Origin of the sequence: Sphingomonas sp. NFX23 (assembly GCF_049887795.1) — a bacterium.
Classification (GTDB): Bacteria; Pseudomonadota; Alphaproteobacteria; order Sphingomonadales; family Sphingomonadaceae; genus Sphingomonas.
The window spans coordinates 1-230,686 of record NZ_JAGEKH010000005.1; the positions used below are offsets into that span (position 1 = coordinate 1).

193 protein-coding genes, 3 tRNA genes and 4 pseudogenes (1 of these 200 cut by a window edge) are annotated in these 230,686 nt (G+C 65.7%); 89 read left to right on the top strand and 111 right to left on the bottom strand.

Going from position 1 to position 230,686, the window contains the following annotated elements; translation table 11 throughout:
* Positions 1–882: 882 nt before the first annotated feature.
* The 11 genes from lpdA to J4O76_RS13805 all read right to left on the bottom strand — a co-directional run bounded on the left by lpdA (position 883) and on the right by J4O76_RS13805 (position 13,089).
* Positions 883–2,289, bottom strand: coding sequence for a dihydrolipoyl dehydrogenase (gene lpdA, locus J4O76_RS13755; protein ID WP_426282458.1), 1,407 nt, complete (start codon positions 2,287–2,289; stop codon positions 883–885).
* A 21-nt stretch (positions 2,290–2,310) separates the two neighbouring features.
* Entirely contained in the window at positions 2,311–2,805 is a 495-nt protein-coding gene (locus tag J4O76_RS13760) for a DUF1877 family protein (RefSeq protein ID WP_426282459.1), read from the bottom strand.
* Positions 2,806–2,819: 14 nt separating this feature from the next.
* Complete coding sequence (gene odhB, locus J4O76_RS13765) at positions 2,820–4,082, bottom strand: 2-oxoglutarate dehydrogenase complex dihydrolipoyllysine-residue succinyltransferase (RefSeq protein ID WP_056060656.1); 1,263 nt, start codon at positions 4,080–4,082, stop codon at positions 2,820–2,822.
* Between the two features lie 126 nt (positions 4,083–4,208).
* The gene (locus J4O76_RS13770; RefSeq protein WP_426282460.1) at positions 4,209–7,145 is read right to left on the bottom strand and encodes a 2-oxoglutarate dehydrogenase E1 component; all 2,937 of its coding nucleotides are present in this window, start codon (positions 7,143–7,145) and stop codon (positions 4,209–4,211) included.
* 160 nt (positions 7,146–7,305) lie between these two features.
* Positions 7,306–8,190: a succinate--CoA ligase subunit alpha gene (gene sucD / locus J4O76_RS13775; protein WP_132896083.1), complete on the bottom strand. Its 885-nt coding sequence runs from the start codon at positions 8,188–8,190 to the stop codon at positions 7,306–7,308.
* A 55-nt stretch (positions 8,191–8,245) separates the two neighbouring features.
* On the bottom strand, positions 8,246–8,542 hold the full coding sequence (locus tag J4O76_RS13780; protein WP_426282461.1) for a GIY-YIG nuclease family protein: 297 nt from the start codon (positions 8,540–8,542) through the stop codon (positions 8,246–8,248).
* 75 nt (positions 8,543–8,617) lie between these two features.
* Complete coding sequence (gene mdh, locus J4O76_RS13785; protein WP_056047455.1) at positions 8,618–9,580, bottom strand: malate dehydrogenase; 963 nt, start codon at positions 9,578–9,580, stop codon at positions 8,618–8,620.
* A gap of 127 nt (positions 9,581–9,707) precedes the next feature.
* Positions 9,708–10,799 (bottom strand): cell division protein ZapE, encoded by a 1,092-nt coding sequence (zapE, locus tag J4O76_RS13790; protein WP_426282462.1) that lies wholly within the window; start codon positions 10,797–10,799, stop codon positions 9,708–9,710.
* Positions 10,800–10,921: 122 nt separating this feature from the next.
* On the bottom strand, positions 10,922–11,401 hold the full coding sequence (locus J4O76_RS13795) for a PaaI family thioesterase (protein WP_426282463.1): 480 nt from the start codon (positions 11,399–11,401) through the stop codon (positions 10,922–10,924).
* Positions 11,402–11,591: 190 nt separating this feature from the next.
* A complete protein-coding gene (locus J4O76_RS13800) occupies positions 11,592–12,374 on the bottom strand; it encodes a succinate dehydrogenase iron-sulfur subunit (protein ID WP_426282464.1) in 783 nt (260 codons plus the stop codon).
* 133 nt (positions 12,375–12,507) lie between these two features.
* Complete coding sequence (locus J4O76_RS13805) at positions 12,508–13,089, bottom strand: ClpP family protease (RefSeq protein ID WP_426282465.1); 582 nt, start codon at positions 13,087–13,089, stop codon at positions 12,508–12,510.
* Between the two features lie 99 nt (positions 13,090–13,188).
* On the opposite strand from J4O76_RS13805, the gene J4O76_RS13810 reads away from it, so the two are divergent.
* Positions 13,189–13,437 (top strand): type II toxin-antitoxin system Phd/YefM family antitoxin, encoded by a 249-nt coding sequence (locus J4O76_RS13810; protein ID WP_156348804.1) that lies wholly within the window; start codon positions 13,189–13,191, stop codon positions 13,435–13,437.
* A complete protein-coding gene (locus tag J4O76_RS13815; RefSeq protein ID WP_107964064.1) occupies positions 13,424–13,714 on the top strand; it encodes a type II toxin-antitoxin system RelE family toxin in 291 nt (96 codons plus the stop codon). The genes J4O76_RS13810 and J4O76_RS13815 overlap by 14 nt, the downstream gene beginning before the upstream one ends.
* A gap of 88 nt (positions 13,715–13,802) precedes the next feature.
* On the opposite strand, the gene J4O76_RS13820 is transcribed toward J4O76_RS13815, so the two are convergent.
* The 4 genes from J4O76_RS13820 to sdhC are packed head-to-tail and all read right to left on the bottom strand — an operon-like array spanning position 13,803 to position 16,673.
* Positions 13,803–14,075, bottom strand: coding sequence for a hypothetical protein (locus tag J4O76_RS13820; RefSeq protein WP_426282466.1), 273 nt, complete (start codon positions 14,073–14,075; stop codon positions 13,803–13,805).
* Positions 14,075–15,877 (bottom strand): succinate dehydrogenase flavoprotein subunit, encoded by a 1,803-nt coding sequence (sdhA, locus tag J4O76_RS13825; protein WP_056047438.1) that lies wholly within the window; start codon positions 15,875–15,877, stop codon positions 14,075–14,077. Before sdhA ends, J4O76_RS13820 begins: the two co-directional genes overlap by 1 nt.
* A complete protein-coding gene (sdhD, locus tag J4O76_RS13830; protein ID WP_056060687.1) occupies positions 15,877–16,263 on the bottom strand; it encodes a succinate dehydrogenase, hydrophobic membrane anchor protein in 387 nt (128 codons plus the stop codon). Before sdhD ends, sdhA begins: the two co-directional genes overlap by 1 nt.
* The gene (gene sdhC / locus J4O76_RS13835) at positions 16,263–16,673 is read right to left on the bottom strand and encodes a succinate dehydrogenase, cytochrome b556 subunit (RefSeq protein WP_426282467.1); all 411 of its coding nucleotides are present in this window, start codon (positions 16,671–16,673) and stop codon (positions 16,263–16,265) included. The genes sdhD and sdhC overlap by 1 nt, the downstream gene beginning before the upstream one ends.
* Positions 16,674–16,940: 267 nt before the next feature.
* Here sdhC and J4O76_RS13840 point away from each other — a divergent pair, with 267 nt between their 5' ends.
* The 3 genes from J4O76_RS13840 (at position 16,941) to J4O76_RS13850 (ending at position 19,968) form a co-directional block, all read left to right on the top strand.
* A complete protein-coding gene (locus J4O76_RS13840) occupies positions 16,941–18,284 on the top strand; it encodes a methyl-accepting chemotaxis protein (RefSeq protein ID WP_056061736.1) in 1,344 nt (447 codons plus the stop codon).
* 69 nt (positions 18,285–18,353) lie between these two features.
* Complete coding sequence (locus tag J4O76_RS13845) at positions 18,354–19,043, top strand: SDR family NAD(P)-dependent oxidoreductase (protein WP_426282468.1); 690 nt, start codon at positions 18,354–18,356, stop codon at positions 19,041–19,043.
* Positions 19,033–19,968, top strand: a complete 936-nt coding sequence (locus J4O76_RS13850; protein ID WP_426282469.1) for a 50S ribosomal protein L11 methyltransferase — start codon at positions 19,033–19,035, stop codon at positions 19,966–19,968. The genes J4O76_RS13845 and J4O76_RS13850 overlap by 11 nt, the downstream gene beginning before the upstream one ends.
* 226 nt (positions 19,969–20,194) lie before the next feature.
* Here the strand turns inward: J4O76_RS13850 and phhA are convergent, their stop codons facing one another.
* Complete coding sequence (gene phhA / locus J4O76_RS13855; protein WP_426282470.1) at positions 20,195–21,073, bottom strand: phenylalanine 4-monooxygenase; 879 nt, start codon at positions 21,071–21,073, stop codon at positions 20,195–20,197.
* A 22-nt stretch (positions 21,074–21,095) separates the two neighbouring features.
* On the opposite strand from phhA, the gene J4O76_RS13860 reads away from it, so the two are divergent.
* Complete coding sequence (locus J4O76_RS13860) at positions 21,096–21,761, top strand: TIGR02117 family protein (RefSeq protein WP_426282471.1); 666 nt, start codon at positions 21,096–21,098, stop codon at positions 21,759–21,761.
* Between the two features lie 218 nt (positions 21,762–21,979).
* Here the strand turns inward: J4O76_RS13860 and J4O76_RS13865 are convergent, their stop codons facing one another.
* Both J4O76_RS13865 and J4O76_RS13870 read right to left on the bottom strand, forming a co-directional pair.
* A complete protein-coding gene (locus tag J4O76_RS13865) occupies positions 21,980–22,258 on the bottom strand; it encodes a hypothetical protein (protein WP_056060708.1) in 279 nt (92 codons plus the stop codon).
* Complete coding sequence (locus tag J4O76_RS13870) at positions 22,259–23,275, bottom strand: glycerophosphodiester phosphodiesterase (protein WP_426282898.1); 1,017 nt, start codon at positions 23,273–23,275, stop codon at positions 22,259–22,261.
* A gap of 141 nt (positions 23,276–23,416) precedes the next feature.
* On the opposite strand from J4O76_RS13870, the gene J4O76_RS13875 reads away from it, so the two are divergent.
* From J4O76_RS13875 to J4O76_RS13900, 6 genes are all read left to right on the top strand, one after another.
* A complete protein-coding gene (locus J4O76_RS13875; protein ID WP_082441359.1) occupies positions 23,417–23,980 on the top strand; it encodes a 2Fe-2S iron-sulfur cluster-binding protein in 564 nt (187 codons plus the stop codon).
* Positions 23,977–24,957 carry an FAD binding domain-containing protein gene (locus tag J4O76_RS13880; protein WP_426282472.1) on the top strand — a complete coding sequence of 327 codons (981 nt, stop codon included), beginning with the start codon at positions 23,977–23,979 and terminating at the stop codon, positions 24,955–24,957. The genes J4O76_RS13875 and J4O76_RS13880 overlap by 4 nt, the downstream gene beginning before the upstream one ends.
* 2 nt (positions 24,958–24,959) lie before the next feature.
* Positions 24,960–27,191, top strand: a complete 2,232-nt coding sequence (locus J4O76_RS13885; protein WP_426282473.1) for a xanthine dehydrogenase family protein molybdopterin-binding subunit — start codon at positions 24,960–24,962, stop codon at positions 27,189–27,191.
* Positions 27,192–27,408: 217 nt separating this feature from the next.
* Positions 27,409–29,613 carry a molybdopterin cofactor-binding domain-containing protein gene (locus J4O76_RS13890; protein WP_426282474.1) on the top strand — a complete coding sequence of 735 codons (2,205 nt, stop codon included), beginning with the start codon at positions 27,409–27,411 and terminating at the stop codon, positions 29,611–29,613.
* A 98-nt stretch (positions 29,614–29,711) separates the two neighbouring features.
* Positions 29,712–30,635, top strand: a complete 924-nt coding sequence (locus J4O76_RS13895; RefSeq protein WP_426282475.1) for an XdhC family protein — start codon at positions 29,712–29,714, stop codon at positions 30,633–30,635.
* Entirely contained in the window at positions 30,622–31,239 is a 618-nt protein-coding gene (locus J4O76_RS13900) for a nucleotidyltransferase family protein (protein ID WP_133031643.1), read from the top strand. Before J4O76_RS13895 ends, J4O76_RS13900 begins: the two co-directional genes overlap by 14 nt.
* On the opposite strand, the gene J4O76_RS13905 is transcribed toward J4O76_RS13900, so the two are convergent.
* The 4 genes from J4O76_RS13905 to J4O76_RS13920 all read right to left on the bottom strand — a co-directional run bounded on the left by J4O76_RS13905 (position 31,214) and on the right by J4O76_RS13920 (position 36,167).
* Complete coding sequence (locus tag J4O76_RS13905; RefSeq protein WP_056060727.1) at positions 31,214–32,422, bottom strand: ABC transporter permease; 1,209 nt, start codon at positions 32,420–32,422, stop codon at positions 31,214–31,216. The genes J4O76_RS13900 and J4O76_RS13905 overlap by 26 nt on opposite strands.
* 163 nt (positions 32,423–32,585) lie before the next feature.
* Positions 32,586–33,242 (bottom strand): ABC transporter ATP-binding protein, encoded by a 657-nt coding sequence (locus J4O76_RS13910; RefSeq protein WP_426282899.1) that lies wholly within the window; start codon positions 33,240–33,242, stop codon positions 32,586–32,588.
* 70 nt (positions 33,243–33,312) lie between these two features.
* Positions 33,313–34,695, bottom strand: a complete 1,383-nt coding sequence (locus tag J4O76_RS13915; protein WP_332754303.1) for an efflux RND transporter periplasmic adaptor subunit — start codon at positions 34,693–34,695, stop codon at positions 33,313–33,315.
* Complete coding sequence (locus J4O76_RS13920; RefSeq protein WP_426282476.1) at positions 34,695–36,167, bottom strand: efflux transporter outer membrane subunit; 1,473 nt, start codon at positions 36,165–36,167, stop codon at positions 34,695–34,697. The genes J4O76_RS13915 and J4O76_RS13920 overlap by 1 nt, the downstream gene beginning before the upstream one ends.
* Positions 36,168–36,664: 497 nt before the next feature.
* Here J4O76_RS13920 and otsB point away from each other — a divergent pair, with 497 nt between their 5' ends.
* The 3 genes from otsB to J4O76_RS13935 are packed head-to-tail and all read left to right on the top strand — an operon-like array spanning position 36,665 to position 40,622.
* The gene (gene otsB, locus J4O76_RS13925) at positions 36,665–37,444 is read left to right on the top strand and encodes a trehalose-phosphatase (RefSeq protein ID WP_426282477.1); all 780 of its coding nucleotides are present in this window, start codon (positions 36,665–36,667) and stop codon (positions 37,442–37,444) included.
* Positions 37,441–39,237: a glycoside hydrolase family 15 protein gene (locus J4O76_RS13930; RefSeq protein WP_056060739.1), complete on the top strand. Its 1,797-nt coding sequence runs from the start codon at positions 37,441–37,443 to the stop codon at positions 39,235–39,237. Before otsB ends, J4O76_RS13930 begins: the two co-directional genes overlap by 4 nt.
* Positions 39,234–40,622, top strand: coding sequence for an alpha,alpha-trehalose-phosphate synthase (UDP-forming) (locus J4O76_RS13935; RefSeq protein ID WP_056060743.1), 1,389 nt, complete (start codon positions 39,234–39,236; stop codon positions 40,620–40,622). Before J4O76_RS13930 ends, J4O76_RS13935 begins: the two co-directional genes overlap by 4 nt.
* A 131-nt stretch (positions 40,623–40,753) precedes the next feature.
* Here the strand turns inward: J4O76_RS13935 and J4O76_RS13940 are convergent, their stop codons facing one another.
* Positions 40,754–41,827 (bottom strand): mechanosensitive ion channel family protein, encoded by a 1,074-nt coding sequence (locus tag J4O76_RS13940; RefSeq protein ID WP_426282478.1) that lies wholly within the window; start codon positions 41,825–41,827, stop codon positions 40,754–40,756.
* A gap of 67 nt (positions 41,828–41,894) precedes the next feature.
* Here J4O76_RS13940 and J4O76_RS13945 point away from each other — a divergent pair, with 67 nt between their 5' ends.
* From J4O76_RS13945 to J4O76_RS13955, 3 genes are all read left to right on the top strand, one after another.
* Positions 41,895–42,680: an NTP transferase domain-containing protein gene (locus tag J4O76_RS13945; protein WP_426282479.1), complete on the top strand. Its 786-nt coding sequence runs from the start codon at positions 41,895–41,897 to the stop codon at positions 42,678–42,680.
* Positions 42,677–43,789 (top strand): hypothetical protein, encoded by a 1,113-nt coding sequence (locus tag J4O76_RS13950; RefSeq protein ID WP_426282480.1) that lies wholly within the window; start codon positions 42,677–42,679, stop codon positions 43,787–43,789. The genes J4O76_RS13945 and J4O76_RS13950 overlap by 4 nt, the downstream gene beginning before the upstream one ends.
* A gap of 153 nt (positions 43,790–43,942) precedes the next feature.
* A complete protein-coding gene (locus tag J4O76_RS13955; RefSeq protein ID WP_426282481.1) occupies positions 43,943–45,067 on the top strand; it encodes a CDP-alcohol phosphatidyltransferase family protein in 1,125 nt (374 codons plus the stop codon).
* Between the two features lie 179 nt (positions 45,068–45,246).
* On the opposite strand, the gene asnB is transcribed toward J4O76_RS13955, so the two are convergent.
* Positions 45,247–47,193 carry an asparagine synthase (glutamine-hydrolyzing) gene (asnB, locus tag J4O76_RS13960; RefSeq protein WP_426282482.1) on the bottom strand — a complete coding sequence of 649 codons (1,947 nt, stop codon included), beginning with the start codon at positions 47,191–47,193 and terminating at the stop codon, positions 45,247–45,249.
* Between the two features lie 114 nt (positions 47,194–47,307).
* On the opposite strand from asnB, the gene J4O76_RS13965 reads away from it, so the two are divergent.
* The 8 genes from J4O76_RS13965 (at position 47,308) to J4O76_RS14000 (ending at position 53,749) form a co-directional block, all read left to right on the top strand.
* A complete protein-coding gene (locus J4O76_RS13965; protein ID WP_426282483.1) occupies positions 47,308–48,660 on the top strand; it encodes a lipopolysaccharide biosynthesis protein in 1,353 nt (450 codons plus the stop codon).
* Positions 48,661–48,746: 86 nt separating this feature from the next.
* Positions 48,747–49,208, top strand: a complete 462-nt coding sequence (locus J4O76_RS13970) for a DUF2141 domain-containing protein (protein ID WP_426282484.1) — start codon at positions 48,747–48,749, stop codon at positions 49,206–49,208.
* Between the two features lie 85 nt (positions 49,209–49,293).
* Complete coding sequence (locus J4O76_RS13975; RefSeq protein WP_426282485.1) at positions 49,294–50,385, top strand: diacylglycerol/lipid kinase family protein; 1,092 nt, start codon at positions 49,294–49,296, stop codon at positions 50,383–50,385.
* Entirely contained in the window at positions 50,382–51,290 is a 909-nt protein-coding gene (locus tag J4O76_RS13980) for a hypothetical protein (protein ID WP_426282486.1), read from the top strand. Before J4O76_RS13975 ends, J4O76_RS13980 begins: the two co-directional genes overlap by 4 nt.
* Positions 51,287–52,051, top strand: coding sequence for a nucleotidyltransferase family protein (locus J4O76_RS13985; RefSeq protein WP_426282487.1), 765 nt, complete (start codon positions 51,287–51,289; stop codon positions 52,049–52,051). The genes J4O76_RS13980 and J4O76_RS13985 overlap by 4 nt, the downstream gene beginning before the upstream one ends.
* Positions 52,052–52,144: 93 nt before the next feature.
* Positions 52,145–52,915, top strand: coding sequence for a 4-hydroxy-tetrahydrodipicolinate reductase (dapB, locus tag J4O76_RS13990; RefSeq protein ID WP_426282488.1), 771 nt, complete (start codon positions 52,145–52,147; stop codon positions 52,913–52,915).
* A 4-nt stretch (positions 52,916–52,919) separates the two neighbouring features.
* Positions 52,920–53,621: an endonuclease III gene (nth, locus tag J4O76_RS13995; protein WP_426282489.1), complete on the top strand. Its 702-nt coding sequence runs from the start codon at positions 52,920–52,922 to the stop codon at positions 53,619–53,621.
* Positions 53,622–53,672: 51 nt separating this feature from the next.
* Positions 53,673–53,749: transfer RNA gene (locus tag J4O76_RS14000), tRNA-Arg, on the top strand.
* A gap of 182 nt (positions 53,750–53,931) precedes the next feature.
* Here J4O76_RS14000 and J4O76_RS14005 read toward each other — a convergent pair.
* The 13 genes from J4O76_RS14005 to rpiA form a co-directional block, all read right to left on the bottom strand.
* Positions 53,932–55,065, bottom strand: coding sequence for an acyltransferase family protein (locus J4O76_RS14005; RefSeq protein ID WP_426282490.1), 1,134 nt, complete (start codon positions 55,063–55,065; stop codon positions 53,932–53,934).
* Positions 55,066–55,491: 426 nt separating this feature from the next.
* On the bottom strand, positions 55,492–55,878 hold the full coding sequence (locus J4O76_RS14010; RefSeq protein WP_426282491.1) for a lysozyme inhibitor LprI family protein: 387 nt from the start codon (positions 55,876–55,878) through the stop codon (positions 55,492–55,494).
* Positions 55,879–55,949: 71 nt separating this feature from the next.
* Entirely contained in the window at positions 55,950–56,420 is a 471-nt protein-coding gene (locus J4O76_RS14015; RefSeq protein ID WP_426282492.1) for a YaiI/YqxD family protein, read from the bottom strand.
* Positions 56,421–56,586: 166 nt separating this feature from the next.
* On the bottom strand, positions 56,587–58,356 hold the full coding sequence (locus J4O76_RS14020; RefSeq protein ID WP_056055171.1) for a DEAD/DEAH box helicase: 1,770 nt from the start codon (positions 58,354–58,356) through the stop codon (positions 56,587–56,589).
* 56 nt (positions 58,357–58,412) lie between these two features.
* Positions 58,413–59,537 (bottom strand): NAD(P)/FAD-dependent oxidoreductase, encoded by a 1,125-nt coding sequence (locus J4O76_RS14025; RefSeq protein WP_426282900.1) that lies wholly within the window; start codon positions 59,535–59,537, stop codon positions 58,413–58,415.
* 501 nt (positions 59,538–60,038) lie between these two features.
* Positions 60,039–60,221, bottom strand: a complete 183-nt coding sequence (locus J4O76_RS14030; protein WP_055881387.1) for a hypothetical protein — start codon at positions 60,219–60,221, stop codon at positions 60,039–60,041.
* A complete protein-coding gene (locus J4O76_RS14035; RefSeq protein WP_093399817.1) occupies positions 60,221–60,688 on the bottom strand; it encodes a GreA/GreB family elongation factor in 468 nt (155 codons plus the stop codon). Before J4O76_RS14035 ends, J4O76_RS14030 begins: the two co-directional genes overlap by 1 nt.
* Positions 60,689–60,692: 4 nt before the next feature.
* The gene (locus J4O76_RS14040) at positions 60,693–61,436 is read right to left on the bottom strand and encodes an HAD-IIB family hydrolase (protein WP_093399819.1); all 744 of its coding nucleotides are present in this window, start codon (positions 61,434–61,436) and stop codon (positions 60,693–60,695) included.
* The gene (locus tag J4O76_RS14045) at positions 61,433–62,248 is read right to left on the bottom strand and encodes a Cof-type HAD-IIB family hydrolase (RefSeq protein WP_426282493.1); all 816 of its coding nucleotides are present in this window, start codon (positions 62,246–62,248) and stop codon (positions 61,433–61,435) included. Before J4O76_RS14045 ends, J4O76_RS14040 begins: the two co-directional genes overlap by 4 nt.
* Positions 62,249–62,256: 8 nt before the next feature.
* Positions 62,257–63,240, bottom strand: a complete 984-nt coding sequence (gene gnd / locus J4O76_RS14050) for a phosphogluconate dehydrogenase (NAD(+)-dependent, decarboxylating) (RefSeq protein WP_426282494.1) — start codon at positions 63,238–63,240, stop codon at positions 62,257–62,259.
* Between the two features lie 127 nt (positions 63,241–63,367).
* Positions 63,368–64,492, bottom strand: a complete 1,125-nt coding sequence (gene tal / locus J4O76_RS14055; protein ID WP_426282495.1) for a transaldolase — start codon at positions 64,490–64,492, stop codon at positions 63,368–63,370.
* The gene (gene tkt, locus J4O76_RS14060) at positions 64,492–66,582 is read right to left on the bottom strand and encodes a transketolase (protein ID WP_060527246.1); all 2,091 of its coding nucleotides are present in this window, start codon (positions 66,580–66,582) and stop codon (positions 64,492–64,494) included. The genes tal and tkt overlap by 1 nt, the downstream gene beginning before the upstream one ends.
* Before the next feature lie 69 nt (positions 66,583–66,651).
* Positions 66,652–67,332, bottom strand: a complete 681-nt coding sequence (gene rpiA / locus J4O76_RS14065) for a ribose-5-phosphate isomerase RpiA (RefSeq protein ID WP_426282496.1) — start codon at positions 67,330–67,332, stop codon at positions 66,652–66,654.
* Positions 67,333–67,859: 527 nt separating this feature from the next.
* Here rpiA and J4O76_RS14070 point away from each other — a divergent pair.
* From J4O76_RS14070 to J4O76_RS14100, 7 genes are all read left to right on the top strand, one after another.
* The gene (locus tag J4O76_RS14070; protein ID WP_426282901.1) at positions 67,860–69,044 is read left to right on the top strand and encodes an efflux RND transporter periplasmic adaptor subunit; all 1,185 of its coding nucleotides are present in this window, start codon (positions 67,860–67,862) and stop codon (positions 69,042–69,044) included.
* 6 nt (positions 69,045–69,050) lie between these two features.
* Positions 69,051–72,344 carry a multidrug efflux RND transporter permease subunit gene (locus J4O76_RS14075; protein ID WP_426282497.1) on the top strand — a complete coding sequence of 1,098 codons (3,294 nt, stop codon included), beginning with the start codon at positions 69,051–69,053 and terminating at the stop codon, positions 72,342–72,344.
* Positions 72,341–73,936 (top strand): efflux transporter outer membrane subunit, encoded by a 1,596-nt coding sequence (locus tag J4O76_RS14080; protein WP_426282498.1) that lies wholly within the window; start codon positions 72,341–72,343, stop codon positions 73,934–73,936. The genes J4O76_RS14075 and J4O76_RS14080 overlap by 4 nt, the downstream gene beginning before the upstream one ends.
* Before the next feature lie 133 nt (positions 73,937–74,069).
* Positions 74,070–76,724: an EAL domain-containing protein gene (locus J4O76_RS14085; RefSeq protein WP_426282499.1), complete on the top strand. Its 2,655-nt coding sequence runs from the start codon at positions 74,070–74,072 to the stop codon at positions 76,722–76,724.
* A 281-nt stretch (positions 76,725–77,005) separates the two neighbouring features.
* Complete coding sequence (locus J4O76_RS14090) at positions 77,006–77,731, top strand: haloacid dehalogenase type II (protein WP_426282500.1); 726 nt, start codon at positions 77,006–77,008, stop codon at positions 77,729–77,731.
* Between the two features lie 105 nt (positions 77,732–77,836).
* On the top strand, positions 77,837–79,942 hold the full coding sequence (locus tag J4O76_RS14095) for a PAS domain-containing protein (RefSeq protein WP_426282501.1): 2,106 nt from the start codon (positions 77,837–77,839) through the stop codon (positions 79,940–79,942).
* A 749-nt stretch (positions 79,943–80,691) separates the two neighbouring features.
* Entirely contained in the window at positions 80,692–82,578 is a 1,887-nt protein-coding gene (locus tag J4O76_RS14100; protein ID WP_425275435.1) for a ribonucleoside-diphosphate reductase subunit alpha, read from the top strand.
* Positions 82,579–82,717: 139 nt separating this feature from the next.
* On the opposite strand, the gene J4O76_RS14105 is transcribed toward J4O76_RS14100, so the two are convergent.
* Positions 82,718–82,978, bottom strand: coding sequence for a DUF2171 domain-containing protein (locus J4O76_RS14105; RefSeq protein ID WP_056055125.1), 261 nt, complete (start codon positions 82,976–82,978; stop codon positions 82,718–82,720).
* 56 nt (positions 82,979–83,034) lie between these two features.
* Here J4O76_RS14105 and J4O76_RS14110 point away from each other — a divergent pair, with 56 nt between their 5' ends.
* The 5 genes from J4O76_RS14110 to J4O76_RS14130 all read left to right on the top strand — a co-directional run bounded on the left by J4O76_RS14110 (position 83,035) and on the right by J4O76_RS14130 (position 85,439).
* Entirely contained in the window at positions 83,035–83,238 is a 204-nt protein-coding gene (locus J4O76_RS14110) for a hypothetical protein (protein WP_056484646.1), read from the top strand.
* 62 nt (positions 83,239–83,300) lie between these two features.
* Positions 83,301–84,353 carry a ribonucleotide-diphosphate reductase subunit beta gene (locus J4O76_RS14115; protein WP_056484648.1) on the top strand — a complete coding sequence of 351 codons (1,053 nt, stop codon included), beginning with the start codon at positions 83,301–83,303 and terminating at the stop codon, positions 84,351–84,353.
* Positions 84,350–84,670, top strand: a complete 321-nt coding sequence (locus J4O76_RS14120; protein ID WP_426282502.1) for a hypothetical protein — start codon at positions 84,350–84,352, stop codon at positions 84,668–84,670. Before J4O76_RS14115 ends, J4O76_RS14120 begins: the two co-directional genes overlap by 4 nt.
* Positions 84,671–84,720: 50 nt before the next feature.
* Entirely contained in the window at positions 84,721–85,173 is a 453-nt protein-coding gene (locus tag J4O76_RS14125) for a hypothetical protein (protein WP_426282902.1), read from the top strand.
* 125 nt (positions 85,174–85,298) lie between these two features.
* Complete coding sequence (locus tag J4O76_RS14130) at positions 85,299–85,439, top strand: hypothetical protein (RefSeq protein ID WP_426282503.1); 141 nt, start codon at positions 85,299–85,301, stop codon at positions 85,437–85,439.
* 34 nt (positions 85,440–85,473) lie between these two features.
* Here the strand turns inward: J4O76_RS14130 and J4O76_RS14135 are convergent, their stop codons facing one another.
* From J4O76_RS14135 to J4O76_RS14155, 5 genes are all read right to left on the bottom strand, one after another.
* The gene (locus J4O76_RS14135; protein ID WP_426282504.1) at positions 85,474–85,620 is read right to left on the bottom strand and encodes a hypothetical protein; all 147 of its coding nucleotides are present in this window, start codon (positions 85,618–85,620) and stop codon (positions 85,474–85,476) included.
* Positions 85,604–85,894: a type II toxin-antitoxin system RelE/ParE family toxin gene (locus J4O76_RS14140; protein WP_426282505.1), complete on the bottom strand. Its 291-nt coding sequence runs from the start codon at positions 85,892–85,894 to the stop codon at positions 85,604–85,606. The genes J4O76_RS14135 and J4O76_RS14140 overlap by 17 nt, the downstream gene beginning before the upstream one ends.
* Before the next feature lie 220 nt (positions 85,895–86,114).
* Positions 86,115–86,405, bottom strand: coding sequence for a thermonuclease family protein (locus J4O76_RS14145; RefSeq protein WP_426282903.1), 291 nt, complete (start codon positions 86,403–86,405; stop codon positions 86,115–86,117).
* Positions 86,406–86,603: 198 nt separating this feature from the next.
* A complete protein-coding gene (locus J4O76_RS14150) occupies positions 86,604–87,617 on the bottom strand; it encodes a cupin-like domain-containing protein (protein WP_426282506.1) in 1,014 nt (337 codons plus the stop codon).
* Entirely contained in the window at positions 87,617–88,300 is a 684-nt protein-coding gene (locus J4O76_RS14155; protein ID WP_426282507.1) for a SapC family protein, read from the bottom strand. Before J4O76_RS14155 ends, J4O76_RS14150 begins: the two co-directional genes overlap by 1 nt.
* Before the next feature lie 323 nt (positions 88,301–88,623).
* Between J4O76_RS14155 and J4O76_RS14160 the strand changes: the two genes are divergently transcribed.
* The 5 genes from J4O76_RS14160 to J4O76_RS14180 all read left to right on the top strand — a co-directional run bounded on the left by J4O76_RS14160 (position 88,624) and on the right by J4O76_RS14180 (position 99,805).
* Positions 88,624–91,593, top strand: a complete 2,970-nt coding sequence (locus J4O76_RS14160; protein WP_426282904.1) for a TonB-dependent receptor — start codon at positions 88,624–88,626, stop codon at positions 91,591–91,593.
* A gap of 63 nt (positions 91,594–91,656) precedes the next feature.
* Entirely contained in the window at positions 91,657–93,198 is a 1,542-nt protein-coding gene (locus J4O76_RS14165; RefSeq protein WP_426282508.1) for a tryptophan halogenase family protein, read from the top strand.
* Positions 93,199–93,214: 16 nt separating this feature from the next.
* Positions 93,215–95,167 (top strand): sialate O-acetylesterase, encoded by a 1,953-nt coding sequence (locus J4O76_RS14170; RefSeq protein WP_426282509.1) that lies wholly within the window; start codon positions 93,215–93,217, stop codon positions 95,165–95,167.
* Positions 95,168–95,243: 76 nt separating this feature from the next.
* The gene (locus tag J4O76_RS14175; protein WP_426282510.1) at positions 95,244–97,904 is read left to right on the top strand and encodes a glycoside hydrolase family 3 C-terminal domain-containing protein; all 2,661 of its coding nucleotides are present in this window, start codon (positions 95,244–95,246) and stop codon (positions 97,902–97,904) included.
* On the top strand, positions 97,901–99,805 hold the full coding sequence (locus J4O76_RS14180; protein ID WP_426282511.1) for an NPCBM/NEW2 domain-containing protein: 1,905 nt from the start codon (positions 97,901–97,903) through the stop codon (positions 99,803–99,805). The genes J4O76_RS14175 and J4O76_RS14180 overlap by 4 nt, the downstream gene beginning before the upstream one ends.
* Before the next feature lie 162 nt (positions 99,806–99,967).
* Here J4O76_RS14180 and J4O76_RS14185 read toward each other — a convergent pair whose 3' ends face one another.
* From J4O76_RS14185 to J4O76_RS14220, 8 genes are all read right to left on the bottom strand, one after another.
* Positions 99,968–101,533: a glycoside hydrolase family 43 protein gene (locus tag J4O76_RS14185; RefSeq protein ID WP_426282512.1), complete on the bottom strand. Its 1,566-nt coding sequence runs from the start codon at positions 101,531–101,533 to the stop codon at positions 99,968–99,970.
* The gene (locus tag J4O76_RS14190) at positions 101,530–102,552 is read right to left on the bottom strand and encodes an alpha/beta hydrolase (protein WP_426282905.1); all 1,023 of its coding nucleotides are present in this window, start codon (positions 102,550–102,552) and stop codon (positions 101,530–101,532) included. The genes J4O76_RS14185 and J4O76_RS14190 overlap by 4 nt, the downstream gene beginning before the upstream one ends.
* Positions 102,553–102,607: 55 nt before the next feature.
* Positions 102,608–104,962: a glycoside hydrolase family 95 protein gene (locus tag J4O76_RS14195; RefSeq protein WP_426282513.1), complete on the bottom strand. Its 2,355-nt coding sequence runs from the start codon at positions 104,960–104,962 to the stop codon at positions 102,608–102,610.
* A gap of 7 nt (positions 104,963–104,969) precedes the next feature.
* Positions 104,970–106,508 carry an alpha-N-arabinofuranosidase gene (locus tag J4O76_RS14200; RefSeq protein WP_426282907.1) on the bottom strand — a complete coding sequence of 513 codons (1,539 nt, stop codon included), beginning with the start codon at positions 106,506–106,508 and terminating at the stop codon, positions 104,970–104,972.
* Between the two features lie 174 nt (positions 106,509–106,682).
* The gene (locus J4O76_RS14205; RefSeq protein ID WP_426282514.1) at positions 106,683–108,146 is read right to left on the bottom strand and encodes a family 43 glycosylhydrolase; all 1,464 of its coding nucleotides are present in this window, start codon (positions 108,144–108,146) and stop codon (positions 106,683–106,685) included.
* Between the two features lies 1 nt (position 108,147).
* Complete coding sequence (locus tag J4O76_RS14210; RefSeq protein WP_426282515.1) at positions 108,148–108,873, bottom strand: acetylxylan esterase; 726 nt, start codon at positions 108,871–108,873, stop codon at positions 108,148–108,150.
* A gap of 22 nt (positions 108,874–108,895) precedes the next feature.
* Positions 108,896–109,816: an alpha/beta hydrolase gene (locus tag J4O76_RS14215; RefSeq protein ID WP_426282516.1), complete on the bottom strand. Its 921-nt coding sequence runs from the start codon at positions 109,814–109,816 to the stop codon at positions 108,896–108,898.
* Positions 109,817–109,850: 34 nt separating this feature from the next.
* Positions 109,851–111,506, bottom strand: coding sequence for a carboxylesterase/lipase family protein (locus J4O76_RS14220; RefSeq protein WP_426282517.1), 1,656 nt, complete (start codon positions 111,504–111,506; stop codon positions 109,851–109,853).
* Positions 111,507–111,724: 218 nt separating this feature from the next.
* Here J4O76_RS14220 and J4O76_RS14225 point away from each other — a divergent pair, with 218 nt between their 5' ends.
* The 7 genes from J4O76_RS14225 (at position 111,725) to J4O76_RS14255 (ending at position 123,170) form a co-directional block, all read left to right on the top strand.
* Entirely contained in the window at positions 111,725–114,286 is a 2,562-nt protein-coding gene (locus tag J4O76_RS14225) for a glycoside hydrolase family 9 protein (protein WP_426282518.1), read from the top strand.
* 8 nt (positions 114,287–114,294) lie between these two features.
* Positions 114,295–115,938, top strand: a complete 1,644-nt coding sequence (locus J4O76_RS14230) for a glycoside hydrolase family 43 protein (RefSeq protein WP_426282519.1) — start codon at positions 114,295–114,297, stop codon at positions 115,936–115,938.
* A gap of 150 nt (positions 115,939–116,088) precedes the next feature.
* A complete protein-coding gene (locus J4O76_RS14235; protein ID WP_426282520.1) occupies positions 116,089–117,222 on the top strand; it encodes a glycoside hydrolase family 43 protein in 1,134 nt (377 codons plus the stop codon).
* Positions 117,222–118,667, top strand: a complete 1,446-nt coding sequence (gene xylB, locus J4O76_RS14240) for a xylulokinase (protein WP_426282521.1) — start codon at positions 117,222–117,224, stop codon at positions 118,665–118,667. The genes J4O76_RS14235 and xylB overlap by 1 nt, the downstream gene beginning before the upstream one ends.
* A 6-nt stretch (positions 118,668–118,673) precedes the next feature.
* The gene (gene xylA / locus J4O76_RS14245) at positions 118,674–119,984 is read left to right on the top strand and encodes a xylose isomerase (RefSeq protein ID WP_107951986.1); all 1,311 of its coding nucleotides are present in this window, start codon (positions 118,674–118,676) and stop codon (positions 119,982–119,984) included.
* A 113-nt stretch (positions 119,985–120,097) separates the two neighbouring features.
* A complete protein-coding gene (locus tag J4O76_RS14250) occupies positions 120,098–122,224 on the top strand; it encodes a right-handed parallel beta-helix repeat-containing protein (protein ID WP_426282522.1) in 2,127 nt (708 codons plus the stop codon).
* Positions 122,225–122,369: 145 nt separating this feature from the next.
* Positions 122,370–123,170, top strand: a complete 801-nt coding sequence (locus J4O76_RS14255) for a FadR/GntR family transcriptional regulator (protein ID WP_136189290.1) — start codon at positions 122,370–122,372, stop codon at positions 123,168–123,170.
* A gap of 33 nt (positions 123,171–123,203) precedes the next feature.
* On the opposite strand, the gene uxuA is transcribed toward J4O76_RS14255, so the two are convergent.
* The 5 genes from uxuA to J4O76_RS14280 form a co-directional block, all read right to left on the bottom strand.
* A complete protein-coding gene (uxuA, locus tag J4O76_RS14260; RefSeq protein ID WP_426282523.1) occupies positions 123,204–124,376 on the bottom strand; it encodes a mannonate dehydratase in 1,173 nt (390 codons plus the stop codon).
* Between the two features lie 108 nt (positions 124,377–124,484).
* Positions 124,485–125,282 (bottom strand): FadR/GntR family transcriptional regulator, encoded by a 798-nt coding sequence (locus tag J4O76_RS14265; protein ID WP_426282524.1) that lies wholly within the window; start codon positions 125,280–125,282, stop codon positions 124,485–124,487.
* A gap of 105 nt (positions 125,283–125,387) precedes the next feature.
* Complete coding sequence (locus J4O76_RS14270; RefSeq protein WP_426282525.1) at positions 125,388–128,006, bottom strand: glycosyl hydrolase 115 family protein; 2,619 nt, start codon at positions 128,004–128,006, stop codon at positions 125,388–125,390.
* Positions 128,007–128,266: 260 nt separating this feature from the next.
* Positions 128,267–131,464: a TonB-dependent receptor gene (locus tag J4O76_RS14275; protein ID WP_426282526.1), complete on the bottom strand. Its 3,198-nt coding sequence runs from the start codon at positions 131,462–131,464 to the stop codon at positions 128,267–128,269.
* 592 nt (positions 131,465–132,056) lie between these two features.
* Positions 132,057–132,809 carry a dienelactone hydrolase family protein gene (locus tag J4O76_RS14280; RefSeq protein WP_426282527.1) on the bottom strand — a complete coding sequence of 251 codons (753 nt, stop codon included), beginning with the start codon at positions 132,807–132,809 and terminating at the stop codon, positions 132,057–132,059.
* A 487-nt stretch (positions 132,810–133,296) separates the two neighbouring features.
* On the opposite strand from J4O76_RS14280, the gene J4O76_RS14285 reads away from it, so the two are divergent.
* Positions 133,297–133,818 carry a hypothetical protein gene (locus J4O76_RS14285; RefSeq protein WP_426282528.1) on the top strand — a complete coding sequence of 174 codons (522 nt, stop codon included), beginning with the start codon at positions 133,297–133,299 and terminating at the stop codon, positions 133,816–133,818.
* 292 nt (positions 133,819–134,110) lie between these two features.
* Positions 134,111–134,476 (top strand): very short patch repair endonuclease, encoded by a 366-nt coding sequence (locus J4O76_RS14290; protein WP_426282908.1) that lies wholly within the window; start codon positions 134,111–134,113, stop codon positions 134,474–134,476.
* On the opposite strand, the gene J4O76_RS14295 is transcribed toward J4O76_RS14290, so the two are convergent.
* From J4O76_RS14295 to J4O76_RS14325, 7 genes and pseudogenes are all read right to left on the bottom strand, one after another.
* Positions 134,473–135,081 carry an IS5 family transposase gene (locus J4O76_RS14295; protein ID WP_426282529.1) on the bottom strand — a complete coding sequence of 203 codons (609 nt, stop codon included), beginning with the start codon at positions 135,079–135,081 and terminating at the stop codon, positions 134,473–134,475. The two genes, J4O76_RS14290 and J4O76_RS14295, sit on opposite strands and share 4 nt — an antisense overlap.
* Positions 135,033–135,152: pseudogene (locus J4O76_RS14300) on the bottom strand (transposase); the annotation flags it as partial. The gene J4O76_RS14295 and the pseudogene J4O76_RS14300, both read right to left, overlap by 49 nt.
* Positions 135,153–135,322: 170 nt before the next feature.
* Entirely contained in the window at positions 135,323–136,621 is a 1,299-nt protein-coding gene (locus tag J4O76_RS14305; RefSeq protein ID WP_426282530.1) for a patatin-like phospholipase family protein, read from the bottom strand.
* 10 nt (positions 136,622–136,631) lie between these two features.
* Complete coding sequence (locus J4O76_RS14310) at positions 136,632–137,840, bottom strand: trypsin-like serine peptidase (RefSeq protein ID WP_426282531.1); 1,209 nt, start codon at positions 137,838–137,840, stop codon at positions 136,632–136,634.
* On the bottom strand, positions 137,834–139,954 hold the full coding sequence (locus tag J4O76_RS14315) for a S8 family serine peptidase (protein ID WP_426282532.1): 2,121 nt from the start codon (positions 139,952–139,954) through the stop codon (positions 137,834–137,836). The genes J4O76_RS14310 and J4O76_RS14315 overlap by 7 nt, the downstream gene beginning before the upstream one ends.
* Positions 139,951–140,754 (bottom strand): hypothetical protein, encoded by an 804-nt coding sequence (locus J4O76_RS14320; protein WP_426282533.1) that lies wholly within the window; start codon positions 140,752–140,754, stop codon positions 139,951–139,953. The genes J4O76_RS14315 and J4O76_RS14320 overlap by 4 nt, the downstream gene beginning before the upstream one ends.
* A 116-nt stretch (positions 140,755–140,870) precedes the next feature.
* Positions 140,871–142,676: a di-heme-cytochrome C peroxidase gene (locus J4O76_RS14325; protein ID WP_426282534.1), complete on the bottom strand. Its 1,806-nt coding sequence runs from the start codon at positions 142,674–142,676 to the stop codon at positions 140,871–140,873.
* Positions 142,677–142,897: 221 nt separating this feature from the next.
* Between J4O76_RS14325 and J4O76_RS14330 the strand changes: the two genes are divergently transcribed.
* Positions 142,898–143,215, top strand: coding sequence for a hypothetical protein (locus J4O76_RS14330; protein WP_426282535.1), 318 nt, complete (start codon positions 142,898–142,900; stop codon positions 143,213–143,215).
* A 196-nt stretch (positions 143,216–143,411) separates the two neighbouring features.
* Here J4O76_RS14330 and J4O76_RS14335 read toward each other — a convergent pair whose 3' ends face one another.
* Both J4O76_RS14335 and J4O76_RS14340 read right to left on the bottom strand, forming a co-directional pair.
* Complete coding sequence (locus J4O76_RS14335) at positions 143,412–143,987, bottom strand: Pycsar system effector family protein (protein WP_426282536.1); 576 nt, start codon at positions 143,985–143,987, stop codon at positions 143,412–143,414.
* 40 nt (positions 143,988–144,027) lie between these two features.
* Positions 144,028–145,125, bottom strand: coding sequence for a hypothetical protein (locus J4O76_RS14340; protein ID WP_426282537.1), 1,098 nt, complete (start codon positions 145,123–145,125; stop codon positions 144,028–144,030).
* Between the two features lie 309 nt (positions 145,126–145,434).
* Between J4O76_RS14340 and J4O76_RS14345 the strand changes: the two genes are divergently transcribed.
* Positions 145,435–145,818: a hypothetical protein gene (locus J4O76_RS14345; RefSeq protein ID WP_426282538.1), complete on the top strand. Its 384-nt coding sequence runs from the start codon at positions 145,435–145,437 to the stop codon at positions 145,816–145,818.
* Positions 145,819–145,958: 140 nt separating this feature from the next.
* Here J4O76_RS14345 and J4O76_RS14350 read toward each other — a convergent pair.
* Positions 145,959–146,051, bottom strand: a tRNA-Ser gene (locus J4O76_RS14350).
* A 285-nt stretch (positions 146,052–146,336) separates the two neighbouring features.
* Between J4O76_RS14350 and J4O76_RS14355 the strand changes: the two genes are divergently transcribed.
* Together J4O76_RS14355 and J4O76_RS14360 are read left to right on the top strand one after the other, a co-directional pair.
* Positions 146,337–147,119: a DUF1134 domain-containing protein gene (locus tag J4O76_RS14355; protein ID WP_426282539.1), complete on the top strand. Its 783-nt coding sequence runs from the start codon at positions 146,337–146,339 to the stop codon at positions 147,117–147,119.
* Positions 147,120–147,303: 184 nt separating this feature from the next.
* Positions 147,304–147,651, top strand: coding sequence for a hypothetical protein (locus tag J4O76_RS14360; RefSeq protein WP_426282540.1), 348 nt, complete (start codon positions 147,304–147,306; stop codon positions 147,649–147,651).
* A gap of 75 nt (positions 147,652–147,726) precedes the next feature.
* On the opposite strand, the gene pyrC is transcribed toward J4O76_RS14360, so the two are convergent.
* Positions 147,727–148,761, bottom strand: a complete 1,035-nt coding sequence (gene pyrC / locus J4O76_RS14365) for a dihydroorotase (RefSeq protein WP_426282541.1) — start codon at positions 148,759–148,761, stop codon at positions 147,727–147,729.
* A gap of 133 nt (positions 148,762–148,894) precedes the next feature.
* On the opposite strand from pyrC, the gene J4O76_RS14370 reads away from it, so the two are divergent.
* The gene (locus tag J4O76_RS14370; RefSeq protein ID WP_426282542.1) at positions 148,895–149,632 is read left to right on the top strand and encodes a YgfZ/GcvT domain-containing protein; all 738 of its coding nucleotides are present in this window, start codon (positions 148,895–148,897) and stop codon (positions 149,630–149,632) included.
* A 5-nt stretch (positions 149,633–149,637) separates the two neighbouring features.
* On the opposite strand, the gene J4O76_RS14375 is transcribed toward J4O76_RS14370, so the two are convergent.
* From J4O76_RS14375 to queG, 12 genes and pseudogenes are all read right to left on the bottom strand, one after another.
* Positions 149,638–150,456: a shikimate 5-dehydrogenase gene (locus J4O76_RS14375; protein ID WP_426282910.1), complete on the bottom strand. Its 819-nt coding sequence runs from the start codon at positions 150,454–150,456 to the stop codon at positions 149,638–149,640.
* A gap of 594 nt (positions 150,457–151,050) precedes the next feature.
* Complete coding sequence (locus J4O76_RS14380; RefSeq protein WP_426282543.1) at positions 151,051–152,172, bottom strand: OmpA family protein; 1,122 nt, start codon at positions 152,170–152,172, stop codon at positions 151,051–151,053.
* Between the two features lie 119 nt (positions 152,173–152,291).
* Positions 152,292–152,795 carry a DUF2793 domain-containing protein gene (locus J4O76_RS14385; protein ID WP_426282544.1) on the bottom strand — a complete coding sequence of 168 codons (504 nt, stop codon included), beginning with the start codon at positions 152,793–152,795 and terminating at the stop codon, positions 152,292–152,294.
* Positions 152,796–152,817: 22 nt separating this feature from the next.
* A complete protein-coding gene (locus tag J4O76_RS14390; protein ID WP_426282545.1) occupies positions 152,818–154,980 on the bottom strand; it encodes a phage tail protein in 2,163 nt (720 codons plus the stop codon).
* Position 154,981: 1 nt separating this feature from the next.
* Positions 154,982–155,353 (bottom strand): peptidoglycan endopeptidase, encoded by a 372-nt coding sequence (locus J4O76_RS14395; protein ID WP_426282546.1) that lies wholly within the window; start codon positions 155,351–155,353, stop codon positions 154,982–154,984.
* The gene (locus tag J4O76_RS14400; protein ID WP_426282547.1) at positions 155,350–156,147 is read right to left on the bottom strand and encodes a DUF2163 domain-containing protein; all 798 of its coding nucleotides are present in this window, start codon (positions 156,145–156,147) and stop codon (positions 155,350–155,352) included. The genes J4O76_RS14395 and J4O76_RS14400 overlap by 4 nt, the downstream gene beginning before the upstream one ends.
* A 166-nt stretch (positions 156,148–156,313) precedes the next feature.
* Positions 156,314–156,547, bottom strand: a pseudogene (locus tag J4O76_RS14405) (DUF2460 domain-containing protein); the annotation flags it as partial.
* A 307-nt stretch (positions 156,548–156,854) separates the two neighbouring features.
* Positions 156,855–157,856, bottom strand: a complete 1,002-nt coding sequence (locus J4O76_RS14410) for a phage major capsid protein (protein WP_426282548.1) — start codon at positions 157,854–157,856, stop codon at positions 156,855–156,857.
* Positions 157,857–158,093: 237 nt separating this feature from the next.
* Complete coding sequence (locus J4O76_RS14415; RefSeq protein WP_426282911.1) at positions 158,094–158,465, bottom strand: HK97 family phage prohead protease; 372 nt, start codon at positions 158,463–158,465, stop codon at positions 158,094–158,096.
* A 59-nt stretch (positions 158,466–158,524) separates the two neighbouring features.
* On the bottom strand, positions 158,525–158,830 hold the full coding sequence (locus tag J4O76_RS14420; protein ID WP_183129183.1) for a DUF6127 family protein: 306 nt from the start codon (positions 158,828–158,830) through the stop codon (positions 158,525–158,527).
* A pseudogene (locus J4O76_RS14425) lies at positions 158,830–159,000 on the bottom strand (phage portal protein); the annotation flags it as partial. The gene J4O76_RS14420 and the pseudogene J4O76_RS14425, both read right to left, overlap by 1 nt.
* A 454-nt stretch (positions 159,001–159,454) precedes the next feature.
* Positions 159,455–160,633 (bottom strand): tRNA epoxyqueuosine(34) reductase QueG, encoded by a 1,179-nt coding sequence (gene queG / locus J4O76_RS14430; RefSeq protein ID WP_426282549.1) that lies wholly within the window; start codon positions 160,631–160,633, stop codon positions 159,455–159,457.
* Positions 160,634–160,677: 44 nt separating this feature from the next.
* Between queG and J4O76_RS14435 the strand changes: the two genes are divergently transcribed.
* The 4 genes from J4O76_RS14435 to msrB all read left to right on the top strand — a co-directional run bounded on the left by J4O76_RS14435 (position 160,678) and on the right by msrB (position 164,766).
* Positions 160,678–161,604, top strand: coding sequence for an ABC transporter ATP-binding protein (locus J4O76_RS14435; protein ID WP_426282550.1), 927 nt, complete (start codon positions 160,678–160,680; stop codon positions 161,602–161,604).
* Complete coding sequence (locus tag J4O76_RS14440) at positions 161,601–162,836, top strand: ABC transporter permease (protein ID WP_426282551.1); 1,236 nt, start codon at positions 161,601–161,603, stop codon at positions 162,834–162,836. The genes J4O76_RS14435 and J4O76_RS14440 overlap by 4 nt, the downstream gene beginning before the upstream one ends.
* Positions 162,837–162,977: 141 nt before the next feature.
* A complete protein-coding gene (locus J4O76_RS14445; RefSeq protein WP_426282552.1) occupies positions 162,978–164,216 on the top strand; it encodes a cytochrome P450 in 1,239 nt (412 codons plus the stop codon).
* Positions 164,217–164,265: 49 nt separating this feature from the next.
* Complete coding sequence (gene msrB, locus J4O76_RS14450) at positions 164,266–164,766, top strand: peptide-methionine (R)-S-oxide reductase MsrB (RefSeq protein ID WP_426282553.1); 501 nt, start codon at positions 164,266–164,268, stop codon at positions 164,764–164,766.
* 370 nt (positions 164,767–165,136) lie between these two features.
* Here the strand turns inward: msrB and J4O76_RS14455 are convergent, their stop codons facing one another.
* The 4 genes from J4O76_RS14455 to J4O76_RS14470 form a co-directional block, all read right to left on the bottom strand.
* Entirely contained in the window at positions 165,137–165,760 is a 624-nt protein-coding gene (locus J4O76_RS14455; RefSeq protein WP_426282554.1) for a CHAP domain-containing protein, read from the bottom strand.
* A 137-nt stretch (positions 165,761–165,897) separates the two neighbouring features.
* Complete coding sequence (locus tag J4O76_RS14460; RefSeq protein WP_426282555.1) at positions 165,898–167,775, bottom strand: M1 family metallopeptidase; 1,878 nt, start codon at positions 167,773–167,775, stop codon at positions 165,898–165,900.
* A gap of 208 nt (positions 167,776–167,983) precedes the next feature.
* Positions 167,984–169,432, bottom strand: a complete 1,449-nt coding sequence (locus J4O76_RS14465) for an MFS transporter (RefSeq protein WP_426282556.1) — start codon at positions 169,430–169,432, stop codon at positions 167,984–167,986.
* Positions 169,429–170,256 carry a glucose 1-dehydrogenase gene (locus J4O76_RS14470; RefSeq protein WP_192975104.1) on the bottom strand — a complete coding sequence of 276 codons (828 nt, stop codon included), beginning with the start codon at positions 170,254–170,256 and terminating at the stop codon, positions 169,429–169,431. Before J4O76_RS14470 ends, J4O76_RS14465 begins: the two co-directional genes overlap by 4 nt.
* Before the next feature lie 130 nt (positions 170,257–170,386).
* On the opposite strand from J4O76_RS14470, the gene J4O76_RS14475 reads away from it, so the two are divergent.
* A complete protein-coding gene (locus tag J4O76_RS14475; protein ID WP_056484752.1) occupies positions 170,387–171,175 on the top strand; it encodes an SDR family oxidoreductase in 789 nt (262 codons plus the stop codon).
* A 158-nt stretch (positions 171,176–171,333) separates the two neighbouring features.
* On the opposite strand, the gene J4O76_RS14480 is transcribed toward J4O76_RS14475, so the two are convergent.
* The gene (locus tag J4O76_RS14480; RefSeq protein WP_192975106.1) at positions 171,334–173,589 is read right to left on the bottom strand and encodes an NADP-dependent malic enzyme; all 2,256 of its coding nucleotides are present in this window, start codon (positions 173,587–173,589) and stop codon (positions 171,334–171,336) included.
* A gap of 433 nt (positions 173,590–174,022) precedes the next feature.
* Between J4O76_RS14480 and mutS the strand changes: the two genes are divergently transcribed.
* The 3 genes from mutS to J4O76_RS14495 all read left to right on the top strand — a co-directional run bounded on the left by mutS (position 174,023) and on the right by J4O76_RS14495 (position 178,468).
* Positions 174,023–176,602, top strand: a complete 2,580-nt coding sequence (gene mutS, locus J4O76_RS14485; protein WP_426282912.1) for a DNA mismatch repair protein MutS — start codon at positions 174,023–174,025, stop codon at positions 176,600–176,602.
* A gap of 376 nt (positions 176,603–176,978) precedes the next feature.
* On the top strand, positions 176,979–177,944 hold the full coding sequence (locus J4O76_RS14490; RefSeq protein WP_426282557.1) for a cation diffusion facilitator family transporter: 966 nt from the start codon (positions 176,979–176,981) through the stop codon (positions 177,942–177,944).
* A gap of 77 nt (positions 177,945–178,021) precedes the next feature.
* Positions 178,022–178,468 carry a hypothetical protein gene (locus J4O76_RS14495; protein ID WP_093398655.1) on the top strand — a complete coding sequence of 149 codons (447 nt, stop codon included), beginning with the start codon at positions 178,022–178,024 and terminating at the stop codon, positions 178,466–178,468.
* A gap of 62 nt (positions 178,469–178,530) precedes the next feature.
* On the opposite strand, the gene J4O76_RS14500 is transcribed toward J4O76_RS14495, so the two are convergent.
* Together J4O76_RS14500 and J4O76_RS14505 are read right to left on the bottom strand one after the other, a co-directional pair.
* Positions 178,531–179,847 (bottom strand): Nramp family divalent metal transporter, encoded by a 1,317-nt coding sequence (locus tag J4O76_RS14500; RefSeq protein ID WP_426282558.1) that lies wholly within the window; start codon positions 179,845–179,847, stop codon positions 178,531–178,533.
* A gap of 318 nt (positions 179,848–180,165) precedes the next feature.
* Positions 180,166–180,789 (bottom strand): DNA-3-methyladenine glycosylase family protein, encoded by a 624-nt coding sequence (locus J4O76_RS14505; protein ID WP_426282559.1) that lies wholly within the window; start codon positions 180,787–180,789, stop codon positions 180,166–180,168.
* Positions 180,790–180,849: 60 nt separating this feature from the next.
* Between J4O76_RS14505 and J4O76_RS14510 the strand changes: the two genes are divergently transcribed.
* On the top strand, positions 180,850–181,167 hold the full coding sequence (locus tag J4O76_RS14510) for a 2Fe-2S iron-sulfur cluster-binding protein (protein WP_426282560.1): 318 nt from the start codon (positions 180,850–180,852) through the stop codon (positions 181,165–181,167).
* A 165-nt stretch (positions 181,168–181,332) separates the two neighbouring features.
* Here the strand turns inward: J4O76_RS14510 and rlmB are convergent, their stop codons facing one another.
* Positions 181,333–182,076 carry a 23S rRNA (guanosine(2251)-2'-O)-methyltransferase RlmB gene (gene rlmB, locus J4O76_RS14515; RefSeq protein ID WP_056055070.1) on the bottom strand — a complete coding sequence of 248 codons (744 nt, stop codon included), beginning with the start codon at positions 182,074–182,076 and terminating at the stop codon, positions 181,333–181,335.
* Between the two features lie 161 nt (positions 182,077–182,237).
* Here rlmB and J4O76_RS14520 point away from each other — a divergent pair.
* From J4O76_RS14520 to J4O76_RS14550, 7 genes are all read left to right on the top strand, one after another.
* Positions 182,238–182,324, top strand: a tRNA-Tyr gene (locus tag J4O76_RS14520).
* 184 nt (positions 182,325–182,508) lie between these two features.
* Positions 182,509–184,905, top strand: coding sequence for a glycogen/starch/alpha-glucan phosphorylase (locus J4O76_RS14525; RefSeq protein ID WP_426282913.1), 2,397 nt, complete (start codon positions 182,509–182,511; stop codon positions 184,903–184,905).
* Entirely contained in the window at positions 184,902–187,064 is a 2,163-nt protein-coding gene (gene glgB / locus J4O76_RS14530; protein ID WP_426282561.1) for a 1,4-alpha-glucan branching protein GlgB, read from the top strand. Before J4O76_RS14525 ends, glgB begins: the two co-directional genes overlap by 4 nt.
* An 89-nt stretch (positions 187,065–187,153) precedes the next feature.
* Positions 187,154–188,413, top strand: a complete 1,260-nt coding sequence (gene glgC, locus J4O76_RS14535) for a glucose-1-phosphate adenylyltransferase (RefSeq protein ID WP_404969316.1) — start codon at positions 187,154–187,156, stop codon at positions 188,411–188,413.
* 148 nt (positions 188,414–188,561) lie between these two features.
* On the top strand, positions 188,562–190,007 hold the full coding sequence (gene glgA / locus J4O76_RS14540) for a glycogen synthase GlgA (protein WP_426282562.1): 1,446 nt from the start codon (positions 188,562–188,564) through the stop codon (positions 190,005–190,007).
* Positions 190,004–191,623, top strand: a complete 1,620-nt coding sequence (locus J4O76_RS14545) for an alpha-D-glucose phosphate-specific phosphoglucomutase (protein WP_426282563.1) — start codon at positions 190,004–190,006, stop codon at positions 191,621–191,623. Before glgA ends, J4O76_RS14545 begins: the two co-directional genes overlap by 4 nt.
* Before the next feature lie 21 nt (positions 191,624–191,644).
* On the top strand, positions 191,645–192,478 hold the full coding sequence (locus tag J4O76_RS14550) for an HpcH/HpaI aldolase/citrate lyase family protein (RefSeq protein WP_426282914.1): 834 nt from the start codon (positions 191,645–191,647) through the stop codon (positions 192,476–192,478).
* 141 nt (positions 192,479–192,619) lie between these two features.
* Here the strand turns inward: J4O76_RS14550 and J4O76_RS14555 are convergent, their stop codons facing one another.
* The 5 genes from J4O76_RS14555 to J4O76_RS14575 form a co-directional block, all read right to left on the bottom strand.
* On the bottom strand, positions 192,620–192,913 hold the full coding sequence (locus J4O76_RS14555) for a plasmid stabilization protein (RefSeq protein ID WP_426282564.1): 294 nt from the start codon (positions 192,911–192,913) through the stop codon (positions 192,620–192,622).
* 65 nt (positions 192,914–192,978) lie between these two features.
* The gene (locus tag J4O76_RS14560) at positions 192,979–193,560 is read right to left on the bottom strand and encodes an ABC-type transport auxiliary lipoprotein family protein (RefSeq protein ID WP_056061054.1); all 582 of its coding nucleotides are present in this window, start codon (positions 193,558–193,560) and stop codon (positions 192,979–192,981) included.
* Positions 193,561–193,568: 8 nt separating this feature from the next.
* Positions 193,569–194,534, bottom strand: a complete 966-nt coding sequence (locus tag J4O76_RS14565; protein ID WP_056484780.1) for an MlaD family protein — start codon at positions 194,532–194,534, stop codon at positions 193,569–193,571.
* Positions 194,534–195,457 carry an ABC transporter ATP-binding protein gene (locus J4O76_RS14570; protein WP_426282565.1) on the bottom strand — a complete coding sequence of 308 codons (924 nt, stop codon included), beginning with the start codon at positions 195,455–195,457 and terminating at the stop codon, positions 194,534–194,536. The genes J4O76_RS14565 and J4O76_RS14570 overlap by 1 nt, the downstream gene beginning before the upstream one ends.
* Complete coding sequence (locus J4O76_RS14575; RefSeq protein ID WP_056061063.1) at positions 195,457–196,566, bottom strand: ABC transporter permease; 1,110 nt, start codon at positions 196,564–196,566, stop codon at positions 195,457–195,459. Before J4O76_RS14575 ends, J4O76_RS14570 begins: the two co-directional genes overlap by 1 nt.
* Before the next feature lie 62 nt (positions 196,567–196,628).
* Here J4O76_RS14575 and J4O76_RS14580 point away from each other — a divergent pair, with 62 nt between their 5' ends.
* Together J4O76_RS14580 and J4O76_RS14585 are read left to right on the top strand one after the other, a co-directional pair.
* Positions 196,629–197,333 (top strand): HAD family hydrolase, encoded by a 705-nt coding sequence (locus tag J4O76_RS14580; RefSeq protein WP_426282566.1) that lies wholly within the window; start codon positions 196,629–196,631, stop codon positions 197,331–197,333.
* A 374-nt stretch (positions 197,334–197,707) separates the two neighbouring features.
* Positions 197,708–198,127, top strand: a complete 420-nt coding sequence (locus J4O76_RS14585) for a hypothetical protein (RefSeq protein ID WP_426282567.1) — start codon at positions 197,708–197,710, stop codon at positions 198,125–198,127.
* A gap of 179 nt (positions 198,128–198,306) precedes the next feature.
* Here the strand turns inward: J4O76_RS14585 and J4O76_RS14590 are convergent, their stop codons facing one another.
* Positions 198,307–198,759 carry a DUF6869 domain-containing protein gene (locus J4O76_RS14590; protein ID WP_426282568.1) on the bottom strand — a complete coding sequence of 151 codons (453 nt, stop codon included), beginning with the start codon at positions 198,757–198,759 and terminating at the stop codon, positions 198,307–198,309.
* A 569-nt stretch (positions 198,760–199,328) separates the two neighbouring features.
* On the opposite strand from J4O76_RS14590, the pseudogene J4O76_RS14595 reads away from it, so the two are divergent.
* Positions 199,329–199,406: pseudogene (locus J4O76_RS14595) on the top strand.
* A 79-nt stretch (positions 199,407–199,485) separates the two neighbouring features.
* On the opposite strand, the gene J4O76_RS14600 reads toward J4O76_RS14595, so the two are convergent.
* The 6 genes from J4O76_RS14600 to J4O76_RS14625 all read right to left on the bottom strand — a co-directional run bounded on the left by J4O76_RS14600 (position 199,486) and on the right by J4O76_RS14625 (position 206,694).
* Entirely contained in the window at positions 199,486–199,806 is a 321-nt protein-coding gene (locus J4O76_RS14600; RefSeq protein ID WP_426282569.1) for a hypothetical protein, read from the bottom strand.
* Positions 199,807–199,950: 144 nt separating this feature from the next.
* Positions 199,951–200,259, bottom strand: a complete 309-nt coding sequence (locus J4O76_RS14605; RefSeq protein ID WP_426282570.1) for a hypothetical protein — start codon at positions 200,257–200,259, stop codon at positions 199,951–199,953.
* Positions 200,260–200,507: 248 nt separating this feature from the next.
* Positions 200,508–201,776: a DUF445 domain-containing protein gene (locus J4O76_RS14610; protein ID WP_244655486.1), complete on the bottom strand. Its 1,269-nt coding sequence runs from the start codon at positions 201,774–201,776 to the stop codon at positions 200,508–200,510.
* Between the two features lie 102 nt (positions 201,777–201,878).
* Positions 201,879–202,157 (bottom strand): hypothetical protein, encoded by a 279-nt coding sequence (locus J4O76_RS14615; RefSeq protein ID WP_426282571.1) that lies wholly within the window; start codon positions 202,155–202,157, stop codon positions 201,879–201,881.
* 120 nt (positions 202,158–202,277) lie between these two features.
* Positions 202,278–205,499: an efflux RND transporter permease subunit gene (locus J4O76_RS14620; protein ID WP_056484794.1), complete on the bottom strand. Its 3,222-nt coding sequence runs from the start codon at positions 205,497–205,499 to the stop codon at positions 202,278–202,280.
* A gap of 4 nt (positions 205,500–205,503) precedes the next feature.
* Positions 205,504–206,694 carry an efflux RND transporter periplasmic adaptor subunit gene (locus J4O76_RS14625; RefSeq protein WP_426282915.1) on the bottom strand — a complete coding sequence of 397 codons (1,191 nt, stop codon included), beginning with the start codon at positions 206,692–206,694 and terminating at the stop codon, positions 205,504–205,506.
* 227 nt (positions 206,695–206,921) lie between these two features.
* Here J4O76_RS14625 and J4O76_RS14630 point away from each other — a divergent pair, with 227 nt between their 5' ends.
* Positions 206,922–207,656 (top strand): SIMPL domain-containing protein, encoded by a 735-nt coding sequence (locus J4O76_RS14630; RefSeq protein ID WP_426282572.1) that lies wholly within the window; start codon positions 206,922–206,924, stop codon positions 207,654–207,656.
* A gap of 239 nt (positions 207,657–207,895) precedes the next feature.
* On the opposite strand, the gene J4O76_RS14635 is transcribed toward J4O76_RS14630, so the two are convergent.
* The 3 genes from J4O76_RS14635 to J4O76_RS14645 form a co-directional block, all read right to left on the bottom strand.
* Positions 207,896–208,153, bottom strand: coding sequence for a GlsB/YeaQ/YmgE family stress response membrane protein (locus tag J4O76_RS14635; RefSeq protein ID WP_056484797.1), 258 nt, complete (start codon positions 208,151–208,153; stop codon positions 207,896–207,898).
* Positions 208,154–208,246: 93 nt separating this feature from the next.
* Positions 208,247–208,546, bottom strand: coding sequence for a DUF1153 domain-containing protein (locus tag J4O76_RS14640; protein ID WP_056061087.1), 300 nt, complete (start codon positions 208,544–208,546; stop codon positions 208,247–208,249).
* Between the two features lie 103 nt (positions 208,547–208,649).
* Positions 208,650–208,877, bottom strand: coding sequence for a hypothetical protein (locus J4O76_RS14645; RefSeq protein ID WP_056061089.1), 228 nt, complete (start codon positions 208,875–208,877; stop codon positions 208,650–208,652).
* A gap of 195 nt (positions 208,878–209,072) precedes the next feature.
* Here J4O76_RS14645 and mnmA point away from each other — a divergent pair, with 195 nt between their 5' ends.
* On the top strand, positions 209,073–210,194 hold the full coding sequence (gene mnmA / locus J4O76_RS14650) for a tRNA 2-thiouridine(34) synthase MnmA (protein WP_426282573.1): 1,122 nt from the start codon (positions 209,073–209,075) through the stop codon (positions 210,192–210,194).
* A 14-nt stretch (positions 210,195–210,208) separates the two neighbouring features.
* Positions 210,209–210,457 (top strand): UvrB/UvrC motif-containing protein, encoded by a 249-nt coding sequence (locus tag J4O76_RS14655; RefSeq protein ID WP_056061094.1) that lies wholly within the window; start codon positions 210,209–210,211, stop codon positions 210,455–210,457.
* A gap of 140 nt (positions 210,458–210,597) precedes the next feature.
* Here the strand turns inward: J4O76_RS14655 and J4O76_RS14660 are convergent, their stop codons facing one another.
* From J4O76_RS14660 to pdxH, 3 genes are read right to left on the bottom strand one after another with little or no spacing between them, the layout of a single operon-like run.
* Positions 210,598–211,389, bottom strand: coding sequence for a PhzF family phenazine biosynthesis protein (locus tag J4O76_RS14660; RefSeq protein ID WP_426282574.1), 792 nt, complete (start codon positions 211,387–211,389; stop codon positions 210,598–210,600).
* A 38-nt stretch (positions 211,390–211,427) separates the two neighbouring features.
* Complete coding sequence (locus tag J4O76_RS14665) at positions 211,428–212,375, bottom strand: cation diffusion facilitator family transporter (protein ID WP_056484804.1); 948 nt, start codon at positions 212,373–212,375, stop codon at positions 211,428–211,430.
* A complete protein-coding gene (gene pdxH / locus J4O76_RS14670) occupies positions 212,372–212,950 on the bottom strand; it encodes a pyridoxamine 5'-phosphate oxidase (RefSeq protein WP_426282575.1) in 579 nt (192 codons plus the stop codon). The genes J4O76_RS14665 and pdxH overlap by 4 nt, the downstream gene beginning before the upstream one ends.
* Before the next feature lie 110 nt (positions 212,951–213,060).
* On the opposite strand from pdxH, the gene J4O76_RS14675 reads away from it, so the two are divergent.
* The 4 genes from J4O76_RS14675 (at position 213,061) to J4O76_RS14690 (ending at position 220,413) form a co-directional block, all read left to right on the top strand.
* Positions 213,061–213,942, top strand: coding sequence for a Ku protein (locus J4O76_RS14675; protein ID WP_120299473.1), 882 nt, complete (start codon positions 213,061–213,063; stop codon positions 213,940–213,942).
* A gap of 111 nt (positions 213,943–214,053) precedes the next feature.
* Positions 214,054–216,570 (top strand): DNA ligase D, encoded by a 2,517-nt coding sequence (ligD, locus tag J4O76_RS14680; protein WP_426282576.1) that lies wholly within the window; start codon positions 214,054–214,056, stop codon positions 216,568–216,570.
* Positions 216,571–216,932: 362 nt separating this feature from the next.
* Positions 216,933–219,371: a circularly permuted type 2 ATP-grasp protein gene (locus tag J4O76_RS14685; RefSeq protein WP_426282917.1), complete on the top strand. Its 2,439-nt coding sequence runs from the start codon at positions 216,933–216,935 to the stop codon at positions 219,369–219,371.
* A 148-nt stretch (positions 219,372–219,519) separates the two neighbouring features.
* Entirely contained in the window at positions 219,520–220,413 is an 894-nt protein-coding gene (locus J4O76_RS14690; RefSeq protein ID WP_426282578.1) for a transglutaminase family protein, read from the top strand.
* A gap of 120 nt (positions 220,414–220,533) precedes the next feature.
* Here the strand turns inward: J4O76_RS14690 and J4O76_RS14695 are convergent, their stop codons facing one another.
* Complete coding sequence (locus J4O76_RS14695; RefSeq protein WP_426282579.1) at positions 220,534–220,677, bottom strand: hypothetical protein; 144 nt, start codon at positions 220,675–220,677, stop codon at positions 220,534–220,536.
* A gap of 94 nt (positions 220,678–220,771) precedes the next feature.
* On the opposite strand from J4O76_RS14695, the gene J4O76_RS14700 reads away from it, so the two are divergent.
* The 6 genes from J4O76_RS14700 to J4O76_RS14725 all read left to right on the top strand — a co-directional run bounded on the left by J4O76_RS14700 (position 220,772) and on the right by J4O76_RS14725 (position 225,571).
* Positions 220,772–221,707 (top strand): DnaJ C-terminal domain-containing protein, encoded by a 936-nt coding sequence (locus tag J4O76_RS14700; RefSeq protein WP_426282580.1) that lies wholly within the window; start codon positions 220,772–220,774, stop codon positions 221,705–221,707.
* 82 nt (positions 221,708–221,789) lie between these two features.
* On the top strand, positions 221,790–222,665 hold the full coding sequence (locus tag J4O76_RS14705) for a YihY/virulence factor BrkB family protein (protein WP_244655510.1): 876 nt from the start codon (positions 221,790–221,792) through the stop codon (positions 222,663–222,665).
* Between the two features lie 23 nt (positions 222,666–222,688).
* Positions 222,689–223,480 (top strand): enoyl-ACP reductase FabI, encoded by a 792-nt coding sequence (gene fabI / locus J4O76_RS14710; protein ID WP_426282919.1) that lies wholly within the window; start codon positions 222,689–222,691, stop codon positions 223,478–223,480.
* Positions 223,481–223,542: 62 nt separating this feature from the next.
* A complete protein-coding gene (locus J4O76_RS14715; protein ID WP_426282581.1) occupies positions 223,543–223,956 on the top strand; it encodes an endonuclease domain-containing protein in 414 nt (137 codons plus the stop codon).
* Complete coding sequence (aroC, locus tag J4O76_RS14720; RefSeq protein WP_426282582.1) at positions 223,953–225,020, top strand: chorismate synthase; 1,068 nt, start codon at positions 223,953–223,955, stop codon at positions 225,018–225,020. The genes J4O76_RS14715 and aroC overlap by 4 nt, the downstream gene beginning before the upstream one ends.
* Before the next feature lie 56 nt (positions 225,021–225,076).
* Positions 225,077–225,571, top strand: coding sequence for a hypothetical protein (locus J4O76_RS14725; protein WP_426282583.1), 495 nt, complete (start codon positions 225,077–225,079; stop codon positions 225,569–225,571).
* Positions 225,572–225,633: 62 nt separating this feature from the next.
* On the opposite strand, the gene J4O76_RS14730 is transcribed toward J4O76_RS14725, so the two are convergent.
* From J4O76_RS14730 to J4O76_RS14750, 5 genes are all read right to left on the bottom strand, one after another.
* On the bottom strand, positions 225,634–226,923 hold the full coding sequence (locus J4O76_RS14730; RefSeq protein ID WP_121885604.1) for an adenylosuccinate synthase: 1,290 nt from the start codon (positions 226,921–226,923) through the stop codon (positions 225,634–225,636).
* Between the two features lie 30 nt (positions 226,924–226,953).
* Positions 226,954–228,054, bottom strand: a complete 1,101-nt coding sequence (locus J4O76_RS14735) for an ATP phosphoribosyltransferase regulatory subunit (protein ID WP_426282585.1) — start codon at positions 228,052–228,054, stop codon at positions 226,954–226,956.
* Entirely contained in the window at positions 228,051–228,413 is a 363-nt protein-coding gene (locus tag J4O76_RS14740; protein ID WP_426282586.1) for an endonuclease domain-containing protein, read from the bottom strand. The genes J4O76_RS14735 and J4O76_RS14740 overlap by 4 nt, the downstream gene beginning before the upstream one ends.
* Positions 228,414–228,523: 110 nt before the next feature.
* On the bottom strand, positions 228,524–230,101 hold the full coding sequence (serA, locus tag J4O76_RS14745; RefSeq protein ID WP_093398618.1) for a phosphoglycerate dehydrogenase: 1,578 nt from the start codon (positions 230,099–230,101) through the stop codon (positions 228,524–228,526).
* A 205-nt stretch (positions 230,102–230,306) separates the two neighbouring features.
* Positions 230,307–230,686: the final stretch of a phosphoserine transaminase gene (locus J4O76_RS14750; protein WP_426282587.1), read on the bottom strand. 775 nt of this gene lie beyond the right edge of the window; 380 of the gene's 1,155 nt are visible here — the last part of the coding sequence; its start codon lies beyond the right edge, outside the window; the stop codon is at positions 230,307–230,309.

A 230,686-nucleotide genomic window follows, 5' to 3' on the forward strand; every position in this document is an offset into this window, starting at 1 on the left:
GGCTTGGTGGGGGTGCTGCCGTCAAAGACCTCGCAGATCGTGAGCTTGCGGCGGGTCACGCTGCCACGTGATCGCGCCCCCGCCCCCCTAACCTCCATCCCCCACCCCACTTACCCCCCCGTCATCCCGGCGGACGCCGGGACCCATGGTCGCGGACCGGGTCATGATGGGGGATATCATTGGGTCCACCGCAACCGTGGATCCCGGCGTTCGCCAGGATGACGGAAGGGGTGTGGGTTGGTGAGTTTGAGAGGGGTGCGGAGCTTGCGGCTTTGGAATGGGTGATGCCGTCAAAGACCTTGCAGATCGTGAACTTGCGACGGTTCGCGCTGCCGGTTGATCGCGCCCTTGCCCCCTAACCTCCTTCCCCTACCCCTCCTACCATCCCGTCATCCCGGCGGACGCCGGGACCCATGGTCGCGGACCGGATAGTGATGGGGGGATATCATTTGGTCCACCGTAACCGTGGGTCCCGGCGTTCGCCGGGATGACGGAAGGGGGTGGGTTGGGCTTTGCGGGTGGACGGGGGTGTGGCGAACTGGTGAACTGGTGAACTGCGAACTGCGAACTGCGAACTGCGAACTGCGAACTGCGAACTGGCGAACTGGCGAACTGGCGAACTGGCGAACTGCGGCAACATCCATCCCCCGATCGAACTCAACCGTCGCCCCCTCCTCCACGTTCACCGCCTCGCCTGCATCTTCAACTCTCGCGCTGCAACGCCGAGAGGGCGCCGGTGGATTGCCACCGACGCCCTCTCAATCTTACTTCACTCGGTGATGCGCAGCCCTGCTTGGCCGGACAGGGGCAAAGCCCCTGTCGTCGGACGGCGCTGGAGCGCCGCCGGCCGGGCACGCCCTTTGGATTCACATTTAGCTTTTGCTAAATGTGAATGGGCTTGCCCTGAACCGCCATCGCCGCTTCCTTGATCGCCTCGGCATGCGTCGGATGCGCATGGCACGTGTAGGCGATGTCTTCGCTGGTCGCGCCGAATTCCATCGCGATGGCGGCTTCGGCGATCAGCGTGCCGGCGAGGCTCGAGACGATCCAGACGCCGAGGACGCGGTCGGTTTTGGCGTCGGCGATGATCTTCACGAAGCCGTCGGTGTCGCGGTTGGTCTTGGCGCGGCTGTTCGCGGCGAACGGGAACTTGCCGACCTTGATGCCACCAGATTCGGCGGTCTTGTCGCGCGCGGCCTCTTCCGTGAGGCCGACGCCGGCGATCTCGGGCATCGTGTAGACGACGCTCGGGATGACGTCCTCGTTGACGATGCCGGTCTGGCCGGCGATGTTTTCCGCGACCGCGACGCCCTCGTCCTCGGCCTTGTGCGCGAGCATCAGGCCGGGGATGCAGTCGCCGATCGCCCAGACGCCGTCGACCTTGGTGCGGAAGCTGTGGTCGGTTTCGATCTGGCCGCGCTTGTTGAGCTCGAGGCCGATGGCTTCGAGGTTGAGGCCGTCAACGTTGGCCTTGCGCCCGATCGAGACGAGCACCGCGTCGGCGGTCAGCGTCTCGGACGCGCCACCCGCGGCGGGCTCGACGGTGACGGTCGCGACGCCGTCAGCGACGGTTACGCCGGTGACCTTGGTCGAGAGCTTCAGCTCCATGCCCTGCTTCTTGAAGAGCTTGGCGGTCTCGCGGCGGACTTCGCCGTCGAAGCCGGGGAGGATCTGGTCGACGAACTCGACGACCGTGACCTTCGCGCCGAGACGACGCCAGACGCTACCGAGTTCGAGGCCGATCACGCCGCCGCCGATGACGACCATGTGCTCGGGGACCTTGGGGATCTCGAGCGCGCCGGTGCTGTCGACGACGGTCTTCTGGTCGACTTCGACGCCGGGGAGCGGCATGACCGAGGAACCGGTGGCGATGACGATGTTCTTCGCGGTGACCTTCTGGCCGGCGATGTCGACGGTGTGCGCGTCCTGGAACGCGGCCTTGCCCTTGAGCCAGGTCACCTTGTTCTTCTTGAACAGGAATTCGACGCCGCCGGTCAGTTCCTTGACGGCCTTGGCCTTCTCGGCGTGCATCTGGTCGAGGTTCAGGGTGACGCCCTGGAAGTCGATGCCGAACTTGGTGAGGTGGCCGCCCTTGGCCTCCTCGTAGATCTCGGAGGCGTGGAGCAGCGCCTTCGACGGGATGCAGCCGACGTTGAGGCAGGTGCCGCCCAGCGTCTCGCGGGATTCGGCACAAGCGGTGCGCAGGCCGAGCTGCGCTGCACGGATCGCCGCGACGTAACCGCCGGGGCCCGCACCGATCACGAGGACGTCATAGTCGTAGTCAGCCATTGTCTCTAATCCCGTTCATCATCATGCGAGGACCCGAATGGCCCCACAGCCGGCATCCGCGCAGGATGCCGCAAATCGGCGCAGGGCAGGAACACCCTGCAAGATATATTCGAGCGCCTCTGGTCCTTCATTTAGGAAGGAATCCGCGAGATACACGTCCTGGGCTGCCATCGCCGCGGGATCGTACCGTTGCGCCAAACTACCGTCGTCCAGCGCTTTGAGCGCCGCATCGAATGTCACCATGCGCTCGGGCGGCACGATCGAATATTCGAGCGAGCCGATACCGTCGCTGCTTTGCATCGGCGTTTCCTCGGCGATGATCCCGAGCGCGTGCCCCATCCCATAGGCTTCGCCCGTCAGCATAAAGTGCAGCGCCTGCCACGCCTTATCGAACTCAACGAGATCCTGGTCCGGTGCGGCGTCATCGAAAACGAAATCCGGAACACCGCGCGGGTCGGCTTGAAGACGCGCAATATCAGCAATGCTGGCCCGACGGAGGTACATTACCATGCCCATCGGGCCAGTCTCCCTTAAAGGTCGATAAGAATCCGCGTCGGATCCTCGATAGCATTTTTCAGCGCCACCAGGAACGTCACGGCTTCGCGGCCGTCGATCAGGCGGTGGTCGTAGCTGAGCGCCAAATACATCATCGGGCGAATGACGATCTGGCCGTTGACGACGACCGGGCGCTCCTCGATGCGGTGGAGGCCCAGCACCGCCGACTGCGGCGGGTTGATGATCGGGGTCGACATCAGCGAGCCGAACACGCCGCCGTTCGAGATCGTGAAGGTGCCGCCCTTCATCTCGTCCATCTTGAGCGCGCCTTCCTTCGCGCGCTTGCCGAAGTCGCCGATCGTCTTCTCGATCGTCGCGACCGACATCTGGTCGGCATCGCGGATCACGGGGACGACGAGGCCGCCCGGCGACGAGACCGCGACCGAGATGTCGGCATAGTCGTGATAGACAATGTCGTCACCGTCGATCGACGCGTTGACCGACGGGATGTCGCGCAACGCCATCGTCGCGGCCTTCACGAAGAAGCCCATGAAGCCGAGGCGAACGCCGTGCTTCTTCTCGAACAGGTCCTTGTACTTGGCGCGTGCCTCGATCACCGCGGTCATGTCGACGTCGTTGAACGTCGTCAGCATCGCGGCGGTGTTCTGCGCTTCCTTGAGGCGCTTGGCGATCGTCTGGCGGAGGCGCGTCATGCGGACACGCTCTTCGCCGCGACCCGATGCGGCGGCGGGCGCTGCTGCCGGAGCGGGCGCTGCGGCGGGCGCAGGTGCTGGCTTGCTCGACGCGGCGGCGGTCACGTCTTCCTTGGTGATGCGACCGTCGCGGCCGGTGCCCTTGACCGTGCCAGGGTCGACGCCGTGCTCGAGGACCGCGCGGCGGACCGAGGGGGACAGAGCTGCGGGGGAGTCGCTGGTGCCGGCACCGGGCTGGTCGCCATAGCCTGCGCCGGACTCGTCCTTGGCGGGCGCGGACGGCGTCGCGGTCGCGGCGGGCTCGGGCGCCTTTGCGGTAGCGGGGGCCGGAGCAGCGGCGGCGCCGTCACCGGAGTCGATCGTGGCGAGCATCGCGCCGACCTGCACGGTGTCGCCGACGGCGACGGCGTGCTGTCCCATGACGCCGGCGACCGGCGACGGAACTTCGACCGAGACCTTGTCGGTCTCGAGGCTGGCGATCGGCTCGTCGACCGCGACGGGATCGCCGGGCTGCTTCAGCCACTCGCCGAGGGTGGCTTCGGTGATCGATTCACCCAGGACGGGGACGGTGACTTCGGTTGCCATTTTCTCGTTTCCTCCACCCCGGCGTAGGCCGGGGTCCAGTTACGAAACGCTGAGTGGCCGGCGTTTCGCTCAATTACATCTACCATCCCAATTGGGCCCCGGCCTACGCCGGGGTGGTAGAAAAACTTAGTTTGCGCGGGTGCGGCGGATTTCGTCGCGGACGGAGTGGCCGAGCGCGTCGGCGACGAGCGCGCCCTGTTCGGCCTGGTGACGCTTCATCAGGCCGGTCGCGGGCGATGCCGAGGCGTTGCGTCCGGCATAGCGCGCGCGCTTCACGCGAGAGTCGACCGTTGCCAGCGCCTCCTCGATCAGCGGCTCGACGAAGAACCAATAGCCGTTGTTCTTCGGCTCTTCCTGCGCCCAGACGATCTCCTCCAGGTTCGGCATCCGTGCGACGCGCTCGGCGATCGGGTTGCCGGGGAAGGGATAGAGCTGTTCCACGCGGACGATCTGCGTGTCGGTGTCGCCCGCCGCGTCGCGTGCCTCGATCAGGTCGTACGCGACCTTGCCGGTGCACAGGACCAGACGCTTCGTATCGACGTCGGCGGCCGGATTGGTATCCGACAACAGGCGGCGGAAGTGGCTGTCGCCCTGGAAATCCTCGGCGTTCGACACCGCCAGCTTGTGCCGCAACAACGACTTCGGCGTCATCACGATCAGCGGCTTGCGGAAGTTGCGGTGCATCTGCCGGCGGAGCAGGTGGAAATAGTTCGCCGGGCTGGTGCAGTTCGCGACCTGGATGTTGTCGTCGGCGCACGACTGGAGGAAGCGCTCGGGACGCGCCGAGCTGTGCTCAGGCCCCTGCCCTTCGTAACCGTGCGGGAGCAGCATCACGAGGCCGTTGGCGCGAAGCCACTTCGATTCGCCGGACGTGATGAACTGATCGATCATGATCTGCGCGCCGTTGACGAAATCGCCGAACTGCGCCTCCCAGAGGACCAGGGTCTTCGGGTCGGCGAGCGCATACCCGTACTCGAAGCCGAGCACGCCGTATTCGCTGAGCGGGCTGTCGAGCACTTCGAAACGACCGTGCTCGATCTCCTGCAACGGCACGTACTTGTGCTCGTCGGTCTGGTCGACCCAGACGGCATGGCGCTGCGAGAAGGTGCCGCGGCCCGAATCCTGGCCGGACAGGCGGACGCCGTATCCTTCCGAGAGCAGGCCGCCGAACGCGAGCGCCTCGCCGGTCGCCCAGTCGAAACCCTTACCCGACTTGAACATCTCGCGCTTGGCATCGATCACGCGGTTGAGCGTCTTGTGGATCTTCACGCTGTCCGGGATCGTGGTCAGCGTGCGACCGAGCGAGTCGAACAGCTTCGTGCTGAGACCCGTCTCGACGTTGCGGCGTGCCGACGCGCCGTCAGTCGGAGCGCTGAGGCCGGTCCAGCGACCGCCGAACCAGTCCGCCTTGTTCGGCTTGTACGACGACCCGGCTTCGAACTCACCCTCGAGGCGGAGCGTGAACTGCTTCACGTTCTCGTCGATCCAGGGCTGGTCGATCACGCCTTCCTTGATCAGGCGATCGCCGTAGACCGAGCTGACGCCGGGGTGCTTGCGGATGATGTCGTACATCAGCGGCTGCGTGAAGGACGGCTCGTCGCCCTCGTTGTGGCCGAAGCGGCGATAGCACCACATGTCGATCACGATGTCGCGGTGGAACTTCTGGCGGAATTCCATCGCCATCTTGGTCGCGAAGGTGACCGCCTCGGGATCGTCGCCATTGACGTGGAAGACCGGCGCCTGGACGCCCTTGGCGACGTCCGACGGGTAAGGCGACGAGCGCGCGAACTGCGGCGAGGTCGTGAAGCCGACCTGGTTGTTGATGATGAAGTGGACGCAGCCGCCGGTGTTGTAGCCGCGGATGCCGGAGAAGCCGAGGCACTCCCAGACGATACCCTGCCCCGCGAACGCCGCGTCGCCGTGGATCAGCACGGGCAGGCTTGCCACGTGATCCTTGAGATCGTTGTTAAGCGTCTGGATCGCGCGCGTCTTGCCAAGCACGACCGGGTCGGCGGCTTCGAGATGCGACGGGTTGGCGACCAGACTCATGTGAACCTTGTGGCCGTCGAACTCGCGATCGGTGCTGGTACCGAGGTGATACTTCACGTCGCCCGAACCGCCGATGTCGTCGGGGTTGGCCGAACCGCCGGCGAATTCGTGGAAGATCACGCGCAACGGCTTGGCCATCACGTTCGCCAGCACGTTGAGGCGACCGCGATGCGCCATGCCGATGACGAGCTCGCGCACGCCCATCTGCCCGCCATACTTGATCACGCTCTCAAGCGCGGGGATCATCGATTCGCCGCCGTCGAGCCCGAAGCGCTTCGTGCCGACATACTTCTTGCCGAGGAATTTCTCCCACTGCTCGGCCTGGATCACCTTGGTGAGGATCGCCTTCTTGCCGTCGGTGGAGAACTCGATCGCCTTGTCCTGGCCCTCCATGCGCTCCTGGAGGAAGCGGCGCTCCTCGACGTCGGAGATGTGCATGTATTCGAGGCCGACATTGCCGCAGTAATTCTTGCGCAACGTGTCGACGAGTTCGCGGATCGAAACCCATTCGAAGCCCATCGTGCCGCCGAGATAGACCTTCCGGTCGATGTCGGCGTCGGAGAAGCCGTGATATTCGGTCTTCAGATCCTCGGGCATCTCGCGCTTCGAAAGGCCGAGCGGATCGAGGTTTGCGGCGAGGTGACCACGGACGCGGTAGGTGCGGACGAGCAGCTGCGCGCGGATCGCGTCGGCCGCGGCCTTGGCGATCTCTTCCTTCGAAACGGGCGCAGGTGCCGCTGCTGCGGGAGCGGGCTTGCCGCCCTTGGCTGGCTTGGGCGCGGGCTCCATCTGCGTGGGATCGAGCGCCGAGGTCAGGTCGTCCGTGGTGGTGAGCGGCCAGCGGGCGCTCTCCCAGCTCGGGCCCTGCGCGGAGCCTTCGAGACCCTCGAAGAACGCGCGCCAACCGGATTCGACCGAGGCCGGGTCCGCGTTGAACTTGGCGTAGAGCGTCTCCACGAACGCCGGGCTGACGCCGGCTGCGATATCGCTGAAATCCTGGCCTTCGTAGCCCATCGTTCTCGTCCTCAGTGTCCTTCTCCCCGCGAGGGAGAAGGAGGGGCCCGCCCGCACTTGCGGGTGGGAGGGTGAGGGCACGGGCAGTCACGTGCCCTCACCCTTCCGCTACCAAGAGGCAGCTCCTTCCCTCTCCCCAAACGGGAGAGGGGTAGTCAGCTCAGCCCTTCAACACGCTCAGCAGCGTCTCGCCGAGCAGGCTGGGGCTTTCCGAAACGCGGATCCCGGCAGCTTCCATCGCCGCGATCTTGCTCTCCGCGTCGCCCTTGCCGCCCGACACGATCGCGCCGGCATGGCCCATGCGACGGCCGGGAGGCGCCGTACGGCCGGCGATGAAGCCTGCCATCGGCTTCGACCGACCGCGCTTGGCTTCGTCGCGGAGGAACTGTGCCGCCTGCTCTTCTGCGTCGCCGCCGATTTCGCCGATCATGATGATCGACTGGGTCTCGTCGTCGGCGAGGAACAGCTCGAGCACGTCGATGAAGTTCGTGCCGTTGACCGGATCGCCACCGATGCCGACCGCGGTCGTCTGACCGAGGCCTGCGTTCGACGTCTGGAACACCGCCTCATAGGTGAGCGTGCCTGAACGGCTGACAACGCCGACCGAACCCTTCTTGAAGATCGAACCGGGCATGATGCCGATCTTGCACTCGCCGGGGGTCAGCACGCCGGGGCAGTTCGGGCCGATGAGACGCGACTTGGAACCCGACAGCGCGCGCTTGACCTTGACCATGTCGAGCACCGGAATGCCCTCGGTGATCGCGACGATCAGCTCGATCTCGGCGTCGATCGCCTCGAGGATCGAATCGGCGGCGAAGGGGGGCGGCACGTAGATGACAGACGCGGTCGCGCCGGTCATCGCCTTGGCTTCGGCGACGGTGTTGTAGACGGGGAGGTCGAGGTGGGTCGTACCGCCCTTGCCGGGCGTGACGCCGCCGACCATCTGCGTGCCGTATTCCAGCGCCATCTTGGTATGAAAGCTGCCGGTTTCGCCGGTCATGCCTTGCGTGATGACCTTGGTGTTCTTGTCGACGAGGATGCTCATTCTATCTCCAGTCCGGTCCGCCCCGGCGAAGGCCGGGGTCCAGTTGGGAAGGCGGTCATGGTAACGCGATACGATCGTACAGGTCGACCCAAGCAGGATTGAACCCTTCGATCTCACGCACTTTCCAGGCCCGCTTCCACTCCTTCATTTGCAGCTCGCGCTGCCGTGCCGCTTCCCATTCACCGCAGGCCTCGTACCAGACGAGGATCTTGCAGCCGTAACGCTTGGTAAAACCGCCAAAACCGTTGCGGTGCTCCCACACACGCTTTGGCAGGTTTACGGTCGAACCGAGGTAGATCGCACCGTTGGGGAAGTTGGCCATGATGTAGACGAACGCTTGTTCTTCCATCATTTCGGCTTTCCCAACTGGACCCCGGCCTTCGCCGGGGTGGTGGTTACTCCTTTTGGTTCGTCACCTCACCTCAAATCAGTTCAGCGAACCGTCGATACCCTTGCAGGCGACGATCAGCTCCTTGACCGCGTCGACCGACACGGTGAGGTTCTGCTTCGCTTCATCATCAAGCTTGATCTCGACGATCTTCTCGACGCCGCCGGCACCGATCACCACCGGCACGCCGACGTACAGATCGGTAAGGCCGTACTCGCCCGACACATACGCCGCCGCCGGCAGCACGCGCTTCTGATCGTACAGATACGCCTCGGCCATCGCGATGCCGCTGGTCGCCGGCGCGTAGTACGCCGAGCCCGTCTTCAGCAGCGCGACGATCTCGCCGCCGCCGCCGCGCGTGCGCTTGACGATCGCGTCGATCTTTTCCTGGCTCGACATGCCCATCGCGATGAGATCGGGAACCGGGATGCCCGACACGGTCGAGTAGCTGATGACCGGAACCATCGTGTCGCCGTGGCCGCCGAGCACGAAGCTGGTGACGTCCTTGACCGAGACCTTGAACTCGTCGGCGAGGAAGTGGCTGAAGCGCGCCGAATCGAGCACGCCGGCCATGCCGACGACCATGTGATGCGGCAGCCCGGAGAACTCGCGGAGTGCCCACACCATCGCGTCGAGCGGGTTGGTGATGCAGATCACGAAAGCGTTCGGGGCGTTGGCCTTGATGCCCTCGCCGACGGCCTTCATGACCTTCAGGTTGATGCCGAGCAGGTCGTCGCGGCTCATGCCGGGCTTCCGTGCGACACCGGCGGTGACGATGATGACGTCCGCGCCGGCGATGTCGGCGTAGTCGTTCGAGCCGGTGATCTGCGAGTCGAAGCCTTCGACCGGGCCGCACTGCGACAGGTCGAGCGCCTTGCCCTGGGGGATGCCCTCGGCGACGTCGAACAGGACGATATCGCCAAGGCCCTTGAGTGCTGCGAGGTGCGCGAGCGTACCGCCGATGTTACCGGCGCCGATCAGCGCGATCTTCTTGCGAGCCATTCCAATCCGTCTCCGTCTGATGTGCGGGGTGATTGGTGACGCCGGTTACGCGCATTATCCCGCTACGGCAACCGCTAAAAGGACAAAAGCGGGTTGTTATTGCAACTAGTTCGCATGTGCAATAAGCTTAGAGGTGGCCCTCGGCGAGATAGTCCTCTGAGCGCATCTCCTCGAGGCGACTGATCGTGCGGTCGAACTCGAAGCGCCCGTCACCGCTTTCGTAGAGGTCGCCGGGTTGCGCATCGGCGGCGGCGAGGAGCTTCACCTTGTGCTCGTACAGCGCGTCGATCAGCGCGACGAAGCGCGCCGCCTCGTTGCGGTTCTCGGGGCCGAGCTTGGGGATGCCGACGAGGATGACGGTGTGGAATTTCCGCGCAATGGCGAGGTAGTCGGCCACTCCCCTCGCCTCGCCGCACAGCTTCTTGAAGCTGAACACCGCGACGCCCTTGAGCGACTTGGGCACCCGGAGCGTGCGGCCCTGGACGATCAGGTCCTCGGCGGGGACGTGCTCGCTGTCGTCGGTCGAGAAGTCGGTGAGGCGGAAGAACGCGGCGGAGAGTTGCGCGGTCGCCTCGGGGCCGTTGGGAACGAGCCAGGTGTCCTGGCTGCCGAGACGGTCGCGGCGATAGTCGACCGGGCCGTTGAGCGGGAGGACGTCGAGGCGCTGTTCGATGGTTGCGATGAAGGGCAGGAAATGCTCGCGGTTGAGGCCGTTCTTGTAGAGATCGGCGGGCGGGCGGTTCGAGGTGGTGACGATCGTCACGCCGGAATCGAGCAGCGAGGTCACCAGCCGCGAGAGTATCATCGCGTCGGGGCTGTTGGTGACCATCATCTCGTCGAACGCGAGCAGCCGCGTCTCGTCGGCGATCGCGGTGGCGACGGGGACGATCGGGTCGCCGACTTCCTTGCGACGCTCGGCGGCGATGCGCGCGTGGACCTCGAGCATGAACTCGCCGAAATGCACGCGGCGTTTTTTGTCGACTGGCGCGTTGGCGAAGAACAGGTCCATCAGCATCGACTTGCCGCGGCCCACGCCGCCCCAGAGATAGACGCCGCGGGGGTCGGGTTTTTTGGAGAAGCGGGCGAAGAAGCCGGTGGATTTTGGGGTGGCGAGTTCGGTAGCGAGGGTGTTGAGGCGGGTGGCGGCGGCGGCTTGTTCGGGGTCGGGACGGAGTTCGCCGGATGCTACGAGCGCTTCGTAGGCTTTGAGTACCGTCATGCCGCCACCCCTTTACCACCCCGGCGAAGGCCGGGGCCCAGGTGGAAAGGTCGCTGTAACGGAGCGCTGCGCTTGATCAATGATCGTGTCCCAACTGGGCCCCGGCCTTCGCCGGGGTGGTGTTACGCGGCAGTGTCAGCCCTTGGAGGCTTGCCGGACGGCTTGCGGATCGTGGCCGAGAAGGCGGCGATCTTCGTGTCGTCGTCCCCTTGCACCACGAGACCCCGGAGGAACAAGAGGCGGCCGGTTTCCTTGAGCACCTCGACCTGCGCCTCGATCGGCTCGCCGACGCGGCCGCCGCCGATGAATTGCGTGTTGAGATCGAGCGTGACCGCGGTGCCGGCGGTGATCAGGCCGAAGCCTCTTGCAGCTGCGAACAGCGCGACGTCGATGAACGCGAGGAGCGCGCCGCCGTGGACGTTGTTCTGGAGGTTCGAGTGACGATGCTCGGGGGTGATGCGGACGCGGACGGTGTGGCCGTCGACGCGGTAGAGCATGGGGCCGAGCAGGGTGTTGAAGCGGGTGGGGTCGGAGAGCGACCAACTGCGCCAGCCTGGGTTGGCCGGGTCTTCGGCTTCGACGAAATGGGGTTTGTCAGTCATAAATTCCGTTCGTCCCCAGTAGGCATCGAGCTTGTCGAGATGGCGTATCGAAGGACATGTACCTCGATACGAGCTCTCGACTACGCTCGATCTCTACTCGGCACGAACGGGGTGGGGGGAAGGCAGGTCTTATCCCCCCCCCCCCCCCAAAAAGTCGGGAAAGGTAGGGCCCCTCCCCCAACCGAAGGGATCAGACGATCCGTTCTGCTTCCATCTTCTTGATCTCGGCGATCGCCTTGGCGGGGTTCAGCCCCTTGGGGCACGCGTTCGCGCAGTTCATGATGGTGTGGCAGCGGTACAGGCGGAACGGATCCTCGAGTTCGTCGAGACGCTCGCCGGTCATTTCGTCGCGGCTGTCGGCGAGCCAGCGATAGGCCTGCAACAGGATCGCGGGGCCCAGGAACTTGTCGGCGTTCCACCAATAGCTCGGGCACGAGGTCGAGCAACAGGCGCACAGGATGCACTCGTACAGGCCGTCGAGCTTCGAGCGATCTTCCGGCGACTGGAGGCGCTCCTTGCCCGAGGGCGGCGGGGTGACGGTCTGCAGCCACGGCTTGATCGACGAGTACTGAGCATAGAAATGCGTGAAGTCGGGGACCAGGTCCTTGATCACGTCCATGTGCGGCAACGGGGTGATCTGGACCTCGCCCTTGCAATCCTCGATCGCGGTCGTGCAGGCTAGGCCGTTCTTGCCGTTGATGTTCATCGAGCACGAGCCGCAGATCCCCTCGCGGCACGAGCGGCGGAAGGTGAGCGAGGAATCCTGCTCGCTCTTCATCTTGATCAGCGCGTCGAGCACCATGGGGCCGGTGTCGTCGAGATCCAGCGCGAACGTATCGTAGCGCGGGTTCTCGCCGCTGTCTGGATCGTAGCGATAAACCTTGAACGATTTCAGACGCTTACCCCCGTTTGCGGGCGCATGCTTGACGCCCTTCTTGATGACGCTGTTTTTCGGGAGCGAGAATTCGGCCATTGCGAGCGGTCCGTCCGTGGTGTGATTATAGGTTGTCAGAGCCGATACATGACAGCGGCCCTCCCCGCAAATCCTTAGCTTCGCGGGTGCAACATGGGTCACACCCGCTGTCGCGTCGGCTGCGCTTGCCTGCTCAGATGATGTCGAGGACGAGCCCGAGGTCGCGGGCTTCCTCGGCTTCGATGTACCAGTTGGAGGGGGCCTTCTTCTTCAATTCCTCGAGCGACACCTTCGAGCCCTCGACGATCGCCCGAAAACCTTCCTCCTGGATGTTGATCGAGTCCTCGATCTCGTGGAGCTTGGCCTTGAGCGTGTAGGACAGTGTGTTGAGCGGGCCGTTGAGTTCGATCGTGCTCTGCATCTGGCGCTCGTGGATCATGATGCGGCTGTTGCGCGTCAGGAAACGGCTGTCGACCGGGAAGGCGGACATGAACGTCGCGCCGGCGGAATAGACCGCGACCTTGCCGAGGAAAAGCGTCTCGCGGCCGGTATATTCGCGCAGCAGGCGGATGTTGTCGCCCATCGCGCGCGCGACTTCGGGGTCGCCGCCGAGCGTGGTGATCGAGACGACCAGCGGACCCTCGGTGGGCGCGGCGACGAGTTGCGACTTGAAATTGGCGTACATCGCGTCGTCGACGGGGCCATGGAGGTGGATGTGGGGGGCGGCCAGCAGTGGGTAGTTGCGGGCGTTCGAAGCGGGGGATGTGTCGGTCATGCCGCGGCAAACTTTTGCGGGCGCGGTGGGTTCCTGATGAGTTGCGGCATATCAGCACAGTGATTTGGCGTGACCTGTTCGACGTGCTACAAAGCGGTCATGATTGAAACCATCCATGCCGGCGCGACGGTTAGCATCAGCGACCTGAAGAAGAATCCGTCTGGAGTCATCGAGGCTGCGGGTGGATTTCCAGTTGCCGTCCTCAATCGGAATACGCCTGCTGCGTATCTGGTGCCGGCGGCGGCTTGGGAAGAATTGATGGACCGGTTGGAGGACGTCGAACTGGCAGACCTGGTGCGGGCGCGTGCCGACGAGGTGCCGGTCGCGGTGTCGCTTGGCGACCTATAGTCTCGCGTTCCTGCCGAGTGCGCTGCGGGAATGGGAGAAGCTTGGCGCCAATGTTCGCGAGCAGTTCAAGGCGAAGCTGACCGAGCGGTTGGGCGAGCCGCATATTGCGAGTGCGCGACTGAGTGGGATGGCCGGGTGCTACAAGATCAAGCTGAGGGCTGCGGGGTATCGACTTGTGTACCGGGTGGACGATGGCCTGGTGACGGTGATCGTCGTGGCGGTCGGGCGGCGGGATCGTAATCTGGTGTACAAGATCGCGGCAGGGCGGCTCGATTAGTCGTCGGCGTTGCGCCTGGAGCTTGTTTCCCCGCGAAGGCGGGGATCCAGACTGGGCTCCCGCCTTCGCGGGAGAACAAGGAAGAGGGTCAGGCCTTCCCGGCCGTGCGCTTGTACTGGAGAAGCCAGCCTACCAAGCCGCCCGGGACGCCGCCTACCAGCGAGAACAGCGCGTAGAAGGTTATCGCTATCTTCTGGGGTTCTTCGCCTACACCGCGAGGTTCGATGGCGAAGACGTAGATCGCGGTCAGTAGCGCGACGACCACCGGCCATAGGAAGCCGGCGATCATCGGTTGGAAGCGCGTCAGGAGCCCCACCGCGACGGGCACGAGGAACCCGATCGCGATGATGGCCCAGGTCATTAGTATACCCGCTTCTTGGGCTTGATGTAGTCGATGTCGTCGGTGAGCGTGTAGTCGTGGACCGGGCGGAAATCGATCTTGGTCTCGCCGCCCTTGCCGCCCCAGCCGTTGAAGGTGGTGATGGTGTGCTTCATCCAGTTCGCGTCGTCGCGCTCGGGGAAATCCTCGTGCATGTGGGCGCCGCGCGACTCGGTGCGGTTGGCGGCCGAGTTCATCGTCACGACCGCCTGGCCGATCAGATTGTCGAGCTCCATCGTCTCGACCAGATCGGTGTTCCAGATCATGCTGCGATCCTTCACGGCGACGTCGGTCATCCGGCTGTAGATCCCGGCCATCTTCTCGACGCCCTGGTTGAGCAGTTCGGTGTCGCGGAACACGGCGCAATGCTTCTGCATGGTCTGCTGCATGTCGAGACGGATCTGCGCGGTCGGCGAACCGCCGCTCGCGTTGCGGAAATGGTCGAGACGCGTCAGCGCGAGATCTTCCGACCCCTTGGGCAGCGGCGCGTGCGCGGTGCCCGGCTTCAGCGTGTCCTTGATCCGCAGGCCGGTCGCGCGGCCGAACACCACGAGATCGATCAGGCTGTTCGAGCCGAGCCGATTGGCACCGTGGACCGAGACGCAGGCAGCCTCACCGACCGCGAACAGGCCGGGGACGACCGCATCGGGGTTGCCATCGACGAGGTTGACGACTTCGCCGTGGAAGTTCGTCGGGATGCCGCCCATGTTGTAATGCACGGTCGGCGTGACCGGCAGCGGCTGGCGCGTGAGGTCGACGCCGGCGAAGACTTTCCCAGTCTCGGTGATGCCCGGCAGGCGCTCGGCGAGCACCTTGGGATCGATGTGATCGAGGTGCAGGAAGATGTGGTCGCCGTTCTTGCCGACGCCGCGGCCTTCACGCATTTCGAGCGCCATCGAGCGGCTGACGACGTCGCGCGAGGCGAGGTCCTTCGCCGACGGGGCATAGCGCTCCATGAAGCGCTCGCCCTCGGAGTTGGTCAGGTAACCGCCCTCACCGCGTGCGCCCTCGGTGATGAGCACGCCCGCGCCGTAGATGCCGGTCGGGTGGAACTGGACGAACTCCATGTCCTGCAACGGAAGCCCGGCGCGGAGCACCATCGCGTTGCCGTCGCCGGTGCAGGTGTGCGCCGAGGTCGCCGAGAAATAGACGCGGCCATAGCCACCGGTGGCGAGCACGGTCTGGTGGCTCCGGAAGCGGTGGATCGAGCCGTCTTCCATGCACAGCGCGATGACGCCGCGGCAGACGCCGTTTTCCATGATCAGGTCGAGCGCGAAATACTCGACGAAGAAGTCCGTGTTGTACTTCAGGCTCTGCTGGTACAGCGCGTGGAGCATCGCATGGCCGGTGCGATCGGCGGCGGCGGCGGTGCGCTGGACCGGGGGGCCCTCGCCCATGTTCTGCATGTGGCCGCCGAACGGACGCTGATAGATCGTGCCGTTCTCGTTACGGCTGAACGGCATGCCGGCATGTTCGAGCTCGTACACCGCCTGCGGGGCCTCGCGGCAGAGATACTCGATCGCGTCCTGGTCGCCGAGCCAGTCGGACCCCTTGACGGTGTCGAACATGTGCCAGGTCCAGTGATCCGGCGAGTTGTTGCCGAGCGACGCGGCGATGCCGCCCTGTGCGGCGACGGTGTGGCTGCGGGTCGGGAAGACCTTGGTGATGCACGCGGTCTTCAAGCCGCTCTCGGCGATGCCCATCGTCGCGCGCAGGCCGGAGCCGCCGGCACCGACGACGACCGCATCATAGGTATGATCGATGATCTTGTAGGCAGCTGACATTACGCGGGAGCTCCGGAGAAGGCGACCTTCAGGATCGCGAACAGGGCGATGCCGCCCAGCGTGAAGGTGAACAGGTTGAGGAGGATCATCGTCACGACACGGCTCTCGCCATGCTGGTAATCCTCGATCACGACCTGAAGACCGAGACGGAAGTGATAGAACACCGACAGGATCAGCAGCGCCATCGGCACCGCGACCCAGGCCGACTGCAGCCACAGATGGACCGCGGCGTAATCATAGCCCGGCATCCGCGCGACCGAGATCATCAGCCACACCATGAGGAACAGGTTCGAGCCCGCCGTGAGGCGCTGCTGCCACCAGTGATGCGCACCGTGCTTGGCGCTGCCCAGGCCGCGGACGCGACCGATTGCCGTACCCGAACCCATTACTTGATCCCCATGTAGAGCCAGAACACGATCGTCAGCGCTACGCTGGCGACCATCGTCGCGATCGCGCCCATCTTGTTCCGCTTCAGTTCGTAGCCGGCGCCGATATCGAGCACCATGTGGCGGATCCCGGTCATCATGTGCTGGAACAGCGACAGCGTCAGCCCGACCGCGATGATATAGCCGAGGATGTTGAGCCGCCCGGTGTCGGTGGTGAACACGTCGACGAAGGTCGCATAGGCCTGATCGCCCGCGGCGATCGCGGCGAGCCACCAGACGAGCAGGATGCTGCCGACGGTCGCCATCCCGCTGCCGGTCACGCGGTGCAGGATCGAGACCAGCATGTGCGGGCCCCATTTATAGACCTGCAGATGGGGAGAAAGCGGGCGTGCCGGGTTGCGCGATGCCAAGGGCGGAGTCCTCGAACCAGAAGATGACGAACCAAGAACAGCTTGGCCCAGAATATATAGATTGGGCGACCTATTAGCCACCGCGTGCTGCGATGCAACCCATTGGGGCCGGTCCGATAACCCATGACACCGCGCGCGTGATGCCGTGCGGGACACGTTGGCCATGCACGTGACGTGACGTCGATCCCTAACCAGCCCTTAAGACATGGCGTGTAGCGATGGCGTCGTACATTCGATCCGGAGTTCACCGTCTTGACCACCAACGACCTGCCGGCCCCCGGCTCGATCGCGGCCTCCGTCGACCTGATGGCGCGGCTGCGGGTGTTCGATTTCGACGGATCGCTGACCGGCGCGAGCCGCGAAGTCTGGGCCGCGCTGGCGCCCGAGATCACGCATGTGTCCAGGGCGTTCTGGGAACAATGGCTGCAGTGTTTTTCAGACGAACGGATATGGGCGCCGCACGAAACCGACCAGATGATCGAGATCGGTTGCACGTTCCTGCGCAATCGCTTCCTGGACACGAGTGGACGCGCCTGGATCGAATCGATCGAGCGGTCGGTCGCGACGGCGTATGTCGCCGACGTATCGCCAATGGCGCTGCTGTCGATGATCAGCGCGAGCGACCGCGCCGCGCTGGACGTTCTGATGCGGCGGGTCGATCGGTCGGATCCGAAGCTGCCGGTGTTCATCGACACGCTGATGCGGCTGTCGGCGCTGGAGGGCGAGATCACGGTCGCGATCTATAACCGCTACCAGATGCATACCGCGCAGGTCGCGCGCGACACGCTGGCGGCGGAGTTCCGCGACGGCATCGCGGCGATGGTCGAGACCGCGACCGACGAGGGGCATATGCTGCGCGAACAGGCGTTGCGCAGCTCGGCCTCGACGCGTGCGGTGCTTGGCAAGGCGAGCGAAGTCGCGGCCGCCGCAGAGCAATCCGCGGTGGCGATGCGCGAAGCCGCGCAGACCGCCGCCGGCCTGATCCGCGCGATCGAGGATGCGCGGACCGAGGTGGAGGCTGCCGCGGAGATCGCCAATCGGGCATCGGCGCAGGCTGGCCAGGCGGTCGGCATGTCGGAAACGCTGAGCGATCATGCGAAGTCGATCGAGTCGATCCTGGGGCTGATCCGCGACATTGCCGGGCAGACCAACCTGCTCGCGTTGAACGCGACGATCGAGGCGGCGCGCGCGGGCGATGCCGGCCGCGGGTTCGCGGTGGTGGCGCAGGAGGTAAAGAGCCTCGCCAACCAGACCGCGCGGGCGACCGACGACATCGCCGCGAAGATCGCCGCGATCCAGTCGGCGACGCGCTCGACGGTGGAGACGAATGCGTCGATCAAGTCGACGGTGGCGGAGGTGCAGGAAAGCGCCGACCGCATCCGTTATGCGATGGAGGCGCAGGCGCAGACGGTCACCGCGATCACCGCGGCGGTAGACGAGACCGCGCTGGCGGCGGATTCGATGTCCAACACGATCGCCGCGATCCGCGAGGATACCGAGACGGTGGCCACCGAGATCGACGGGGTGGGTCGCGGGTTCGACGTGCTCGACGGGCGGCTCAGCAATTTGAAGAACAGCGCGGGGGATTTCGTCGCGAAGGTTGCGGCCTAGGCGCGGGCTATCGTCCTTGCGTGCGGGATTGGCGTGACGAGGCGGCGTGGCGCGCGCTAGAGGTGCGGCATGACCATTCTTCTTACAGGCTCCAGCCGCGGTATCGGCGCGGCCATTCATGCGGCGCTGACCGATGCGGGCGCGTCCGTCATCGGGCATGGGACCGCTAGCGGTATCCCGGCCGACTTCAGCGATCCCGCGGGGCCGACTGCGTTGTGGAACGCCGCGCTGGAGCAAGCTGGCGGCGCGATCGATGTGTTGATCAACAATGCTGGCGTGTTCGAGGCGGCACCGCTCGCCGATGACGACTGGACCGCGCAGTGGGAGCGGACGATGCGGATCAACCTGACCGCGTCGGCGGAGCTGTGTCGGTTGGCGGTGTTGCATTGGCAGGCGCGCGGTGTCGGCGGGCGGATCGTCAATATCGCGAGCCGGGCGGCGTATCGCGGGGATTCGCCGGCGCACTGGCATTACGCCGCGTCGAAGGCGGGGATGGTAGCGATGACCAAGACGATCGCTCGGGGCTATGCTCGGGAGGGCATCCTCGCGTTCGCGGTGTGCCCCGGGTTCACGATGACCGGGATGGCGGAAGATTATCTGTCGAGCCGTGGCGGTGATGCGTTGCTGGCGGATATTCCGCTCGGCCGGGTTGCGGCACCTGAAGAGATCGCGGCGGCGGCGAAGTTTCTTGCGTTGGAGGCGCCGGCCTCGATGACGGGGTCGGTGATCGACGTGAATGGGGCGAGCTATGTCCGATAGTTGGAAGCTCACCCTCCCCTGCACGCGCGCGGAGGCGGAGGCGATCGACGCTAGCGACGATCTGACGATCGATGGCGTGTTGATGACGACCGAGGAGATCGAGGACGACGTCGAATCGTGGCGGCTCGATGCGTATTTCGAGCATGAGCCGGCGGCGGATACGGTCGCGGCTGTGCGCGCGCTGGTGCCGAGTGCGACTGGGGCCGAGATCGTGGTCGACCGGCTGGGGGATGCGGACTGGGTGACGATGAGCCAGGCGGGGCTGGAGCCTTTGTCGGTCGGGCGGTTCTTCGTGCATACGGGGGCGCATGCGGGCGCGGTGCCGGCGGACAAGCGGGCGTTCCTGATCGAGGCGAGCCGGGCGTTCGGGACGGGGCATCACGAGACGACCAGCGGGTGTCTGGCGATGCTCGACGGGTTGGCGGACGCGTCGTTTGCGAACGTGATCGATATCGGGACTGGGACTGGGTTGCTCGCGTTTGCGGCGGCGCATCTTTGGCCTGAGGCCAGGGTGATGGGGACGGATATCGACCCGGTCTCGATCGATGTGACGGCGGAGAATGCGGCGCTTAATGGGGTCGAGGGGATCGATCTGGTTGTGGCGGATGGTACGCTGGACGATGCGATCGTGGTTCGGGCGCCGTATGATCTGGTAATCGCGAATATTCTTGCTGGGCCGCTGGTGTCGATGGCGCCGGAGATCGCTTCGATTTCGGATGTGGGGGCGACGATTGTTCTTGCCGGGTTGCTGGACACGCAGCGGGCCGGGGTGGCGGCGGCGTATGAGGCTTGCGGATGTTCGCTCGAGGCGGTCGACCGGCGGGGGGATTGGAGCGTGCTTCGGTTGCGCGCGGGGGCGGTAAGGTTCGTGGCGGAGGGGCCGTTCGATCCGAAGGGGCGCGATGGGTGGGCGTTGGATATTTGAGGTAGCGCAGGCCTTCCCTCAAGAAGGTTGTTCCCCCGCGAAGGCGGGGGTCCAGACTGGACCCCCGCCTTCGCGGGGGAACAAGTTGGGAAGCGTTGTACTCACCCCACTGCCGCCGCCACCCCGGCGGAGGCCGGGGCCCAGTTGGGCGAACCCTTGCGATAGAACCGCACCGCTATCCCAACTGGGCCCCGGCCTTCGCCGGGGTGGTGGCTTCTAGGGATCCTTATGCGGTCTCAGCGGATGCCTTCGACGTCGCGTACTCCTGCGTGCCCTCGGTAATCACCACATCGCCGGGCTCGATCCGCGCGACGGGAATATCCGGAAGCGCCTTCAGCTCTTCGTACAGCGGTGCGAAATCCGTCTCTACCGTCAGTCTCAACAACTCCTCGAAGCTCGGAATGACGAAGTAGTTCTGCTGGAAATCATCGATCCGGTATTCGGTCCGCATGACCCGGGCGAGGTCGAGCGCGATCCGGTTGGGGCTCGGGTCGTCCAAGGCAAACCGGGTTTCCGCGTAGCTGGAGACGATCCCCGAGCCGTAGATGCGCAGGCCTTCGGGTTCCGCGATCAGGCCGAACTCAACCGTGTACCAGTAGAGCCGTCCCAAGTATTTCAGCGCGTCGAGGCCCAGCGCACGCTGGCCGCCGCGGCCGTAGGCGGCGAGGTAATCCGCAAAGACCGGGTCGGCGAGCATCGGCACGTGGCCGAACACGTCGTGGAATACGTCGGGCTCCTGCAGATAATCGAGCTGATCGGGGCGGCGGATGAAGTTGCCCGCCACGAACCGCCGGTTGGCCATGTGATCAAAGAACACGTCGTCGGGGACGAGGCCGGGGACCGCGACGACCGACCAGCCGGTGAGCTTGGTCAGGCGCTCGGACAGTTCCTCGAAATCGGGGATGCCGGGTTTCGACAGCTTCAAAACATCGAGCCCGCGCAGCCAGGCGTTCGACGCGCGGCCGGGGAGCAGCTTCGACTGGCGCGCGAACAGCGTGTCCCAGGTCGCGTGATCCTCCGCGGTGTAATCCGCCCAGTTCTGCGGGATCGTCCAGTCGGGCGCGCCTTCGGGCGGGGTGCTCAGTACGTGTGTGTCATTGGCCATGCGGCTGGTCTAGCATGACGGAATGAAGACGGAAACGCGTTGGGTTAAGTGGATTTTACGGGCGATCGCGGCCGTGTTCGGGGTGGTCGCGAGCTATGCGGTGGCGGGGCTGGTCGGCGGGTCGATCCCCAGCAATCGCGACTGGCGGGCGCCGGCCGAGGGGGTTCATATCTTCGTCGAGAGCAACGGCGTGCATACCGGGATCATCGTGCCGAAGGTGGCCGCCGGGGTGGACTGGCGCGGGGTGGCTCGGGCGGAGGATCTGCGCGACCCGCGGTATGGGGCGTTCGATCATGTGGCGTTCGGGTGGGGGGAGAAGACGTTCTACCTTGAGACGCCGACCTGGGCTGACGTGAAATTGCGTACCGTGGTCGCTTCGGCGGTCGGGAGTGATCGGACGTTGATGCATGTCGATCATCTGCCGAGGCCGCGTGCGGGGGATGGGACTCGGGAGATCGTGGTGACGCCGGCGCAGTATCGGCGGTTGGCGGCGTATATCCGGGCTAGCTTTCGGGATGGGGGTGCGCGGTATCCGGGGTATGCCGGGTATGATGCGTTTTACGAGGCTGACGGGCGGTATAGCGCGGTGCGGACGTGTAATGCGTGGACGGGGGATGCGCTGCGGTTTGCTGGGGTTCGGGTTGGGTGGTGGACGCCGTTTCCGGTTACTGTGATGGGGTGGTTCTGAAGCCAAGCTTGTTCTGCCGCGAAGGCGGGAGGCCAGACTGGGCTCCCGCCTTCGCGGGAGAACAAGTTGGGGGCGGGATGCGGTATCCCAAATACCGAGGCCACCTCCCCGGCGGAGGCCGGGGTCCAGTTGGGGGACGTTGCTGACTGAGGACAGCGCGAAGTTACTTCGGTTCGCCCAACTGGGCCCCGGCCTTCGCCGGGGTGGTAGAAGGGAGGTCAGTTTCCCGCGCGGTAGCCTTGGTACTGGCCGCATTCCGAGCGTTGCGGATCGCGCTTGCAACGTTTCGCCAGTTCCTTGCGCTGCTTGCCCTCCTCGGCTTCCTGCTTGCGCATCTTCTTGCCGTAGTTGCGGTCCGATTCTTCCTGGCTGGTGGTGGTCCAGTCGACCGCCTTGCCGGCGACCTGGAACGGCGCCTTCACGATCGACGTTGCGGTGCTGATGCAGCCACTTACGAGGAATGGTAGCACCGCGAGTACGGGAAGAACCTTACGCATTTACTTTACTCCTGCACGCGCGGTTCCCTGGGCTCGGTCGCGCGCTTGGGCTCCGTATAGCGGAAAGTCGGTGAAGAAACCGTCGATACCTTGTGCAAGACCTGCGTCGATCTCCGCGGCGATGTCGCCGTGCGCGGCGGGGTCGGTGCCGCGGCGGAAGCGGGTCGGTTCGAAATAGTTTTCGGCGCGGTAGGTCCAGGGGTGGACCCGTAGACCCGCCGCGTGGGCGTCGGCGACCAGCGTCGTTGGCGTCGCGTCGGTCCACAGCATGCTCTTGTTCGGGCCGATGCCGTAGGCGTAGGCGGCGACCGCCTTCAGGCCTTCGGGCGTGATCATCGCCTTGTAGCTCGGCTGCGCGCCATCGGCGGGACCGCCCTCCCCGTCCATGAGCTGGATCAGGCGGACCTTGGTCATCTTGTGAAGGCGCTGGAGATTGGCGACCTCGAACGACTGGATGAACACGGGCGCTTTGGCCGAATCCCAGCCGGCCTCGCGCAGTTCGGCGACGAGTTTCGCGTCGGTCGGATGGCCGATCTTCGCGAAATAGGTCGGGTGCTTGGTCTCGGGATAGATGCCGATCGTCCGGCCCGTCTCGGTCGTGCGGCGCTTGGCGAGCGCGATGATCTCGGCAAGGGTCGGGATCTGGAACTGGCCGTCATAGGCGGTGTTCGCGGGGCGGAGCTTCGGCAGGCGTTCCTTTGCGCGCAGCGTCTTCAGTTCGGCGAGCGTGAAGTCCTCGACGAACCAGCCGGTCATCGTCTGGCCGTCGATCGTCTTGGTGGTTTTTCGCGCGGCGAACTCGCGGTGGTCGGCGACGTTGGTCGTCTCGGCGATGTTGTTCTCGTGGCGCGCAACGAGGACGTCGTCCTTGGTCGGGACGAGATCGGGCTCGATGAAGTCCGCGCCCTGGTCGATCGCGAGCGAGTACGCCGCCAGGGTATGCTCGGGCCGGAGCCCGCTTGCGCCGCGGTGCGCGATGACGATTGGCGGCGACAATCGGGGAGAAGCTGGCGTCATCGCAACAGCTTGCCCGCTCAGCGCTATGAACGCCAGCGTACCAACACGTGAGAGCTTGTCGCAATAGGAAACGATCGGTCGCATCGGCGTTAAGTCCTCGAAATCCGTACATTCCCGGCACATTCAACCAGGGGCACCGCCATGCATTTCACGATCAATGGTCAATCATATGACGCCGAGCCCGATATTCGCACGTCGGTACTCGATCTGTGCCGCGAGCATCTAGGGCTGACGGGCTCGAAGAAGGGCTGCGATCATGGCCAGTGCGGTGCTTGCACGGTGCTGATCAACGGGCGTCGCGTCAATTCCTGCCTGACGCTCGCGGTAATGCATCAGGACGACGAGATCACGACGATCGAGGGCATCGGCCAGCCGGGCAATCTCCACGCGCTGCAGGACGCGTTCGTGCGGCATGACGGCTATCAGTGCGGCTATTGCACGCCGGGGCAGATCTGTTCGGCGGTCGGCATGCTCGACGAGGTCAAGAAGGGCTGGGCCAGCCATGCGTCGGGCGACCTGACCGATCCGAAGTTCGACGACGCCGAGATTTCCGAGCGGATGAGCGGCAATCTGTGCCGCTGCGCCGCGTATCCGAACATCGTCGATGCGATCCGCGAAGTCGGTGGTGCCGAGCCTGCGGGCCGGACCGCGGACGAGAAGGATGCCGCGATGGAAGCCAACGCGCGCGGGGAGCTGGTGGCATGAAGACCTTCACGTACGAGAAGCCCGCTACGCCCGAGGCTGCGGTCAAGGATATCGATACCAGCGGCGCGAAGTTCATCGCGGGCGGTACCAATTTGCTCGACCTGATGAAGTTGCAGGTCGAGACGCCGGACAAGCTGGTCGACATCTCGCGGCTCGATCTCGCGAAGATCGAGGAGCGCGAGGATGGCGGGCTGACGATCGGTGCGCTGGTGCCGAACAGCGATCTCGCCGCCGACCGCCGCGTCGTCGCCAAGTACGAGGTGCTGAGCCGCGCGTTGCTGGCGGGTGCTTCGGGCCAGTTGCGCAACAAGGCGTCGACCGGGGGCAATCTGCTGCAGCGGACGCGGTGCTATTATTTCTACGATACCGCAGCGGCGTGCAACAAGCGCGAGCCGGGGAGCGGCTGTTCGGCGATCGGCGGCTTCAACCGCATCCTCGCCGTGCTGGGGACGAGCGACCACTGCATCGCGACGCACCCGAGCGACATGGCGGTGGCGATGCGCGCGCTCGACGCGACGATCGTGACGCTGAAGGCGGATGGCGATCGTCGGCGGATCTCGATCCACGACTTCTATCGCCTGCCGGGCGATACGCCGCAGATCGAGAACGCGCTCGAAGCGGGTGAACTGATCACGCACGTTGAGCTGCCGGCACCGGTCAAGGGCAAGCAGGAATATCGCAAGGTGCGCGACCGTGCGTCGTATGCGTTCGCGCTCGTCTCGGTGGCGGCGATCGTCGACGTGCAGGACGGCGTGATCGCGTCGGCCTCGCTCGCGTTCGGTGGCCTTGGCCCGATGCCGTGGCGCAACCCGGCGGTCGAGGCGGCTCTGGTCGGCAAGGCGCCGTCCGATGCCGTGTTCGAGGCTGCGGCGACGGCGCTGCTGGCCGATGCCAAGGGCTACGGCTCGAACGACTTCAAGATTCCCCTCGCCCGTCGCACGCTGATCGCGACGCTGCGCAACGTCACGGGAGCATAAGCATGTTTGGTCTTGGCACTACGAATAGCCTGACGATGGACAAGCCGCATCCGGACAGTCTTCTGGATACCGGCGTCCAGGGCGTCATCGGCAAGCCGCTCGACCGGATCGACGGCCCGCTTAAGGTCACGGGCACAGCAACCTATGCCGCGGAATACCAGTTCGCGAACATGGCGTATGGCGTGCTGGTCGGCACGAAGATCTCCGCCGGCAAGGTCGTCTCGATCGACGTCGATGCGGTGAAGAGCATTCCCGGTGTGATCGACGTGGTCACCGATTTCGATCGGTTCATCCGCGTGGCGGCGCAGGGCGGTGCGACCGATGCACCGACGCAGGGCGTGAAGGACATCGCGTTCTTCGGCCAGATCGTCGCGATCGTGCTCGCCGAGAGCTTCGAAGTCGCGCGCGATGCGGCGGCTCGCCTGCCGATCGAGTATGACGAGGCCGAGGGCCAGTATGATTTCGCCGCGCACCGCGACGAAACGCGGACGCCGCCGGACGATGCTACGCCTGCGCATTTCAAGCAGGGCGACGTCGACAAGGCGATGGCCGAGGCTGCGGTGACGATCGATTCGACCTATGTCACGCCGAGCCAGAACTCCGCGGCGATGGAGCCGCATGCCTCGACCGCGGTGTGGGAAGAGGATGGCTCGCTGTCGCTGTACGGCGCGTACCAGATGCCTACGTCGGATGCGCAGCAGCTGGCGAAATCGCTGGGGCTGTCGGAGAAGAAGGTGCGGATCATCGCGCGCTACATCGGCGGCGGGTTCGGGTCGAAGCTCGGCATCGCGCCAGAGAGCGTCGCGGCGGCGATCGCGGCGAAGCAGCTTGGCCGTCCGGTCAAGGCGGTGATGTCGCGGCCGCAGGTGTTCGAGGCGACCGTGCGGCGGTCGAATACCGAGCAGCATGTTCGGCTCGCGGCGGATGCCGACGGCAAGTTGCTGGCGATCGGCCACGAGACACTGACGTCGAACCAGTCGACCGAGGATTATTTCGAGCCTGCGGGTATTGGCACGCATCTGCTGTATGGCGGTGAGAACCGGCTGATCACGCATGAGGTGGTCGATCTGAACTTCGTGCTGTCGGGCTCGATGCGTGCGCCGGGCGAGGCTGTCGGGATGCTGGCGCTGGAAGGCGCGATGGACGAGCTGGCCGAGAAGCTCGAGATGGATCCGATCGAGCTGCGCAAGCGCAACGATCCGAAGATCGACCCCGAGAAGGACGTACCCTATTCGTCGCGCAACCTGACGCGTGCGCTCGACGAGGGTGCGAAGAAGTTCGGCTGGGACAAGCGCCAGAAGGCCGGCACGCGGCGCGAGGGCGAGTGGCTGATCGGCATGGGCGTCGCCTCGGCGGTGCGCGGCAACATGATGATGGAATCGTCCGCCAAGGTCGAGATCCATCCGGACGGCTCGGCGACGGTGTCGTCGGCGATGACCGATATCGGCACGGGCAGCTACACGATCCTGGCGCAGATCGCGTCGGAAATCCTGGGCATTCCGGTCGAGAACATCACGATGTCGCTGGGCGATACCAACGATCCTCCGGCGGCGGGTTCGGGCGGGTCCTGGGGTGCGGCGTCCTCGGGTACTGCGGTGTATCTCGCGTGCGAGATGCTGCGCGGGAAGCTGGCCAAGGCGGCGGGCGTCGACGAGGACGGCTTGACGCTCAAGGACGGCAACGCGATCGGCGACAATCGCTCGACGCCGATCGGCGAGCTGGTCGGCAAGGGTCTCGAGGCTACCGGACATATCAAGCCGGGCAAGCAGGAAAAGGAGACGACTCAGGCCGGGTTCGGCGCGCACTTCGCCGAGGTCGCGGTCAATGTGGTCACCGGCGAGACGCGGGTACGGCGGATGCTCGGGTCGTTCGCGGCGGGGCGCGTGCTCAACGCGAAGACTGCGCGGTCGCAGTGCCTCGGCGGGATGACCTTCGGGATCGGCGCGGCGCTGACCGAGGACCTGATCCACGACACGCGGACCGGCAAGCTGGTGAACCACGATCTGGCGGAATATCACATGCCGGCGAATGCGGACATTCCGCAGATGGACGTCCACTTCGTCGACGAGCGCGACATCCATGCGAACCCGATCCACGCGAAGGGGATCGGCGAGCTGGGGATTTCGGGCGCGGGTGCGGCCGTGGCGAATGCGGTGTATAATGCGACGGGGATCCGGGTGCGCGAGTTCCCGATCACGCTCGACAAGCTGCTGGATCAGTTGCCGGCTGTTTGAGGGCTGACGATACCATAAACAGGTACCACCCCGGCGAAGGCCGGGGCCCAGTTGGGGGACGAAGATAACGAAGGATCGTCCTCCGTTATCAAGACCTTTCCAACTGGGCCCCGGCCTTCGCCGGGGTGGCGGCTCGGGTTGAGGTGAGCCAAGCCCCCAACCCTCGTCAAACGCCCCCACCCTACCCATATCCTTCGCTCCACCCGAGGACCGCAGAATGAACGAACACGTGATGGATGCGGCGTTTCGGCCGGGTGGTCTCGACCGCGCGAAGCAGGGCGTTCTCGGGCTTGGGCTCGACCGGATCGAGGGGCCGGCGAAGGTTACCGGCGTTGCGGATTATGCGTATGAGGGCACGCCCGACGGCATCGCCTACGCTGCGATCGTCGGCACGCCGGTCGGCAGCGGGCGCATTCTCGGCATCGACGTAAGCGCCGCGGAGGCGTTGCCCGGCGTGATCGCCATCATTCATAATGATGCGCGCATGCCGGCCGGCGAGTCCAATTCCCGCGCGATGCCGCTGTTCGATACCGACGTCATTCTCCACCTCGGCCAGCCGGTCGCGATCGTCGTTACCGAGGATCAGGCGATCGCACGCGATGCCGCGGCGCTGGTCGTGGTCCGCACCGAGGCGGGCGAGGATCGGTTCGACGTCGAGGCGCAGCCGGTCGATACCGCGCCGAAAATCGGCTTCCTGCCGCCGATCGACAATGGCGATCTCGACGCGGTGATGGCGGACGCGGCGGTGACGTTTGATCGGACCTACACGACCCCCGTGCACTTCCCTGCCGCGCTGGAACCGCACGCGACTACCGCGTGGTGGGAGGGCGACAAGCTCATGGTACGCTCCAGCAACCAGGTGATCGGCGGCGCGCGGAAGACGATCGCCAAGGCGCTGAAGATCGATGCGGACAAGGTGCGTGTCCTCGCTCCGTATGTCGGCGGGGGATTCGGCGGCAAGACCGGTGTCGGGCCCGAGGCGATCCTCGCGGCGATCGCGGCGGAGGTCGTCGGGCGGCCGGTGAAGGTCGCGCTGCCCCGCCGCCAGACCGCGTACATGGTGCATCATCGTTCGCACACGACGCAGCGGATCCGGATCGCCGCCGACGCAAACGGCGTGATCCTCGGCATGGGGCATGAGAGCATTGTCGCGCAGAACGACGATGGCGAGTTTCTCGAGCCGGTGCCGTTCGGGACGCTGCCGCTGTACCGGGGCGACGCGCGGCGGTTCAAGACCGACCTCGTGCGTGTCGACCTGCCCGCGAGCGGTGCGGTGCGGGCGCCGGGCGAGGCGGTCGGGACGTTCGGGGTCGAGTGCGCGATGGACGAACTGGCCGAGCAGCTCGGGATCGATCCGATCGAACTACGGCGGCGCAACGAGCCCGAGACCGATCCGGTGAGCGGCAAGCCGTTCTCCACGCGGCGGATGCTCGATTGCTATACGCAGGGCGCCGAGCGATTCGGCTGGCCGGACAAGGTGCCGGCGCCGGGGTCGGTGCGCGAGGGCGAGTGGCTGGTCGGGATCGGCATGGCGGCGAGCCTGCGCGGCAACTTCACCGTCGAGGCGCAGGCGCGCGTGCGGCTGGAGGCGGATGGCCGCGCGACGGTTGAATGCGACATGACCGATATCGGCACGGGGACGTACACGATCCTCGCGCAGACCGCGGGCGAGATGCTCGGGCTGCCGGTGGCGGAGGTGAACGTGCGGCTCGGCGATACCGACTTTCCGCCGAGCGCGGGGTCGGGCGGGTCGTTCGGCGCTGGCAGCGCGTGTTCGGCGGTGGTGCTCGCGTGCGAGGATATCCTTGGCGAACTGGCGTTGCGGATGAACGCGGCGCCAGAGGATCTGAGCCTGCACGACGGCTGCGTCAGCGCTGGCGGGCGATCGGTGAAGCTGGCCGATCTGGTCCGCGGCGAACCGATCGTGGCGATGGGCAAGACCGGGCCGGGTGCCCAGAGCAAGCGCACCAGCCAGGCGAGCCACGGCGCGCACTTCGTCGAGGTCGCGGTGAACGCGGTGACGGGCGAGACGCGCGTGCGGCGGATGCTGGGCGTGTTCGATGTCGGGCGCGTGCTCAATCGCAAGACCGCGACCAGCCAGATCACCGGCGGGATGGCGTGGGGGATCGCCTATGCGCTGAGCGAAGAAGGCATCGTCGACACGCGGACGGGCGCGTTCGTGAACCCCGATTTCGGCGAATATCATGTCGCGGTGAATGCCGACATTCCACAACTCGAAGTGCATTTCATCGAGGAGATCGACGACTCCGCGAACCCCGTCGGGGCGAAGGGCGTTGGCGAGCTTGGGATTTCCGGGGCGGGGGCTGCGGTGGCGAATGCTATCTACAACGCGACGGGAGTTCGGGTTCGGGATTTTCCGGTGACGCTCGACAAGCTGTTGGCTGGACTACCCTCCTTATAAGCGCTGTTCCCCCGCGCAGGCGGGGGGCCAGGATACCAATCGGAGCGTTCGTGGCTCCTGGGCTCCCGCCTTCGCGGGAGAACGAGAAGAGAGACAACATGGCCGAAAACGATAGCGTGCTCGCTGCTGCGAAGACCTGGAAGGGCGAGAGGATGGCGATCGCCACGGTCGTCTCGACCTGGGGATCCGCGCCGCGGCCCAAGGGGAGCCATATGCTCGTCCATGCCGATGGGCGGTTCGAGGGATCGGTCTCCGGCGGGTGCGTCGAGAGCGACATCCTCGCCACCGCCGCCGACGTGATCGCCGGCGCGCCATTCCAGGTGCGCAACTACGGCGTGGCGGATGCGGCGGCGTGGGAAGTCGGGTTGCCGTGTGGCGGCGAGATCGCGGTGATGGTGCAGCCGGTGTCCGCCGAAGGGTTCGATCCCGAGCTGTTCGACCGGATTGCCGATGCGCGCGACCAGGGCGATGCGCTGACGGTGACGACCGACCTCGCGACCGGGCACAGCGACGCGCGGCCGCTGGAAACGGGAGAGGTGTTCGTCAACCGCTACGATCCGCCACGCCGGCTGCTGATCGTCGGCGCGGTGCAGATCGCGCAGGCCTTGGCGGGGCTCGCGCGCGAACTCGGGATCGAGACGGTGGTGATCGATCCGCGTGCGCGCTTCCTGACCGAGGAGCGGTTTCCGGGCGTGACGCTCGACGATCGCTGGCCGGACGAGGCGATCGCCGCGCTGCGCCCCGGCCCCTCGACCGCGGTCGTGACGCTGAGCCACGACATCAAGATCGACGATCCCGCGCTGATCGCCGCGCTCGCGTCCGATGCCGCCTATGTCGGTGCGCTCGGCAGCCGCAAGAGCCATGCGGCGCGGCGCGAGCGGCTTGCCTCGGAAGGCGTCACGGCCGAGAACATCGACCGGATCGATGCGCCGGTCGGGCTCGACATCGGCGCGATCGGACCATCGGAAATCGCGCTGTCGGTGGCCGCGGCGATGATAGGAGCGTTCAATGATCGCCGCTGAAAACGTCTTCCTCATCCTGCTTGCGGCAGGCCGCTCGGAGCGGTTCGGCATTCCCAACAAGCTCGAGGTGCCGTTTCTCAACAAGCCGCTCGGGATGCATGTCGTCACCGCATTCGAGAACATTCCGTTCAAGCGGCGGCTGGTCGTCACCGACGGCTGCAAGCTCGACTTCATCAGCCATCATTTCGAGGTGGTGCATAACGACGATCCGTCGTCGGGCATGTCGCAATCGGTAAAATTGGGCGTGCAGTGCGCCAAGGACGAGGGTGCGGAGGCGGTGCTGATCGCGCTTGCTGACATGCCGCGCGTGACCGCGGCGCATATCTACCGGATGCTCGATGCCGCCGACAGCGCGGACGCGGTGGTCGCGTCGAGCGATGGCGAGAAGCCCTCGCCCCCTGCCCTGTTCGGGCGCGAGCGGTTCGATTTCCTGCTGACGCTCGACGGCGATGCGGGTGCGCGTGACCTGGTGCAGGCGGGGCGGCACGTCGTGACTGCGCCCGCCGAGCTGATCGATATCGACACGCCCGAGGATCTGGACCGGCTGCAAGCGCTGGTCCGCGATCCCAAGGCGGCGATCACTCGTGCCTTAACGCGTCGATAGGGTTCATCGCCGCCGCGCGGCGGGCCGGGAAATAGCCGAAGACGACACCGATCACCGCGGAGATCGCGAAGGCGAAGATGTTGATCTCGGGCACGAACAGCCATTGAACCTTGATCAGCGGCGCGATGATCGCGATCGCCGCCTGCGCGACGATCAGCCCGATGACGCCGCCAAGGCACGACAAAGCGATCGCCTCGACGAGGAACTGCAACAGCACCTCGCGCGCGACTGCGCCGATCGCGAGACGGATGCCGATCTCGCGCGTGCGCTCGGTCACCGACACCAGCATGATGTTCATGATGCCGATCCCGCCGACCACCAGGCTGATCCCCGCGACCGCGGCGACGATGCCGGTGAGCAGGGTCGTGGTGCCGGTGAGCGTGTCCGAAATCTGCTTGGTGTCGAAGATATTGAAGTCGTCGGGCTTGTCGCCGGTGATGGTGCGGCGTTCGCGGAGCAGGTCGGTGATCCCGGCCTGCACCGTGCTGGTCGAGAAACGCTCGTCGACGCCGACCAGCATCAGGCGGATATCGCGGTTGCCGGTGAAGCGCCGCTGGACCGCCTTGATCGGCATGACCACGGTGTCGTCCTGATCGCCGCCGAACCCGGCCTGGCCGCGCGTGGTCAGCACGCCGATCACGTCGCAGCTGATCGGTCCGATACGGAAACGGTGGCCGACCGGATCGCCGCCGGGGAACAGGTTTTTCGAGACGGTATTGCCGATGATGCAGACCGCAGCACCGGCGCTTTCCTCGACCGGCGTCCAGCGGCGGCCCGAGGCGAGCGGCCAAGGCTGGACCTGGAAGATGGCGTCGGTGGTGCCGTTGATCGTGGTCGACCAGTTGGCGCCTTCGTAGATCGCGGTGGCGGTGGCGCTGGCTTGCGGCGCGACCGCGGTGACGCCGGCGATCTGGTTGGCGATCGCGGCGACGTCCTCGGGCTTGAAGTCGGGCGGACGCGGGCCGCCGCCGCCGCGCCCGAAGCCCTGGCCGGGGCGGACCTGGAGGATGTTGGTGCCGAGCGCGGAGATCGACTGCTGGACCGCGGCGGTGGTCGCCTTGCCGAGCGTGACCATCGTCACGACCGCGCCGACGCCGATGACGATGCCGAGGATGGTGAGGAACGACCGCAGGAGGTGGCGGCGGATCGAGCGGAGCGCGAGGACGAGGGTTGTGCCGAACATTATCGCGTCGCTCCGTTGTCGAGAGCGCAGTCTGGCTGCTCCCCTCCCGCTTGCGGGAGGGGTTGGGGGAGGGGCTGATCAAACAGACCGGACGCCAGTACGTACGTCGCGCCCTCCCCTGACCCCTCCCGCAAGCGGGAGGGGAATGCGTTTTGGGAGGCGCTCACGATTCCACCTTTTCGCCCTGGCGGTGCTGGCTTTCGATGCGTTCGACCAGGCCGTCCTTGAAGTGGACCACCGTCCGCGCGAACGCGGCCATGTCGGGTTCGTGCGTGACCATCAGGACCGTGATGTTCTTTTCCGCGTTCAGCCGTGTGAGGAGCTGCATGATCTCCACCGAACGTTCGCTGTCGAGATTGCCGGTGGGCTCGTCGGCGAGCAGCACGTCGGGGCTGGTCACCAGCGCACGCGCGATCGCGACGCGCTGTTGCTGGCCGCCGGAGAGTTCGGCCGGGGTGTGATCCCACCAGTCCGCGAGCCCGACCGTATCGAGGCTCGCCATCGCCGCATCCCTGCGCGCGCGCTTTTCATCGCCGCGGTAGAGCAAGGGGAGTTCGACATTCTCCAGCGCCGAGGTGCGCGATAGGAGGTTGAAGCCCTGGAACACGAAACCGAGATATTTCCGCCGGAGCAGCGCGCGCTGGTCGCGGTCGAGCGTCTCGACGTGGTGGCCGCGGAACAGGAATGTCCCGTCGCTCGGCACGTCGAGGCAGCCGAGGATGTTCATCGTCGTCGACTTGCCCGACCCCGACGGCCCCATCACCGCGACGAAATCGCCCGCCGCGATGTCGAGGTCGACGCCCTTGAGCGCCTGGAACATCGTCGCGCCCTGCCCGTACGTCTTGGTGACGCCGCGCAGGGAGATGAGCGGTTCGGCGGTGAGCGGCGCGTTACTGGCCACCGCCCCCACCCTTGCTCGCGCCACCTGAGCGACGTGCGCCCCCGCTACGCTTGGCGTCGTCGCCGCCGCTCGCCAACTGGCCGGTGATGACCTGCGCGCCGGGCTGGAGATTGCCCGACAGGACTTCGGTCATCGTGCCGTTGGTGTCGCCGGTGGTGATCTGCACCGGCTGCGGCGTGCCGTCCGCGCCCTTGACGTAGATCGTCTGCTGCGCGCCGCGAGCGACCGTCGCGGTGCGCTCCGCACCGCCGCCACGGCGCGGACGGAAGGTCAGCGAGCCGGCGATGCCGCCGCCTGCATCGCCGGACGCCGCGGTCGGCTTGAAGCGCAACGCGGCGTTGGGGACGAGCAGGACGTTGCGCTTGTCCGATGTGACGATGTCCGCGGTCGCGGTCATGCCGGGGCGCAGCGTCAGCGACTGATTACCCACCGTCAGGTCGGCCGCGTACGAGACGACTTGCCCGGTGGTCGAGGTCGCGGTGGTCGAGGTCGACGAGGTGGCCGAGCTGACCGTCAGGTTCGAGCCGAGATCGACCCGGCTGATCGTCGCGGGGAAGGTCTGGCCGGGGAACGCGTCGACGGTGAAGCTCGCCTTCTGGCCGATCTTGACCTCGCCGACGTCGGCTTCGTCGATCGCGACCTCGAGCTTCATCTTGGTGAGGTCTTCGGCGATCACGAACAGCGTCGGCGTGTTGAACGACGAGGCGACGGTCTGGCCTGGGTCGATCTGGCGCGCGAGCACCACCCCCGTCACCGGCGAGCGGATGATCGCACGCGCCCGCTGCGTCTGGTTCTGCGCGAGAAGCGCGCGGCTGGCGACGACGTTGGCCTCGGCGACCTTCTGTGCTGCGACGGCGCGGGCGTAGTCGGCGCGGCCGGTCTGGAGCTCGGTCTTCGACGGTACGCGACCACCGGACAGCCGCGAGACCTCTTCGAGGCGGTTTAGCTGCGCGCGCGATTCGGCGACGGTGGCCTGTGCCTGCGCGACCTGCGCCTGGTTCGCCGCAAGCTGGGCGCTGGTCTGGCGGATCTGGTCGTCGAGCTGTTCGGGATCGATCAGCGCGAGCGGCTGGCCCGCGGTCACGCGGTCGTTGACGTCGACGACGACCTTGGTGACGAGACCCGATAGCTGCGAACCGACCGTGACCTGCGTGGTCGGCGCGAGCTTGCCGGTTGCCGAGACGCTGACGGTCAGGTTGCCGCGCTGCGCGGCCTGCGTCGAATATTGCGTCTGCTCCTTCGCGCCGAAGCACTTGGCGAGCAGCAGGCACAGCAGGACCACGCCGACCGCGATCACGACCCACTTTACGTAGCGTTTCCAGGGGGCCTGCGGCTTTACGCCGAGGAAGTCGTCGATCGATGCGTCGGCCATCAGCGTGCCTCTGGATTGGATATGGGCGCTTGCGGGATCACGGTGGAGTCCCAGCCGCCGCCGAGTGCGGCATAGAGTGCGATCAACGCGGTGGCGGCGTCGGCGCGTGCCTGCGTCGCGCCGTTGCGTGCGGACAGGAGCGCGGTTTCCTGCTGGTTGAGCGTGGTGAAATCGGTGAGGCCGGTGCGGTATTGGCTACGGCTGAGGATCGCGGAATTGTTCGACGCGTCGAGCGCGATCGCGAACTGTCGCTCGCGTTCCTGCGCGGTCTGGAGCGCGACGACGGCGTTCTCGACATCCTCCAGCGCGGTGAGGATTGTGGATTTGTAGAGCGCGAACGCCCCGTCGGCGGCGGCTTCGCTGGTGCGGACCTGGCTGCGCAGACGGCCGCCGTTGAAGATCGCCTGCGTCAGCCCGGCGAACAGGCTGCCGGTGATCGCGTCGCCGATGTTGCCGATCGAGGTCGCGTTGGTGTTCAGGTTACCGGTGATCGCGAGCGCGGGATAGAGCTGCGCCTTGGCAACGCCGATCCGCGCGGTGGCGGCGGCGAGCGCGCGCTCGGCCGAGCGGATGTCTGGGCGCTGGCGGAGCGTGTCGGCGGGGATGCCGACGCCGACCGCGGCGGGGCCGGTCGGGATTGCCTTGGCCGGTGCCATCATCGCCCGGAGCGCGCCCGGGGCTTGGCCGGTCAGCACGCCGATCCGCGCGACGGCGGCGGCATATTGCTGGTCGAGGCTCGGAATCGTCGCGGCGGTTTGCGCGCGCTGGGCGCGGGCCTGTTCGGCGTCGACGCTGGAGACGAGCCCGGCCTGGACGCGGAAACCGGCGATCTCGAGGTTGTCGTCCTGGATCGCGAGCGAGGCGCGGGCGTTGGCGAGCTGCTGCTGGTACGAGCGCGCGAGGACGTAGTTGCGCGCGACCTCGCTTTCGACGGAAATAAGCACGGTGGCGTAGTCGTAGCCCGACGCGGCGTAGTCGGCGCGGCTGGCCTCGACGGTGCGGCGGATCTCGCCGAAGACGCCGACCTGATAGCTGGCGCTGGCGCCGACCGTGAAGCTGTTCGCGCCGCCGCCGCCGGTATCGATGACGGTGCCGTCGGGCAGCGTGAACGAGCGCCCACCACCCCGGACGTTCTCGTTGCGCTGGTAGCCGGCCGAGCCGTTGACCGTCGGGAGCAGCGAGGCGCGGTTCTGGAGCAGGCTTTCGCGAGCCTGGCGGAGGCGGGCGACGGATTGTGCGATGTCGAGGTTGGCGGCGGCGGCCTGCTCGACGAGCTGGCCGAGGACGGGGTCGTCGAACTTCTGCCACCAGCGGGTGAGGTCTTCGGGCTTGGTCTCGGGGGTGACCGAATACGCGTCGGGAACGCCGAGTTCTGCCGCGGCCTTGGGGTGGTAGTCCGGGCCGACGGTGCAGCCGGCTAGCAGGGCGGCCGTGGATACGGGTGCGATGAGGAGGGCGCGGACGCGGGACATGGGCGGCAGGCATGACCAAGCGGCTGGGGCTAGTCCAGCGGTTTTGTGTCGCGAGGTGTCGCAGGTGGGGTGGATTGGAGGGGGGCTTCATCTAGCGCCGTCGCCGCGGACTTGCTCGGCAGCCATCCAGAAGGGACGTTGATGCGCTGTTTAACGTGGACCACTCCCCGCTACTTGTTCTCCCGCGAAGGCGGGAGTCCAGTCTGGGTCCCCGCCTTCGCGGGGAAACAAGGTTTGCAGGCCTGAAAGAGAGTGAGATGCGCATCCTTTAGCACCTTCCCGGCGGAGGCCGGGGTCCAGTTGGAACGTCCGAGGTGATATCGCGCAACATGCTTCATTGCCGTCCCTCAACTGGGCCCCGGCCTTCGCCGGGGAGGTGGGATGCGGTAACTTTGGTGGCGTTTGCCGCCCCCCCCCTCCCCACCCCGAAAATCGAACCGTACCCGTTCCAATTTTGCAGTGCAGCGGAACGGAGCGGTGGCGCTATGGGTTCAGGGATGATGCTAGCCGAACGCCAGCCCGCGACTGATGTCCTCGCGCCGCCCCTTGCCGTGCCCGACGCCGTGAGCCTGTTCTTCGATTTCGACGGGACGCTCGTCGACCTTGCCGCGACGCCGGATGCGGTCGTGGTGAGCCAGATGCTGCTCGATACGCTCGACACGCTCGCCGAGCGCTTCCCCGGTCGGGTCGCGATCATCAGCGGGCGCTCGATCGCGCAGCTCGACGCGATGCTCGGGCGCCACGCGCACCTGTTCGCGGTCGCGGGCAGCCACGGCGCCGAGACGCGTACGCCCGACGACGGCCATGTCGCCGCCGAACGCCCCGCTTCGCTCGAAGCCGCCGCCGCCTCGTTCCGCGACTTCGCCGACGCCAACGGGCTCGTCTACGAAGCCAAGAGCCTTGGCGCCGGGCTGCATTACCGGATGGCGCCGGACTTCGAACCCGCCGCGGTCCGCCTCGCCGAAGACCTCGCCGCTCGCCACGGCCTCACGCTCCAGCGGGGCAAGATGATGGTCGAACTGCGCACCCCCGGCGACAAGGGCGCCGCCCTCCGCGCCCTGATCGCCGCGCCGGCGATGGCGGGCAGCGTGCCGTATTTCTTCGGCGACGACGTTACCGACGAGGACGGGTTCGAGGCCGCGCTCGACCTTGGCGGGGCGGGCGTGCTGATCGGCGAGCAACGGCCTACCGCCGCAACCTACCGCCTGAACGACGTTGCCGCACTTCGCGACTGGATTGCTGCCATATTGGAAACACCCATGTTGGAAACACGATGACCGCACCTACCCAAAAAGCCGACATGAACCTGTGGCCGATCGGCAATTGCCAGGTCTCCGCGCTGATCGACAAGACCGGCACGTTCGTCTGGGGCTGCGTGCCCCGCGTCGACGGCGACCCGGCGTTCTGCGCGCTGCTCGGCGGCGATGCGCCCAAGACCGGGTTCTGGGCGATCGAACTCGAGGGTGGTGCGAAAACCACGCAGGCCTATATCCGCAACACGCCGATCCTGGTGACGCGGCATGAGGACGAGGCGGGCAACGCGGTCGAGGTCATCGATTTCTGCCCGCGCTTCGTGCGTGAGGGGCGGACCTATCGCCCGACCAGCTTCGTCCGGATCGTCAAGCCGGTGGCCGGCTCGCCGCGCATTCGCGTTCGGATGCGGGTCGCGACGAACTGGGGGAAGCCGACCGAGCACACGCAGGGCTCGAACCACATCCGCTTCCTGATGGACGACCAGACGCTGCGGCTGACCACCGATGCGCCGGTCGGGCATATCGTCGGCGAGAACTGGTTCCGGCTCGAACGCCAGATGCACCTGTTTCTCGGCCCCGACGAGAGTTTCGCGGGCGTGCTGCACGAGGCCGCCGAGGCGATGCTGTCGCGGACCAAGGACGAGTGGCGGCACTGGGTGCGCGGGCTCGCGACGCCGGTCGAGTGGCAGGACGTCGTCATCCGCGCGGCGATCACGCTCAAACTGTGCCAGCACGAGGAGACCGGCGCGATCGTCGCCGCGCTCACCACCTCGATCCCCGAGCATGAGGGGTCGGAGCGCAACTGGGACTATCGCTACTGCTGGATCCGCGACGCCTATTATACGGTGCAGGCGCTCAACCGGCTCGGCGCGCTCGACGTGCTAGAAGGCTATCTCGAATATCTGCGCAACATCGTCGATGCGTCGAAGGGCGGGCATGTCCAGCCGCTCTACGGCGTTGGCGGCGAGGCGACGCTGATCGAGCGGATCGAGAGCGACCTGCCGGGCTATCGCGGGATGGGCCCGGTCCGCGTCGGCAACCAGGCGTACGAACAGATCCAGCACGACGCGTACGGCCAGATCATCCTGTCCGATGTCCAGGCGTTCTTCGACAAGCGGCTGTTCCGGATGTCGAGCGAGGAGGATTTCAAGAGCCTCGAACTGGTCGGCGATCGTGCGTGGGAGACGTACGACAAGCCCGACGCTGGCCTGTGGGAGCTGCGCACCAAAGCGCACGTCCACACCTATTCGGCGGCGATGTGCTGGGCGGCCTGCGACCGGCTCGCCAATGCCGCCGAAGTGCTGGGGCTCGAGGATCGCCGGACGTTCTGGGAAGAGCGTGCGAACACCATTCGCACGACGATCGAGCAGTCGGCGTGGCGTGAGGATACGCAGCGTATCTCGGCGACGTTCGGTGGCGACGATCTCGATGCGAGCCTGATCCAGCTGCTCGACCTGCGCTTCTTCGCGCCCGACGATCCGCGGTTCCAGTCGACTTTGAAGGCGGTCGAGGAGGGTCTGCGGCGTGGAAGCCACATGCTGCGTTATGCGACCGAGGATGATTTCGGCCTGCCGCATACCGCGTTCAACGTCTGCACCTTCTGGCTGATCGAGGCGCTACACGCGACCGGCCGGACTGCCGACGCACGCGCGCTGTTCTGCGAGATGGTCGCGCGGCGGACGCCGGCCGGGCTGCTGTCGGAGGATATCGATCCGAACACCGGCGAGCTGTGGGGCAATTATCCGCAAACCTATTCGCTGGTGGGGCTGATCAACTGCGCGGTCCTGCTCAGCAAGCCGTGGAGTGCCGTCCGATGAGCCGCCTCGTCGTCATCTCGAACCGCGTCCAGTCGGTCGATGCGCCCTCGGGCAACCAGGGCGGCCTCGCGGTCGCGTTGCTCGCCGCCCTGCGTGAAAAGGGCGGCGTGTGGTTCGGCTGGTCGGGATCGACCACCGAGACCTTCACCGGGCACATCAATTTCCAGCAGGGCAAAGGCGTCACCACCGCGACGATCGACCTCGAAGAGCAGGATTTCGACGAATATTACAACGGCTATGCGAACCGGACCTTGTGGCCGCTGTTCCATTACCGGATCGACCTGACCGAGTTCGAACGCGATTTCTCCAGCGGCTATGCTCGCGTGAACAAGCGGTTCGCGGAGACGGTGCTGCCCTTGATCGAGCCCGAGGATCTGGTGTGGGTCCACGATTACCACCACGTCCCGCTCGGCCAGGAACTGCGCAAGCTGGGCGTCGAGAACAAGATCGGGTTCTTCCTCCACATCCCGTGGCCGCCGATGGCGATGCTGCTGTCGCTGCCGAGCCACCGCGCGCTGGTCGAATCGATGTTCGCGTACGACGTGATCGGCTTCCAGACGCAGGACTGGCTCGACAGCTTCCTGCATTACGTCACGAGCCAGCTCGACGGCGTGGTCGGCGAGGATGGCTGGGTGACGGTCGGCGACCGAACGATCAAGGCGATCACCACGCCGATCGGGATCGAGACCGCGGACTTCGAGAAGTCGGCGAACAGCGACGCGGCGCGGCATGCCAAGGAGCGGATGTACATGTCCGCGACCGGGCGGAGCCTGATCGTCGGGGTCGACCGGCTCGATTATTCGAAGGGCCTCGCCGAGCGGTTCGCGGGCTATGAGCGCTTCCTCGGGTCGCATCCGGACCGGCGCGGGCTGGTCTACATGCTCCAGATCGCGCCGCCTTCGCGCGAGAAGGTCGACACGTACCAGGAGATCCGCGCGAACCTCGATTCGATGTCGGGGCGGATCAACGGCGAGTATTCGGACATCGACTGGACTCCGATCCGATACGTCAACCAGGGCTTCCCGCGTGACGTGCTGGCGGGGATCTACCGTGCGGCGCGCGTCGGGCTGGTGACGCCGTTGCGTGACGGGATGAATCTGGTCGCGAAGGAATATGTCGCGGCGCAGGATCCAGAGGATCCGGGCGTGCTGGTGCTGTCGCACTTCGCGGGCGCGGCGACGCAGTTGAAGGACGCGGTGCTGGTCAATCCGTACAGCCCCGAGGAAATGTCCGACGCGATCGATCGGGCGCTCAAGATGCCGCTGGCGGAGCGCAAGGCGCGTTGGGAGAAGCTGATCGACAACGTCCGCAAGGAGGACGTGATGTGGTGGTGCGAGCTGTTTATTACTGCGCTCGAGGCGGTGCCGGAGCATGTCGAGGCGTAGCTAAATCCTCCCCCGCCAGGGGGAGGTGGCTGGCACTTGCCAGACGGAGGGGGAGGACACGGAACGGACGTGGCGCGTGCCTCCCCCTCCGTCGCCTTCGGCGCCACCTCCCCCTGACGGGGGAGGATTCCTTAGGTCCGCGTCACCGGGTCGGGCGCCATCAGCAGGCGGTTGCGCGGGATGGCTTCGGGCATTTCCTCGCGGATATACTTCAGCAAGGCCTCGCGGACGTCGCAGCGGAGATCGAACGCGATCGCCGCATCTTTCGCGGTCATCAACCCGCGCAGTTCGATGCAGTCCGTCTTCACGTCGGTCACCTGGAGGTTGTAGAACCGCTTGTCCCAGCGTGGGTTCGAGGTAACGATCTCGCCCAGTTTCTCGCGCAGCCGCGGCACGTCCGCGGATGGATCGAGATACCAGAACACCGACCCCATCAACTGGCTCGTCTCGCGCGTCCAGTTCTGGAAGCTCTGTTCGAGGAACTTTGACACGGGCACGACGAGGCGACGTTCGTCCCAGATCTTAATGACGACGAACGTCAGGTTGATCTGCTCGACGCGGCCCCATTCGCCGTCGACGATCAGCACATCGTCGATCCGGATCGGCTCGGTAAACGCCATCTGCACGCCGGCGATCAGGTTCTTCAGCGCGGGCTGCGCGGCCGCACCGACGACGAGGCCGGCGATACCCGCCGACGCCATCAGCGTGACGCCGATCGAGCGGATGCCGGGGACGCTGAGCAGCATCAGGCAGACGCTGACGAAGATGATGAAGAACGTGCCTATGCGCCCCAGGATCGCGGCCCGCGTGCGCTTGCGGCGGGCGCGGAGATTGTCCTCGACCGAGATGTCGGCGCGGATCTCGATGACGTCCTGGAACGCGCGCAACGCCGCGACCGCGAGCCAGCCGAGCAACCCGGGGACGAGGAAGCCAAGCAATTGTTTCCACAGATCCTCGATGTCGTTGTCCATCGGCAGGATCCGCGAGACGAACGCGACCGCGACCGAGACGAACACCGCGCGCAACGGGCGGCGGACGCGGGCAAGGACGAGGCCGTCGGTCTTCGCAGTCGAGCGACGCTGGGCGTGGCCGCCGATCCGCATTGTCAGCCAATGCGCGACCAGCGCGACGAGGACGGCCGCCGAGACGACGGCGACGCTCTCCAGCCAGACCCATTCGGGGGGTATGTGGAGCGATCTGAACATGCGCATCTAGGCGCAACGGTGCGCGACGGCGGATGTTCCGCTGCAGTGCAGCATCGACTCGCGATACATGGCAGCTTTTTTCCTGCCACACTTCGTGCGTAAGTCCGCGCCCATGAAGGCCATCATCCTTGCTGCCGGTCACGGATCGCGACTGCTGCCGTTGACGCTGACGACGCCGAAATGCCTCGTGCAGGTCGGCGGCCGTGCGATCCTCGATCACCAGCTCGACGCGGTGGCGGATGCCGGGTTCGAGGGGGCGGTGATCGTCGGCGGGTACCGGATCGAGCAGGTCGCGGCGCATCTGGCGGCGCGCGACGGTGGCGTACCCACCGAACTCGTGTTCAACCCGTTCTGGGCGATCGCCAACAGCATCGGTAGCGTGTGGGCATCGCGCGGATTTCTCGAAGAGCCGTTTGCATTGATGAACGGCGACACGCTGTTCGATGCCGCGATTTTGCGCGCGGCGCTTGCCGATGAAGCATCCGGCGTGAAGCTGGTCATCGAGCCGCTGGCGACGCCGGGGCTCGACGACATGCTGGTCGAGGCGGACGGCGACGCTATCGTCGCGGTCGGCAAGCATCTGGTCGGGCACCAGGCGACCGATCGCTCGCTCGGGCTGATCGTGTCGACCGGCGGCGGCGCGTATGCCGAGGCGTTGCGCGCGGTGATCGGCGAGGAGGATGGCATCCATGCCTATCATCACGCCGTCGTCCGGCGCGTCGCGGAGACCGTCGGCGTCCGCGCGGTGCGGATCGCAGGGAATGTCCGCTGGCAGGAGATCGACCGGCCGGAGGACATCGCGCTGTGGCAGCACGATCATGACGCGCCTGTGGGCGGCGCTTCTGGGTCATGACACGGAAGGTCGCGTTCCTGTTTCTCGGCGAGACGCTGTTGATCCCGCATCTGTATCCGATCGTCGAGGCGCTCGCTGCGAAGTCGGACGTGCCGATCGAGCTTTGGGTGAGCACGTCGGTGCAGGAGACATTGCTGACGCGGTGGACGGCGCCCTTCCCTAATGTGCGGATCCGGCGGGCACCGGGGTTTCGCGTGGTTGCCGACGATGGGACCGGGCGCAATCCGGTGCTGCCGGCGAAGATGCCGATGCTCCTGCGGCTGCTGCCGCATCTGCGCAGCGCGGCGGTCGTCGTGTGTGCCGAGCAGACGAGCCTGTGGCTGCCGCGGCTGTTTCCGATGCGCGCGAAGTTCGTAAAGACGTCGCACGGCGTCGGCTCGATGAGCGCGCGGGACGATCCGCGGCGGCGGGCGGCGGCGTTGACTCTGGTGCCGAGCGAACTGGAGCGGCAGACGTATCTCGACCGCGGGTTTGCGCCCGAGCGGTTCGTCGCGACCGGCTATGTGAAGGCCGACTTCACGCACCGGACGCACGCCGCGCCGCCGTTCGCGGATACGCGGCCGGTCGTTCTGTATACGCCGCATTGGCAGCAGCATCGCTCGTCGTGGTGGCGCTGGGGGGCGGAGGTGGTGCGGCGGATCGTCGCGGACGGGCGCTACAATCTGATCTTCGCGCCGCACCAGCGACTGGTCGAACGGGCGCCCGAGGTGGCGAATTTGATGCGCGAGATCGGGGACTTGGCGCATGTGCACTGCGACATCGATGGGTTCGCGATGGTCGACGGGAGCTATACCGGCGTCGCGGACGTGTATCTGGGCGATACGTCGAGCCAGGTGATCGAGTTTCTCATGCGGCCGCGGCCTTGCGTGTTTCTCAATGCCGGGGGTGTCGCTTGGGGGGGCGATCCGAATTACGCGATGTGGGCTTGTGGGGAGGTTGTTGGCGACGTTGCGGATGTGGTGGCGGCGGTGGATCGGTCGGCGTTGCTGCATGCAGGGTTTGTGACGGTTCAGGCGGAGTTTGCCGGGCGGTCGCTGGGGGCGGTCGAAGGTGGCGCGGCGAGAGCTGCGGGGGAAATCCTTCGGCTACTGGAAGCCCCGTCGGTCTAACAAGCAGCTTTGTTCCCCCGCGGAGGCGGGGGTCCAGGGTACCGACCGCAGCTCTGCTTGATCCTGGGCCCCCGCCTCCGCGGGGGAACTAGATACGATCGGCAACCGTGAGCCCCTCTCGCTTTCACGACCAGATCGGGTAACGGGTGCGGCATGGTAGATTCGACAGCTCCTACGCCAGCGCTCCGGACCGTCCGGGCGAATGACACGCTGCTCTGGGGCATGACCAATGCCGAGCGGATCCGGCGGATCGGCGTCGCGCAGGGTCTGGCCACCGACGGCGATGGCGACACCGGCCCGGTGATCCTCGCCAACCTCGCCTACGCGTTCGACCCGATGTGGATCGCGTATCTGAAGACCCGGCCCGGCACCGTCGCGACGCGTACCGGCGTGCCCGTGCTCGCGCATGTCCGGGATGCCGACGAGCGTGCGCGGATGACGGCGGCGATGCTCGGCGAGGCACCGCTGGTGACCGGGCTGACGGTGATCGCCGCCGAGGCCGAGGAAGGCATCTTCAACGAGGCGCTGCGCAAGCGCGAGCGGCCGTTCGCGGAATTGCTGACCCCCGCGGCGGTGCCTGCCATCGAGCGGGCGAGCTATGTCGGTGCGTACAAGGGCGTCACCGACCTGCTGACCAAATATCTATGGCCGGAATGGGCGCTGGCGATCACGCGGGTCTGCGCGCGCGCCGGGATCACGCCGAACCAGGTAACCGCGCTCGGGTCGGTGTTGTGCATCGTTGCGACCGTGGCGTTCTGGTATGGCTGGTTCTGGACCGGGCTCGCTACGGGCCTGTTCTTCATGGTGCTCGATACCGTCGACGGGAAGCTCGCGCGGTGCACGATCACCTCGTCGAAGCTCGGCAATGCGTGGGATCACGGCGTCGATCTGGTGCATCCGCCATTCTGGTGGTGGGCCTGGGCGGCGGGGTGCGCGCCGTACGGGCGGCCGCTGGATGACGGCGTGTTCTGGGCGGTGATCGGGACGATGCTGTTCGGCTATGTCGCGCAGCGGCTGATCGAGGGGGCGTTCATCGTCCGGTTCGGGATGCATATCCACGTGTGGGAGCGGTTCGACAGCTGGTTCCGGCTGATCACCGCGCGGCGCAATCCGAACATGGTGATCTTGTTTGCGGGGTTGCTGGTGACGCGGCCGGACTGGGGGATCATCGGGGTCGCCGCGTGGACTGCTATCTCGTTGGTGGTGCATCTGGTGCGGCTGGTGCAGGCGATGGTGCGCAAGGCGAAGGGTGAGACGTTGGTGAGCTGGCTGGCTTGAGCGCTTCGCGGGGTCGCATACCCGCTAACGCCGACTTCCCTCCCTTCCGTTCGTCCTGAGTAGCCATCGAGTAGCTGCTCTTGCAGCGTATCGAGACGGCGTATCGAAGGACAGGTTGGCGCGCGGAACCCATGCTTCAATACGCGCCCTCGATACGCTTCTTCGAAGCTACTCGGTCGCTACTCAGCACGAACGGAAAGGGGGATGCGCAAGGCTTTCGGTCGCCCGATCCACCAGAGGCAGTAGATCGCCAGCGCGTACAGGAAGCGGCTGTAGTCCCGCCTCCCCGCGCGGTGATCGGCGAACACCTTGTCGACCGCGCCGGCGCGCCATATGCCTTGCTCGCGGACGCCGCTGTCGCGCCAGAGTTGCTCGGCATACGCCCCGAAATCGCCGGCGAACCACGCGGCAAGCGGCATCTGGAAGCCCTGTTTGCGGCGGTCGAGGATCCCTTCCGGCAGCCACGGCGCGATGGCCTGGCGGATGACGTATTTCCCGATTTTGCCGTGCAGCTTCATGTCGGCGGGCATCGACAGCGCGAGGTCGACCATCCCCTGCCCGAGCATCGGCACGCGCACCTCGAGTGAATGCGCCATGCTTGCGCGGTCGACCTTGGTCAGCATCGCGCCGGGGAGGTTGAGCGCGAGGTCGGCGAGGCCGAACTGTTCGAGCGTGTCGGTCGAGATCGCGTCGGGATCGGGGAAATATTCCGCGACCAGTGCGGCGATCCCGCCTTCTTCCTCGGCGATGAACTCCGTGGAGAATATCTCGCGGCGGAAGGCTTCGTTCGTGATCTGCGTCTTGGCGAAGAACCGTGCGATGCCGTTCGGGAGTGCGGCGCTGCCGGTGGTTTTCCGCCAGCGCTGCAACATTGCGTTCGCATGGCGCGAGGGCAAGGTCGGTACCGCATCGAGCGCGCGCGCGAGCCTGCGCAACGGTGCCGGCAGCGCACCGATCCGGCGTTCGGTCGCGTGGCGCTTGTAGCCGAAGAACAGCTCGTCGCCGCCATCGCCCGACAGCGCGACCTTCACCTCCTGCGCGGCGATCTGGCTGACGTACCAAGTCGGCACCGCGGAAGGGTCGGCGAACGGCTCGTCGTAACAATGCTGGACCTCGGGCAGCATCGCCTGCGCATCCGCCAACTCCAGCGTGCGCGTGACGTGGTGGCAGCCGAGATGCCGCGCGATCGCCTCGGCATGCGGCGATTCGTCGAAGCGCGGGTCGGGGAAGCCGATCGTGAAGGTGCGCACCGGGCGGTCCGATACCTGCGCCATCGCCGCGACCACCGCGGACGAATCGACGCCGCCCGACAGGAATGCGCCGACATCGACGTCCGCGACCATCTGCTTGCCGATCGTGTCGAGCCATTCGTCGCGGAAACGCTCGATCCACTCCGCCTCGGATCTGGGTTCAGAGGGATGATAGGCGGGCGTCCAATAGGCGCGCATCGTCGGCGTCCCGCTCGCCTCGACGGTCATCACATGGCCCGGCGGCAGGGTGCGGACCTGCGCGTAGATCGAGCGCGGGGTGCGGACATGGCCGAAGCTGAAATAATCGTGGAGCGCGCGGCGATCGACGTCGAACGCCATGCCCGGCAGCAGCGTCAGCGTCTTCAGTTCGGAGCCAAACGCGAACCCCGCGGCCTGATCGGTATAATAGAGCGGCTTGATCCCGATCGGGTCGCGCGCGAGCGTCAGGCGGCGGGCGTGCGTATCCCACACCGCGACCGCGAACATCCCGTCGAGCCTTGCCCAGACGTCGTCGCCCCAGCGTTCGTAGCCGGCGAGGATGACCTCGGTATCGCCCGCGCTCTCGAATACGCGGCCGAGCGCCTGCAACTCGCCCCGCAATTCGCGGAAATTGTAAATCTCGCCGTTGAAGACGAGCGCATAGCGGTGGTCGGGTGAATGGAACGGCTGGTGGCCGCCCTCGATGTCGATGATGCTGAGCCGGCGCATCCCGAAGCCGAAATCGCCATCGGTCATCACGCCCTGGTCGTCGGGCCCGCGGTGCAGGATCGTATCGCACTGCGCGGTGATAAGGCGGGGCGAGACGACACCGCCACCTCGTGCGTAAAGGCCGGCAATTCCGCAGATGACGAACGATCCCTCGCATGACGGCAGCACCGCCGCCCGATCGCGCGGTCTAGGAGCCGACCGCCGCTTTGTCACCTCCGGGGCACCCTAGTACCGCCGGGCATCTTGCCGCCCTCGCCATCGCGCTCTAGGGGCCGGTCGCAGATGGTTCAGGACCCCGCGCCCATTCCGGTTACCACCGGCTCGACCGGGATTTTCCGGGCGGCGGCGCGTAACCTCGGCTGGCTGCTCGCCAGTCGCAGCGTGCTGGCGATCCTGTCGCTGTTCTATCTCGGGTTCGCGACACGCACGCTGGGGGTGGTCGATTTCGGCCGGTTCGCGCTGATCTCGGGAGCCGCGCAGGCGCTGGCGACCTTTGTCGGCTTCCAGACGTGGCAGATCATCGTCCAGTACGGCGTCGAGCCGATCCAGCACGGCGACACGCCCAGGCTCGCGCGGCTGCTCCGGTTGTCGGCGATCCTCGACATGTGCAGCGCGCTGGTCGGCGCCGCGCTGACCGTGGCGATCCTGTTCGCGTGGAGCGACGGGTTCGGCATTCCGCCCGACCTGATGCGCGACACGCTGATGTTCGCGGTGGTGCAGCTGATCACGATCCGCTCGACCCCGCTCGGCATCCTGCGGCTGCGCGACAAATTCTCGTTGTCGGCGGTGGCGGACAGCATGACGCCGATCATGCGCTTCGTCGGCGCGGGCGCGGCGATGATCGTCGAACCGACGATCCGCGGCTTCATGCTCGCCTGGGCGGTCGCCGAGATCGTCACCGCCGCGACCTATTGGATCATGGTTGCGAAAAGCGGTGACCTGCGCCTGCTCGCGAGCGGCCGGGGCAGCTGGCAGCAGGTCCGCGATGAAAATCCGGGCATCGTCCGCTTCTCGCTGAGCACCAACGCGAGTGCGACGCTGGGCCTGTCGAGCAAGCAGATCCCGCTGCTGCTGGTCGGCGCGTCGATCGGCCCGGCGGCGGCGGGTGCGTTCCGGCTGGCGACTCAGCTGGCGCAGGCGTTGGCGAAACTGTCGCAGATGCTGTCGCGCGCCGCCTTCCCCGAGATCGTCCGCGCGGTGCGCACTGCCGAGCCGTCGCGCCTGCGCCGCATCCTGATCCGGACGATGCTGGCCAGCACGGCGGCTGCGCTCGTCATCCTCGCCATCGTCGCGCTGGTCGGCGAACCGATCCTGAAGGTCGTCGGCGGCAAGTCGTTCGTCGGCGCGTACCCGGTGCTGTTGTGGCTCGCCGCCGCCGGGTGCTTCGACCTCGCCACCGTCAGCCTCGACACGGTGATGACCGCGCTGCACCGCGCCGGCACGGTGTTCGCGATTCGCGCGGTCGGGGTGCTGTTGCTGTTCGTCACCGCGTTCGCGCTGATGCCGACCTACGATTCGACCGGAGTCGCAGCCGCGGTCGCGGTCGGTTCGGTCGCGGTGGCGATCCTGCTCGGGTTCGCCGCCGCGCGGATGACGCGTACGCCCTCCGGGCCGCAGGCGGTCGACGGAGCGTAGCGCGCGAACGACGAACGCCCCGTTCGCGTCGCAAATGTCATCTGTGCGCCGCGCTCCGGCCATCTTTTCCGCGCTTAAGTCCTGTCATGAAGACTGTGGTTTCCCTTAGCCTGGGCGCGGCGGCGCTGCTGATGCCCGTCTCGGCGCACGCTGCCGAGGCATGCGAAGGTACGCCCGGCGGCGGCAACGCCAAGCTGATCGTCGAGGCGACGGCGATGCACAACGCCGTCGGCGAGGTCGCGTTCACCGTCTATCCCGATGACAAGAAACGGTTTTTGGCGAAGGGCGGCAAGCTGGTGCGGGCGCGCGTGGCGGCAAGCAGCCCGCGCGCGTGCTTCTGGCTGAAGCCCGGCCACTATGCGGTCGCGCAATATCACGACGAGAATAGCGACCATGATTTCAACCGGACGCTGTTCGCGCCGAAAGAGGGATTCGGCTTTTCCAACGATGCGCCGACCTCGATCGGGTTGCCGTCTTTCGATGCGGCGCGCACGGCCTTGGCCCCATCCGGGACCGTCGTGCGTATGAAAATGCGGTATCGCCGGTGATCCAAAATCCGCTGGTTGCAGCGGAACGGAAATCTTCCTGACACAAATTTGTAGCGGTTATGTACCGCGACGGGTATCTTATATCGTGGCCGATGCTGTTTCGAACTTCCATGCCTTTGGCGGGCACCCTCTTTCGCCACCGGCGCCGCCGGCGTGGCTGCCCGAAGGCATGTTCGATCCGTCGGCATCCGAGCGGTACGGCGTGAGTCCGCGCGACGCGGCGGCGAAGATCCGTACGGGCATCATCTGCAACCCGAAAAGCCACCGCAACCGCAGCAGCGTCGAGGCGACCAAGCCGTTCCTGTCGGGGACCGTGCTTGCTGTGACCCCGCGCACGCAGGCCGAACTCGCCGAAGTGCTGACCGATTTCGCGCGCCACGGCATCGAACTGCTGGTGATCGACGGCGGCGACGGCACGATCCGCGACGTGATGACCGCTGCGGCGCGCGTGTGGACTGGTGCAGCCCCCCGCGTCGCGATCGTGCCGTCGGGCAAGACCAACGCGCTCGCGCTCGATCTCGGCATCCCCGATAGCTGGACGCTCGACCAGGCGCTGACCGCCGCGCGCGCGGGCAACGTCAAGATCCGCAGCCCGATCGAGGTCATACGCAAGGATACCGGTGCGCGGCTGCACGGCTTCCTGCTGGGTGCGGGCGCGTTCGTCGACGCGACCGCGCTGGCGCAGCGCACCCACCGCGCCGGCGCTTTCAACGGCGTCGCGGTTGGCCTCGCACTGTGCTGGGCGATCCTGCAGACCCTGTTCGGGGGCGCGAACAGTTCGTGGCGCGCGGGCAACCGGATGCGGATCCGGTTCGAGTCGCGCGGTGACGAAGGCGTTCATGCCGCGGGTCGGAATACGGACAGCGATCGCGCCCGCTATATCCTTCTCGCGTCGACGCTGAAGCGGATGCCGATCGGGATACGACCTTTCGGCGTGCCCCGCGGCGGACTGAAGACCTTGCTGGTCGATGCGCCGCCGCGTTGGCTCGCCGCCGCAACGCCGCTGATCGTCGCCGGTTCGCCGGCCGCGTGGCTTGATCGTGCAGGGTATCACCGGATCGATTCGCCGAGCTTCGACCTGTCGATGGACTCGGGCTTCATCCTCGATGGCGAAGTCTATCCGGGCGGCGACCTGACCATCCGCGAGGCACGCGCGCTGCGTTTCGTCGTTCCGTGATCACGCTCGGCGACGTCGTCCGCCGTCAGTTGCACGTCCCGACCATCGCCGCCGTCCGCGACGTCGCGGCGATACTTGCAGGGGACGCGCCCGAGACCGCGGCGGTTCTGTTCTACGGTTCGAACCTGCGCACCGGCGAGACCGAGGGCGTGCTCGACTTCTACGTGCTGACCGCCGGCCCGCCCGAGCGCGGCCTGTGGCCGACCGTCAGCTACCGCGAGTTCGACCTGCACGGCGAGACGTTGCGCGCGAAGATCGCGACGATGCGGCTGGCGACGTTCGCCAAGGCGGCAGCCGCGCAAACGCTCGACACGACGATCTGGACGCGTTTCGTGCAACCCTCCGCGCTCGTCTGGGTCCGCGATCCGGCAACCGCGAACCGAGTCGCCGTGGCGATCGGCGATGCGGCGAAGTCCGCCGCGCGCTTTGCCGCCGCGCTCGGCCCCCAGACCGGTACCGCCGACGATTATTGGCGGGCGCTGTTCCGCCAGACCTATGCCGCCGAACTCCGAGTCGAGCGCAAGGGCCGCGAGGGCCAGATCCTTGGCTTCGATCCGGGGCGCTACGCCGAACTCCTGCCGCTCGCCTGGACCGCCGACGGGATCGCCTATCGCGACGAAGCTGGCATGCTGAAGCCCGATCTGTCGCCAGCGCGACGAAACGCGTTGCTGCGCGCGTGGGGCCGTCGCCGTCGTGCGGGCAAGCCGCTCAACGTGGCACGATTGGTGCGGGCGGCGTTCACCTTCGAAGGCGCCGCGCGCTACGGCGTGTGGAAGGTCGAGCGGCATACCGGCGTCGCGGTGCCGCTGACCCCGTGGCGCGAAAAGCATCCGATCCTGGCCGCGCCGGGCGTGTTCTGGCGGGTCTGGCGGGCGCGCGCGCAAACCGGACCGAAAACGGTATGAGCGCGGATGGTCGCGGCTTCAACGCGCTGATCCTCGCCGGCTCGCGCGGCGGCGTGGATCCGGTCGCAGCCTATGCGGGCGTCTCGCACAAGGCGCTGATCGTGCTCGACGGCGAGACGTTGCTGGCCCGCGTCGCGCAGGCGTTGCGAGAGGCTGGCGCGCGCACGATCGCGGTATCGGTGTCGGACGACGCGGTCCGTGCCGCGGCAAATGCGCTCGGCCTCATCGTGCTCGACGCGGCATCCGGTCCGAGCCGCAGCGTTCGCGACGGCATCGAAGCGCTCGGCGCGCCCTTGCTGGTCACGACCGCCGACCACGCGCTGTTGCAGCCCGGATGGGTGACGCGTTTCCTCGCCGACGTCCCCGCACAGGCCGATGTCGGTGCCCTGCTCGCACGTCAGGACGTCATCGAAGCCGCTGCCCCGGGCACGCGCCGCACTTATTTGCGCTTTGCCGACGGGGCGTGGTCGGGGTGCAACCTGTTCTACTTCGCAACGCCGCGCTCGGTCGCCGCACTCGATCTCTGGGCGCAGGTCGAGGCGGACCGCAAGCGGCCATGGCGGATCGTTCGGCGGCTCGGGATCGGCACGCTGCTCCGGTATCTGTCGGGTCGCCTGACGCTGGTCGCGGCGATCGCGCATCTCGGTCGTCTCGCCGGCCTCGACGCCGCCGCGATCGCCAGCCCGTTCGGCCTGGCCGCGGTCGACGTCGACAAGCCCGCCGATCTCGACCTGGTCCGGGCGCTCGTCGTAAAGGCTTGAGCCGCCGACCGCCTACTCCAATTCCGCGAAGAAATGCCTCGGCCTGCCGTTCGCCCCTGTTTCCGAAGGCCGGGTTGGTGCAAAGCGCCGCGCATGCAAACGCTCGCGCCCCAACCCGCCTCATCCGCCATCACGACGACCTCGATCGGCATTTATGGTAGCGCAGGACGCATGGGCCGCGCGATCGTCGAGGCGATCGAGGCGGCTGGCGCGTCGCTCGCCGGCGGCGTCGATGCGCGCGAGGACCCGAACCCGCTCGCCCGGACCGCCGATGTGCTGGTCGATTTCTCGACGCCCTCCGCAGTCGAGGCGCATCTCGCCGCCGCGCGCGCCGCTGGTACCGCTATCGTCATCGGTACGACCGGCCTGTCGCCGCAGCACCAGTCGATGATCGACGACGCGGCGAAGGACATCGCGATCCTGCAGACCGGCAACACCTCGCTCGGCGTCACGCTGCTCGGTATTCTCGTCCGCGAAGCCGCCGCGCGTCTCGGGTCCGACTGGGACGTCGAGATCGTCGAGATGCACCACAAGCACAAGGTCGACGCGCCATCGGGCACCGCGCTGCTGCTCGGCGACGCCGCCGCCAAGGGCCGCGGCACGACGCTCGCCGAACTCCGCGTCGACAGCCGCGCCGGGCTCGTCGGCGCGCGCACCGAAGGCACGATCGGCTTTGCATCACTGCGCGGCGGATCGGTGATCGGCGACCATAGCGTGATCTTCGCGGGCGAAGGCGAGCGGATCGAACTCAACCACCGCGGCGACGATCGCTCGATCTTCGCGCGCGGTGCGGTGCGCGCGGCGATCTGGCTTGCTGGGCAGCCCGCCGGGCGCTACCGTATGGGCGACGTGCTCGGGTTGTAAGGGCGTGAAGAAAGCCGACGTCATCGAGTTCTACGCGCGTCTGGCGGAAGCCGACCCGCACCCCGAGACCGAGCTGGAATTCGTCAATCCCTACACGCTGGTCGTCGCGGTCGCCTTGTCGGCGCAGGCGACCGACGTCGGCGTGAACAAGGCGACGCGCGCCCTTTTCCGCGACGTCGACACGCCTGAGAAGATGGTCGCGCTGGGCCTCGAAGACCTGAAGCGCCACATCAAGACGATCGGGCTCTACAACACCAAGGCGAAGAACGTCATCGCGCTCTCGCAGATGCTGATCGACGATTATGGCGGCGAGGTGCCCAACGACCGTGTCGCACTCGAGCGCCTGCCCGGCGTGGGTCGCAAGACCGCCAATGTGGTCCTCAACGTCGCGTTCGGTGCGGAGACGTTCGCGGTCGACACACATATCTTCCGCGTCGGCAACCGTACCGGCCTCGCCCGCGGCAAGACCCCGCTCGCGGTCGAACTGAAGCTCGACAAGGCCACCCCGCAACCGTTCCGCCTGCACGCGCATCACTGGCTGATCCTGCACGGCCGCTACGTCTGCAAGGCGCGGACCCCCGAATGCTGGCGCTGCATCGTCAGCGATCTGTGCGCCTACAAACCCAAGACCCCGCCGCCCAAGAGCCGAGCGCTTGCCAGCTCGGCTCCCCAGACGGACATCGATCCGGCAACCGGCGAGGCCTGATCGCGAAAACGTCTGGCGTGCGCCGTTATGCTTTGCTAGGCGGACCGTCCGGCACCCGTAGCTCAGCTGGATAGAGCGCTGCCCTCCGAAGGCAGAGGCCACTGGTTCGAATCCAGTCGGGTGCACCAAACTTCAATTCGAGATTAGTCAAAAGCCCTGTTGCTGCGATGTCGGCAGGCGTGCGCTGGTCGACTGCCGCGCGCTGTACCGCGCAACCTCGCTTTAGGTCGTATGCGCGGTCCACGCGTTGATCTGTCGGTTCAAACAACCGGTTTGTGTGGATCGTCGTGCAGCGGCTTTTCGAGACCTGCTAGCGGAACTCCGTCTCGACGAAGATCGGGCCGGCCGTGGGGGTCGCGGGGATCGGCTCTGCCAGACCCGGCGCTTGCGCTGGTACAGGCCGTCGGATCATGCGGTGGCCTAGTCGCACCATCGGCTCTTCGACGGCATGATAAACGACTGCCGCGATGAGGATCGTCGCGCTCAGCACGACCGCGACATAGCGTAATGCCGAACCCGGATCGCCCGCGATCAGGATCGTGCCGCACGCCAGGATCACCGGTCCGTGGAACAGGTAGACGGAATACGAGATGGTCCCGAACCACTTTGCCACACGCCGGTAAACCGAACGGCCGTCGATCGCGCGGCTGCTATCCGAGCCAGCGCCGACGACTCCCACGAACAGCAGCAGCGCACCAATATACCCTAAAGTCGGTGCCAGGTTGAAACCTGCGGCGCCGACCGGCGGGACCGTCATGAACTGGACGACGGGCACGATCGCCAGGAAGAGGCCGCAGAGACGCCCCGCCAGACGCACCGCGATCGCATTACGCTCGAGCATCGCCAGTCGCAGCATCGTTCCCAGCAACATTAGCCCCAAGTTCAGCGGCAGGTCGGCGGGCAGCCGCTTGTCGACCAGATGAGACGCCAGTGCGAGCAACAGCGCTGCACCGAACAGCGCGACGATTCCTCCGGCCAAGACGAACGGCGCACGCAGCACCCCCCAGGCAACGAGGCAGGCCGCCAGCACGTAGAACGCCAGTTCCGTTGCCAGCGTCCAATAGGCGACGACGATATCGGGCTGACCGACATAATGCTGGACCATGGCCACATTGGCCACGATCGTCACCGGCGCAGGAGCCGGCGCGCCTGTCATATGCAGCACCAGCAGCGCGACGCCCAACGACAGCCAATAGGCGGGATACAGGCGAAATGCGCGGCTGATCGCGAATCCGCGGACCGGACGATCGGTGCGAAAACTGAACGGGATGACGAACCCGCTGATCAGAAAGAACAGCGCGACGCCAAACCGCCCAAAGTGGAAGATGCCGTCGAACAGCAGCACGCCGGCCTGTTCGATCGGAAGGGGAAGCGCGTGCGTCGCTATGATGGTCTCGGCAAGGTGCTGAAACAGAACGAGCAACGCGGCAAATCCGCGCAGCATATCAAGCGTTTCGATCCGGCCGGAGCGAGGAAGGCGCGAGCCGTCGAAGGGGATGCGCCCCATGCCAGCTGCTGTCATTGCTCCCCCGCTTCCAAGACACTTGTACGCGGCGAAACTTTTTCTAGCAAACTCGGTATCTTACAATGGCCCCAAAACGGGTCAATCAGTTCGGCTTACCACTGGCATCCTTTGCGTTTGAGCATCTTACGCACACCCTAGTCGTCGCTGCTGGCGCGAACGGTTAGCCAGTTTGTCGGAAGCCCACAGGTTTGTGTGGCCGGCCATCATCTTCATTCGGCCTGATGTTACCGCTCCGGTGGGCCAGCCTTTTGGTCGGGTCGCTTGCTGGCGACGACGGCTGATAGCATAGCGGACCGGGCTCGATCCGCCGCGCGCGCTCGCAGCCCTGCCCCCCGCGGAATGCCGTTAGAAGCGGATCTTGCGTTCCAGTTCGCTCGCGCGGGTTGCGGTTTTTGTAACGAGGCAGGCGGTGTCGATCGTTTCTCCATCGATCTTGCAGTCATAGTCGCGCGCCTTGAGCCAGGATCGCTGTTCGTCGCGCAACGCGATACGTTGCGCCGGTCGGCTCGCGAGTTGCCGCATGACCTCCTGATAGGCCTTGTTCAGCCGCGCGTCCTGCGACGCCATTTCGGTCTGCGCGCAGATACCGCCCTGCACCGTGTTGCCGCGGGCCCGCGCCTGGCACGCCGTGTACCGGTCGGATATCCCGGCGGGTGCCACCTGTGCGAGGAGAGGCGCCCCGGCCGAAACTACAACCGCCGCCGCCGCGGCCGCCAACATCTTCCACTGCATCGCGCTCTCCCCTGCCGCATGATCGGTGGCGGGAGTGTAGCGACGGGCCAGCCGCTCTGTCTACGCTCCGGCTAGCGGCGCTTCAGCCGGACCAGCGCGGCATCGAGCGCGGAGAGGAAGCTCGACCGGTCGGTCTTGGAGAAGGGTGCGGGGCCGCCGATGATGTCGCCGCCCGCGCGCAGGTCGGCCATGATCGCGCGCGTGGCGATCGCGCCGCCGATCGAGCTGGTGGTGAAGGGCTTGCCGGTGTTGGCGAGTACGGTTGCGCCGGCTTTCACGCAGCGGTCGGCGAGCAGGATGTCGGCGGTGATCACCACCGACTTCGCATCGGCCTGTTCGGCGATCCAGTCGTCGGCCGCGTCGAACCCGTCGCTGACCACGATGCGCGAGATCAGCGGGTGGACGGGGATGCGGAAATGGCTGTTGGCGACGATCGTCACGGGGACTTCGTGGCGCCATGCAACCTTGTAGATCTCGTCTTTGACGGGGCATGCATCGGCGTCGACCAAGATGCGGATCGCGCTGGAAGATACGTTCGTCATCGTACACATCCCAAACCGCCCCACCCGCTCCCGTCATCCTGACGAAAGTCAGGATCCAGGATCAAGCAGGGCGGCGTTCGTTACTCTGGATCCTGACTTTCGTCAGGATGACGGAGTTCTTGAGGGCGACGCGCCCTCCCCCATTGGAAAGGACGCGCCGAGGTCCTCAGCTGCGCTCGCGGTTGCCGCGGTACGGGGGCTTCCGTGCAGGAGCCGGACCGCCACGCGGTGCCGCACGGTGCAGCGTCGAGCGGGGGCCGCTCGCATTGCTGCGACCACCGCCGCCGCCATCGTGCCGAGCACCGCTCTCCGGCGCACCCTGCATCGCCTCGATGGCAACGCCGCTCTCTTCCTCGCCAGCCTGTGCCGTCCGCTGGATTGCCGCCGAGAACCGCGACGCAACCGCGCGGGGAATCTCGAAAGCCGTCTCGTTCGGACCGATCCGGATCGCACCGATCTCCGACTTCGTGATGTGCCCGCGACGGCAGATCAGCGGCAGGATCCAGCGCGGATCGGCGTTCTGGCGACGACCGATGTCCATCCGGAACCAGACCGTGTCCTCGAAGCCCGCGCGCGGACCCTGCGAACGCTCGTCCTGAGTCGGCTGCTTGCTCTGGTCGATCAGGTCCTCGGCCTGCGGCATCGTCGCACGGTGCATGTGCACCAGCGCCGCGGCGATATCCTCCGGCGTCTTCTCGGCCATCAGGCGGACGGCGAGCGCGCGATCCTCCTCCTCGACCTCGACCGGCTGCAACAGCATGCCGATCAGCCGCTCGTGATCGTTCTTGCGGATGTCCTCCGCGGTCGGGGCGTTGACCCACTCCGCGTTGATCTTCGCACCACGAAGCATCATCTCGACGCGACGGCGACGCGGGAACGGCACGATCAGGACGGCGGTGCCCTTCTTGCCCGCACGACCGGTACGACCCGAGCGATGCTGGAGCGTCTCGGCATCGCGCGGCAGTTCGACGTGCACGACCAGCGACAATGTCGGCAGATCGATACCGCGAGCCGCAACGTCCGTGGCGACGCAGACGCGCGCACGACGATCGCGCAACGCCTGAAGCGCAGCGTTACGCTCGTTCTGCGAATGCTCGCCGGACAAGGCGACGGCGGCAAAGCCACGCTCAACGAGGCTCGCGTGCAGGTGACGCACATTGTCACGCGTCGCGCAGAACAGCATCGCCGTCTCCGCCTCGTGGAAGCGCAGCAGGTTGATCACCGCATGCTCGATCTCGGACGGCGAGACCGTGACGGCCTGGTACGAGATATCGCCATGACCACGATCCTCGCCGACGGTCGAAATCCGCAGCGCATCCTTCTGGTAGCGCTTGGCGAGCGCGACGATCGGCCGGGGCATCGTCGCCGAGAACAGCAAAGTGCGACGTGCTTCAGGCGACGCGTCGAGGATCTGCTCGAGGTCTTCGCGGAAGCCCATGTCGAGCATCTCGTCGGCCTCGTCGAGCACGGCGACCTTGAGGGCCGACAGGTCGAGCGCGCCACGCTCGAGGTGATCGCGCAGACGACCCGGCGTGCCGACGACGATATGCGCGCCGTGGGCGAGCGAACGACGCTCCTTCGAGGCGTCCATGCCGCCGACGCAGGTCGAAATGCGCGCACCGGCCTTGGCGTAGAGCCACATCAACTCGCGGCTGACCTGAAGCGCCAACTCGCGAGTCGGTGCGATGCAGAGGACGAGCGGCTTGTGCGGTGCGGGCAGGCGCTGGACGCCGTCCTCGCCGGCTTCACCGAGCAGTTCGCCGGCCATCGCCAGGCCGAACGCCACGGTCTTGCCCGAGCCGGTCTGCGCCGACACGACGAGATCGCGACCGATCGCGTTGTCCTCGATCACATGAGCCTGGACGGGGGTGAGCGCGGTATAGCCGCGCGCTTCGAGCGCCTCGGAAAGAAGCGACGGAATATTTGTAAAAGGCATGTACGTCCTAATTGGTGGCCGGCTTACGCAACGGCAAGGCACTGGCGTGGTGGTCCCTACAGGACTTGACCCGCGGCCCACCCGCTCGCCCATGCCCATTGGAAGTTGTAGCCGCCGAGCCACCCTGTGACATCGACCGCTTCGCCGACTGCATACAGCATTGGTACGCGTTTGGCTTGCATTGTTTGCGATGACAGTTCCGCGGTGCTGATTCCGCCCGCGGTGACCTCGGCCTTGGCATAGCCTTCGGAGCCATTCGGCGTGAATTGCCAATGGCTTAGCGCGCGTTCGGCGTCCTGGAGCTTGCGGTCGGTGAGCGTGGAAATCTCGTTCGTCATGCCCAAACGCTCGCTCAAAGTCTCCGCGAGTCGGTCCGGGAGCGTGCTGCCGAGCAGTTTCCGCAGAGTCGCGCGCGGCGTGGTACGCTTGGCGGCGGGGAGCCAGCCGGACTCGCGATCGGGGAGGAAATCGATCCCGACGGGCTGGCCGTTGCGCCAGTAGGACGAGACTTGGAGGATCGCGGGGCCCGACAGGCCGCGGTGCGTGAACAGCGCCGCCTCGCGGAATGCGGTCTTGCCGGCGGTGGCGACGACTTCGGCCGCGACGCCGGAGAGTTCGCGGAAGAGCGTTTCATCGCCGCCGAGCGTCAGCGGGACGAGTGCGGGGCGTGGCTCGACGACCTTCAACCCGAACTGCCGTGCGAGATCATAGGCGAACCCGGTTGCGCCCATCTTAGGGATTGATGGGCCACCGGTTGCTATGACCAAGGCGGGGGCTGTGACGGTGCGGCCGTCTAGCGATACGCGATAGCGGCCGTCTGCGTGGTCGACTCCGGTGATCGCGCGGCCGAGCGACAGGTCGACGCCGCCCTTGTCGCATTCGTCGAGGAGCATCTCGACGATCTGCTTCGCGGAGCCGTCGCAGAAGAGTTGTCCGAGCGTCTTCTCGTGCCAAGCGATGCCGTAGGATTCGACGAGCGCGAGGAAATCCTGCGCGGTGTAGCGGCCGAGCGCGGACTTGGCGAAATGCGGGTTGGCGGAGATGTAGCGGTCGGCGGCGGTGTGGACGTTGGTGAAATTGCACCGTCCACCGCCGGAGATCAGGATCTTCTTGCCCGCCTGGTCGGCGTGATCGACGAGCAGGATCTTCCGCCCGCGCTGGCCGGCGACGGCGGCACACATGAGGCCGGCTGCGCCTGCCCCGAGGATTATGGCGTCGTATTCGGACAAGTGGAGCTCCGTGCGGCTTCGGTCAGCGGCCGCCTATTAAAATGTTTCCCCGCGAAGGCGGGGACCCAGACTGGGCTCCCGCCTTCGCGGGAGAACAAGGGGTGGCCGTGGTAGCGTGTTCGGGCGGGGCCACATAAGTGGTGATCTGCAGTCAGCGAAATATCCCGATCCGCTGGCTAGCACCACCCCGGCGAAGGCCGGGGCCCAATTGGGGGACGGCAATGACGCAGGTTGCGCGCAGTTACTCCGACCTTTCCAATTGGGCCCCGGCCTCCGCCGGGGTGGTGCCATTCGGGCGGGGGCGCGGCGCCTATCGCGGCAATGTCTCTCGCGGTGATACCGTTCGAAATGGCGCCATGCGGGGGCCCGGAAGCCTCCGACGGCGTGGAGGAGACGATAACGCCCCTTCTACTCCCTCTCCCCTCCGGGGAGAGGGCTAGGTGCCCTCAGCCGCTACCGCAGCTTCGCAATATTCAACGAGTCTTCCTTCGCCCGAACCTTCACCGATTCCTCGCTCCGGGTCAGCGCCTTAGCGATCGCCTTCAACGCCATGCCCTTCTTCGCCAGCGTATGCAGCTTCTGGATCTCGTCCTGCGTCCACGCCTGACGGTGCCGTTCGAATTTCGCTTCAGCCATCAGCCGTCATCCTTGTCGATCGCCAGAACCTCGATCGCGTCCGGCTTGTCCGCAAACGCGACCGTCTCGCCAACCGCCGCGCCCATCAGCGCGCGCGCCAGCGGTGCCGAGAACGCCAGCCGGTCCTCGCCAGGCTCGGCCTCGTCACCACCGACGATCGCAATTACGCGCTCCGCGCCGTTCATCCGAACGCGAACGCGCGAACCGATCCCGACCTCGTCCTCTTCCGGCAAAGGCGCGAGTTCGGCGGTCGTCTGGCGCGTGTGCCAATAGCGCAGGTCGCGCAGCAACAGCTTGCGCGCCTCCTCGTCGGTCTCGGCCGCAACCGCAGCCTCGATTTCCGTCACCCGTTCGCCAAGCAATCGCAACCCCCGCGCCGTGACCAGATTGGGCCCCGGCGCGATCGGCTGTTCGAACTTGGGTTCGAGATGTTCCTCGTCACTCTCGCGACGGAAGGCGACGCTCATGCCCTTACTTCAGGCACGCGACGATTCCGGCGATCGCCGCGAGCGTGCCGTCGACGTTCTTCACCTTCACGACGTCCAGCCCGAGCTGCTCGGCCGGATAATCATTCCCGCCCGGGAAGATCGCGTCGCCGATGAACATCATCTTGTCGAGCGCGATGCCGCTCGCCTCGTTGAGCTTCTTCAGGCCGTAAGCCTTGTCGACACCTTCGCGCGTGATGTCGATCGAGGTCGCGCCGCCCATGTTGATCGACAGCCCCGGCAGGCGCTTCTGCAAGTCGGCCTGGATCACCTTGCGCTTGGCGAAGTCCGGATCCCAGCTGTGCTTGGCATCGATGGGCGCTTCCTGGCCGAGCGCGGAGAACGTGATCTGGCTACCACGATCCTCGATCCGCTCGCCCCAGGTCTTCTCGGGCACGAACCCGGTAGCTTCCAACGACTCGTCGAACGCCTTGAGGATCTTCTGCTTCTCGTCCTCCTCGAACAGCTCGGCATACACCGCGCGCCATTCGCCATCGAACCGGTACAGTTTGGTGCCCGTCGTCGGCATCAGCCACAGCTTGGTGCGATCGGCGCGCTCGGGCAGGCGCGACGCGACCTGCTTTTCGAATTGCGGCCAGTCGCCGCCCGAGATCACCGCGACATGCGCGACGTCGAGCAGATTCGCCAACGCCTCGCCCATCGGCTCCTGCAAGGGCTGCTTGCTCTCGGCCAGCGTTCCATCGAGGTCGAAGGCAACCAACTCTTTCATGCGGAAACTCCAGTAAGGATAAACGTGTCGATCGCGTGCGCGACGCCATCGGCATCGTTCGCGCTGGTAATCTCGTGCGCGACGTCACGGACGGTCTGCGGCGCATTGCCCATCGCGATCGCCAACTTGGCGCGCTTGAGCATCGCGATGTCGTTGGCCTGATCGCCGATCGCCGCGGTCTGCGTCAAGCTGATGCCGAACGCGTCCGCCAGTTCCTCGATCCCGCTGCCCTTGTTGCCGGCCACCGGCGTGATGTCGAGATAATAGGTCTGCGACTGGACGATCGTCGCCTGCGCATCGAACTTGGCGGCGACCTTCGCGTGCAGGTCGCGCAACAAATCCTCATCATCGCTGACGAACGTTACCTTGTCGGCCTTGGCGAGCAGGTCGGTAAAGTCGGAGACGATCACCGGGTCCTGCGCGGAGGCCTTCTTCTCGCTGCCGACATGCCCGCCCTGGTCGGTGCTGGCATACCAGACGTCATCCGCGAAGAACCACGTGTCGACCGGCGCGTCACCGATGATCTCCATCGCGCCGCGAACGACATCGACGTCGATCATGTGGTGCTCGATCACGGTGCCGTCGCGCTTGAATACGATCCCGCCGTTGAACGCGCCCATCGGCTCGTCGATGCCGAGCAAGTCCGCGATCGGCATCATCCCCGAACGCGGGCGTGCGCTGATGATCGTGAAGCCGAGACCCGCCGCCTTCAGTCGCTTGACCGCATCGACGGTCGCGGGCGTCACCTTCTTCTCCTTGTCGACGAGCGTCCCGTCGACATCGGAGACCAGCAGCTTGATTGCCCCGCTCATGCCACCGCTCACTGGGGCATCTCGACATGACCGCCAAAGCCATAGCGCATCGCTGACAACAGCTTGTCGCCGAACGTATGGTCCACGCGGCTGCGATAGCGCGCATACAGCGCCGCGCTCAGCACGTTGGCGGGCACCTTCTCCTCCATCGCCGCGTCGATCGTCCACTGGCCCTCGCCCGAGTCCGCGACGCTGCCGCTGAAGCCTTCGAGCGTACCGTCCTTCGCCAGCGCGATCGCCGACAGGTCGAGCAGCCACGACGAGATCACGCTGCCGCGACGCCAGACTTCGGCGACGTCGGTCAGGTTGATGTCGAAGCGCTCCTCCTCGACGACATGCTCGCCGGACTTGCCCTTGAGGATGTCGAAGCCCTCGGCATAGGCCTGCATCAGGCCGTATTCGATGCCGTTATGGACCATCTTGACGAAGTGCCCGGCGCCCGAGGGGCCCGCGTGGATATAGCCCTTCTCCGCGCGCGGATCGGCCTGGCCTTCGACGCGGCCCGGCGTGCGGACGATCGTTCCCATGCCCGGCGCCAGCGTCTCGAAGATAGGATCGAGCAGGTCGACCGTTTCCTTGTCGCCCCCGATCATCATGCAATAGCCGCGCTCGAGGCCCCACACGCCGCCCGACGTGCCGACGTCGACATAGTGGATGCCCTTCTCGGCCAGTTCCTTCGCGCGGCGGACGTCGTCCTTGTAGAAGCTGTTGCCGCCGTCGATGATGATGTCGCCCGGATTCGACTTCGCGGCGATCGCCTGGACGGTGCTCTCGGTCGGCTCGCCTGCGGGGACCATGACCCACCAGATCGCCGGCGTGTCGAGCTTGGCGAGCATGTCGTCGAGCGAATCCGCCCCGATCGCGCCATCGGCGGCAAGCTTCTTCACGGCTTCGGCATCGCGGTCGAACGCGACGACTTCGTGGCCGTTCTTCATCAACCGGCGCGCAATGTTGCCGCCCATCCGGCCGAGGCCGATCAGTCCGATCTTCATGGGGAATTCCTTGCTTACCCCCTCTCCCCGCCGGGGAGAGGGTTGGGGTGACGGGCAGTTGGGGAGGGCAGCGCTCGCGGCGCCCCTCACCCCGGCCCTCTCCCCAACGGGGAGAGGGAGCAGAAGTTTACGCCGTCGCGGGCTGCTTCTTGGCGATCGAGCCGAGCAGGTCGTCGAACGCCTTCACGAACGACGCGACGCCCTCTTCGACCAGCTTGCCGGTCACGCCGTTGAGGTCGAGACCCAGTCGTTCGGCCTCCGCTAGCGTATGCTTCGCGCCCTCGACGTCCGCCGTGATCGTCTCCGCCGCGGTGCCATGATCGCGAAACGCGTCCATCGTCTTGGGCGGCATCGTGTTGACGGTATCCTTGCCGATCAGCGTGTCGATGTAGAGCGTGTCGGGATAGCTCGGATCCTTAACTCCGGTCGACGCCCACAGAAGGCGCTGCGGTTGCGCACCCTTGGCGGCGAGCGCCTGCCAGCGGTCCGACTTCAGGAAGTCGAGATACCATTGATACGCCATCTTGGCGTTGGCGATCGCGACCTTGCCGCGCACCGCCTTCAGCGCCTCAGCCTCGGCATCGCCCTTCTCCAGGCGCGCATCGATCTCCTTGTCGATCGACGAATCAATCCGGCTGACGAAGAAGCTCGCGACGCTGGCGATCTTGTCGATCGGCTGGCCTTGCTTGACGCGCTCCTCGAGCCCCGCCGCATACGCCTCGGCAACGCGAATGTACGCGTCGAGCGCGAACAGCAGCGTGACGTTGACGTTGATCCCGCTCGCGATCGTCGACGAGATCGCCGGACCGCCCGCAAGCGTCCCCGGGATCTTGATCATCAGGTTCGGCCGGTCGACCATCCCCCACAGCTTCTTCGCCTCCGCGATCGTCGCGTCGGTATCGTCCGAAATATACGGCGACACCTCGAGGCTGACATAGCCATCCTTCGCGGCGAGCTTGTCGTAGACCGGCTTCAACGTCTCCGCCGCCGCCTTGATGTCCTGAATCGCGAGATGCTCGTAACGGTCGATCGTCGCCGCGCCGGCATGCTGCTTATCGTATTCGGCGAGCGTCGAGTCATAGGCGTCGCCATGCCCCATCGCCTTTTCGAAGATCGACGGGTTCGACGTGACGCCGGTCAGGCCGTCCTCGTCGACCAGCTTCTGGAGACCACCGGCCTCCAGGAACTTCCGGTCGACGAAATCGAGCCATACCGCCTGGCCGAAGCCTTCGAGATCGTTGAGCGCACCCATCACTTGGTCTCCATCACTTGGCGGGCGACCTTGACGACATTGTCGACGGTGAACCCGAACTTGTCCTGCAGCTTGGCGAGCGGTGCCGAAGCACCGAAGGTCGACATCGTCACGGTCGCGCCGTCGAGCCCGACATAGCGGTCCCAACCGATCGACCCGGCCATCTCGACCGCAACGCGCGCCCGCACTTCGCGCGGCAACACGCTTTCCTTGTACGCGGCGTCCTGCAGTTCGTAGCGATACCAGCTCGGCATCGACACGACTCGGCTCTTCACGCCGTCCGCGGTCAGCTTCTCGTGCGCCTCGACGACCAGCGACACTTCGCTGCCGGTCGCGATCAGGATCACGTCGGGCGTGCCGTCGCTGTCGGCGAGGACATAGCCGCCCTTCTCGAGCCCGTCTGCGCTTGCATACTTGGTCCGGTCGAGCGTCGGCAGAGCCTGGCGCGACATGATCAGCGCGGCCGGCGTGCTCGCGTCCTTGAGGACCGCCTTCCAGGCCGCGACGACCTCGTTCGCGTCGCTCGGACGGATCGTGTCGAGGCCGGGGATCGCACGCAGCGTCGCGAGATGCTCGATCGGCTGGTGCGTCGGGCCGTCCTCGCCGACACCGATCGAATCGTGCGTGAACACCCAGATCGCGCCGACTTCCATGATCGCCGACAAGCGCACCGGCGCGCGCATGTAGTCGGCGAACACCAGGAAGGTGGAGCCGTAGGAGCGCAGATGCGATAGCGCCATGCCGTTGACGATCGCGCCCATGCCGTGTTCGCGGATGCCGAAGTGGAAGTTCCGACCGGCGTAATTCTCCGCCTCGAACGAGGGCTGACCCTTGATGTCGGTCTTGGTCGACGGCGCGAGATCGGCCGAACCGCCGATCAGCCACGGCACCTTGGCGGCGATCGCGTTGAGCACCTTGCCACCCGAATCACGGCTGGCGACGCCCTTGGCATCCGCCTCGAAGGTCGGGATGTCGGCATCCCAGCCCTCGGGCAGCTCATCCTTGAGCAGCAGGTCGAGCTCGGCGGACAGCTCGGGATAGGCGCCACGATACTTGTCGGTCAGCGCGACCCACTCGTCGCGCAGCTTGGCGCCACGCTCCGCGATCGCACCGTTGAAATGTTCGATCACGCCGTCCGGCACGTAGAACGACTTGTCCTCGGGCCAGCCATACGCCTGCTTGGTAAGGCGGATATTCTCCTCGCCGAGCGGCTCGCCGTGGGCCTTCTCGCTGCCTGCCTTGGGGCTGCCGTAGCCGATCACCGAATGCACGACGATGAAGGTCGGCTTGTCGTTGGTCGCCTTGAACGTCTCGATGGCGCGGCTCAGCGCGGCGGTGTCGTTCGCGTCGTCGATATGGATGACGTTCCAGCCATAGGCATCGAAGCGCAGGCCGACATCCTCGTCGAACGCGAGATCGGTCGCGCCCTCGATCGAGATGTGGTTGCTGTCGTAGATCCAGCACAGATTGCTGAGCTTGAGGTGACCGGCGAGGCTCGCCGCCTCGGCCGAGACGCCCTCCATCATGTCGCCGTCGCCACAGATCGTGTAGACGTCATGGTCGAACAGCGTGAAGCCGTCCTTGTTGTAGCGCGCCGCGAGCCAACGCTCGGCAATCGCCATGCCGACCGAATTGCCGCAACCCTGGCCGAGCGGACCCGTCGTAGTCTCGACACCGGTGGTGTGGCGATATTCGGGGTGACCCGGCGTCTTCGACGACAGCTGGCGGAACTGCTCGATATCCGCGAGGCTGACGGCCTCCTTACCGGTCTTGTTACCGTCCGCATCGATCTCTTCGATCTTGGCGAGGTGAATCAGCGAGTAGAGCAGCATCGACGCATGGCCGACCGACAGCACGAAGCGATCGCGATTCGGCCAGTCGGCGTGCTTGGGATCATAGCGTAGAAACTTCGACCAGAGCGTGTAGCCGACCGGCGCGAGCGCCATGGGGGTGCCGGGATGGCCCGAATTGGCCTTCTGCACCGCGTCCATCGACAGCGTGCGGATGGTATCGATCGCCAGACGCTCGGGGGAGCCGTCCTCGTGCAGCATAGGGTCCGCCTTGGTGGGGGCGGTTGCGGTATCGGTCATGGAAGAAGCCTCGCTCTAGACGGTGACCGAACGCCGCGCATCCGATCTGGTTGCCAACATAGGATGCCTTTAGTCGGATGCACCCATCCGTTCCAGTCGCGTAACGACGCCGTTCGTTGCAATATATGCGGCGTCGACCTCGTCGAGGAACAGGCCGTGGCCGAGAATGCCGGGGATCGCGGCTAGCGTGGCGGCGGTTGCGCGGGGGTCTTCGAGGGTCGCGAAGTGGCAGTCGATGACGAGATTGCCTTGGTCCGTCCGGTAGTTGTCGCGGATGATCGGGGCGGCGGCCATGTCTGTCAGCACACGCATTACATAGGCGATGGCGAAGGGGAGCACTTCGACCGGCAGCTTGGCGGCGCCGATCCGGTCGACGCGTTTGGAGCCGTCGGCGATCACGACCATCCGTGCCGAGGCTGCGGCGACGATCTTTTCCCGCAACATCGCGCCGCCTGCGCCCTTGATGGCGAAGCAGCGCGAGTCGATCTCGTCCGCGCCGTCTATGGTTAGGTCGACATGCGCGATAGTGGCGAAATCGAGGATCTCGATGCCGAGTTCGCGGGCGAGTTTGCCGGAGGCTTCGGAGGTGACGACCGCGCGGATCTGCAGGCGCTCGGCGACTAGTTCGCCGAGCGCCTGGATTGCGAACGCCGCGGTCGAGCCGGTCCCGAGCCCGACTAGCATCCCGTCCCGCACCTCGGCCACAGCCGCAACGGCAGCCGCCTTCTTGTCGTCATCGATCGAAGCCATCGGCCCACCCTTCCGTCATGCCGGGCTTGTTCCGGCATCCACGCTTGAACACATCCCAGAGGATTTAGTTTGGACAAGAGGATTTAGTTTGGGGGACCCGCGCACAAAGCACCACCCCGGCGGAGGCCGGGGCCCAGTTGGAAAGGTCGCCGTAACGACGGACCGCCCTCCGTTAGCACCGTCCCCCAACTGGGCCCCGGCCTCCGCCGGGGTGGTGCGGTGTTCATCCTGGGTGGTGCACGGGATTGCGGGAGTGCGCCCCCTCCTTGTTCTCCCGCGAAGGCGGGAGCCCAGTCTGGATCCCCGCCTTCGCGGGGAAACAATCTTCTTGGTCTGCCGGGGGCGTTTCACCCCCAGACAATCAAACAGGTTACTCTTTCTTCCCTATTTCTCGCCTCCGCTTTTCAACTGACATACTTCTGGTACATCCTCGTGGTTTAGGCCGACCAACAGCTGCCACCACCGATCGCGAGCGGATACCAAACTTGATAGCCACACGATTTTCCACGCGGCGGTGCGCCCTACTGCTGGTGCCCGCCCTGGCGCTCGCCGCCTGTTCGGGCGGCGGCGACAAGGCGCAAGGCAAGGCAGGCCGTGGTGGCCAACCGGGCCAGGGCACGCCGACCGTCGGCTATGTCGTCGTCCAGCCGACCAGCGTCGCGATGACCACCGAGCTCAGCGGCCGCACCACCGCGTTCGAAAGCTCGGACGTCCGCCCCCAGGTCACCGGCATCATCCGCCGCCGCTTCTTCACCGAGGGCACGCTCGTCAAGAAAGGCCAGCCGCTCTACGAGATCGACCCGCGTCTCTACCGCGCCGCCGCCAACGAGGCGCAGGCCAACCTCCAGAGTGCGCGCGCCAACCAGCAGGCGCAGACCATCCTCGCACAGCGCTACAAGCCGCTCGCCGAGATGGAGGCGATCAGCAAGCAGGATTACACCAACGCGGTCGCCACCTCGCGCCAGGCCACCGCCTCGGTCGCGCAGACCCGCGCCGCGCTCGAGACCGCGCAGATCAACCTCAAGTTCACGACCGTCCCCGCACCGATCACCGGGCGCATCGGCCGCTCGCTGTTCACCGTCGGTGCGCTCGTCTCCGCGACGCAGACCGACCCGCTCGCGCAGATTCAGCGGCTCGATCCGATGTTCGTCGACATCCAGCAATCCTCCGGCGATCTGCTCGCGCTGCGCCGCTCGCTCGGCCAGAACGGCATCGTCGCGACTCGCGCCGAAGTCCGCCTGACGCTCGAGGATGCCAGTGAATATGGCGCGACCGGCACCGTCGAGTTCGCCGAAGCGCTGGTCAACACCGAGACCGGCACCGTGACGCTGCGCGCGCGCTTCCCCAATCCGCAGGGGCTGCTGCTGCCCGGCATGTTCGTCCAGGCCAAGTTCGCGCAGGCGATCAACCAGCGCGCGTTCCTCGTGCCGCAGGCGGGCGTGTCGCGCGATGCGAAGGGCAATGCCACGGTCTATGTCGTCGATGCGAACAACAAGGCGGTACAGAAGAAGATCAAGGCGGACCGTACGCAGGGCGCGTTCTGGGTCGTCACCAGCGGGCTCAACCCAGGCGATAAAATCATCACGCAAGGCCTGTCGAAGATCGCACCGAACCAGGGCGTGAAGCCGGTGCTGGAAAACACCGCGCAGAAGATCGAAGCGCCCAAGGATGACTCCTCCGGTGGCGACTCCAGCCAGAAAAAGGCCGGCTAAGCCCTTATGTTGTCCCGTGTCTTCATCGATCGCCCGATCTTCGCCTGGGTGCTCGCGATCATCGTGATGCTCGGCGGCATCGGCGCGATCATGAGCCTGCCGATCGCGCAGTACCCCGACGTCGCGCCGCCGCAAGTGACCGTCCGCGCGTCCTTCCCGGGTGCCAACGCGCAGACGATCCAGAACAGCGTCACGCAGGTCGTCGAGCAGTCGCTGACGGGTATCGACGGGCTGATCTATTTCAGCTCGTCCTCGTCGTCGCGCGGCTCGGTGAACATCACGGTGACGTTCGAGAAGGGCACCGATCCCGATATCGCGCAGGTCCAGGTCCAGAACCAGGTCCAGCAGACGCTGTCCCGCCTGCCGCAACAGGTCCAGCAGCAGGGCCTCGTCGTCCGCAAGTCGAATCCGGACAACCTCCTGATCGTCGGCGTCTATGACGAGACCGACAAGCTCACCAACCAGGACGTCTCGGACTATCTCGTCTCCAACCTGCAAGACCCGCTCGGCCGTATTCCGGGCATCGGCGACAGCAACGTGTTCGGCGCGCAATACGCGATGCGGATCTGGCTGAACCCGAACAAGCTCGCCAGCTACCAGCTGATCCCGAGCGACGTGACGACCGCGATCCAGGCGCAGAACACCGAAGTCGCGGCCGGCGAACTCGGCGGCCAGCCCCAGCCCGACACGCAGATGCTCAACGCGACCGTCACCGCACAGTCGCGCCTCCAGACGCCCGAGCAGTTCGCCAACATCATCCTGAAGACGACCAACGACAGCGCCGTGGTCAAGCTGCGCGACGTCGCCCGGATCGAGCTGGGCGCGGAGAACTACAACGCGCGCAGCCGCGTCAACGCGCATCCCGGCGCCGGTATCGCGGTGCTGCTTGCGCCGGGCGCCGACGCGCTCAAGACCGCCGAGCTGGTCAAGGCGTTCGTCGCCAAGTCTGCCAAGAGCTTCCCGCCCGGTCTGAAATTCGCCTACGCCAACGACACCACAGACTTCATCAAGCTGTCGATCGACGAGGTCGTGAAGACGCTGATCGAAGCCGTCATCCTCGTCGTCATCGTGATGTTCGTGTTCCTGCAAAGCTGGCGCGCGACGCTGATCCCGACGATCGCGGTCCCGGTCGTGCTGCTCGGTACGTTCGGCGTGTTCTATCTGGCCGGCTTCTCGATCAACACGTTGACGCTGTTCGGACTGGTGCTCGCGATCGGCCTGCTGGTCGACGACGCGATCGTCGTGGTCGAGAACGTCGAGCGCCTGATGGAGGAAAATCCCGAGATGACGCCTCGGGAGGCGACGATCGAATCGATGAACGAGATCACCGTCGCACTGGTTGCGATCGCGCTCGTGCTGTCTGCGGTGTTCCTGCCGATGGCGTTCTTCGGCGGATCGACCGGCGTGATCTATCGCCAGTTCTCGCTGACGATGGTGTCGGCGATGGTCCTGTCGGTGCTCGTCGCGCTGATCCTCTCCCCCGCCCTCACCGCGACGCTGCTCAAGCAGAAAAAGAAGGACGCCGACGGCAACACCGAGAAGAGCTGGGGCGAACGTAAATTCCCGAAAGTAGCGCACTTTTTCACGCGCGCTGGCGACAAGTTCAACAGCGGGTTCGAGAAGGGCACGCAGAAATACACCAGTGCGGTGCAGTCGGTGATCGACCGCAAGTGGCTGTTCCTGCTGATCTACGCGGTGATCGTCGCGGTGCTCGCGGTGCTGTTCCTGCGCCTGCCGACGGGCTTCCTGCCGACCGAGGATCAGGGCTCGGGCATCGTCCAGTTCCAGCTGCCCGCCGGCGCCACGCAAGGCCGCACCTTCGCGTTGCAAAAGCAGATCGAGCAATATTACTACACCAACGAGAAGGCCAACGTCCGCACGATGTTCACCGTCAGCGGTGGCGGCGGCGGCGGCGCAAGCGGCCAGAACACGGGCCAGGGCTTCATCGCGTTCGCACCGTGGGATGATCGCAAGGGCAAGGAAAACACCGCGGAGGCGATCACTGGTCGCGCGTCGAAGGCGTTCGCCGGGTTCCGCGACGCGCAGGTCTATTCGCTGGTACCACCGGCCGTGCGCGGTCTTGGTTCGTCGAACGGCTTCACGATGGAGTTGCAGAACGCAGGCGGGCTCAGCCAGGTCGAGTTCAACGCCGCACGCGACAAGCTGCTCGCGCTCGCCCGCGCCGACTCGTCGCTGACCGCGATCCGCCTGACCGAACTGCCCGACGTCGCCACGTTGCGCGTCGATGCCGACCAGCAGAAATTGTCGACGCTCGGTCTCACTCAGGCGAACGTGAACTCGACGCTGTCGACCGCGTGGGGTGGGCAATACGTCAACGACTTCATCGACCGCGGCCGCGTCAAGCGCGTCTATGTCCAGGGCGACGCGCAGTTCCGTGCGCAGCCATCGGACCTCAGCCAGTGGTTCGTGCGCGGATCGAACGGCCAGATGGCGCCGTTCTCGTCGTTCGCGAAGACCAGCTGGGGTCAGGCACCGACGACGCTGTCGCGGTTCAACGGCATCGCCTCGTACGAGATCCAGGGCTCGGGCGCGCCCGGCGTCAGCTCGGGCGACGCGATGGAGAAGATCGCGCAGCTTGCCGGCCAGATCCCCGGCACGTCGGTCGCATGGTCGGGCCTGTCGTATCAGGAACGCCTGTCCTCGGGTCAGGCACCGATCCTCTACGGCCTGTCGCTGCTGGTCGTGTTCCTGTGCCTCGCCGCGCTGTACGAAAGCTGGTCGATCCCGATCGCGGTGCTGCTGGTGATCCCATTGGGCCTCGTCGGCGCGATCCTCGCGGTGACGCTGCGGGGGCTGATCAACGACGTGTATCTCCAGATCGGCCTGCTGACGACGATGGGGCTGGCGGCGAAGAACGCGATCCTGATGATCGAGTTCGCCGAGCAGGAGGAGAAGAAGGGCAAGCGCGTCATCGAGGCGGCGCTGTCCGCGGCGAAGATCCGGTTGCGCCCGATCCTGATGACGTCGTTCGCGTTCATCCTCGGCGTGTTGCCGCTCGCGCTGTCGACCGGTGCTGGTGCGAACAGCCGCATCGCGATCGGCACGGCAGTGGTCGGCGGCATGCTGACCGCGACGATCCTCGCGATCTTCTACATCCCGCTGTTCTTCGTCCTCGTCCGCCGCGGCGCGCGTGATGGCATCGCCAAGCTGCGGGGCAAGCCGACCGGCTTCCAGGGCCATGATGGCCACGACCATGATGGCCACGGATCTGATGGCGATCACAACGAACCGCTCGGACCACCCGAACCACAGGGCCCTCACCGGCCGGAGCCCGCATGATGCGCTCGCTAGTCCTGATCCTCGCCGCATCGACTGCAATCGCCGGCTGCTCGCTCGCCCCGAAATACGCGCGCACCGAACTTCCCGTCCCGCCGTCGCTCCCGGTCGGCGACGCGTATCTGCGCCAGTCGGAGGCAGCGCTGCCCGCGATCACCTACCGCGATGTCTTCAAGGACCCGCGGCTCCAGCAGATCATCGTCCAGGCGCTCGCCAACAACCGCGATCTGCGCGTCGCCGCCGCCAACATCGCGTCGACCCGCGCCCAATACCGCATCCAGCGCGCCGACCTGCTGCCGCAGGTCGATGCCAGCGGCCGCTACAGTTATTCGGGCGGCGGCAGGGGTACGCGGAACACCGTTACGAGCGGCGGAACGGGCGGTAACACCGGCACTGGAACGGGCACCGGAAATACGGGAACGGGTACCGGTACGGGCGGCGTCGGTTCGGGCGGAACAGGTACCGGCGCCGGCACCGGATCGGTCGTCAGTTCTTCCAGCTCGAACAGCGCCTTCTCGGTCGATCTCGGTACGACCGCATTCGAGCTCGACCTGTTCGGCCGCATCCGTTCGCTCACCAGCGCCGCGCTCGATCGCTATTTCGCGACCGAAGCCGCCGCGCGCGCCACCCGCCTGACGCTGGTCGGCGACATCGCCGATGCGTGGCTCACCTACGCGTCGGACCAGAGCCTGCTCAAGATCGCGCAGGACACCGTCACGAGTTCGCAGCGCAGCGTCACGCTGACCAACGCGCGATTGCGCGGCGGCGTCGCCCCACGCACCGATCTCCGCCAGGCACAGCAAATCCTGTTCACCGCGCAGTCCGACCTCGCGCAACAGCGCACCGCGCTCGCGCAGGACGTCAACGCGCTGCAACTGCTCGTCGGCGCGCCGGTCGATGCCAGCCTGTTGCCAGCCTCGATCGAACAGGCGCTACCGACCGTCGCCGCGCTGCCCGCAGGGCTCGACAGCAGCATCCTCTTGCGCCGTCCAGACGTCGTCGAATCGGAATACCAGCTCCGCGCCACCAACGCCGAGATCGGCGCAGCACGCGCGGAACTGTTCCCGAAGATCTCGCTGACCGGTATCCTCGGGTTCGCCAGCACGTCGCTGACCTCGCTGTTCAGCGGCGGCGCGTTCAACTATTCGGTCGCGCCCTCGGTCAGCTACCCGATCTTCCGCGCCGGTGCCGGGATCGCCGGCGTCGCCTATTCGAAGGCGCAACGCGATGCCGCGCTCGCGACCTACGAAAAGACGATCCAGACCGCGTTCCAGGAAACCGCTGACGCACTCGCGCGCCAGGGGACCATCGCCGACCAGCTGAAGGCGAACCAAAACTTCTCCGAGGCAGCCCTCGACACCTACCGCCTGTCCGATGCGCGCTATCGCGGCGGGATCGACACCTTCCTCAACTCGCTCGACGCGCAACGCTCGCTCTACACCGCGCAGCGCAACCTCGTCGCGACGCAGCTCGTCGGCGCGAGCAACCGCGTGACGCTGTACCGCGTGCTAGGCGGTGACTCGACGCTCGAAGCCACCGCCGGCGGTCCCCAACCGGTAACGATGAGCGGCGCACCGCGGCCGGAAACGGACTGAAACGTCGGAGGGAACGGACGAGCCAGACGCAACTCCGTCCTCTCCGCCTTTATAACGCACTGAGCGGACGAAGTTTTTTTCGCGTCCCGCCAATCTTACCGTCTCAGCAAGATATTCCAGTCAGAACGGTTGGATGTACGCCCCCCTCCCCGTCGCGGATCGCCGCGCGCGCGATCGATCGCCAGCCCCCGCCGTGTTTGGGCTTGGCGAGGATGCGCGCGAACAGGTTGCCGAACTCCTCGATCGCAAACTCGCGCAGGTCGCGGAAACCTGGCCGATCGCGATTGCCACGCAGATGGTCGGCTGTGCCCTCCTCGTCGCGCTTGCGCTGATCGCATCGCCTGCCGCCGGTCTTGGCACTATCGTCCCGTCGATCGGCATCCATGCCGCGATCCTGGCGGCGCTGTCCGCAGGCGTGTTCGGCATGTTGCGGCTACCGGGATTGCGCGAATGGCCTGCCTATAAGCGCAACCGCGCGCTTACCGTCGGCGTCGCGGGAGTCGCCGCGCTGTCCCTGTCACTGTTGTGGGCCGTTGCGCGCGCGCCGTCGGGGTCGCTGCAACTCGCCTGCTGCGTCGCGGTGCTGGGGATGATCGCGGTGACCGCGGTCAGCGTCCATGCGGTACGCGCCGCGACGCTCGGGCTCGGCACTGGGATCGTCGTGATGCTCGCGGTCTGCGCGGGGATCGGCGCGCCGCTGGCAGTCGCGATCGTGTTCCTCGGCAGCTTGGGGATCGTCGCGCACCGCCTCGCGCGGATCGACGTCGCGCAGGAGCTGCACCGCGCCGAGAACGCGAACGAAGGCCGCCTCGCGATCCGGATGGTCGCCGAATTCGAGGACCAGGGCACCGGCTGGTTCTGGGAGGCCGACCGGCAGGGCCGCCTGACTTATCTGTCCGCCAAGGTGACCGACGAACTCGGCCTCGCCGACGACGCGGTCGGGCAACCGCTCACCGACCTGTTCCGCATGGACAACGATGCGCCCGGCACCGAACGGACGCTCGCCTTCCACATCGCCTCGCGCACGTCGTTTTCGGACTATTCGGTGTGCGCCGCGACCTCGCCCGATTGCGAACGCTGGTGGTCGATCTCGGGGAGGCCGGTGGTCGACGATCTCGGGCGCTTCCAGGGGTTCATCGGCTCCGGCCGCGACCTGACCGAACAACGCAAGTCCGAGGCTGAGATCACGCGGCTGGCGCTGTTCGACGGGCTCACCGGGCTCGCCAACCGCCAGCGGATGCGCTCGTCGCTCGACAAGACGCTCGCGCAGAAGACCGGTCCGTACCGCGCGACGTCGCTGTTCCTGATGGATCTCGATCGGTTCAAGGCGGTCAACGATACGCTGGGCCACCAGGCGGGCGACACACTGTTGAAACAGGTCGCGCAACGGCTCCAGCGCGGGATCGCGGATGCGGGGCTGGTCGGGCGGCTGGGTGGCGACGAGTTCCAGGTCGTGCTGCCCGGCATCGCCGACCGCGACACGCTCGCCGCGTTGTCGCGTGAAGTGATCGCATCGCTGTCCGAACCCTATTTCATCAGCGGGACGTCGGTCACGATCGGCTGCTCGATCGGCATCGCGATCGCACCCGACGACGGCGACGATGCCGAGACGCTCGTCCGCAACGCCGATCTCGCGCTGTACGCCGCCAAGGCCGACGGCCGCGGTGTCCACCGCTTCTATTCGGACGACATGCTGACCGGCGCGCGCACCCGGAAACTGCTCGAGGACGATTTGCGCGCGGCGATCTCGGATGGCGCGTTCCACCTCTGCTACCAGCCGATCGTCAGCACGAAGTCGGCGCAGATCGTCGGCTACGAAGCACTGATCCGTTGGGACCACCCGACGCGGGGACTCGTCTCGCCCGCCGACTTCATTCCGGTCGCGGAGGAATGCGGACTGATCGAGGCGATCGGCGAATGGGTGCTGCGGACCGCGTGCCTGGAGGCAGCGCGCTGGCCCGGTTCGGTGCGCGTCGCGGTCAACGTCTCGCCGATCCAGTTCGCCAACCCTGCTTTGCCTTCGCTCGTCACCAGCGCGCTCGCGCAGTCGGGCATCGCCGCGGGCCGCCTCGAACTGGAGATCACCGAAGGCGTGTTCCTCGACGAGACGCGCTCGTCGGAACAGATGTTCAAGGCGCTGAAGGGGATCGGCGTGCGACTTGCGCTGGACGATTTCGGCACCGGTTATTCGTCGCTCGGCTACTTACGCAACGCCCCGTTCGACAAGATCAAGATCGACCAGTCGTTCGTGCGCGGTGCCGCCGAGCCGGGCAACCGCAACGCGGCGATCATCAAGGCGATCGTCACGCTCGCCGACACGCTGGGCATGGAAACGACCGCCGAAGGGGTCGAGGTGCAGGACGAGATCGACCTGATCCGCGACCTCGGGTGCAGCCATATCCAGGGCTATGTCTATGGTCGCCCGGTCCGCGCGGACGAGGCTTTGCGGCAATTGGGCGTCGAGAACGGCACCGCCGCCGCGAGCGGCTTCAAGGTGAGTCGCGCGCCGCGCACCAAGATGCTGCGCTCCGCCCGGATCGCGATCGACGGGGTTCGCGGGGACGTCCGCATCCGCGACATATCGACCTCGGGCGCGATGCTCGACGGGCTGCGGATCGACGGCAACCCCGACGGCGTCGAGATGCAGATCGAACTGGTCGAGGACCAGATGTTCGGCGCCCGCATCCGCTGGGCCCGCGCCGGCAAGGCGGGGATCGAGTTCCACGAGGCGTTCAACCTGGAACGGCTGAACCAGGGCCACTCAGCGCGTCTGCGCCGGACTGGGTGAGTTAGGCGGACCGAGCAGCAGTCAGTCCGACTTTGCGGGAGACCGGTAAAAGGCCACCACCCCGGCGGAGGCCGGGGCCCAATTGGAGAGGTCGTCGTAACTGCGAACGACGTTCGCCAATCCACGTTTCCCAATTGGGCCCCGGCCTCCGCCGGGGTGGCGGATGAGCCGCCGGGGTGGTGGATAACGTCCCGAGTCCCCCGCTCAACGACGGCCTGCGCAAAGGTCCGGGAGTCCCCCATTCCCGGGAACCAACCGCCGCCTCCCACCGTCTCACCCTCATGGTACATCGCGCCCCGATCAAAGCCCTCGCGTTCGACGTGTTCGGCACCGTGGTCGACTGGCGCTCGGGCATCGCGCGCGACGCCGCGCCCGTGCTCGCGCGCCTCGGCCGCACCGATATCGATCCGCACCGCTTCGCCGACGGCTGGCGCCAACGCTATCAACCGGCGCTCGAGGAGGTCCGCAGCGGACGGCGACAGTTCGTCATTCTCGACACCATCCACCGCGAGGCACTCGAAGACCTGCTCCGTCACCACGGCGTCGACCCGGCTGCCGTGGACGAAGATACGCTCACCGACCTGACTCACGCCTGGCACCGGCTCGATCCCTGGCCCGACTCGGTCGAGGGCCTCACCCGCCTCAAGACGCGTTACCCGGTCGTCACGCTCAGCAACGGCAACATCGCACTGATGCTGGAGATGGCGCGCCGCGGTGGCCTGCCCTGGGACGCGATCCTCGGGGCGGAAGTCAGCCGCGTCTACAAGCCGCTTCCCGAATCCTACCTCGCCACCGCGCGTTTTCTCGGCATCGATTCCGGCGAACTCTGCCTCGTCGCCGCGCATCACAGCGACCTTGCCGCGGCGCGCGCCGCCGGCCTGCAGACCGCCTATGTCGACCGCCCGCACGAATATGGCGGCCGGCCCGCGCCCGACGCGGATGCCGTGCAGGATTGGGACCATAGCGTCGACAGCCTGACGCGCCTGGCGGACGAACTGTGCCGATGACCCGCCGACCTGCCCGCGAACCGGTGGAAACGCGCGTTGCAGCCCCGTATCGAACGCGCACCGGCGTAAAATTCGGCCCGGCGTGCGACCCGGCAGGACTTTGAGATGACCACACAGACGGCCGAGGCCGATTTCCTGACCGGTGGCGGCGAGATGGCCGCGATGATCCGCGCGCATGACTGGTCGTCGTCGCCGCTGGGGTCGATCGAGCACTGGCCGCAGTCGCTGCGCTCGATCGTCTCGTTGATGCTCGCATCCGAGTTCGCGATGTGCCTCGCCTGGGGGCCCGAGCTCGGCTTCCTCTACAACGACCATTACGCGCGCATCATGCACGACAAGCACCCGCAGGCGCTCGGCCGGCGGTTCGCCGACGTGTGGGCGGATGTCTGGAGCGATATCAGCCCCCTGGTCGACAAGGCGCTGGCGGGCGAAGCGTCGTTCTTTGAAAACCTGCCGCTCGTCACCGACCGCAAGGGCTATGACGAGCATGCCTGGTTCACCTTCTCCTACTCGCCCGTCCGCGATGAAAGCGGCACGATCGCAGGCATGTTCTGCTCGACCTACGAAAGCACCGAGCGCGTCCAGACCGAACGCGCGCTGCGTGACGAGCGCGAGCGGATGAGCCAGATGTTCGCGCAGGCGCCGACCTTCATGGCGATGCTGCGCGGGCCCGAGCACCGGTTCGAACTGACCAACCCCGGCTACGACAAGCTGGTCGGCCACCGAGAGATGCTGGGCCGAACCGTTGCCGAAGCGTTGCCCGACGCGGTCGAACAGGGGTTTCTGGACCTGCTCGACGATGTGTATGCGACAGGCGAAGCGTTCACGGCGGTGGGCATGCTCTATGCCGTTCAGGCTGAACCCGGCGGTTCGGTCAACGACCGCTACGTCGATTTCGTCTACCAACCGATCCGCGACGCGACCGGTGCGGTCGTGGGCATTTTCGTCGAAGGCGCGGACGTCACCGACCGCAAGCGGCTCGAACGCGACCTGCAGTCGCTCAACGCCGACCTCGAACAGCGCGTTCGCGATCGTACGCAGGAGCTGGTCGAGGCGCAGGAGGCACTCCGCCAGGCGCAGAAGATGGAGGCGGTCGGCCAGCTCACCGGTGGCATCGCGCACGATTTCAACAATCTGTTGCAAGGCATCACCGGCAGCCTGGAGATCGTCCAGCGCCGCGTTGCGCAGGGGCGTGTCGGCGAGCTCGATCGCTTCATCACCGGCGCGACCACCGCCGCCAACCGCGCCGCCTCGCTCACCCACCGCCTGCTGGCGTTCTCCCGCCGCCAGCCGCTCGATCCGCGCCCGGTCAAGGTCAACCCGCTGGTCGCCTCGCTCGAAGACCTGCTCCGCCGCACCACGGGTGAGCAGATCGAACTCGAGTTGGTGCTTGGCGCCGGCCTGTGGACGACATTGTGCGATCCCAACCAGCTCGAGAACTCGCTGCTAAACCTCGTCATCAACGCGCGCGACGCGATGCCGCATGGTGGCAAGCTGACGATCGAGACCTGCAACGCGCACCTCGATGACCATTTCACCGCCAGCCAGCGCGACGTCCGGCCCGGCCATTACGTCTGCATCTGCGTATCCGACACCGGCACCGGCATGTCCGCCGCCACCATCGCCAAGGCGTTCGAGCCGTTCTTCACGACCAAGCCGATCGGCCAGGGGACCGGGCTCGGCCTGTCGATGATCTACGGCTTCGCGCGCCAGTCGGAGGGCTATGCGCGGATCTATAGCGAGCTCGGCCAGGGCACGACGATCAAGCTGTATTTGCCTCGTCACTACGGCGAAGCGGGGCAGGACGAGGCGCTGCCCGGCCTGACCCAGGAGCATGTCACCGATGCCGGCGAGATCGTGCTGGTGGTCGAGGACGACTCAGTCGTTCGCGCGCTGATCGTCGAGGTATTGGGCGAGCTCGGTTACCGGGCGGTCGAGGCGCATGATGGCCCGGCGGGACTCGACAAGCTGCGGACGATGGAGCGCGTCGACTTGCTCGTCACCGACATCGGCCTGCCCGGCCTGAACGGTCGCCAGGTCGCCGATGCGGGTCGTGCGCTGCGTCCGGGGCTCCGCGTACTGTTCATGACGGGCTATGCGGAGAATGCCGCGCTGGCGTCGGGCTTCCTGGAGCCGGGGATGTCGATGATCACCAAGCCGTTTGCGATGGAAGCGCTGGCGACGCAGATCCGGACGATGATCGAGGGGTAAGGCGGACAGGACACGCCAACCAACCGCCGCCACCTCGGCGGAAGCCGGGGCCCAAGTGGAAAGGTCGCAGTAACGACGCGACGCGCTCAGTTGGCAACGTCCCCCAACTGGGCCCCGGCCTCCGCCGGGGTGGTGGGGTTTTCGCGGCATGGTGAGGTCCTGGCGGGGCGATGCTCTCGTTTTGGAAGAGGAAGAACGCCCCATTCCGTTCCCCCGCGAAGGCGGGGGTCCAGGAATCAAGTAGGACGACGTTCGTGGCTCCTGGGCCCCCGCCTTCGCGGGGGAACTAGAAGGGGGCACCCCACATCCAGTGCCCCTACTCTCACACCCCTCGAAGCAACATTTGCCATCTTCCGCGCTTAAATAATTTTTCGTTCCCGCTTCGCCCCCTTGCGCATCGTGAACCCCGCAGAAGTCCACGCGTCGCGAATATCCCGCTCGCCCAACCCCGCGACGAACGCGACGAACCGAGCCCTCGACCACCCCCGCACCCCCTTGCGTCTCTTCGCTCTTTGGCACAATCTCTTGGGGTTGCGTTCGGGGGCGGACCCAATCGCTGGTAGAACAACCCTCGCATAGCCATATGCGATATGACCGTAAGCGCGCCTTCCACCGCCGCGATGGTCACTTTTTGTTCTCCCGTTAGGGGCCGTCCGATGGTAGCATGGCGACAGGCGACCGATTCGAACGAATACAGAACACTAGGAGCGGTTTCGATGGATTTCAGAGACAGCAGCCGGGATAGCGACATGACCACAGACACGATCGAACAGACCACCGCCACGCCCGCAGCAGAGGCTCCCAAGGCCCCGCGCCAGGCACAGGACAGCCATTCCGTGCGCGCGCAGATCTACCCGGTCGAGGTCGATCACAGCCGCGACGCGCTGCTGACCGAATTCGGCAAGGACACGCTGAAGGATCGCTACCTGCTTCCGGGCGAGAGCTACCAGGACCTGTTCGTCCGCGTCGCGTCGGCCTATGCCGACGACGCCGGCCATGCGCAGCGGCTGTACGACGCGATCTCGAAGCTCTGGTTCATGCCCGCCACCCCCGTTCTGTCGAACGGCGGCACCGGTCGCGGCCTGCCGATCTCGTGCTATCTCAACTCGGTCCCCGACAGCCTCGGCGGCATCGTCGATACCTGGAACGAGAATGTCTGGCTCGCCTCGCGCGGCGGCGGCATCGGCACCTATTGGGGCAACGTCCGCGGCATCGGCGAGCCGGTCGGCCTCAACGGCAAGACCAGCGGCATCATCCCGTTCGTCCGCGTCATGGATTCGCTCACGCTCGCGATCAGCCAGGGTTCGCTGCGCCGCGGTTCGGCCGCCGTCTATCTCGACGTCTCGCACCCCGAGATCGAGGAATTCCTCGAAATCCGCAAACCCTCGGGCGATTTCAACCGCAAGGCGCTGAACCTGCACCACGGCGTGCTGATCACCGACGACTTCATGGAAGCCGTCCGCAACGGCGAGGAATGGCACCTCCGCTCGCCGAAGGACCAGGCGATCCGCGCCACCGTCGACGCGCGCTCGCTGTTCCAGAAGCTCGTCGAGACACGTCTCCAGACCGGTGAGCCGTACATCGTCTTCGCCGATCACGTGAACAAGGCGATGCCCAAGCATCACCGCGAGTTGGGCCTCAAGGTCTCGACCTCGAACCTGTGCTCGGAGATCACGCTGCCGACCGGCAAGGATCACCTCGGCAACGAGCGTACCGCGGTCTGCTGCCTGTCGTCGCTGAACCTCGAGACCTGGGATCAGTGGAAGGACGAGAAGGGCCTGATCGAGGACGTCATGCGCTTCCTCGACAACGTGCTGCAGGATTACATCGACCGTCACGAACCCGGCATGGAACGCGCCGCCTACTCCGCGGGCCGCGAACGCTCGGTCGGGCTCGGCGTGATGGGCTTCCACAGCTTCCTCCAGGCACGCGGCATCCCGTTCGAGGGCGCGATGGCGAAGTCGTGGAACTTGCGCATGTTCAAGCACATCAGCAGCCAGGCGAACGAAGCCTCGATGCAGCTCGCGATCGAGCGCGGCCCCTGCCCCGATGCCGCCGATGTCGGCGCGATGGAGCGGTTCAGCTGCAAGATGGCGATCGCGCCGACCGCATCGATCTCGATCATCTGCGGCGGCACGTCGGCGTGCATCGAGCCGATCCCGGCGAACATCTACACGCACAAGACGCTGTCGGGCAGCTTCTCGATCAAGAACCCGTATCTCGAAAAGATGCTGAGCGAGAAGTCGAAGAACTCGGACGCCGTTTGGAACTCGATCCTCGAACAGGGCGGCTCGGTCCAGCATCTCGACTTCCTCTCGGTCGAGGAAAAGGACTGCTACAAGACGAGCTTCGAGATCGACCAGCGCTGGCTGCTCGAACTCGCCGCCGATCGCACGCCGTACATCGACCAGGCGCAGTCGCTGAACCTGTTCATCCCCGCGGACGTCGAGAAGTGGGACCTGCTGATGCTCCACTTCCGCGCGTGGGAGCTCGGCATCAAGTCGCTCTATTACCTGCGTTCGAAGTCGGTACAGCGCGCGGGCTTCGCCGGCGGTGTCGAGGCGGACAACACCATCGACCTGCGCCAGATCGACGTCGAGTCGAAGGATTACGATGAGTGCCTTGCCTGCCAGTAATGCCTCTCGGCGTTCAAGCGTGACCCCGGCCCGTGACACGCGGACCGGGGCGCGCCTGACGCAAAAAACCCCGGCCCGCGCGAAGCGGACCGGGGTTCGGACTGGCTATGCGGCGCGCTCGATGCGCACCGCGTTCGCGTCAGGCCTCTTCTTCGAACGTCACCGCCACGTCGGCGTTGGCGGAAAGCCGGACCTTGCCGTCCTCGATATCCGCGACCAGCCCGAGCGAGATGAAGTGATGATGCCCTTCATGGCTGCCCGTGCCCTCGACGACCTGCGCGCCCGAGTCCTTCTTGGTCAGCTTGATGCGGTTGCCTTCGACCTTGTCGACGGTACCGACATGGACGCCGTCCGCGCCGATGACTTCGGCATGTTCCTGGATCTTGGTTGCATCGACCATGGTCGTTCTCCTGTGTTGGGTTCGGGTGCTGAACGCGCGCCGGGCGAGTTGGTCGCATGACGTATGGTTCAGCTATCATGTTCGTGGTCGCGGGCGTGCTCGGAATCGTCGGCACCGCGATGCTGCTGCGTTTGCGCAGCCCGAGCATCACCGAGCAACAGACCTATGCGTTCCGCATGATCGGCATCATGCTCACCTCGGCCGCGATCGTCCTCGCGATGTCCGCCGCCGCGATGTGGCAGTGGAGCACCGAGACATGACGCCGCCCTCCTGATTCCCCCAGTTTCCCGATTTAAAACCCATTCCCCGAAAGGCTTACCCCATGTCCCTCCTTCACGCCTCCAAGCAGTACAAGCCGTTCGAATACCCTTGGGCGTTCGAGTTCTGGAAGCGCCAGCAGCAGCTCCACTGGCTCCCCGAGGAAGTGCCCCTGGGCGAGGATTGCCGCGATTGGGCGCAGAAGCTCAGCGATCACGAGCGCAACCTGCTCACGCAGATCTTCCGCTTCTTCACGCAGGCCGATGTCGAGGTGCAGGATTGCTACCACGAAAAGTATGGCCGCGTGTTCAAGCCGACAGAGATCAAGATGATGCTGACCTCGTTCAGCAACATGGAGACGGTCCACATCGCCGCCTACAGCCATCTGCTCGACACCATCGGCATGCCCGAGAGCGAGTACGGCGCCTTCCTCGAATATGCCGAGATGAAGGAAAAGCATGACTACATGCAGCAGTTCACCGTCGACAACGACGAGGACATCGCGCGCACGCTCGCCATGTTCGGCGGCTTCACCGAGGGCGTCCAGCTGTTCGCCTCGTTCGCGATGCTGATGAACTTCCCGCGCTTCAACAAGATGAAGGGCATGGGCCAGATCGTCACCTGGTCGATCCGCGACGAAAGCCTCCACTGCGAGGGCATCATCAAGATGTTCCACACCTTCTGTCAGGAGCGCCAGTGCCTGACCAAGGCGGTCAAGGACGACATCGCCGACGTCTGCCAGACGACGATCCGCCTCGAGGACAATTTCATCGACCTCGCCTTCGAGATGGGCCCGGTCAACGGCATGACCCCCAAGGAGATCAAGAAGTACATCCGCTTCATCGCCGACTGGCGCATGACGCAGCTCGGCCTGAAGCCGATCTACATGATCGACGAGCACCCACTGCCCTGGCTCGCCCCGATGCTCAACGGCGTCGAGCACGCCAACTTCTTCGAACAGCGCGCCACCGAATATTCGAAGGCCGCGACCAAGGGCCAGTGGAACGACGTCTGGGACTCGTTCGACAAGCGCCAGACCGCGAAGAAGGGTCCGATTGCGAATGTGGACCTGAGTGAGGTCCGGGATATGTTTAGCGATTCGGTTGCTGCTGAGTGACCGGCCTGCTGCATCGAACCGCGATCGTGTACGATTTTGACGGCACATTGTCGCCAGGCTCGATGCAGCAACACAATCTGTTGCCGGAAATGGGATACGCCGACGCAGACATCTTCTGGCAAGAAGTGAAGGCGCTCAATCGAGAGATCGATGGCGACGAGATTTTGACATACATGCACCTTCTTCAACAAAAGGAAGGTGATCATATGTCAAAGGAGCGCCTTGCTTCTCATGGTGCCTGTTTGCCGTATTTTGCGGGCGTAGACGACTGGTTCCCCGGATTAGCGAGTACGGGAAAACAAGAGGCCTTGAATTAGAGCATTACATTATAAGCTCTGGCCTTGAGGAAATTATCGAGGGAACGACGATAAGGAAGTACTTCAAGCATATTTTTGCGTCGAAATATGCTTATCGGGATGGCAAACCCCTTTGGCCGGCAGCTGCCGTAAATTATACCGGGAAGACCCAATATCTTTTCCGTATAAATAAGGGTGTTTTAAACCAATCGGACGATAAAGCCGTCAATCGTTGGATACCAATGAACGAACGCCCGATACCCTTTGAACGAATGATTTTCATCGGTGATGGCGACACCGATATTCCCGCCATGAAGATGCTCCGCTACCAACATGGTGTGCCGATCGCCGTCTTTGATCCAGATCGCTTCAAAGGACCAGATTCCGACAAGGTCTACAATCTGATCGCGGAAGATAGAGCTGACCATGTTTGTCCGGCGGATTACAGAGATAAGTCACAGCTAGATATTACTGTAAAAGGCGTGTTGGGCCGCATGGCGCGCAACGCTGGGTATCGTCCATAGATGATTTACCGGGGATCGCAGGTGCTGAACATCGAAACGACGGGATGGAACGCCACCGACCACCTCGACAGCGACGCCGCGGTCCTCGCCTATCTCGAAGCGGCTTCAAGGACGGCAACCTAGCGTTGATCACCGCTGCGCTGTCCGACGTAGCGAAGGCCCGCGGTAGCGCCGACCCGCCCAAGCCCCGGCTTGATATCGCGCTCGACTCGGTCATCCAAATGCTCAAGGATCTCGACCTCGAACTAACCGCAAAAGCGGAGTAAAAACTGCGTCGCAAATCGCAGCGTTTCGCTATGTTCAAACGGTCAGTTCGCGCAACACCTGTTCGATCGGGATCATCATCGATCGGTTGCGCGCTTGCGTCATCCCGCGCTCGATCTTGGCCCGCTTCCAAGCATCATAGTCGCACTGAACCAGTTGCTCTGACTCATTCGGTTCGATCATCTTCTGCCTCCTCGTCCCGCGCCCCATGCCTGACGCGCAAAATGATCACGCAGTCGTCAACCACGCGGTAGCGGAGAATATACGGCCATACCGTCGTCCGCTCACGCCGCCCGTTTCCAACGTCGCGGCCTCGATCTGGAAAGCTCGCGAGGCTGTCTGCCACCGCGATAAGCCGCGTGCCCAATGCATTGGCAGCAATGGGATTGAACTCGGAGACATAGGTAACGATCGCCTCTAGATTGGCGACGGCATCGTCCGTCCAGACGATGCGCAACTAATCGCCGACGCGGGGTCGGGGTAGAGGTTCTGTCGAACCCCATGACGATAGCCAGCGCTTGACCGCGTCGTGGCTGATCAACCGTCCGCTATGCACAGCTGCATCTGCCCGCGCGTCGGCCTCAGCCTCCGCAGCGGGATCGCTCGTATCGAACAGGGCATCATCGCGAGCCATCCTTGAGGGATACACCTCGATGGCAATCACGACCAGTGGCAACTCACGCCCATCCACACCAAGGCGGGCGCTTGCCGCCGCCATAACGCCGCGCGAGGCCGTGGCGGACCAGAACCGCCCCAAGCGACTCCCCACCCCTCTCGACGATGCGGAGTTTGCGGCCGTAGCGGTCGACGTCGCGCTTGATCGGGGTCGGCGTGAAGGGGCCCGCGTTGAGGAGCGGGTGCATCTTCGGCGTTGCCGCCTGCCCCAGCCGTGCTTCGCGGGCGCAGCGGGGTGGATGGGTTTCCGGCGTGTCGATGTCGGCGATGCAGATCTTAGTGCCGCCATCCAGACCGTGTCACCGTCGACGATGCAGTCGATCCGCTTGGCGTGGCCGCAGATCGTGAAGCGCGCGGAGACCGCCTTGCCGCTTGGCAGTGCGGAGGTGATCGCAACTGTGGACGCCGCACGGGCAACACTTGCCGCGGCTGACAGTTCGTCGCCGATCCCACGTACGAACTCCACACGACCGCTCATCACCCCCCCACTCTCAACCGCCGCGCAGCAGGCGCATCACCAGTGTTCGGATACGCCCGTAAGTCTCCTTCGACGCGCCGAGCACGCCGTGGCGTTCGGGCGGGAGGAATGCGAGCGGGTGGCCGTCGGGGCGGAACACGTAATGATCGAACCACGCGCGCCAAGCTGCGCGCTCGGCCGGCGGGCGTTCGGCGATCGTCAGCAGCGATAGCAGCATCGCGGTGTAGGGCTGGTCCGGTCCTGCGCTGAACCCGTCCCACCAGAAATTGACCAGGACGTTGACGTCGCCGACCGCCTCGACCTGATGCCACCAGAGTTTCGGCACGTAGAGCGCGTCGCCGGGGTCCAGCTCGACGACCAGCGCGCGGTCGCGGGCGTTCTCGAAGCGGGGGAAGCGCGGGTCGCCGGGCTCGCTGCCGACCGCGAGGCTGATCGGCTGGCCGGCAAGCGTGTGGTCGATCGGTCCGACATACAGGTCGCGAATCGCGTCGGGCGGGAACAGCGTGAAACGCCGCCGCCCCGCCGCGACGCACGCGACGTTGTCCATCGTGTCGTAATGACAGGCGACCGTCGAGGCGTGGCCGACCCAGAACCGCGGGCGCACCGCGGACGGTACGAACGGCAGGCGGGTCGTCTCCTCGATACCGGGGAAATACGTCTCCGCGGTCATCGATCCCATGTACATGCTGGCCCGGCCGGGGTCCGCCGCGCTGTCGAGGATTCGCGTCAGCGCCTCGCCGAAGGGCACCGCGCTGCGCTCGAAATTGAACCCGGCGAGCGTCGCGTCGTAAGTGTACCGCGCGCCGATCTCGGGCTTGCCGACGAACACTTCCGCAAGCTTGCCGCTATCGAAGCGGCGAAGCTGCGCCACCACGCCGTCGAGGGCCGCACCCGGCGTCGTCGCCCCCGACAACATCGGCCAATCCCGCGCCGCGCCGCGCAATACCGCGGGCTCGCACCGCGCCATCACCTCGGCCTGGAAAGTGTCCGGATCGCGCAACGCGTCGGCGGGCGGCTCGTGCAGCATCAGCCGATATCCGCCAACCGGTTGTTCCGGATCCGGCCGAGCGTCCGCAAATGGCGGATCGATCCGGCCTGCGCATAGGCGAGTTGCAGGTCGCCGCGGCGAAACAGATCGAGCACTGCGGCATCGGGCAATGCGTGCAGCGCGTCGAGGCTGATCGTGTAGAGCCCTTCGAGCGTCAGATGTTCGCCGTCGTCGAAGCTCATCGTCACGTCGATCGGTTCGAGCAGGCGATGCGCGAGGAAACGCTCGATCAGCGCGTCGGTCTCGGGAATGCCCGACTGGAGGACGTGCAAGGCCTGCTGGATACGCTTGAGTGGTAGCGCTGCCTCACCGTTCATGTCGAACAAAAGCTGGCCGTCCGGCTCCGCAAAGACACCGTGCTCGCGGTCGACGACCAGTTGCTCGTCGGTGATGTAGAAGCCTTGGCGTTCGAGGTCGGCGGGCCGGTAGTCGGGCAACGCCCCCTTGACCGCCATCAGGTTGCGGCCCGGCTCCAGGCCCATCACGACGCCTGCGTAGAAGGCGCCGGTCTCCGGGTGTTTCGTGAACAAAATCGCATAATACGGAGCAGCCTGGAGAAATTCGTCCGCGACGATCTGCGCGAATTGCCGCTCGCCATCGTGCGCGCGCGATACGCGCAACGCCGCGTGCTGCGCATGGCTCAGCATCTCCCAGATCGGCATCCATCTCTCTCCGTACAGTCTTCTTGCCCGAGAGATCGCACATGGCGCCCCGGTTGCAAAGCCTCACCGCGACCACTCATACAAATGCTTGCATTGATTGTTAGCCTGAGTATTGTGAGCGCTACCGTAGATGATCGAGACGGGGCGGAAACGCGCATGATTCGATCGTCGAAGTAACTTTGTCGTGGACGCCTCTCACAAGAAGGGCGGTGCGGCGCCGCATGAGGGGATGTTTGACCGTGACCACCACTACGCGCGCTTTCGGCTTTCGAGGACTGGCCCACCCATCGAGCGCACTCGCCTGCGCGACCAGCGTACTGGCGATGATGTGGTCGATCCCGGCAATGGCGCAGGATCGGGGCAATCTTCAGAACAGCACGACCACGCAGCCGTCCGCGCCGCAGCCAGCCGTGCCGACGTCCGCGAACACCACGCCCGCGTCGGAAGCCGGACAGCCGCAGGACGCAGCGACCGCGCCAGACGCGTCGCAGGGTAACACGGTGCAGGGCAGCGCCCCGCAGAGCGACGACATCATCGTCACCGGCCTGCGCGGATCGCTCCAGCGCAACCTCGACCTGAAGCGCACCTCGTCGGGCATCGTCGACGTCATCTCGGCCGAGGACATCGGCAAGTTCCCGGACTCCAACGTCGCGGCCGCCTTGCAGCGCCTGCCTGGCGTGACGATCCAGCGCTCCGGCTCGCGCGGTGAACCCACGGGCATTGCCGTGCGCGGCTTTGGCAACGACTTTAACACGACGCTGTATGATGGTCGTCGTATCTCGACCGCAACCGGCGGTCGCCAGATCGACTTCAGCACCGTCGGCGTCGACTTCATCGGCCAACTCAGTGTTCTCAAGACGCCCGACGTCACTCTGTCATCGAGTTCGATCGGTGCGACCGTGGACATCCAGTTCCCGAAGCCGTTCGATCATCCCGGCTTCCGCCTTGCCGCATCTGGTTCTGGTTCGATCCAGGACCGCTCGGGCAAGATCGCACCGACCGCTGGTCTCCTGATCAGCAGCACGAACAAGGACGAAACGTTCGGCGTCTTGGCGGACGTGATCTACACGCAGCGTAAGACCGATACCAACCGCGTGTACGTGTCCGGTTGGCCGGGCGGTAACTTTGCGCCGTGCCAGCTCGCGGGCAGCACCGGGGCGTGCGCCCCGACCAGCGACACTGCGTCGGCAGGCTATGCCAATCCGAACAACCGGCAGAACCTGCCAGGCTGGTTCCCGCAGCAATATGGCGCCGAACAGCAGCGCGTCAAAGATGAGCGTGTCGATGCGCGCGTCGCATTCCAATATCATCCGACCGACGACCTGATGGTAACGCTCGACAATAATTTCTCGCGTCAGGAAATTACTCAGAACAACTACGCGTTCGGCGTCTGGTTCAACCAGGGCGACTTGCGCAACGTGACGCTCGACAAGAACGGGACCGCGGTAGATTTTACCCAGACCGGCACGCCAACCGACTTCACTGCCGCGCGCAACACGGAAATCCTTCAGACCAACCAGACCGGGCTGAACGTCAAATACGATGTAACCGAAAACCTCACGCTGGAGGCAGACGGTTCCTATGCGAAGAGTTGGCGGAACCCCGGCAACGTAATCGGCAGCCAGAATGGCGACATCGGCTATGGCAACGCCCTCGGTAACGTCCTGCGCTTCACCGTCGATGGCAAAAGCAGCGACGCTTTCCCAACGATCAGCAACTTTGGTCCCGCCGGTGATGGCGCACGCTGGGCGGACCAGTCGCTGATCGGCTCGCACGTCGCGGTCAATCAGACGCAACGCAATACCGACGAACTCGCGCAGTTCCGCGGCAATGCCACCTGGAAGCAGGATGACCTGACGATCAAGGCCGGTGGCCAATATTATCAGGACACGTTCAACTTCCGCAATACGAGCACCTTCACGAACAATTTCTGGCAGGCCTATGCCGGTTACGGCGGGCCCTCCCGCGGAACATCCGGTATCTCGCCACTGCCCGCCAACTTGTATCAGGGATCAATCAGCCTCAACAACTTCATCCCGGGCTTCAACGGCAGTCTGCCGCCATCGGTGTTCGTGTTCAGCCCGATCGCCTATCAAAACTTCCTGTCCAGCTTGGGTAATCCGCAGGCACAGAACGTGCCGGGGTTCAATTATGCCAACGTGACCGGCTTCACGGGTGCGTTCGACGAAGCGGTCGATCCCGGGAGCATCGCGCGGGTTCGAGAGCGGACCTGGTCGCTGTACTTCAGCGTGAACTTCAAGACCGAGATCGGCAGCCTGCCGTTCACGTTCAACGCAGGCGTGCGTAACGAGAACACCAATCTGGCATCGGTCGGACAGGGCCGCTTGCCCACCGCGCTCGTCACCAGCACGGCGGACCGGACGCTGCTCAGCATCCCGACCTACACGAATGTGCAGGACGTCAGGAGCAACAGCTCATATTCGTATCTGCTGCCCAGCATGGATGCGAAGCTGGAACTCGCCAACAACCTGATCCTTCGCTTCGACGCCTCGCGCACGCTGACCCGTCCGTCGTTGAATCTGCTGAACCCGGTGCTCAATGTCGGCAATGGTCAACGCATCGGCGCCTTGTCGGCCAGCGGCGGCAATCCGAACCTGCGTCCGTATCTCGCCGACAATTTCGACGTCGGGGCCGAATGGTATTATCAGCGCAACTCATATCTCTCGGTCGGGTTCTTCCTGAAGAACGTCAGCAATTTCGTGGTTGGCGGCGTGACGCGACAGTCGATCAACGGCTTGATCGATCCGACGACGGGCACCTTGGCGAGCTTCGCCGTCACGCAGCAGGTAAACGGACCGGATGCCACCGTCCGCGGCATCGAGCTTGCCTGGCAGCAGGTGTTCGGCACCTCGGGCTTCGGGTTCCAAGCCAACGCGACCTTCGTCAACACCAACCGGCCGTATGACGACAAGAACATCTCGCAGACCGGCTTCGCGGTTACCGGGTTGGCAAACTCGGCAAACTTCGTCGGCTTCTACGAAAAGAACGGGTTCCAGTTCCGCACCGCACTCAACTGGCGTGACCAGTATCTCCTGGCGTTCGGCCAGAACCAGAATACCGGTTCGTTCGGGTCCGAGCCGACCTTCGTCGACCAGAGCTTCCAGGTTGATCTGTCGACAAGCTACGACATCAACAGGCAGTTCAGCGTCTTCGCCGAAGCGTTGAACGTCAACAACAACCAGCAGAGCACGCACGGGCGCTACGACAACCAGTTGCTCGACGTGTTCGACTACGGCCGCCGCTACACCGCGGGCGTCCGCTTCCACTTCTGATCCCCCTCCCACTGGCGGAGCACGACCTGTTCGTGCTCCGCCTTTTTTCGATTACGCTGCACCATGCACGAAATTCAGAACATCGTTATCGTCGGCGGCGGCACCGCAGGGTGGCTGACCGCGGGCGTGATCGCGGCCAAGCACCAGGCGCGGCGCCAGCATGGCTTCACCGTCACTTTGGTCGAATCGCCCAACGTGCCGACGATCGGCGTCGGCGAAGGGACGTGGCCGACGCTGCGTTCGACGCTCAAGAAGATGGGCTTGTCGGAAACCGAGTTGTTTCGGCAGTGCGACGCGTCGTTCAAGCAGGGCGCCCGGTTCAATCGCTGGACCACCGGTGCGCCGGACGACGGCTATTATCACCCGCTGATGCTCCCGCAGCACTTCGGCCAGGTGAACCTCGCACCGCACTGGCTCGCGGACGAGGGCAGTGCGACGTTCTGCGATACGGTCACGCCGCAGGGCCGGATCTGCGACGAAGGGCTCGGCCCCAAGACGATCGCGACGCCCGAATATGACGGCCATGCGAACTACGCGTATCACCTCGACGCGGGCAAGTTCTCGCATTTCCTTCAGCGGCATTGCTGCGACACGCTCGGCGTCCGCCATGTGAAGGCCGACGTCACCGAGGTGCATCTCGACGAGAGCGGCGACATCGCCAACCTCGATACCGAACAGGGCATATCGATCGCGGGCGACCTGTTCATCGATTGCACCGGCTTTGCCGCGCTGCTGATCGGCGGCGCGATGAAGGTGCCGTTCCGCAGCTGCACCGACATATTGTTTTGCGACACCGCGCTGGCGATGCAGGTGCCCTATGACGTGCCCGACGCGCCGATCGCGAGCCACACGATCTCGACCGCGCAGTCGGCCGGCTGGATCTGGGATATCGGCCTGCCGACGCGACGCGGGGTCGGCCATGTCTTCTCGAGCAGCCACATCAGCGCGGACGCCGCCGAGCAGGAATTGCGCGATTATATCGGCCCCGCCGCGCGCGACCTGACCGCGCGCCGGCTGGCGATCCGTGCCGGCCACCGCGAGCAATTCTGGGTGCGCAACTGCGTCGCGGTCGGGCTCGCCGCGGGGTTTCTCGAACCGCTGGAGGCATCCGCGATCGTCCTGATCGAGCTGTCCGCGAAGATGATCGCCGAGCAGATGCCCGCGTGTCGCGAAGTGATGGACGTCGTCTCGCACCGCTTCAACGACACGGCGCATTATCGCTGGGGCCGGATCATCGACTTCCTCAAGCTGCATTATGCGCTGACTAAGCGGACCGACACCGAGTTCTGGCGTGACAACGTCCGGCCGGAGTCGATCCCCGACCGGCTGGCGGGCCTGATGGAGCTGTGGCGGTTCCAGTCGCCCTGGATCCATGACGAATTCGATCGCGCCGAGGAGGTCTTCCCGTCGGCGAGCTATCAATATGTGTTGTACGGCATGGGCGCGCGAACCGCGGTGATGCCGGGGTCGATCGACGACGATGTCGCGCTGGCTCGGCGCGCGCGGCACGACAACGAGGTGCAGACGCAGCGGCTGGTGAGCAGCCTGCCCGGCCACCGCGATCTCATCGACCGTATCAAGCGCCACGGCCTCCAGCCGATCTAGCCGTCAGGGGAATAGTATGCGGACCGTCACAGCGTGCCTGGCCATCGGCGCGATCCTAACCATCGGTGCGACCGCTGCGTCGGCATCGCCGCGCCTCGATGGCGTCATGGGCGATCATGCGGTGATCCAACGCGGGCAGCCCATCGTCCTGACCGGGCAGGCCGCAGCCGGTGAAACCGTGATGATCACGCTGGCGGGGCGCAGCGTCACCGCCAAGGCCGCGCGCGATGGCAGCTTTTCGGCGAGCCTGCCCGCCCTCCCCGCCGGCGGTCCGTACGACCTGACGATCGCGGCGCCGAGCGGTGCGGCCGTCCTGCGCGATATCCTGGTCGGCGACGTTTTCCTGTGTTCGGGCCAGAGCAACATGGAACTCCGCGTCGAGCAGGGACAGGGCCTGTTCCCCGACGCGCATCCGGAGGTCGATGACAAGCTACGCCTGCTGACGATCGCCAAGGTCTCCGCCGCCGCACCGGTCGCGCGGTTTGCCCAACAGCCGACGTGGACGGTGTCCGGTCCGACCACGGCACCCAGCTTCTCGGCCGCGTGTTTCTACATGGTCCAGGCGCTGCGCCGTACGTCGGGCGTACCGATCGGCGCGGTGCATTCGAGCTGGGGCGGGTCGCGGATCAGCGCGTGGATGAGCGACTCCGCGCTGCGCCAGGCCGGGCTCGGCGCCCCCGCCGATCTGCTCGCGCTCTATGCCCGCGATCCCGCCGCCGCCAACCGGCAGGCGTCGACGATCTGGGAAAGCTGGTGGCGCGACGGCTCGGGCGACGCCGCTGGCCGCGAGCCGTGGCAGCCGGATGCCGCGCTCGACTGGCATCCGGTGCCCGCGATGACCAATTTCGAGACCTGGGGCGTGCCCCCACTCGCCGATTACAACGGCATGATCTGGTATCAGCACGAGGTCCAGCTGAGCGCCGAGCAGGCACGCGGCCCGGCGACGTTGGTGCTGGGCATGGTCGACGACGCGGACCGCACCTGGGTCAACGGCGTGGGCGTCGGTGGCAGTAGCCTCGCGTCGCAATCGCGCGTCTACGCGCTGGCCGCCGGTAGCTTGAAGGCCGGGCGCAACGTCATCACCGTCAACGACGACGACGTCTATGCCTATGGCGGGATGACCGGCCCCGCGGACTCGATGCGACTGTCGTTCGCCGACGGGAGCAGCGTGCCGCTCGGCACCGGCTGGCGCTATGCGATCGCCAAGCGGCTCGCAGGCGCCGCACCGCGCGTGCCGTGGGACGACATCAACGGCGCAGGCACGCTCTACAACGCGATGATCGCGCCGCTCGGTGCTACGAAGTTCGCCGGGATGGCCTGGTACCAGGGCGAGTCCGACACCGGCATCCCCGGTTACGACCGCCGGATGACCGCGTTGATCGCCGACTGGCGTCACCGTTTCGGCACGCCCGAGACCGGGTTCGGCATCGTCCAGCTCGCCAATTACGGCAGCCCGGCGATCGCGCCGGGCGAGAGCGGCTGGGGCGACGTCCGCGATGCGCAGCGACGCGTGGCGGCGGCGGACCCGCATGCCGGCATCGCCGTCGCGCTCGACCTCGGCGATGCGCTCGACATCCATCCCGGCGAGAAGCACGAGGTCGGGCAAAGGCTCGCGCGTGTGATGCGCGTCGCAGTCTACGGCGAGAAGATCGCGCCGTCCGGCCCTGCCGTCGCCGATGCAAAGCGCTCGGCGGATGGCGGCGTCACGGTGCGGTTCAGCGGCGTGACGGGCGCGCTGCATGCCCGCAGTGCCGCGCAGGCGATCGGCTTCGAACTGTGCGGCGCCGCGGTCGGCACTTGTCGCTACGCTCCGGGCAAGGTCGCGGGGTCCGAGGTGACGCTGCCCGGCGATGGCCAACCCGTCACACGCGTCCGCTATGCCTGGGCGGACGCCCCGGCGACCAACCTTGCCGACGACGCACCGCTGCCCGTCGGCACGTTCGAAGTGCCGGTCCTGCCGGCGCGATAAACCCCGAACGGGTGCGAAGAACAAGAACGGCCGCCAACGCGCGCCGCAACGGGAGAGACTGACGATGCGCATGACCATGAAGGCGAAAGCCCTGGCGACGGCCGGGCTCGCGCTCGCATTCTCCCCGGCGATCGCGCGCGAGCCGACCGCCGCGCCGAGCCTGCGGACGACGCCCGACCCCGCCGAGCAGATGGCGCGGACGATGGTGTCGCGGATGACGCTCGACGAGAAACTGCCGCAGTTGCTCAACGTCGCGCCCGCCATCCCGCGGCTCGGCGTGCCCGCGTATAATTGGTGGACCGAGTCGCTGCACGGCGCGCTTGGGCCGCTCGCGACCACCAACTTTCCCGAACCGATCGGCCTCGCCGCAAGCTTCGACGCGCCAATCGTCCACGACGTCGCGAGTGCGATCAGCGAGGAGGTGCGCGGGCTGCACACGCTCGGTCGCGAGACCGGCAGGAACGGGCATATCGGCACCGGGCTCGACACATGGTCGCCCAACATCAACATCTTCCGCGATCCGCGCTGGGGCCGCGGGCAGGAGACGTATGGCGAGGATCCGTTCCTGACCGCGACGATGGGCGTCGCGTTCGTGACCGGAATGCAGGGCCCCAACCCCGATCGCCCGCAGGTGATTGCCACGCCCAAGCACTTCGCGGTCCACAGCGGCCCCGAGGGCACGCGCCACCAGGCCAACGTCTACATCTCCGCGCACGACCTGGAGGACACCTACCTCCCCGCCTTCCGCGCCGCCTTGGTCGACGGGCATGCAGGCTCGGTGATGTGCGCGTACAACCGCATCGACGGCCAGCCGGCCTGCGCCAGCGACCTGTTGCTCAAGGAGCATTTGCGCGGTGCGTGGGGCTTCAAGGGCTATGTCGTGTCCGATTGCGACGCGGTGAAGGACATCGCCGACAACCATAAATACGCGCCCGACAGCGCCGCCGCGGTCGCCGCCGCGATGCGCGCGGGCGTCGACAACGAGTGCAACGGCGAGACGCTGGGCGACACCGCGGGCTTGGAGACCCGGTACCGCGAGGCTCTGAACCGCGACCTGATCACCGAGGCGGACGTCGACCAGAGCCTCGTCCGCCTGTTCACCGCGCGGTATCGCAACGGCGACCTGCTCGGACTTGCCGGCGCCCCCAAGGCGTTGCCGACCAGCGTCGTCGGCGCCCCCGAGCATCGGCGACTGGCGCTGGCTGCGGCCGAACGGTCGATGGTGCTGCTGAAGAACGACGGCATCCTGCCGCTCAAGCCAGGCGTGAAGCTCGCCGTGATCGGCCCGCTCGGCGATGCGACGCGCGTACTCCGCGGCAATTATTCGTCGCCGCTGTCGGGCCAGCCGATATCGGTGCTGGAGGGGCTGAAGACCGCGCTCGGTACAAGCCAGGTCACGCTCGTGCCGTTCGGCGAGTCCGTCACGGACGGCGACCGCGTGCCGACATCCGCGCTGCTCACGCCCGACGGCAAGCCCGGCCTGCTCGCGCGCTACTATAATCCGACGACGCCGATGCCCGCGCAATACGCCCGCGGCGCGCGCGAGAAACTCGTCGCCGCCGCCAAGTACCAGGCGCAGCCGGTAGTAACGCGCATCGAGCCGGACGTCGGCGATCGCAACCTCGATCTCGCACGCGTCACCGACGTCCACCGTACCGAATGGACCGGCTTCCTTGTGCCCCCGGAAAGCGGCACCTACCGCGTCGGCCTGTCGGGATCGGGCGGCACGCTGACGCTCGACAACAAGATGATCTCCGACCGGCGCAAGGCACGCTGGAACGACCTGCCCGGCATGACGACGCTGAAACTCGAAGGCGGCAAGCGCTATGCGATCCGCGCGGAGGGCAGCGGGATCGACCTGGTTTGGAAGCGCGTGTCGGATGCGCCGTCCGCCGAGCTTCGTCGCGCGGCCGCTGGCGCCGACGTGCTGGTCGCGGTGGTCGGCCTCACCTCCGACCTGGAGGCCGAGGAAACCGGCGTGACGGTGCCGGGCTTCTCGGGTGGCGACAAGACCACGCTCGACCTGCCCGCGGACCAGATCGCGATGCTCGAACAGGCCAAGGCCACCGGCAAGCCGATCGTGCTCGTCACGATGAACGGCAGCCCGATCAACCTCGCCTGGGCGAAGGACAATGCCGCCGCGGTGCTGGAGGCCTGGTATCCGGGCGAGACCGGCGGCACCGCCGCGGCCAACATCCTGACCGGCCGCACCAACCCGTCGGGCCGCCTGCCGCTCACCTTCTATCGCAGCGTCGGCGACCTGCCGCCGTTCGGCGATTACGCGATGAAGGGCCGCACCTATCGCTATTTCGCGGGCACGCCGGTCTATCCGTTCGGCCACGGGCTCAGCTACACGAAGTTTGGCTATGCACCGCTGACCGTCACGCCCGTACGCGGCGGCGCCGAGAACGGCCTGCGCGTCACCACGCGACTGACCAACCAGGGCGATCGACCCGGCGAGGAGGTCGCGCAACTCTATCTCGACTTTCCCGATCGGCCTGGCACCCCGCGGATCGCGCTGCGCGGGTTCCAGCGCGTCGCACTCCGCCCCGGTGAAGCACGCAGCCTGACGTTCGACCTGTCGCCGCGCGATCTGAGTTCGGTCGCGCTGGACGGTGCACGTTCGGTCGCTGCCGGCACCTACCGCGTGACGGTGGGCGCGGGGCAGCCCGGCACGGGTGTCGCGGGGCAGACGGCCAGCTTCACGGCGCGCCAGTCGGCGGAGCTGCCGAAGTGAGCCGCGTACGGACACTCGCGACGCTCGGCACCGCGCTGGTCGCGCTCTGCACGCCGATCGCGGCACTGGCGGATCCGCTGACCCCGACCGGAAAATGGAGCGCCAATACCGATGGCTCCGCAGCCGTGCCGCCGATGGGCTGGAGTTCGTGGAACGCCTTCAACAGCGACGTCGACGAGGAAAAGGTGCTCGCCTCGGCGCAGGCGCTGATCGACACCAAGTTGCGCGACATCGGCTATCGCTACGTCAATATCGACGATGGCTGGTGGCTGAAGCGTCGCCAACCCGACGGCCGGCTGCTGATCCGCACCAGCCACTTCCCGTCCGCCGCGACCGGTGCAGACACGAGCTTCCGCCCGTTTACCGACCGGCTCCACGCGATGGGCCTCAAGGTCGGCATCTATTCGGACATCGGCCGCAACAGCTGCGGCCAGATCTACACCCCCGATTTCAAGAACCAGCCCGAGGGCAGCGTCGCCGAGCGCGAGGTCGGGCTGTACGGTCATGTCGACCAGGACATCCGACTGTTCTTCGCGGAATGGAACTTCGATTTCCTGAAGGTCGACGGCTGCGGCGCGCGCGGCCTGCCCGTGGACGCACCGCGCGTGAAGTCCGGCCTGTACCGCGCCCTCACACCACTCGTCGACATGCAGTCGCTTGGTGGAACGGACATCGCCGGTATCCGCGGCCTCTACGAACAGGTCCACACCGCGCTGCACACGCACGCCGGCGACCGCGCGTACGTGTATTCGCTATGCCTGTGGGGCGCGGGCGACGTGCGCGCGTGGGGCAAGGACGTCGGCAACACCTCGCGCACCAGCGACGACATCCAGCCGGTCTGGCCGCGGATGCTCACCAACCTCGACACCGTCACGCACCGCGCGCTCTACGCGCATCCGGGATCGTGGAACGACCCCGACATGCTGTTCGTCGGCACCGGCGATTTCGACGCGGCACACAGCGCGGAGGCGCGCTCGCACTTCGCATTGTGGGCGATGCTCAACGCGCCGCTGATCATCGGCTACGACTTGCGCAAGCTTACGCCGGACCTGCTCGCGATCTTCGGCAACGCGGATATCGTTGCGCTGAACCAGGATTCGGCGGGCAACCAGGCGGTGCTCGCCTATGACTCGTCGGAGGTGCAGACCTTCGTCAAGACGCTCGCGGACGGCAGCAAGGGCGTCGCATTGTTCAACCGTACCGCCTCGCCTGCCAAGGCGGTGCTGACCGCCGAACAACTCAAGATGCTGCCGACCGCCGACGTGCGCCTGAAGGACCTCTGGACCAAGAAGGAGCAGAGCTTCCGCAAGGAGATCGCGGTGACGCTCGCGCCGCACGAGACACTGATTTTCCGCGCGACCGGCACGCGGCGGTTGCCGGGCGGGCTATACCTTTCCGAGCAGACCGGCCGCGTCAATCCGGCAACCGATGGCGTGGTCGTGCCGCAGCCGGATCCGACGATCTACCAGTCGATCACGCCGTGGACGGGCACCCGCGGCGGCGGCGAGCACCCGCAATATGGCGGCTGGGGCGGCGCCGAATCCGACCGCGCGCCATACGGCAAGCTGTTGCGCGTGGCCGGCACCGACTTCGACACGGGGATCGGCGTGCTCGCAAACTCCCGCCTCGAAGTGCGCAACCAGGGCTATGCGCGGTTCGCCGCCAAGGTCGGCATCAACGATTCCGGCCAGCCGCGTTCGGGCACGACGGTGTTCGAGGTCTGGGGCGATGGTCGCCTGCTGGCCAAGTCCCGGCCGATGGGGTTTGGTGAGGCAGCGGTCCCGCTCGAGGCGAAGGTGACGGGTGTACGGATTGTCGAACTGGTGGCGCGGGGGAGCGGTGCGGCGAATGCCGGGGCGCCGCAACCTGCGACATGGGCGGACGCTGCGTTGTTGAAATAGGCGACTGGTTTCGGGTTCGGGTCTTGAACCCGAACCAAACCCCACCCATCATCCTGACGAAAGGCAGGATCCAGAGCCACGAGTTCGCGTCCGTTACTCTGGATCCTGACTTTCGTCAGGATGACGGAGGGTTGGCGTGGTCGCTACGTTGGTCGCTTAGTCCTAACGCACCCGCTCCGGCTTGCCCGGCGGCAACGCCGACAGCGTGAACCGGTCGACGTCCAGCCACCCCAAACTCCCCGTCGGCGCGTAGCAGAACACCGCGAGCTGCTCGCCCTGGAACGTCCCCGTCCGCCACGCGAACGCGAGCGGAAAGTCGCCGCCCAGCCCGGTCCAGCGCCGCCCGTCCACACTATACGCCACGCGCGCCCGGTCGGTCGTGAAGTCCATGTCGGTCCGCAACCACAGCGCCTCGGTCCGCGGCAACGGCGCGGTGGCGCGAACCTCGCTCCGGGCACCGGCGACCGTGTCTTCGGTCACCTCCATCGCCAGCGTGGCCTTGCCCACCGCCGCGCCCTGCACCGTGATATTCCCACTGAACTGCCCGAACGTCCCGAACCCGCAGCGATCGCCCGGTGCCAGATGGCGGATGTCGAGCTTCACCTCGGCCCGGCTCGCCGGCCCCTGCCCCTTCTGCACCAGCGTATTGCGCGCGCTCCAGAACCCGGTCGCGACCGTCGGCTTCAGCCGCAACCAACCCGGCCGCTCGCTCAACGACCAGCGCGAAGGCTCGGGATTGTGGTTCCACTGCCACTGCAACCCGAGCGTCGGTTTACCGAAATCGTCCGACGTCGCCGGCTCCGCGAACGCCCCACCCAGGATCGGTTTGGCGGCACGCCGCGGCACGCGACCGGGCGCCTCGCGCGTCCCCCATACCGGCCAGTCGTCCTGCCAGAACACCGGGCTGAGGTTCGTCATCCGCCCAATCGCGCCGCTATCCTCCATCACGAAGCCGAACCAGCGGCCATCGGGCAGGTCGACCAAAGCGCCTTGATGCCCACCCGTCTTGTCGTCGATCTGGTCGCGCGTTTCCCACGGTCCGAACAGGCTGCGCGACCGCGACACGGTCAGCCCCAGCCGCGGCGGCAGCGCGTTGAAGAGGTAATAATACGTACCGCGCCGGATGATCTTCGATCCCTCCGCGCCCTTGATGTAATGCACTTTCTGCGACGCGGTGACGTGCGCTAGTTGCTTGTCGAGTGTCAGCAGCGCGATCGTGCCGTCCGCGGTGCTCGCGGTCGCAAGATACGCGCGCCCGTCCGGCTCGATGAACAGCCCCGGATCGAACGCCTCGCGCTCCAGTTCGTGATAGCGCCACGGCCCGCGCACGTCCTTCGCGTACCAGATCCGCGTCTTCTGCCCGACCGGCGTATTGGCGAGATAATAGGTGCCGGCGTGGTAGCGTAAGGACGACGCATACAGCCCGTGCCGGTACGCGTTGCCGCCCTTCAGATCGTATTCGGGCGTGCCCTCCAGCCGATCGACGAGGTGCGACGCGAGCGTCCAGTTGATCAGATCGCGGCTGTGCAGGATCGTGATGCCGGGCGTATTCGCGAACGTCGTCGTCGCGAAATAATAGTCGCTGCCGACCCGGATGATGTCGGGATCGGGATAATCCGCGAACAGCACCGGATTGCGGAAGCTCCCGTCGCCCTGGTCCGATCGCCACACCTGCGCCGACGCAGCCGTCGCCAGCAGCCCCAGCGCGACCGCCACCGCGACCCTCATTTGCCGAACGCCAGCGCGCGCGAGAAGAACGGCATCATCGTGTCCTGCACGCGGCCGGCGACGCCGCTGGTATGATCGCCCGGATACACCTCGAAGCTGTTCGGGATCCCGTAGCTGTCGAGCGCGGCGTGGAGCTTGCCGGCATCGTCCTTCAGCCCGTCGCGGTCGCCGACGTCGATCCCGATCGCTGCATAGCGCCGGAGATTGCCGGCATATTGGTCGAGCATCGCCAGCGGCGCATTGGCCGCCCAGCGCGCCAGCACGTCGGGTTGCGGCACGCCGTCCTTGACCGGCAGATCGAGATACAGTGGCGGCGCCTTGGGGTTGGGCGACCAGGCCGCGGCGGTCGCGAGTTGCGCGCGCTGCCCCCATGACAGGGTCGCGCTGTCCGCGGGCGAACGCAGCGCGCGGATCGCCGTCTCGGTCGCCGTATCGGGTGTGCCGAGCGCGCGCGTCGACAGGCAGCACGGGCTCATCATGTAGAGCGCGCCGAACACGTCCGCGTGCTTCATGCCGATCCGCGCGGTGCCGTAGCCGCCCATCGAATGTCCCGCGAGCCCGCGGCTGCGACGGTCCGCGATCGTCCGGTAATGGCCGTCGACATAGCCGACCAAGTCGCGCGCGACGAACGTCTCGAAATCGCCGACCGTGACCGAACTCGAATAGAAGGACCCGTTATGCGCGGTCTTGCTGTCGGGGATCACGACGATCATCTCACGCGCGCCCTTCGCGAACGCGCCCTCGATCGTCTGCGGCACGTGGATCTCGCCGATCCACTGCTCCGCGCCGATCGAATAGCCGTGGAACGCGTACACGACGGGATAGCGCCGCGTCGGGTTGGCGCGATAGCTCGGCGGCAGCACCACCAGCACTGCGCGGTCCGGGCTCTCGCCTTCGAGATTGCCCTCGATCGCGGGCGAGTGGACGGTGATCCGCTCGATCGTCACCGGCTTAGCACCGGCAACCGGCGGCGGTCCGGGCGTCTTGACCTGCGCCGAAGCGGAACCGGTCGACAGCATCAACGCAGTGCCGAGTGCAACGAGAAGCTTGTTCACGGACATCCCCTTTTGTTGTTCACGCGCGTGCGAGGCCGGTGCCGCGAAGTCTCACCGCTTTCCCCGGGCTCAGCACGACCTCGCCCCCCCGCGCGCCGAGCCGGATCACGCGACGCCCCGACATCTCGCCACGAACCACCGCCTCGACCAGTTCGCCGCCCTGCCAACGCAGGTCGACCGAACACCGTCCGCGCGCGCGCAGCCCAGTCACTGACCCCGCAGGCCACGCCCCCGGTAGCGCGGGCAGCAACAAGATTTCGTCGCCCCGACTCTGCATCAGCATTTCCGCCATCGCCCGCGTGCCGCCGAAATTGCCGTCGATCTGGAACGGCGGATGCGCGTCGAACAGATTGGGATAGGTCCGCTCGGGGCCCAGCAGGAAGGCGAGGATACGGTGCGCGTGATCGCCATCGCGCAGCCGCGCCCACAGGTTCGCACGCCACGCGGTCGCCCAGCCGGTCGACTCGTCGCCCCGCAGTTCCAGCGACCGCCGCGCCGCCTGTGCCAGCGCAGGCGTGCGGTCGAGATCGATCTGGTCGCTCGGGAACAGCCCGTAAAGATGCGAGACATGGCGGTGATGAGGCTCGGGCGCGGCGGCGTCCCAGTCGCGCTGCCACTCCTGAAGCTGACCCTCCGCGCCGATATGATCGGGTGCGAGCCGCGCGCGCGCCGCCGCCACCTCCGTCGCAAACGGCGCATCGATCTTGAGCAATGCCGCCGCCTGCCCGACCTGGTCGAACAGATCGCGCAGGATCTGCATGTCCATCGCCGGCCCCGCGCAGATCGATGCGCCCGCTGGGTGGATGTTCTCGGGCGACAGCGACGGATTGGTCACCAGCGCGCCGGTCGCCGGATCGGTCTGCAACGTATCGAGGAAGAACAACGCCGCCCCGCGCATCAGCGGATAGACCGAGCGCAGATAGGCAAGGTCGCGCCCGTAATCGTAGCGATCCCACAGATGCGTGCACAGCCAAGCGCCACCGGTCGGCCACAGCCCCCATTGCGCCCCGTCGATCGGCGCCGTCGCGCGCCACAGATCGGTGTTGTGATGACACATCCACCCACGTGCACCATACATCGTCCGCGCCGTGCGCTCACCCGTGATCGCCAGTTCGCGCACCATCTGCACCAGCGGCGCGGTGCACTCGGCCAGCGCGGTCACTTCCGCCGGCCAATAGTTCATCTCGGTGTTGATATTGACGGTGTATTTGGATTCCCACGGCGGCTTGATCGCGTCGTTCCAGATACCCTGCAAGTTCGCCGGCTGCGTCCCCGGTCGCGACGACGCGATCAGCAGATAGCGGCCATAGTCGAAATACAGCGTCGCCAGTGCCGGATCATCGTCGGCACGGTTGGCGCGGACGCGCTCGTCGGTCGGCTTGTCCGCCGCCGCAGTGCGTCCGAGATCGAGTGTCACGCGACGGAACAGCGCACGGTGCGCGGCACTCATTTCTGCGCGGATCCGCTCAATACCGCGAAGGCTGGCACGATCGAGCGTGGCGAGCGTCGCCGCTTCCGGGTTGCCGCTCACATCGTCGAACCGGCGATAACTCGTCGCCATCGCCACCAGCACCGTGACCGCGCGTGCTCCCGTGATGCGAACCCGGTTGCCATCTTTCGAGACGACACCGCCCACCGTCGAAACGCGCGCGCGCGCCGCGAACCGCAACCGCCCCGCAATCCCCGCACGTTCGCCATTATGCCCGGCCAGCGTCACCGTCGCGCCGTCGATCGAGACGCTCGCGCCAAGCTGCGGCGACTGGAGGCCCACCAGTAGGTCGAACGGCCGATCGCCAACAAGGTGCACCGCGATCACCTGATCCTCGGGCGACGCGAACACATCGCGCCGAAACCGCGTGCCGCCCATCGTGAAACTGGTGGTCGCGACCGCCGCATCGAGATCGAGCTGCCGGACATAGTCGCCGACAGCCCCCGACCCGCCGGGCATCTCCAGCATCAGGTCGCCGACCGGCTGGTACGCCATCTGAGTCTTGGGCAGGCCCATGACCTGCGCATTGGCGAGCGCCTGCGCCTCGGCGAACTTGCCCGCGTCGATCAACCGCCGCACCTCGGGCAGCGCCGCGTGCGCCGCCGGGTTGACCGGATCATACGGCCCCCCGGTCCACAGCGTATCCTCGTTCAGTTGCAACCGCTCGCTGGCGGTCCCGCCGAACACCATCGCGCCGAGCCGGCCATTGCCGACCGGCAACGCCTCAGTCCAGGCGACCGCCGGCTGCCGGTACCAGAGCCGAGGGCCATCGGCTGGGACCGCCGCCCACGCCTGACCCGGTCCAGCGCCGGGTCCGGCAAGCGCAGCGACGGCGACCGCCGCTGCGCCTTCCAGCATGTCGCGACGCGTGGGTTCGACGGCCATCGCCCGATCAGCGGAGATCGAGGACCAGCACCGACTTCGCCGGCACCGTGAGCGTCAGATTGCCCCCCGTCACCTGCGCACCCGTGAACGGCTGCGGCACGACCGTGTCCGGCGCGTCGAAGCTGTTATGCGCGTCCATCGCGGTACCGGTGATGATCCGCCCGCTTGCCTGCGTCGCCTGTAATCCGGCGAGCGATACCGACACCGGCATCGCGCGGTTCGGATCGAGGTTGACCAGCGCGACATGCACCTGCCCCGCCGCATCGCGCACCGCAGATGCGCTGACCGCGGGCACCGCCACCTCGTCCTTGTGATACCAGGGCGAGGTCACCTGGATCGGCAACGACGTCGCGCCCTGCCACGGCTTGTAGAGGTCGAACACCCAATAGGTCGGCGTCTTCACCATCTTCGCGCCGTCGGTGAGCAGCATTGCCTGCAACACGTTCACCATCTGCGCGATCGCCGCCATCCGGACACGATCGGCATGATGCGCGAAGATGTTGAGGTTGAGCCCGGCAACCACCGCGTCGCGCAACGAATTCTGCTGCTCAAGGAAACCGGGATTGCTGCCCGGCGTCGGATCGTACCACGTGCCCCATTCGTCGACCGCGAGCATCACGCGCTTGGCCGGATCATACTTGTCCATGATCCCCGAATGCTTGGTGATGAACTCCTCCATCTCCAGCGTGTGCGACATGGTGGTCGCCCATTCGCGCTCGGGAAAGCCGATCGCCGCGCCCTTATCCTTCCAGTCCTTGTCGCGCGGCCGCGTGTAGTAATGCAGCCCCAGCCCATCGATGTTCTTGCCGGCGATCCGCATCATCGCCTCGGTCCACTCGTAGTTCGAGTCGCTCGGGCCACTCGCGATCTTGAGCATCGGGCCGTTCGCGGACTTGGCGAACTGCGCATAACGGTTGGTCAGGTCGGCGGCATATTCGGCGCGCATGTTGCCGCCGCAGCCCCAAAGCTCGTTGCCGATGCCGAGATACTGGATCTTCCACGGTGCGGCATGCCCGTTGCGCTCGCGCTCCTTGGCCAGCACGGTCGTGCCTTTCGCGGCGGTCATGTACTCGACCCATTGCGCGGTTTCGGACGGCGGTGCGCTGCCGACGTTGGCGGAGACGTAGGTGCTGGCGCCAAGGCGGTCCATCAGCCCGAAATATTCGTGCGTGCCAAACGCGTTGTCCTCGTTGACGCCGCCCCAGTTGGTGTTGACCTTGGTCGGGCGCGACTTGGTCGCACCGATCCCGTCACGCCAATGATATTCGTCGCCGAAACACCCGCCGGGCCAGCGCACCATCGGCACGTTGATCGCCTTCAGGGCGTCCAGCACGTCGCGACGATAGCCGCCGTCATTGGGGATGCGCGAGCCCTTGCCCACCCAGATCCCGCCATAGATGCCGTGGCCGAGATGCTCGGCGAACTGCCCGAACACGTCGCGGTGGACGACCGCGCCTGGCTTGTCCGCCTGCAACGTCGCCGTCACGGTCGGTGCCGCGGCGTCCTGCGCCACCGACGGCGTCGCGACAAATGCGCCCGCGAGCATCAGCGGCGCGAACGTCAGCGCGGTAAGCGCGCGCGTCAGGCCGGAACCCGACTGTGAAGTGCGGTGCGTGAACAGGTCCATACTCTCCCTTTCGGCCCCCATGAGGCAGCCCATCTTTTCGATACTTGTAGGAGTAGTTCAATCTCGGCCGGCGTCAACGTCGGCCGAAATCGACTACGGCCGCTTGAAGGTCCAGCGCCCGGCTGGGCTGACCGGATCGAACGCGGCGAGCGTCGGGGTGCTCGCGCTGATCGCGACGAGCGCCAGGTTTGCGCGGCCACCCGGTACGGACTTCGGCATGATGCGGTAGGTGCCGTCGCTCAGCTGATCGATCCGCCACATCTGCTCGGTCGCGCCCGTGAACGCTGGCACCGTCTCGACCTCGCCCTGCGCGGTCGCGGCGAGCACGCGCGTCGTCCCGGCGATGGTGATCGTGTAATAGGGTGCACCAAAATACCCGCCGCCCCCCGCCGCCGGTGCGATCGTCCACAATTGGTGCGGGCGGTTCATATAGTCGGCGAGGTCGACGCGGATGCGACCCTGCGGCCAGCCCGCCGAACCCTGCGCCAATGTCTGGTCGGGGATCGGGCTGACCGGGTCGGTCGGCTTGGCCATGAAGGCGCGACGCGGGTCGAACGCGATCCTGACGACATCGGTGGCGAGGCCGAGTGCATAGCCGCTGCGTTCGGAGGCGACTTCATAGGTGCCGGGGACGATGTTCTCGCCCGCGACCGGCCAGCCGTCGGTCCAGCGGAGCGGCTCTATTCCCAGCACGCTGCGGCCGCTGCGATCCATGTCCGCCTCGTAATGCATCGAGAATTTCTCGACGCCGCCCTCGAGTTCGATCAGCCCGAAATGACCGGGGCCGATATTGCGACCGCGTGCGCTGACGACCAGCTTGCCGCCGCCGCGCAGCAGCGGCGTCCCCATGTGATCGACATACGGCCCGAGCGGACTGCGCGATCGGCCGACGCGGATATGGTAGGTCGAATTCGGCCCGTCGCAGCACGTCCCGTGCGTGCCGAGCAAATAATACCAGCCGTCGCGGTGCATCATCGCGGTGGCTTCCATGTCGATCGCGACGTCGACCGGCTGATTGCCTGCGACGCGTAGGCCGGTCTTCGGATCGAGTTCGATGATGCGGATCGGCCCGAAATAGGTGCCGTAGGTCAGCCACAAATGACCATCGACGTACAGGAATGCGGGGTCGATCGCGTCGGCGGTCTCCACCCCGTCGCTCGACGCGACCACGCCGACGTCGTGATATTCGAACCGCGGCGATGTCGGATCGAGCGACAGCGTCCACATGATCTTGACCTGGCTGGCATGCCCGCCGGACATGCCCCCGCCCCCGACCGCATAGGCGACGTAATAGCGATCGCCGATCTTGATCACGTCGGGCGCGACGCCGCCGCCGGGACGCTCGGGACCGCTGCGCCATGTCCAGCCGTCGTCGGAGACCAGCCCACCGCCGCGCGTGCCGAACGTGTAGTATTTGCCGTCGGACTCGGTCACCGTCGACGGATCGTGGATGAACGTCTCCCCCTGCAACTGCGCGGTGGCGGGCGGCGCCCCGGCGGCGAGGATCGCGGACAGCCCGAGAGCGACGGCGGCAAGACGCGTCATGAGGGTCTCCATGCTAGCGGACATCGGTCTTGAGGTCGGTGATCGGCCGGCCGGCCTCGTCGACGAAGCGTACGCAGAAGTCGCTCAGGCCGGGTCCGTTGATCACCGCGCCGCGCAGGACGTTGCGGCCCTTGCGCAGAGTCACGCGGTCCGACAGCACGTCGTCCATCACCATGCGGCGATCGTTGAACAGCCCGGCCGTCTCCTTGCCGTTCAGCCACCAGATCGACGCCGAGTTCGACCCGACCGCCAGCCGCACGTCGCGCATCTCGCGCGGGCTGTCGACGATCGTCACCGCCCAGAAGATCACGCCGTAGGTCGGCTTGCCGAGGCCCTTGGCGAAGCTGAACAGCTTGACGTCGAACGCGCCGGAATCGAGTGCGTGCCAACGTAGCGGTTGAGCCGCTTTCACGACTTGGCCGTCGCGCGGGATCGCCGTGAACTGGCCGGGGAAATACTGCGTGGTCAGCGCCTGCCGGACATAGGTGGCGGTGAAGCCCGTATTGCTGCGGTTGGGCTTGTCGATCGGCTCGAGCAACAGCCAGCGACGCAGGAAACCGTCGCTGTCGGGCGTCGTGGGCCCTTGCGTCACCGGCTGGAAATACGGTGCGAGACCGGTCGCCGGTGCCAGTGCCGCATCCTGCCCGTCCGCACTGGACGGCATCCCCGCCAGCGCACCCAACGCCAGCAGCGGCGCGGCGCGCAGCCCGATCGCCCGAACCCTCGTGAAGCGCATCATACCCGTCTCCCCCTGCATCGTGTCATCGCCGTACGAGCATGCCGTTGGCGTCGAGCCAGTGCATGAAATCCTCGAACCAGCCGGTGCTGGTCGTGCCTTTCTTGCCCAGCCCGAAGCCGTGCCCGCCTGCCTGGTAAAGGTGGAACTCAACCGGCTTCCCCGCCTTCTGCCAGGATTCGATCAGGCCGAATCCCTTGTTGGCGAACAGCGGGTCGTTGGCGGCGAGCACCGCGAACAGCGGCGGGGCGTCAGCCGGCACCTTCACCGACTCCATCGATCCATAGATCGGCGCGATGAAGGCCAGATGCGTGTCGGGCGCGGCCAGCGCGGTCGCCATCGTCGTCATCGCCCCCGCCGAAAAGCCGACCATGCCGACGCGGGCGGGGTCGACCTTCCACTCGGTCGCGCGCGTCCGCACCAGCGCGATTGCAGCGCGTGCATCGGCGATCTGGTCGCTGAGCCCGGCGATCGCCTCGTCCGGGCTCATCCGCCTCTGCGGTTGCACGGCACCGGCGAACATGGCCGTGACCGATTGCTCGAACCCGCCCATGTCCGCCGGAGTCGGCTTCAGCCGGTATTTCAGCACGAACGCCGCGATGCCCCGGTCGGCGAGCGCCTTCGCCACGCGCCAGCCCTCATTCTCCATCGACAGCATCAGGAAACCGCCGCCCGGCGCGACGATCACCGCCGCCCCGGTCGCCTTGGCCGGATCGGGCAGGAACGGCGTCAGCGTCGCGGACGTGACGTTGCGCGTCATCGCGACACCGTACTGGCTGAACCAAGCTTCGGGCGCGGCCTGCCCCTTCACGCCGCCGGTGTTGAGCGGGATCGCGGTCGGCTCGGCCGGAGCCGCCGTCGCGGTCATCCGCGCGTCCTGCGCCAGAACCGGCGTTGCCAATGCCAACGCGCTCGCCAACAACCCAAATCCGATCGACCAACGCATCGCCTTCTCCCCCAGATTGTCCATCACACCACGCTCACGACAGCAGGATACGCCGCGCGGCGCCCTCGGGATCGTCGACCATGCGGCTCGTAGTATCGAACACCATCGTCTGGCAGCGCTGCGGATCGGTCGGCGTCCAGCTCAAGCCCGGCTGGCTCGGATTGCCCGTCCGCGCGAAGTTCGCCCACGCGGTCGACATGGTCCGCGCGACGCGCTGCGCTTCGGGCGTATTGCCGGTGCCCTGGTCGCAGAGCGCGGTGTTGTCGAAGCAGAAGGCGAGATCGGCGGTATGCCATGCGCCCGCTACGCCGCCGAGTTGCGGCGACTGCCACTGGAACAGATATTGGTAGACGGGCGCGCCGCGCTGCGCGTGTTTCAGGCGGACCATGTCCTGCACGCGGTTGCGGTTCTGCAGGCCTTGCACGCCGTACGCCAGCGTCCGCACCGCCTTTTCGGGATGCGCCTGCTTCATCGCCGCGATCAGCCGCCCCGCCTTGTCGCCCCCCATCTGCGCGGTGAGATCGGTCCGCCACTGCGCCTCGCTCGGGTTGTAGCCCCAGCGCATCCCCTCCTCGCTGACGTTGCCGATCATCACCGGCACGTCGCGCGACACCTCGGGCGCGACGTCCGAGTAAGAGCGGACGTCGATCACCTTGCCGTCGAGCGTCGGGTTCCAGCCCACGCGCGGTGTCAGCGACGGCCCCATTGGCCCGCGCGGACCATTGATCTCGGTCGCGACCTTGTTGCCCGCCTCGAACAACGGCTTCCACGCGATCCGCTGGAGCGCGCCCAGATCCTTCGGCCCGATGTTCAGTTCGCGCAGCACGCGCCGCGAGAAATCGCGCGACTGCTCGGCGGTCGGCAGCGACCCGCCGCCGCCCGACTGCGCCGCCGCGCGGTGGATCAGGCCCTTGCCGGTCGCCATGCCGAGCAACGTCGTCACCTTCGATCCGCCGCCCGACTGGCCATAGATCATCACCGTGTCGGGATCGCCGCCGAACCGCGCGATGTTCTCCTGCACCCAGCGCAGCGCAGCGACGCAATCGGTCATGCTGACGTTGACCGACGTGTCGTACGCGCCGCCGCCGACCTCGGTCAGGTCGAGGAACCCGAGTACGTTCAGCCGGTGGTTGATCGACACCTGCACCACGTCGTGATGCCGCGCCATCTGCGCGCCGTCATGCGAGGCGAGTTCGTACGACGATCCGAACGCGAACCCGCCGCCGTGGAAATACACCATCACCGGCCGCTTGCCCGACAGCGACGGCGTCCAGACGTTCAGCTTCAGCATGTCCTCGCCAATAAACCCGTCGGTCCATTGCTGGAGGAACGTGTGCTCGACCGCGCTGAAATCATGCAGCGTCTGCGGGCAGTTCGCACCGTAGGACAGCGTGTCGCGCGTCTCGCTCCAGCGCTGCGGCGGCTTGGCGGGCAGCCAGCGATTCTCGCCGCCGGTATCCGCCCCGTAAGGCACGCCCTTGAAAGTGTAGACTCCGTCCGAGACATAGCCGCGGACCGGACCGTATTGCGTCCGCGCAATTGCCGATTGCGGCGTCGAGCAGGTGCCGGTGCGCGATGCGGAGGGTCCAGGCGCAGCACGCGCGCGACCGATTGCGGGCAGCATCAGCCCCGCGCCGGTAGCGATCGATGCAAGCAACGCACGACGACGATCGACGGTTGGCCCGGTCATCCTCTTCTCCCTATCGGCTGCGTGCAGGCTGTTCTCCGACGTCCCGAAACCGGAACCGTCGCGTGCCCTTTGCAACCTTGTATGAGTATTAGGGTGATACCGCTATCCTGTCCATATGAGAACAACGACAGCGGGTGGTGTACGCGATTGTTAGCGCTATAGTCGCGGGAATAGCAGGCGAATCCAACGCCGCATGACGATATCGGAGAGGAAAAACCATGGCGGCCAAATCCGCATTCTGCCTGATCGCGACCCTGCTCGCGAGCGCGGCGCCCGCAATCGCTCAGACAAGCCCGCGCGTCGCGTCGACCGACCTGACGCTCAACGCCGCCGGCTATTACGAGGCGCCAGCCGCCAACGTGCTCGTCTTCTCCAACTGGTATGACGGCCTATTCGCCGATTCGAAGATCAGCGGCGTCGAGATCATCCAGCAGGGCGAACGGATCGCCACCAACGGTGACGTCCGCCTGTCCTCCACGCCCGGCCAATGGGATGCGATCGGGCGCCTCGTCGACCGGAAGATCGACGCTGCGACTGGCGCGATTACCGTCACGCTCGAATATCCCGACTATAAATGGCGCTACCGCGTGCGCTCGGAAAAGCGCGGCGGCGCGGTCGCCGTGTCGGTGATCCTCGACAAGCCGGTGCCAGCCGCGCTCGCCGGGAAGGCCGGGTTCAACCTCGAATTCCTCCCCGCCGCCTATTTCCACCACAGCTACATGGCAGACGGGGTGAGCGGCGCGTTCCCGGTCTATCCGGCCGACGCGATGATCCAGACGCCGCAGCGCAACGCGGCGAGCGGTCGCGCGGAAGGTCCCGGCGCCGAACCGACTGCGATCGCCAGGGGCAGCCGCTTCGTGCTCGCACCCGAGGACCCGGCCCGCCGCGTGACGATCCGCTCGACCGCCGAGGTGCAGCTGTTCGACGGTCGCAACCAGGCGCAGAACGGCTGGTTCGTACTCCGCTCGCTGCTTCCGGCAGGGCGCGCCGGCACCGTGCTCGAATGGACGATCCAGCCCAACAGCGTACCGGGCTGGCTCCGGCCCCCGGTGATCGCGCATTCGCAACTCGGCTACACGCCCGACGCGCGGAAGGTCGCGACGATCGAACTCGACCGCAACGATCGCCGCCTGCTGCCCGCGCGCCTGTTGCGCGTCGGCGAGGACGGCAGCATGACACCGGTCCCGACCGCGCCCGCCAAGCGCTGGGGCGACTATCTCCGCTACAGCTATCTGCAACTCGATTTCAGCGCGGTCCGCCAGCCCGGCACCTATGTGCTCGACTACGGCACCACGCGCACCGCACCGTTCCGGATCGCCGCCGACGCCTATGCCGGCGCATGGCACCCGACGCTCGACGTCTATTTCCCGGTCGCAATGGACCATATGTTCGTCAACGAAGGCTACCGCGTCTGGCACGGCGACGCGCACCGCGACGACGCGCGGCAGGCGCCGACCGGCCACGAGCATATCGACCTCTACGCGCAGGGGCCGACGACCGACACCAAGTTCAAGTCGGGCGAGCACATCCCCGGCCTCGCGGTCGGCGGATGGTTCGATGCGGGCGACTATGACATCCGCACCCAGTCGCAATATCAGGTGATCCGCTCGCTGGTCGACAGCTGGGAGCGCTGGCACCCGATGCGCGACACCACCGCGATCGACTGGACGCGGCGCAAGACCGAGATCCACGTGCCCGACGGCACGCCCGATCTCGTCCAGCAGATCCGCCACGGCACGCTGCAACTCGTCGCGCAGTTCGATGCGGTCGGCCATACGATCCACGGCATCGTCGAGCCTGACGTCGCACAATACACGCACCTCGGCGACGCCTCGACCAAGACCGACGGGCTGGTCTACGATCCGGCGCTGAAGCTCGGCGAGGAGAAGAGCGGCCGCAGCGGGACACCCGACGATCGCTGGGCGTTCACGACCAAGGCCTCCGCACTCAACTACGGCTCGATCGCCGGGCTCGCGGCGGCATCGCGCGCGCTCGCCAAGGTCGATCCAGCGTTATCGAAGAAGGCGCTCGGTATCGCAACGCGGACCTGGGCGGAGGAACAATCGCACGCGCCCGATCTGTACCAGCACGGCAACACCACCGGGGGGCCGCTCGACGCCGAGCGCTTCTCCGCCGCGGTCGAGCTGCTCCGCACGACCCGCGATCCGCGCTATGTCGCCGCGGTCCAGTCACTGTGGCCGGCGATGGAAAAGACGTTCGCCTTCACCCTGCGCGATGCGGTGGCGGCGATTCCGTTCATGCCGCCGGCCTATCGCGCGGCGATGATCCCGGCGGTGCGCGCCTATGCCGCCGCCGCCGAGACCGCGGCGAAGGCCAACCCGTTCGGCGTGCCGATCACCACCGGCGGCTGGGCGGGCAGCGGCACCGTGCTCGGCTATGCGATGAACGCGTACACGCTGCACAAGGCGTTCCCGGAGATCATGCCTGCCGACGCCGTGTTCCGCGGGCTCGAGTTCCTGGTCGGTAATCATCCCGCGTCCGACGTGTCGTTCGTCTCCGCCGTCGGCACGGTCTCGAAGGAGGTCGCCTACGGCAACAACCGGGCCGACTTCTCGTTCATCGCCGGCGGGGTGGTGCCGGGCGTGCTCATCATCAAGCCGGACTTTCCCGAAAACCATGAGGACTGGCCGTTCTTCTGGGGCGAGAATGAATACGTCATCCCCGAAGGCGCGATGTGGATCGAACTCGCCCAAGCCGCGCAGGAACTGGCCGCGGGGACTGCATCGAAACCAACCCAGACAGCCAGCGCACTCAAGTGAGAACCGCCATGAAAATCCAGACGCTCGCGATGCTCGCCGGTCTCGCGCTCGGAACGCCGGCCTTCGCCAGCGACGCGCCACGGTTCAGCAGCTTCAGCTATGACGGGCACACGCAGGAGAAGGTCAGCGTCGGACCCAATCAATATCGCAACCCGATCCTGTCGGGCTATTATCCCGACCCGTCGGTGACGCGCGTCGGCGACGACTATTACCTCGTCCTCTCCTCGTTCGCGCATTACCCGGGCCTGCCGATCTTCAAGTCGAAGGACCTGGTGAACTGGACCCAGATCGGCAACGCGATCGATCGGCCCGAGCAGCTCGACTTCACCGGCATGCGCACGTCGCAGGCGGTGTTCGCGCCCGACATCTCGTATCACGACGGCGTCTTCTACATCGTCAACACGTGCGTCGAGTGCAAAGGCAATTTCGTCATCACCGCGAAGGACCCGGCGGGACCTTGGTCGAACCCGATCTGGTTGCCGTTCGAGGGTATCGACCCGTCGATCTATTGGGAGGGCGACAAGGCGTATATCGTCAACAACCGCGCGCCCGCTGAGCCGCCGCGCTACGACGGGCACCGCGCGATCTGGATCCAGGAATATGACTGGCGCGCGGGAAAAATGGTCGGCGACAGCACGCAACTGATCAACGGCGGCGTCGACATCTCCAAGAAGCCGGTGTGGATCGAGGGACCGCACATCTTCCGTAAGGAAGGCTATTATTACCTGACCGCAGCCGAGGGCGGCACCAGCGTCAACCACTCGCAGGTCGCGCTGCGCTCGAAGTCCCTCCTGGGCCCCTACGTCCCGTTCGCGGGCAATCCGATCCTGACTCAGCGCGATCTCGATCCTGCGCGACCCAACCCGGTCACGTCGACTGGCCATGCCAAGCTCGTCGAGACGCAGAACGGCGACTGGTACGCGACCTTCCTCGGCGTGCGGCCATACGAGGGCGACTATTACAACATCGGCCGCGAGACGTTCTTGTTACCGGTAACATGGAAGGACGGCTGGCCGATCATCCTGCCCAAGGGCCAGCCGGTCCCGTTCGTCGGCACCAAGCCCAGGCTGCCTGCGAGCCCGCCGAGCCGCATCCCGACCAGCGGCGACTTCGGCTATGTCGACAGTTTCGACGGCAGCAAGCTGGCGATGCAATGGGTCGGCGTACGCACGCCCAAGACGCCCTTCTACCGGCTCGACCACGGCGACCTGATCCTCGACCGCGGCGGACGCATCGGCGATCTTTCCAAGGTGCCCTCGTTCGTCGGACGCCGCCAGCAGCATCACGTTGCGACGATGTCGACGACGGTCCGTTTCACCCCCGACACCGACGGCGACCGCGCCGGTCTCGTCGCGATGCAGAGCGACGCGAACTATGTGTTCTTCGGCATCACCCGGATTGCCGGCACGCCCGTCGTCGCGCTCTACACTGCCGACAAGGGCAAGGAACAACTGGTCGCCTCCGCACCCGTCACCGGCTCGGGCCCGGTCACGCTGACGATCCGCGCGAACGGCGGCACGATGGCGTTCGACTATGACGGTGTCGGCGGCAAGAAGACCCTCGCGCGCGACGTCGATGCGCGCATTCTCAGCACCAGGACCGCGGGCGGCTTCGTCGGCACGCTGGTCGGTCCCTATGCGTGGAGGAAGTGACCCGCGTAGGTCCACAGGCGACTTAGGTTGTGTCGACAGTCGTCCGCCCGGCGTGCTAAGAGTTGACACGTTTCGTACGGTAGCGCTACCCAAACACATCGAAGCTCGACACCACATCAGATGGTGAACATTAGGAAGGACCACGGACCGATGCGTTTCAGCCTCGCGCCTACGCTCGCCATTGCCGCACTTGCCGCAACGGGGACGATCGCCCTCGCCCAGACCAATGGGGGGAATACCCAGCCGAAAACGTCCACTGGCAAGGAACCGCGGAGTCCCGAAGGCAAGCGCTATCTGTCGCAGCCGCTGGTCACTAGCATCTACACCGCCGATCCGTCGGCGCACGTCTTCGGCGGCAAGATCTACGTCTATCCAAGCCACGACATCGACGTGAAGATCGCCGACGACGACCTCGGCAATCAATATGCGATGCGCGATTACCGCGTCCTGAGCATGGACCGCATCGGCGGCCCGGTGAAGGTCAACGGCGTCGCGCTCGACGTGAAGGACGTGCCCTGGGCATCGCAGCAGATGTGGGCCCCCGATGCCGCCTACAAGAACGGCACCTATTACCTGTACTTCCCGGCGCGCGACAAACAACTCGACAAGAACGGGCTCGGCACGTTTCGCATCGGCGTCGCCACCTCGAAGAGCCCGGTCGGTCCGTTCAAGGCCGATCCCAAGCCGATCGCCGGCAGCTTCTCGATGGACCCCGCAGTGTTCACCGACGCGAACGGCGCGAGCTACATGTATTTCGGCGGCATCTGGGGCGGTCAGCTCCAGCGCTGGAAGGATGGCAAGTTCGACGCCAACGGCTCCGACACCGATCTCGGCAAGGACGACCAGCCTGCGCTCTCGGGCAAGATCGCCAAGCTCAATCCCGACATGAAGAGTTTTGCCGAGACCCCGCGCGACGTCCAGATCCTCGACGAATCCGGCAAGCCCGTGCTCGGCGGCGACCATGAACGCCGCTTCTTCGAGGCGTCCTGGGTGTTCACGCGCGGCGGCAAATATTACTACACCTACTCGACCGGCGACACGCACTTCCTGAACTACGCGACCGGCGACAACCCGTACGGCCCGTTCACCTACCGCGGCCATATCCTGAAGCCGGTACAGGGCTGGACCAGCCACCATTCGATCGTCGAATGGAACAAGAAATGGTGGCTGTTCTATGCGGACACGCAGATGAGCAACAAGAACCACCTGCGCAACGTCAAGGTGACCGAACTGAAGTTCGCGCCCGATGGCTCGATCCCGACCATCGATCCGTTCGTCAACTGATGTTCCTCGGAATCGATATCGGCACCTCGGGTGTCAAGGCCGTGGTGCTCGACCAGCATGGCAGCGTGGTGGGTCAGGGCACTGCCGCGCTGACCGTGCAGCGGCCGCATCCGCTCTGGTCCGAGCAGGACCCGGATGCGTGGTGGAAGGCGACGATCGCCGCGGTGCAGGCGATCGACCCGAGCGTGCGCCGTTCGGTGCGCGGCGTCGGGCTTGCCGGCCAGATGCACGGCGCGACGTTGCTCGATGCCGACGACCGGCCGCTCCGCCCCGCGATCCTGTGGAACGATGGCCGTTGTTTCGCCGAATGCGAGGCACTGGAACGCGCGGTCCCCGACCTTCGCACGATATCGGGCAACATCGCGATGCCCGGCTTCACCGCGCCGAAACTACTCTGGGTTCGCAAACATGAGCCGGAGGTCTTCGCGAAGATCGCCACGGTGTTGTTGCCGAAGGACTATGTCCGGCTGCTGATGACCGGCGACAAGGCGTCAGACCTGTCCGACAGCGCAGGCACGTTGTGGCTGGACGTCGGTGGCCGCTGCTGGAGCGACGAGATCCTCGCCGCCTGCGGACTGACGCAGGCGCAGATGCCGGCGCTGTACGAGGGCACGGAGATCACCGGCATGCTTACCGCCGAGGTCGCCGAGCTTTGGGGCATGCCGCAGGTCCCGGTCGCGGCAGGCGGCAGCGACAATGCGGCGGGCGCAGTCGGCGTCGGCGTCGTCAAGGACGGCGATGCGCTGCTGTCGCTCGGCACGTCGGGCGTGATCTTCGTCGCGACCAACGACTTCCGCCCCAATCCGGCGCGTGCGGTCCACGCCTTCTGTCACGCGCTTCCGGGCATGTGGCACCAGATGTCGGTCCATCTGTCAGCGGCGTCGTGCATCGACTGGATCGCGCGGATCACCGGTGCCGCCGGTGCCGCCGACCTGTTCGCGCGCGCCGAGGCCGCTGGCTCCGCCAGTGGCCCCGAGATATTCCTCCCCTACCTCTCGGGCGAGCGCACGCCGCACAACGACCCCGAGGTGCGCGGTGCGTTCCTCCGCCTCGACAACGACACCGATGCCGGTCGCCTGTCGCAGGCGGTGCTGGAAGGCGTGGCGTTCGCGCTCGCGGACGGTCTCGACGTGTTGCGTGAGGCCGGCACGACGGTCGAGCGCCTCGCGGTGATCGGCGGTGGTGCCCGCTCGCGCTATTGGGGCGAGGTGATCGCCGCGGCGATGGAGGTCGAGCTCGTCTACCTCCAGGGCGGCGAGGTGGGCCCCGCGCTGGGCGCCGCACGGCTTGCCCAGCTGGGGGTCGACGGCGGCGACCCCGCCGAGATCTGCGTCGCGCCTCCCGTCTCGCACACCATCGTCCCCGACCCTGCCCTCGTCTCGGCGCTCGCCGAGAAGAAGGCCGCGTTCCGCCAAGCCTATTCCCGCATCACCCCCAAATCGTAGGAAGCTTTGATGTCCGATTTCTTCGCCGATATCCCCCAGATCAAATATGAGGGCCCCGACAGCACCAACGAGCTGGCCTACCGCTTCTACGACAAGGACAAGATGGTCCTCGGCAAGCGCATGGAGGATCACCTCCGCTTCGCCGCATGCTTCTGGCACACCTTCTGCTGGCCCGGCTCCGACGTGTTCGGCGGCGGCACGTTCGATCGCCCGTGGCACCGCGGCGCCAACGACAGCGCCGCAGCCGCGATGAAGCGCGAGGTCGCGTTCGAGTTCTTCAAGACGCTCGACGTGCCCTATTACTGCTTCCACGACGTCGACGTGATGGCCGATGCCGCCAACATCACCGAGCACCGGAAATTCTTCGCTGAAGCGGTCGACCATCTCGAACAGCTCCAGGCCGCATCGGGCCGCAAGCTGCTCTGGGGCACCGCCAACCTGTTCAGCCACCCGCGCTTCGCGGCCGGCGGCGCGACCAACCCCGATCCTGAAGTGTTCGCGTTCGGCGCGATGCAGGTCCGCGATGCGCTCGAGGCGACGCATCGCCTCGGTGGCCAGAACTACGTGCTGTGGGGCGGTCGCGAGGGCTACGAGACGCTGCTCAACACCGACATGAAGCGCGAGCTCGACAATTTCGGCCGCTTCCTGAGCCTGGTGGTCGAGCACAAGCACAAGATCGGCTTCACCGGCACGATCCTGATCGAGCCCAAGCCGTTCGAGCCGACCAAGCACCAGTACGACTTCGACACCGCGACGGTGTACGGCTTCCTCAAGCGCTATGGCCTGGAGAACGAGGTCAAGGTCAACATCGAGGCGAACCACGCGACGCTCGCCAGCCACACCTTCGAGCATGAGATCGCGACCGCCGCTGCGCTCGGCATCTTCGGCTCGATCGACGCCAATCGCGGGGATCCGCAGAATGGCTGGGATACCGATCAATTCCCGAACTCGGTCGAGGAACTGACGCTCGCCAATCTCGAGATCATCCGCGCGGGCGGCTTCACCACCGGCGGCTTCAACTTCGACGCCAAGGTGCGGCGCCAGAGCATGGACCCGGCCGACCTGTTCTACGGTCATGTCGGCGCGATCGACGTCGTCGCGAAGGGTCTGCTCAATGCGGCCAAGCTGATCGAAGACGGCCGGATCGATGCGATCAAGACCAAGCGCTATGCCGGCTGGGACGGCGAGTTCGGTGGCGCGATCGGTGGGCTAGACCTCGCCGGCATAGCCGACCTCGCGATCGAGCGCGGCATCGATCCCAAGCCGGTCTCGGGCCAGCAGGAGCGGATCGAGAACCTCATCAACCGCGTCCTCTGATCGACGACCGCCCGATCCTGCGCTCCGGCGTGGGATCGGGCACGTCCCGACAGCGCTATGATGCGCCTCGGCTTCCCGCGCTCGCGGCATTCTGACCGACCGGGAGAGACGCGATGCCGACCCTGACACGCGCGGTATCGACGATGGCGCTGATGGCGACGGGGTTCGCGTCCCAGCCATCCCCCGCGCTCGCGCAGCTTCCGCTACAACCGACCTTTCCCGTGATCGCGCTGCCCGCAGCGCCTGCGCGCCATCACATCGTTATCCCCAATCGCCCCGCCCCCGTGCCGGTCGTGCTCAACCTGTCGCCGAACGGGTCGGACGCTGGCGACGGATCGTCCGCGCATCCGTTCGCGACGCCTGCGCGCGCGCAAGCCGCGGTGCGCCGGCTCAACCCGGATCACGACGTCACTGTGCGGATCGCGCCGGGCACCTACCGGCTGACCGCACCGCTCCGCTTCACCGCCGACGATGGCGGCCTGAACGGCTTCACCGTCCGCTGGGAAGGCGAGGCCGGCACGCGTCCGATCCTGTCCGGCGGCATACCGATCGACGGGTGGCGGCTCGCCGATCGCGCGAAGGGCATCTGGTCCGCCGCAGTGCCGAAGGGCGCCGATCCGCGGCAACTGACGGTGAACGAGCGGCTCGCCAGCCGCGCCCGCATCGAGATTCCGCGCTCCGCCGTCACCTTCCAGACTTGGGGCCTCGACATCAAGGATCTGGCGTGGCGCGAACTCGCCTCGCTCCCCGACCAGCGCCGTATCGAGATCGAGGGCATGAGCTGGTTCACGCACCGCCACGCCGTCGTCGACCGGATCGAAGGCGGGTCGGCCCAAGGAAGCCGGATCGTCATGCAACAGCCGGGCTGGCGCAATAACCTGATCGGCTACGACACGATCGCTCGGCCGGTCTCGGCCGAGGTCGCGCGCCTGTTTCTGGTCAATGCGCTCGCCTTCCTGCGCGAGCCCGGCCAATGGTATGTCGATCCAAAGGCGGGGCTGCTCTATTACAAGCCGTTGCCGGGGGAGGACATTCGCCGCGCCGAAGTCGTGATGCCGATCCTCGAACGGCTCGTCTCGATCGGCGGCAGCTATGATCGGCCGGTCCGCGACCTGCAGTTTCGCCACCTCGCGTTTCGCCACACCAGCTGGCTGCAGCCCTCAAGCCCGCAAGGCTATGCGAGCCAGCAGAGCGGTGCCTATCTGGCGGGCGACGTGACCGGTTATCCCGCCGATCCGATCCGCGATTGCAGCTGGGGATGCCCCGCGTTCGAGGCGATGCGCAACCGTTGGAACCAGCAGCCCGCCGCAGTGCAAGTGGCCGCCGCGACCCGTATCGTGTTCGACGACGACCAGTTCTCGCAACTTGGGCAGGTCGCGCTCGGCATCGGCAACAATCCCGACGCGAATGACGGCGGCGTCGGGCTCGGCGCGGCGGCGATCGAGGTGACGCGCAACAGCTTTAGCGACCTCGCCGGCGGTGCGATCATGGTCGGCGGCATTCGTCCCGACGCGCACCATCCCTCGCGCCCCGAAATGGGCCTGCGCGACATCCTGATCCGCGACAACCGGATCGCCGGCGTATCGCGCGACTACAAGGAGCAGTCGGCGATCCTCGTCACCTATGCGTCGGGGACGGTGATCGCGAACAACGACGTCTCGGACGCGCCGTATGACGGGATCGACATCGGCTGGGGATGGGGCACGAACGACCCCGGCGGCAGCGCGGAATATTGGCGGCAACAGCGCGGCTATTACGACCAGCCGGGCAATCTGGTCTACGATACGCCGACGACGCTGCACGACACGGTCGTCGTCGGCAACCGCGTGACCCGGGTGAAGCAGTGGTTTCCCGATGGCGGCGCGATCTATCATCTGTCCGCCGATCCGGGCGCGCTGATCGCCGACAACTACATCGCCGATGTCGCGGGTGCGGGCGGGATCGCGATCTATCTCGACGAGGGATCGCGCTACGTCACGGTCCGCAACAACGTGATCGACCGCGTCGGCGGCGTCTGGCTGAACCTCAACTCGCAGGATTTCATCGCGCCGAAACGCACCGCGCTGGACAATCTGGCGGTCGGCAACTGGTATAATTCCGGCCGGCTCCAAGGATCGTGGACCGACTATCTGAACAACCGGGCGGTCGACAATATCAAGGTCGAGGGCGATGTATGGCCAGCCGCCGCACGCAGCGTGATCGACCACAGCGGCGTCCGGCCCGAGGACAAGAAGCCCTGACGATCGCGGCCGCCCACGCGCGTGGCACTATGCCGCGGTACATCGATTTCGGCCCCAATCCGCGCCTTCTGGGCCCCAGGACAGAAAATCTCTTATCGTCTCGCGATTGTCACGCGGCTATCACCCCGGTGATGGGAGCTTACCAATGACGAACTTCAATCCCGATCAGACGAGCCCGTCGTCGGATACGCCAATCGCGTCCGACGCGGCGATACCGTCGGAAAGCGCGACGCCGCCACGCCCGCCCCGCGGTACGGGACGGCGGCTGCACGGCGCGATCGCACACAAGCTGGGCACCGCGATCCTGTCGGGCGAGTATCTGCCGGGCGATACATTGTCGGGCGAAGTCGCGTTTTCGGAGGCGCTGGACGTGTCGCGCAGTGCCTACCGCGAGGCGGTCCAGGTGCTGATGGCAAAGGGATTGGTCGAAAGTCGACCCAAAACCGGTACCCGCGTGTTACCGCGCAGTCGCTGGAACCTGCTCGATCCCGACGTGCTCGCCTGGGCCTTTGCCGGCGAACCCGACATCGACTTCGTCCGCGGCCTGTTCGAGTTGCGCGCGATCGTCGAGCCTGCCGCTGCCGCGCTGGCCGCCGAGCGACGCGATCGTGCCGACCTCGCCGTGATGAAGGAGTCGCTCGCCGCGATGCGCCGCCACACGCTGGCCACCGAAGCCGGCCGTGCCGCGGACCGCGAATTCCACAACGCCGTGTTGCAGGCGACCCGCAACGACGCGCTCGTCGTGCTCAGCGCGAGCATCGGCGCGGCGGTCAGCTGGACGACGCAGTTCAAGCAGCGCACCCGCTCGCTGCCGCGCAACCCGATCCCCGATCACGTCCGCGTGTACGAGGCGATCGCCGCGAGTGACCCAGCGGCCGCCAACGCGGCGATGCGCAAGCTGGTGGACCTGGCGCTCGACGATACGCAACTGGCAATGACGCGGTAGGCTTGGTTCTCAGGCTTGGGTTCTAGGCTGGAGTCAGACGGCGCCCCGGCCATGCACGATACCCGTTTCCAGTCCGCGCAGTTCCGCCAGCCCGCGCAGCCGGCCGATCAACGAATAGCCGGGGTTGGTCCGCTTGTTGAGATCGTCCACCATCTGGTGCCCGTGATCGGGGCGCATCGGCAGCGACCGCCCGGTGCGTGCCTGCAACGCGACCAGCTCGGTCATGATCGCGGGCATGTTCGCATCGCCCTCCAGATGCGCCGCCTCGTGAAACGCGCCACCGGGTTCACGCTGCACCGATCGAAGATGCACGAAGCCGATGCGCTCGCCGAGCCGACGGACCATCCCCGGCAGGTCGTTGTCCGCGCGCACGCCGAACGATCCGCTGCAAAAGCACAGCCCGTTGGCGACCGACGGCACCGCCGCGAACAGCGCGCTGACGTCCGCCTCGGTGCTGACCACGCGCGGCAGGCCGAAGATCGGGAATGGCGGATCGTCGGGGTGCACCACCAGCCGGATGCCCTCGGCCTCGGCGACCGGACACACCGCCTCCAGGAACGCGACATGGTTCGCACGCAGCCGAGCTGCGTCGATGTCGGCATAGGTCTCGATCTGCTCGAGCAACTGCGGCGAACTGAAACTCTCCTCGCTTCCGGGCAGCCCGGCGATGATCGTCCGCTCGAGCGTCGTGCGCGCGGCCTCGTCCATCGCCGCGAACCGCTCGGCGGCGATGGCGACGACATCGGTTGCGTAATCCCGCTCGGCGCCCGGGCGGCGCAGGATGTGGATGTCGTAGGCGGCCAGCGCGTGCAGTTCGAACCGCAACGCGCGCGCGCCGTCCGGCAATGCCCAACTCAGGTCGGTCCGCGTCCAGTCGAGCAACGGCATGAAATTATAGGTCACGACCTCGATGCCCTGCCCCGCCAGATTCCGTAGGCTGGCGACATAGGCCTCGATCAGCCGATCCCAGTCGCCCGAACGTCGCTTCAGATCCTCGACGACGGGCAGGCTCTCGACCACTTTCCAGTCGAGCCCGGCGTCCTCGATCATCACGCGACGCGCGGCGATGGCGTCGACGGTCCACACGTCGCCATTGGCGACCTCATGCAGTGCCGTGACGACCCCGGTCGCGCCGGCCTGCCGGATGGCGTTTAGCGGCACCGGGTCGTTCGGGCCAAACCAGCGCATGGTCTGGGTCATCTTCATCGGCCGCTCATCCCCGTTTTCCCATGGCGGTGCAGCCACATGCTCACACTGTCGATAGCAACGATTGAATTGGTCTGACAACCTATAAGCGCCTGGTCGCCGGGTGGATCAGATCGTCGGGGCGCCGCCGTAACGCTGACGAGTCGTCGCGAGCGCCAGTCGAGCCTGTTCCATCGCCATCTCCTCGGTCTGGAACAGGAGGTGGTCCATCACCGACGTCAGGTGCGCGCGCATCGCGCCCCGCGCTGCCGCCGCATCGCGCGCGCGCAAAGCATCAACGATTGCAGCATGTTCGGCGACGACCGGCCGCACCTTGGCGTTGCGCGCCTTGGCATGGAGAAGCGCGCATTCGGGCGACGTCGAGCGCAAATGCCACAGATCCTCGATCGTCCGGACAACGCCCGAATTCCGCGTCGCCTTGGCGATCGCCATGTGGAAATCGCGATCGGCGATCTCGGTGACTTCGGTCAGCAAATTCTCGGTTGTCATCGCCTCGACCAGGCCGTCGAGCAGGTCGATCTCGGCATCGGTGATCTGCACCGCCGCCAGCGCTGCCGCCTCACCCTCGAACATGATCCGCGCTTCGGTCAGTTCGAACGCGGTGATGGCGAAACCCGGCTCTTCGCCCTGCCCCGGCAGCCGGCAGACATACGCCCCGGAGCCGACACGGACTTCGATAAATCCCTGCACTTCCAGCGCGATGAGGGCTTCACGCACCGCCGGGCGACTGGCGCCGTAGTCGATCGCCAGCTCGCGCTCGGCGGGCAGTCGATCACCTACCGCATAGGTGCCCGCGACCAGTTCCTCGAACAGTCGCCGCGCCAGCCGCTGATACAAGCGGTCGTTCGCGGGAGCGTCGTATTTTCCGACCGCGAACAGCGCGTTCTGGGGGGCGGGCTTTGCCACTGGACTTACCAATCTAATGTCTGCGTATTGATGCTACTACGTCGCCCTTCGCAAGGAAACTGGCATCGTCGAATACCCTGAGGGATAGGCGCGCGGCGCGTTCCGTCAGGCGACGGGAACCGCACCTAGATAGGACATCGGTACCGGGGTGGTCGCAAGTACCAGCTTCTGGAGCACCATATTGTCGTCCAGCCGCCAGATCTTGATCGTGTGACGGCCGCTTGCGACGTCACCAAGGCCTGTCGACAATCGTACGCCATTGTCACGCACCGCATCCGCCCAACGCGCCTTGGCGGCATTGTCCGTATCGCCTCCGGTAGGTTCGAGCATGGCGCGCAGGACCTGAACCGCACCGCCGTCGATCGACACGCCGATGCGCGATCCGTCCTGACCGAACGTGTCGAGCGTCGGCACGAGGTATAGCGTCACGGTCGCCGGTCCCGCCTTCGCCACGGTGACGTCGTATTCCAGACAGACGCCGTCACTCGCCAGCGTTGCCGGTCGACCTTGCGGCATCGCGATCATCGCACCTGCCGTACGACCCAGATGCGGGATCGTCGTCCAGCGCAGCCCCTTGCCGTCGCGTGCGCGACTGAACGCGGGTGCTTCGAGGGCAACGATACCGGCCTGCGTCGCGGGCGTCGGAACGAAGACCGGCTGCTGCCGACGCTTTGCCTCGGGCGTATCGGCACCGACCCGGACGATGCTCGGCATGGTCTGTTTGGTGGGATCGTTCCAGATGACATAGCTCATATGGACCTGCGCCATCATGCCGTCCCACTTGCCGCCGTTGATCGCGTGATACCGCTGCGTCAGTTCGCCGTCGCGCCGGAAAGCGGTTTCTACCTGATCGGCAAAATAATTGGCGCGGGCGTCGTTTTTCGACGCCAGCAGCCGGTTCCACGCGGTGCCGTAATACATCCGGTACAGGTTCGCGACCGCCGCCACGGGAAACTCGATCAGCTGGTAATAGGCATCACGCTGATCCGGCCGCAGCGTGGCGCGAACCGTAAGCATCCGTGCCTCCAGCGCGTCCCACTGCGCAACCATCGCGCCGAACTCGCCACCATCGAGGCCCTCGGGCGTGCCTCCGCCTAGCGGGAAGCTGTCCTGATCGATCAACTCCGGTTTTCGGCGTGCGACATACTGGCTGTACTGCGTGACGATCTCGCCGATCGCGCGCGCCTGTTCGGGGCCGAACGTCGCCGTCGCCCATGCGCGCGGATAGTCGGCAACCGCGGCTGGGGTCATCGCATCCGGGTTCCAGGCCTGCGCCAGGAAGAACCCCAGCGGATATTCCATCGGCTTGATATCGCCGACGTTGACGATCCAGATCTGCGCCGCACCACGCCGGTACGCCAGGTCCATCTGCTGCCAGGTCTTCTCGATCTGGTTGGTGTTGATCCACTTGTAGTTGCGCGGACCGCCGACGTAATCGAAGTGATAATAGATGCCGTACCCACCTTTTCGCGGTGGTGCGGCGGGATCGGGCAGGCGACGGATCTGGCCCCAATTATCGTCCGAGAACAGCAACGTGACGTCGTCCGGCACCTTCATGCCGTGATCGTAATAGTCCTGTACTTCCTTGTAGAGCGCCCAGACCTGCGGCGTGTCGGTCGCCGGTTTGCCGGTCACGTCGGCGATGATCTGACGCTGGTCGGCGACGACGCGTTCGAGCAGCCCGGTCGCGGTGCCCTCGGCCATCGCCTCGTCGCCATCACCGCGCATGCCGACGGTCACGACGGAGTCGTAATTCTGGCGGCCGCCCTTCGCCATCATCCGCTCGATCCCGCCGCGCCAGAATTTCCGCAGGTTGGCACCGTTCTTGTCGTAATCCCATGCGCCACCGGTCACGCCCTTGTCCTCGTGGCGATGCCATTCGGCCTGCGCGCGCAGCATCGGCTCGTGGTGCGAATTGCCCATCACGACGCCCATCGCGTCGGCCAGCACCATGCTCGCGGGGTCGTCGTCCGCGAACGCCTTGCCCCACATGGCGGGCCACAGATAATTGCCCTTCATCCGCAACAGCAGTTCGAAGACGTGCGCGTACATCGCCGAATTGACGCCACCGAACGCCTTCTTCGCCCAGCCGCTGAGGCAAGGATCCTCGTCGTTGATGAAGAACCCGCGATAGCGGACCTTGGGCTGGTCGCGCCTCGAGCCGGCAGGGATCAGCACGTCGCGCTGGCGACGGACGGGCACGTCCGCGAACCAGTGCCACGGCGAGACGCCGATCCGCTCGGACACGTCGTAGGTGCCGAACACCGCGCCCCGCCGGTCCGACCCGACGATCACCAGCGCACGCGACACGCCCGGCATCGGATCGTCGACGACGATCTGCCGAAACGCTTCCCATTCGCCGTGCAGGTCGGCGGCGGCGATCTTGCCGGCCGCCACGAGACGATCGATTAAAGCGCTGTGGCCGAGCACGCCAATGATAACCACCGGCCCCTGCGCAACGCCGCTCGCGCCATCGGTCAGTCGCGCAGCGGTGCCGCTGACCCTCTCCAAATCGGCGGCGAAATTGGTGGCGACATGCCGAACCGCGCTGTCGGCGTCGGCGTCGACCAGGACCGCTGCTGGAATGCCCTTTTCGATCAAGGCAAACGCGGTCCGCGGATCGGGCGCCCCATGCGCCTTGGCACCGAACAAGGGCAGCGTCGCGAGCGCAGCGCCGCAGGCGGCACCACCCATCAGCGTACGGCGTGATACGGCCTGTGACATCGTCGTCTCTCCTGTCGTGAGCAGGCGGACAGCCTCATGTGAAACCCGCTGGCTTCGCTTGGCGGACCTCGCATCGGCTATCCGTAGCGCAACCGCGCGCCCGTCGGGTCTTCGCGCGAAACTTCGCCGACCTGCGCCATTATCGTTGAACCGACCTTACCGATCGTCGATCGGCTTGTGCGATCGTAGACCCGGTCGCGACCACGTCTTGAGGTAAATACCGACGGTGCGGTCGCATCACGACCGCACCGTCCGGTCTACTAGAAGGTGCCGCGCAGGCCGACCAGGAACTGCCGGCCCGGCTTGTACTGCGTGAAGGTCGCATTCTCGAACTGGAAGTACGACCGCAACGTCGCATTCGTGAAGTTCGCGACGTTGACCGTCAACTGCGGCGCCCCGGCAAGACCGAAGATCTTGTCCAGGTCGAACGACGACGAGAAGTCGTAGGTCGTATAGTCCGTACCGAACAATGCCGCTGCCGGAATGCCGTTCTGCGCCGCGCCGCTGTTCTGCGAGCCCTCGCGCGAGGTGGTCGACACGCGCAGCATCACGCCGTGCTTTTCGTAATAGCCCGTGATGTTGTAAGTAAACGGCGCCACGCCGAACGCGGTTGCCGCACCCTTGCTGGTCTGATCGACGACCGTCGCATTGGCGTTGAAGCCGAACCCGGTGATGCCGATAGTCTTGGTCAGGAAGTCGAGTGGCTGGACCCACTGGAATTCGAGCCCGTTGATGGTCAGCTTGTCCGCCACGTTGACCTGCGACGTGACCTGGACCTGCGCGGTGCCGGGGCCACCACGCGAGTTGATCGCGATCTGCTGCGTCGGGTTCAGTGTGTCGTAGGTGATCCCGTATTGCGACAGGTTCGAGAACGGAACCGTGCTGATCGCGGTGTTCGTGAAGCCCTTGATCGACTTGCGGAACGCATTGAAGCTGACCACGCCTTCGCGGCCGGTATAATATTCGAAGCCCAGATCGATGTTCGTCGACATGTACGGCTCGAGCGCCGGGTTGCCGATCGACGCCTGATCCGCCGATGGCGCGCCGAAGTTCACGCCCGGCAACTGCGCCGACGGATCGGGACGCGTCATGGTACGCGATCCGGCGACGCGCACCACCGCGTGCTCGCTGACGTCGTAGGCGAAGGTCGCGGCCGGCAGCCACTTCGAATAAACGTTGCGCGTCGACACGATGCTGACGAGGTTCGGATAGCGGCTACCGTCCGGCAACGCGACGCCGGTCGCGGTCGTATTGCGGGGATCGGGCAACGACACGCGACCCGTGATCGTCTGGATTGTGTTGACGTAGCGCACGCCGACGTTGAACCGCAGCATGTTGCCGCCAAGGTCCTGCTCGCCGTTCACCGTGGCGAACGCGGACTTCACCACTTCGCGAATGCCGCCGCCGCTAGCGCCCGTGGTGGACGCGCCGCTTTCCGGCGAATTGTCGTGATAGAAGTCATAGTTGGTTGCGGCTGCAAACTTCGGCCAGTCGACCGTCACGAAACCGGCCGGCCCTGGCGTCAAGTAGCTTGGGGCCGCCGAGTTGGGAACGAGCGAGCCACCATAGGTCACCGGGCCGGTCATGCCCGCGGTCGATCCGGTGCCGAAGCCCGGATAGGTCGGGTAGCCGGCTGGGATCACGCCCGGCGCATTCAGGCCTTCGCAGGGCGGCTGCGAATTCGGCGAGGCAACGAACACGCTGGGATTATTGCCGCAAACCGCGTTCTGGTACGCCTGGCTGTTGTCGTTGCTGCTGATCCGGCGCGACACGTCGTCGAACGCGCCGCCGACCTTCAGGTTGAGGGCCGGCTTGCCCCAGGTCAGGTCGCCGCGCGCGCCCTTGCTCTTGTTGAGCCGGCGTTCGTCGGAGATGTTGACGCGGCTACCGGGATTCCAGCCGAAATTCGCCGGATCGTTCAGGTCCAGCGCGCTCTGGATCGTCGGGATGCCGCTGCCGTCGTTGGAATAGGTCACGGTGTTGCCGACACCCAGCGGGGTCGTCAGGCCGACCGACGGGTTCTCGCGGTGGAAGGTCGAGCGCGCGTAATTGCCCTGCAGGTTCAGCTTGAGCGTGTCGGAGATTTCCCACTCGCCGCCGGGGTTGATGCTGAAGAGCTTCGTCGTCTCGGTGTACGGGCGGAATTCATTGAAGAACTGCGCGTTGGCGAATGTCCCGCCGGTGACGACGCAGCCGATCGTGCAGTCGGCCTTGTCGAACGTCAGGTTGGTCGGGATGATCGCGCCGTTGCGGACGATCCACGCCATGTTCTCGCGCGTCAGGTCGTTCTTCTTGTAGCCGTACAGACCATCAACGTAGAAGTGCAGCGTATCGGACGGCTGCCATTCGGCGCTGACGATCGCATTGATACGGTCACGCGGACCGCGAATGCTGGTCGAACGCCCGAGCCGCGGCAGCAACGCGTTGTCGATCTGCTGGATCGTCGCACCTGGGTTGTTCGCGAGCAGGAACGCGCTAGTGATCGGCGTACCAGCTACCAGCCCCGCCCCAGCGCCGACAGGCACCACGGCTGGAATCGTCCAGTTGCCGCCACCCGTCGTGTTGCAGCCCGAAGCAGCACCGCACTGCGCCGCCGTCAGCGCCGGATTGGTATAGCCAATCGTCTCGAACCCGCGCGTGTCGGTGAACAGGCGCTGGGCGGACACGCCTGCGAGGATACCGACCTTGTCACCGCGCCAGCTGCCGATCAGCGAGCCGCGAGCACCGATCCGGTCCTCGGGCGACTGCTTCGTACCCTGCACGTTATACGCCAGGAACGAGGTCGCGCGATCGAACGGCCGCGCCGAACGGAGGTCGATGTTACCCGCCGCACCACCTTCGAGCAGGTCCGCGGTATAGCTCTTGTTGACCGTCAGCTTGGTGAACAGGTCGGTCGGGAAGAAGCTAAGATCGACCGAGCGATCGGTGCCCTGCGCATCGGTCGCGCCGGACGACGCCACCGCGATCGTCGCGCCGTTGAGCGTGACGTTCGTGAAGTTCGATCCGAGGCCGCGGATCGCGACGTTCGTGCCTTCGCCGGTCACGTCGCGCGTTATGGTGATGCCCGGGATGCGGTTGAAGGATTCGGCGATGTTGGTGTCGGGGAACTTACCGATGTCTTCGGCGAAGATCGAATCCGTGAAGCCGGTCGCTGCGCGCTTCGCGTTCGTCGACTTAGCCAGGCTCGAACGATAGCCGGTAACAACGATGTCGCCGCTATCGGCCGCATCGATCGTGCCGGGGGTCTGGTCGGAGTCCGGCAAGGCCGCTGCTGGCGACGCGGCAGGCGCGGTCGGCCCGGCGGTGGCGGGCGCGGCACCTTGCGACGCGGCGGGTGCAGGGTCCTGCGTTGGCGGAATGGTTTGCGCCGCTGCAACGGTGGCCGACAGCGCTACCATCGTCGTCGCGCACAGGAGCGCAGCGCGCGTAAGACGAGGGGCCATTTTGAAAGGCGTCATGTTCAGGATCCTCTTGGAACCTCGCTGTCCGACTGGCGGCAGGAAGCGTCTCGTTGTTATGAATGCTTGAAGAAAGTCAGGTGCCGGGCGCTAGCTACTGCGCGACGTACTCCACCGGCTCGACCAACTGGCCGACGGGCATGCGACATCAATAGCGTTAAAAGCCATCCCCATTCCTCGTCACGCCCGTCTATGCGGGTCCGTTGATAGCGCTATCTCACCGCTATTGGTCGACGAGTCAAGATGGTTCGGTTAGGCCAATATGACCTTGTCGGCTCTACCGGTTCGGGATCTAGGATGGTCTCATCGGCTTTTCAGCGGGTTAAGTCGTGGCAGGACCGCCGAACGCGCATCGTCATCCTGTAGGAAATTCATAAACCGCTTCCATCGACGGTCTGCGGACGAAGGGGCGTAGAGATCGGCTCAGTCCAATCAGGGCACACCCGTCAGATAGCTGCCGTTCGATAGCGGGATCATCGGCTTATTCGTTCTTGCCGGGCAAAGTCCGCGCTAACCGCTGCGCCTTTCGCGAGATCCGCAAATCCGGCGCCCCGATGACGCGAGCGTCACCGGTCGACACCGCGTTAGACCCTCAGTCGGAGGCAGACAGAACCCGCTGGAACAGCGCGAACATCCACCCGGTCGCCTGCGCGAATAGTGCCGCGTCGTACCGTGGCCCCTCGTCGCGCAGGAACGCGTGCGCGGCGTTGACCTCATGCCATTCATAGCGCGCACCGACCTCTTCCAGGCGCGCGCGGATGAGTGCCCGGCCGGCAAACGGCACATGCGGATCGGCGCGACCGAAGACGAACAGCGTCTCCGCCTTCAGGTCCGCCATCCGCGCGAGGCTATCGTCATCCTTGCCGAGCCCGAGCGATCCCACATGGATATCGGTCGGATAAAAGCACGCCGCCGCCAGCACGCGCGGATCCAGCGCGGCACGGTACGCCAGATGCCCGCCCAGGCACACGCCCACCGTCGCGAGCCGCCCCGTACAGGCCGCGTGCCCGGCCAGAAAATCCAGCCCGGCGGTCGCATCGGCATCGAACGCCGCAACCGGCTTGGCGATCTTCAACGCGTTGCCGCGATCCGTACCGGCGGTATCGTACGCCAGCACGGTCCCGGGCGCTTCATACTCGTGATACACCTCGGGGACCGCGACACAGTAGCCGTGCCCCGCGATATACGCCGCCAGTCGCCGGATCGGCGCGGTCACCTGATAGATTTCCGAGAACAGCAAAACCCCGGGAAACCGCCCCTCGATCGCCGGGCGAAACACATGAACCCGCATCACGCCGCCATCGGCCGAGGGCAGGTCGACGAATTCGTCGCTGGAGATGATCATGGCGCGGTATCCCGATAGAGCTGCCCAGCCGCGCTACCGCATCGCCGGGGCTCGTTCACGGGAAATTCGGCGTACGCCGCCAATGCACGCGGCCAGTGTCGATGGTTCGATCGGAATTCAGCAAAATGCGTCCCCTCGATACCCATTACCGCACCAGATGAGCCGGATTTAGGCTTCTACGGCAGCCATGCGACGCATCTGGTGCCCAAGCGTCACGCCTGCTCCAACGCCACCTCGCCACAGTGCCGGTTACAGCGGCGCAGGCATCTGCTATTCGGTCGGCGATACGTAGGCTCCTGCCCTTCCTTGCCTGTCTGATGTGGCGGCGACCGGCGCGCGTGTTGTTCGTCCACATCGCATTCCGCTCAACCTGTTTGATACGCGCACGAGCGGCGACGTGGCGGCGCCGTAATTCGATCGGTTCAGGTTCTCCGCCGACGTTCTTGGCAAGATCTACTCTGGGATTGGCACGGTCCAGCGTGACAAGTTGAAGCGCGCCGTAAAGGAGGCTTATGATTCCGCCGCGCCCGGCATTCCGCCGACTTTGCGCGAGGTTCACACTGCCTACCACGACATCGTCGACGGGAAGCCCAACTCCCCAATGTCCATCATTAGAGACATGCTGGACATGGAGATATTCGCGAAAGACCAGTCCAAGACAATGCCGTTCGATAGCTTCCTCGATGGCGTCGTGGTCATCGCACTGGACGCTCTGGGACAGGACGACCACAGCAAGAACATGCTCGTCGCAGTCATGCTGAACATGTTCTCCGAAAACATGCTCCGGACGACCAAGCTTCCTTTCCTTGGTGAGGACCCACAGCTGCGAGCGATCGATTCCTACCTGCTGGTAGACGAGGCCGACAACATTATGCGGTATGAGTTCGACGTCCTGCGCAAGCTCCTGCTGCAGCGCCGCGAGTTCGGCACCGGCGTCATCCTCGCATCCCAGTACCTTCGCCACTTCAAGGCAGGCGGCACGGACTACCGCGAGCCCCTCCTCACTTAGTTCGTTCACAAAGTGCAGAACGTAACCACGACCGAACTGTCGGCTCTTGGCTTGTCGGCAAGCGCGGCGGAGATGGCAGAACGTGTAAAAGCGCTTGGCAACCATCAGTGCCTCTACAAGACCTTCGACAGCCCGGGCGAGTTTATCCGGGATACCCATTCTATGAACTTATGCGGTCACGCGGCGCGAAATAGGAAGGCCCATTGGTCGATTTCCTGAGTCCTGAAGCGGTCCGAGCGGATGTCGCGGATCCGCTCTTCACACGTCGCCTGAACTTGCCCTGCGCTGGGCTCTGCATGCTCTTGGGTTTAGGTTCCGGCTCCATGGCAAGGACCTTCCTGGAAAGCCGGATATTGTGCTCCCGCAATACAAGACGGTTGTGTTCGTCCACGAGTGCTTCTGGCATCGTCATGCGGGCTGCAAGGTTGCCACCACGCTGAAAAGCAATACGGAATTCTGGGTCGAGAAGTTCGATCGAAATATCGCCCGCGATACTCGGTCCATTGGCCTGCTCGAGGCTCAAGGCTGGAAAGTCATTATCGCTTGGGAGTGCGAGCTTTCCTCCGCGCGAAAAGCTGCCGATGCTGCGCTCAGGATTGCTGCAGAAATCCGAACCGGCGTCCCTGGACTTTGTATGACGGCAACGACAAGTAATTAGGCCACGTGGACAAAGGGCAGCCACAGCGTAACTGATGCGAGTGCGACGAAGCCGAGATATAACTCTGCGGTCTTGTCATAACGCGTTGCGACACGGCGCCAGTTCTTGAGCTTGCTGAACAAGCGCTCGACGAGATTGCGCCAACGGTATTTTTCGCGATCATGCGGGATCGGTATGCGGCGGTTGCTCTTGGTTGGAATGACCGCCTCAACATCCGCCTTGGCGAGTTCCTGTCGGATGGCATCGGCATCATAGCCCTTATCGGCATGCAGCGCCTGGATCCGGTCAGCCAGCATCCCGAACAAGGGCGCGAAGCCCTTCACGTCGTGGGCTTGGCCCCGTGTCAGGACAAAACATAGTGGCCGGCCCTGACCATCACATCGGGCGGGCAGCTTGGTTGTGAAGCCGCCTCGCGAACGGCCGAGCCCCTCGAATTCCTGGTCCCTTTTTTTAGCCCGACGGCGCAGCGATGTGCCCGGACTACGGTGCTGTCGATGATGTTGGCGCTGACATCCCGCTCGACGACAGCGGCTAGGGCCTCCAGCATGGCTTCGAACACGCCCGTCACGACCCAGCGACGATACCGCCGGAACACACTGTTCCACTCGCCGTATTCATCCGGCAAATGCCGCCATTGCGCGCCTGTCCGCGCCATCCACACCATGCTTTCGAAATAGGGCCGGTTGTCTCCCGCGGGTCAACAGCCACGTCCTCGCTCCGACGGCAGCAGGGGCCCGATCAGAGCCCACTCATCATCCGAAACCCCGATCCGCTCGACCAACGCAGCCTCCAAAAGACAGCCTTGAATCAACCGATCAGACGCACTTCAATCTTTGTCCACGTGGCCTAGTTCGGGCGCGCATCCCATGACGGAAGTGCTTCCGTTGCCCGACTGCGACCGTAGCTAATCAGGCAGCGCATGTAGCGCGGATAGAACTGCAACGGCCGATCGGCGCGTCGGTCCGCCTCCTTCCACGCAGAACAACGCTGAGCTGGCTCGCCCCCTGGTCCGTCAAGGTCCGTTGTGTGCGCGCCAGCGCTTTCATCTATTTTTGTGAAGAAAAAATCGCGGCGCTCCAACCGTGCGCGAGCGGCAATGCGATCCGCGGAAAACCGGTATACCTGATTCGCGAGGATTTGCTCTGACCGAAAAGCAAGGTCAAGGAAGGTGTATTTCGGATGTGGCCCAGGCGGCGGCGTCTCGTCAGATATGCGCTGGTCGCCATTGATGATCACGTAAGTGCGAGGAGGCGCCTCGGCCAACCCGGCCGCTGCCACCCGTTCTTCGAGAACACGACCGATCTCGTCCGAAAATACCCCGAAGCGTGCACCGCCGTCGATGTACATCCGCTCATCGATAAAAACAGGCGGTGCCGCGATCGGCGCGGAAGACGACGCGACGACTGCTTCGACATAACAGATCTTTAGCTTGTCGCGCTCGCCGGGCGGAGCTGCAAACCAGCGGGCAGCCATGTCGGTCAGGTCGAAGGCAACCGCTTCTCCGCTACCGACGTCGACCGCACCTACGAAGAGCTTGCGCCCGGACTTACCTCCATCCTTGACGGTAGTCAGCACCCGATCAGTAAGGGCCGTCGCCAACCTTCCGCGCAGAGGATTAAGGTCTGCCAGAGCTCCCTTGCGCAAAAGAGTGACCGCCGCGCCCGCGCCGATCGCACCTGACTTGACGTACGGATTGAGTAGCTCGCGCTCTGATGCGATGGTGTATCCGTCAACCATCGCCGCGGTTTCGCCAGTGAATGCAAACGTCGCGAGGATCGCGCCGGTGCTTATCCCGGTCACGACGGCAAACTCCGGGAGACGTCCGCGCTCGAGCCGCCATTGATCGAGGAATCCCGCACCGTAGGCGCCGTTGAGACTCCCGCCTGAAAGGAAGAGCATCGCATTGCGTTCGCCCGCACCAATCCCGCCAGCATGGGCGTCCAGCGCAGCGAGCATGTCGCCCGCCAGGCTTTGCCTTGACGCCTTGCGGCCCCCATACGGCGCGGTAGCCGATGAAGCCTGCGGGTCGATGACAGCAAGGTCGCGCCGAACAAAGCCGCAGGAGGCGAGCCCTTGGGGCTTAATCACGCACCCACCAATCATGGACACGGACGCCAGCATCACAAGCAATCGATGTTTGGTCATGGCCCTCTTTCTACCAACCAAGCCGGTCGGCGAGCGCCCGGTCCTGTTTGCGCACCGCAGCTGCGATAGCTGACATCCTCACCGCTGAGTTGAGCCCGACAGTGCGCTGTGGATCCGAGACAAAGCCGAGATGATGCAGCGCCACCAACCGGCCGTCCGGATCGAACATCCCGGCCCCTGAGGCTCCAGCCTCGCTGGCGCAGTCGTGGCCGATCTCGCTAGCAGAGCCATCCGTTTGGGCGCCTGCGCTGGTCCAGGGGGGGGAGCTCAAGGCGCGGACCGAGCAGTTACGGCTTACGAGCTTGGGTCGACATTGCGCGTGATGGACCATGACGAGCGGATCGCCCTGCTTGACCTCAACTTGAGACAGGCGGACCGGAACGGGCCGCCCGAAGGCGGCGGCTTGATCGTTCGCGGGCGTGACTTGCAACAAGGCGAAGTCCAAACGTTCATCCGAGAGCAGCCGCTTCTTCACCGCCAAAAATCGGCGAGCTGGGCCGTCTTCCCAGGCCAGGTCGACGACGGCGTTACCAATCACCTCCGCATTGAAGCCGCGCTCAGACGGCTTGGCGCCGCCACAGTGCCAATTCGTCAGAAAGACGTCAGGAGCGATCATCACGCCTGAACAGCACCAGGATAGTCGCGTAGGAGTAGCGGCTCCGGGATCTAGCTCGTCGCCAGCCGTAAGCAGGATGCCCGTCCTGGAACCAACGGCGCGCAACATAGCAGAGCTCGTTGGGTACAGCTCTTCCCACGGGCTGCCGCCGGCGACCACGGAGAACGCGGTCGCCGCCGCAAATGACGGCATGGCAAGCGCTCCTCGCAGTTCGACCTCGGTGGTTGCATCTCCGCCCGCGAGATCGAGCGTGACGGTCTCGCCCCGGATCGGTCCCGTCCAGAACGTCGCGGCTCCGTCGAAGGCGCGGCTGTCGAAGGAGCTCACGAGATGCCCGGCACCGTCATGAATGAGAAGCGTCCAAGCGCGACCTGACGGGCTGCCTGATCGGCCGAACTGTAAGCGTACCGAGCCGGCTGGGGCGCCGTCTGCTTGGAAGACTATGTCGAGAGGAAAGTCCTTTGCCTTCAAGATCTGGGAGCGCACCTTCCATTCGCCGAAGCGCGCAGTCACCCCCTGTGCTGTTTGTCCCGGCACAGATGGCGTGGTGGCGAAAATCGTCGGGAAAAGCGCCAATAGCGCAGGAAGCAGGCGGGTCAGCATGCCGGCGCTCCCCGCCGAGGCATCGCCAAGATGATCTCCGTGACCTCCGAAAGTTTATATGTCGCGCCACATGTCGTTACAGTCCCCGCACTCTCGCCGATTAGCACAGGTCCCAACCGACCCACCTCCCCACCAAGCGCCGAACCGCCGGTAGGCTGGCCGAGCGTTAGAACCGCAAATAGAATCGGATCGCCTGGTTTCGACACCCGAACCAGCCGCTGAAGCCGGTCCACGGGTATCGAGGAGATCACCCCGGTGCCCGAGGCGTCCTCGACTAGGATCGAGGCTCCGTCAGACCAACTGCGAATTGTAGAACGTGTCCAACGGCCGGCGACGTTGATCCAGTCGAATGAAGGGTCAAGGAGGGCACGCTGCGGATCCACGACGCCGGTTGCCACCTTGGAGGCCGCACCCACCTCATTGCTAACGCCGTCGACGATCGGCCACGAAGTAGCTTGGAGGCGGATCTTTGCATTTCTAGAACGCTCGAAAGCGCGCGGGTACCGTGCGACCATCGACGCGAGCACGCCCGCAGCGTAGGCCGCGGCTTGGCTCGTGCCGTTAATTGCACCGACGTGGCCCTGATCGATCCAGCCGGGCAGTGCCTCACCGCCGGGCGCCGCCACGTGGACGATCGCGGGCGCGCCGCCCGGGACGTTCACCTTTTCCATCATTGTCACGCCCTCTCGGGTGCAGATACGGCAGGCCGTGACGACCACGACGCCCTCGAGGTCACCTAGGTTCTGCGGCGACATCGGCGAGGCGGAGTCCAAGCGTACGGGCAGCTTGCCTGGTCGCGCTTGGCCAGCGGCCACTACCACAAGCGGGCGCTCGTCGAAGAAGCTGTTCGCAGGAGCGTAGTTCCGGCGTAGACTAGGATCAACGAGGCGTCCGCCCGAAACCGAGGTGCCGTAGGCAGTCTCGAAGTCTGTAGCGATTAGGAATATAGGTCTGGCCGTACGGCCGCTGTCGACGTCGTTCTCTACGAGCGAAATCAGCTTCGCCAGATCTGCCGCACGACGCTGGACCGGCTTGAGAGCGCCGGGATTATTAGGATCGGGCGCGTACCACGGCATCTGCCTGATCCGAGCCATGGGTGCGAGCCCGTTGAACCCCATGCCGTTCCGCGCAGCGATGATGCCAGCCATGTGGGTGCCGTGATGTTTCGCCGAATCGAAGGTCGCCCAGTCGCATTTCCAGGTACTGGCAGCCGGTGGTGGTGCGATCGGTTTGCCGTCTTCGCCATACACTGCACCACCGAGATTTGGCGGCGCTGTCACCGGCGTATCGATGATCCATATGTCGGGCACGCCCGCAGGCGCGGGCTGACTGGCTATCAACGCCTGTAGCTCAGGGTCGTCCGCGGGACGCGTCGCGTATGTGTATGTGGCAGGCGGCGTTTGGTCGGCTCGACAACCTGCCTGATAATCCTCAGCCGAGGCTGCAAACACGCGAGCAGGTTGTAGAGGGTCTCTGAGCGTGGCGCTGATGATGACGTTCCGATTGGGCGGGCCGAGCGCTTCACGGCCGCGGCGAACGGAGTCGTCATTCGGCATCGCGACGTCGACGTCGTAGGCGCGGAACTGGACGCGGCGTAGCCCACCCTTGACCACCGACTTGACGATTGCCTTGTTCCAGCGGCTAACTAGATCCAACCGCTTCAGCCGTTCACCAGGATCTTCTTCATCATAGGTCCGTGACACTAGACCTCTTGTAATCTCAACGTCCGGAAGCATGTAATGCGTTCTGGCCTGAAGGTTGTTCGGGTCGACGTTTTCTGGGTTCAAACGGACTAGGGTTGGTTTGATGTGCTCGCACGAGCTGGCCGGGAACCCCTGCTGTACGAGCAAGACGCACGGCGTCTCTCCCGCCGCCAAGATCACCTGGCGTACCGGAAGGAGATCCGGCTGGTCGCTCAGGAGATTGATCCGTTCCGCGATGTCCTTGCCAACGTCGCCGCCGACGAAGGAGATATGCAGGGTCGGCACCAGCGGCGCCGGGGCGACCTCCGACGTTAGCGGATCGGTCGACGGGATTGCCTTGTGATCAGCGACTGGCGAAGGCGAAGCTACTGCCTGCATCAGCAACGCGGCAACAAGAGTGCCCGCGGTCATGGCCGCCCGTACAATGCTGCATGCTGCTTGATGTCTTCGGAACTCAATGCCAGCAACATCGTGCCCCCGCCGCCGCAATAGTAGTGCATTGCCGATCCGGGATCGTACTTACCGACGGGCCTCCAATCGTCGTCCTCCTGAGCGCAGCCCTTGATGCCCCTGACCTGCTCGTGGCGATAGCCGAGGACGTGGCCGATCTCGTGTCGCATAACGCCAGATCGGTCGTATGATGTCGTCTTGAAGCGCGGGAAGACGTAGAGGTAGCGGGCACCGACCGGGTCGTTGGGAAAGAACCCGACTGCGATGAACGGCGACGCATCCCGGACGTAGCGCACGATGAATGTCGTCCGGCCCTCGATCGGACTGGCATCCTCCGCGGTGGAATGACTGAAGCTCAGCGCGCACTTGACCGGGCAGGCGGCCACCCACGCCGCACCGCCCTGCGCAAGCGCCATAACGGCTGCTGCATAGACGGAAGGGTCGTCGAAACTCGCGCGGTCAACGGTATAGGTCACGGCCCGCCGCGGACGTGGAAGGATTTGGTCAACGCCGTTGAGCGACAAGACTGTCAGTTCCGGCTTGTGTGCAAGGATCTGGCTCGTCGTCCGTTCACCAGATTGAGCATTCATCAGCCGCCGGACCTGTCCGCGGGTCAAGGGAAGATCGCCCTGGTAAACGTAGTATCGGCGCAACGCGCCTCCCTGCGTCACTTCGAAGGTCGGCAGCTTGGCAAGGAAGTTTTCGAAGGCTTCGTCGTCTTCAGGATCGGCCAAAACCCTGTCGTAGTCAGCGACCGTCATCCTGCTGGCGCCGAGTACAGCGGCATCTGGAGCTTGGACGCTGGGAGCGCTCGCAGAGGACGTCACGACAGCACCTGCGACGCTCAGCGCCAAGGTTGCGGGGTGGAAGAATGACATCACAGCGTCTTCATATATTCGACCAGCGCGCGGCGATCTTCTGAAGTCAGCGCGGCGTTGCCGTAGTCATGACCATCGTTCGAGTTCCCCGGTATCTCTCTGCCAGCGGGATCTACGACGTTGAACGTCCAGATAGGCTTACCGGGCTCGGGTAGGAACCCGACGTTAACGGTATCAAGCACGCGGCCGCCGACGGGGAAGCTTCTGGCGCGCTTCGCGGGAGGCAAGAGCAGCTCGGTCAACGACTTTACCGAGCCGTTGTGCAGATAGGGCGCGGTGGCCCAAATGCCGTTCAGAGGTCGCGCCTTGTACGCCATGAGCTCTTTTAAAGCCGCCGCCTTGCAAAGTGCGAGACGCTCCTCGGGCGGCTTTTGCGCATTCTCTGGCTCAGCAAGGCCCGCGACCTCGATCACGCGAGGCAGCCCGAAAAAAGCCTTCGCAGATGTCTTCAGGATTTGAGGTTTCTTCCCCGCGAGTGTCCCGATTACGGTGGCGGTTAGGATCTGTCGATGGTCGGCAAGTGGCCCGAAGCGTTCCGTACCGGCCAGCAACGCAGTCTTGCCTCCTTCGAGCACTCCCGTGCGGGCACGATAGGTGAACGCGTTGCAGGCCATCCAAGGGTCCGTACCCACTGGCTTCGAACCGCCCCAGATCGGCGACATCTGCGCTATTATCGGCTTGGAGAGGTCGGTCCGCGCGAGCGGCTTGTGGCAACCAGAGCATTGGTCGCGGAACAGCTTGGCGCCTACACGCACTGCGTCTTGAGCGGGCGTTCCAAATGGTTGGGGCCACGACGGCGAGTACAGCTTGGTCAGCTGCTCCTCCATAGCGTCAAGGTTGGCTACGTTGACGCTCGAGACGTACCCGCCGATACCTGCCGACCTTGTCACCTTGACGTCGGCGAACACACCGATGACCTCGCCCGTATTGCGTCCGATGGCGCCGATGTCGAAGGTTTCGCCGCTGGGAAACCGCACGCCCTTGTTCGGTGCGATCCTGTTCCACTGCACGATGTCGTGCTGAGGAACATTCCAGATGAACGGGTAGCTGACTGGGGCGTTGGCAGGCGCCTCGAAGCCCTCTTGGTTGGCGCCCGTCGCGATCGCGACTTTGTTGAAGATGTGGCCAAACGCGTCCAACCTGCCTAAGCCGTACCGACTTGAGCTTTGGTTCATTGCTTGGACGCGTGCCTGCCAGATAACGAGTTGCTGAAGTGCGTTGCGCAACATGGTCCGATTTGGAATGTTGTCTCGTTCGTTGAGCACTCTCTTCGCAAATCGATCGAAGCGCGCAGGCTCACGAACGGTAGCTTGAAGGGCTGCGTCAAGTTGCTCGATGAAGCTTTGAAAGTCGCCCATGCCGGGTGCCCCGTCGATCCGCAGACGCGCTCCACCGTTCCTGATCTCGCCGGTATGGCAAGCGGCGCAATTCATCCCAATCCACGGTTCAGATCCTGGTTGCTTATCGAACCACCTGAGACGCGACCTTTCGAACTTGTCGTCAGGTCCGCGGTCAACAGCGAACCCGATCGGCAACCCTGAAGCGTCGTTTGCGTCGGGGGCGAGATACCCCAGCGTTTCCATACGTTCGATCGTGAAAAACGGTTGGCCGTCTGCAGGGCTTTCCAGCGCGGCGAGCCACGCTCGCGGCGCAAGCCGCGATCCTTGATTGCCATGATACCAAAGTAACCTTTGCTGAGCAGTCCACCCCTGCTCAAGACGTGCTTCGCGCGCGACGCCCGAACAGGCCGCAATAATAAGAACGGCCGTAGAGCAGATCAAGACGCCTAACGAGTATCGGAACATGAGCCCTCTTTTCACTGATTGTTTGTCAGATCAAGGTACAGGAAACTCCAAAAAGCAACGCGACTCGCCATTACAACACGAATGAATTCCGCCAGTATTTCCATATCTTCGATCCGAGGCAAGCTGTAACTTGTATAAATCTTCCGCTATTCATTATCTGTATCAATTTAGCGAAACTAGCCGCATATAAAAGGTCATCAATTTAATACGACAGGCCCTGCTTGCATTTGAAATATCAAACAGATTTCCTAAGTAGCCGTGTGCGCGACGCGGGCCTCTGCATCCTCGTCGCACATAGTTTTCAGTTGATCGGAGAGTCAGGAAAGTCGCGGCCGTTTATGACGGCAGAGCGCCATGAAGCCGCTTCGAGGATGCTCTGTGCGTCGGCCATCGCAATCGAATATAACCAGTACTCGATCACCGATGATCCCTCGGACATGACCGCCGAAATGCCGGGCGCATTTTGTCATGGCCCTTACAAACGTCGAATACAGCTTGGCTACGGCCTGAGGCTTGTGTGTGATGCTAAGTTCTGTTGAACGCCGAATGTCGATGTACAAAACGCACGTATCGATCAGTTTAAAGGCCTACGTCTTGGTATTTAGATTGGGAAACGTAATGGCACCACCGCTAGAATGGGCAACGTCCTAGTGTTCGTTGCCGTTACGACAAAGATGTTGGCTAAAATCGTCCCGACCTCGTCGGACAACTCTAAACTAAGCTCTAGCAACGTTTTCATATGTCGATCCAACATCCTATCGTATTCATCACAAATCCGACCGTAGGCACGGAGAACAAGCCAATCGCGATAAAGGCGGCGATCGCACCTACATTGAACATGTGATTCTTACGCCGCGTGATTTTACTGTTGATGGAGATTTGCACTTCTTCTAAATCCCTGAAGTATGATTCCGTCGGAACGTCACCGGTTTGTACATAGGCCGCCCAAACATCGTTCTTGAACTTATTCACGGTCAACTCGGCAATGTCCCCGAAGAACGGCAAGTTCTGAAAGTTGCCCTTAGGATCGTCCCTAAAGATTGATGTTTGAAGTTGCGGCAATAACGACGCTATCGCGACGGTAGCCGCAACGATGAACAAAGGCAGCGCCGCAAGGGTGACGTAGTGATAGCCCGAAGGGATAGGCTTACCCGACGAAAGAAGATTCACGATGCCTACGATCCAAGCGGATGCGAAGGCCAAGAGCGCAGCGTTCTTCGCTTCTGCGAACCGCAGCATGTCCAACACCCGCCCCAACAGCGCAACGGGCAGCTTGTCGTAGGCTTCGTCGCGCCCCTTAGCTTCTGGCATGAGTGCCCTCTCCCACCGGACGCTATGAGCCTCGCCAACCCTAAATGTCAGCGGGAATGATACAGCCATCGTCCAGCCGGGCTGGCAAGCGACCTTTCGCTTGCATCGTCGCAACGATGTCCGCGTGCGGATCAGCGTGATATTTTAGGTTGCTGCCGAATATATCTGCACGCAGACATTTTGCGACGACTAATTCAATATCGCGAATGGGGTCAGTTTCGTAATCGAGATAGTATTTTTCGTAATTTTTGGAATCATACACGTCCGGGGCCGCGCCGTGGATCACCGCGCCCCTCACACGCATGAGTAACCGTAGGCGATCTTCCGGTATCGAAGCATCAATCGTATCGCGCACAAACTTCACTGCGGCGGCGGTGTGGCCGTGTGCCGCGCCAACCAAGGAATCAAGCGACATGCATAACAAAGGAAAACGCTCCCTTGGATCGAGGATCCACGCTCGGTAAAAATATTCCAACGCCTTCACCCGCTTGCGTGAATGAAGATCATCCGCGTCCACGAGCACGGCCAACCGGTTAAGCCACGCATGATCAGCTGCAGTCAGTACGATATTGTTCACCATCGGCGGAGTGTGCGGTTCATTGCCCATGGACACGCTACAATTGCCGCCAGTCATTGTGCAGCGACCTCCGAACATTGTGCGTCCAGAATGCATATATAGTTCGCGCGGCAGGGTCAGCGCGACCGCCCCAAGGATCGCCGCTGAGGCTTTCCTAGACACTTGAAGCAAAGGTGACCGCACGCCGAGCCAAGTAGCTGTTGGCCGCTTGATCCCGTCCCAACGTACTATCGGCGGAAACTGGGACAGATCAAGGTCAGCGGTCCGAATGCCAGCGAGCAAAAGGCTGGGAGTGAGATCAGCAGCGGACGCGATAAAAAAACGGGAACACTCAAACTTTGCTTCAACGCGGATGGGGACCAGCGGAAATAGGGTTAATTCATTTACAGGGTTGAACAGCGCGGAATCTGCCAAAGCGTATGCCAGCGCCAGTTTGCTCGGTAATTCAATTTGATCGGCGTATGAGCAATCGTGCCGCCGTCGAAGCTCGCCGTCGCGGATGTGCCAAAAGTTTTCGGTGAGGAACGACGTAACGAGCGACCACAGGTCCGTCACGGACATAGCGTGCGCCGTTTTGGCGGATGAACAACAGCGCGCGGATATATTCCTTTCGCCTAGCGAAGATTTCAGTGCCCAGGCTGGAAAGACGATCCCACGCCGGTGCATTTGGCTTATGGATGATGAACGAACTAAGAGGCGTGTCACCACTCGCGTAGATCGCCGATAAGACCTGTTCGATAGCTGCGAGGTGGACTGCTTCTGCCATGTGGATTGAGGTAGCACTGACAATGCCGATGACCTAGCCTTCGAACTAGGAGCCGCAACGAACAGGAGCGATAATGCCGGCGCGACGAACGACGTGAGCGTTTGGTGACGCGGCGCAATGATTTTCAGCGCGAAACATTGCTTGCCCTTCAAGACGTCTCACAGAAACTGCTGCGCAATACGGGCGCATCGCTCCATCAGGACGTTGTAGCACACAGGGCCACAGGTAAATGGCAACGGCAGCAGCTTCCCGATGACCTATCAAACGATCATCTTCGACTGAACACGCAAACGATGTTGCTCGCGAGCAGGGTTCGAGATGATGAGGTCAGGAGGTTAGCGGACGGGCTTCGCACTCAAACGGCAGTCGTCGGCTTATCGAGCGATGAACGCGAGGCGGAAGGCCGTATGATGGCTGCTGCCGACACGCAAAGCGCGCTGATCCAGCGTATTGGTGAAATCGTACGCGGGTTGGATGAAGCCGACTAACGTCACTTACCGCCCAACTGATCGGTCACTGCTTGTCACAGACCGTCATTCCCGGTCACTTGATCGGTCAGCAATTTGGTCACTGGTGGATTGCCGCAAACCGAAAAATCGGCAGAAAATCAACCTTTCTCAAGGTTGACTGGCGGAGACGGAGGGATTCGAACCCTCGGTACCAGTAAACCCGGTACGGCGGTTTAGCAAACCGCTGGTTTCAGCCACTCACCCACGTCTCCGGCTGCAGCAGATGCGGGGCTATAGCGAGGGTGGGCGGAAGGGGCAACGCCTGTAATGGCGTCCAGCGCGTTATTCGTCATTCTCTAGACCCGGCCACCTCTTCGTCCCGGCTTAGCCGGCCATTCACTCGAATTAGCTCGAATTCGACAGGCTCGCGCCCATCGTTCATTGCACGGCAAGCCCTGCGCTGGTTAACTCGTTGCTTAGGGGTTAACCCGTGGCGCAGCGGTTGACGGCCCTGCTTCAGGGCGCCTTCTGTGTTTGCGATGGGTTTGGGGATCGACATGCGTAGCTTCTGGCTTGGCCTTGGTGCCATTGCGACCGCCGTTTGCGGGAGTGCCGTGGGTGGCGCGGCGAGCGCGTCCGCGCAGGTCCGCACGATCGATCCCAACCAGGCGATCGACGGCGATCTCGCGCCGCGCGCCTATCAGCCCCCCTCGCGTCCGCAGGCAACGCAGCCGTCGCGCCCGGCCGCACCGGACCCCGCCTATCCGGAGACCCCGGTCCAGGACTCCGCGCCGCCCGTCACGACGACCAACACACGCCCCCCGGAGACGCGCGCCGAGGCGACGATGCAGGCCGCCGATACCTATGAGCGCGACGATCTGCTCGCGGCAGGCGAAGGCGTGTTCGGCAAGGGCGCCGCCGGGCTGGGCGGGCTGCTGGAGAAGATCCTCAAAGACCAGGGCCGGCCCAATGCGTATATCGCCGGGCGCGAGGCCTCGGGCGCCTTCATCCTCGGCGTCCGCTACGGCTCGGGGATCATGAGCCACAAGGTCGAGGGCCAGCAGCCGGTCTACTGGACCGGTCCGTCGGTCGGCTTCGACGTCGGCGGCGACGCGAACAAGGTCTTCGTACTGGTCTACAACCTCTACGACACCGAGGAACTCTACAAGCGCTTCCCGGCAGTCGAGGGCCGCCTGTACCTCGTAGGCGGTTTCGCCGCGACCTATCTCCGCCGCGGCAACGTCGTCCTGATCCCGATCCGCCTTGGCGTCGGCTGGCGCGCGGGCGTGAACGTTGGGTATATGAACATCACGCACAAGAGCAGGTGGTTGCCGTTTTAGGCGCAGTCGGAGTCAGCCGGCCACGCCCGGCTGACTCCGACAAGCCCGGCCGGCGGGGCAAGGCCCCGTCCGACGACGTGGGCTTTGCCCACGACGCGCGCCCAAACAACGACTTCGCTCGTGGCGCGACTCCAAAGCCAAGCCCAAAAGTTGACGCCCGCCCCGCAAACGCTACCCCCGGCAAATGGCAAAACCCGACCGCCTCGCCCGTCTAGACGCCCAGCGCGAAGACCTCGAAACCGACTACCGCGAAACGCTGATCGCAGCGCTCGAGAAGACCGCCGCCGGTTCGCTGGGCCTGTTCGACCGCACCCCGGACCGCCGCGTCCGCGCCGCGATCGCCCCGACGATCGACGCGCTCACGGAGATGGGCAGCGACATCGACTCCATGCGCGACCGCCTGATGCTCGAACCTTTCGCGCTCCACCGCGACTTCTTCGCCGCCCGAGGCCCGGTCAGCGCCAGTGCAGTCGGCGAACAGAAGGAAGCGCGGTTGTGGCTCGACAGGCTGAAGGCGGGCCTGCAGCTGTAAATCTCAGCCGCCCGTCATCCTGGGTCGAGCCCAGGATGACGGAGCGTTTGGGACATACTGCGATCGGAGGTAATTTTACCCCTCGAACCGCCACCCAACATTGGTCCCCGCGAGAAACGGCACCACCGCCGTATCCCCCGCGCCGACCGAAGCCGGCACCTCGACGTCGCCGCGCACCAACGTCACCGTCCCCTCGTTCAGCGGCAATCCGTAGAACCGCGCGCCATGCTCCGACGCAAACCCCTCGAACTTGTCGAGCGCGCCCTCCTCGTCGAACACGCGCAGATACGCTTCCAGCGCGAACGGTGCGTTGAAGATTCCCGCGCACCCACACCCGGATTCCTTTGCCCCGACGACATGCGGCGCGCTGTCCGTGCCCAGGAAGAACCGCGGCGACCCCGACACCGCCGCGCGCCGCACCGCCTGCCGATGCGTCTCGCGCTTCAACACGGGCAGGCAATAGGCGTGCGGACGAAGCCCACCGTCGAACAGCGCGTTGCGGTTGATCAGCAGATGCTGCGGCGTGATCGTCGCCGCGATTGGGTGATCCACCTCGGCCACGAACGCAGCCGCCTCGGCCGTCGTGATATGCTCCAACACGATCTTCAGCCCCGGATAGTCGCGCACCAGCGGCGTCAGCACGCGCTCGACGAACACCGCCTCGCGGTCGAAGATGTCGATCGACTTGTCGGTCACCTCGCCGTGGATCAGCAGCGGCATGCCAATCCGCTGCAACGTCTCCAGCACCCCGGTCAGCGCGCGAATGTCGGTAACACCGTGCGCGGAGTTGGTCGTGGCGTGCGCGGGGTACAGCTTGCACGCGGTGAACACGCCCTCGACGTAGCCACGTTCGAGCTCGGCCGGATCGGTGCCGTCGGTGAGGTAGCACGTCATCAGCGGCGTGAACGCAGCATCGCCAACCGCCGCCATGATCCGACCCCGATACGCCTTAGCGGCCTCAATCGAGGTCACCGGCGGGGTCAGGTTCGGCATGATGATGGCCCGCGCAAACTGCCGTGCGGTATGCTCCGCGACCGCCTCCAGCATCGCGCCATCGCGCAGGTGGACGTGCCAGTCATCGGGGCGGCGGATCGTGAGGCGGTCGGTCATGCCGCCTTCCTATCGGCGGACGTGCCCCGACGCCAGACGGACGGACGCGGGTTTTCGTCGCATGGGCGGATGCGGCCTTCGGTCGGGATCATCCCTTGGTTGGAAATCGCCCCGCACGCACTAGGTGGTATGGATGAACACTGATCCCCCCAGAACGATGCTTGCCGACCGCAGCGTGATCCGCGTCGCCGGCGAAGACGTGCGCGGCTTCCTGCAGGGACTGGTCACCGCCGACACCAGTTTGCTGACGCCGGACGCGCCCGCCTGGGCGGCGTTACTGTCGCCGCAAGGCAAGGTGTTGTTCGACTTCATCCTGTGGGCCGATGGCACCGACGTGCTGATCGACGTCGAGGCCGCGCAAGCCGACGCGTTGACCAAGCGCCTCTCGCTCTACCGCCTGCGCCGCGCGATCACATTCGCGCTCGACGATCTCGCAGTCCATTGGGCACGGGATGGCGACCGCGGCGTTCCCGATCCTCGACTTGCGGACCTGGGTCGTCGCTGGCTTGGGCCACCTGCCGAGCCGGCAACAGACTGGCCCGCGCACCGCCTGTCGCTCGGCGTGACCGAAGGCGTCGGCGAACTCGGCGCGGGCGAGACGCTATGGCTCGAATGCAACGCGCGCGAACTGAACGGCGTCAGTTTCACCAAGGGGTGTTACGTCGGCCAAGAAAACACCGCCCGGATGCACCACCGCTCGAAGGTCAATCGCCGGCTGATCGTCGCGCCGTTCACCGAACCGAGCGGACGGACACGCGTAACCTATCCCGAACTCGGTCTGATGGTGGAGCATCGCCGCGTCGAGGCACTTGGCGACGCGATCGTTCCGCCCTGGCTGGCCACTGCGCTAACGGAAACGTCGACCGGCTGACTCGCTCACGGACGCGCGCGAGCCCAGTCCGCAGCGTCCGTTACCTGAGCCGGTGACGGCGTCACGCCCGTATACAGCACGAACTGCTGCAACGCCTGGAGCGTGGCCACCTCCGCCCCGGTGATGCAACGCTTGCCAGCATCGGCCGCAGCTTTCAGAAACGGCGTCGCGACCGGATATTGCACCACGTCGAACGCCACGGTGCAGGCCGCGATCATCGGCTGCGGAAAGGCCAGTACGTCGGCATCCGGCCCGGTCATCCCGCGCGGTGTGGCATTGACGAGCAACGCTGCCTCACCCTCCGGTTCCGCCGCCCAGGCAAAACCATAGCGATCCGCGATCGCGCGCCCAGTCGCCTCGTTTCGAGCGACGACGGTGCCATCGCGAAAACCACTGTCGCCTAGCGCCGCCGCGACCGCCTTCGCCATTCCGCCGGATCCTTGCACCACGAACGGCATCGCCCGATCGAGAGCCGCAACCAGATCGACGACCGCGCCGTAATCGGTGTTGTGCCCGGTCAGCACGCCGTCGTCGTTGACGATCGTGTTCACGCTGTCGATCGCGCTTGCCGACTGCGCCAACCCGTCGAGCATCGGGATCACCGCTTCCTTGAACGGCATCGAGATCGCGCACCCGCGAATGTCGAGCGCCCTGATCCCGCCGATCGCCGCTTCCAGGTCCGTGGTCGAGAAAGACTTGTAGACGAAATCCAGCCCGGCCAGATCGTAGAGCCGGTTATGGAACCGCGACCCGAAATTCCCCGGCCGCGCCGACAACGACATGCACAGCCGCGTGTCCCGTCCGATCAGCGGTTTCATCTGCATCTCCTCGTTCACTCAGCCCCAGTATAGCGTCGATACGCCAGGGTGAAGGCGCGAGCGTCGCAACGACGCTCCCACACGGTATCCAGCCAGAAGATATGTTCACGCGAAGGCGCAAAGGCGCGAAGCTGTCGGCTCCGGGCGAGACGCTGCGCCCTGACGGCTCAGGCGCGAAAGCACTGAAAAGATTCAAGAGGCAGGGTAACCCCACCCCCCGCAAAACCCTCTTCGCGCCTTTGCGCCTTCGCGTAAACATATCGACGTTCCGCTCAGGCACTGCCGTATCGAACAGAAGGTTTGTTCGCGCGGAGACGCGTAGGCGCGGAGATGGATCGCACCGGGGAAGCGCACCCGCGCAAGCGGCCTAGGATCATCGGCTTCGCCAAAAGCAGGATTGGCTGAAGGTACGACCGCATGCTCCAGCACTTACTCTCCGCGCCTCCGCGCCTCCGCGCGAACAAAATCAACACTCGCCCAATCCAAGAACTTTCGCGATCGACCCCTGCGCGCGAAGCACAAAAGAAAAGGGAGGCCGGCTTGCGCCGACCTCCCCAAACTTCATTCCGTAACCGACCCAAGAGCCAGTTGGCGAAAGTCTTACTGGCCCGAACCCGGACCGTAGGTGACTTCCACGCGACGGTTCTGCACTTCGCGAACGCCATCGGCGGTCTCGACGCGCGGACGGCTCTCGCCGAATGCTTCCGTCGAGATGACGCTGTCCGGGATGGCATGCGAAGACAGGTATGCCTTCACGCCATCTGCGCGGCGCTGCGACAGACCGACGTTGTAAGATGCCGAACCCGACTTATCGGCGTGACCTGCCAGCATGACCTGTGCGTTGCCGCACGACTGGTACTGCGTGACGGCGTTGTCGAGGATCGACGCTGCTTCAGGCGTGATGTCCGACTTGTCCCATTCGAAGAACACGATGAACGGACCAGGCGAGCAGACGACTTCGACCGGCGCAGGCGGCGGAGGAGGAGCGACTGGCTCAGGCGGCGGCGGCGGCGGCGGCGGCGGGGGAGCAGCAGGCTCGCCGAAGTTGTACGTCACACCACCAAGGATGCTGTGCGAACGATAGCGACCGTCGAACACGCGGTTCGAAACGTCGACCAGCTTGACGTTCTCGGCGTTGAAGAAACGATACTTCAGCGTCGCGTCGATGTGGTCGGTCAGCGGTGCGCGGATACCGGCCAGGCCCTGATACGCGAACACGGTGTCCGAGTCGTTCAGGAAGTCGCCGTTGTTGTTGAGAGCGTACTGCGCCTTGACGCGAGCAACACCAACACCACCGCCGACGAAGCCCTGGATGCCATCGTCCGGACCGAAGTCCAGAAGGCCGTTCAGCATGAAGCTGAGCGCCGACGACGAACCACCAGCGTAGTCGTAGTTGTTTGCACCCGCGTTGCCACGAACGCCGGTTGCACCGAACACAGGCGTGGTCGTCGACGACGAGTAGCCGTCCACGGTTGCCTTACGGTAGCCGACTTCGGTTTCCAGACGGAAACCACCAAAGTCGTAACCCATGACCGCATCGACGTCATAACCATAGTCATGATCGACCGAACCGGCCTTATTCAGGTTGCCGATATCATAATCGATATCTTCAACGATCATCGCACCGCCTTCGACGCCAACGTACCACGACTTGTCGCGGGCGAGGGCGGGAGTGGCAAGTGCGGTGGAGGCGAGTGCCAGAACGACGGCAAGCTTCCGCATATAAATCCCCTTTCATGAGTGTCACACGGACATCGCAAACTCCCTATCCTCGGGCTTGTTTCCACGCAAGCTGACAAAAGTTAGAAGTGTTGCTGGAACGACACAGTTTTCAGGGTGTTCTAGACGGAAATCAATCCGTGCCCCCGCAATGCTGCCAATATGGCACCAATCGTCGCTCTCGACTGCACGTCGACGACGGTGCCACCCGCCGGGTCGGGAACCGCCGGACGACGCGGACCCACCACGTCGACTCCGCCGATCGAGACCTTGGTTCCGGCCAGCACCCCCAGCGTCCACGCGCCCGCACCGAACCGGGCCGACTGTCCATCGGCAATGCTCCACACCGCCATGCCCTCGCGCGGCACCAGGAAACGCCACCCGCTTGCCGTCCACCCGGCGATCGCTCGCGCCTGCCCCGCCCAGCCACCGGTGGGCGCGGTCCCGACGATCCACGCGCTGCCGGTGGTCGGTGTGGCGGGCGGCACATTGGTTCCCACCGCCGTCACGCTCGCCTGCACCGCGAGATCCAATAATGTCAGCGCCTCGTTATGCGTCGCTTCCTTTTGCGCCTGGCCAGGCTGCAACAATGGCAATGCCAGACGCGCTGTGCGGTCGTCGCTCATAATTCGTTCCCCCGTTGGTGAATCACGCCGGTACGATCAGTTCCGGTACGATCAGGTTGGCCGCGAGCGACTCCCCGAACACGCCACGCTGCCGGACTGCGATACTCACGGAACCGACACGTTCCGCCGCCGTGATCGAGACAAAGGGTTCCGCCACATCGGCACCGCGCGAGGTTCCGCCGGCCGTCACGGTCACCCGGTACGCCTCGACCTCCTCGGCCAGCGGCGCATCGACCCCGTCGATCCAGCGCCACCCAGCCCGGCTGCGCCGCGTCCAGCGTACCGTGGCACTACCATCGGCTTCGCTCACAAACCGCAGATGCACCGGCGAAGGCGGCACCACCGAAGCCCCGCGCATCACGCACCGCGTCTCGAACGGCGCATCATCGCCGACGCCGGACGCGATCACACGAACCTCACGTCCCAGCACCGACACCGGCAAATCGAACGCCCGAGCCGCCCCCGCCTCGAGCAACACGAACCGATCCCCGACCATCTGCGCGCCAGCCGCCGCCTCAGTCCCCCGCCGCCCCCGCAGCAACCGGCTCAGCCGCCACCGCGCGCCACCCAGCGGTTCCGCCCGCCCGATCTGGACCAGCTCGTCCCCAAGGAGCGCCAGGTTCACGCCGCGATCAAGCGCCGCCGCATCCGCATCCCCGAGTTCCATGCCGGCATGCGCAAGGACCACCTCGAACGCCCCCCGCAAATCGACAAGTGTCGCCGGTGCACTGGATGCCACAACCGCAATCGTCCCAAGCACCCCAGGCGCAGCCGTCGCCCCGGCCGCCACCCAACTCACCCCATCATCAACGCTGTAAAGCAAGGCCGCCTGCCGCCACGCCGCCCCCGTACCGCCCGCAACCACCGTCATCCGCGGCGCGCTCAACGGAGACTCCTCGAGTCCGGAAACCTCGAAGGCCCGCACGATCGTAGCCCCGACGACTGCATCCACAGCTCCCGAAACCCGCCCGCTCGTCGCAGTCGTCGTTAGCGAAGCCGCCACCAGCAGCACCAGCCCCAGCGTCGTCACCATTGCCTCGATGTTCACATCGGCCACCCGCCAGACGCCGCCCTCGCCAGCAATCGTCACGCAAGCCCCCGGCGCAATCGCCATCGCCTCGAACCCGGCCGCAATCGTCCGCCGCACCCGCCCAGCCTCAGCCCGCGCGAGCATCGCCTCCGCCACAGTCTTCGCCGCGCCCGCCTCCAGCACCGCCGGCACCTCGACGCGGTCATCACGCACACCCGCCCCCGGCCGCTGCGCCCGCTGAACACCCGCCTGATAATCCCGCGCCGCATCATCATACCCGACGGTCACGGTCCGCGGCACAGTCTCGATCGCCGCCACAGCCCGAGCCCGCCGCACGCCCTTTCCCTCAACCGCAAACCCCTCGTCCGCCACGACCACGGTAGTCCCTGCGACATCGCGCATCACCAACCCGGCTCCGGAAGGCGCAAACCAGGCCCCGCCAGCCTGCCCCAACATCTCCAACACTGCCCGAACGCTCCCGCCCGATGCCGCGAACCCGCCAACCGCCAGCGCCGCCGTCCCCGAAACCTCCCCCGCCAGCGCCCTCGCGATCGTGGACACCAGCACCTGCCCCTCGTCCGCAATCACCTCGAACGTCAGCGAAGGGATCCGATTCCCGAAATCCGCCAGCTGCAACATCTCGAAAACAGCATAAGCCGCCCCCCGATACGCCGGCGTCGCCGCCCCCTCCGCGGACGCGATCAACGGATCCACAGCCTGATCCTCGCCCCCCAGATGCAACCGAAACCCGGTAGCCGTCTTGAAGTCCCCAGCCGCCCCCCGAAGCAGTTTCCCCTCGGCCCAGATCCGCCCAACGCCAAGTATAGCCCGAGCCGACAACAGCACCGCAAACGACGCCGCATAGGAGTAGGTGGACGTACTCGGCTGCCCCTTGCCCGACCGAGACGAAGCGCGACTCTCGATCAGATCGGTCGCCCAGATCACCGTCCCCGCCACGCGCATCGTCCCGAACAGCTTCGGGATTTGCGCCCCGTAAGACGAAGTCTGCACCGCCAGCTCGACCAGCCGCGGCCCTTCCCGCCGCTTCGGCCCGAACAGCGCATGATCCACGGACTGCCCGATCAACGCACCGATCGCGCCCCCGATCGGCCCGCCCACCGCGCTCCCCACGGCCGTCAATACCAAGGTCGCCATCTCACACCCCCATCCGCCACACACCGATCAAGGGCCAAGGCGGCATCCCCCGCCGCTCCACCACGCGCCGCAACCCCGCGTCCGCATGCACGAAGCCGCCTGCGGTCCTGATCCCCAGATGAATTTGCCCAGGCCCCGCCGCCATCAACAGCACGTCGCCTGCTGCGGCTTCGGCAACCCGCACCAGCATCCGATCGAGCAAACCCCAATCGCCACCCCGCAGCGCATACCCGCTCGGAACTTCGCCGAGATAACCCCCAGCCCGCAACGCCAGCGCGACCAACCCGACACAATCGAGCCCATCCGCCCCCCGCCCATGCAACCGAAAACGCGTTCCCACCGCCGCGACGGCGGCGTCCGCGATCCGGCTCAAGCCCCAGGATACCGCGTCAGCAGATCGATCCCCGGCAAAAACGGCTCCCCCCGAAAGTTCACCGCATTCCCAAACCGCCCCGCACAGGTAGCGAGACTCTTGTCACACCCTTCCACCACCTCGACGAGCGCACCGACTTCGACCACGAAAGCCGGCACCGCCCGCAAAGTCACCGTCACCCCGGCACCCCGAGCGACCGCGCTCTCCAACCCACAATTCGCGCGCCCGAACCAGCGCAACAGCCCACCCCCAAGACCCTCCGCGCTCGAGTCCAGCGTCACCACCGCCCCCTCACACGCAACAACCCGAGCAAACCGCCGCCGCCCCGCCATCGCCACCCGACACCGCCGATCGCCCAGCTCCGCCCGACACTCCGGCGAAGTCTCCTCCACCACCGCCCGATCCAGCGCCGCACTCGCCCCCCGCAACTCGGCGGTGAACCCCGCATCCCCCAGCTCGACCGCCCCAATCACGCCCTCACCCAGTTCCACCCGAGAATCCGGATCGGTCCAGTCCACCGCAAACAGCACCACCCGAGCCCCATCCCAGCGCCCCGCCAACAAATCCCGCTCGCCGATCGCGGCAGACGTCAAAGCCCCCGCCACATCCATTGTATCCGCCTCCAGCCCGTCACTCCGCTGGATCGCCGAAGGCGTCATCCCCGGCGCAGCGCGGTGCACCAGCCCATTCACCACCAGATCCCGGTCATGCGCGGTCAACCCCACCGCCACCCCATCCCGCCGCTCGATCCGCCAGCACAAGGCGATCGTAGCCAGCTCAGCATCCAGAAACATGAGCGTCTCCTCCAAAACCCCTCTCCCCTCCGGGGAGAGGGAGGGGCCCGCGTGCCCTTGCGCGTGGGAGGGAGAGGGGCGTGAGGCTAGGAACACCCGCCCCAACTCCCCTCACCCTTCCGTCGCCAAGAGGCTCCTCCCTCCCTCTCCCCTGAGGGGAGAGGGCCTAAGCCTCCCGCACCTCGACCAGAGGCACACTCGCCGCCACCCCAGCCAGGAACGTAGCCCGCGCCACACTCAACCGATCCTCGGCAAACCGAACCGGCACATCGAACGCGAACCCCGCCGTCACCACCGCCCCGAGAGCAGGCGCCACATCCAGGACCACCCACCCCCCAGCCTCCACGGAAAACGCCAAACTCCCAACGCCCCCCACAGCCACTGAAACACTCCCCGCAAGCCTCCCCCAGCAACAGCGCCGTCGACGCCAACCGCGCGAGCACGACGTCCTCCCCGCTCTCCACCCGCAACAAAGCCCTAGCCGCGACGACCACCTCAGCGATCACCCCGGCAGAAATCGCCGACCCCGTCATAACGATGTCTCCAAAACTTCCCTCGCCCCTCCGGGGAGAGGGAGGGGCCCGCGCGCCCTTTGCGCGTGGGAGGGAGAGGGGAGTGAGGCTCAGGACGTGAATCCCAACCACCCCTCACCCTCCCGTCGCAAGTGCTCCTCCTTCCCTCTCCCCGCAGGGGAGAGGGGGCACCACTCAAGCCACCGAGAACTTCAGCAACTTGATCGCCTCGGAGTTCGTCACGCACCCACCGACCCGCTTGGTCGCGTAGAAGTTCACGAACGGCTTGTTGGAATACGGATCACGCAGGATCCCCGTCTCGGTCCGCTCGGCAATAATATACCCAGCCCGGAAATTCCCGAACGCGATCGCCAGAGCATTCGCGGCGATATCCGGCATGTCCTCGGCCTCGACCACCGGATACCCGAGCAGCGTAGCCGGCACCCCAGCCGCTAGCGAAGGCGCCCAGACGAACGCCCCATCCGTCGTCTTGAACTTCCGGATCCGCGCCAGAGTCGCCGCATTCATGACAAAGCTAGCGCCCTGCCGATAAGGCCCCCGCAAAGACTGAACCAGATCGATCAACCGCTCCTGCGGGTTCGCCGAGAAGTCCCCCGCGGTCCCGCTAGCCAGATACTGCAAAGTCCCGAAAGCCCGAACCCCGTCCGCAGTCGCAGCAGTAGCCGAAGTCAAAAACCCCTTCGGCCGCGACACGCCCGACCCGGACACGAAAGCCGCCCCCTCGGCCTTAGCAAACTCCATCGCGATCTCACCCGCCAGCCACTCCTCCACATCGAAAGCAGCATCGTCGAGCATCGCCTGGCTAGCCGAAGGATTGGCATACAGCTCCCCCGTAGGCGGCGCGATCTCGACGAACACCGGCGAAGCCGTCTCCGGCCGCGCCGCATTCTCCGCCGCCCAACCAGACGGCGTACCGCCGGTCGTCACCAGCTTGCGATACCCGGCCGACCCAACCTTCACCACATTGGCAATCGACCGGATCGGCGACACCGCCTTCAGCAACGTATCGATCTGAGCATCGATCTCCCGCGGCACCGCAAACCCGCCGGCGTCGCCGGTCACCCCGGTAAACGCCTTCATCTCCAGCGTAGCGCCAGTCCGAACGAACCCCGCAAACGCCGCATTCTGCGCCAAGGGGGAAGCCCCCGCCAAAATCGGCCGGTCAACAACACTCATGTCCATCTCCTCGCGTGAAACGAAAAAAGGCGCCCCGCAGGACGCCCAGTGAAACTCTCTAAAAACCCTCGCCCCTCTGGGGAGAGGGAGGGGCCCGCACGCGCTTGCGTGTGGGAGGGTGAGGGGCGTGAGGCTCGGGACGCCCGCGCCAATCCCCGTTCTCCTGCGAACGCAGGAGCCCAGGGTCACACGCGTCTCACCCCTCGACCCTGGATTCCTGCGTCCGCAGGAAAACGATCACGCCACGATGTCCACCACCTCAACCCGAGCCAAAGCCTGCATAGGCACAGCCACCAGACTAACCTCCACCAGCTCGACCGAAAGCAACTCCCGCCGAACCCCCTGCCGCACCGAAGTCGCCCGATACCCAACCGACAACCCAGCCACCGCCCCAGCCCGCACCAACCGAGCCAGCTTCGGATCCTCCACCACCCCCTCGACGCGCAACCCCCGCGCATCCTCCGCAACCACGGACAAGGACCCAACCACCTCCCCACGATGCTGCCACAACAAAGGCACCACGCCTGCGCTCTGGAACGCCCCCCGCCGCACCACATCCCCAGCCCGATCGACAACATCGAACACCGCCGCATACCCCGCGAACGCCACCGCCCCGCCCCGTTCGTCCCGAGTAGCTGTCGAGCCTGTCGAGACGGCGTATCGAGGGATCACTTCAACCACGCGGCAAACCCCAGCTTAACCGCCAGCCCCGCCAGCATCAGCGCCATCGCCAGCCGAGCGATCCACCCCACCACCGCCTTCCACACCGACCGCTTCGCATCCCGCCAAGCCGCCAGCAGCTCCCGCAACTCCGCCACATCCTCCCGAGCCCGCTCGTCGCTCAAAGCAACCCGCGCCAAGGCACGCGCCGCCCCCAACTCCCCAGCCTCCTCCACGATCGCCCGTAGCGTCACCAAGTCGACACCGCGCTCAGCCCCCTGCCGCATCAACTGCGCCAAAACCGCCCCATCCATCAGACCACCTCCTGAATTTCCAGCAGAGCCCGCTTCTCCACATCACTGAGAAACGAAGCCGCAGAAACCATCCCCCAAAGCCGCTCGCGATCCTCCGCCAGCGCCGGCACCCGGTCGAGATCGACCGAAATCGCCGCCCCCTCGAACCACCCGGCCAACCCCTGCGCGATCGGTCATACCCGCGCGACAACGCCGCCTGCCATGCTGCGGCAAACGCAGGATCGTGCGAGCGGCGGTGATAGGCTCCGCCGAGCGACATCCCCACCACGACGACAGACGTCGTCACGTTGCCGGTCATCGCCAATTCCTCGAGAAACGTGGCTTGCCGCTCGAGTGTCCATTCCTTCGCCCGGGGTTTCCGGGCCACAAGAACCCGGTTCTTTCCACCCGTGATGACCATCCCGCCGACCTTCGCGTTCCCGGCCGCCTTGCTCTTGATCCCCATGCCGCGCCCCCGCTTGCCTGCACCGCACCGCCAAACGCAGAAAGCCGGCGACGACAAAGGCTCCCGCCCCGATCGTCCTGGCCTCCAGAGCCAGACCGTCCGGCCCGACTCGCTAGTTTTCGATGTTCCCGTTATGTGCCAGATGAGCGTGACGATGTCAAGGTAATTAACCCGTTTGGTTACTCGCCCACGGGTAGATCGACCAGAGGCACGACACGATCCACTGCAGCCGCCCCCCATTCACCAAGCACGCTCTGATCGCCCTCGTCCGCCAGCCGACGTCCGCGCTCGCCGCCCCAGCGCGCGCTATCCAGTCGTCGCAATGCCCATATCGCCGCACCCCGGACGACCGGCGAGTCGTCGCTCAACAGTCCGACGACGGCCTCGACGAGGCCAGGATCGCTACTGTTCCCCGCCGCCATCAAGGCATTGCGGATCATCTTGGCGCGGCCGATGCGCTTGATCGGCGAGCCCGCGAACACCGTGCGGAAGCTCGCATCGTCCAGCGCCAGGATGTCGGCAAGTTCGGGCGCGACCAGTTCCGCGCGGGGATGGAAGGCGAGGTTCGCGTTGGCGGCGGCGGCGAACTTGTTCCACGGGCAAACGGCGAGGCAATCGTCGCAGCCGTAGATGCGGTTGCCGATCGCGGCGCGGAACTCGTGCGGGATCGGGCCGGCATGCTCGATCGTCAGGTAGGAAATGCAGCGGCGGGCATCGAGCTGGTACGGCCGCGGGAACGCCGCAGTCGGGCATGCGGTCTGGCACGCGTCGCAACTGCCGCAGGTGTCGACACCGCCCTTGTCCGGCTCCAGATCGAGCGTCGTGTAGATCGCGCCGAGGAACAGCCAGCTGCCATGCTCGCGACTGACGAGATTGGTGTGCTTGCCCTGCCAGCCGAGCCCGGCGGCCTCTGCGAGCGGCTTTTCCATTACCGGCGCGGTGTCGACGAAGACTTTCAAATCGAACGGCGGCAAGTCGCGCCCCGCTTCCGCCGCCAGCCACCGCCCGAGCGCCTTCAACTGCCGCTTCACGACGTCGTGATAATCCGGTCCCTGCGCGTAGACCGAGATCCGCCCTACACCGCCCTCGTCCGCCAAGCGCAACGGATCGTCCTTCGGCGCATAGCTCATGCCGAGCGCGATCACGCTGCGGACTTCGGGCCACAGGCCGGCGGGGCTCTCGCGGTGGTGCTTGCGCTCCTCCATCCAGATCATGTCGCCGTGGCGGCCGTCCGCGAGCCACTGGTGCAGCCGTTCGCCCGCGCGCGGCGCCGCCCCCGCATGCGCGATCCCGCACGCGACGAAGCCGAGTTCCGCCGCTTTCGCCTTCAGCCTGTGTTCCAGCTTGTCTTGCGCCACGTCCGCCCGCTACCACGACGCCACCCTCGGTAGGAAGATTGCGCGTGAACGATGAATGGGCGGTCACCGCGAACGGGATCGTGAAGCGGTTCGGCGATCGGCGCGTGGTCGACGGGGTGGACATGATGGTGCCGCGCGGCTCGGTGTACGGCGTGCTCGGCCCCAACGGCGCGGGCAAGACGACGACGCTGCGCATGCTGCTCGGTATCATCGAGCCCGACGAGGGTAGCCGCACGCTGCTCGGCTACGACAATCCGCGCGATGCGAGCGACCGCGTCGGCTATCTGCCCGAGGAGCGCGGGCTGTATCCGGCGATGAAGGCGCGCGAGGCGATCGCGTTTCTGGGGGCTCTGCGCGGGCTCGACTGGAAGACCGGGCGCGAGCGTGCGGTGGTGCTGATGGAAGCCGCCGGGCTCGGCCATGCAGTCGACGAGAAGATCCGCAAACTGTCGAAGGGCATGGCGCAACTCGTGCAGCTGCTCGGCTCGGTGGTCCACCAGCCCGACCTTCTGGTGCTCGACGAGCCGTTTTCGGGGCTCGATCCGGTCAATCAGGAGCGGCTCGAGAAGCTGATCCTCAACGAGCGCGACCGCGGCGCGACGATCCTGTTCTCGACGCATATCATGAGCCATGCCGAGCGGCTGTGCGACCGGCTCGCGATCATCGCGGGCGGGAAGCGACGGTTCGAGGGCACGGTCGCGGACGCGCGAGGCATATTGCCGCAACGCGTCCACTACACGCCGCACCGCCCCGATCCGGCGATCCGCGGCGTGCTGCCGGCGGATGCGGTAGCCGACGGGGACAGCTGGCGGTTCGAGCTGCCGAACGAAGGAATCGAGAGCTTGCTCGTGAGACTGATCGACGCGGGATACGGAATTTCGGGGCTGTCGATCGAGCGGCCCGGCCTGCATGAGGCATTCGTCCGGATCGTCGGCCAGCATGCCAACATGCCTGTGGAGGACGCGGCATGAGCCGTTTCCGCCGCACCCTCCGCCAGACCTTCACGATCGCGCGACGCGACTTCATCGCCACGGTGTTCACGCCGATCTTCCTGCTGTTCCTGTTCGCGCCCCTGATCATGGGTTCGTTCGGCGCGATCGGCGGACTGGGCGCGGCGAGCGTCAGTGGCGGCGCGCAGGACAAGACGCGGATCGTCGCGATCGTCCCTGCCTCCACCGCGCGACCGATCGACGAGTCCGACGAGCGCCTGCGCGGCATGTTCCGCAGCGACGAAGCGCCCCCCGAACTGTCGATCGTCGCGCCGGCCGCGGATCCCGCGGCGCAGGCGCGCGCGGCGTTCGAGACCAAGGACGTCGACGCCTCCGCAGTGCTGTACGGCCCGCTCGACGCGCCGCAGATCCTGTACGGACCGCGCGGGCGGCGCTCGGCGGATTATCTCGGGCTGCTCGCGCAGACGACGCTCGCCGCGCAGAAGCTCGGCGGCACGCTGCCGACGATCGCCGCGACCAAGACGCAGATCAAGCGTTCGACCACCTCGGTCGGCGGCCAGCACCAGTCGGCGTTCTTCGCGGTGTTCGGGATATTCTTCCTGACGCTGTTCCTGTCGGGGCAGGTCGTCGGCACGATGGCCGAGGAGCGCAACAACAAGGTGATCGAGGTGCTCGCCGCCGCGGTGCCCTTGGAGTCCGTGTTCTTCGGCAAGCTGATCGGCATGTTCGGCGTCGCGGTGCTGTTCGTCGCGTTCTGGGGCACCGTCGTCACGCAGATCACGTCGCTGATGCCCGCGGGCGCGGCGGTGGCGCTGGGCGACCTGACGCCCGCGGTCGGGGCGCCGATGTTCGCGCTGCTGTTCGCGGCGTATTTCAGCATGGCGTACCTCCTGCTCGGCTCGGTGTTCCTGGGCGTCGGCGCACAAGCGACGACGATGCGCGAAATCCAGATGCTGTCGCTGCCGATCACGATCCTGCAGGTCGCGATGTTCGGACTGTCCTCCGCGGCGGTCTCCCACCCTGGCAGCTGGCTCGCCACCGCCGCCGAACTGTTCCCGCTCTCCTCGCCATTCGCAATGGCCGGCCGCGCGGCGAATTCACCGGAGCTGTGGCCACACGTCGCCGCGCTTGCTTGGCAGGCCTTGTGGGTGACGATTTTTATAACGGTTGGGGCCCGCCTCTTCCGTCGCGGCGTGCTGCAATCGGGAAGTGCTAGGCCGTTCTGGCGGCGCAAAGCCAAGGCAGTCGCTTAACCGTTCTCCTGCGAACGCAGGAGCCCAGGGTAACGAACGCCATCCCTCGCGGTCCTGGACTCCTGCGTTCGCAGGAGAACGGAGCCTATTGACATAAGTGTCAGCAAAGCCTCTCCTGCGGCAAAACACGGGAGAGAGACGATGGCGACTCTGGTAAGAGACGTAGCGCAACAGACGGTCGATCCGCTCGACGTGAGCCGCGCCGAACTCTACCGCGACGACCTCTGGCAGGCACCGTTCGCGCAGCTCCGCGCCGAATCACCCGTCCACTATGTCGAGCATTCCGACTACGGCCCCTATTGGTCGGTCTCCTCCTACAAGGGCATCGTCGAGGTCGAATCCCTCCCCGACCTCTACTCCTCCGAGGCCGGCGGGATCACGATTGCCGATTTCGTCGCAGAGCGCGACGTCCGCATGCCGATGTTCATCGCGCGCGATCGTCCCGTGCATACCGGCCAGCGCCGCACCGTCGCGCCCGCCTTTACGCCCAGCGAGATGACGCGGATGTCGAGCGATATCCGGCGCAGGACCGCGGACATGCTCGACAGCCTGCCGTGGAATACGCCGTTCGACTGGGTCGATACCGTCGCGATCGAACTCACCACGCAGATGCTCGCGATCCTGTTCGACTTTCCCTGGGCGGACCGACGGAAGCTGACCCTATGGTCGGACTGGGCAGGCGATATCGAGATCGTCAAGAACGAGGAGCTACGCGGCCAGCGGCTCGCGTACATGTTCGAATGCGGGTCATATTTCAAAGGCTTGTGGGACGCGAAGATCGACAAGGAACCGACGCCCGACCTGATCTCGATGATGATCCATTCGGACGCGATGAGCCACATGGATCACAACGAGTTCATCGGGAATCTCATCCTGCTGATCGTCGGCGGCAACGACACGACGCGCAATTCGATGTCGGCGCTCGCCTACGGCCTCGACAAGTTCCCCAAGTCGCGCGCCAAGCTGGAGGCGGACCCGACGCTGATTCCCAACGCGGTAAGCGAGATTCTGCGCTGGCAGACCCCGCTCGCGCATATGCGCCGCACCGCGACCGCCGATGCGGAATTGATGGGGCAGCAGATCAAGGCGGGCGACAAGCTCGCGCTCTGGTACATCTCGGCGAACCGCGACGAGAGCATGTTCGGCGGCGATGCGGACGCGATCGTGGTCGACCGCCCGAACGCGCGGCGGCACTTGGCGTTCGGCCACGGCATCCACCGCTGCGTCGGCGCACGGCTGGCCGAGATGCAGATCGCGATCCTGCTGGAGGAAATGGCCGTCCGCCGCATGCGGATCAACGTGCTCGCCGAACCGACGCGGGTCGCCGCGTGCTTCGTCCACGGCTATCGCACGCTGCCGGTGGAGATCAGCAAATACTGAGGGGTGGCGTAACCTTATCGGGTGGTTCGAACGTACCTATATCCGAACCATGGAGACGAACATGACCCAGGACCGCCGCGCTTTCCTCACGCTTGCCGGAGCAGGCGTTGCCGGCTTCGCACTCTGGGGGTGCTCGTCGCAGCCCGCACAGGCCGCCGAGCGGTTCGAAGTGACGCTGACGGACGCGCAGTGGCGCAAGAAGCTGTCGCCCGACGCGTATAACACGCTGCGCAAGGAAGCGACGGAAGTGCCCTATTCCAGTCCGCTCAACGGCGAGCATCGCGCGGGAATCTTCTCCTGCGCCGGGTGTGCATTGCCGAACTATTCGTCGAAGACCAAGTTCGAGAGCGGCACGGGCTGGCCGAGCTTCTGGCAGCCACTGCCGAACGCCGTGCGGACGCGGGTGGATTCGACGATGGGGATGGCGCGGACCGAGGTCCATTGCCGGCGCTGCGGCGGGCATCTCGGGCACGTGTTCGATGACGGGCCGAAGCCGACGGGGAAGCGGTACTGCATGAATGGCGATGCGCTGACGTTCAAGGCCGCTTGAGGGCGTTCATTTGAACGTGTTCGGCGCGTATCGGAACTGAGCAGGTAGCGTGTTCCCCCGCGAAGGCGGGGGTCCAGACTGGGCTCCCGCCTTCGCGGGAAAACAAGAAGCTAGCAGAGCAGTGTTCGCTTTATGGCACCTCCCCGGCGAAGGCCGGGGTCCAGTTGGGGGACGTCGCTTACGAAGGTGGCGAGCTGTTACTGCGACCTTTCCAACTGGGCCCCGGCCTTCGCCGGGGAGGTGCCCTTTGGGAGAGGTGGAGGCGCCTAACTGTCAGGGGGCGGTCAGTAGCGAAATGCTAGACTGACGACGTAAGAAACAAGTGCGGTGGATGCCGGATCGAGCCCCGCACCCCACGCCTAGACAAACCTCAGTTCGCCTCGTTCACCAGCGTAAAGATCCCGCGCGGATCAGTCGGGCCGTGTTGGATCGTCGCAAGCTGCGCAGCATTGGCGCGCTGCGTTGCAGAAACGGTGTGGCTCGCACTCGCCATCTGGAACGAACGCTGCACCGGAGCATCGAGCGTATCCCCAGCAGGCGCGTGGCCCGAATAGATGAAACCCTTGGTCGGATAGGCCGAGGTGCCGAGGTCGCCCTGCGGACCGTACCAGACCTTGACCATGCTCCAGTCGCCCGCCGCCGAGACGTCGACCGCGCGGACGTTGGTCTCGATCGCGCCGGGGCGGGACCAGTTGGCATGCGTAAGGAGGACTTCGCGATCGCTGACGACCTTTGAGACCATCGCGACATGGCCGACGCGCATCCGCGAGGTCGGCGAGAAGGCGAGGACCGAGCCGGCCTTCGGGGTGTGGCCACGCTCGTAGCGACCCTCGGCCTGGCTCCACCAGGTGTTCGCGTTGCCGCGGATTTCGATGCCCGACACCGAGCGAGCGAACGTCACGCACTGCCAGAACTGAGCCGCAGCAGGGGTGGCCGTCATCAGGCCGCACGATACCACCAGCGCAAAACGCGCTGCTAACGCCTTGAAATTCATCGAGACCCCCCGGCCAAAACCCGTTTGTCGCATTCTGGCTACGGGAGGTTCGATTTAATTGGAACCCGTGCGGGAACCATATCCGACGAAGCGTGTTACCTCGCCGACCAACGCCCCGAATGGGCGCTCAGGGAGGCTCAGTTCATGAGTTTCCAACCGGTTATGCGGTCCACGGTGACCTGCGTGACCGCGTGATAGCCCGGCCGCGCCTTGCCGTAGATCTCCATCGCCAGCTTGTGACCCCAGTCGCCCGAGTCCATCATCTGCTGGAACAACGGCGCGACGAATTTACGGCGGCCCTGCGACGTCAGGAACTGCTCGGCCGAGGCGTCGGCGGGCGCATAGTGATTGGCGAGCGCGAGTTGCAGCCAGGCGAAGCGGATCTCGGCGTTGCCCGTCGTGTTCCAGCCGAACGCGGTGTCGAGCGCCTTCAACCGCTCGGCAGGCAGCTTGCGCGGCAATTGCGTGATGAACCGCGTGATCTCCTGCGTGGTCGCCTTGCCGGGAACGGCGGACACGGAACCGCCGGCCGCGTACGCCTTCGCCGCCGCATCCACCGCGGGGAACGCCGCGGACGTCACATGCACCGCGTTCGCGGGGATGCCGGGGCTGTAAACCCATGCGTCGACGCCGATCGTCTTGGCTTCGGCGGGAGTCAGCAGCTTCGACTTGAGGTCGGCGAGAAAGCCGGCGCTGGTCTGCGGCTGGAAGGCGTGGCGGTCAAAATAGCTGCGGAGATACGCGTCCCACCGTGCGCGGCCGACCTGCTTCTCGATCGTGCGGAGGAAGGCCGCGCCCTTGTCGTAGGCGATCTGCGTCATGCCGTCGTCGGGATCGCGCGCGGCGTCGAGATCGAGGTGGAGCTGCGTGTCCTTCGCGGCGGGGCCACCGGCCTCCTTCACCGCCGCCAGCATGTCGGTCCAGGCGAGGTCGGCCTCCATGTCGGCGCGGCGCTTGCCGTAGAGCGCCTCCATGATCCGGTTCTCGAAATAGCTGGTAAAGCCTTCGTTGAGCCAGAAATCGTCCCAGGTCGCGTTGGTCACGAGGTTGCCCGACCAGCTGTGCGCGAGTTCGTGCGCGATCAGCGATACGAGGCTGCGGTCGCCGGCGATCGCGGTCGGCGTGGCGAAGGTGAGCGTCGGGTTCTCCATGCCGCCGAACGGGAACGACGGCGGCAGGACCAGCACGTCGTAGCGGCCCCAGCGATACGGGCCGTACAGCCCTTCCGCGGCGGCGACGAACTTCTCGAGCTCGCCGAACTCGTAGGCGGCTTTGGGCAGGGTCGCGGGCTCGGCCCAGATACCGGTGCGCGGGCCGGTCGACTTGAACGCGATGTCGCCGACCGCGAGCGCGATCAGATACGGCGCGACGGGCTTGTCCATCTTGTACTGGAACGTGCAGCGGTCCGCGACGCAGGCGGGCTTGCCGGTCGAGAGCCCGCTCATAACGGCGGTCAGCTGCTTGGGGACGGCGATCTTCGCTTCCCAGGTCTGGCGGATGCCGGGCGAGTCCTGCGTCGGGATCCAGCTGCGGTTGAGGATCGCCTCGCCCTGGCTGAACAGGAACGGCTGCGTCTTACCCGCAGTCTGCGCAGGGGTGAGCCATTGCAGCGCCTTCGCGTCGGGCGACGAGGCATAGGCGATGCGGATTGTCTTTGCGCCGTTGAGCGTGACGGTCAGCGGTGCGCCGTGGATCTTGTCGACTGTACCGACCGAGTAGGGGAGAGGCTTGCCGGCGGCGCCGGTGATGTTGACGATCTTCAGGCCGTTGTCGTCGAGCACAAGCTTGGCGCCCGGCTTTGCGAGGACGTCGAGCGTGGCGATGCCGCGGATGACGTGCGTGTCGAAGTCGGCGGCGAGATCGAGCGCGACGTGCGTGACGCGCGCCTCGGCGGGGCGGGCGTAGCTGTGCGGATCGTGCGCGTCGGGGGTGGTGAGGATCGGGGCAATCGTCTGCGCGACGGCGGGGGATGCGAGGACGAGACCGAGGGCGGTGGCTAGTGCGGGGATGCGCATGGAAACTCCGATGTCGCCGTTCCTCGATATCGGGAAGGCCATGCGCCCGTCCTACCGCGCGGGTCCCGTCGCTGGAAGAGCGGCGGTCACCGTCCTGCTCCCCTCCCTGGAAGGGAGGGGTTGGGGGTGGGTCGGCCTGTTGGCTGACGGAGCGATCGACAAGCGGCCGACCCACCCCCGGCCCCTCCCTTCCAGGGAGGGGGGAAGGTCAGGGTTCGCGTGGGGCTTCGTCGACGATGGGCGCGCCGGCCAGTCGTGCCAACCGCGCTTCATGCTCCACCCGCCCAAACGGAAACCGCGAGAAGAAGAACGCCGAGACGCACGCCAGCACGATGTAGAGCCCCGCGTAGATCAACGTCAGCCGATCGATCGTCGCCACCGGCACGGTCCCCGGCGTCGCCTTAGCCGGGAACCCCGCCACCGCAAGGATCATCCCGGCAAAGAATATCCCGATCCCGCTGGTGCATTTCTGGACGAAGAACGAGCCGGCGAAGAACACGCCTTCGGACCGCCGCCCCGTCTTCGCCTCCGAATCTTCGACCACATCCGCCATCATCGACGCACCAAGGATGAACCCGGTGACGTTCGACGCGGTGCCGAGGATGAAGAACCCGAACAGCATCGGCAGCAGCGAGGACTCGCCAACCTCCGGAAACACGCCGAGCATCCGCAGCCAGTACGGGGAGGTATTGAGCGCCGCGCCGAGCAGCACCGCGCCCATCGCCGCCTTGGGCTTGCTCCCAGTCCTGCCGAGCCGAGGCGCGGCAAGGAATGCAAGGAACACGCCCGAGAACAGCGCGATCGTCAGATAGACGAACACCGGCCCCTTGAACCCCCACACATAGGTGTAGAGGTAATTCGACATCGCATAGCTGATGCCCTGGATCGTGTACGCGCACACGCCCGCCGCCATCAGGATCGCGAAGGCGCGGTTCTTCACGGTCTGGCGGAGTTCGGCGAAGGACTCGCGCAAGGTCTGCTTGGCGACCGGCGGGTTCGGCAGATGCCTGATCTCGTGATGCGTGCCGAGCGCGGAGACGAGGATCGCGACGCCGATGAAGATCGCCCCCGCCAGCGCGAAGCCGCCGTATCCGGCGCGGTTGAGCAGGCCGTTCGGGAACGCCGCGGTGGGCGCGAGGAAATACTGGTACGCCGACAACAGCATCAGCAGCCCGCCGACCCAGCCGAACAGATAGCGATACGCCATGATCCGCGTGCGCTCGTCATAGCCCGAGGTGAGCTCGGGCGTCAGCGCGACCGAGGGGACTTCGTAGCAACTCACCGCACTGCGCACGATCACCGCCATGACGAACAACCAGACGAGCGTCTGCGGCTCCGACATCACCGAGGGCGGGTTCCAGAGCAGTAGCCAGCCGACCATGATCGGTAGCGCAGACGCGTACATCCACGGGTGCCGCCTTCCCCACCGCGTCCGCGTGCGATCGGAGAAGAAGCCCACCGCCGGATCGACGAACGCATCGATCAGCAACGCCATCATGATGACGAGGCCGACGGTCGCGGACGGCAACCCGACGACCTGGTTGTAGAACAGCAACAGGAACGTGCCGAAGCCGGCGTCCTTCACCCCGTACGCGACCGCGCCGAAGCCGTAGCTTGCCATCGTGCCGTTGGAGAGGCGGCGGGCGGGTGCCGTCACTTTAGTTTGTCGAGCAGCGCGAACAGCGAAGGTTGCGCGGGGTCCCAGCTCGGGCGCGTGCCGATCGTCATGCCGCCATCCACGAGGATGTGCGTGCCGGTGATGAAGCTCGCGTCGTCGCTGGCGAGGAACGCGACCGCGGCGGCGATGTCCTCGCTGGTGCCGGGGCGGCGGATCGGCTGTGCGTCGGCGGCGATGTGCGCGATCATCGCGTCGGCTTGCGACGTCTTGGCGGCGTCGAGTTCGAGCGTGCGCGTGAAGATGTTGGTGACGATGAAGCCGGGGACGACCGCGTTCACGCGGATCTTGTGCTGCGCGAGATCGGCGGCGGCTTGCTTGGTGAGGTGAAGCACGCCGGCCTTGGCGGTGGAATAGGCGGTCGGTGCATAGCCGGTGCCTAGCGCGGACACCGACGAGGTGTTGACGATCGCGCCGCCGCCGCGCTTGGCCATCAGCGGTGCGGCGTAGCGGATACCAAGCGCGACCGAGCGGAGGAGCAGCGCTTGCGTGCGGTCCCAGTCCTCCGGCGAAATCTCGCCGATCGGGTCGCGCGAGCCGCCCGCGCCGGCGTTGTTGAACAGGATGTCGAGCCCGCCCGCATCGTCGGCGGTCTGCATCAGCGCCTCGATATCGCCGGCCTGGAGCACGTCGGTGCGCTGGAACAGGATCCGCCCGCCGGACGCGTCGGCGATCGCGTGGCCGCCAGCCTCGTCGATGTCGCCGATCAGCACGGTCGCCCCTTCGTCGGCGAGTCGCAGCGCGGTCGCTCGGCCGATGCCGGACGCGCCGCCGGTCACGACGGCTCGCTTGCCTGAAAACCTCACACGCTCTCCTGCTCTTTTTTGCGAGCATAGTATGGCTTCTGCACTCGTCAATGATGGCGCGTTCGAAAAACGGGTTTGCGGCGGGCGGCACGTGCGGATACCAAGCGGGCAAACATTCGGAGGATGCGTGATGGATACGACCAACCTATTCCGGCTCGACGGCCGCGTCGCGCTGATCACCGGCGGCAGCCGCGGGATCGGCAAGATGATCGCTGCCGGCTTCATCGCGCAGGGGGCCAAGGTGTATATCTCGTCGCGCAAGGCCGACGTGTGCGAAGCGGCGGCGGCGGAACTCGGGCCGAACTGCATCGCGTTGCCGCAGGACGTGTCGACGGTGGCGGGGTGCAAGGCGCTCGCCGCGCAGTTCGCCGAGCATGAGTCGAAGCTCGATATCCTCGTGAACAACGCGGGCGCGGCGTGGGGCGTGCCGTTCGAGGAGTTTTCCGAGGTCGGCTGGGACAAGGTCATGGACCTGAACGTGAAGTCGCCGTTCTTCCTGACGCAGGCGCTGCATGCAGCGCTGAAGGCGTCGGGCTCGCGCGAGAAGCCAGCGAAGGTGATCAACATCACGTCGATCGACGGGCAGCGGCTGAACCCGTGGGAGACGTACAGCTATCATGCGTCGAAGTCGGCGCTGATCTACCTGACGAAGCGGATGGCGGCGCGGCTGGTGACGGATTCTATCAACGTGACCTCGATCGCGCCGGGGGCGTTTGCGAGCGACATGAACAAGGCGGCGCGCGATCACGGCGATGCGGTGGCGCAGGGGATACCGGCGAAGCGGGTCGGGGTGGACGAAGATATGGCCGGCGCGGCGATCTATCTCGCCAGCCGCGCGGGGGATTATGTGATCGGCGAGACGATCACGGTGGACGGCGGGCTGGTGCATGCGTCGCTAGGCACAAGCATCGACGCCTGAGTTAATTCCCTCGCCCCTTCGGGGAGAGGGAGGGAGCAACCGCTTGGCTGCGGAAGGGAGAGGGGCGTTGGGATGAACCGTCCCGAGCCTCAAGCCCCTCTCCCTTCCCACGGCAAGTGCCGCGGGCCCCTTCCCTCTCCCCGTAGGGGCGAGGGAAATTAGCGCGCGATGCCGCCAGCCGCGAGCACCGCCAACGTTACGAGTTCGCTAGCCGTCGACGTCATCGGCGCAACCTGAACCGGCTTCTCCATCCCGATCAGCATCGGCCCGATAACCGAGTCCCCACCCAATTCCCGCAACAACTTCGCCGAGATATGCGCCGACTGGAGCCCCGGCATGATGAGCACGTTCGCCGGCCCCGACAACCGCGCAAACGGATAGTTCGCCAACTGCTTCGGGTTCAGCGCAACATCCGGCGCCATCTCGCCCTCATACTCGAACCCGACCTTCCGCCCGTCGAGCACCGTCACCGCATCGCGGATGTTGTCGAGCCACTCCCCCTTCGGATTGCCGAAGTTCGAATAGCTCAGGAACGCCACGCGGGGCTCATGCCCCATCCGCCGGGCAACCGCCGCGGTCTGTTCGGCGAAGTCGGCCAATTGCTCGGCAGTCGGACGCTCGTTGACCGTGGTGTCGGCAATGAACACCGTGTGGCTCTGCCCGACCAGCAGGTGGATGCCGAACGGGGTCTTCCCCGCGGCCGGATCGATCACGCGATAAATCTGGCGCATCGTCTCGCCGTAGGTGCGCGTGATGCCGGTAATCAGCGCGTCGCCTTCGCCGAGTTGGAGCAGCAACGCGCCGAAGATGTTGCGGTCCTGGTTGACCATCCGCTCGCAATCGCGGCGCAGGTAGCCGCGACGCTGGAGCCGCGAATACAGGAAGTCGACCATCCGCGGCACGAGCGGCGAGACGCGGCTGTTGTGGAGTTCGAAGCTCTCGGGGTCGGTGACGCCGAGCGCGCGCAACCGGTCGGGCACGTCGTCGCGGCCGACCAGGACGGGCGTGCCGTAGCCGCCTTCCTTGAACGCGATGGCGGCGCGGAGGACGACTTCCTCCTCGCCCTCCGCGAAGATCACGCGCTTGGGATGCGCGCGGGCGCCTTCGTACGCCATCGACAGGACCGAGGTGGTCGGGTTGAGGCGGGCACGGAGCGAATGCCGATACGCTTCGATGTCGAGGATCGGCTTGGTCGCAACGCCCGAGGCCATCGCCGCCTTGGCGACCGCGACGGGGACGACTTCCATCAGCCGCGGATCGAACGGCGCGGGAATGATGTACGCCGGGCCGAAGCTGTGGCTGACCCCGTATGCGGCCGCGACTTCTTCGGGGACGCGTTCGCGCGCGAGTTCGGCGATCGCGTTGGCGGCGGCGATCTTCATCGCGTCGTTGATGCCGGTCGCGCGGACGTCCAATGCGCCGCGGAAGATGAACGGGAAGCCGAGCACGTTGTTGACCTGGTTCGGATAATCCGACCGGCCGGTCGCGACGATCGCATCGGGGCGCGCGGCCATCGCCAGTTCGGGGCGGATTTCGGGCTCGGGGTTGGCCATCGCGAAGATGATCGGTGCAGGCGCCATGTCCTTGACCATCTCCGGCGTCAGCGAGCCCGCCGCGGAGAGCCCCAGGAACACGTCGGCGCCAACCAAGGCCTCGGTCAGCGTGCGCGTTTCGGTCACCGCGGCATGCGCGGACTTCCACTGGTCGACGCCCTCGCGGCCCTGGTAGATCACGCCCTTGCGATCACAGAGGATGACGTTGTCGCCGCGCACGCCCATCGCCTTCACGAGCTCGGTGCAGGCGATCGCCGCGGCGCCGGCGCCGTTGACGACGATCTTGACCTCGGAGAGTTTCCGCCCGGTCAGCAGGCACGCGTTGATCAGGCCGGCGGCGGTGATGATCGCAGTGCCGTGCTGGTCGTCATGGAAGACGGGGATGTTCATCCGCTCGCGCAGGGCCTGCTCGATGATGAAGCATTCGGGCGCCTTGATATCCTCGAGGTTGATCCCGCCGAAGGTCGGCTCCATCAGCTCGACCGCGTCGATGAAGCGGTTCACGTCCTCGGTCTTCAGCTCGATGTCGATCGCGTCGACGTCGGCGAAGCGCTTGAAGAGGACGGCCTTGCCTTCCATCACCGGCTTGCTGGCGAGCGGCCCGAGATTGCCCATGCCGAGGATCGCCGTGCCGTTCGAGATCACCGCGACGAGGTTACCCTTAGCGGTATAGTCGTAGACGGTCGCGGGGTCATCGTAGATCGCCTGCACCGGCACCGCGACGCCGGGCGAATAGGCGAGCGCGAGATCGCGCTGCGTCGCCATCGGCTTCGACGCGATGATCTCGATCTTCCCCGGGCGACCTTCCGAATGGAAGAGCAAGGCTTCGCGTTCGGAGAATTGGAGCGTTTCGTCGGACATGGGCGGGCCTCGCGCGGTCGTTAGGTTTGGAGGACCTTCTAGGCAGGTGGTCGCCGTTCGTCACCCCGGACACTTCGCCCATGCCGGTACCGTCGCGAAAACTGCACCACCCCGGCGGAGGCCGGGGCCCAGTTGGGGGACGGACTAAGCGAAGGGTGGTCCGTCGTTACTCCGACCTTTCCAACTGGGCCCCGGCCTCCGCCGGGGTGGTGATGCCAGTGCGGGGTGGTGCCTTCAACGGCCTTCTCCCCCGCGGGGAGAAGGTGGCGCGAATGCGCCGGATGAGGGGCGGTTGGGGCCAGCGCCAGAGCCTCACGCCCCCTCACCCTCCCACGCTTCGCGCGGGCCCCTCCCTCTCCCCGAGGGGAGAGGGGTTTTATGGGGCGCGGCTTTTCGCTACCCGCCCCTGATGTCGCACCCCGCCCCTACCCCCATGATGACGCAGTATCTCGGCCTGAAGGCGGAGGCGCAGGATTGCCTGTTGTTCTACCGGATGGGCGATTTCTTCGAATTGTTCATGGACGACGCGCGGATCGCGGCGGGGGTGCTCGACATCGCGCTGACCGCGCGTGGGGAACATGAGGGCAAGCCGATCCCGATGTGCGGCGTGCCCGTGCATGCGGCGACGGTGTATCTGCAACGGCTGATCAAGGCCGGCCACCGGGTTGCGATCGCCGAGCAGGTCGAGAGCCCGGCGGAAGCCAAGGCCCGCGGTGGATCGAAGGCGCTCGTCGCCCGCGCGATCGTCCGCGTGGTGACGGCGGGGACGCTGACCGAGGAGGCTTTGCTCGACGCGCGCTCGGACAATTGGTGCGTGGCGATCGGCGAGGCGGGCGGGTTGGTGGCGATCGCCGCCGCAGACGTGTCGACCGGGCGCTTCGAGATCGTCGAGGTTGCGGGTGATGCGGTCGAGGCGGAACTCGCGCGGCTCGGTGCGGCCGAAGTTGTTGCATCGGAGGCGAGCGCGTTCGAGGAGGCAGCGACGACGCTGCGCCCCAAGACCGACTTCGACAGCGGCGCGGGCGAGGCTCGGTTGAAGCGGCTGTACGGCGTGGCGACGCTCGACGGGTTCGGGCAGTTCGGTCGCGCGGGGCTCGCCGCAGCCGGAGGACTGGTCGCATATCTGGAGCATAATGCGAAGGGCACGATGCCCTTCCTCCGCCCCCCGCGGATCGGCCGAGCGGCAGAGACGATGGCGATCGACGCCGCCACCCGCGAGAGCCTGGAGCTGACCTGCACCACCGGCGGCGTGCGTAAGGGCAGTCTGCTCGACGCGGTCGACCGGACCGTGACCGGCGCCGGCGCGCGGTTGCTCGGCGCGGACCTCGGCGCGCCGTTGATGGACAAGGCGGCGATCGACGCGCGGCTCGATCTGGTGCGACTGTTCCACGACGACCAAGCGGCGCGCGAGCGGTTGCGCTCGACGTTGCGGGCCTTGCCGGACATCGGCCGCGCGCTCGGGCGACTGGCGGCAGGGCGCGGCGGCCCGCGCGATCTGGGGCAGTTGCGCGACGGGCTCGACGGCGCCTGGAGCCTAGGCGAGCGGATGGATGCGATTGTCGATCCGCCGGTGCTGCTCCGAGACATCGCGCCAAGATTACGCGGGCACGGCGCGCTGATCGACCTGCTCAAGCGCGCGCTGGTGCCGTCGCCACCGATCGAGGCATCGGACGGCGGCTATATCGCGGCCGGCTATGACGCCGCGCTCGACGACCTGCGCGATGCAGGCGCTGGTGGGCGGCGGGCGATCGCCGCGCTGGAGGCGGAGTTCCGTACCGCGACCGGAGTCACCGCGTTGAAGATCCGCCACAACGGCGTGCTCGGCTACCATGTCGAGGTGCCCGCGCGGGCGGCTGATCCGCTGATGAAGTCAGAGAGCGGCTTCACGCATCGCCAGACGCTCGCGGGCGTGGTGCGATTCAATACGCCTGCGCTGCACGATGTCGCGGCGAAGGTGTCGCAAGCCGGCGCGCATGCACTCGCGGCGGAAGCGGCGCATCTGGAAGAACTCACTGCGCAAGCCCTCGCCGGGCGTGACGCGATCGCGGCAACCGCCGATGCGCTCGCGCGGCTCGACGTCGCCGCCGGGCTGGCGGAGCGCGCGGCGGAAGGCGCCTGGGCGCGGCCGTCGCTCGTGGATCACGCGTGCTTCGAGATCGAGGGCGGCCGGCATCCGGTGGTCGAGGCGGCGGTGGCCAAGTCGGGCGACCGGTTCGTCGCCAACGACTGCAATCTGTCGGAAAATTCGCGATTGTGGCTCGTCACCGGCCCGAACATGGGCGGTAAATCCACCTTCCTCCGCCAGAACGCGCTGATCGCCGTCCTCGCGCAGGCCGGGTCGTACGTGCCCGCGACCAAGGCCACCCTGGGCCTGGTCGACCGCCTGTTCAGCCGCGTCGGTGCGTCGGACAACCTCGCCCGCGGCCGCTCCACCTTCATGGTCGAGATGGTCGAGACCGCGGCGATCCTCGCGCAGGCGACGCCTCGGTCGTTCGTGATCCTCGACGAGGTCGGGCGCGGCACCTCGACCTATGACGGCCTCGCGATCGCCTGGGCGGTGGTCGAGGCGATCCACGAGGACAACCGCTGCCGCTGCCTGTTCGCGACGCACTATCACGAGCTGACGCGGTTGGCGGAGCGCTGCGAGGCGCTGTCGCTGCACCACGTCCGCGCGCGCGAGTGGAAGGGCGAGCTGGTGCTGCTTCACGAACTCGCCGACGGGCCGGCGGATCGGAGCTACGGGCTGGCGGTCGCGCGGCTGGCGGGAATGTCGCCGGTGACGGTGGCGCGCGCGAAAGCGGTGCTGGCGAAGCTCGAGGCCGGGCGCGCGAAGACGGGCGGATTGGCGGCAGGGCTGGACGACCTGCCGTTGTTTGCGGCGGCGGCTCAGGTCGAGGAGGCTGCTTGCGATGTGTTGCGCGAGGATCTGGCGAAACTGGATATCGATGCGATGAGCCCGCGGGATGCGCTGGAGGCGCTGTACCGGTTGAAGGCGTTGGCCAACGAGGGCTGACCGCTTCCACCGTCATGCCGGGCCCTTCGGCTTCGCTCAGGAGAGCCTCGTTCCGGCATCCACTGTTCCGCATGGTCGAGAGAATTGGGTACGTGGGACGGTGGGCCCCGGCCTCCGCCGGGGTGATGGGTGACGGAGTGACGGAGTGACGGAGCGGGTAAGCTGCTCCCCTCCCTGGAAGGGAGGGGTTGGGGGTGGGTCGGGTTCCGCATGTCCCTGCGGTCGCGGCAAAAACGGGCCGACCCACCCCCTGCCCCTCCCTTCCAGGGAGGGGGGACCGTTGCGTGATTGGCGACGTGCGAGAATGTCTCTCGCGTCCTAGTATCTCACGATACGTCGATGCTAGGCGGCGGCCGGATTTAGCGGAGCGCGGGCTTTGGGCGGACATCATCACGGGCATGACCATTCGCATGGTCACTCACACTCCCATGGCGGGGGCCACTCGCACGGGGGCCACAGCCACGCCCCGGCCTCGTTCGACCGCGCCTTCGCGATCGGCATCGGCCTCAACATCGTGTTCGTCGTCGTCGAGGCGATCGTCGGCCTGCGGATCGACTCGGTCGCGCTGCTCGCCGACGCGGGCCACAATCTGTGCGACGTGCTCGGTCTCGTCGTCGCCTGGGGCGGCACGATGCTTGCGCGCACCGCACCGACCAAGCGCTACACCTACGGGCTGAAGGGCTCGACGATCCTCGCCGCGCTGGCCAACGCCTTGCTGCTGCTGGTCGCGCTCGGCGCGATCGTGCTGGAGGCGTCGCAGCGCTTCTCCGATCCCGCCCCGACCGCCGGCCTCACCGTGTCGATGGTCGCGGGCATCGGCATCGCCGTCAACGCGTTCACCGCCTGGATGTTCGCGCGTGGCCGCAAGGGCGACGTCAACATCCGCGGCGCGTACCTCCACATGGCTGCCGACGCGCTCGTCTCCGCGGGCGTGGTGATCGCCGGCTTTGTGATCTGGCGCACCGGCCTCACCTGGATCGACCCGGCGGTCAGCATCGTGATCGCCGTCCTGATCTTCTGGCAGACCTGGGGCCTGCTCCGCGAGACCGTCGAGATGTCGCTGTCCGCCGTCCCCCGCGGAATCGAGTTCGACCATGTCGACGAGGCGCTGTGCGGCCTGCCCGGCGTGAGCGAGATCCACGATCTCCACATCTGGCCGATGAGTACCACCGAACCCGTCCTCACCGCGCACCTCGTGATGCCCGCCGGCCACCCCGGCGACCAATTCCTCAGCGACGCCCGGACGATGCTCCACGACAAATTCGGCATCGGCCACGCCACGTTGCAGGTCGAGACGGGCCACGGCCACGACTGCTCGATGGCGGATAAGGCTACTGTTTGAACTGGCGTCTGAACTTGGCCGTTTGAACTTTTCCGGTGCGGCACGGGTTACCGTGTCACGCATCAGGAGATTATCCCATGAAGAAGCATCTTATCGCAGCGTTGATGTCGGTCGCCGTTGCCGCGCCGGCGATGCTGCCGACCGCCGCGACTGCACAGCGTTACGACGATCGTCGCGACAACAATGACCGTCGCGATCGTGACGATCGTCGGTACGACAACGACCGCCGCGGCAACGACCGCAACTGGCGTGGCGACGACCGTAACTGGGATCCGTCGAACAGCTATCGTGACGGCAAGTATCGCGAGCGCCGCCTCAGCCGCAACGACCGGATTTATCGTGGTCGCGACGGCCGCGCCTATTGCAAGCGCAACGACGGCACGACCGGCCTCGTGATCGGCGCACTCGGCGGCGGCGCGCTGGCCAACCTGATCGGTGGCGGCACGCTCGGTACGCTGGCGGGTGCTGGTGGCGGCGCCTTGCTCGGCCGCTCGGTCGACCGCGGCAACGTGAAGTGCCGCTGAGCTTCAGCCGAAGCTAGCGAAAAAGGAAGCGGCGGCCGAGCGATCGGCCGCCGTTTTCGTATCTATAGCATGCCGTAGAGCAAAGTGCCGTTCAGCCCGATGATCACCGCGGCGATCACCCAGGCGAGGATCTTAAGCCAGGCCGGGCTGACCAGGTCTCCCATGATCGTGCGGTCGCCGGTGAACTTTACCAGCGGCACCACCGCGAACGGGAGCTGGAGGCTCAGCACGACCTGGCTCAGCACCAGCAGCTTGGTCGCCCCCGCATCGCCCGACGCGCCGACCACGAACACCGCGGGCACGATCGCGAGCAGCCGCGTCACCAGCCGCCGCGCCCAGACCGGCATGCGCAGGTTGAGGAACCCCTCCATCACGATCTGACCCGCGAGCGTGCCCGTCACCGTAGAGTTCTGTCCCGACGCCAGCAACGCGACCGCGAACAACACGCTCGCTGCACCCATGCCGAGCATCGGGGCTAGCAGCTGGTATGCCTGGTCGATCTCGGCAACGTCGGTCCGGCCGGCAACGTGGAAGGTCGCCGCCGCAAGGATCAGGATCGCCGCGTTGATGAAGAACGCCAGCCCCAGCGCGACCGTGCCGTCGATCGTCGCCATCGTGATCGCGTCGCGCTTGCCCGCCGTGTCCTTGGCGAAGGCGCGGGTCTGGACGATCGACGAGTGGAGGTACAGGTTATGCGGCATCACGGTCGCGCCGAGGATGCCGATCGCGATGTAGAGCATCGCCGGGTTGGTGACGATCTGCGTTGTCGGGACGAGCCCGCCAAGCACGCCCGCCCATTCGGGTCGCGCCAGGAACAGCTCGAAGATGAAGCAGCCCGCGATGATCACGAGCAAGGCGACGACGAACGCCTCCAGCTTGCGGAAGCCGAAGCGTTGCAGCGCGAGGATCAGGAACACGTCGAGCGCGGTGAGGACGACGCCGTAAACGAGCGGCAGACCGAACAGCAGCTTGAGCGCGATCGCGGTGCCTAGCACTTCGGCGAGGTCGCAGGCGATGATCGCAATTTCGCACAGGAACCAGAGCGCGACCGAGACCGGCTTCGAATAATGCGCGCGGCAGGCCTGGGCGAGATCGAGCCCGGCGACGATGCCGAGGCGCGCGGAGAGCGCTTGCAACACCATCGCCATCAGGTTCGACAGCAGCACGACCGACAGCAACGTGTAGCCGAATGCCGAGCCGCCGGCGATGTCGGTCGCCCAGTTGCCGGGGTCCATATAGCCGACCGCGACGAGATAGCCCGGCCCCACGAATGCGAACAACCGCCGCCAGAACGACGCGCCTTCGGGGACGACGACGGTGCGGTGGCTCTCGGCGAGCGAGTTGGCGAAGCCGGACGCGGGGAGATTGGGGGCTGACATCGGGGGGTGCTTTGCCGGAACGAGGGAGAGGGGACAAGGCGTGGCTGGCGAGTCGGGCGACAATGCGTTCACCTCCGTCCCGTCACTCCAGGGATAACTGGGGTATTCCGGTTGGCGGGTGTAGCCATTCGAATGGAGAGATCTCAGCTGTCGCCGAGCCGACGTGTGCGGGTGTACGTGAGCAATATATGGGAAGCGTCTCCCCTCCCTGAAAGGGAGGGGCTGGGGGTGGGTAGGCCCGCTCGAGCCACCACCGTCCAAACATGCGGAAACCGACCCACCCCCGCCCCCTCCCTTCCAGGGAGGGGAGCAAGGAGGTCAGATGACCTTCATGTCCGCCTGATAATGATGCCAAGCGAAGATCGCCGCAGCTCCACGGTGCGGGCGCCAAGCCTCCGCCACCTCTCGCGTCAGTTTCTCGCTTGGCCGCGTTTCATGGCCCAGGATACGCCCCACCTCGATCTGGATCGCGAGGTCGCCTGCCGGCCAGATGTCCGTCCGCCCTTCCGCGAACAGCAGGTAGATTTCCGCCGACCAGCGACCGATCCCCTTCATGCGGACCAGCGCGGCGATCGCCTCCTCGTCGTCCTCGGGCAGGTTGGTCAGATCGAGCCGGCCGCTTGTCACCTCGTCGGCGAGGCTGCGTGCATAGCCGAGCTTCTGGCGCGATAGTCCGGCGCTCTTCAGCAACTCGTCGCTGGCGGCGGCGATCTTCGCCGGGTCGCCCGCGCCACCGACCACCGCGTCGAGCTTGTTCCAGACCGCTGCGGCCGAGGCGACGCTCACCTGTTGCCCGACGATCGTCCGCAGCAACGTCGCGAAGCCGCGCTCGCTGATCCGGGGTGCGGGGTGGCCGGCATTGCCGACCGCGACCGCGAACGCCGGCTCGATTTCGCACAATGCCGCCATCGCGGTTTCGAGTTGCTCTGCGCTCAGGCCCATGATGCTTGATCCCTGGCTCGCGCAACGGCATGAACGCACGAAGATTTTTCGGAGAATGACATGCCCAAGCTTATCGTCGTGACACGCGAAGGGGAAGAACGCGAGATCATCGGCGAGGCGGGCCTATCGGTAATGGAAGTCATCCGCGACGCTGGGATCGACGAGATCCTGGCGCTGTGCGGCGGCTGCTGCTCGTGCGCCACCTGCCACATCCATGTCGACCCGGACTTTGCGGCCAAACTGAAACCGATGACCGAGGATGAGAACGACCTGCTCGATTCGACGAGTGACCGTGACGAGTTCTCACGCCTGTCGTGCCAGATCGAACTGACCGACGGCTTGGATGGCCTGAAGGTAAAGATCGCAGCGGAGGACTGATTCCCCCTGTCCCTCGCCCCTCCGGGGAGAGGGAGGGAGGAGCCGTAGGCGACGGAAGGGAGAGGGGCGTTGGGATGAACCGTCCCGAGCCTCACGCCCCTCTCCCTTCCCACCGCAAGGGCGCCGGGCCCCTTCCCTCTCCCCGTAGGGGCGAGGGAGTTCAGGTCACCGTGTCGTTATCGCATACAGCGCGATCGCCGCGGCGTTCGAGACGTTCAGGCTCTCCACCTTCTCCGAGATCGGCAATTTCGCCAGCTCGTCGCAATGCTGCTCGGTATTTTGCCGCATACCCTCGCCTTCGGCGCCGAGCACGATCGCGATCCGCTGCGTGCCCATCGCTTCCGACAGCGTCTGCGTCGCGTGGCCCGTAAGCCCGATCCGCCAGAACCCCGCCGCCGCAATCTCTTCCAGAGCGCGCGCCAGGTTCACCACCCGGATCCAAGGCACCGACTCAAGTGCACCCGACGCAGCGCGCGCGATCGTGCCCGACTCCGGCGGCGCATTCCGATCAGGCGTAATGATCCCCAGCGCATCGAACGCCGCCGCCGAGCGCAGGATCGCGCCGACATTGTGCGGATCGGTCACCCCGTCGAGGATCACCAGCGGACGATTGTCGTCCTTGCCATGCTCGAGCAGGTCGGCGAGCCACATGTCCTCGAGCGGCTCGACCTCGATCACCACGCCCTGGTGCGGCGCATCGCCCGGCACCAGCCGCGCCAGATCCATCGCCTCGGCATAGGTCACCGGCACGTCGGCGGGCAGGTCGAACCCGGCCAGCGCCTCGCGCGTGCCGAGGATTTTGCGCACCGTGCGCTCCGGATTGGCGAGCGCCGCGCCCACCGCGTGCTTGCCCCAGAAGCGGGGGCGGCCTGCCGGTGCCTTGCTCGGCCTGTGTCCCTTGCGTGCCATATTCGCTCTCTATCGTGTCTGTGTATGCCGCGTCCTTGTCGGCATTCCGCTCCCGCGGCAACTATGAACCACGAAACTTCGCAAAACCCGCGTTGACAGGCGGGGCGCGCTTCGCCATTGAGCCGCCTCGCTTGAAAGAGCGGCGCTTGCAAAAGCGGCCTGGACAGGTGGCCGAGTGGTTAAAGGCAGCAGACTGTAAATCTGCCGGAGTTTCTCCTACGTAGGTTCGAACCCTACCCTGTCCACCACCGCCCCGCGCGGTGATGGATCATCCAAAATTCAAAGCATTGATCGACAAGCTTCTTTTCCGTCACGGGAAGGAAGTCCGCGTGACATCGGCTCGCGGGAGGCTAGGATCGCCGCGACCGTAACGATTTCGGAAACCGCGTGACCTCAGATCCTGCCGTACAGCCGCCCGTTCAAGCACCCGTCATCCAGGATCTGGCCGACTCGATCCTCGACACGCTGGTCCACCGCATCGGCAAGGATGCGCAGGCCGCCCGCCCCCACGACTGGCTCGCCGCGACGATCCTCACCGTCCGCAACGACATCGTCGAACGCTGGATGGCCTCGACCAAGGCGGCACACGCGGCCGGCGCCAAGCGCGTCTATTATCTCAGCCTCGAATTCCTCATCGGCCGGCTGCTACGCGACGCGGTGACCAACCTCCAGCGCAACGACGAGGTCACGCAGGCGCTGAAGCTCCACGGCGTCGACCTCGCCGAACTAGAGGAGATCGAGCCCGACGCGGCGCTCGGCAACGGTGGACTGGGCCGGCTCGCCGCCTGTTTCATGGAAAGCATGGCGAGCCTCGCGCTGCCCGCCTATGGCTACGGCATCCGCTATGTGAACGGCATGTTCCGCCAGCGGATCGACGATGGCTGGCAGGTCGAGATGCCGGAGAACTGGCTCGCACACGGCAACCCCTGGGAGTTCGAGCGCCGCGAGAGCGCGTACTTTGTCGGCTTCGGCGGCGAAGTCACGGCATCTGACAGCGGCCAGATCCACTGGAGCCCGTCCGAGGCGGTCGAGGCCACCGCAGTCGACACTCCCGTCGTCGGCTGGCGCGGCAAGCACGTCAACACGCTCCGCCTCTGGACCGCCAGCGCGTTCGATCCGATCAAGCTCGACCGGTTCAACGCTGGCGATTTCTCGGGTGCGCTTGCCGATCAGACGCGCGCCGAGACACTCACCCGCGTCCTCTACCCCAACGACTCCACCGCCGCCGGCCAGGAACTCCGGTTGCGGCAGGAGTATTTCTTCTCGTCCGCATCGATCCAGGACATCGTCCGCCGCCACATCCAGTATTTCGGCGACATCCGTACGCTCCCCGACAAGGCCGCGATCCAGCTCAACGACACGCACCCCGCAGTGTCCGTCGCAGAGCTCATGCGGCTGCTGATCGACCACCACGAATTCGCGTTCGACGAGGCGTGGAAGATCACGCGCGCGACCTTCGGCTATACCAACCACACTTTGTTGCCCGAGGCGCTGGAAAGCTGGCCGCTGCCGCTGTTCGAACGCTTGCTGCCGCGGCACATGCAGATCGTCTACGCGATCAACGCCAAGCTGCTGCGCGAGGCGCGCGGCACCGAGGGGATCGACGACCGCGCGATCTCGGCGATCAGCCTGATCGACGAAGGCGGCGAGCGGCGCGTGCGGATGGCGAACCTTGCCTTTGCCGGGTCGCACAGCGTCAACGGCGTCGCCGCGCTGCACACGCAACTGATGAAGAAGACGGTCTTCGCCGATCTCCACAAGCTCTACCCGACACGGATCAACAACAAGACGAACGGCATCACGCCGCGCCGCTGGCTCCAGCAGTGCAATCCCGGCCTGACCGCGCTGATCCGCGACGCGATCGGCGACGGCTTCCTCGACGATGCCGAAAAGCTCGTCGATCTGGATGTTTTCGCGGACGACTCCGGTTTCAGGGAGCGCTTTTCGAGCGTGAAGCGTTCGAACAAGGTGGCACTGGCAAATCACATCAAGGAGACGATGGGGCTCCGCGTCGACCCGGACGCGATGTTCGACGTCCAGATCAAGCGCATCCACGAGTATAAGCGCCAGCTGCTCAACATCATCGAGACGGTCGCGCTCTACGACCAGATCCGCAGCCATCCCGAACGTGACTGGACCCCGAGGGTCAAGCTGTTCGCGGGCAAGGCGGCGTCGAGCTATCACAACGCAAAACTCGTCATCAAACTCGCGAACGACGTCGCGCGCCGGATCAACGCGGACCCTTCCGTCGGTGGCCTGCTAAAGGTCGCGTTCCTGCCCAATTACAACGTGTCGCTGGCGGAGAAGATCATCCCCGCCGCCGACCTCAGCGAACAGATCTCGACCGCCGGCCTTGAGGCATCGGGCACCGGCAACATGAAGTTCGCGATGAACGGCGCGCTGACGATCGGCACGCTCGACGGTGCCAATATCGAGATCAAGGACCGCGTCGGCGACGACAACATCTTCATCTTCGGCATGACCGCGGACGAGGTCGAGGCGAAGCGCGCGAACGGCTATGATCCGCGCAGCGTCATCGACGGCTCGAACGAACTCCGCCAGGCGGTATCCGCGATCGCGTCCGGCGTGTTCTCGCCCGACGACAAGACGCGCTACGCCGGCTTGATGGGTGGGCTGTACGAGGGCGACTGGTTCATGCTCGCCGCCGATTTCGACAGCTACGCCACCGCCCAGCGTGCGGTCGACACGCGCTGGAACGACCGCGATGCGTGGGTCGCCTCGACCGTCCGCAACGTCGCGCGCGTCGGCTGGTTCTCGTCCGACCGCACTATCCGCGAATATGCGCGCGAGATCTGGACGGTGATGTGAAGCCACCCGAAGGCGCCATCGTTGCCCTGCTGGAAGGGCGTCACGACGATCCGTTCTCGCTGCTCGGCGTTCACAGCGGCCCGTCCGGCGTGTTCGCACGCGTCTGGCTGCCGGGCGCGGATACGGCGGAGGCGCACGCACTCGACGGCACCGCGCTCGGCACCCTTCCCCGCATCGACGATCGCGGCCTGTTCGAGGGTCCGATCGACGGCACGCAACAGCCGGTGAAATACCACGCCGAGGCGGGCGACACCTCGTGGTGGGTCACCGACCCCTACAGCTTCGGCCCCGTGCTCGGCCCGATCGACGACCTGCTCATGGCGGAGGGCACGCACCGCCGCCTCCACGACAAGATGGGCGCGCACCTGATCGAGCACGAAGGCGCACACGGCGTCCACTTCGCGCTCTGGGCTCCCAATGCGCAGCGCGTGTCGGTGGTCGGCGACTTCAACGACTGGGACGGCCGCCGCCACGCGATGCGCAAGCGCGGCGACGTCGGCGTGTGGGAGATCTTCATCCCCGACATCGCCGAATACCGCGCGTACAAGTTCGAGATCGTCGGCCCCGACGGCCAGTTGCAGCCGCTCAAGGCCGACCCGTTCGCGTTCGCGTCCGAACTCCGCCCCGCAAACGCCTCGATCACGCGAAAACTCGCGCACGATTGGGCCGACACCGATCACCGGAAACACTGGTCGGCGGTCGATCCGCGCCGCGTGCCGATCAGCATCTATGAAGTGCATGCCGGATCGTGGGACCGCGACGCCGATGGCTGGTTCCTCACCTGGGACGCGCTCGCCGACCGTTTGATCCCGTACGTGGTCGAGATGGGCTTCACGCACATCGAATTCCTGCCGATCAGCGAACACCCCTACGACCCGAGCTGGGGCTACCAGACCACCGGTCTCTACGCGCCGTCCGCGCGCTTCGGCGACGTCGATGGCTTCGCGCGGTTCGTCGATGGCGCACATCTGGCGGGGATCGGCGTGCTGCTCGACTGGGTCCCCGCGCATTTCCCGACCGACGCGTTCGGCCTTGCCAAGTTCGACGGCACCGCGCTGTACGAACACGAGGATCCGCGGCTCGGCTTCCATCCCGACTGGAACACCGCGATCTACAATTTCGGCCGGCGCGAAGTGACGTCATTCCTCGTCAACAACGCGCTGTTCTGGGCCGAGCGCTATCATATCGACGGCCTGCGCGTGGATGCGGTAGCATCGATGCTGTACCGCGATTATTCGCGCAAGGCCGGCGAATGGATCCCCAACGAAGACGGTGGCCGCGAGAACTGGGAAGCCGTCGCGTTCCTCCGCGACATGAACCGCGAGATCTACGGCCAGCACCCCGGCGTCTTCACGATCGCAGAGGAATCGACATCGTGGCCTGGCGTCTCCGCACCCGTCAGCGACGATGGCAAGAGCGGTGGACTCGGGTTCGGGTTCAAGTGGAACATGGGCTTCATGCACGACACGCTCCAGTACATGGCGCGCGATCCCCTGCACCGGAAGCACCATCACGGCGAGATCAATTTCGGGCTGGTGTACGCTTTCAGCGAGAATTTCGTCCTGCCCTTGAGCCATGACGAGGTCGTCCACGGCAAGGGCTCGCTGCTGACCAAGATGCCCGGCGACGACTGGCAGCAATTCGCCAATCTGCGCGCCTATTACGCGTTCATGTGGGGCTATCCGGGCAAGAAACTGCTCTTCATGGGCCAGGAGTTCGCGCAGCGTCGCGAATGGTCGGAAGCGCGCGCGCTCGACTGGGACCTGCGCAACGCGCGCAGCCACGAAGGCATCCGCAACCTGGTCCGCGACCTCAACACTGTCTACCGCGAGAAGCCGGCGTTGCACGCCCGCGACTGCGAGGCGGAAGGCTTCGAATGGCTGGTCGCCGACGACGCCGCCAATTCGGTGTTCGCGTGGTTGCGCAAGGCCCCCGGCGCGAAGCCGGTCGCGATCGTCGCCAACATGACGCCGATCGCCCGCGCGCCCTACCGCGTGCCGCTGCCGCACGACGGCCGCTGGTGCGAGATCATCAACAGCGACGCGCACGATTATTGGGGCAGCGGCCTCGGCAATCTCGGTGGCGTTGTCGCGAAGGACGGCGCGGCTTGGGTCACGCTGCCCCCGCTCGCGACGATCATGCTCGAATACGAAGGCTGATCGAGTTCGAAGACCGATCCGGCGCAACGACGGAACAAGCCCGGGGTAACAGGGCGTTATACAACCGAATTTAGGGAGAGACTGACATGGTGGAACGGCGGGGACAGCCATTGGCGCGCGACGCGATGGCGTATGTGCTGGCCGGCGGCCGCGGCAGTCGCCTGATGGAGCTGACCGATACGCGCGCGAAACCCGCGGTGTATTTCGGCGGCAAGGCGCGGATCATCGATTTCGCACTGTCCAACGCGATCAACTCGGGCATCCGCCGGATCGGCGTCGCGACGCAGTACAAGGCGCATTCGCTGATCCGCCATCTCCAGAGCGGCTGGAATTTCCTGCGCTCGGAACGCAACGAAAGCTTCGATATCCTGCCCGCGTCGCAGCGGATCAGCGAGTTCCAATGGTACGAGGGCACCGCCGATGCCGTGTACCAGAACATCGACATCATCGAGAGCCACGCGCCCGAATACATGGTCATCCTGGCCGGCGACCACATCTACAAGATGGATTACGAGCTGATCCTGCAACAGCATTGCGAGACCGGCGCGGACGTCACCATCGCCTGCCTCGAAGTGCCGCGGATGGAGGCGGTCGGCTTCGGCGTGATGGCCGTTGACGAGCACGACAACGTCACCGCGTTCGTTGAGAAACCCGCCGATCCGCCCGCAATCCCCGGCAACCCGGACATCGCGCTGGCATCGATGGGGATCTACGTCTTCCACACCAAATTGCTGTTCGACGAACTGCGTCGCGATGCAGAGACGCCCGGTTCTTCGCGCGATTTCGGCAAGGATATCATCCCGTACCTCGTCAAGCACGGCAAGGCAGTCGCGCACCGCTTCTCCGACAGCTGCGTCCGCTCGGGCAGCGAAGTCGATGCCTATTGGCGCGACGTCGGCACGGTCGACGCCTATTGGGAGGCGAACATCGACCTCACCGACGTGGTTCCCAAGCTCGACCTCTACGACCGCAGTTGGCCGCTCTGGACCTATTCGGAGGTCACGCCACCCGCGAAGTTCGTCCACGCCGACGACGGCCGCCGCGGCGAGGCGGTGTCGAGCCTCGTCTCGGGCGATTGCATCATCTCGGGCTCCTCGATCCACCGGAGCCTGATCTTCACCGGCACGCGAGCGCACAGCTACTCGATGCTCGACCAGGCCGTGATCCTCCCGCACTGCGTGATCGGCCGCGGCGCGCGCTTGTCGAAGGTGGTGGTCGATCGCGGCGTCGAAATCCCCGACGGCCTGATCGTAGGCGAGGACGCAGAATCCGACGCCCAACGCTTCCGCCGCACCGACAACGGCGTGGTGCTGGTAACCAAATCCATGATCGACCGGCTCACCGCGTGATGGCAAACGCAAATCCTCCCCGGCACGGGGAGGGGGACCATGCATCGCATGGTGGAGGGGGGCTTCCACAAGCGGTACGATGGCGGCGAGCCCCCTCCACCATTCGTCAGTGGCGAACGGTCCCCCTCCCCGTGCCGGGGAGGATTTGATGCGCGTCCTCTCCGTTGCCTCGGAAGCCTACCCCCTCATAAAAACCGGCGGTCTCGCAGACGTCGTCGGCGCGCTTCCGGCCGCGCTCGCGCCGCATGACGTCGCGCTCACGACCTTCCTCCCCGGCTACCCAGCCCTCGCCGCCGTCACCAAGCGCGCGAAAGTCGTCCACCGCTACACCGACCTGCTCGGCACCGAAGCCCGCATCCTCAAGACGAACATCGGCGACCACCCGCTGCTGGTCCTCGACGCCCCCGCGCTGTTCGCCCGAGGTGGCGGCCCGTACGGCGACGCGACCGGCGCGGACTGGTCCGACAACTGGCGTCGCTTCGCCGCGTTCAGTCGCGCCGCCGCCGACCTCGCCTCAGGCATGGTCCCCGGCTACGCGTTCGACATCCTCCACGCGCACGACTGGCAGGCGGCGATGGCCCCCGCCTACCTCCGCTACGCACCCGGCCCCGGCGCCCCCGCCAAGACGGTCGTCACGATCCACAACATCGCGTTCCAGGGGCGCTACGGCCACGACATCTTCGCCGACCTCGCACTCCCCGACGCAGCCTTCGCGCTCGACGGCATCGAATATTACGGCGGCGTCGGCTTCCTCAAGGCTGGTCTCGAAGCCGCCGATGCGATCACCACCGTCAGCCCGACCTACGCCGCCGAAATCCGCCGCGGCGAGTTCGGCATGGGCCTCGAAGGCCTGATCAACGACCGCGCCGGCCGCGTCACCGGGATCGTCAACGGCATCGATCCCGCCGTCTGGAACCCGGAGACCGACGCGTCGCTCCCCGCTCGCTACACGGCGCGCACGCTCGCCCGCCGCCGCACCAACAAGCGCGCGATCGAAACCCTGTTCGACCTGGACACCGGCGACGGCCCGATCTTCACCGTCATCAGCCGCCTCACCTGGCAGAAGGGCATGGACGTCCTCGCCGGCGCGCTCGACGAACTCGTCGCACTCGGCGGCCGTCTCGCGCTGCTCGGCTCGGGCGACACAGCCCTGGAACTCGCCTTTCTAGCCGCCGCCGAGCGTCACCCCGGCCGCATCGGCGTCCGCATCGGCTATGACGAGCCCGTCTCGCACCTGCTCCAAGGCGGTGCCGACGCGATCCTGATCCCGTCGCGGTTCGAACCCTGCGGCCTGACGCAACTCTACGGCCTCGCCTACGGCTGCATCCCCGTCGTCGCGCGCACCGGGGGCCTCGCCGACACCGTGATCGACGCCAACGAAGCCGCGATCGCCGCTGGCGTCGCCACCGGCTTCCAGCACGACGGCGTCACGCCGGAAGCGCTCAGTCACGCGCTACGTCGAACGATGGCCCTCTATGCACGCCCCGATCGCTGGTCCATGTTGCAGCGCAACGCAATGCGCGCGGACTTCTCGTGGGACGAGAGCGGCCGCCGCTACGCAGACCTTTACGCAAGCCTGACGGGGACCGCATGATCCGCACCGTATCGACCACGCCTTATACCGATCAGAAGCCCGGCACGTCGGGCCTGCGCAAGAAGGTAAAGGTCTTCCAGCAGCCGAACTACGCCGAGAATTTCGTCCAGAGCGTGTTCGACGTGGTGGCGGACAAGGCCGGCGCGACGCTGGTGATCGGCGGCGATGGCCGCTTCCTCAACCGCGAAGTCATCCAGGTCGCGATCCGCATGGCGGCGGCGAACGGCTTCGGGCGCGTGATCGTCGGCCGTGGCGGCATCCTGTCGACCCCCGCCGCGAGCCACATGATCCGCAAGCGTGGCGCGATCGGTGGCCTCGTCCTCTCGGCAAGCCACAACCCCGGCGGCCCCGACGAGGACTTCGGGATCAAGTACAACATTGCCAATGGCGGCCCCGCGCCCGAAGGCGTGACCGACGCGATCAATGCGCGGACGCTCGAGATCGACCGCTGGCTGACCGTCGACGCCGACGACATCGACCTCGACACCGACGGCGAGATCATGGTCGGCGATATGCCCGTCGAGGTCGTCGACCCGGTCGAGGATTACGCCGCGCTCATGGAAACGCTGTTCGACTTCGACGCGATCCGCGCCGCAAAGCTGACGATGGCGTTTGACGCGATGAGCGCGGTCACCGGGCCGTACGCCACCGAGATCCTCGAACGCCGCCTAGGCTTCGCGCCCGGCACCGTCCGCAACGGCGAGCCCCTGCCCGACTTCGGCGGCCACCACCCCGACCCCAACCTCGTCCACGCGCATGAATTATACGAGACGATGATGGCGCCCGACGCGCCCGATTTCGGCGCAGCGTCGGACGGCGACGGCGACCGCAACCTGATCATCGGCAAGCACCGCTTCGTCACCCCTTCGGACAGCCTCGCGATGCTGGCGGCCAACGCGCACCTCGCGCCCGGTTATGCAGGCGGTCTCAAGGGCATCGCCCGCTCGATGCCGACCAGCGCCGCCGCCGACCGCGTGGCGGAAGCGCTCGGCATCCCCGCCTACGAGACCCCGACCGGCTGGAAATTCTTCGGCAATCTGCTCGACGCGGGCATGGCGACGATCTGCGGCGAGGAAAGCGCCGGCACTGGCTCCGATCACGTCCGCGAGAAGGACGGCCTGTGGGCGGTCCTGTTGTGGCTCAACATTCTCGCGTTGCGCGGTGAAAGCGTCGACACGATCGCCCGCGATCACTGGGCGAAGTTCGGCCGCAACTATTACGCTCGCCACGATTACGAAGGCGTCGAGACCCCGCGCGCCGACGCGTTGATGGCCGCCCTGCGCGCGAGCCTCGCCACCCTCCCCGGCCAGCAGTTCGGCGACCTCACCGTCGAGACCGCGGACGAGTTCGCCTATACCGACCCGACCGACGGCTCGATCAGCCGCAACCAGGGCGTCCGCATCCTGTTCGAAGGCGGCAGCCGCGTCGTGTTCCGCCTGTCGGGTACGGGCACCACCGGCGCGACCTTGCGCGTGTACCTCGAACGCTACGAGCCCGTCGGCGGTAATCTCGACCGCGATACCGGCGAGATGCTCGCGAGCATCGTTGCCGCGGCGGAGTCGATCGCAGGAATCGCCCAGCACACCGGCCGCACCGCGCCCGACGTCGTCACCTGATCCGGAACGGCCGATAGCATGATGACCAGACGCCGCCGCAGCGCGCTCTACATGCCCGCCTCGAACGCCCGCGCCATCGCCAAGGCACGGACGCTCGATTGCGACGTCGTCATCCTCGACCTGGAAGACGCCGTCGCGCCTGACGAGAAGGCCGCAGCCCGTGACCGAGTGGTCGAGGCGGTCCGCGAAGGCGGCTTCGGCGAGCGCGAACTGGTAGTCAGGGTCAACGGCCTCGACACCCCCTGGCATGCCGACGACATCGCCGCGATCCGCGCGATAGGCTTAGCAGCGGTGCTCGTCCCAAAGGTCTCGTCGGTCGCCGACCTGCTCACGGTCCGCGCATCGCTCGGCGAGGGCGGCCCACCAATCTGGGCAATGATCGAGACCTGCGCCGCGATCCTCGCACTCCCAGCCCTCTCCGCAGCAGCAGCCGAAACGGCCCTCACCGCGCTGATCGTCGGCACCAACGACCTCGCCAAGGAGATGCGCTGCCGACTCGGCGCCGATCGCATGCCGCTGATCCCTGCGCTCACCGCAACGATCATGGCCGCCCGTGCAGCCGGGATCGTGGCGCTAGACGGCGTCTGCAACGCCCTCGACGACCCGCCCCGCTTCGCCGCGGAGTGCGCGCAAGGCGCGACGCTTGGGTTCGACGGCAAGACACTGATCCACCCGTCCCAGATCGATGCGGCCAACGCCGGTTTCGGCCCCAGCGAGGAGGAATTGGCATGGGCCCGCAAAGTCGTGGCGGCGTTCCAGGATCCCGAACATGCTCACAAAGGCGCGATTCGCCTGAATGGCCAGATGGTCGAGCGCCTCCACTTGGCCGAAGCCGAAGCGATGCTAGCGCGTTGAGGCAGACTTCATTCCTCCCCTGCAAGGGGAGGTGGCAGTCCGAAGGACTGACGGAGGGGTAGCCGCGCTATCGAGAGGACGTCACCCCTCCGTCTGGCAAGTGCCAGCCACCTCCCCTTGCAGGGGAGGATCAAAGTCCTGTCAGCCGTTCGCCTTCTTCCGCCGTGTCTCCCAACCCTTCTTCGCAGCCGCAGACTTCGCCGCCGCGCTTCGCCCAGCAGCCTGCTTCCCGCCGTCATGCGAAGACACATGCGTATCGGGCTTGCCGCGACCCGAGCCGGACAGGTTGCCCCCGCCCGAATCCTTGTTCACCGCAGCCCAGGCCCGCGCCTCGGCTTCCTTCTCGGGAACGCCGCGCTCTTCATAGCCGTCCGCGATATGCGCGGCCTTGCGCTTCTGCTTGTCGGTATACGCGCTCTTGTCGCCCTGTGGCATCGTCGCTCTCCTCGTCAGAGAGCGTCAACGCTCGGGTCGACGCCGCGTTCAGAACGAAGGGGCGTTCACCGACCGATCCAGTCCGCCACCTGCGTCGCGACCTGGTTCGCTGCCTGGTTGATCCCGGCCGCTGCCGAAGGTGCGTCGATCGCCGACACCGGCACGCGCGCTTCGAAGCGATGCTTCTCGACCGTCGTCTTGCCGACGCGGGTCAGCGACGCATCGAACGTCACGACCGCCTCGCGCGTCGTCGCGTCGAGCCCGAACGACCGCAGCTCGCCACCGAGCAAGCCGCCCGGATCGCCGACCGACTGCGCCGTCGACAGCACCACCAGCCCGGTGCGCGCCGCAACCGTATCCGACACCAACCGCGAGAACAGCCGCGCCGGGGGCTCGGCCCACTGCGCGTCGGTGACGTATGCGATCGAGGTCGGCGTCGCCTGCACCGGTACGCGCGCGGTCGCCAGCGACTGCGGTACGACCGGGACCTGGATCGTGATCGACTTCGCGGTCGCCGAATCCTGGTTCTGGCCGACCGGCACGGACGATGCACTCGTCAGCGTCAGTAGCGTGGGAGGCGGTTTCGCGCCGAAGCTGATGCACCCGGCAAGTGGCAGCATCGCGATCAGGATGAGCGGTGTCTTCATGGCGTGCCTCACTTACCCTTGTAATCCGGGAGCTTCTGCTGCCCGATCAGCGAACTCGCACCCTGCTGGTCGACCTTCTCGGCGACCGACGACAGCGCTGCGGCGGTCGTGCGGAGGTCGCGGACCAGTCGATTGGCCTCGGGAATCGTCGTCTTCGAGAAGGCCTGCAAGCCTGGTCGTGCATCGCCGATCGCGGCGTTGAGCGTCTCCGCGCTCTGCTGTGCGGAGGTGATCGCCTTGTTCAGGTTCGCCATCGCCGGCTTCACGTCCTCGGACAGCACGCCGTTGGTGGTCTTGGCGAGCACACCGAACTGCTGCGCGGCATCGCCCGCCTGCTGGATCGCAACCCGCGTCTGCGCGAGCGTCGCGGCAATCTCGGGCCCACGATCCGCGAGCGCATCCGTCAGGCGATTGGTGTTCTCCAGGATACCCGCGATCGACGCCTGGTTACGGTCGGTCAGCAAGCCCGTCAGGCGCTCGGTCAGCGTCGACAGACGCTCGAGCAACTGCGGTGCCGAGTTCAGGATCGCGCCCAGGCCACCGAGCTTGGTCGGGATCACCGGCACGCCGTACGGACATTCGGTCGGCGTCTTCGTGTCGGGGCAACCGATCGCCGGCGCACCCTTGCGCGCGCCATCGAGCGAGATCTGGCTGACGCCCGTGAAGCCGACGCCGGAGATCGACGCGGTCGTGCCCTGCAGCACCGGCGTCTCGTCGTTCACGCTGATCCGGACGCGGACGAACTGCGGATCGTTCTTCCACAGCGAGATCGTCTTCACCTGCCCCGACGGCACGCCCGAGAACACCACGGCCGAACCGCGCGCGAGCCCGTCGACCGACTGGCGGAAGAAGATGTCGTATTCCTTCTCTTCCTTGCCGCCGATCCGCGCGATCCACACGGTGAACAGCGCCAGCAGGGCCAGCAGGATCAGCACGACGGCGCCGACTAGGACGTGGTTCGAACGGGTTTCCATCAGCGCGTCCTTGCTTCTTTCTCGGCGTATGTCGCGTCGGCGTCGTCCGGCGCGGACTGCTTGGACTGGACTTCGCCCCTCTTCTCAGGGGTAGGATGTCGGGCTGCTTCTTGGTCGGCGCGCTCGTGCGCCTCCTGCGTCGCGACCGCGGCACGGCCGCGTGGCCCCTTGAAATACTCTTCGATCCACGGATGATCGAGCGCGATCAGCTCGTCGATCGTCCCGACCGCGATGACCTTCTTGTCGGCCAGCACCGCAACCCGGTCGCAGATCGCATACAGCGTATCGAGATCGTGCGTGATCAGGAACACCGTCAGCCCAAGCGTCTTCTGCAACGACTGCGTAAGCCCGTCGAACGCCGCCGCACCGATCGGATCGAGCCCTGCGGTCGGCTCGTCAAGGAACAGCAATTCGGGATCGAGCGCCAGCGCACGGGCAAGACCGGCACGCTTCTTCATGCCACCCGACAGCTCGGCGGGAAACTTGTTCGCGGCATCGGCAGGCAGGCCCGTCATCACGACCTTGTACGACGCGATCTCCGCGAGCAGCGCCGGCGACAGATCCGGATAGAATTCGCGCAACGGCACTTCGACGTTCTCGGCCACGGTCAGCGTCGAGAACAGCGCACCACCCTGGAACAGCACGCCCCATCGCTTGCGGATCTCGGTCGCCTCGGTTTCCTCGCGGCCGATATTGGGCTCGCCGAACACCGTTATCTCACCCGCGACCGGCGTCTGCAGGCCGATGATCGAGCGCATCAGCACCGACTTGCCGGTACCCGATCCGCCGACCACGCCGAGGATCTCGCCGCGCCGCACGTCGAGGTCGAGCCCCTCGTGCACCACCGAATCGCCGAACGCGTTCTTCAGCCCCTTCACGGAGATGATGAAATCGTCTGTCTTGCTGTCCGTCTTGCGGGGCATCAGTCCCAACCCAACCAGGTGAAGAACACCGCGAAGAACGCGTCGAGCACGATCACCAGGAATATCCCCTGGACGACCGCGGAGGTGGTGCGCAGACCGACCTGCTCGGCGTCCGACTCGACCTGCATCCCCTGGAAGCAGCCCGCGATCGCGATGATCGCGCCGAACACCGGTGCCTTGATCAGCGAGATATACAGATCGGTGATCGGCACGACTTCGCGGATACGCGCGATGAACGTCACCGGCGGAATGCCGAGCTGGACCCAGCACAACAGCCCGCCGCCGATGATCGCGATGATCGACGCATAGAAACCGAGCAGCGGCATCATCACGATCGCGGCGAGCACGCGGGGCAGCACCAGCGCCTCCATCGGCGACACGCCGATCGTCCGCATCGCGTCGATCTCTTCGGTGAGCTTCATCGTGCCCAACTGCGCCGCGAACGCCGAACCCGAGCGCCCCGCGACCATGATCGCGGTCATCAGCAGGCCGAGTTCGCGGATCGTCAGGCGGCCGACGAGGTTGATCGTGAACACCTCCGCGCCGAACTGCCGCAGCTGGACCGCGCCCTGTTGCGCGATGACCATGCCGATCAGGAAGCTCATCAGCCCGACGATGCCGAGCGCGGCGACGCCGACGACCTCGAAACGCTGGACCACGGCGTTGAACCGGAAGCGACGCGGGTGGCGGATGACGCTGCCGAACGCGATCGTCGTCGCGCCGAGAAACCCGAGCAGGCCGAGCATCGTCTTGCCCGACAGCACGACCGCGTCGCCGATCTCGCCGACCACGCGGGAGAGCGCACCGACCTTCGCAGGCCGCGCCGCGATCGGCTGGTCGGAGGCGACGACCTGGTCGAACAGCGCCTGGTCGTTCTCGTCGAGCCCGTCGATCGTCGCATCGTTGCGCGCCGCGAACCGGTGGACGACCCACGCGCCGATCGTGTCGATCCGGTCGACGCCGCTCAGGTCGACATGCTTCACCGAAGCCGCGTCGATCGCCTCGAGCCGATCGGGCAGATTGCCGATCTTTGCGAGCGACAGATCGCCGGTAAAGCGAAGCGTGCCGGTATCGGCACCGTCCTGCTGGAAATCGGCCATCGCGCTCATCGGGGGCACCTTTGCGGCAAAGTGACTGGATCGGCAAGATGAATGCGGCGTAAGCGACGACGATGATCGAAATGCCTTCCGCCCCCCCGTCCGTCCGTCTCGCGATCTACGACATGGACAAGACGATCACGCACGCGCCGACCTGGACGCCGTTCCTGCTCCACACCGCGAAGAAAGGCGGCGCACCGTGGCGGCTGGCGCTCATCCCGTTCGCCGGAGTCGCCGCGCTCGGCTATGTCGGCAAGCTGATCAGCCGCGGCCGGCTCAAATACCTGATGCAGCGGATGATGCTCGGCAAGCGCATGACGCCCGCCGAAGAACGCCGGGCGGCCGAAGCCTTTGCCGACCGCGTCATGCGCGACGGCGTCTTCGCCAGCGCCCGCGCGCAGATCGAGGCCGACCGCGCCGCCGGCTACCGGCTGGTCATGGCGACCGCGTCATACCGATTCTACGTCGAGGCAATCGCGCGGCGACTGGACTTCGACGCGGTGATCGGCACCGAGAGCCTGCGCGACCGCGACGGCGTGCTGCTCGCCGGCATCGAAGGCGAGAATTGCTACGGCCCGGCAAAACTGCGGATGATCCAGTCCTGGATGGACCGCGAAGGCATCGCCCGAGACCACGCCCACATCCGCTTCTTTTCCGACCATGTCTCGGACGCCCCGACCTTCGAATGGGCCGACGAACCCTTCGCAGTGAACGCGCACGGGCCTTTGCGGTTGTTGGCGAAGGCTAAAGGCTGGCCGATGCCGGATTGGGAGCGGTAGCTCCATTGGCGACACGAATTCGCGATTAGCAAACTCGGACGGTAACTATCGCCCAATTGCAGACCTTCGCTTACCGCTCTAGGCTGTGCCTATGCGCTGGATAATTGCTTTCGTCCTCGGGGCATTGCTCGCCTTCGCCGTTCAAGCTGCTACCGGGTTTCCCGAGAGTGTGCTGGTCCCTGTTGCCCTTAGTTTTGGATACGGTTTCGCCAGCTTACTTAGTTCCGAACGGCTCCGCCTGTGGTGGAATGGAAATGCCTAACAGCGAACGGCGGCTATCCTTCCCATTTCGGCCATTCCGCTATCGCGCATAAGTGGACGATCCAACGATGTTCGCGCTTGCCCGATAGTTGCCGTTCGTTCAGCCTCTCCTCATGAACAATATAGGCTCACGCGGACGGGTCGCGAAGCGGGTGCTTGCGGCGCACGCTTTTGGTCTTTGCATTACCGGGATCGCCGGCACGATTGGAACAAGCGAAGGCTTCGGCATCGACGGGGCGGGGGTGGGGATGTACCTTGGTGGCCTACTTTCACTTCCGTGGTTGGTGGCCCTAGGCGCTGTGATCTGGTGGCGAGGTCGTCAGCTTGACCGCCATCCCGTCGCCTTCACGATGATCGGCCCTGTGGTGGTCTGCGCATCATGGGGACTTGTGACAGGAGCATTCTTTGAAAAGGCGGTTGTTATCTCGACCGTGGCATCGAGCGTCTTCTATCTCTGCTCAATCGGCGCTGCGTTCGCACTTTCCGGGCTGCGCCGGGTATGGGGCAAAACGAAAGTGCCCCAAAGCCGCTAACGCCCGGTATTATAGAGGCCGCGCTCGAAAGCAGCCGGTCCGCTTTCCTTCCCAACCCAGACATTCCCAAAATCCGGTCGGTTCCGAGAAGCGCATTCCTTTTTGGGAATGGCGGATCGACATAAAACGCCCAGTTGCGGACGCTGAGAGGTGGCATTCGACTGCCTATTAGCCGACATTCAGCCATGTCGAGGTGGTATCCCGGCAGACGGCTCTTCGTGTGGGCCGGTCGATCGGAACTTCTCGATGGCGTCCCAAGCTGTCGCCGCTATTGCGACCTTAAACGGATGGCTAAGCAGCCATCGGAAGCGGGCAGATTTGCGAGCCTCTGCTACGATACGGTGAAGCAACTCGTCAGTGGGATTCTCAAGAATGTCCTCTAACGGACCGCAGCCGAGCCCTGCAAGAAATTTTGGGTTATCTGACCGCGAGGCACCGAGGATCACGTAGGCAAACGCCTTCTCCGGGTCATCATGGTAGCAAAAATTTATCTCTTCGAATGCTTCGGACGGCCATTCGCCGGTGCCGCTCTCGTCATATTGGGCAAGGGCATCAAGATGCCTGCACATCTGGTCAGCCTCCGGTCGGGCGAGCGCTCTGGCCAATTCGTCAAAGTAGGCTTTTTTCCCCATGTTTGATCTTAGCCTGAGGTCGCGCAAAACAAAGGCTGCTTTGCCGCGATCAACACCGAAAGCCGCCCGTCCGCTTTCCTGCCCAAAACAGCCCTAATTCGCCCTGAGGTCTTTGCCGCATTTCGAGCAGCACCGGCGCGGCCACGGATGGCTAATTCCGACGAAGCCAAGCCGCGTTGTGAACGGAGATGTGCCGCACTCAGGACAGCGAAAAAGCCATAGGAAGGCCGCGCCGTGAGCTAGCCACAACGCCATTCCCGGCAGGGCTCCAATGAGACCCAAGCGGGTGAACGGCCAGAATAACCAAAGCGGCGAAGTAACGAACACGAGCATCGTCCACCCCGTGAACAGCCATGCTTTGCGGTAGAGCGTCATAAGCGCACCGTAGGTGATAGGAGGTTGCCCACCAATGGCTACTTTCCCTCAATTCTCGCCAAAAGCAGCCCGTCCGCTTTCCTTCCCATTCCGGCCATTCCGCTTACGCCCAAACATTGCCATTCCACCCGCGAGCGCCGCCACCCGAAACCGGACATTGCGTAACGACGGGATTTGCCCGAACATTGTGCGTGCCAGCGTGACGGAATTGGTAGACGTATCGCTACAGCGATCCCGGCGACGGGTGCGGGTTCGATCCCCTGCCGTTGGAAACTTCGCTCAGTTCCGGTCAGTTGAGCTGCTTGCTTGTCCCGATACGTCGCATGAGCATGCAGATTTAGGCGTCGCCGATCAGTAGTAGTAGAACTTAGTTTTTACTTTGCCGCCCGCGTCTAGCAAAAGCGTAAAAGAAGTCCATTCCCCGCCCGTATGACATTTCATCAACCCCCGAAGCTTCGTGCAAAGCTCGGCATTGTCGGTCGCATATCCAGCCGCAGTATCTGGATATTTCTGCGTCCCATGTTGTATGACTGAAAGCGAACTGCTGACGGTGCTGTAACGTTCTACATATTCGTATTCACACGTGATAGATTCGTAAGGGCCATCGACCTGATCAAGCATCAGCTGAGCCAGTTCCGTCATTATCTCGGCCTGCTTCTCTATTGGGTTCATTTCCAAGCTCCGCTTTTGCATCATCCGCTACCAAACCGCGTGAACCTTGGTATCCTAGCGATGCAAACCTAACGCATCCCGACCGAATAAGGGTGTGTTTTTGACGATTTCGAGCCGAGAGCCGCCCGTCCGCTTTCCTGCCCATCAGCGACCGAAGAGCCTTCTGATCCCGGCAATGACGCCCCAAGGCCTACCGATCAGAATTGTATCCCTCCCTACGGCCTCGGGGTCATCACCGGTCACCTGACAAAGCGCACGGCAGAACCGTCGCCATGTGGTCGGCTGAGCTTTCACGTAGTCCGGTAGCACGAGAAGCAGGGCGTTATACACGTCGCCAACGGTGCGCCATTCGATAGCGGTAGTGGTGTCAATCTTGACGTGAAAGTCCCGCTCGACGTCCTCGATCGCTTCGATCTCGTCGCCATCTCCGCCGAGTCCAAGTTGATCGAGCATTCGCTTTTTCCCTGCCATGCGGTTGATCGTGCCAGTGAGGACCAAGATCGGCAATGTCCGATTACCGCCGTGGCTGTCCCAAAGCCGCCTGACCGCTTTCCTCCGAAACCAGACATTCGATATAATGAAACGATGCCGCGTCTTGATACTTCGTAGGCAAGCTAATCACCTCCACCTCAAGACTAACAACACAAACTACCGGACGATATTTGGAAACTGCCTCCCGGGAGCGATCTAAACGATCCCCATCACAACAGCACATCAACGCTGTGGATCACCAGCCCGACCAGCCCGCCGACGATCGTGCCGTTCACGCGGATATATTGCAGGTCGCGGCCGACGGCGTTCTCCAGGCGACGGGTGATCGTGTCGGCGTCCCAACTGCGGACCGTTTCCGAGACCAGCTTGACGATGCCGTCGCCGTAATCCGCCGCCGCGCCGACCGCCGCACGCCGCACAAACCGGTTGATCGTCCGCGACATGCGCGGATCGTGCTGCAACGTCTCGCCGAGCTGGCGCAGGATGTCGCCGAGCTTGCCGGCCATCGCCCGCTCAGGGTCGCGCGCGATCGCCAGCAGCGCGCCGCGTGCCTGCTCCCACAGCCCGTCGAGCCAGCGCTGCATCGCCGGATTGTCGAGCAGGTCGTTCTTCATCGTCTCGACGCGTTCGCGCATCCGGCGGTCATATTGGAGGTCCCAGGCGAGCCGATCGAGCCCCTCCTCCGCCTTCAGGCGCAGCGGATGCTCGGGGTCCTCCGCCATCTCCGCGAGCAGCTTGTCGAAGCCGCTGATGAGCTTGTCCGCGACGGTCGTGTCGAGCCCGGTCCAGCGCAGGATCGAGCCGGCCTTGTCGTGGACCATCGCGCGGACGAGGTGGTCGTTCGCGGCCAGCGTCTTCGCCGCCCAGCGGATCGCGCTTTCGAGCAGCGGCGCGTGGCGGCGCTCGGCGATCGCGGCCTTGAGCAACTGGCCGAGGATCGGCGAGACCTCCGTCGCGCGCAGGCGGGCGCCGATCCCGGCCTTGACCATCCCGCCGAGCCGAGCCGGGTCGAGACCCTCCAGCACCTGCGCGACCAGCTTCGACGCACCCTGGCGAAAGCGCCCCCCTGCCCCCTCGGGCGGATCGGTCAGCCAGCGGGCGATTGCACCCGCAACGTCGAGGCGACGGGTTCGCCTGGCGATGACGACGGGGATCAGGAAGTTCGCGCGGAGGAACTGCGCGAGCGTGTCGCCGATGCGGTCCTTGTTGCGCGGCACGATGGCTGTGTGCGGGATCGGCAGCCCGAGCGGATGGCGGAACAGCGCGGTCACCGCGAACCAGTCCGCGAGGCCGCCGACCATCGCCGCCTCGGCGAACGCGCGTACGAACGCGAAGGCGGGGTGGACGGGGACGAGCGCGCGGCTGACGAAGAAGGTCGCGGCCATGAACACGAGCAGCCCGGTCGCGACGATCCGCATGCGGACGAGGGCGGGCGGCGTTGCTTCGCTCGCCGGGCGCGTGCGGGTTGAAACTGTCATGCCCGAAACAATCCCCCAGCGCAGGGATAGTTCACGAGCGGGGCGGACGATCCGGCTTTCGCCCAACTTGCGCTCGATTCAGGTGCACTCGACTGGTGGAATTTAGCCACCCCCGCGCGTGATCGGCTGAGTTCCGAGCGGTCCGCGCTCGACTGCCATCCGGCCTCCGACCGATGCCGGCATGACCGGCCCACGCTCGACCGCCGCGTGTTTGACTTGCCCGTGCTCGGCCAGACGGCTCGCGCGGGTGACGTTCGTGCCGTATTCCTCGACGCCAGGCCGACGCGCGATGCTTCTGGCCCGCCCGCGCTCGACTGGCCCATGCTCGACCGCCCGGCTTTCGACTGGCTCCAGCATGACCGGCCCACGCTCGACCGGCACACGCTCGACCTACCCATGCTCGACCAGACGCCCGGTGCAGACGCCGTTCGTGCCGTATTCCGCGACGCCCCGCCATCGCGCGGAACTCCGGCGTCGCTCAACACGAGGGGCGCGATGGCGTCACTCGGCTGGCTGTGTGCCATCGCCGAGCTTGGGGGTTGCCGGTCCGAGCCGTGGCCCCGACGGTCCGGCGAGCCCGATGACTTCGCTGCCGTCGTCGCCGGGGCGATAGGTCAGCAGGCTGCGGCCGAGGCGTGGGCCGATATACCGCTCGATCCCGACCGCGAGGCTGAACGCCGCGGGGACGATCAGCAGCGTCAGGATGGTCGACAGGACGAGCCCGCCGATCACGACGATGCCCATCGGCGCGCGCCACGATCCGTCGCCGCCGAGCGACAGCGCGGTCGGGATCATGCCCGCGACCATCGCGACCGTGGTCATCACGATCGGCTGCGCGCGCTTGTGGCCGGCATCGACCACCGCGGTCCACACGTCGACGCCCTTGCCCATCTCCTCCAGCGCGAAGTCGATCAGCAGGATCGAGTTCTTCGCGACGATGCCGAGCAGCATCAGGATACCGATGAACACCGGCATCGATACCGGGTTGCCCGTCGCCCACAACGCGATCAGCCCGCCGAGCGGCGCCAGCAAAAGCGAGCCCATGTTGACGAACGGCGGCAGCGCGCGGCGATACAGCAGCACCAGCACCGCGAACACCAGGAACGTCCCCGCGATCACCGCCAGGATGAAGTTGTTGATCATCTCCGCCTGGAACTTCGACTGCCCCAACACGAGTTTGTTCACGCCGGTCGGCAGGTTGGCCATCGTCGGCAGCGCATCGATCTGCTTCTGCGCGACGCCCGACACAATACCGGGGGCGAGATCGGCGCCGATCGTCAGCTGACGCTGTTGATTGACGCGGTCGATCTTGGTCGGGCCGGAGCCGAGCGTGATCTCCGCCACCAGGTTGAGCGGCACCGAACCACCCGACGCGGTCGAGACCGGCAGGTTCTGGATCGTCGAGAGTTCGCTGCGCGCGCCCTGATCGAGCGCGACGCGGATCGGGATCTGGCGATCGGACAGCGAGAAGCGTGCGGAGTTCTGGTCGATATCGCCCAAGGTCGCGATCCGGATCGCCGACGACAGTGCCTGCGTCGTCACGCCGAGATTGGCGGCAAGATCGAAGCGCGGCTTGATGACGATTTCCGGGCGCTGCATGTTGCCGGCGACGCGCGGCGCGACCAGCGTCGGCAGGCGCGACATCTCGGTCACGATCTTCTGCGCGGTCGCATCGAGCAGTTTGGGATCGTCGCCACCCAGCGTCACGCTCATGTCGCGCGTGCTGCCGCCCCAGCCATTCTGCGAGCGGAACGAGACGCGCGCATCGGGGATCGCCGCAAGCTGGGGTGCGAGGCTGCGCTCGAACTCCGTGCTCTTCATTTTCCGATCGTCCTTAAGCGTCGCGGTGACGCGACCGGCATTGACCGAGCCATTGGCACCGCTGCGCGCATAGACGGACTGCACATCGGGCTGCGATCCGATCAGCGCCGCGACCTTCGTCACCACCGCTTCGGTCTGCGCGAGCGTCGTGCCCGGCACCATGTCGATGACCGCCATCGAGGTGTCATTGTCCTGCGCAGGCTGGAACGTCATCGGCAGGACCGCGAACATCACGATCGTCATCAGGAACGCGAACACGCCGAGCCCGAGCACCCAAAACCGGTGATCGCGGAAGCGGCTGGTCAGGCGGTGGAACCCGCCGCGCGCGGCCGATGCCTTCGCCTTGCCGGTCTCCAGCGTCCATTTCAGCGTCGCCATATAGCCGTCCATCAGGACGCCCTCGCCGTGCACGGCGGGGCCGGCGGACTTGAGGAAATACGCCGCGAGCATTGGCGTGACGAGACGCGCGACCGCGAGGCTCATCAGCACCGAGGCAACCACCGTCAGGCCGAAATTCTTGAAGAACTGCCCCGAGATACCCGGCATCAGGCCGACCGGCAGGAACACCGCGACGATCGCCATCGTCGTCGCCAGCACAGCGAGACCGATCTCGTCGGCGGCGTCGATCGACGCCTGATAGGCGGACTTGCCCATCCGCATGTGCCGGACGATGTTCTCGATCTCGACGATCGCGTCGTCGACCAGCACGCCCGCGACGAGGCTGAGCGCGAGCAGCGTCATCTGGTTCAGGTTGAAGCCGAGCAGGTCCATGAACCAGAAGGCCGGGATCGCCGACAGCGGGATCGCGAGCGACGAGATCACCGTGGCGCGCCAGTCGCGCAGGAACAGGAACACCACGATCACCGCGAGCACCGCGCCCTCGATCATCGCGTGGATCGCGCTCTCATACTGCATCTCGGTGTATTTGACGCTGTTCGAGCGCAGCACGAAATGCACGTTCGGATTGCGCTTTTCCATCGCCGCGAGCTTCTTCACCGCCTCGTTGAAGACGGTGACGTCGGACGATCCCTTGGAACGCTGGAAATCGAAGCTGATCGTCTGGCGGCCGTCGATCGCGGCACGGCTACGCTGTTCGGCGTAGAGATCGCGAACCTGTGCGATGTCAGCCAGCCGTACCGTACGGCCGTTGCCGACGCTGATCTGGGTCTGCGCGAGTGCGACCGCGTCCTTCGCGTTGCCGAGCACGCGGACCGACTGTTCGGACCCCGCAATCTCGGCACGACCACCCGCTGCGTTAAGATTGACCTGACGCAACTGAGCGTTGACCTGGCTCGCGGTCAGCCCCTGGCTCTGCAGCTTGAGCGGGTCGAGGATGATGCGGATCTCGCGACTGACGCCGCCGTTGCGGTTCACCGCGGCCATGCCGGGGACCGACAGCAATTCCTTCGCGACGTTGTTGTCGATGTACCAGCTGAGCTGTTCGACCGTCATGTCCTTGGCGATCACGGAATAGCTAGCGAGATCGTTGTCGGTGGTGTTCGCACGGAACACCTGCGGCTCGAGGATACCCTCGGGCAAATCGCTGCGGATCTGTGCGATCGCGTCGCGGACGTCGGTGACGGCGCGGTCGATCGGCGTGCCGATGCTGAGCTGGACGACAGTCTGCGACTGGCCCTCGGTCACGGTCGAGGTGATCTCGTCGATGCCCTGGAGCGACCGGACTGCCGCCTCGACGCGCTGCGTGACCTGCGTCTCGAGTTCGGTCGGCGCGGCACCCGGCTGGTTGATGACGACGATCGCGATCGGGAAATCGATGTCCGGATCGTTGTTCACATCCATCCGCATGAAGCTGACGATGCCCGCCAGGGTCAGCGCGATGAACAGAACGATCGGCGGCACCGGGTTGCGGATCGCCCAGGCCGAGATGTTGCGAAAGTTCATGAGCTCAGCTCGCTTTCTTCGTGACCGGCTTCACCTTCTGCCCGGGCGCCAGGAACCCGCCTGCAGACAACACTACGCGTTCGGTTCCATCGAGTCCGCTGAGAATCGTCACGCCCGCATCGGAGACCTGACCGATCTTGATATCGCGGCGCACGGCCTTGTTATCGGCGCCGATGATATAGACGAAGCTGCCCTTCTCGTCGCTCTGCAGCGCTGAGTCGGGGAGCAATGGTGCCTGGGTCGCGCCACCGACGATCGTCGCCGCGGCGAATCCGCCCGGCCGCAGCGCGGGGTCATAGGCGACCGCGATTCGCGCAATGCCCTGGCGGCTCTGCGGGTCGATCACCGGCGAAACCTGCCACACCTGGCCTGGGAAGCCCTGAGTCGTGCCGACCGGAACGACGGTCGCGCGGGCGCCCGCATGGAGCCCGGCGAGATCAGCTTCGCTCAACTGCGCGCGCATTTCCATCTGGCCGTCTGCCGCCATGCGGAACAGTACACCGGTACCCGCGCCGACGACCTGACCCGATTCGACACCGCGCGTCAGCACGAGGCCGGCGGCGGGCGCACGGATATCGAGACGACCGTTGCGCGCGCGCGCCTCGCCGAGCGTCGCCTGCGCCACCTTCACGCGTGCGGCGGCGGCGTCGCGCGTCGCGGCCTTGCGCTGAAGATCGGCCTTCGAGATGAAGCCGCGATCGACGAGCTGCTTGGCACGATCGAGTTCGGCCTGCGCGATCGTCTCGTCGGAGCGCGCGACGCTGACCGAGGCGGCGAGCGAGGCGGCGGTCTCGGTCTGGACCGAGCGATCGACCGTCGCCAGCACTTGGCCCGCCGCGACCCACTGGCCCGGCTCGACCAGCACGCGCGTGATCATCCCACCCTCACCCGCGACGCCCACGGGCATTTCGCGCCGCGCCGCGATCGTGCCGGTCGCGGAAATCGTGCGATCGACGGTCTTGCGCCCCGGTACCATGACCGAGACGGTCGGCACCTGTTCGACGACCGGACCGGCGGCGGCGTCCTTCTTGCCGCCCTTGAACGCGAAGACGGCGCCGATGATCGCCAGCACGACGACGACCGCGATGATGATGTTGCGGCGGCGGTGCGACGGTGCGGTGTAATCGGGGAGCACGAGCTGGTCCTCGTTCTCGCCACCGTCAATCTGGCCGACGGTCTTCGTCTCGTAGTTCATGCGCGTCACAATCCCAATTTCGACCGGTCTTGTCTCGACCCGCTTCGCCATTCACCGGCTGTGTTATATGAATAAGTCACCGTGCTCAAGCCCCTCGACGAGCGCAGGACGCAGACATGCTTCGATTTCGATCTATTCGCAATAAGCTTCGAAGAGTTGGAAGACGTTCAGCTTGTGTTGAGCCGATCCGGGCGACACGCACGGACAGTTCAACGGGAGACACCATCATGAAGACCGCATCGTTCCTGACCATCTTGGCGAGCGCCACCGCGATTCTTCCTACCGCTGCCAATGCCCAGGCCGCCCCGACCACGGTCGAGCCGATGGTACCCGCCGCCGGGACCGTGCTGGACGTGACCGCCGAGGGTCGCACGACGCGCGTGCCCGATCTCGCGACGATTCGCGCGGGGGTCGTGTCTCAGTCGCCGACTGCCGCCGCGGCGCTCACCGACAATGCGCAGCGGATGGCCAAGGTGCTCGACGCGCTCAAGCGGGCGGGCGTCGCACCGCGCGACGTCGCTACCTCGAACGTCCAACTGTCGCCACAATATCGCTACGCCGACAACCAGCCGCCGGTGATCACCGGGTATCAGGCGACCAACACCGTCTCGATCCGCTTCCGCGACGTCGCCAAGTCGGGGACGATCCTCGACGCGCTGGTGGCGCAGGGTGCGAACCAGATCGACGGGCCGAACCTGTCGATCGACAAGCCCGACGCGGCGCTCGACGAGGCACGGACCGACGCGATCGCGCAGGCCAAGCGCCGCGCGGATCTGTATGCCAAGGCGGCGGGGCTGCGCGTGTCGCGGATCGTCTCGATCGCGGAGTCGGGCCAGGATACGGGTGGTCCTGCACAACCGATGTTCATGGCGCGTGCGGCGATGGCCAAGGACAGCACGCAGATCGCACCCGGCGAGAAGGACGTGACGGTCACGCTGTCGGTACGCTTCCTGCTGAACTGACCCTCTTACGATCCTCCCCCGCAAGGGGGAGGTGGCTGGCACTTGCCAGACGGAGGGGGAGGTAAGCGATAACGGGTGTTGCGCGCTCCTCCCCCTCCGTCACCTTCGGCGACACCTCCCCCTGGCGGGGGAGGATGCAAAGGCCGGCTGCGGAACCGGCAAATAATCGCACGCACGAAAGAAGGGCCGCCCGGTTGCCCGGACGGCCCTTCTTTAACTTCGCGTGACGAAGCGAACTCTTAGCGGACGCTACCGCGACGCACGAGGTTCACGATCGCGAGCAGGACGATGGCGCCCAGCAGCGACACGATGAACGAGGTCAGCGTGAGCGGTGCGTTGTTGATCGAGCCACCCGACAAGATGAGGCCACCGATGAACGCGCCGACGATGCCGACGATGATGTTCAGGAAGATGCCCTGCTGCGCGTCGGTGCGCATGATCATGCTAGCGATCCAGCCGATGACGCCGCCGATGATCAGCCAAAGAATGAGACCCATGATATTTTCCCTCCGTTGAACCCGTATCCGGGCGATGGCGGAAAGACGTGCGAACGGCGTTTTTTGTTCCGCTCGCGTTTTGAGTTTTGCCGCTCAATACTTTTGTTGGCGCTCGTACAACGATTTATAGTGCTGAATTCGTGTGACCCGCAGTCCGGGCATTCCCGACCGATCGATCGCCCGCTGCCATCCGGCGAACTCCTCGACCGTCAGGCCGTAGCGCGCGCAGACATCGTCGACGCTCAACAGCCCGCCATTCACCGCAGCGACGACTTCGGCCTTGCGCCGCACGACCCAGCGCGTGGTGCTGGGCGGTGGCAGGCTGTCCAGCGTCAGCTGCTCGCCCAAAGGCCCGATGACCTTGCCGGGACGGATTTTCTGGTTCTCGATCATTTGAAACCTCTGATCGGGGCGGGGGGCCCCCTCTCGATACGCACACTCGACCTGTAATCGCAGGTCTTGAAGATCGGCTGAAACGCCGCGGTAAACAGCATCTTCATTCCTCCTTCCAACGGGTCAACGCCGCGGCCATCGGCCCGTTGAACGCACCGTGGAGCGGCGCAAACAACTTCGGATCGATCGTGGCGCGAGCAAATCCCGCCTGCACCGCCGCTGTCGGGCTCGCTGCCTGTCGGGCGGCGATACCGACGATCAGGACGGCCAGGTCACCCGGGAGAACGGTGACCTCTGCGTCGCGATCGAAACGGGGAAAACTCAGGTCCAACGGGATACTCGCTTCATTCTCGGAAGCCCCTGTCTAAGCCAAGGGGATGAAGACTGCGTAAAACACCCGCCACGCAGTGGCCGATTTGTTGCATTGCGACGTTCGCCGGTCGCATTTTTCACTCGCTTCGGCCTGATCGAGGTTAATCGACGCATCTTTTTGCAACGCGGTGCCTCCGCGCTTATGTAGCGCCGCATGGATCAGACCGATTTTCAGCTCGGGGCCAGTGCCGATACGGGCATGGCCGTAAAGCGCATCGTCGTGGCGATGTCGGGCGGCGTCGACAGCTCGGTCGTCGCCGCGCTCGCGCACGCCACCGGCGCCGAGACGATCGGCGTGACGCTCCAGCTCTACGATCACGGCGAGGCGGTGGGCCGCGCCGGCTCGTGCTGCGCCGGCCGCGACATCCGCGACGCCCGCGCGGTCTGCGACCGACTCGGCATCGCGCATTACGTGTTCGATCACGAAACCAGCTTCCATGAGCAGGTCGTCGACAAATTCGCCGACGAGTATCTCGCCGGTCGCACGCCGATCCCGTGCGTCCAGTGCAACATGGGGCCAAAGTTCACCGACCTGCTGAAGCTTGCGCGCGATCTCGGCGCAGACTGCTTGGCGACCGGCCATTATGTCCGCCGGTTCGAAGGCGCGCACGGTGCCGAACTCCACCGCGGCGCCGATCCCGCCCGCGACCAGAGCTATTTCCTGTTCGCGACCACGCAGACACAGCTCGATTATCTCCGATTTCCGCTCGGCGGCTTACCCAAGGCACGAGTGCGGGAGATCGCGGCGGAACTCGGGCTCGGCGTCGCGGCCAAGCCCGATAGCCAGGACATCTGCTTCGTTCCCGACGGCGACTACGCCGGTCTCGTCAAAAAACTGCGCCCCGAGGCGGCAGAGACCGCGGGCGACATCGTCGATCTCGGCGGCGCGAAGCTCGGCGAACATCGTGGGCTGATCCACTTCACCGTCGGCCAACGCCGCGGGCTGGAGATCGGCGGCAGTCCCGAGCCGCTCTACGTCGTGCGAGTCGAGCCTGAGACGAAGCGCGTCGTCGTCGGCCCCCGTCGCGCGCTCGCGGTGCAGGCGGCGCGGATGACCGACATCAACTGGTTGGGCGGGGACTTCACCGGGCCGCTGACCGCCAAGGTGCGATCAATGGCGAAACCCGTCCCTGCCCGTCTAATCGGCAACCGCGTGGTGTTCGATGCGCCCGAATACGGCGTCGCGCCCGGTCAGGCGGCAGTACTCTATGCGGACGAGCGCGTGCTCGGCGGCGGCTGGATCGCGGAAACCGAAGCGGCACTCGTCGCCGCCTGACGCGTTCAGGGCGGATGGATATCGAAGATCTACGCCGCCAGATGGAAGCCGCCGCCGCGGCGATGGACTTCGAAACCGCGGGCAAGTTGCGCGATCAGATCAGTGTGTTGCGCGGCGGTGGTGAGGTGGCGGACACCGCCGGGCTGACGCGCCAACAGCCGGGGGCAATGGGGCTCGGCACCAGCCAGCAACGCATGACGCCGCCGCCGGGGTGGGTAAAGCCAAAAAAGCCCGATCCGATGACCAAGGGGCGGAAGCGGTAGCTCTTATTCGCCCCCCTCCCTGAAAGGGAGGGGTTGGGGGTGGGTAGGCCGGCTTGAGTCACGCGCGTTCGGAGAATGCGGAAGCCGACCCACCCCCGGCCCCTCCCTTCCAGGGAGGGGGGCAGATCACGGCACCCGAATCACGGCAGCAGGAACGTACCCTCGATCGTCGTCACGCATGATCCGCCTAGCACCACGCGGTCGCCCTCAAGCCGACAAGTCAGCTTTCCGCCCCGCGCGCTCGCCTGGTACGCCGTAAAGCTGTTCCCCAAGGTCGGCGCCCAATACGGCACCATTACCGCATGCGCCGAGCCCGTCACCGGATCTTCGTCGATCGCGTAGTACGGCGTGAACACGCGGCTGACGATGTCGGTCGCGTCCCCCCGCGCCGCGACGATCGCGACGATCGGGAACTTCGCCAGCGCCGCAAAGTCCGGCTTCAGGTCGCGCACCACGGTCTCGTTCTCAACGATCACGAGCGCATAGCCCTTCTCGTGCCACAGGGTCTCGACGGGCGCCTCGATGTTCAGCGCCGCGACGATTTCCGGGATCGCTTTCGGGCTAGGTCCCCAAGCCGGCAGCTCCAGCGTGTACCCGCTATCAGCCCGCGCAACCTCGAGCATCCCCGCCTGCCGCGTCCGGAACCGCACCCGATCGAGCGCGGTATCCGACGACAGCACGAAATGCCCACTCGCCAGCGTCGCGTGGCCGCACAGCGCCACCTCCGCCCCCGGCGTGAACCAGCGAAGATCGAAATCGACACCCTCGTCGTCCGAAGCGACGATGAACGCGGTCTCGCTCAGGTTGTTCTCCTGCGCGATGTTGAGGAGCACGTCGTCGTCGAGCCATGCGGACAGCGGCATCACCGCCGCCTGGTTGCCGCCGAACGGCGTGTCGGAAAACGCATCGATCTGCGCGAACGGTATTCTCATGCCTGAATCCTCAAACGCGTTGCCGAATCTCGAACGGACTATACCCGCTTGCCGAACCAATGCGGCGTCACGTCCGCCTCGACCAGCGGATTGTCGGTGTCGACATGCCCCTCGGGATCGAGATGGATCAGCACCTCGACCTTCGGGAAAGCGGTGCGCAGGTTGCGCTCGACCGCCTCGACGATGTCGTGCGCATGTTCCACGGTCAGGTCACGCGCGACCTCCATGTGGAACTGCGCGAAATCGTGGCTGCCAGAGCGCCGTGTGCGGAAATCGTGAATGCCGCGGATGCCGGGCTGGCGCGCGGCGACGTCAAGAAATTGCGCCCGGAAATCCTCCGGCCACTCCTTGTCCATCAGCTGGTCGATCGCATTCGACGATGCCTGGAACGCGCCCCAGGCGAGCCACAGCGCGATGACGATGCCGAAGATCGGATCCGCGCCGCTCCACCCGACATATTGATCGAGCACGAGCGCGACGATCACCGAGCCGTTGAGCAGCACGTCGGACTGGTAATGGACGTTGTCCGCCAGGATCGCGACCGAGCCGGTCTGGCGGATGATCTTGCGCTGATAGGCCAGCAGGAACACCGTCGCGGCGATCGCGATCACCGACACGCCGATGCCGAACTCGGCCCCGGTGGTCGGCTGCGGATCGCCGAATGCGAGGATAGCGCGCCACGCGATGCCGACCGCCGACGCGGTGATCAGCATGACCTGGAACAGCGCTGCGAGCGCCTCCGCCTTGCCGTGGCCGAAGCGGTGATCGTGGTCCGCCGGCGTCGCCGCCAGCCGCACGCCGTACAGCGTGACCAGCGACGCGAGCAGGTCGAGCGCGGTATCGGCGAGCGAGCCGAGCATCGCCACCGAGCCCGTCGACCACGCCGCAAATCCCTTCAGCAGCAGCAGGAAACACGCCATCGCGACGCTGGCGAGCGCCGCGCGTGTTGCGAGGGGTATGACCTTGCGCCGTTCGTCCTGCGTCATGGGAACAACAGCCCCTCGCTCCAATTGCCGTCTTCGCGAACGAACAGTCGCCGTTCGTGGAGCCGGTGCGCACGGTCCTGCCAGAACTCGATCCGCGTCGGCGTAACACGGTAGCCACCCCAATGCGGCGGCCTCGGCACGTCCTGGCCTTCGAACTTCGCGGTCATCTCGGCATAGCGCTGCTCGAACGTCTCGCGGCTGTCGAGCGGCCGGGACTGCTCCGACGCCCAGGCGCCAAGCTGCGAATCACGGCCACGCGAGGCGAAATAGGCGTCGGACTCTTCATCGCTGGCCCATGACACCGGCCCCTCGATCCGGATCTGGCGACGCAACGACTTCCAGTGGAACAGCAGCGCCCCCTGCGGATTGGCGGCGAGGTCGCCCGCCTTGCGGCTTTCGCGGTTGGTGTAGATCACGAAGCCATCGGGGCCGTGCCCCTTCAGCAGCACCATGCGGACCGACGGACGGCCCTCGGCATCGGCCGTCGCGAGCGCCACCGCGTTGGGGTCGTTCGGCTCGGACTGCTTGGCCTCGGCGTACCAGCTATCGAACAGCGTGAAGGGATCGTCTGACATGCCGCGCGCCATAGCGGGATTTGGCGCGGAACGAAACTTTGGAACGACTCTACCGTGCCGATGATTGACCCAGGTAATCGAATCGTTTCCGCAACGAAGGAACACGCAAGATGGCAGCGCGCGCGTATTGGCAGGGGCAGATCCGGCTGGCCCTCGTCTCGATTCCGGTCGAGATCTATTCCGCGACGAAATCCGGCGCGGCGGTGTCGTTCAAGCAGATCCACGAGCCGTCGGGCCAGCCGATCCATTACGACAAGGTCGTCACCGGCGTCGGCCCGGTCGACGCCGACGAGATCATGAAGGGGTACGAGGTCTCGAAGGGCGAATACGTCCTGTTGGAGCAGGACGAGATCGATGCGGTGAAGCTCGAGTCGAAGAAGACGCTGGAACTCACGCAGTTCGTCGACGCGAGCGAGATCGACGTGCTCTATTACGAGAAGCCGTATTTCGTGGTGCCCGCGGATGATCTCGCGGAGGAGGCGTTCATCGTTCTGCGCGAAGCGTTGAAGCGGACGAAGAAGGTCGGGCTCGGCCAGCTTGCGATGCGCGGGCGCGAATACGTCGTGAGCCTCAAGCCATGCGGGCGCGGCATGGTGCTGGAGACGCTGCGCTACGCCGACGAGGTGCACAAGGCGCAGGGGTATTTCCGCGAGATCCCCGATGACAAGCCGTCCGAGGAACTGCTCGAACTCGCCGAAGCGCTGATCGAAAAGCGCAGCGCCGACTTCCATCCGCAGGAATTCCACGATCGCTATGTCGACGCGCTGAAGGACCTGATCGAACGCAAGCGCAAGTCGAACGGGAAGAAGATCATCGAGGACAAGGACACCGGCGGAAAGACCGGCTCGAACGTGGTCGATCTGATGGCGGCGTTGAAGAAGTCGATGGAGAAAAGTGGGGGCGCGGCAGAGAAGGCGCCTGCGAAGAAGGCCCCCGCCAAGCGCGCGCCGGCTAAGACGGCGGCCAAAGCGCCAGCCAAAAAACGTGCGTAAGCTCCCATCCCTGAAAGGGAGGGGTTGGGGGTGGGTCCCTTACCGTAATAGCGCCCCGCCCGCCAAGCGGCCGACCCACCCCCGGCCCCTCCCTTCCAGGGAGGCGTGAAGATGGTCGACGATCCCCTAGCGCTCTATAATTCCAAGCGGAACTTCACGAAAACCGCCGAACCCGCGGGCACGCTGGCCCCCGGCAACGGCAACAGCTTCATGGTCCAGAAGCACGACGCCACCCGCCTCCACTGGGACTTCCGCCTCGAAGTCGACGGCGTCCTGAAAAGCTGGGCGGTCACCCGTGGCCCCAGCCTCGACCCCGCTGAAAAGCGCCTCGCCGTCCGCACCGAGGATCACCCGCTCAGCTACGCCACCTTCGAAGGCACGATCCCCGCTGGCGAATATGGCGGCGGCACGGTGATGCTGTGGGACCGCGGCACATGGTCGCCGATCAAGGGCAAGTCGGCCAAGGACCTCGACGAGGGCCATCTCCACTTCGTCCTCGATGGCGAACGGATGAAGGGCGAATGGCTGCTCATCCGCCTGAAGCCCCGCGCGAAGGAGAAACGCGAGAACTGGCTGCTGCGGAAGATCGACGACGCCGCGGCGGGCGGCACGGACACGCTGGTCGAGGAAGCGCTGACCAGCGTCTCGACCGGCCGGACGATGGTCGAGATCGAAGAGGACAAAAAGCCGGCACGTTCCCCCCGCCCGTCATCCCAACGAAAGCTGGGATCTCAAGCAGCAAAAACGGAACAGGAGCCGCGGGAGACCCCAGCCTCCGCTGGGGCGACGAAGGGGTCGGGGCGCAGCGCGGTCAAACTGCCCGAGTTCCGCGACCTCCAACTTTGCACCCTCGTCGACGCCGTCCCCACCGGATCCACCTGGCTGCACGAGGTGAAATACGACGGCTACCGCGCGCTGATCTCCGTCGCCAACGGCAAGGCCAAGGTCTTCACCCGCACCGGCCTCGACTGGACCGACAAGTTCGCCGCGATCGCCGACGCCGCCGCGAAACTCCCGATAAAATCCGCGCTGATCGACGGCGAGATCGTCGCGTTCAAGGACGGCCATCCCGACTTCTCGACGCTGAAGGACGCAATTTCCGCCGGCGGCGACATGACATTGTTCGCGTTCGACCTGCTCGCGCTCGACGGCGAAGACCTGACCGGTCTATCCAATCTCGACCGCAAGGCGCGCCTGCAACCACTGATCCCCGAGGACGAGGACCGCCTCCGCTACTCCGACCACGTCATCGGCGCGGGCGAGCAATTGTTCGAGACAATGTGCCGCGAAGGCCTCGAAGGCATCGTCTCGAAACGCGCCGACGCGCCCTATGCCGGCAAGCGAACCAAGGCCTGGCTCAAGGTCAAATGCACGCACCGCCAGGAATTCGTGATCGTCGGCTGGCTGCCCTCCGACAAGAAACGCGGGTTCAAGTCGCTGTTGCTCGGTGTCCGCGAAGGCAAGGGCTTCAGGTATGCGGGGAAGGTCGGCACCGGGTTCGACCAGGCGTTGATGGACGAGATCCGCGACAAGCTCGACGCACTCGACCGCAAGACGCCCACGGTCGAGGCGCCAAAGGCAGCGGTCCGCGGCGCGAAGTGGGTGACGCCGAAACTGGTCGCGGAAGTCGCGTTTGCCGAAGTCACTCCGGACGGCGTGCTCCGCCATTCGAGCTTCATCGGCCTGCGCGAGGACAAAGCGGCTAAGGACGTCGTCGCCGAGACGCCCGCCCCGCCGCCCGATGTGGAGGAAGCCGCGGCACCCGCGACCAGCATAAAGGTCAGCAGCCGCGACCGCGTGATCTTCGACAAGTCGGACGTCACCAAGGGCGATCTGGCCGACTATTACGTCGCGGTCTCGGGCATCATGCTGCCGGTCGCGGGCAATCGCCCGATCAGCCTCGTCCGTTGCCCCCAAGGTCGATCGCGCGCGTGCTTCTTCCAGAAACACGATGCCGGAAGCTTCGGCGACGCGGTCCACCAGGTGCCGATCCGCGAGAAGGACGGCTCGACCGAGGACTATCTGTACGTCGATGACGCCGACGGATTGGTCGCGTGCGTGCAGATGGGCACGATCGAGTTCCACGGCTGGGGCTCGTCGAACGCGGCCCTGGAGAAACCGGACCGACTGATATTCGATCTCGACCCGGACGAGGGGCTCGACTTCGGCGACACCAAAAAGGCGGCCGAGCATCTTAAGAACCAGCTCGCGGAACTGGGGTTGGTCAGCTTCCCGATGCTGTCGGGGGGCAAGGGCGTGCATGTCGTCGTGCCGCTGACCCCCGAGGCGGAATGGCCGGCGGTGAAGGACTTCGCGGACCGCTTCGCGCGGGCGATGGCGGGGGCGGATCCCGAGCGCTTCGTCGCGACAATGGCGAAGGCCAAGCGGAAGGGGCGGATCTTCATCGACTGGCTGCGGAACCAGCGCGGGGCGACCGCAGTGATGCCGTATTCGGCGCGGGCTCGGGCGGGTGCGCCAGTGGCGGCACCGGTGTCTTGGACCGAGCTGCGGGATATCGAGACGGCGGCAAGATGGGGTGTAAAGGATGGGGCCGAGTTGATCGCGAGGGCTGGCTCGCGTGCTTTGGCGGGTTGGGGTATGGCGGATCAGGTGTTGCCGGATCTTTGAGCGGCCCCTCCCCTAGCACCACCCCGGCGAAGGCCGGAGCCCAGTTGGGGAACGTTGCTAACGAAGGGCAACGCTTCGTTACGACCACCTTGCCAACTGGGCCCCGGCCTTCGCCGGGGTGGTGGTTTGTAAAAGCGACAGCTCGCCCCCTTACTGTCCCCCGCGAACGCGGGGGTCCAGGGTAACTGCACGCAGCGCCTGGGATTCCTGGCCCTTCGCGTTCGCGAGAGAACAGGAGTAACGCGCGGCCTTCGCGACAATTTATGTTGCACCGCCGCGTCGAAAGGTGAAACACCGCCGCCTGTATTCGGGGGCTTGAGGCATTGGACACGGCGACGCACACCGCGCCCCTTTTCGACGCGATGATCCATGCCGAGCGGTGGATCGCCGACTATTGCACGCGCAGCACTGGCGCCGACGTGCTCTGCGAAGATGCAGACCCCGCCTGGGCGGCGATGTTCGCCGAGCTGGCCACGGTCGCCTCGGACGACCTCGGCCACATCCGTGAGCGCGTCCAGCGGCATGCGGTCGACATCGGCACCGGCTTCCGCATCGCCGACGAACCCGACGAGCGCCCCTGGCCCGTCTCGCCCGTACCCTTGCTGATCGAGGCCGGCGAATGGGCGGGGATCGAGCGCGGCGTGATCCAGCGCGCGACGTTGATGGAGACGGTGATCGCCGACCTCTACGGCGAGGGAAAGCTGGTCGCAGACGGCCACATCCCCGCCGCGCTCGTCACCGGCAGCCCGTTCTTCCTCCGACCGATGGTCGGGCTGGACCCGCCGGGCGGCCGCCATCTCGACTTCATCGCGATCGACCTCGGCCGCGGACCGACCGGCGAATGGCGCGTGCTCGCCGATCACCTCCGCGCGCCGGCCGGTGCTGGTTACGCGCTGGAGAACCGCATCGCCGTCAGCCGGACGCTCGGCGGGTTGCAGGATCGGCTCAACGTCCAGCGGCATGCGCCGTTCTTTGCAGCCTTCCGCGCCGGGATCGCGGCGATGTGCAAGCGGACCGACCCGCGGATCGGGTTGCTCACGCCCGGTCGGTTCAACCCGAGCTATCCCGAGCAGGCGCACCTCGCGCGGTATCTCGGGCTGCTGCTGGTCGAAGGTGCCGATCTCGCCGCGCTCGAGGACAAGGTGTATGTCCGCACCATCGGCGGGCTCAAGCGGATCGATGCGCTGTGGCGGCGGCTCGACCCACGGCTGCTCGATCCGCTGGCATTCGACACGCATTCGCAGATCGGCGTGCCCGGGCTGATCGACGCCTATGCCGCCGGCAACGTCGTGCTGTCGAATGCGCCGGGCTCGGCCGTGCTCGAGGCACCGTCGTTCTCGGCGTTCCTGCCGCAGCTTGCGAAATCGATGCTCGGCGAAGACCTGCTGCTGCCCAACATCGCGACGTGGTGGTGCGGGCAGGACGGCGCGCGGGCGCAGGTCGAGGCGAATTTCGATCGCCTGCTGATCGGTCCCGCCTTCCACGCACGCCCGCTCGGCATGACCGGCGGCCCAACCGCTGGCGCCGACATGACCGGCGAAGACAGGACGCGCCTGCTCGCGGACATGGCGAACCGGCCGCAGGATTATGTCGGGCAGGAACTGGTCCAGCTCTCGACGATGCCGGTCGTGGTCGGCGATGCGCTGGTCCCCCGCCCCTTCACCCTACGTGTCTTCGCGGCGCGTAACGGCGACGGCGAATGGACCGTCCTCCCCGGCGGGTTCGCGCGGATCGGCGAGCATCCCGACGCGCGGGCGGCGGTCATGGGCGAAGGCATCTGGTCCGCCGACGTCTGCATCTATGGTGCCGAGCCGGTCGCGCCGGTATCGCTGCTGACCGCCGCGGACTCGCTCCAAGTGCGGCGCAATCCGGGGACGTTGCCGAGCCGGGTGGCGGACAATTTCTATTGGCTTGGGCGCTATCTGGAGCGGGGCGAGGCTTTGCTTGGCGCGATCCGCGTGATGCTCGGCAATTCGATCGACGTCGACGGCGGCGCAGTCTTGTCGCCGACTACGGTCGGCAAGCTGGTCGGGCTGATCGTCGGCGCTGGCAGCGCGCCGCACCCGCCGTCGCTGCGCCGCGCCGACCTGACCGCGCTCGCCCGCACCGCGATGGAGGACGAACGCTGGCAGTCGATCCTGACGCTCAACCGCCACGCCCGCGAGATCGGCGAAGGCTCGCGCGACCGGCTGTCGGCGGACATGGTACGGTTGCTTGAGGCCCCCTTCCCGACGCATCGCGGAATGCTGGAGCGAGCCGGGTCGCTGCAGCGGCGCTATGCGGCGATTGCCGGGCTGTCGGCGGAACATATGGGGCGGACGGCGGCATGGCGCTTCCACGATCTCGGGCGGCGGATCGAGCGGGCGATGGCGATGGCGCGTGCGATCCGGTTGTTCGGGATGCCGGGCGCGTCGCCGGACGATCTGTCGGTGCTGCTCGACCTTGCCGACAGCCAGATCAGTTATCGGCAGCGCTATCCGACCGGGATCGCGCGCGTGCCGGTGATGGATCTGGTGGCGCTCGATCCGGGCAATCCTCGGTCGTTGGCGTTTTCGGCGGAGCGGATCGCGGCGCGGTTGGCGGAGTTACCGGTGCTGAGCGACGACGAGATGGCGGAGCCGCAACAGGCGCAAGCGACCGGGTTGCAGGCGATCGTGATGACCGCGACGGCCGCGGAGCTGGATGCGGAGACGCTGGGGGATATCGAGCGGCGTCTCGGCGCGGTATCGGATGCGCTGGCGCGGCGGTATTTCCTGCAGGGGGCTGAGCCTTTGCGGACTAGCGGGCTGACGTTGGCGTGAGAGTGGACGTGCAAATCCTCCCCGGTACGGGGAGGGGGACCATGCAGCGCATGGTGGAGGGGGCTCTCCACCAGCGCACCGTTCGTGGCGCCCCCCCTCCACCACCAGCAGGCTGGCGGTCCCCCTTCCCGTGCCGGGGAGGATTTTCATGATCTACGACATTCGCCACGTCACGACGTTCGATTACGGCGCGAGCGTCAAGTTTGCGCGGTGCAATCTGCGGTTGAAGCCGATCGACTGGCCGGGGCAGCGGCTGGATAGCTACGCGCTGTCAGTGCACCCGGCTGGGCGGACCAGCGCGGCGCGCGCTGAGGCAGGACTCGCCAATGTCACGCGGCTAGTGGTCGACAGTCCGGTTCGCCACCTGACGATCGAGAGCCGGTCGCGGATGACGGTGGACCGCCTCGTGCCCGTGCCCGATGCGAGCGATCCGACGCTGGGCGAGATCGCGGCGATGGCGCGGGCGAGCACCGATCTTTCCGCGGCGAGTCCGGCGAATTACATCTATCCTTCGCCGCTGATCCCGCTCGACCAGGCGATCGCGGACTATTGTGCGGTCGATCTCGATCCTTCGCGGGGGGCACTGGAGGCCGGGATCGCGCTCGCGCGGCGGATCCAGGTGGAGTTCGAATTCGATGCCGACGCGACGCTGGTCGATACGCCGCCGCATGAGGCGTTCCTCCAGCGCAAGGGCGTTTGCCAGGATTTCGCACAGATCATGATCACCGGCCTGCGCGCGGCCGGTCTCCCCGCGGCGTACGCGTCCGGATATATCCGCACGATCCCGCCCGAGGGGCAGCCCCGGCTGGTCGGCGCGGATGCGACCCATGCGTGGGTACTGCTGTGGTGCGGGCCGGTGCGTGGTTGGATTGGGGTCGATCCGACCAACGGGATCTGGATGGCGAGCGATCACATCGTGATGGCGGTCGGGCGGGATTACGCGGAGATCGCGCCGGTCGACGGCGTGGTGCTCGGGTCGGGCGCGCAGAACATGGACGTCAGCGTCGATGTTGCGCCGTTGGATGAGACACAACCCGCCTAACCCACTCCGTCACCCCGGACCTGTTCCGGGGTCCAACCGTTCCGCGTTTCACGTCTCTCGATTGTGCGGAACCGTGGATGCCGGACCGAGCCCGGCATGACGGAAGTTTGGGAGAAAGCGTTACTTCTCGTCGTGCGGGTTCGGATACGAGCCGCCGCCGCTCTCTCCGCCCTTGTCCTTGGCCGGCGCGTTGTTGACGCCGTCCTTTTCCTTCGCGCCATCGTCATCCTTCGGCACGCCCTGCATCGGTTGCTTGTCGGTCATGATCGTTCCTCTCGTGCAACCAAACACCCCGCACGCAATTGCGTTGCGCGGGCGATCCCCCCACATAGACGCGCAAGGTATAATGGGGACGTAAGTGGCCGATCCGTACAAGACTCTGGGTGTAGCGCGCGACGCGACCGAAGCCGACATCAAGAAGGCGTACCGCAAGCTCGCAAAGGAGCTTCATCCCGATCGCAACAAGGACAATCCGAAGGCGTCGGAGCGGTTTAGCACCGTTACCAACGCGTACGACCTGCTGAACGACAAGGACAAGCGCGCGCGGTTCGATCGCGGCGAAATCGACGGCGACGGCAACCCGGCGTCGCCGTTCGGCTTTGGCGGTGGCGGCGGGCGGCCGCAGCCCGGCGGCGGCTTCCGCAGCGAAGGCTATGAGAGCGGCGCCGGCGGGGCCGACATGAGCGACATCTTCGAAGGCTTGTTCGGCGGCGCGCAGCGTGGCGGTGGCGGCGGATTCTCCGGCGGCTTCGGTCGGCGCGCGCAGCCCAAGGGCGAGAATGCCGCGTATCGCCTGCAAGTCCCGTTCGTCGAGGCGGCGACGCTGGAGCCGCAGCGCGTGACGCTCGCAGACGGCAAGACGCTCGACCTCAAGCTCCCTGCCGGGGTCGAGACCGGCACGCAGATGAAGCTGGCCGGCAAGGGCGAGCAGGGTCCGGGCGGCGCAGGCGATGCGATCCTGACGATCGAGGTCCAGCCGCACAAGTTCTTCACGCGCGACGGTGACGACGTCCGCCTCGACCTGCCGATCACGCTGGCCGAAGCCGTGCTGGGCGGCTCGATCAAGGCACCGACGGTCGACAAGCCAGTGATGCTGACCATCCCCAAGGGCACGACCTCGGGCAAGACGCTGCGCCTCAAGGGCAAGGGTTTTCACAAGAAGGGCGGCACGCGGGGCGACCAGTTGGTCACGCTGATGATCGACATTCCCGCGAGCGATGCGGCGCTGACGGCGTTCGTCGAAAGCTGGGATGGTCGCGAAGCGGGGAACCCGCGGGGGGCCATGGGCGTCTGAACGCCTTGTGAATGATAATACCCTAACGCCCGAAGCGCGCGCGCACGATCATGGTGCGACGCGCGCCCGTCTCACCCGCGGCATGGCGAAGGTCAGGCCAGGCAGTTACGCGTTCGAGGTTTTCAAACGCGCGGCCGTCGGCGTCTTCAACGATGGCTTCATCCACGCGGGGAACCTCGCCTATCTCGCGCTGATGACGGTGTTTCCGTTCTTCATCGTTGCGGCGGCGATCCTGTCGATCTTCGGCCAGAGCGTCGAGACGGTGCGCGCGGTCGAGTCGTTCCTCAACGTCCTGCCGCCCAACGTCGGCGACCTGTTGCGCAAGCCGATCGCCGACGTGCTTGCCGCGCGGACCGGGTCGCTGTTGTGGCTCGGCGCGCTGGTCGGACTGTGGACGGTCGGCAGCTTCGTCGAGACGATCCGCGACATCTTTCACCGCGCCTACGGGATCAAGGCAACCGCGCCGTTCTGGAAATCACGGCTCGGATCGTCCGCGGTGATCATCCTGTCGGTGGTGATCGCGCTGCTGTCGTTCCTCGTCCAGGGTATCCTGACCGCGGCCGAGCAGTTCATCTATCGCCTCCTCCCCTTCGCGCAGGACGCCGCCGGCTGGGTCGGGCTGTCGCGACTCATCCCCGGCCTGTTGATGTTCGGCGCGCTGTACCTGCTGTTCTACTCGGTCACCCCGTCGCGCTATCGCTATTCGAAGTGCCGCAAATGGCCGGGCGCCCTGTTCACCACCGCCTGGTGGGTCAGCGCGACCGCGCTGCTGCCGGTGATCCTGTCGCGTCTCGGTGGTTACGACCTCACCTATGGCAGTCTGGCGGGCGTCGTCATCATGCTGTTATTTTTCTATGTCATCGGGCTCGGTCTCGTATTCGGCGCGCATCTCAACGCAGCACTGGCGGAACCACCCGAAACAACGCTAGAGCAGCCTGCTACGGATATGCAGGTATAGGCGGGGACGGCGTGAACGGTTTGATGGCGGGCAAGCGTGGGCTGATCATGGGCTTGGCGAACGACAAGTCGCTGGCCTGGGGGATTGCCAAGAAGCTGTCCGAGGCGGGCGCGGACCTCGCGTTCAGCTACCAGGGCGAGACGATGGAGAAGCGCGTCCGCCCGCTCGCCGAGCAGTTGGGCGTGGCGCGGCTGTTCGATTGCGACGTGTCGGACATGAGTGCGCTCGATGCGACCTTCGACAAGCTGGCCGAGGAATGGCCGACGATCGACTTCGTCGTTCACGCGATCGGCTTTTCGGACAAGAACGAGCTGCGCGGGCGGTTCGTCGACACCAGCCTCGACAATTTCCTGATGACGATGAACATCTCGGTCTATTCGTTCGTCGCAGTGGCGCAGCGCGCGGCCAAGATGATGACCGAGGGCGGCGCGATGCTGACGCTCAGCTATTACGGCGCGGAGAAGGTCATCCCGCATTACAACGTGATGGGGGTCGCGAAGGCGGCGCTGGAGACCAGCGTGCAGTATCTCGCGGTCGATCTGGGTCGCGACAACATCCGCGTCAACGCGATCTCGGCGGGGCCGATCAAGACGCTGGCGGCAAGCGGGATCGGCGATTTCCGCCTGATTCTGAAGTGGAACGAATTGAACTCGCCACTGAAGCGCAACGTGACGATCGACGACGTCGGCGGTGCGGGGCTGTACCTGCTGAGCGACTTGGCGTCGGGCGTGACCGGCGAAACACACCATGTCGACGCGGGCTACAACGTGATCGGCATGAAGGCTGAAGACGCCCCCGATATCGCACTGGTCTAAGCCCCTCTCCCCCTCCGGGGAGAGGGAGGGGCCCATGCAAAGCATGGGAGGGTGAGGGCAAGGTGAGGCAACGCGACGGCACCGAAGCACTGAACCGAGCCCGAGAGCTACGTCGCGATGCGACCGAAGCGGAGGACCGGCTTTGGTACCGCCTCCGCAGTCGTCGTCTCGGCGACTTCAAGTTCCGCCGCCAAGTATGGATCGGGCCCTTCATCGCCGACTTCCTCTGCATGGACGCCATGCTGGTCGTCGAGGTAGATGGCAGCCAACATATCGATGATGTCGCCTATGACGACGATAGAACCGCCTTTCTCGCGACCAAGGGATATCGTGTGATCCGTGTCTGGAACAACGACGTGATGCAGCGGATGGACGGCGTGCTTGCCGTGATCCTCGATGGGCTGACGCGCGTGCCCTCACCCTCCCATGCTTCGCACGGGCCCCTCCCTCTCCCCGTTGGGGAGAGGGGCAAGTGAGCTTCAACACGTTTGGACGGCTGTTCCGCTTCACCACTTGGGGCGAATCCCACGGCCCTGCGCTAGGCGCGATCGTCGACGGTTGCCCTCCTGGCATTCCGCTGACCGAAGCGGACATCCAGCCGTGGCTCGACAAGCGTCGCCCGGGCACCTCGCGCTTCACCACGCAGCGACGCGAGCCGGACACGGTGCGCATTCTCTCGGGGGTGTTCGAGGGGCGCACCACGGGAACGCCGATCAGCCTGATGATCGAGAATGTCGACCAGCGCTCCAAGGACTATTCGGACGTCGCCAAGGCCTATCGCCCCGGCCACGCCGACTATGCCTATGACGCGAAATACGGGTTCCGCGATTTCCGTGGCGGGGGGCGCTCCTCCGCGCGCGAGACCGCCGCGCGCGTTGCAGCCGGCGCGGTCGCGCGGCTCGTCGTGCCGCAGGTCCGTGTCCGCGCATGGGTCGAGGCGATCGGGGGCGATGCGATCGATCCGGCCAACTTCGACGATGCGCAGATCGACCAGAACCCGTTCTTCTGCCCCGATGCCGAGGCCGCGCTCCGTTGGGAAACGCTCGTCGACGCCGCGCGGAAATCCGGCTCCTCGCTCGGCGCGGTGATCGCGTGCGAGGCGACCGGCGTACCCGCAGGCTGGGGCGCGCCGCTCTATGCCAAGCTCGATTCCGAACTCGCCTCCGCCTGCATGAGCATCAACGCGGTCAAGGGCATCGAGATCGGCGACGGGTTTGCCGCTGCCGCGCTGTCAGGCGAAGCGAATTCCGACCCGATGCGTCCCGGTGTCGACGGCCCGGAGTTCCTTGCCAACCATGCCGGCGGGATCGCCGGCGGGATCGCGACCGGCCAGCCGATCACCTTGCGCGTCGCGTTCAAGCCGACCAGCTCGATCCTCACCCCGGTCGAGACGATCAGCCCGACCGGCGAGGCCGCGACGATCGCCACCAAGGGCCGTCACGATCCCTGCGTTGGGATCCGCGGAGTCCCCGTGGTCGAGGCGATGGTCGCCCTCGTCCTGGCCGATCAGGCACTGCTGCATCGAGGCCAGTGCGGCTGACGCTGGAACATAAGCCGGACTTAAGCGCTTGCCCTTCAATAACATAGGAGAGCGAAATGCGTATTCTGACTTCGATCGCAGCGGCAGCGCTGATCATTCCGGGCGTGGCACTGGCACAGACGGGCACCGGCGGCTCGATGGGCGGCACCACGGGTGGCACGATGAGCGGAAGCACCATGGGCGGTTCGACCGCAGGCAGCACGACCGGCGGCATGTCGACCGGTACGATGGATCAGGCCAACCCCTCGACCAGCACCCGTTCGACCACAACGCGCACGCAGCGTGGCACCAAGGCTCGCAGCCGTACGCGCGGTACGACGTCGGGCACCATGAGCGGCACCGGCACGACGGGCAGCACGATGTCGGGCACGACCGGTAGCACGATGGGCGCCGACACGATGGGCGGCACGACTGGTACGATGGGCACCACCGGCACGATGGGTGGAACGATGGGCGGCTCGACCGGAACCACGGGCACGATGGGTGGCACGACCACCGGCACGATGGGTTCGACCACGGGCGGGACAACCGGCACGACCACCCCGCGCTGATCCGACCTCGCTACAGTAGATGAAAAGCCGGGCGAGCGATCGCCCGGCTTTTTCGCGTCCGCTCAGTCCGAGAACGGATCGCGGACGAGAATCGTGTCGGCACGCTGCGGACTGGTCGAGACCAACGTCACCGGGCAGCGGATCAACTCCTCGATCCGGCGGATATACTTGATCGCCTGCGCGGGAAGGTCGGCCCAGCTGCGTGCACCCGCAGTCGTCTCCTGCCAGCCTTCCATCGTCTCGTAGATCGGCTCGACCAGCGCCTGGTCCGCCGCATGCGCCGGGAAGTAATCGAGCGTCTCGCCGCGCAAGCTGTACCCGGTGCAGATCGATACGGTCTCGAACCCGTCGAGCACGTCGATCTTCGTCAGCGCGATCCCGGTGATGCCACCGACCGCCGCCGCCTGCCGCACCAGCACCGCGTCGAACCAGCCGCAGCGGCGCTTCCGCCCCGTGACCGTCCCGAACTCATGGCCGCGTACGCCGAGACGCTCGCCGGTCTCGTTCTCGAGCTCGGTCGGAAACGGCCCCGAACCAACGCGCGTCGTGTATGCCTTGGCGATACCGAGCACGAAGCCGACCGCGGATGGCCCGAGGCCAGACCCGCCGGCTGCGGCGCCTGCGATGGTGTTCGAGGAGGTAACGAACGGATAGGTGCCGTGGTCGACGTCGAGCAGCACGCCCTGTGCGCCCTCGAACAGGATCCGCTTGCCAGCCGAACGCGCGGCGTTGAGGTCGCGCCACACGGGCTTGGCGAAGGGCAGCACGAAGCCAGCGATCTCGCGCAGTTCCGCGATCAAGCGTGCGCGATCGATGGGCGGCTCGCCAAAGCCGGCGCGCAGCGCGTCATGATGCGCGGTGAGGCGATCGAGCTGCGGCCCGAGATCGTCGAGATGCGCGAGGTCGCAGACGCGGATGGCACGGCGGCCGACCTTGTCCTCATACGCAGGCCCGATGCCGCGACGCGTGGTGCCAATCTTGCCAGCGCCGCTCGCATCCTCGCGCAGACCATCGAGATCGCGGTGGAACGGCAGGATCAGCGCGCAGGTATCGGCGATCCGCAGCGTCTCCGGGGTCGCGACGACGCCCTGCGCGCCCAACCGGGCGATCTCGTCCTTTAACGCCCACGGATCGAGCACCACGCCGTTGCCGATAAACGACGGCGTCCCGCGGACGATACCCGACGGCAGCAGCGACAACTTGTACACGTTGTCGCCGACGACCAGCGTGTGGCCGGCATTGTGGCCGCCCTGGAACCGCACGACCATGTCGGCGCGCTCGGCGAGCCAGTCGACGATCTTGCCCTTGCCTTCGTCGCCCCATTGCGCGCCGATGACTGCTACGTTGGCCAAACTCTATCTCCTGAGGATTACGCGCAGCGCCTACAGCGCGCGGGGCTCGCCCGCCACCCATAGATGCGTGCAGACTTGTGCTTCGGGGGTATCGCCGGCGTCTAGCGCCGCGACGGTGACCCAGCCCTGCGCGCGCATTGCTGCGCCTTCGCTGGCGGGCGTGCCGAACGGGAGGAAGAGACGGCGGCGGTCGACGGTGGCGACGCGCTCGACGAGCGCATCGGCGAACAGCGAGAAGCCCGTCGCAGCTTCCTCAGCGCCGTTTTCGTGGACGACGGTGTACGTGCCCCCGCGACCAACTTCACGCGCACTACCGTCGGCGAAGAGCGAGAAGCCGAGCCAGGTCTGGTATTCGAAGCCATGCCGCTCGGTCGGGTCGAGCGTCAACGCGACGCGGCCGTCGAGCGCTTCGGCGATGCGCGCGAGGCCGTCGAGGCGGGAGGCGAGTGCACCGGTGGTGTCGAAGGCGCGGAGGCGGTCCATCGCCTGGTCGAACGGGCCGGCGGCTTCGATCAGCGGAAGGTAGGCCGGAGCAAGAGCAGCAACGGCGCCGGCGTCCTTCGCGTCGAGGCGATCGCGCAGGGTTGCGATCTGCTCGGGCGCGACGGGAAGAGGTCCGGCGGCAAGCGTCGGCACGAGATCGGGGAGCGTAAAGTCGATCGACGCGCCGGTAACATCGGCGGCAGCAATCATGTCGACTGCAACCGCGACGAGTTCCTGCGCGGCGGCAACCGAATCAAGCCCGATGAGTTCGCATCCGATCTGCCGAGTCTCACGCGCGGGCGCGAGCTGTGACGCCCGCAGCTTAAGCACGGAGCCAGCATAGCTCAGCCGAACCGGCCGAGGGTGATGCCCCATCCGAGTGGCGGCGATCCGCGCGACCTGTGCGGTGATGTCCGGCCGGATCGCGAGCGTGCGTTGCGACACCGGATCGACGAAGCGTACTGCGTCGTGCAGCCCACCAGCCTTCAGTCGCATCTCAAGCCCGTCGGCGAATTCGGCGAGCGGCGGATCGACGCGCTCGTAGCCGTGGAGACGCGCAGCTTCGAGCACGCAGGCCTCCAGCGCCGCTGCCGAATCGGCGAACGGGGGGAGGCGATCTCGGAAGCCTTCGGGGAGGAGTGCGGTCATCGTGTCAGGTCCACGCGTATGACAAGTGCATCGCCCAACACTTGCAGAACGCCTTCGAGATTGGTCATCACATCGGTATTGGCGAAACGGATCACCCGATATCCCTGCTCTTCCAGCCACGCCGTCCTGCGGGCGTCGCGTGCTTGGTCGGTGTGCGTATCGCCGTCAAGCTCGACGACCAGCATGTGCGAACGCGCGACGAAATCAGCGATGAACGCGCCGATCACGACCTGGCGGGTGAACTTCACGCCTTGGAAGCGCTTGGCGCGGACTTCGTACCAGAACCGCATTTCCGGCCCAGTCTGCCCGGACCGCATCGCCTTCGCCTGGCTCAGCATGCTGTCATCGGTCTTGGTCACTGCTCCCTCTCCCCTTTGGGGAGAGGGCCGGGGAGAGGGGCCGCCCCAAACGCCATCTCTCGGTACTGCCCCCCTCCCCTACCCTCTCCCCAAGGGGAGAGGGAGTCTTGTCAGAAGTTGAGGCCCATCGCGGTCTTTACGCCGGGAAGCGCGCGGACCTTGGTCAGCAGGTCCGGCGTCACCGCTTCGTCAACCGACAGCAGCAGCACAGCCTCGCCACCCGCAGACCGGCGCCCAAGATGGAACGTCCCGATATTCACCCCAGCCTCGCCAAGCGCAGTCCCGAGACGACCGATGAACCCCGGCGCATCCTCGTTAACGACATACAGCATCGGCCCCGCCAGATCGGCCTCGATCTTGATCCCGAGCAGCTCGACCAGACGCGGCGCCGAATCGCCAAACAACGTACCCGCCACCGAACGCTCGCCATCCTCGGTCTTCACCGAGACGCGCAGCAGCGTATGGTAATCCGCCTCACGTTCGGTACGCACTTCGCGCACCTCAAGACCACGCTCCCGCGCCAGCACCGGCGCGTTGACCATGTTGACCGTCGCGGTCTGCGTCTGGAGATAGCCCGCCAGCACCGCACTCACGATCGGCTTCGCGTTCAGATCCGCCGCCGCGCCCTCGGTATGCACCGAGATCCGCGACACCGCACCCGTCGTCAACTGACCGACCAGCGACCCGAGCTTCTCCGCCAGCGCCATGTACGGCTTCAGCTTCGGCGCTTCCTCCGCCGACAGCGACGGCATGTTGAGCGCATTCGTGACGCCGCCCGACATCAGGAAATCGGCCATCTGCTCGGCGACCTGGATCGCGACGTTGACCTGCGCCTCGGTGGTCGACGCGCCAAGATGCGGCGTGCTGACGAAGTTCGGCGTGTTGAACAGCGGCGACGCCTTGGCGGGCTCCTCGACGAACACGTCGAGCGCTGCGCCGCCGACCTGGCCCGAATCGAGCGCCGCCTTCAGCGCGACCTCGTCGATCAAGCCGCCGCGTGCGCAGTTGATGATGCGCACCCCCTTCTTGGTCTTGGCGAGCGCCTCGGCCGAGAGAATGTTGCGCGTCTGATCGGTCAGCGGGGTGTGCAGCGTGATGAAGTCGGCACGCGCGAGCAGTTCGTCGAGCGTGACCTTCTCGACGCCGATCTCGATCGCGCGCTCGGGCGTCAGGAACGGATCGAACGCGACGACCTTCATCTTGAGGCCGCGCGCGCGATCGGCGACGATCGAGCCGATATTGCCCGCACCGATCAGGCCGAGCGTCTTCGACGTCAGCTCGACACCCATGAAGCGGTTCTTCTCCCACTTGCCGGCCTGCGTGGAAGCGTCCGCTTCCGGGAGTTGCCGGGCGAGCGCGAACATCAGCGCGATCGCGTGCTCGGCGGTGGTGATCGAGTTGCCGAACGGCGTGTTCATCACGACTACGCCCTTCGCCGACGCGGCGGGGATGTCGACGTTGTCGACGCCGATGCCGGCGCGGCCGACGACCTTCAGGTTGGTGGCGTGCTCAAGGATTTCCTTGGTAACCTTGGTCGAACTGCGGATAGCAAGGCCGTCATACTCGCCGATGATCGCGATCAGTTCGGCAGGCGTCTTGCCGGTGATCTCGTCGACCTCGACACCGCGCTCGCGGAAGATCTGGGCGGCGCGGGGATCCATTTTGTCGGAAATAAGGACTTTTGGCATGGGATTGCTCCTGGAAATTCGGTGAATTGGGGTGCCGCCTTCCGTTCTGATCCTCACCCCTCCCCGTCATCCCGGCGGACGCCGGGACCCACGGTTGCGGTTCGCTTCATGAGCGGACGCTCCGTGTCCATGGGTCCCGGCGTGCGCCGGGATGACGGAATGGGGGTGGTTGTTGGAAGGAAGACGTAAAAGACGCGGTAGCTAGTTAGGCGGCCTTGGCGGTCGCGTAGGCCCAGTCGAGCCACGGGCCGAGCGCCTCGATATCGGCGGTGTCGACGGTCGCACCGCACCAGATCCGCAAGCCCGGAGGCGCGTCGCGGTAGCCCGCCACGTCGTACGCAGCGCCAGCCTTTTCAAGCGCAGAGGCCATCGCCTTGATCAACGCCTCGTCCGCACCCTCGACAGTGAGGCACACGCTGGTCTTCGACCGCGTTGCCGGATCGACCGCCAGATGACCAAGCCAATCGCGCTCCGCCACGATCTTGTCCAACGCCGCTGCATTCGCGTCCGAGCGCTTGATCAAGCCGTCCTCGCCAAGCGACTTCGCCCATTCGAGACTGAAGATCGCATCCTCGACCGCCAGCA

What these genes read in the sequence shown, in the direction of transcription:
- lpdA (WP_426282458.1), bottom strand. Translation starts at nt 2,289, where the DNA reads ATGGCTGACTACGACTATGACGTCCTCGTGATCGGTGCGGGCCCCGGC.
- J4O76_RS13760 (WP_426282459.1), bottom strand. Translation starts at nt 2,805, where the DNA reads ATGGGCATGGTAATGTACCTCCGTCGGGCCAGCATTGCTGATATTGCG.
- odhB (WP_056060656.1), bottom strand. Translation starts at nt 4,082, where the DNA reads ATGGCAACCGAAGTCACCGTCCCCGTCCTGGGTGAATCGATCACCGAA.
- J4O76_RS13770 (WP_426282460.1), bottom strand. Translation starts at nt 7,145, where the DNA reads ATGGGCTACGAAGGCCAGGATTTCAGCGATATCGCAGCCGGCGTCAGC.
- sucD (WP_132896083.1), bottom strand. Translation starts at nt 8,190, where the DNA reads ATGAGCATCCTCGTCGACAAGAACACCAAGGTCATCACGCAAGGCATG.
- J4O76_RS13780 (WP_426282461.1), bottom strand. Translation starts at nt 8,542, where the DNA reads ATGATGGAAGAACAAGCGTTCGTCTACATCATGGCCAACTTCCCCAAC.
- mdh (WP_056047455.1), bottom strand. Translation starts at nt 9,580, where the DNA reads ATGGCTCGCAAGAAGATCGCGCTGATCGGCGCCGGTAACATCGGCGGT.
- zapE (WP_426282462.1), bottom strand. Translation starts at nt 10,799, where the DNA reads ATGACGGTACTCAAAGCCTACGAAGCGCTCGTAGCATCCGGCGAACTC.
- J4O76_RS13795 (WP_426282463.1), bottom strand. Translation starts at nt 11,401, where the DNA reads ATGACTGACAAACCCCATTTCGTCGAAGCCGAAGACCCGGCCAACCCA.
- J4O76_RS13800 (WP_426282464.1), bottom strand. Translation starts at nt 12,374, where the DNA reads ATGGCCGAATTCTCGCTCCCGAAAAACAGCGTCATCAAGAAGGGCGTC.
- J4O76_RS13805 (WP_426282465.1), bottom strand. Translation starts at nt 13,089, where the DNA reads ATGACCGACACATCCCCCGCTTCGAACGCCCGCAACTACCCACTGCTG.
- J4O76_RS13810 (WP_156348804.1), top strand. Translation starts at nt 13,189, where the DNA reads ATGATTGAAACCATCCATGCCGGCGCGACGGTTAGCATCAGCGACCTG.
- J4O76_RS13820 (WP_426282466.1), bottom strand. Translation starts at nt 14,075, where the DNA reads ATGACCTGGGCCATCATCGCGATCGGGTTCCTCGTGCCCGTCGCGGTG.
- sdhA (WP_056047438.1), bottom strand. Translation starts at nt 15,877, where the DNA reads ATGTCAGCTGCCTACAAGATCATCGATCATACCTATGATGCGGTCGTC.
- sdhD (WP_056060687.1), bottom strand. Translation starts at nt 16,263, where the DNA reads ATGGGTTCGGGTACGGCAATCGGTCGCGTCCGCGGCCTGGGCAGCGCC.
- J4O76_RS13845 (WP_426282468.1), top strand. Translation starts at nt 18,354, where the DNA reads ATGACCATTCTTCTTACAGGCTCCAGCCGCGGTATCGGCGCGGCCATT.
- J4O76_RS13850 (WP_426282469.1), top strand. Translation starts at nt 19,033, where the DNA reads ATGTCCGATAGTTGGAAGCTCACCCTCCCCTGCACGCGCGCGGAGGCG.
- phhA (WP_426282470.1), bottom strand. Translation starts at nt 21,073, where the DNA reads ATGGCCAATGACACACACGTACTGAGCACCCCGCCCGAAGGCGCGCCC.
- J4O76_RS13860 (WP_426282471.1), top strand. Translation starts at nt 21,096, where the DNA reads ATGAAGACGGAAACGCGTTGGGTTAAGTGGATTTTACGGGCGATCGCG.
- J4O76_RS13865 (WP_056060708.1), bottom strand. Translation starts at nt 22,258, where the DNA reads ATGCGTAAGGTTCTTCCCGTACTCGCGGTGCTACCATTCCTCGTAAGT.
- J4O76_RS13870 (WP_426282898.1), bottom strand. Translation starts at nt 23,275, where the DNA reads ATGACGCCAGCTTCTCCCCGATTGTCGCCGCCAATCGTCATCGCGCAC.
- J4O76_RS13875 (WP_082441359.1), top strand. Translation starts at nt 23,417, where the DNA reads ATGCATTTCACGATCAATGGTCAATCATATGACGCCGAGCCCGATATT.
- J4O76_RS13880 (WP_426282472.1), top strand. Translation starts at nt 23,977, where the DNA reads ATGAAGACCTTCACGTACGAGAAGCCCGCTACGCCCGAGGCTGCGGTC.
- J4O76_RS13885 (WP_426282473.1), top strand. Translation starts at nt 24,960, where the DNA reads ATGTTTGGTCTTGGCACTACGAATAGCCTGACGATGGACAAGCCGCAT.
- J4O76_RS13890 (WP_426282474.1), top strand. Translation starts at nt 27,409, where the DNA reads ATGAACGAACACGTGATGGATGCGGCGTTTCGGCCGGGTGGTCTCGAC.
- J4O76_RS13895 (WP_426282475.1), top strand. Translation starts at nt 29,712, where the DNA reads ATGGCCGAAAACGATAGCGTGCTCGCTGCTGCGAAGACCTGGAAGGGC.
- J4O76_RS13900 (WP_133031643.1), top strand. Translation starts at nt 30,622, where the DNA reads ATGATCGCCGCTGAAAACGTCTTCCTCATCCTGCTTGCGGCAGGCCGC.
- J4O76_RS13905 (WP_056060727.1), bottom strand. Translation starts at nt 32,422, where the DNA reads ATGTTCGGCACAACCCTCGTCCTCGCGCTCCGCTCGATCCGCCGCCAC.
- J4O76_RS13910 (WP_426282899.1), bottom strand. Translation starts at nt 33,242, where the DNA reads ATGTTCCAGGCGCTCAAGGGCGTCGACCTCGACATCGCGGCGGGCGAT.
- J4O76_RS13915 (WP_332754303.1), bottom strand. Translation starts at nt 34,695, where the DNA reads ATGGCCGACGCATCGATCGACGACTTCCTCGGCGTAAAGCCGCAGGCC.
- J4O76_RS13920 (WP_426282476.1), bottom strand. Translation starts at nt 36,167, where the DNA reads ATGTCCCGCGTCCGCGCCCTCCTCATCGCACCCGTATCCACGGCCGCC.
- otsB (WP_426282477.1), top strand. Translation starts at nt 36,665, where the DNA reads ATGATGCTAGCCGAACGCCAGCCCGCGACTGATGTCCTCGCGCCGCCC.
- J4O76_RS13930 (WP_056060739.1), top strand. Translation starts at nt 37,441, where the DNA reads ATGACCGCACCTACCCAAAAAGCCGACATGAACCTGTGGCCGATCGGC.
- J4O76_RS13935 (WP_056060743.1), top strand. Translation starts at nt 39,234, where the DNA reads ATGAGCCGCCTCGTCGTCATCTCGAACCGCGTCCAGTCGGTCGATGCG.
- J4O76_RS13940 (WP_426282478.1), bottom strand. Translation starts at nt 41,827, where the DNA reads ATGTTCAGATCGCTCCACATACCCCCCGAATGGGTCTGGCTGGAGAGC.
- J4O76_RS13945 (WP_426282479.1), top strand. Translation starts at nt 41,895, where the DNA reads ATGGCAGCTTTTTTCCTGCCACACTTCGTGCGTAAGTCCGCGCCCATG.
- J4O76_RS13950 (WP_426282480.1), top strand. Translation starts at nt 42,677, where the DNA reads ATGACACGGAAGGTCGCGTTCCTGTTTCTCGGCGAGACGCTGTTGATC.
- J4O76_RS13955 (WP_426282481.1), top strand. Translation starts at nt 43,943, where the DNA reads ATGGTAGATTCGACAGCTCCTACGCCAGCGCTCCGGACCGTCCGGGCG.
- J4O76_RS13965 (WP_426282483.1), top strand. Translation starts at nt 47,308, where the DNA reads ATGGTTCAGGACCCCGCGCCCATTCCGGTTACCACCGGCTCGACCGGG.
- J4O76_RS13970 (WP_426282484.1), top strand. Translation starts at nt 48,747, where the DNA reads ATGAAGACTGTGGTTTCCCTTAGCCTGGGCGCGGCGGCGCTGCTGATG.
- J4O76_RS13985 (WP_426282487.1), top strand. Translation starts at nt 51,287, where the DNA reads ATGAGCGCGGATGGTCGCGGCTTCAACGCGCTGATCCTCGCCGGCTCG.
- dapB (WP_426282488.1), top strand. Translation starts at nt 52,145, where the DNA reads ATGCAAACGCTCGCGCCCCAACCCGCCTCATCCGCCATCACGACGACC.
- J4O76_RS14005 (WP_426282490.1), bottom strand. Translation starts at nt 55,065, where the DNA reads ATGCTGCGCGGATTTGCCGCGTTGCTCGTTCTGTTTCAGCACCTTGCC.
- J4O76_RS14010 (WP_426282491.1), bottom strand. Translation starts at nt 55,878, where the DNA reads ATGCAGTGGAAGATGTTGGCGGCCGCGGCGGCGGCGGTTGTAGTTTCG.
- J4O76_RS14015 (WP_426282492.1), bottom strand. Translation starts at nt 56,420, where the DNA reads ATGACGAACGTATCTTCCAGCGCGATCCGCATCTTGGTCGACGCCGAT.
- J4O76_RS14020 (WP_056055171.1), bottom strand. Translation starts at nt 58,356, where the DNA reads ATGCCTTTTACAAATATTCCGTCGCTTCTTTCCGAGGCGCTCGAAGCG.
- J4O76_RS14025 (WP_426282900.1), bottom strand. Translation starts at nt 59,537, where the DNA reads ATGTGTGCCGCCGTCGCCGGCCAGCGCGGGCGGAAGATCCTGCTCGTC.
- J4O76_RS14030 (WP_055881387.1), bottom strand. Translation starts at nt 60,221, where the DNA reads ATGGCTGAAGCGAAATTCGAACGGCACCGTCAGGCGTGGACGCAGGAC.
- J4O76_RS14035 (WP_093399817.1), bottom strand. Translation starts at nt 60,688, where the DNA reads ATGAGCGTCGCCTTCCGTCGCGAGAGTGACGAGGAACATCTCGAACCC.
- J4O76_RS14040 (WP_093399819.1), bottom strand. Translation starts at nt 61,436, where the DNA reads ATGAAAGAGTTGGTTGCCTTCGACCTCGATGGAACGCTGGCCGAGAGC.
- J4O76_RS14045 (WP_426282493.1), bottom strand. Translation starts at nt 62,248, where the DNA reads ATGAGCGGGGCAATCAAGCTGCTGGTCTCCGATGTCGACGGGACGCTC.
- gnd (WP_426282494.1), bottom strand. Translation starts at nt 63,240, where the DNA reads ATGAAGATCGGACTGATCGGCCTCGGCCGGATGGGCGGCAACATTGCG.
- tal (WP_426282495.1), bottom strand. Translation starts at nt 64,492, where the DNA reads ATGGGTGCGCTCAACGATCTCGAAGGCTTCGGCCAGGCGGTATGGCTC.
- tkt (WP_060527246.1), bottom strand. Translation starts at nt 66,582, where the DNA reads ATGACCGATACCGCAACCGCCCCCACCAAGGCGGACCCTATGCTGCAC.
- rpiA (WP_426282496.1), bottom strand. Translation starts at nt 67,332, where the DNA reads ATGGCTTCGATCGATGACGACAAGAAGGCGGCTGCCGTTGCGGCTGTG.
- J4O76_RS14075 (WP_426282497.1), top strand. Translation starts at nt 69,051, where the DNA reads ATGTTGTCCCGTGTCTTCATCGATCGCCCGATCTTCGCCTGGGTGCTC.
- J4O76_RS14080 (WP_426282498.1), top strand. Translation starts at nt 72,341, where the DNA reads ATGATGCGCTCGCTAGTCCTGATCCTCGCCGCATCGACTGCAATCGCC.
- J4O76_RS14085 (WP_426282499.1), top strand. Translation starts at nt 74,070, where the DNA reads ATGTACGCCCCCCTCCCCGTCGCGGATCGCCGCGCGCGCGATCGATCG.
- J4O76_RS14090 (WP_426282500.1), top strand. Translation starts at nt 77,006, where the DNA reads ATGGTACATCGCGCCCCGATCAAAGCCCTCGCGTTCGACGTGTTCGGC.
- J4O76_RS14095 (WP_426282501.1), top strand. Translation starts at nt 77,837, where the DNA reads ATGACCACACAGACGGCCGAGGCCGATTTCCTGACCGGTGGCGGCGAG.
- J4O76_RS14100 (WP_425275435.1), top strand. Translation starts at nt 80,692, where the DNA reads ATGACCACAGACACGATCGAACAGACCACCGCCACGCCCGCAGCAGAG.
- J4O76_RS14105 (WP_056055125.1), bottom strand. Translation starts at nt 82,978, where the DNA reads ATGGTCGATGCAACCAAGATCCAGGAACATGCCGAAGTCATCGGCGCG.
- J4O76_RS14110 (WP_056484646.1), top strand. Translation starts at nt 83,035, where the DNA reads ATGACGTATGGTTCAGCTATCATGTTCGTGGTCGCGGGCGTGCTCGGA.
- J4O76_RS14115 (WP_056484648.1), top strand. Translation starts at nt 83,301, where the DNA reads ATGTCCCTCCTTCACGCCTCCAAGCAGTACAAGCCGTTCGAATACCCT.
- J4O76_RS14135 (WP_426282504.1), bottom strand. Translation starts at nt 85,620, where the DNA reads ATGATCGAACCGAATGAGTCAGAGCAACTGGTTCAGTGCGACTATGAT.
- J4O76_RS14150 (WP_426282506.1), bottom strand. Translation starts at nt 87,617, where the DNA reads ATGCTGCACGAGCCGCCCGCCGACGCGTTGCGCGATCCGGACACTTTC.
- J4O76_RS14155 (WP_426282507.1), bottom strand. Translation starts at nt 88,300, where the DNA reads ATGCCGATCTGGGAGATGCTGAGCCATGCGCAGCACGCGGCGTTGCGC.
- J4O76_RS14160 (WP_426282904.1), top strand. Translation starts at nt 88,624, where the DNA reads ATGATGTGGTCGATCCCGGCAATGGCGCAGGATCGGGGCAATCTTCAG.
- J4O76_RS14165 (WP_426282508.1), top strand. Translation starts at nt 91,657, where the DNA reads ATGCACGAAATTCAGAACATCGTTATCGTCGGCGGCGGCACCGCAGGG.
- J4O76_RS14170 (WP_426282509.1), top strand. Translation starts at nt 93,215, where the DNA reads ATGCGGACCGTCACAGCGTGCCTGGCCATCGGCGCGATCCTAACCATC.
- J4O76_RS14175 (WP_426282510.1), top strand. Translation starts at nt 95,244, where the DNA reads ATGAAGGCGAAAGCCCTGGCGACGGCCGGGCTCGCGCTCGCATTCTCC.
- J4O76_RS14185 (WP_426282512.1), bottom strand. Translation starts at nt 101,533, where the DNA reads ATGAGGGTCGCGGTGGCGGTCGCGCTGGGGCTGCTGGCGACGGCTGCG.
- J4O76_RS14190 (WP_426282905.1), bottom strand. Translation starts at nt 102,552, where the DNA reads ATGCTGTCGACCGGTTCCGCTTCGGCGCAGGTCAAGACGCCCGGACCG.
- J4O76_RS14195 (WP_426282513.1), bottom strand. Translation starts at nt 104,962, where the DNA reads ATGGCCGTCGAACCCACGCGTCGCGACATGCTGGAAGGCGCAGCGGCG.
- J4O76_RS14200 (WP_426282907.1), bottom strand. Translation starts at nt 106,508, where the DNA reads ATGCTCGCGGGCGCATTTGTCGCGACGCCGTCGGTGGCGCAGGACGCC.
- J4O76_RS14205 (WP_426282514.1), bottom strand. Translation starts at nt 108,146, where the DNA reads ATGGAGACCCTCATGACGCGTCTTGCCGCCGTCGCTCTCGGGCTGTCC.
- J4O76_RS14210 (WP_426282515.1), bottom strand. Translation starts at nt 108,873, where the DNA reads ATGATGCGCTTCACGAGGGTTCGGGCGATCGGGCTGCGCGCCGCGCCG.
- J4O76_RS14215 (WP_426282516.1), bottom strand. Translation starts at nt 109,816, where the DNA reads ATGCGTTGGTCGATCGGATTTGGGTTGTTGGCGAGCGCGTTGGCATTG.
- J4O76_RS14220 (WP_426282517.1), bottom strand. Translation starts at nt 111,506, where the DNA reads ATGACCGGGCCAACCGTCGATCGTCGTCGTGCGTTGCTTGCATCGATC.
- J4O76_RS14225 (WP_426282518.1), top strand. Translation starts at nt 111,725, where the DNA reads ATGGCGGCCAAATCCGCATTCTGCCTGATCGCGACCCTGCTCGCGAGC.
- J4O76_RS14230 (WP_426282519.1), top strand. Translation starts at nt 114,295, where the DNA reads ATGAAAATCCAGACGCTCGCGATGCTCGCCGGTCTCGCGCTCGGAACG.
- J4O76_RS14235 (WP_426282520.1), top strand. Translation starts at nt 116,089, where the DNA reads ATGCGTTTCAGCCTCGCGCCTACGCTCGCCATTGCCGCACTTGCCGCA.
- xylB (WP_426282521.1), top strand. Translation starts at nt 117,222, where the DNA reads ATGTTCCTCGGAATCGATATCGGCACCTCGGGTGTCAAGGCCGTGGTG.
- J4O76_RS14250 (WP_426282522.1), top strand. Translation starts at nt 120,098, where the DNA reads ATGCCGACCCTGACACGCGCGGTATCGACGATGGCGCTGATGGCGACG.
- J4O76_RS14255 (WP_136189290.1), top strand. Translation starts at nt 122,370, where the DNA reads ATGACGAACTTCAATCCCGATCAGACGAGCCCGTCGTCGGATACGCCA.
- uxuA (WP_426282523.1), bottom strand. Translation starts at nt 124,376, where the DNA reads ATGAAGATGACCCAGACCATGCGCTGGTTTGGCCCGAACGACCCGGTG.
- J4O76_RS14270 (WP_426282525.1), bottom strand. Translation starts at nt 128,006, where the DNA reads ATGTCACAGGCCGTATCACGCCGTACGCTGATGGGTGGTGCCGCCTGC.
- J4O76_RS14275 (WP_426282526.1), bottom strand. Translation starts at nt 131,464, where the DNA reads ATGACGCCTTTCAAAATGGCCCCTCGTCTTACGCGCGCTGCGCTCCTG.
- J4O76_RS14280 (WP_426282527.1), bottom strand. Translation starts at nt 132,809, where the DNA reads ATGATCATCTCCAGCGACGAATTCGTCGACCTGCCCTCGGCCGATGGC.
- J4O76_RS14305 (WP_426282530.1), bottom strand. Translation starts at nt 136,621, where the DNA reads ATGACCAAACATCGATTGCTTGTGATGCTGGCGTCCGTGTCCATGATT.
- J4O76_RS14310 (WP_426282531.1), bottom strand. Translation starts at nt 137,840, where the DNA reads ATGCTGACCCGCCTGCTTCCTGCGCTATTGGCGCTTTTCCCGACGATT.
- J4O76_RS14315 (WP_426282532.1), bottom strand. Translation starts at nt 139,954, where the DNA reads ATGACCGCGGGCACTCTTGTTGCCGCGTTGCTGATGCAGGCAGTAGCT.
- J4O76_RS14320 (WP_426282533.1), bottom strand. Translation starts at nt 140,754, where the DNA reads ATGACGGTCGCTGACTACGACAGGGTTTTGGCCGATCCTGAAGACGAC.
- J4O76_RS14325 (WP_426282534.1), bottom strand. Translation starts at nt 142,676, where the DNA reads ATGTTCCGATACTCGTTAGGCGTCTTGATCTGCTCTACGGCCGTTCTT.
- J4O76_RS14335 (WP_426282536.1), bottom strand. Translation starts at nt 143,987, where the DNA reads ATGCCAGAAGCTAAGGGGCGCGACGAAGCCTACGACAAGCTGCCCGTT.
- J4O76_RS14340 (WP_426282537.1), bottom strand. Translation starts at nt 145,125, where the DNA reads ATGTCCGTGACGGACCTGTGGTCGCTCGTTACGTCGTTCCTCACCGAA.
- J4O76_RS14355 (WP_426282539.1), top strand. Translation starts at nt 146,337, where the DNA reads ATGCGTAGCTTCTGGCTTGGCCTTGGTGCCATTGCGACCGCCGTTTGC.
- J4O76_RS14360 (WP_426282540.1), top strand. Translation starts at nt 147,304, where the DNA reads ATGGCAAAACCCGACCGCCTCGCCCGTCTAGACGCCCAGCGCGAAGAC.
- pyrC (WP_426282541.1), bottom strand. Translation starts at nt 148,761, where the DNA reads ATGACCGACCGCCTCACGATCCGCCGCCCCGATGACTGGCACGTCCAC.
- J4O76_RS14370 (WP_426282542.1), top strand. Translation starts at nt 148,895, where the DNA reads ATGAACACTGATCCCCCCAGAACGATGCTTGCCGACCGCAGCGTGATC.
- J4O76_RS14375 (WP_426282910.1), bottom strand. Translation starts at nt 150,456, where the DNA reads ATGCAGATGAAACCGCTGATCGGACGGGACACGCGGCTGTGCATGTCG.
- J4O76_RS14380 (WP_426282543.1), bottom strand. Translation starts at nt 152,172, where the DNA reads ATGCGGAAGCTTGCCGTCGTTCTGGCACTCGCCTCCACCGCACTTGCC.
- J4O76_RS14385 (WP_426282544.1), bottom strand. Translation starts at nt 152,795, where the DNA reads ATGAGCGACGACCGCACAGCGCGTCTGGCATTGCCATTGTTGCAGCCT.
- J4O76_RS14390 (WP_426282545.1), bottom strand. Translation starts at nt 154,980, where the DNA reads ATGGCGACCTTGGTATTGACGGCCGTGGGGAGCGCGGTGGGCGGGCCG.
- J4O76_RS14400 (WP_426282547.1), bottom strand. Translation starts at nt 156,147, where the DNA reads ATGTTTCTGGATGCTGAGCTGGCTACGATCGCCTTGTGCTGGCGGATC.
- J4O76_RS14410 (WP_426282548.1), bottom strand. Translation starts at nt 157,856, where the DNA reads ATGAGTGTTGTTGACCGGCCGATTTTGGCGGGGGCTTCCCCCTTGGCG.
- J4O76_RS14420 (WP_183129183.1), bottom strand. Translation starts at nt 158,830, where the DNA reads ATGGATGGGGCGGTTTTGGCGCAGTTGATGCGGCAGGGGGCTGAGCGC.
- J4O76_RS14440 (WP_426282551.1), top strand. Translation starts at nt 161,601, where the DNA reads ATGAGCCGTTTCCGCCGCACCCTCCGCCAGACCTTCACGATCGCGCGA.
- J4O76_RS14445 (WP_426282552.1), top strand. Translation starts at nt 162,978, where the DNA reads ATGGCGACTCTGGTAAGAGACGTAGCGCAACAGACGGTCGATCCGCTC.
- msrB (WP_426282553.1), top strand. Translation starts at nt 164,266, where the DNA reads ATGGAGACGAACATGACCCAGGACCGCCGCGCTTTCCTCACGCTTGCC.
- J4O76_RS14455 (WP_426282554.1), bottom strand. Translation starts at nt 165,760, where the DNA reads ATGAATTTCAAGGCGTTAGCAGCGCGTTTTGCGCTGGTGGTATCGTGC.
- J4O76_RS14460 (WP_426282555.1), bottom strand. Translation starts at nt 167,775, where the DNA reads ATGCGCATCCCCGCACTAGCCACCGCCCTCGGTCTCGTCCTCGCATCC.
- J4O76_RS14475 (WP_056484752.1), top strand. Translation starts at nt 170,387, where the DNA reads ATGGATACGACCAACCTATTCCGGCTCGACGGCCGCGTCGCGCTGATC.
- J4O76_RS14480 (WP_192975106.1), bottom strand. Translation starts at nt 173,589, where the DNA reads ATGTCCGACGAAACGCTCCAATTCTCCGAACGCGAAGCCTTGCTCTTC.
- mutS (WP_426282912.1), top strand. Translation starts at nt 174,023, where the DNA reads ATGATGACGCAGTATCTCGGCCTGAAGGCGGAGGCGCAGGATTGCCTG.
- J4O76_RS14495 (WP_093398655.1), top strand. Translation starts at nt 178,022, where the DNA reads ATGAAGAAGCATCTTATCGCAGCGTTGATGTCGGTCGCCGTTGCCGCG.
- J4O76_RS14500 (WP_426282558.1), bottom strand. Translation starts at nt 179,847, where the DNA reads ATGTCAGCCCCCAATCTCCCCGCGTCCGGCTTCGCCAACTCGCTCGCC.
- J4O76_RS14505 (WP_426282559.1), bottom strand. Translation starts at nt 180,789, where the DNA reads ATGGGCCTGAGCGCAGAGCAACTCGAAACCGCGATGGCGGCATTGTGC.
- J4O76_RS14510 (WP_426282560.1), top strand. Translation starts at nt 180,850, where the DNA reads ATGCCCAAGCTTATCGTCGTGACACGCGAAGGGGAAGAACGCGAGATC.
- rlmB (WP_056055070.1), bottom strand. Translation starts at nt 182,076, where the DNA reads ATGGCACGCAAGGGACACAGGCCGAGCAAGGCACCGGCAGGCCGCCCC.
- glgA (WP_426282562.1), top strand. Translation starts at nt 188,562, where the DNA reads ATGCGCGTCCTCTCCGTTGCCTCGGAAGCCTACCCCCTCATAAAAACC.
- J4O76_RS14545 (WP_426282563.1), top strand. Translation starts at nt 190,004, where the DNA reads ATGATCCGCACCGTATCGACCACGCCTTATACCGATCAGAAGCCCGGC.
- J4O76_RS14550 (WP_426282914.1), top strand. Translation starts at nt 191,645, where the DNA reads ATGACCAGACGCCGCCGCAGCGCGCTCTACATGCCCGCCTCGAACGCC.
- J4O76_RS14555 (WP_426282564.1), bottom strand. Translation starts at nt 192,913, where the DNA reads ATGCCACAGGGCGACAAGAGCGCGTATACCGACAAGCAGAAGCGCAAG.
- J4O76_RS14560 (WP_056061054.1), bottom strand. Translation starts at nt 193,560, where the DNA reads ATGAAGACACCGCTCATCCTGATCGCGATGCTGCCACTTGCCGGGTGC.
- J4O76_RS14565 (WP_056484780.1), bottom strand. Translation starts at nt 194,534, where the DNA reads ATGGAAACCCGTTCGAACCACGTCCTAGTCGGCGCCGTCGTGCTGATC.
- J4O76_RS14570 (WP_426282565.1), bottom strand. Translation starts at nt 195,457, where the DNA reads ATGCCCCGCAAGACGGACAGCAAGACAGACGATTTCATCATCTCCGTG.
- J4O76_RS14575 (WP_056061063.1), bottom strand. Translation starts at nt 196,566, where the DNA reads ATGAGCGCGATGGCCGATTTCCAGCAGGACGGTGCCGATACCGGCACG.
- J4O76_RS14580 (WP_426282566.1), top strand. Translation starts at nt 196,629, where the DNA reads ATGATCGAAATGCCTTCCGCCCCCCCGTCCGTCCGTCTCGCGATCTAC.
- J4O76_RS14585 (WP_426282567.1), top strand. Translation starts at nt 197,708, where the DNA reads ATGAACAATATAGGCTCACGCGGACGGGTCGCGAAGCGGGTGCTTGCG.
- J4O76_RS14590 (WP_426282568.1), bottom strand. Translation starts at nt 198,759, where the DNA reads ATGGGGAAAAAAGCCTACTTTGACGAATTGGCCAGAGCGCTCGCCCGA.
- J4O76_RS14600 (WP_426282569.1), bottom strand. Translation starts at nt 199,806, where the DNA reads ATGAACCCAATAGAGAAGCAGGCCGAGATAATGACGGAACTGGCTCAG.
- J4O76_RS14605 (WP_426282570.1), bottom strand. Translation starts at nt 200,259, where the DNA reads ATGCTCGATCAACTTGGACTCGGCGGAGATGGCGACGAGATCGAAGCG.
- J4O76_RS14610 (WP_244655486.1), bottom strand. Translation starts at nt 201,776, where the DNA reads ATGACAGTTTCAACCCGCACGCGCCCGGCGAGCGAAGCAACGCCGCCC.
- J4O76_RS14620 (WP_056484794.1), bottom strand. Translation starts at nt 205,499, where the DNA reads ATGAACTTTCGCAACATCTCGGCCTGGGCGATCCGCAACCCGGTGCCG.
- J4O76_RS14625 (WP_426282915.1), bottom strand. Translation starts at nt 206,694, where the DNA reads ATGAACTACGAGACGAAGACCGTCGGCCAGATTGACGGTGGCGAGAAC.
- J4O76_RS14630 (WP_426282572.1), top strand. Translation starts at nt 206,922, where the DNA reads ATGAAGACCGCATCGTTCCTGACCATCTTGGCGAGCGCCACCGCGATT.
- J4O76_RS14635 (WP_056484797.1), bottom strand. Translation starts at nt 208,153, where the DNA reads ATGGGTCTCATTCTTTGGCTGATCATCGGCGGCGTCATCGGCTGGATC.
- J4O76_RS14640 (WP_056061087.1), bottom strand. Translation starts at nt 208,546, where the DNA reads ATGATCGAGAACCAGAAAATCCGTCCCGGCAAGGTCATCGGGCCTTTG.
- mnmA (WP_426282573.1), top strand. Translation starts at nt 209,073, where the DNA reads ATGGATCAGACCGATTTTCAGCTCGGGGCCAGTGCCGATACGGGCATG.
- J4O76_RS14655 (WP_056061094.1), top strand. Translation starts at nt 210,209, where the DNA reads ATGGATATCGAAGATCTACGCCGCCAGATGGAAGCCGCCGCCGCGGCG.
- J4O76_RS14660 (WP_426282574.1), bottom strand. Translation starts at nt 211,389, where the DNA reads ATGAGAATACCGTTCGCGCAGATCGATGCGTTTTCCGACACGCCGTTC.
- J4O76_RS14665 (WP_056484804.1), bottom strand. Translation starts at nt 212,375, where the DNA reads ATGACGCAGGACGAACGGCGCAAGGTCATACCCCTCGCAACACGCGCG.
- pdxH (WP_426282575.1), bottom strand. Translation starts at nt 212,950, where the DNA reads ATGTCAGACGATCCCTTCACGCTGTTCGATAGCTGGTACGCCGAGGCC.
- J4O76_RS14675 (WP_120299473.1), top strand. Translation starts at nt 213,061, where the DNA reads ATGGCAGCGCGCGCGTATTGGCAGGGGCAGATCCGGCTGGCCCTCGTC.
- ligD (WP_426282576.1), top strand. Translation starts at nt 214,054, where the DNA reads ATGGTCGACGATCCCCTAGCGCTCTATAATTCCAAGCGGAACTTCACG.
- J4O76_RS14685 (WP_426282917.1), top strand. Translation starts at nt 216,933, where the DNA reads ATGATCCATGCCGAGCGGTGGATCGCCGACTATTGCACGCGCAGCACT.
- J4O76_RS14690 (WP_426282578.1), top strand. Translation starts at nt 219,520, where the DNA reads ATGATCTACGACATTCGCCACGTCACGACGTTCGATTACGGCGCGAGC.
- J4O76_RS14695 (WP_426282579.1), bottom strand. Translation starts at nt 220,677, where the DNA reads ATGACCGACAAGCAACCGATGCAGGGCGTGCCGAAGGATGACGATGGC.
- J4O76_RS14705 (WP_244655510.1), top strand. Translation starts at nt 221,790, where the DNA reads ATGGCGAAGGTCAGGCCAGGCAGTTACGCGTTCGAGGTTTTCAAACGC.
- fabI (WP_426282919.1), top strand. Translation starts at nt 222,689, where the DNA reads ATGGCGGGCAAGCGTGGGCTGATCATGGGCTTGGCGAACGACAAGTCG.
- J4O76_RS14725 (WP_426282583.1), top strand. Translation starts at nt 225,077, where the DNA reads ATGCGTATTCTGACTTCGATCGCAGCGGCAGCGCTGATCATTCCGGGC.
- J4O76_RS14735 (WP_426282585.1), bottom strand. Translation starts at nt 228,054, where the DNA reads ATGACCGCACTCCTCCCCGAAGGCTTCCGAGATCGCCTCCCCCCGTTC.
- serA (WP_093398618.1), bottom strand. Translation starts at nt 230,101, where the DNA reads ATGCCAAAAGTCCTTATTTCCGACAAAATGGATCCCCGCGCCGCCCAG.